This window comes from Pseudoalteromonas translucida KMM 520, from assembly GCF_001465295.1.
Lineage (GTDB): Bacteria > Pseudomonadota > Gammaproteobacteria > Enterobacterales > Alteromonadaceae > Pseudoalteromonas > Pseudoalteromonas translucida.
The window spans coordinates 115,343-346,028 of sequence record NZ_CP011034.1 but is presented as its reverse complement, the minus strand read 5'-3'; the positions used below and the strand labels follow the sequence as shown (position 1 = coordinate 346,028).

General features: G+C 41.1%; 201 protein-coding genes, 8 tRNA genes, 6 rRNA genes and 1 riboswitch (1 of these 216 only partly in view). Of the genes, 73 read left to right on the top strand and 142 right to left on the bottom strand.

Features of this window, described 5'->3' with window-relative positions; all coding sequences use genetic code 11:
- Nucleotides 1-237, bottom strand: the 5' end (the start) of a protein-coding gene (locus PTRA_RS01630) for a TonB-dependent receptor domain-containing protein (protein WP_058372439.1). It extends 2,784 nt beyond the left edge of the window; only the first 237 of its 3,021 coding nucleotides appear in the window; its start codon is at nt 235-237; the stop codon falls past the left edge of the window.
- Nucleotides 238-568: 331 nt separating this feature from the next.
- Between PTRA_RS01630 and PTRA_RS01625 the strand changes: the two genes are divergently transcribed.
- Nucleotides 569-2,695, top strand: coding sequence for a winged helix-turn-helix domain-containing protein (locus PTRA_RS01625; protein ID WP_058372438.1), 2,127 nt, complete (start codon nt 569-571; stop codon nt 2,693-2,695).
- 155 nt (nt 2,696-2,850) lie between these two features.
- Nucleotides 2,851-3,180, top strand: coding sequence for a 5-carboxymethyl-2-hydroxymuconate Delta-isomerase (locus PTRA_RS01620; protein WP_058372437.1), 330 nt, complete (start codon nt 2,851-2,853; stop codon nt 3,178-3,180).
- A gap of 350 nt (nt 3,181-3,530) precedes the next feature.
- On the opposite strand, the gene PTRA_RS01615 is transcribed toward PTRA_RS01620, so the two are convergent.
- The 3 genes from PTRA_RS01615 to PTRA_RS01610 form a co-directional block, all read right to left on the bottom strand.
- Nucleotides 3,531-3,607 (bottom strand) — tRNA-Ile (locus PTRA_RS01615).
- Between the two features lie 306 nt (nt 3,608-3,913).
- Nucleotides 3,914-4,072, bottom strand: a complete 159-nt coding sequence (locus PTRA_RS18805; RefSeq protein WP_011327039.1) for a YqaE/Pmp3 family membrane protein — start codon at nt 4,070-4,072, stop codon at nt 3,914-3,916.
- 73 nt (nt 4,073-4,145) lie between these two features.
- Nucleotides 4,146-4,709 (bottom strand): BON domain-containing protein, encoded by a 564-nt coding sequence (locus PTRA_RS01610; RefSeq protein ID WP_058372436.1) that lies wholly within the window; start codon nt 4,707-4,709, stop codon nt 4,146-4,148.
- A 314-nt stretch (nt 4,710-5,023) separates the two neighbouring features.
- Between PTRA_RS01610 and PTRA_RS01605 the strand changes: the two genes are divergently transcribed.
- Nucleotides 5,024-5,689: a LiaF domain-containing protein gene (locus PTRA_RS01605; RefSeq protein WP_058372435.1), complete on the top strand. Its 666-nt coding sequence runs from the start codon at nt 5,024-5,026 to the stop codon at nt 5,687-5,689.
- 270 nt (nt 5,690-5,959) lie between these two features.
- Nucleotides 5,960-6,763: an inositol-1-monophosphatase gene (suhB, locus tag PTRA_RS01600; protein WP_058374485.1), complete on the top strand. Its 804-nt coding sequence runs from the start codon at nt 5,960-5,962 to the stop codon at nt 6,761-6,763.
- 71 nt (nt 6,764-6,834) lie between these two features.
- On the opposite strand, the gene PTRA_RS01595 is transcribed toward suhB, so the two are convergent.
- On the bottom strand, nt 6,835-8,616 hold the full coding sequence (locus PTRA_RS01595; RefSeq protein ID WP_058372434.1) for a GGDEF domain-containing protein: 1,782 nt from the start codon (nt 8,614-8,616) through the stop codon (nt 6,835-6,837).
- 187 nt (nt 8,617-8,803) lie between these two features.
- Here PTRA_RS01595 and PTRA_RS01590 point away from each other — a divergent pair, with 187 nt between their 5' ends.
- The gene (locus tag PTRA_RS01590) at nt 8,804-10,129 is read left to right on the top strand and encodes an IS4 family transposase (protein ID WP_058372433.1); all 1,326 of its coding nucleotides are present in this window, start codon (nt 8,804-8,806) and stop codon (nt 10,127-10,129) included.
- A 44-nt stretch (nt 10,130-10,173) separates the two neighbouring features.
- Here PTRA_RS01590 and secF read toward each other — a convergent pair whose 3' ends face one another.
- From secF to queA, 5 genes are all read right to left on the bottom strand, one after another.
- On the bottom strand, nt 10,174-11,121 hold the full coding sequence (gene secF / locus PTRA_RS01585) for a protein translocase subunit SecF (RefSeq protein WP_058372432.1): 948 nt from the start codon (nt 11,119-11,121) through the stop codon (nt 10,174-10,176).
- A gap of 9 nt (nt 11,122-11,130) precedes the next feature.
- Nucleotides 11,131-12,990, bottom strand: a complete 1,860-nt coding sequence (secD, locus tag PTRA_RS01580; protein WP_058372431.1) for a protein translocase subunit SecD — start codon at nt 12,988-12,990, stop codon at nt 11,131-11,133.
- A 19-nt stretch (nt 12,991-13,009) separates the two neighbouring features.
- Nucleotides 13,010-13,345 carry a preprotein translocase subunit YajC gene (gene yajC / locus PTRA_RS01575; RefSeq protein WP_011327033.1) on the bottom strand — a complete coding sequence of 112 codons (336 nt, stop codon included), beginning with the start codon at nt 13,343-13,345 and terminating at the stop codon, nt 13,010-13,012.
- A gap of 26 nt (nt 13,346-13,371) precedes the next feature.
- Nucleotides 13,372-14,499 (bottom strand): tRNA guanosine(34) transglycosylase Tgt, encoded by a 1,128-nt coding sequence (gene tgt, locus PTRA_RS01570; protein WP_011327032.1) that lies wholly within the window; start codon nt 14,497-14,499, stop codon nt 13,372-13,374.
- Nucleotides 14,500-14,649: 150 nt separating this feature from the next.
- Nucleotides 14,650-15,681: a tRNA preQ1(34) S-adenosylmethionine ribosyltransferase-isomerase QueA gene (queA, locus tag PTRA_RS01565; RefSeq protein WP_058372430.1), complete on the bottom strand. Its 1,032-nt coding sequence runs from the start codon at nt 15,679-15,681 to the stop codon at nt 14,650-14,652.
- Nucleotides 15,682-15,880: 199 nt separating this feature from the next.
- On the opposite strand from queA, the gene PTRA_RS01560 reads away from it, so the two are divergent.
- Complete coding sequence (locus PTRA_RS01560) at nt 15,881-18,412, top strand: GGDEF/EAL domain-containing response regulator (protein WP_058372429.1); 2,532 nt, start codon at nt 15,881-15,883, stop codon at nt 18,410-18,412.
- Nucleotides 18,413-18,623: 211 nt separating this feature from the next.
- Nucleotides 18,624-18,836, top strand: a complete 213-nt coding sequence (locus PTRA_RS01555; protein ID WP_058372428.1) for a hypothetical protein — start codon at nt 18,624-18,626, stop codon at nt 18,834-18,836.
- Here PTRA_RS01555 and PTRA_RS01550 read toward each other — a convergent pair.
- The 7 genes from PTRA_RS01550 to PTRA_RS01520 all read right to left on the bottom strand — a co-directional run bounded on the left by PTRA_RS01550 (nt 18,833) and on the right by PTRA_RS01520 (nt 27,480).
- Complete coding sequence (locus PTRA_RS01550; protein ID WP_058372427.1) at nt 18,833-19,771, bottom strand: hydrogen peroxide-inducible genes activator; 939 nt, start codon at nt 19,769-19,771, stop codon at nt 18,833-18,835. The genes PTRA_RS01555 and PTRA_RS01550 overlap by 4 nt on opposite strands.
- A gap of 82 nt (nt 19,772-19,853) precedes the next feature.
- Nucleotides 19,854-21,122, bottom strand: a complete 1,269-nt coding sequence (locus PTRA_RS01545) for an inorganic phosphate transporter (RefSeq protein ID WP_058372426.1) — start codon at nt 21,120-21,122, stop codon at nt 19,854-19,856.
- A gap of 39 nt (nt 21,123-21,161) precedes the next feature.
- The gene (locus tag PTRA_RS01540) at nt 21,162-21,839 is read right to left on the bottom strand and encodes a TIGR00153 family protein (RefSeq protein WP_058372425.1); all 678 of its coding nucleotides are present in this window, start codon (nt 21,837-21,839) and stop codon (nt 21,162-21,164) included.
- A 148-nt stretch (nt 21,840-21,987) separates the two neighbouring features.
- A complete protein-coding gene (gene phoU, locus PTRA_RS01535; RefSeq protein WP_011327025.1) occupies nt 21,988-22,689 on the bottom strand; it encodes a phosphate signaling complex protein PhoU in 702 nt (233 codons plus the stop codon).
- Nucleotides 22,690-22,731: 42 nt separating this feature from the next.
- On the bottom strand, nt 22,732-23,559 hold the full coding sequence (gene pstB / locus PTRA_RS01530) for a phosphate ABC transporter ATP-binding protein PstB (protein ID WP_011327024.1): 828 nt from the start codon (nt 23,557-23,559) through the stop codon (nt 22,732-22,734).
- 22 nt (nt 23,560-23,581) lie between these two features.
- Nucleotides 23,582-25,231: a phosphate ABC transporter permease PstA gene (pstA, locus tag PTRA_RS01525; protein ID WP_058372424.1), complete on the bottom strand. Its 1,650-nt coding sequence runs from the start codon at nt 25,229-25,231 to the stop codon at nt 23,582-23,584.
- Between the two features lie 14 nt (nt 25,232-25,245).
- Nucleotides 25,246-27,480, bottom strand: a complete 2,235-nt coding sequence (locus tag PTRA_RS01520) for an ABC transporter permease subunit (RefSeq protein WP_058372423.1) — start codon at nt 27,478-27,480, stop codon at nt 25,246-25,248.
- A 357-nt stretch (nt 27,481-27,837) separates the two neighbouring features.
- On the opposite strand from PTRA_RS01520, the gene PTRA_RS01515 reads away from it, so the two are divergent.
- Nucleotides 27,838-28,344, top strand: a complete 507-nt coding sequence (locus PTRA_RS01515; RefSeq protein WP_058372422.1) for a glycine cleavage system transcriptional repressor — start codon at nt 27,838-27,840, stop codon at nt 28,342-28,344.
- A gap of 66 nt (nt 28,345-28,410) precedes the next feature.
- Here the strand turns inward: PTRA_RS01515 and PTRA_RS01510 are convergent, their stop codons facing one another.
- The 6 genes from PTRA_RS01510 to PTRA_RS01485 form a co-directional block, all read right to left on the bottom strand.
- Nucleotides 28,411-28,866: a hypothetical protein gene (locus PTRA_RS01510; RefSeq protein WP_058372421.1), complete on the bottom strand. Its 456-nt coding sequence runs from the start codon at nt 28,864-28,866 to the stop codon at nt 28,411-28,413.
- 142 nt (nt 28,867-29,008) lie between these two features.
- Nucleotides 29,009-32,125, bottom strand: a complete 3,117-nt coding sequence (locus PTRA_RS01505; protein WP_058372420.1) for an efflux RND transporter permease subunit — start codon at nt 32,123-32,125, stop codon at nt 29,009-29,011.
- An 8-nt stretch (nt 32,126-32,133) separates the two neighbouring features.
- A complete protein-coding gene (locus tag PTRA_RS01500; protein ID WP_058372419.1) occupies nt 32,134-33,894 on the bottom strand; it encodes an efflux RND transporter periplasmic adaptor subunit in 1,761 nt (586 codons plus the stop codon).
- On the bottom strand, nt 33,884-35,209 hold the full coding sequence (locus PTRA_RS01495; protein ID WP_058372418.1) for a TolC family protein: 1,326 nt from the start codon (nt 35,207-35,209) through the stop codon (nt 33,884-33,886). The genes PTRA_RS01500 and PTRA_RS01495 overlap by 11 nt, the downstream gene beginning before the upstream one ends.
- Nucleotides 35,210-35,300: 91 nt before the next feature.
- Nucleotides 35,301-35,681, bottom strand: a complete 381-nt coding sequence (locus PTRA_RS01490) for a hypothetical protein (protein ID WP_058372417.1) — start codon at nt 35,679-35,681, stop codon at nt 35,301-35,303.
- A gap of 137 nt (nt 35,682-35,818) precedes the next feature.
- Nucleotides 35,819-36,427, bottom strand: coding sequence for a paraquat-inducible protein A (locus tag PTRA_RS01485; RefSeq protein WP_058372416.1), 609 nt, complete (start codon nt 36,425-36,427; stop codon nt 35,819-35,821).
- 241 nt (nt 36,428-36,668) lie between these two features.
- Here PTRA_RS01485 and PTRA_RS01480 point away from each other — a divergent pair, with 241 nt between their 5' ends.
- Nucleotides 36,669-37,235: a PhnA domain-containing protein gene (locus PTRA_RS01480; RefSeq protein WP_058372415.1), complete on the top strand. Its 567-nt coding sequence runs from the start codon at nt 36,669-36,671 to the stop codon at nt 37,233-37,235.
- Between the two features lie 147 nt (nt 37,236-37,382).
- Nucleotides 37,383-38,192, top strand: a complete 810-nt coding sequence (locus tag PTRA_RS01475; RefSeq protein ID WP_058372414.1) for an META domain-containing protein — start codon at nt 37,383-37,385, stop codon at nt 38,190-38,192.
- A gap of 56 nt (nt 38,193-38,248) precedes the next feature.
- Here PTRA_RS01475 and PTRA_RS01470 read toward each other — a convergent pair whose 3' ends face one another.
- Complete coding sequence (locus PTRA_RS01470) at nt 38,249-39,088, bottom strand: 23S rRNA (adenine(2030)-N(6))-methyltransferase RlmJ (RefSeq protein WP_058372413.1); 840 nt, start codon at nt 39,086-39,088, stop codon at nt 38,249-38,251.
- A 238-nt stretch (nt 39,089-39,326) separates the two neighbouring features.
- Between PTRA_RS01470 and PTRA_RS01465 the strand changes: the two genes are divergently transcribed.
- The 9 genes from PTRA_RS01465 to PTRA_RS01425 all read left to right on the top strand — a co-directional run bounded on the left by PTRA_RS01465 (nt 39,327) and on the right by PTRA_RS01425 (nt 46,636).
- Complete coding sequence (locus PTRA_RS01465) at nt 39,327-39,557, top strand: cell division protein ZapB (protein ID WP_011327009.1); 231 nt, start codon at nt 39,327-39,329, stop codon at nt 39,555-39,557.
- The gene (locus PTRA_RS01460; RefSeq protein WP_011327008.1) at nt 39,557-39,862 is read left to right on the top strand and encodes a cell division protein ZapA; all 306 of its coding nucleotides are present in this window, start codon (nt 39,557-39,559) and stop codon (nt 39,860-39,862) included. Before PTRA_RS01465 ends, PTRA_RS01460 begins: the two co-directional genes overlap by 1 nt.
- 59 nt (nt 39,863-39,921) lie before the next feature.
- Entirely contained in the window at nt 39,922-40,938 is a 1,017-nt protein-coding gene (locus tag PTRA_RS01455) for an MBL fold metallo-hydrolase (RefSeq protein ID WP_058372412.1), read from the top strand.
- Between the two features lie 56 nt (nt 40,939-40,994).
- The gene (locus PTRA_RS01450; RefSeq protein WP_058372411.1) at nt 40,995-42,464 is read left to right on the top strand and encodes a transglycosylase SLT domain-containing protein; all 1,470 of its coding nucleotides are present in this window, start codon (nt 40,995-40,997) and stop codon (nt 42,462-42,464) included.
- Between the two features lie 70 nt (nt 42,465-42,534).
- A complete protein-coding gene (locus PTRA_RS01445) occupies nt 42,535-43,029 on the top strand; it encodes an FKBP-type peptidyl-prolyl cis-trans isomerase (RefSeq protein WP_058372410.1) in 495 nt (164 codons plus the stop codon).
- A 40-nt stretch (nt 43,030-43,069) separates the two neighbouring features.
- On the top strand, nt 43,070-43,798 hold the full coding sequence (locus PTRA_RS01440) for an SDR family NAD(P)-dependent oxidoreductase (protein ID WP_058372409.1): 729 nt from the start codon (nt 43,070-43,072) through the stop codon (nt 43,796-43,798).
- Nucleotides 43,795-44,634, top strand: coding sequence for an amidohydrolase family protein (locus PTRA_RS01435; RefSeq protein ID WP_058372408.1), 840 nt, complete (start codon nt 43,795-43,797; stop codon nt 44,632-44,634). The genes PTRA_RS01440 and PTRA_RS01435 overlap by 4 nt, the downstream gene beginning before the upstream one ends.
- Nucleotides 44,635-44,683: 49 nt before the next feature.
- Nucleotides 44,684-46,249, top strand: coding sequence for a S41 family peptidase (locus tag PTRA_RS01430; RefSeq protein ID WP_058372407.1), 1,566 nt, complete (start codon nt 44,684-44,686; stop codon nt 46,247-46,249).
- Between the two features lie 3 nt (nt 46,250-46,252).
- Nucleotides 46,253-46,636, top strand: coding sequence for a hypothetical protein (locus PTRA_RS01425; protein ID WP_058372406.1), 384 nt, complete (start codon nt 46,253-46,255; stop codon nt 46,634-46,636).
- A 71-nt stretch (nt 46,637-46,707) separates the two neighbouring features.
- Here the strand turns inward: PTRA_RS01425 and PTRA_RS01420 are convergent, their stop codons facing one another.
- The 4 genes from PTRA_RS01420 to PTRA_RS01405 all read right to left on the bottom strand — a co-directional run bounded on the left by PTRA_RS01420 (nt 46,708) and on the right by PTRA_RS01405 (nt 49,907).
- Nucleotides 46,708-47,883, bottom strand: a complete 1,176-nt coding sequence (locus PTRA_RS01420) for a mandelate racemase/muconate lactonizing enzyme family protein (RefSeq protein WP_011327000.1) — start codon at nt 47,881-47,883, stop codon at nt 46,708-46,710.
- A gap of 27 nt (nt 47,884-47,910) precedes the next feature.
- On the bottom strand, nt 47,911-48,678 hold the full coding sequence (locus tag PTRA_RS01415; protein ID WP_058372405.1) for a class II aldolase/adducin family protein: 768 nt from the start codon (nt 48,676-48,678) through the stop codon (nt 47,911-47,913).
- 191 nt (nt 48,679-48,869) lie between these two features.
- Nucleotides 48,870-49,193 (bottom strand): c-type cytochrome, encoded by a 324-nt coding sequence (locus PTRA_RS01410; protein ID WP_011326998.1) that lies wholly within the window; start codon nt 49,191-49,193, stop codon nt 48,870-48,872.
- Nucleotides 49,194-49,367: 174 nt separating this feature from the next.
- On the bottom strand, nt 49,368-49,907 hold the full coding sequence (locus PTRA_RS01405; RefSeq protein ID WP_058372404.1) for a DUF2058 domain-containing protein: 540 nt from the start codon (nt 49,905-49,907) through the stop codon (nt 49,368-49,370).
- 262 nt (nt 49,908-50,169) lie between these two features.
- Here PTRA_RS01405 and PTRA_RS01400 point away from each other — a divergent pair, with 262 nt between their 5' ends.
- Nucleotides 50,170-51,318 (top strand): MFS transporter, encoded by a 1,149-nt coding sequence (locus PTRA_RS01400; RefSeq protein ID WP_058372403.1) that lies wholly within the window; start codon nt 50,170-50,172, stop codon nt 51,316-51,318.
- On the opposite strand, the gene PTRA_RS01395 is transcribed toward PTRA_RS01400, so the two are convergent.
- Both PTRA_RS01395 and PTRA_RS01390 read right to left on the bottom strand, forming a co-directional pair.
- Nucleotides 51,285-51,785, bottom strand: coding sequence for a prolyl-tRNA synthetase associated domain-containing protein (locus tag PTRA_RS01395; RefSeq protein ID WP_058372402.1), 501 nt, complete (start codon nt 51,783-51,785; stop codon nt 51,285-51,287). The two genes, PTRA_RS01400 and PTRA_RS01395, sit on opposite strands and share 34 nt — an antisense overlap.
- Before the next feature lies 1 nt (nt 51,786).
- On the bottom strand, nt 51,787-52,173 hold the full coding sequence (locus PTRA_RS01390; RefSeq protein WP_011326994.1) for a hypothetical protein: 387 nt from the start codon (nt 52,171-52,173) through the stop codon (nt 51,787-51,789).
- Between the two features lie 167 nt (nt 52,174-52,340).
- Between PTRA_RS01390 and PTRA_RS01385 the strand changes: the two genes are divergently transcribed.
- A tRNA-Ala gene (locus tag PTRA_RS01385) sits at nt 52,341-52,416 on the top strand.
- 241 nt (nt 52,417-52,657) lie between these two features.
- Here PTRA_RS01385 and PTRA_RS01380 read toward each other — a convergent pair.
- Nucleotides 52,658-53,905, bottom strand: a complete 1,248-nt coding sequence (locus PTRA_RS01380) for a glutamate-5-semialdehyde dehydrogenase (protein WP_058372401.1) — start codon at nt 53,903-53,905, stop codon at nt 52,658-52,660.
- On the bottom strand, nt 53,902-55,008 hold the full coding sequence (gene proB, locus PTRA_RS01375) for a glutamate 5-kinase (RefSeq protein ID WP_011326992.1): 1,107 nt from the start codon (nt 55,006-55,008) through the stop codon (nt 53,902-53,904). Before proB ends, PTRA_RS01380 begins: the two co-directional genes overlap by 4 nt.
- A gap of 863 nt (nt 55,009-55,871) precedes the next feature.
- Between proB and PTRA_RS01370 the strand changes: the two genes are divergently transcribed.
- Nucleotides 55,872-57,719 carry a cation:proton antiporter gene (locus tag PTRA_RS01370; RefSeq protein WP_058372400.1) on the top strand — a complete coding sequence of 616 codons (1,848 nt, stop codon included), beginning with the start codon at nt 55,872-55,874 and terminating at the stop codon, nt 57,717-57,719.
- Nucleotides 57,720-57,800: 81 nt separating this feature from the next.
- Here PTRA_RS01370 and PTRA_RS01365 read toward each other — a convergent pair whose 3' ends face one another.
- The 15 genes from PTRA_RS01365 to cutA all read right to left on the bottom strand — a co-directional run bounded on the left by PTRA_RS01365 (nt 57,801) and on the right by cutA (nt 73,603).
- Nucleotides 57,801-58,439 (bottom strand): tetratricopeptide repeat protein, encoded by a 639-nt coding sequence (locus tag PTRA_RS01365; protein ID WP_058372399.1) that lies wholly within the window; start codon nt 58,437-58,439, stop codon nt 57,801-57,803.
- 331 nt (nt 58,440-58,770) lie between these two features.
- Nucleotides 58,771-60,084 carry an adenylosuccinate synthase gene (locus tag PTRA_RS01360; RefSeq protein WP_058372398.1) on the bottom strand — a complete coding sequence of 438 codons (1,314 nt, stop codon included), beginning with the start codon at nt 60,082-60,084 and terminating at the stop codon, nt 58,771-58,773.
- Between the two features lie 211 nt (nt 60,085-60,295).
- Nucleotides 60,296-61,174 carry a protease modulator HflC gene (hflC, locus tag PTRA_RS01355; protein WP_011326987.1) on the bottom strand — a complete coding sequence of 293 codons (879 nt, stop codon included), beginning with the start codon at nt 61,172-61,174 and terminating at the stop codon, nt 60,296-60,298.
- 5 nt (nt 61,175-61,179) lie between these two features.
- Complete coding sequence (gene hflK, locus PTRA_RS01350) at nt 61,180-62,349, bottom strand: FtsH protease activity modulator HflK (RefSeq protein WP_011326986.1); 1,170 nt, start codon at nt 62,347-62,349, stop codon at nt 61,180-61,182.
- A gap of 101 nt (nt 62,350-62,450) precedes the next feature.
- Nucleotides 62,451-63,740, bottom strand: a complete 1,290-nt coding sequence (gene hflX, locus PTRA_RS01345; protein WP_011326985.1) for a ribosome rescue GTPase HflX — start codon at nt 63,738-63,740, stop codon at nt 62,451-62,453.
- A gap of 16 nt (nt 63,741-63,756) precedes the next feature.
- On the bottom strand, nt 63,757-64,020 hold the full coding sequence (hfq, locus tag PTRA_RS01340; RefSeq protein WP_011326984.1) for an RNA chaperone Hfq: 264 nt from the start codon (nt 64,018-64,020) through the stop codon (nt 63,757-63,759).
- An 81-nt stretch (nt 64,021-64,101) separates the two neighbouring features.
- Nucleotides 64,102-65,019, bottom strand: coding sequence for a tRNA (adenosine(37)-N6)-dimethylallyltransferase MiaA (gene miaA / locus PTRA_RS01335; RefSeq protein ID WP_041454320.1), 918 nt, complete (start codon nt 65,017-65,019; stop codon nt 64,102-64,104).
- A gap of 10 nt (nt 65,020-65,029) precedes the next feature.
- On the bottom strand, nt 65,030-66,886 hold the full coding sequence (mutL, locus tag PTRA_RS01330) for a DNA mismatch repair endonuclease MutL (RefSeq protein WP_058372397.1): 1,857 nt from the start codon (nt 66,884-66,886) through the stop codon (nt 65,030-65,032).
- A 37-nt stretch (nt 66,887-66,923) separates the two neighbouring features.
- A complete protein-coding gene (locus PTRA_RS01325) occupies nt 66,924-68,267 on the bottom strand; it encodes an N-acetylmuramoyl-L-alanine amidase (RefSeq protein WP_058372396.1) in 1,344 nt (447 codons plus the stop codon).
- A gap of 52 nt (nt 68,268-68,319) precedes the next feature.
- Nucleotides 68,320-68,796 (bottom strand): tRNA (adenosine(37)-N6)-threonylcarbamoyltransferase complex ATPase subunit type 1 TsaE, encoded by a 477-nt coding sequence (tsaE, locus tag PTRA_RS01320; RefSeq protein ID WP_058372395.1) that lies wholly within the window; start codon nt 68,794-68,796, stop codon nt 68,320-68,322.
- 130 nt (nt 68,797-68,926) lie between these two features.
- Nucleotides 68,927-70,267 (bottom strand): acetyl-CoA carboxylase biotin carboxylase subunit, encoded by a 1,341-nt coding sequence (accC, locus tag PTRA_RS01315; RefSeq protein WP_011326979.1) that lies wholly within the window; start codon nt 70,265-70,267, stop codon nt 68,927-68,929.
- Nucleotides 70,268-70,293: 26 nt separating this feature from the next.
- Nucleotides 70,294-70,758 (bottom strand): acetyl-CoA carboxylase biotin carboxyl carrier protein, encoded by a 465-nt coding sequence (gene accB, locus PTRA_RS01310; RefSeq protein ID WP_058372394.1) that lies wholly within the window; start codon nt 70,756-70,758, stop codon nt 70,294-70,296.
- A 33-nt stretch (nt 70,759-70,791) separates the two neighbouring features.
- A complete protein-coding gene (gene aroQ, locus PTRA_RS01305) occupies nt 70,792-71,244 on the bottom strand; it encodes a type II 3-dehydroquinate dehydratase (protein ID WP_011326977.1) in 453 nt (150 codons plus the stop codon).
- A gap of 227 nt (nt 71,245-71,471) precedes the next feature.
- The gene (locus tag PTRA_RS01300; protein ID WP_058372393.1) at nt 71,472-73,283 is read right to left on the bottom strand and encodes a protein-disulfide reductase DsbD; all 1,812 of its coding nucleotides are present in this window, start codon (nt 73,281-73,283) and stop codon (nt 71,472-71,474) included.
- Nucleotides 73,283-73,603, bottom strand: coding sequence for a divalent-cation tolerance protein CutA (gene cutA / locus PTRA_RS01295; RefSeq protein WP_011326975.1), 321 nt, complete (start codon nt 73,601-73,603; stop codon nt 73,283-73,285). The genes PTRA_RS01300 and cutA overlap by 1 nt, the downstream gene beginning before the upstream one ends.
- 179 nt (nt 73,604-73,782) lie before the next feature.
- Here cutA and PTRA_RS01290 point away from each other — a divergent pair, with 179 nt between their 5' ends.
- The 4 genes from PTRA_RS01290 to rnk all read left to right on the top strand — a co-directional run bounded on the left by PTRA_RS01290 (nt 73,783) and on the right by rnk (nt 76,993).
- Entirely contained in the window at nt 73,783-74,259 is a 477-nt protein-coding gene (locus PTRA_RS01290) for an FxsA family protein (RefSeq protein WP_058372392.1), read from the top strand.
- A 107-nt stretch (nt 74,260-74,366) separates the two neighbouring features.
- A complete protein-coding gene (locus tag PTRA_RS01285; RefSeq protein ID WP_011326973.1) occupies nt 74,367-74,654 on the top strand; it encodes a co-chaperone GroES in 288 nt (95 codons plus the stop codon).
- Between the two features lie 48 nt (nt 74,655-74,702).
- Nucleotides 74,703-76,346, top strand: a complete 1,644-nt coding sequence (gene groL / locus PTRA_RS01280; protein WP_058372391.1) for a chaperonin GroEL — start codon at nt 74,703-74,705, stop codon at nt 76,344-76,346.
- 233 nt (nt 76,347-76,579) lie between these two features.
- Nucleotides 76,580-76,993: a nucleoside diphosphate kinase regulator gene (gene rnk / locus PTRA_RS01275; protein ID WP_041454318.1), complete on the top strand. Its 414-nt coding sequence runs from the start codon at nt 76,580-76,582 to the stop codon at nt 76,991-76,993.
- A 926-nt stretch (nt 76,994-77,919) separates the two neighbouring features.
- Here rnk and rrf (PTRA_RS01270) read toward each other — a convergent pair.
- The 5 genes from rrf (PTRA_RS01270) to PTRA_RS01250 all read right to left on the bottom strand — a co-directional run bounded on the left by rrf (PTRA_RS01270) (nt 77,920) and on the right by PTRA_RS01250 (nt 83,252).
- A 5S ribosomal RNA gene (gene rrf / locus PTRA_RS01270) occupies nt 77,920-78,034 on the bottom strand.
- A gap of 147 nt (nt 78,035-78,181) precedes the next feature.
- Nucleotides 78,182-81,070, bottom strand: a 23S ribosomal RNA gene (locus PTRA_RS01265).
- A gap of 306 nt (nt 81,071-81,376) precedes the next feature.
- A tRNA-Ala gene (locus tag PTRA_RS01260) sits at nt 81,377-81,452 on the bottom strand.
- Between the two features lie 111 nt (nt 81,453-81,563).
- Nucleotides 81,564-81,640: transfer RNA gene (locus PTRA_RS01255), tRNA-Ile, on the bottom strand.
- 76 nt (nt 81,641-81,716) lie between these two features.
- Nucleotides 81,717-83,252, bottom strand: a 16S ribosomal RNA gene (locus tag PTRA_RS01250).
- Together the 16S, 23S and 5S rRNA genes with 2 tRNA genes alongside form the textbook arrangement of a ribosomal RNA operon.
- A gap of 641 nt (nt 83,253-83,893) precedes the next feature.
- Here PTRA_RS01250 and PTRA_RS01245 point away from each other — a divergent pair.
- Nucleotides 83,894-84,373: an RNA recognition motif domain-containing protein gene (locus tag PTRA_RS01245; RefSeq protein ID WP_058372390.1), complete on the top strand. Its 480-nt coding sequence runs from the start codon at nt 83,894-83,896 to the stop codon at nt 84,371-84,373.
- Here the strand turns inward: PTRA_RS01245 and murI are convergent.
- Together murI and PTRA_RS01235 are read right to left on the bottom strand one after the other, a co-directional pair.
- Nucleotides 84,336-85,136, bottom strand: a complete 801-nt coding sequence (gene murI / locus PTRA_RS01240; RefSeq protein WP_058372389.1) for a glutamate racemase — start codon at nt 85,134-85,136, stop codon at nt 84,336-84,338. The two genes, PTRA_RS01245 and murI, sit on opposite strands and share 38 nt — an antisense overlap.
- A 77-nt stretch (nt 85,137-85,213) precedes the next feature.
- Complete coding sequence (locus PTRA_RS01235; protein ID WP_058372388.1) at nt 85,214-86,341, bottom strand: DUF5610 domain-containing protein; 1,128 nt, start codon at nt 86,339-86,341, stop codon at nt 85,214-85,216.
- Nucleotides 86,342-86,508: 167 nt separating this feature from the next.
- Here PTRA_RS01235 and trmA point away from each other — a divergent pair, with 167 nt between their 5' ends.
- A complete protein-coding gene (trmA, locus tag PTRA_RS01230; protein ID WP_058372387.1) occupies nt 86,509-87,612 on the top strand; it encodes a tRNA (uridine(54)-C5)-methyltransferase TrmA in 1,104 nt (367 codons plus the stop codon).
- Nucleotides 87,613-87,675: 63 nt separating this feature from the next.
- Here the strand turns inward: trmA and PTRA_RS01225 are convergent, their stop codons facing one another.
- The 4 genes from PTRA_RS01225 to ccoG are packed head-to-tail and all read right to left on the bottom strand — an operon-like array spanning nt 87,676 to nt 91,449.
- Nucleotides 87,676-88,314 (bottom strand): thiol:disulfide interchange protein DsbA/DsbL, encoded by a 639-nt coding sequence (locus PTRA_RS01225; protein ID WP_011326966.1) that lies wholly within the window; start codon nt 88,312-88,314, stop codon nt 87,676-87,678.
- 20 nt (nt 88,315-88,334) lie between these two features.
- Nucleotides 88,335-88,958: a thiol:disulfide interchange protein DsbA/DsbL gene (locus PTRA_RS01220; protein ID WP_058372386.1), complete on the bottom strand. Its 624-nt coding sequence runs from the start codon at nt 88,956-88,958 to the stop codon at nt 88,335-88,337.
- 34 nt (nt 88,959-88,992) lie between these two features.
- Entirely contained in the window at nt 88,993-89,967 is a 975-nt protein-coding gene (locus PTRA_RS01215) for a serine/threonine protein kinase (protein WP_058372385.1), read from the bottom strand.
- 51 nt (nt 89,968-90,018) lie between these two features.
- Nucleotides 90,019-91,449 (bottom strand): cytochrome c oxidase accessory protein CcoG, encoded by a 1,431-nt coding sequence (gene ccoG / locus PTRA_RS01210; protein WP_058372384.1) that lies wholly within the window; start codon nt 91,447-91,449, stop codon nt 90,019-90,021.
- 280 nt (nt 91,450-91,729) lie between these two features.
- Here ccoG and PTRA_RS01205 point away from each other — a divergent pair, with 280 nt between their 5' ends.
- Nucleotides 91,730-92,089 (top strand): hypothetical protein, encoded by a 360-nt coding sequence (locus PTRA_RS01205; RefSeq protein WP_058372383.1) that lies wholly within the window; start codon nt 91,730-91,732, stop codon nt 92,087-92,089.
- A complete protein-coding gene (locus PTRA_RS01200) occupies nt 92,089-92,295 on the top strand; it encodes a hypothetical protein (RefSeq protein ID WP_011326961.1) in 207 nt (68 codons plus the stop codon). The genes PTRA_RS01205 and PTRA_RS01200 overlap by 1 nt, the downstream gene beginning before the upstream one ends.
- Before the next feature lie 48 nt (nt 92,296-92,343).
- Here the strand turns inward: PTRA_RS01200 and PTRA_RS01195 are convergent, their stop codons facing one another.
- The 13 genes from PTRA_RS01195 to gspC form a co-directional block, all read right to left on the bottom strand.
- Complete coding sequence (locus tag PTRA_RS01195; RefSeq protein WP_058372382.1) at nt 92,344-92,931, bottom strand: UPF0149 family protein; 588 nt, start codon at nt 92,929-92,931, stop codon at nt 92,344-92,346.
- A gap of 21 nt (nt 92,932-92,952) precedes the next feature.
- The gene (locus tag PTRA_RS01190; RefSeq protein WP_058372381.1) at nt 92,953-93,711 is read right to left on the bottom strand and encodes a type II secretion system protein N; all 759 of its coding nucleotides are present in this window, start codon (nt 93,709-93,711) and stop codon (nt 92,953-92,955) included.
- A gap of 3 nt (nt 93,712-93,714) precedes the next feature.
- Complete coding sequence (gene gspM / locus PTRA_RS01185; protein ID WP_058372380.1) at nt 93,715-94,188, bottom strand: type II secretion system protein GspM; 474 nt, start codon at nt 94,186-94,188, stop codon at nt 93,715-93,717.
- Nucleotides 94,185-95,393: a type II secretion system protein GspL gene (gene gspL / locus PTRA_RS01180; RefSeq protein WP_058372379.1), complete on the bottom strand. Its 1,209-nt coding sequence runs from the start codon at nt 95,391-95,393 to the stop codon at nt 94,185-94,187. The genes gspM and gspL overlap by 4 nt, the downstream gene beginning before the upstream one ends.
- A complete protein-coding gene (gene gspK / locus PTRA_RS01175) occupies nt 95,390-96,376 on the bottom strand; it encodes a type II secretion system minor pseudopilin GspK (RefSeq protein WP_058372378.1) in 987 nt (328 codons plus the stop codon). The genes gspL and gspK overlap by 4 nt, the downstream gene beginning before the upstream one ends.
- Complete coding sequence (gene gspJ / locus PTRA_RS01170; protein WP_058372377.1) at nt 96,376-97,050, bottom strand: type II secretion system minor pseudopilin GspJ; 675 nt, start codon at nt 97,048-97,050, stop codon at nt 96,376-96,378. The genes gspK and gspJ overlap by 1 nt, the downstream gene beginning before the upstream one ends.
- A complete protein-coding gene (gspI, locus tag PTRA_RS01165) occupies nt 97,051-97,428 on the bottom strand; it encodes a type II secretion system minor pseudopilin GspI (RefSeq protein WP_058372376.1) in 378 nt (125 codons plus the stop codon). It lies immediately after the preceding gene.
- The gene (gspH, locus tag PTRA_RS01160) at nt 97,428-98,012 is read right to left on the bottom strand and encodes a type II secretion system minor pseudopilin GspH (protein WP_058372375.1); all 585 of its coding nucleotides are present in this window, start codon (nt 98,010-98,012) and stop codon (nt 97,428-97,430) included. The genes gspI and gspH overlap by 1 nt, the downstream gene beginning before the upstream one ends.
- 49 nt (nt 98,013-98,061) lie before the next feature.
- Nucleotides 98,062-98,484, bottom strand: coding sequence for a type II secretion system major pseudopilin GspG (gspG, locus tag PTRA_RS01155; protein WP_041454317.1), 423 nt, complete (start codon nt 98,482-98,484; stop codon nt 98,062-98,064).
- Nucleotides 98,485-98,549: 65 nt separating this feature from the next.
- On the bottom strand, nt 98,550-99,785 hold the full coding sequence (gene gspF, locus PTRA_RS01150) for a type II secretion system inner membrane protein GspF (RefSeq protein ID WP_058372374.1): 1,236 nt from the start codon (nt 99,783-99,785) through the stop codon (nt 98,550-98,552).
- A 2-nt stretch (nt 99,786-99,787) separates the two neighbouring features.
- Nucleotides 99,788-101,353 carry a type II secretion system ATPase GspE gene (gspE, locus tag PTRA_RS01145; RefSeq protein ID WP_058372373.1) on the bottom strand — a complete coding sequence of 522 codons (1,566 nt, stop codon included), beginning with the start codon at nt 101,351-101,353 and terminating at the stop codon, nt 99,788-99,790.
- Nucleotides 101,346-103,412: a type II secretion system secretin GspD gene (gene gspD / locus PTRA_RS01140; protein WP_058372372.1), complete on the bottom strand. Its 2,067-nt coding sequence runs from the start codon at nt 103,410-103,412 to the stop codon at nt 101,346-101,348. Before gspD ends, gspE begins: the two co-directional genes overlap by 8 nt.
- Nucleotides 103,413-103,435: 23 nt before the next feature.
- Nucleotides 103,436-104,377 carry a type II secretion system protein GspC gene (gene gspC / locus PTRA_RS01135; RefSeq protein WP_058372371.1) on the bottom strand — a complete coding sequence of 314 codons (942 nt, stop codon included), beginning with the start codon at nt 104,375-104,377 and terminating at the stop codon, nt 103,436-103,438.
- Between the two features lie 209 nt (nt 104,378-104,586).
- Here gspC and hslR point away from each other — a divergent pair, with 209 nt between their 5' ends.
- The 3 genes from hslR (at nt 104,587) to PTRA_RS01120 (ending at nt 107,666) form a co-directional block, all read left to right on the top strand.
- The gene (hslR, locus tag PTRA_RS01130; RefSeq protein ID WP_011326947.1) at nt 104,587-105,009 is read left to right on the top strand and encodes a ribosome-associated heat shock protein Hsp15; all 423 of its coding nucleotides are present in this window, start codon (nt 104,587-104,589) and stop codon (nt 105,007-105,009) included.
- A 12-nt stretch (nt 105,010-105,021) separates the two neighbouring features.
- Nucleotides 105,022-105,867: an Hsp33 family molecular chaperone HslO gene (gene hslO / locus PTRA_RS01125; RefSeq protein ID WP_058372370.1), complete on the top strand. Its 846-nt coding sequence runs from the start codon at nt 105,022-105,024 to the stop codon at nt 105,865-105,867.
- Nucleotides 105,868-106,127: 260 nt separating this feature from the next.
- A complete protein-coding gene (locus PTRA_RS01120; RefSeq protein ID WP_058372369.1) occupies nt 106,128-107,666 on the top strand; it encodes a phosphoenolpyruvate carboxykinase in 1,539 nt (512 codons plus the stop codon).
- Nucleotides 107,667-108,044: 378 nt separating this feature from the next.
- On the opposite strand, the gene tuf is transcribed toward PTRA_RS01120, so the two are convergent.
- The 15 genes from tuf to deoC form a co-directional block, all read right to left on the bottom strand.
- Complete coding sequence (gene tuf / locus PTRA_RS01110) at nt 108,045-109,229, bottom strand: elongation factor Tu (RefSeq protein ID WP_058372367.1); 1,185 nt, start codon at nt 109,227-109,229, stop codon at nt 108,045-108,047.
- Nucleotides 109,230-109,291: 62 nt separating this feature from the next.
- Nucleotides 109,292-111,406 (bottom strand): elongation factor G, encoded by a 2,115-nt coding sequence (gene fusA, locus PTRA_RS01105; RefSeq protein ID WP_058372366.1) that lies wholly within the window; start codon nt 111,404-111,406, stop codon nt 109,292-109,294.
- 27 nt (nt 111,407-111,433) lie between these two features.
- Nucleotides 111,434-111,904, bottom strand: coding sequence for a 30S ribosomal protein S7 (rpsG, locus tag PTRA_RS01100; RefSeq protein WP_011326942.1), 471 nt, complete (start codon nt 111,902-111,904; stop codon nt 111,434-111,436).
- Nucleotides 111,905-112,002: 98 nt separating this feature from the next.
- Entirely contained in the window at nt 112,003-112,377 is a 375-nt protein-coding gene (rpsL, locus tag PTRA_RS01095) for a 30S ribosomal protein S12 (protein WP_008165517.1), read from the bottom strand.
- A 192-nt stretch (nt 112,378-112,569) separates the two neighbouring features.
- Nucleotides 112,570-116,742, bottom strand: coding sequence for a DNA-directed RNA polymerase subunit beta' (rpoC, locus tag PTRA_RS01090; protein WP_058372365.1), 4,173 nt, complete (start codon nt 116,740-116,742; stop codon nt 112,570-112,572).
- A 104-nt stretch (nt 116,743-116,846) separates the two neighbouring features.
- A complete protein-coding gene (gene rpoB / locus PTRA_RS01085) occupies nt 116,847-120,872 on the bottom strand; it encodes a DNA-directed RNA polymerase subunit beta (RefSeq protein WP_058372364.1) in 4,026 nt (1,341 codons plus the stop codon).
- 270 nt (nt 120,873-121,142) lie between these two features.
- A complete protein-coding gene (gene rplL, locus PTRA_RS01080) occupies nt 121,143-121,505 on the bottom strand; it encodes a 50S ribosomal protein L7/L12 (protein WP_058372363.1) in 363 nt (120 codons plus the stop codon).
- A gap of 74 nt (nt 121,506-121,579) precedes the next feature.
- Nucleotides 121,580-122,074, bottom strand: coding sequence for a 50S ribosomal protein L10 (gene rplJ / locus PTRA_RS01075; protein WP_011326938.1), 495 nt, complete (start codon nt 122,072-122,074; stop codon nt 121,580-121,582).
- A gap of 322 nt (nt 122,075-122,396) precedes the next feature.
- Nucleotides 122,397-123,101 carry a 50S ribosomal protein L1 gene (rplA, locus tag PTRA_RS01070; RefSeq protein ID WP_058372362.1) on the bottom strand — a complete coding sequence of 235 codons (705 nt, stop codon included), beginning with the start codon at nt 123,099-123,101 and terminating at the stop codon, nt 122,397-122,399.
- 4 nt (nt 123,102-123,105) lie between these two features.
- On the bottom strand, nt 123,106-123,534 hold the full coding sequence (rplK, locus tag PTRA_RS01065) for a 50S ribosomal protein L11 (RefSeq protein ID WP_058372361.1): 429 nt from the start codon (nt 123,532-123,534) through the stop codon (nt 123,106-123,108).
- Between the two features lie 211 nt (nt 123,535-123,745).
- Nucleotides 123,746-124,303 (bottom strand): transcription termination/antitermination protein NusG, encoded by a 558-nt coding sequence (gene nusG / locus PTRA_RS01060; protein WP_011326935.1) that lies wholly within the window; start codon nt 124,301-124,303, stop codon nt 123,746-123,748.
- A 4-nt stretch (nt 124,304-124,307) separates the two neighbouring features.
- Nucleotides 124,308-124,685, bottom strand: a complete 378-nt coding sequence (secE, locus tag PTRA_RS01055) for a preprotein translocase subunit SecE (RefSeq protein ID WP_058372360.1) — start codon at nt 124,683-124,685, stop codon at nt 124,308-124,310.
- 132 nt (nt 124,686-124,817) lie between these two features.
- Nucleotides 124,818-124,894: transfer RNA gene (locus tag PTRA_RS01050), tRNA-Trp, on the bottom strand.
- 175 nt (nt 124,895-125,069) lie between these two features.
- A complete protein-coding gene (locus PTRA_RS01045; protein WP_058372359.1) occupies nt 125,070-125,570 on the bottom strand; it encodes a hypothetical protein in 501 nt (166 codons plus the stop codon).
- A complete protein-coding gene (gene deoC, locus PTRA_RS01040; RefSeq protein ID WP_058372358.1) occupies nt 125,560-126,306 on the bottom strand; it encodes a deoxyribose-phosphate aldolase in 747 nt (248 codons plus the stop codon). Before deoC ends, PTRA_RS01045 begins: the two co-directional genes overlap by 11 nt.
- A 267-nt stretch (nt 126,307-126,573) precedes the next feature.
- Here deoC and cysG point away from each other — a divergent pair, with 267 nt between their 5' ends.
- Genes cysG through cysQ (PTRA_RS01010) form a run of 6 tightly spaced genes read left to right on the top strand, consistent with a single transcriptional unit; the run spans nt 126,574 to nt 133,540 of the window.
- The gene (cysG, locus tag PTRA_RS01035; protein WP_058374484.1) at nt 126,574-127,995 is read left to right on the top strand and encodes a siroheme synthase CysG; all 1,422 of its coding nucleotides are present in this window, start codon (nt 126,574-126,576) and stop codon (nt 127,993-127,995) included.
- Between the two features lie 55 nt (nt 127,996-128,050).
- On the top strand, nt 128,051-128,950 hold the full coding sequence (gene cysD, locus PTRA_RS01030; RefSeq protein WP_058372357.1) for a sulfate adenylyltransferase subunit CysD: 900 nt from the start codon (nt 128,051-128,053) through the stop codon (nt 128,948-128,950).
- Nucleotides 128,950-130,374 (top strand): sulfate adenylyltransferase subunit CysN, encoded by a 1,425-nt coding sequence (gene cysN, locus PTRA_RS01025; protein WP_058372356.1) that lies wholly within the window; start codon nt 128,950-128,952, stop codon nt 130,372-130,374. The genes cysD and cysN overlap by 1 nt, the downstream gene beginning before the upstream one ends.
- A gap of 32 nt (nt 130,375-130,406) precedes the next feature.
- Nucleotides 130,407-132,131, top strand: a complete 1,725-nt coding sequence (locus PTRA_RS01020; RefSeq protein ID WP_058372355.1) for an SLC13 family permease — start codon at nt 130,407-130,409, stop codon at nt 132,129-132,131.
- A 34-nt stretch (nt 132,132-132,165) separates the two neighbouring features.
- Nucleotides 132,166-132,759 (top strand): adenylyl-sulfate kinase, encoded by a 594-nt coding sequence (gene cysC / locus PTRA_RS01015; RefSeq protein ID WP_058372354.1) that lies wholly within the window; start codon nt 132,166-132,168, stop codon nt 132,757-132,759.
- Between the two features lie 10 nt (nt 132,760-132,769).
- Nucleotides 132,770-133,540 (top strand): 3'(2'),5'-bisphosphate nucleotidase CysQ, encoded by a 771-nt coding sequence (cysQ, locus tag PTRA_RS01010; protein WP_058372353.1) that lies wholly within the window; start codon nt 132,770-132,772, stop codon nt 133,538-133,540.
- Nucleotides 133,541-133,682: 142 nt separating this feature from the next.
- On the opposite strand, the gene PTRA_RS01005 is transcribed toward cysQ (PTRA_RS01010), so the two are convergent.
- Nucleotides 133,683-134,189, bottom strand: coding sequence for a GNAT family N-acetyltransferase (locus tag PTRA_RS01005; protein WP_058372352.1), 507 nt, complete (start codon nt 134,187-134,189; stop codon nt 133,683-133,685).
- A 324-nt stretch (nt 134,190-134,513) separates the two neighbouring features.
- On the opposite strand from PTRA_RS01005, the gene PTRA_RS01000 reads away from it, so the two are divergent.
- Nucleotides 134,514-135,773: an aromatic amino acid transport family protein gene (locus PTRA_RS01000; protein ID WP_058372351.1), complete on the top strand. Its 1,260-nt coding sequence runs from the start codon at nt 134,514-134,516 to the stop codon at nt 135,771-135,773.
- A 93-nt stretch (nt 135,774-135,866) separates the two neighbouring features.
- Here the strand turns inward: PTRA_RS01000 and speD are convergent, their stop codons facing one another.
- From speD to PTRA_RS00960, 8 genes are all read right to left on the bottom strand, one after another.
- Entirely contained in the window at nt 135,867-136,679 is an 813-nt protein-coding gene (gene speD / locus PTRA_RS00995) for an adenosylmethionine decarboxylase (RefSeq protein WP_011326917.1), read from the bottom strand.
- An 87-nt stretch (nt 136,680-136,766) separates the two neighbouring features.
- A complete protein-coding gene (locus PTRA_RS00990; RefSeq protein WP_011326916.1) occupies nt 136,767-137,180 on the bottom strand; it encodes an OsmC family protein in 414 nt (137 codons plus the stop codon).
- Between the two features lie 169 nt (nt 137,181-137,349).
- On the bottom strand, nt 137,350-137,688 hold the full coding sequence (locus PTRA_RS00985) for a DUF3802 family protein (RefSeq protein ID WP_058372350.1): 339 nt from the start codon (nt 137,686-137,688) through the stop codon (nt 137,350-137,352).
- Nucleotides 137,689-137,816: 128 nt separating this feature from the next.
- Complete coding sequence (astD, locus tag PTRA_RS00980) at nt 137,817-139,286, bottom strand: succinylglutamate-semialdehyde dehydrogenase (RefSeq protein ID WP_058372349.1); 1,470 nt, start codon at nt 139,284-139,286, stop codon at nt 137,817-137,819.
- Nucleotides 139,287-139,302: 16 nt separating this feature from the next.
- Nucleotides 139,303-140,319, bottom strand: a complete 1,017-nt coding sequence (gene astA / locus PTRA_RS00975) for an arginine N-succinyltransferase (protein ID WP_058372348.1) — start codon at nt 140,317-140,319, stop codon at nt 139,303-139,305.
- Nucleotides 140,320-140,404: 85 nt separating this feature from the next.
- A complete protein-coding gene (locus PTRA_RS00970) occupies nt 140,405-141,610 on the bottom strand; it encodes an aspartate aminotransferase family protein (RefSeq protein WP_058372347.1) in 1,206 nt (401 codons plus the stop codon).
- A gap of 368 nt (nt 141,611-141,978) precedes the next feature.
- Nucleotides 141,979-143,139, bottom strand: coding sequence for an HDOD domain-containing protein (locus PTRA_RS00965; RefSeq protein ID WP_058372346.1), 1,161 nt, complete (start codon nt 143,137-143,139; stop codon nt 141,979-141,981).
- 45 nt (nt 143,140-143,184) lie between these two features.
- Nucleotides 143,185-143,766 (bottom strand): anthranilate synthase component II, encoded by a 582-nt coding sequence (locus PTRA_RS00960; protein WP_011326910.1) that lies wholly within the window; start codon nt 143,764-143,766, stop codon nt 143,185-143,187.
- A gap of 271 nt (nt 143,767-144,037) precedes the next feature.
- Between PTRA_RS00960 and PTRA_RS00955 the strand changes: the two genes are divergently transcribed.
- The 3 genes from PTRA_RS00955 (at nt 144,038) to glpD (ending at nt 147,550) form a co-directional block, all read left to right on the top strand.
- Entirely contained in the window at nt 144,038-144,280 is a 243-nt protein-coding gene (locus tag PTRA_RS00955; protein ID WP_058372345.1) for an HP1242/YdcH family protein, read from the top strand.
- Nucleotides 144,281-144,480: 200 nt separating this feature from the next.
- The gene (gene glpK / locus PTRA_RS00950; protein ID WP_058372344.1) at nt 144,481-145,986 is read left to right on the top strand and encodes a glycerol kinase GlpK; all 1,506 of its coding nucleotides are present in this window, start codon (nt 144,481-144,483) and stop codon (nt 145,984-145,986) included.
- A 58-nt stretch (nt 145,987-146,044) separates the two neighbouring features.
- The gene (gene glpD / locus PTRA_RS00945) at nt 146,045-147,550 is read left to right on the top strand and encodes a glycerol-3-phosphate dehydrogenase (protein ID WP_058372343.1); all 1,506 of its coding nucleotides are present in this window, start codon (nt 146,045-146,047) and stop codon (nt 147,548-147,550) included.
- A gap of 12 nt (nt 147,551-147,562) precedes the next feature.
- Here glpD and PTRA_RS00940 read toward each other — a convergent pair whose 3' ends face one another.
- The gene (locus PTRA_RS00940) at nt 147,563-147,961 is read right to left on the bottom strand and encodes an acyl-CoA thioesterase (protein WP_058372342.1); all 399 of its coding nucleotides are present in this window, start codon (nt 147,959-147,961) and stop codon (nt 147,563-147,565) included.
- A gap of 33 nt (nt 147,962-147,994) precedes the next feature.
- Between PTRA_RS00940 and PTRA_RS00935 the strand changes: the two genes are divergently transcribed.
- Complete coding sequence (locus PTRA_RS00935) at nt 147,995-148,699, top strand: 2OG-Fe(II) oxygenase (protein WP_011326905.1); 705 nt, start codon at nt 147,995-147,997, stop codon at nt 148,697-148,699.
- 19 nt (nt 148,700-148,718) lie between these two features.
- On the opposite strand, the gene PTRA_RS00930 is transcribed toward PTRA_RS00935, so the two are convergent.
- From PTRA_RS00930 to PTRA_RS00905, 6 genes are all read right to left on the bottom strand, one after another.
- Nucleotides 148,719-149,954, bottom strand: a complete 1,236-nt coding sequence (locus PTRA_RS00930) for a cysteine desulfurase-like protein (protein ID WP_058372341.1) — start codon at nt 149,952-149,954, stop codon at nt 148,719-148,721.
- A gap of 9 nt (nt 149,955-149,963) precedes the next feature.
- Complete coding sequence (locus PTRA_RS00925) at nt 149,964-150,596, bottom strand: 2OG-Fe dioxygenase family protein (protein ID WP_011326903.1); 633 nt, start codon at nt 150,594-150,596, stop codon at nt 149,964-149,966.
- Between the two features lie 199 nt (nt 150,597-150,795).
- On the bottom strand, nt 150,796-153,393 hold the full coding sequence (gene acnB, locus PTRA_RS00920) for a bifunctional aconitate hydratase 2/2-methylisocitrate dehydratase (protein ID WP_058374483.1): 2,598 nt from the start codon (nt 153,391-153,393) through the stop codon (nt 150,796-150,798).
- 293 nt (nt 153,394-153,686) lie between these two features.
- Nucleotides 153,687-154,742, bottom strand: a complete 1,056-nt coding sequence (locus tag PTRA_RS00915) for an OmpA family protein (RefSeq protein ID WP_058372340.1) — start codon at nt 154,740-154,742, stop codon at nt 153,687-153,689.
- Nucleotides 154,743-155,126: 384 nt separating this feature from the next.
- Nucleotides 155,127-156,536: a protein adenylyltransferase SelO gene (locus tag PTRA_RS00910; RefSeq protein ID WP_058372339.1), complete on the bottom strand. Its 1,410-nt coding sequence runs from the start codon at nt 156,534-156,536 to the stop codon at nt 155,127-155,129.
- Between the two features lie 9 nt (nt 156,537-156,545).
- Entirely contained in the window at nt 156,546-157,244 is a 699-nt protein-coding gene (locus tag PTRA_RS00905; protein WP_058372338.1) for a DNA-3-methyladenine glycosylase I, read from the bottom strand.
- Nucleotides 157,245-157,447: 203 nt separating this feature from the next.
- Nucleotides 157,448-157,645: riboswitch (Lysine riboswitch) on the top strand.
- A gap of 152 nt (nt 157,646-157,797) precedes the next feature.
- Here PTRA_RS00905 and dapA point away from each other — a divergent pair.
- From dapA to PTRA_RS00880, 5 genes are all read left to right on the top strand, one after another.
- Entirely contained in the window at nt 157,798-158,682 is an 885-nt protein-coding gene (dapA, locus tag PTRA_RS00900) for a 4-hydroxy-tetrahydrodipicolinate synthase (protein ID WP_011326898.1), read from the top strand.
- A gap of 15 nt (nt 158,683-158,697) precedes the next feature.
- On the top strand, nt 158,698-159,438 hold the full coding sequence (locus PTRA_RS00895) for a 2,3,4,5-tetrahydropyridine-2,6-dicarboxylate N-succinyltransferase (protein ID WP_058372337.1): 741 nt from the start codon (nt 158,698-158,700) through the stop codon (nt 159,436-159,438).
- Nucleotides 159,438-160,643 (top strand): PLP-dependent decarboxylase, encoded by a 1,206-nt coding sequence (locus tag PTRA_RS00890; protein ID WP_058372336.1) that lies wholly within the window; start codon nt 159,438-159,440, stop codon nt 160,641-160,643. Before PTRA_RS00895 ends, PTRA_RS00890 begins: the two co-directional genes overlap by 1 nt.
- Before the next feature lie 63 nt (nt 160,644-160,706).
- Nucleotides 160,707-161,825, top strand: coding sequence for a succinylglutamate desuccinylase/aspartoacylase family protein (locus PTRA_RS00885; protein ID WP_058372335.1), 1,119 nt, complete (start codon nt 160,707-160,709; stop codon nt 161,823-161,825).
- Nucleotides 161,826-162,019: 194 nt separating this feature from the next.
- The gene (locus PTRA_RS00880; protein ID WP_058372334.1) at nt 162,020-163,054 is read left to right on the top strand and encodes a phospholipase A; all 1,035 of its coding nucleotides are present in this window, start codon (nt 162,020-162,022) and stop codon (nt 163,052-163,054) included.
- Nucleotides 163,055-163,141: 87 nt separating this feature from the next.
- Here PTRA_RS00880 and PTRA_RS00875 read toward each other — a convergent pair whose 3' ends face one another.
- Nucleotides 163,142-164,035: a bifunctional GNAT family N-acetyltransferase/hotdog fold thioesterase gene (locus PTRA_RS00875; RefSeq protein ID WP_058372333.1), complete on the bottom strand. Its 894-nt coding sequence runs from the start codon at nt 164,033-164,035 to the stop codon at nt 163,142-163,144.
- 162 nt (nt 164,036-164,197) lie between these two features.
- Here PTRA_RS00875 and PTRA_RS00870 point away from each other — a divergent pair, with 162 nt between their 5' ends.
- On the top strand, nt 164,198-164,926 hold the full coding sequence (locus PTRA_RS00870; protein ID WP_058372332.1) for a spermidine synthase: 729 nt from the start codon (nt 164,198-164,200) through the stop codon (nt 164,924-164,926).
- On the opposite strand, the gene dtd is transcribed toward PTRA_RS00870, so the two are convergent.
- Both dtd and PTRA_RS00860 read right to left on the bottom strand, forming a co-directional pair.
- Nucleotides 164,910-165,347, bottom strand: coding sequence for a D-aminoacyl-tRNA deacylase (dtd, locus tag PTRA_RS00865; protein ID WP_058372331.1), 438 nt, complete (start codon nt 165,345-165,347; stop codon nt 164,910-164,912). The two genes, PTRA_RS00870 and dtd, sit on opposite strands and share 17 nt — an antisense overlap.
- A 1-nt stretch (nt 165,348) precedes the next feature.
- A complete protein-coding gene (locus PTRA_RS00860) occupies nt 165,349-166,251 on the bottom strand; it encodes a virulence factor BrkB family protein (protein ID WP_058374482.1) in 903 nt (300 codons plus the stop codon).
- An 87-nt stretch (nt 166,252-166,338) separates the two neighbouring features.
- Between PTRA_RS00860 and PTRA_RS00855 the strand changes: the two genes are divergently transcribed.
- Nucleotides 166,339-166,995, top strand: a complete 657-nt coding sequence (locus PTRA_RS00855) for a DUF2959 domain-containing protein (protein WP_058372330.1) — start codon at nt 166,339-166,341, stop codon at nt 166,993-166,995.
- A 92-nt stretch (nt 166,996-167,087) separates the two neighbouring features.
- Nucleotides 167,088-168,167 (top strand): MBL fold metallo-hydrolase, encoded by a 1,080-nt coding sequence (locus PTRA_RS00850; RefSeq protein ID WP_058374481.1) that lies wholly within the window; start codon nt 167,088-167,090, stop codon nt 168,165-168,167.
- A gap of 337 nt (nt 168,168-168,504) precedes the next feature.
- Here PTRA_RS00850 and typA read toward each other — a convergent pair whose 3' ends face one another.
- Nucleotides 168,505-170,328 (bottom strand): translational GTPase TypA, encoded by a 1,824-nt coding sequence (gene typA, locus PTRA_RS00845; protein ID WP_058372329.1) that lies wholly within the window; start codon nt 170,326-170,328, stop codon nt 168,505-168,507.
- A gap of 509 nt (nt 170,329-170,837) precedes the next feature.
- Between typA and glnA the strand changes: the two genes are divergently transcribed.
- The 9 genes from glnA to PTRA_RS00800 all read left to right on the top strand — a co-directional run bounded on the left by glnA (nt 170,838) and on the right by PTRA_RS00800 (nt 180,260).
- The gene (glnA, locus tag PTRA_RS00840) at nt 170,838-172,244 is read left to right on the top strand and encodes a glutamate--ammonia ligase (protein ID WP_058372328.1); all 1,407 of its coding nucleotides are present in this window, start codon (nt 170,838-170,840) and stop codon (nt 172,242-172,244) included.
- Between the two features lie 115 nt (nt 172,245-172,359).
- Nucleotides 172,360-172,881, top strand: coding sequence for a DUF4124 domain-containing protein (locus PTRA_RS00835; protein ID WP_099046594.1), 522 nt, complete (start codon nt 172,360-172,362; stop codon nt 172,879-172,881).
- 92 nt (nt 172,882-172,973) lie between these two features.
- A complete protein-coding gene (gene glnL / locus PTRA_RS00830; protein ID WP_058372326.1) occupies nt 172,974-174,044 on the top strand; it encodes a nitrogen regulation protein NR(II) in 1,071 nt (356 codons plus the stop codon).
- Nucleotides 174,045-174,059: 15 nt separating this feature from the next.
- Complete coding sequence (ntrC, locus tag PTRA_RS00825; protein WP_058372325.1) at nt 174,060-175,445, top strand: nitrogen regulation protein NR(I); 1,386 nt, start codon at nt 174,060-174,062, stop codon at nt 175,443-175,445.
- A gap of 29 nt (nt 175,446-175,474) precedes the next feature.
- Entirely contained in the window at nt 175,475-175,933 is a 459-nt protein-coding gene (locus PTRA_RS00820; protein ID WP_011326881.1) for a Crp/Fnr family transcriptional regulator, read from the top strand.
- A 79-nt stretch (nt 175,934-176,012) separates the two neighbouring features.
- Nucleotides 176,013-176,396, top strand: coding sequence for an RNA-binding S4 domain-containing protein (locus PTRA_RS00815; RefSeq protein WP_058372324.1), 384 nt, complete (start codon nt 176,013-176,015; stop codon nt 176,394-176,396).
- A gap of 107 nt (nt 176,397-176,503) precedes the next feature.
- The gene (locus tag PTRA_RS00810) at nt 176,504-176,938 is read left to right on the top strand and encodes a hypothetical protein (RefSeq protein ID WP_058372323.1); all 435 of its coding nucleotides are present in this window, start codon (nt 176,504-176,506) and stop codon (nt 176,936-176,938) included.
- 184 nt (nt 176,939-177,122) lie between these two features.
- Nucleotides 177,123-179,867: an aconitate hydratase AcnA gene (gene acnA, locus PTRA_RS00805; RefSeq protein WP_058372322.1), complete on the top strand. Its 2,745-nt coding sequence runs from the start codon at nt 177,123-177,125 to the stop codon at nt 179,865-179,867.
- Between the two features lie 141 nt (nt 179,868-180,008).
- Nucleotides 180,009-180,260, top strand: coding sequence for a hypothetical protein (locus PTRA_RS00800; protein ID WP_058374480.1), 252 nt, complete (start codon nt 180,009-180,011; stop codon nt 180,258-180,260).
- Here the strand turns inward: PTRA_RS00800 and PTRA_RS00795 are convergent, their stop codons facing one another.
- From PTRA_RS00795 to rpsJ, 15 genes are all read right to left on the bottom strand, one after another.
- The gene (locus PTRA_RS00795; RefSeq protein ID WP_058372321.1) at nt 180,261-180,764 is read right to left on the bottom strand and encodes a DUF4124 domain-containing protein; all 504 of its coding nucleotides are present in this window, start codon (nt 180,762-180,764) and stop codon (nt 180,261-180,263) included.
- A 136-nt stretch (nt 180,765-180,900) separates the two neighbouring features.
- Complete coding sequence (locus PTRA_RS00790) at nt 180,901-181,641, bottom strand: phosphoadenylyl-sulfate reductase (protein WP_058372320.1); 741 nt, start codon at nt 181,639-181,641, stop codon at nt 180,901-180,903.
- Nucleotides 181,642-181,684: 43 nt separating this feature from the next.
- Nucleotides 181,685-183,382, bottom strand: a complete 1,698-nt coding sequence (cysI, locus tag PTRA_RS00785) for an assimilatory sulfite reductase (NADPH) hemoprotein subunit (protein ID WP_058372319.1) — start codon at nt 183,380-183,382, stop codon at nt 181,685-181,687.
- 48 nt (nt 183,383-183,430) lie between these two features.
- Complete coding sequence (locus tag PTRA_RS00780) at nt 183,431-185,245, bottom strand: assimilatory sulfite reductase (NADPH) flavoprotein subunit (protein ID WP_058372318.1); 1,815 nt, start codon at nt 185,243-185,245, stop codon at nt 183,431-183,433.
- A 419-nt stretch (nt 185,246-185,664) separates the two neighbouring features.
- A complete protein-coding gene (rpsQ, locus tag PTRA_RS00775) occupies nt 185,665-185,922 on the bottom strand; it encodes a 30S ribosomal protein S17 (protein ID WP_011326872.1) in 258 nt (85 codons plus the stop codon).
- On the bottom strand, nt 185,922-186,113 hold the full coding sequence (gene rpmC / locus PTRA_RS00770) for a 50S ribosomal protein L29 (protein WP_011326871.1): 192 nt from the start codon (nt 186,111-186,113) through the stop codon (nt 185,922-185,924). The genes rpsQ and rpmC overlap by 1 nt, the downstream gene beginning before the upstream one ends.
- Nucleotides 186,113-186,526, bottom strand: a complete 414-nt coding sequence (gene rplP, locus PTRA_RS00765; RefSeq protein ID WP_011326870.1) for a 50S ribosomal protein L16 — start codon at nt 186,524-186,526, stop codon at nt 186,113-186,115. Before rplP ends, rpmC begins: the two co-directional genes overlap by 1 nt.
- 12 nt (nt 186,527-186,538) lie before the next feature.
- Nucleotides 186,539-187,240 (bottom strand): 30S ribosomal protein S3, encoded by a 702-nt coding sequence (gene rpsC / locus PTRA_RS00760; protein ID WP_011326869.1) that lies wholly within the window; start codon nt 187,238-187,240, stop codon nt 186,539-186,541.
- 12 nt (nt 187,241-187,252) lie between these two features.
- Complete coding sequence (gene rplV / locus PTRA_RS00755) at nt 187,253-187,585, bottom strand: 50S ribosomal protein L22 (RefSeq protein ID WP_002957892.1); 333 nt, start codon at nt 187,583-187,585, stop codon at nt 187,253-187,255.
- A 13-nt stretch (nt 187,586-187,598) separates the two neighbouring features.
- A complete protein-coding gene (rpsS, locus tag PTRA_RS00750) occupies nt 187,599-187,877 on the bottom strand; it encodes a 30S ribosomal protein S19 (RefSeq protein ID WP_010376377.1) in 279 nt (92 codons plus the stop codon).
- Nucleotides 187,878-187,893: 16 nt separating this feature from the next.
- Nucleotides 187,894-188,718 (bottom strand): 50S ribosomal protein L2, encoded by an 825-nt coding sequence (gene rplB / locus PTRA_RS00745; protein WP_011326867.1) that lies wholly within the window; start codon nt 188,716-188,718, stop codon nt 187,894-187,896.
- A gap of 15 nt (nt 188,719-188,733) precedes the next feature.
- Nucleotides 188,734-189,036, bottom strand: a complete 303-nt coding sequence (gene rplW, locus PTRA_RS00740) for a 50S ribosomal protein L23 (protein WP_011326866.1) — start codon at nt 189,034-189,036, stop codon at nt 188,734-188,736.
- On the bottom strand, nt 189,033-189,638 hold the full coding sequence (gene rplD, locus PTRA_RS00735; protein ID WP_002957897.1) for a 50S ribosomal protein L4: 606 nt from the start codon (nt 189,636-189,638) through the stop codon (nt 189,033-189,035). Before rplD ends, rplW begins: the two co-directional genes overlap by 4 nt.
- A gap of 17 nt (nt 189,639-189,655) precedes the next feature.
- Nucleotides 189,656-190,291: a 50S ribosomal protein L3 gene (gene rplC, locus PTRA_RS00730; RefSeq protein WP_011326865.1), complete on the bottom strand. Its 636-nt coding sequence runs from the start codon at nt 190,289-190,291 to the stop codon at nt 189,656-189,658.
- A gap of 27 nt (nt 190,292-190,318) precedes the next feature.
- Nucleotides 190,319-190,630: a 30S ribosomal protein S10 gene (gene rpsJ / locus PTRA_RS00725; protein ID WP_002957900.1), complete on the bottom strand. Its 312-nt coding sequence runs from the start codon at nt 190,628-190,630 to the stop codon at nt 190,319-190,321.
- Nucleotides 190,631-191,068: 438 nt separating this feature from the next.
- Between rpsJ and plsB the strand changes: the two genes are divergently transcribed.
- Complete coding sequence (gene plsB, locus PTRA_RS00720) at nt 191,069-193,507, top strand: glycerol-3-phosphate 1-O-acyltransferase PlsB (protein WP_058372317.1); 2,439 nt, start codon at nt 191,069-191,071, stop codon at nt 193,505-193,507.
- Between the two features lie 102 nt (nt 193,508-193,609).
- Here the strand turns inward: plsB and tesB are convergent, their stop codons facing one another.
- Nucleotides 193,610-194,467 (bottom strand): acyl-CoA thioesterase II, encoded by an 858-nt coding sequence (gene tesB / locus PTRA_RS00715; RefSeq protein WP_011326863.1) that lies wholly within the window; start codon nt 194,465-194,467, stop codon nt 193,610-193,612.
- Between the two features lie 76 nt (nt 194,468-194,543).
- On the opposite strand from tesB, the gene PTRA_RS00710 reads away from it, so the two are divergent.
- Entirely contained in the window at nt 194,544-195,005 is a 462-nt protein-coding gene (locus PTRA_RS00710) for an EVE domain-containing protein (protein WP_058372316.1), read from the top strand.
- 173 nt (nt 195,006-195,178) lie between these two features.
- Nucleotides 195,179-196,210 carry a hypothetical protein gene (locus tag PTRA_RS00705; protein ID WP_058372315.1) on the top strand — a complete coding sequence of 344 codons (1,032 nt, stop codon included), beginning with the start codon at nt 195,179-195,181 and terminating at the stop codon, nt 196,208-196,210.
- 71 nt (nt 196,211-196,281) lie between these two features.
- On the opposite strand, the gene PTRA_RS00700 is transcribed toward PTRA_RS00705, so the two are convergent.
- Both PTRA_RS00700 and PTRA_RS00695 read right to left on the bottom strand, forming a co-directional pair.
- Entirely contained in the window at nt 196,282-196,485 is a 204-nt protein-coding gene (locus PTRA_RS00700) for a PLD nuclease N-terminal domain-containing protein (RefSeq protein WP_058372314.1), read from the bottom strand.
- The gene (locus PTRA_RS00695; protein ID WP_058372313.1) at nt 196,482-197,552 is read right to left on the bottom strand and encodes a potassium channel family protein; all 1,071 of its coding nucleotides are present in this window, start codon (nt 197,550-197,552) and stop codon (nt 196,482-196,484) included. Before PTRA_RS00695 ends, PTRA_RS00700 begins: the two co-directional genes overlap by 4 nt.
- A 179-nt stretch (nt 197,553-197,731) precedes the next feature.
- On the opposite strand from PTRA_RS00695, the gene PTRA_RS00690 reads away from it, so the two are divergent.
- Complete coding sequence (locus PTRA_RS00690) at nt 197,732-199,042, top strand: short-chain fatty acid transporter (protein WP_058372312.1); 1,311 nt, start codon at nt 197,732-197,734, stop codon at nt 199,040-199,042.
- Between the two features lie 57 nt (nt 199,043-199,099).
- Here the strand turns inward: PTRA_RS00690 and PTRA_RS00685 are convergent, their stop codons facing one another.
- Nucleotides 199,100-200,116: a metalloprotease gene (locus PTRA_RS00685; RefSeq protein ID WP_058372311.1), complete on the bottom strand. Its 1,017-nt coding sequence runs from the start codon at nt 200,114-200,116 to the stop codon at nt 199,100-199,102.
- A gap of 177 nt (nt 200,117-200,293) precedes the next feature.
- Between PTRA_RS00685 and PTRA_RS00680 the strand changes: the two genes are divergently transcribed.
- The gene (locus PTRA_RS00680) at nt 200,294-201,523 is read left to right on the top strand and encodes an EAL domain-containing response regulator (RefSeq protein ID WP_058372310.1); all 1,230 of its coding nucleotides are present in this window, start codon (nt 200,294-200,296) and stop codon (nt 201,521-201,523) included.
- 13 nt (nt 201,524-201,536) lie between these two features.
- Here the strand turns inward: PTRA_RS00680 and PTRA_RS00675 are convergent, their stop codons facing one another.
- On the bottom strand, nt 201,537-202,613 hold the full coding sequence (locus PTRA_RS00675) for a hemolysin family protein (RefSeq protein WP_058372309.1): 1,077 nt from the start codon (nt 202,611-202,613) through the stop codon (nt 201,537-201,539).
- Nucleotides 202,614-202,697: 84 nt separating this feature from the next.
- Between PTRA_RS00675 and PTRA_RS00670 the strand changes: the two genes are divergently transcribed.
- Together PTRA_RS00670 and PTRA_RS00665 are read left to right on the top strand one after the other, a co-directional pair.
- Nucleotides 202,698-205,199 (top strand): alpha/beta hydrolase family protein, encoded by a 2,502-nt coding sequence (locus PTRA_RS00670; protein ID WP_058372308.1) that lies wholly within the window; start codon nt 202,698-202,700, stop codon nt 205,197-205,199.
- 226 nt (nt 205,200-205,425) lie between these two features.
- Complete coding sequence (locus PTRA_RS00665; RefSeq protein ID WP_058372307.1) at nt 205,426-206,145, top strand: response regulator transcription factor; 720 nt, start codon at nt 205,426-205,428, stop codon at nt 206,143-206,145.
- Here the strand turns inward: PTRA_RS00665 and PTRA_RS00660 are convergent.
- The 7 genes from PTRA_RS00660 to nudE all read right to left on the bottom strand — a co-directional run bounded on the left by PTRA_RS00660 (nt 206,142) and on the right by nudE (nt 210,738).
- Nucleotides 206,142-207,653, bottom strand: a complete 1,512-nt coding sequence (locus tag PTRA_RS00660) for a YifB family Mg chelatase-like AAA ATPase (protein WP_058372306.1) — start codon at nt 207,651-207,653, stop codon at nt 206,142-206,144. The genes PTRA_RS00665 and PTRA_RS00660 overlap by 4 nt on opposite strands.
- Nucleotides 207,654-207,686: 33 nt before the next feature.
- Entirely contained in the window at nt 207,687-208,301 is a 615-nt protein-coding gene (locus PTRA_RS00655; protein WP_011326851.1) for a trimeric intracellular cation channel family protein, read from the bottom strand.
- A 562-nt stretch (nt 208,302-208,863) separates the two neighbouring features.
- Nucleotides 208,864-208,940: transfer RNA gene (locus PTRA_RS00650), tRNA-Met, on the bottom strand.
- Nucleotides 208,941-209,000: 60 nt separating this feature from the next.
- Nucleotides 209,001-209,077: transfer RNA gene (locus PTRA_RS00645), tRNA-Met, on the bottom strand.
- Nucleotides 209,078-209,158: 81 nt separating this feature from the next.
- Nucleotides 209,159-209,235 (bottom strand) — tRNA-Met (locus tag PTRA_RS00640).
- 152 nt (nt 209,236-209,387) lie between these two features.
- Nucleotides 209,388-210,173, bottom strand: a complete 786-nt coding sequence (cysQ, locus tag PTRA_RS00635; protein WP_058372305.1) for a 3'(2'),5'-bisphosphate nucleotidase CysQ — start codon at nt 210,171-210,173, stop codon at nt 209,388-209,390.
- The gene (gene nudE, locus PTRA_RS00630) at nt 210,166-210,738 is read right to left on the bottom strand and encodes an ADP compounds hydrolase NudE (protein ID WP_058374479.1); all 573 of its coding nucleotides are present in this window, start codon (nt 210,736-210,738) and stop codon (nt 210,166-210,168) included. Before nudE ends, cysQ (PTRA_RS00635) begins: the two co-directional genes overlap by 8 nt.
- A gap of 62 nt (nt 210,739-210,800) precedes the next feature.
- On the opposite strand from nudE, the gene yrfG reads away from it, so the two are divergent.
- Nucleotides 210,801-211,448, top strand: coding sequence for a GMP/IMP nucleotidase (yrfG, locus tag PTRA_RS00625; protein ID WP_058372304.1), 648 nt, complete (start codon nt 210,801-210,803; stop codon nt 211,446-211,448).
- 15 nt (nt 211,449-211,463) lie between these two features.
- Here the strand turns inward: yrfG and PTRA_RS00620 are convergent, their stop codons facing one another.
- From PTRA_RS00620 to PTRA_RS00610, 3 genes are all read right to left on the bottom strand, one after another.
- On the bottom strand, nt 211,464-212,087 hold the full coding sequence (locus PTRA_RS00620) for a dUTP diphosphatase (protein WP_058374478.1): 624 nt from the start codon (nt 212,085-212,087) through the stop codon (nt 211,464-211,466).
- A gap of 96 nt (nt 212,088-212,183) precedes the next feature.
- Nucleotides 212,184-212,552, bottom strand: a complete 369-nt coding sequence (locus PTRA_RS00615) for a YacL family protein (RefSeq protein ID WP_058374477.1) — start codon at nt 212,550-212,552, stop codon at nt 212,184-212,186.
- Nucleotides 212,553-212,666: 114 nt separating this feature from the next.
- Complete coding sequence (locus PTRA_RS00610; RefSeq protein ID WP_011326845.1) at nt 212,667-212,885, bottom strand: hypothetical protein; 219 nt, start codon at nt 212,883-212,885, stop codon at nt 212,667-212,669.
- A 313-nt stretch (nt 212,886-213,198) separates the two neighbouring features.
- Between PTRA_RS00610 and uvrD the strand changes: the two genes are divergently transcribed.
- The gene (uvrD, locus tag PTRA_RS00605) at nt 213,199-215,364 is read left to right on the top strand and encodes a DNA helicase II (RefSeq protein WP_058372303.1); all 2,166 of its coding nucleotides are present in this window, start codon (nt 213,199-213,201) and stop codon (nt 215,362-215,364) included.
- The gene (locus tag PTRA_RS00600) at nt 215,342-217,411 is read left to right on the top strand and encodes a tRNA(Met) cytidine acetyltransferase TmcA domain-containing protein (protein ID WP_058372302.1); all 2,070 of its coding nucleotides are present in this window, start codon (nt 215,342-215,344) and stop codon (nt 217,409-217,411) included. Before uvrD ends, PTRA_RS00600 begins: the two co-directional genes overlap by 23 nt.
- A gap of 74 nt (nt 217,412-217,485) precedes the next feature.
- Here the strand turns inward: PTRA_RS00600 and rrf (PTRA_RS00595) are convergent.
- The 5 genes from rrf (PTRA_RS00595) to rhlB form a co-directional block, all read right to left on the bottom strand.
- Nucleotides 217,486-217,600 (bottom strand): 5S ribosomal RNA (rrf, locus tag PTRA_RS00595).
- Between the two features lie 147 nt (nt 217,601-217,747).
- Nucleotides 217,748-220,636: ribosomal RNA gene (locus PTRA_RS00590) — 23S ribosomal RNA — on the bottom strand.
- A gap of 299 nt (nt 220,637-220,935) precedes the next feature.
- A 16S ribosomal RNA gene (locus PTRA_RS00585) occupies nt 220,936-222,471 on the bottom strand.
- Nucleotides 222,472-223,038: 567 nt separating this feature from the next.
- Nucleotides 223,039-224,532, bottom strand: a complete 1,494-nt coding sequence (gene gppA / locus PTRA_RS00580) for a guanosine-5'-triphosphate,3'-diphosphate diphosphatase (protein ID WP_058372301.1) — start codon at nt 224,530-224,532, stop codon at nt 223,039-223,041.
- A 45-nt stretch (nt 224,533-224,577) separates the two neighbouring features.
- Nucleotides 224,578-225,855: an ATP-dependent RNA helicase RhlB gene (gene rhlB / locus PTRA_RS00575; RefSeq protein WP_041454311.1), complete on the bottom strand. Its 1,278-nt coding sequence runs from the start codon at nt 225,853-225,855 to the stop codon at nt 224,578-224,580.
- A gap of 91 nt (nt 225,856-225,946) precedes the next feature.
- On the opposite strand from rhlB, the gene trxA reads away from it, so the two are divergent.
- On the top strand, nt 225,947-226,273 hold the full coding sequence (gene trxA, locus PTRA_RS00570; protein WP_011326840.1) for a thioredoxin TrxA: 327 nt from the start codon (nt 225,947-225,949) through the stop codon (nt 226,271-226,273).
- 185 nt (nt 226,274-226,458) lie between these two features.
- The gene (rho, locus tag PTRA_RS00565; protein WP_011326839.1) at nt 226,459-227,718 is read left to right on the top strand and encodes a transcription termination factor Rho; all 1,260 of its coding nucleotides are present in this window, start codon (nt 226,459-226,461) and stop codon (nt 227,716-227,718) included.
- 99 nt (nt 227,719-227,817) lie between these two features.
- Here the strand turns inward: rho and PTRA_RS00560 are convergent, their stop codons facing one another.
- Nucleotides 227,818-230,646, bottom strand: coding sequence for a tetratricopeptide repeat protein (locus PTRA_RS00560; RefSeq protein WP_058372300.1), 2,829 nt, complete (start codon nt 230,644-230,646; stop codon nt 227,818-227,820).
- Nucleotides 230,647-230,686: the final 40 nt, after the last annotated feature.

Sequence of the window (230,686 nt, the reverse complement as noted above, 5' to 3'; positions counted from 1 at the left end):
AGTATCTTGTATTGCAGAGCGGTCCATGGTTACCAAGGGAGTTGTCACTGAAAAACTATCGCGCTTTAAACGAGAGCCGGTTACGGTAATTTTTTCTGGCTCTTCTTGAATTACTACATCCGTTTTTTTAGCGATAGATTGACGCTCAATTTCTGCGTCATTTGCAAATGCTTGGCCTGATAAACAAGCGGTAATCGCTAATGCTAATGTGCACTTTTTAGTTGCTATATTACTCACACAATTCCCTTACTATTTGTTGTTATGCAAGTTAAGGCATTATCTATTTTGGGTAGGCTTTTTACGGCGTTATCGATAACGTCTTAACTAATTATTTTATAAGTAATAGTTTGTATGCAATCGTGAATGAAAACACAATGAAAGGTATCTCGTTTATATCCCTATTTTATATCTATTTAACATCTACTCATTTACAATCATTCACTTAAGTGTTTATTGTTAAACAGCTGTTAATTAACAAACGCACAACTCATCGTGCAACTTTGCTTTTAGCTGTATCTGTAGTTACTTTTTCAAACTGTAAATATATTAAGGTGTGAATGCATTATTTATGAAAACTAAGTCGCCATTTTCAGTAGGAAACTGCCACGTTTCTCCATTTGAAAATAAGCTAAACCATGCTGACAATGAATGTATTTTACAACCTAAATTTATTGAACTACTTTGTTTTCTAACCGAATGCTATCCACACGCCGTTACTCGCGAAGAATTAATTGATAACGTGTGGGATGGTAATCAATTTGTGGGCGAAAAAGCCCTGACTAATGCTATTTGGCACTTACGAAAAGCATTTAAAGAGCTCGACCCTAGTAATACCTATATAGAAACATTGCGTAAAACAGGTTATCGCCTAGCACAACCTCCTCGCTTTACTACAGCTGATGAATCTGCTCAAAAAAATAACAATACACCTAAAACAAAGTACCTTTACCCTTTTATCCTCAGTGTTTTATTAATCATTATTATCTGTGGCAGCTATTTATACTCTTTAAAAATGCCACCAACGAGCAAGCAACACGTAGCAGATATCCGCCTTTATGAACATATAGAAACTATTACAACAAGCCCTGGCCGTGAGTTATTTCCTGCCATATCGAACGATAATCATTTTTTAGTTTATTCTTGGCGCCGCCCAGGTTTCAAAGCTAACTTATACTTACGCGATCTATATATGCCAGAACAAGCTGCCGTTGCCTTAACAGACACCCCTTTTATAGAAGGGCGCGCCGTTTTTAGTCATGACCGTGAGCAGCTATTTTATTATCAACGCGGCGCAGGCAGCAGTTGTAAAATTATAAAATATACGCTCGCAAACGCAAAAAAAGTAACCCTTGGTGAATGTGGTAATCGCCTCAGTACCGATTTAGATATCAACGCTACAGATAGCCAATTAGTATTTATTAGCGGCAATAAAAATAGCCAAGTAAATCAAACTCAGCTTAATTTAGTCGATTTACACTCAAGCCCGCATGCAATCACACAAGTGCCTTGCCCTAATAATTGCCAGTTTTATGATGAGTCTGTGGTGTATTCACCCGATGGCAAGCAACTCGTTGTATCGCGTAATCTACCATCCGGGTTTGAAGAGCTATTTTTAGTCGATATTAATACCGGCAGTGCCCAACAGTTAACATCTGGGTTTGTTGAAATTAAAGGTGTTGATTGGCACCCTAAAAAAGATTTACTGGTGTTTTCAGGGATTAAAAAAGGTAAACGACAAGGCTATTTTTATAATTTCACCACTAAAACACTAACAAACGCCCACGTAGACGGCTTAAGCTACCCTGAGTATGCACAAGATGGGAGCCTATACTTTCATCAGTGGAATACTGATTCAGCATTAATGCGAGTAGCAACTAATAACGCAGTGGCAAGTTCACCCTTCCCCATTTTATCTACGCACTTTAATACTCGCTTTCCTGATTATAATGAACGCAGCGGTAAGTTAGCATTTATATCGAATGAATCTGGATCTAAAGAGCTTTGGGTAGCAAATAAAGATGGTACCGCTCGCAAGCAATTAACTCAGTTAAAAACGAATATTTACAGCCCTATTTGGTCTCCAAGCGGACGCTACATTGCGTTTGTAGTAGCAAAAAGAGGCGAGCATGCCTTTTACGTTTATGATTTTAACTCGCAAACCAGTACCGCATTAACAACCAATTTTAGTAGCCATGGTAAACCCAGTTGGTCGCATGATAGCACCAACGTATTAGTATCAGATGGTGAGCATGTATTTCGTTTTGATTTAAAAGGAAACAACCTAGGACAAGTGATTAAACAATCCACCTTATATGCCTATGAAGATAAGCAAGGTGCGCTTATATTTGCCAACCCCGACGCCAAGCAACTCTGGATCAAGCCCCCTGGTAGCGAAAATGCGCAACTCCTCGTTGCGTCTATTAATTTATCTAACCATACATCCTGGTACTACCAAGAAGGCGAAACACAAGCACTGTCACGCGTGTATTACTTTAATGTAGCGCAGGGCGACTATCGCTTAAGTTACTATGACTTTGCCTCAGCGAGTCATCACGACATAATACGCCTACCTGAGCGTTCATTTAGCAGAACATCTGGCTTAACTTATATTGCTACCGCTGGTTGGTTAATTTATACCTCTTATAAATCTCCGCAAATAGATATTAAGCGAATAGATGCAAAGTATTTACCCTGAGCAACATAATTGTTCATTACGATTACCTGATTGCTACAGTGTCATGATTTAATTTTTTTTAGCTATAAAATTCACTCGCCCAGGGGTTAGCGAGTAACTTGGTATTTGGTATAATAAGGTTCACACATGTAGTAACTCATAATAGGAACGCCTAAATGCCGCACATTATTATTGAACACTCAGAAGACCTCCCTGTATTACCACAAGTACTTGTAGAAAAAATTCACAACGCCGCTTTCCAAAGTAATCTATTTGATTTAGAAACCATAAAAACACGCGCTATTTCCTATCAGCAATATCTACTGGGCGCAGGCAGGTCGGGGTTTATACATATCGCGGTACACATTTTGGCAGGGCGTTCTATTGAGCAAAAACAAATGTTAAGTGAGCAACTACTTGAGTGTTTAAAAACCTATTGCAGAGCATCAGACAGCTTAAGCGTTAATATTTACGATATTGAACATGAGATCTACCGCAAAAATTAATTTATTTTAGCCGTTTCATTAAATTAGTGAACAGTTCTAGCAGCAAAAAATAGCTTAATCACTAACCAAGGTCATTTTATATAGTGACCTACAGGTTATTTCTAACGGGATTAATTAGCTATTTAATAAGCCAGAATGATCATGTTATTAATAATATAGGTATTAGCTTAAAAGCGTTAATAAGTACTCTGTAAAAAATCCCTAATTAGGGATTTTTTATTGTCGTAAAACAATTCTATTTATTATTTTATAATGAGACAGCCACAAATATACTTAAAGTGTAATTAACACAACATAGAGCTATTCATTAGTTAATGATTGGAATGATTTTTAGTGGGTATATTTAAAATTGGTGGCCCCTCCCAGACTCGAACTGGGGACCTAACGATTATGAGTCGTGTGCTCTAACCAACTGAGCTAAGGGGCCAACTTTTTGTATAACTGTAAACAGTTAATTTTTTAAGAAGCGTTTAGCCACATAGCGACTAAAGCGGGGTGCAGTATAAAAAGTTTTTAGGGGCTTGTCACTAGCAAAAGTCTTTATTTTAACAATCAATGGTCTAACTGCTTAAATAGTAATCTTTTTATGGGTGTAATATTAAAATTTGCAGAATTTAGGGTTAATACTGGCAGCTAAGTAAAAATGAAATGGAAGGCTGTATATCGCGTAATTTAAAAATTGAGCTTTAAACAAGCAACTTACAGCCTATATTACGCGACAAACAGAAATGAATTATTTTTTTGCGATAATGTAGATTGCATGTATTACTCCAGGGAAGTAACCAAACAACGTAAGTAAAATATTTATCCAAAAATGTAAGCCTAAACCCACCTGTAAAAATACTCCCAGTGGTGGCAGTAAGATTGAAAAAATAATACGTATAATATCCATAAATACTCTCCTTATTTACAAACAAAAAATTATAAGAAAAAACCCAGCAGAGCTGGGTTTTATAAATACTATGTTACTTTGCAACTATCGTTAGTTTATCTACTACGTCGCGAACATCTTCAGCATTTTTAGCAATTTTTACTGCAAGCTGTTTTTCAGCATCTGAGTTCACTGTACCGGTAAGAGTAACTATACCGTTGTCAGTATCTACATCAATGTTTGTACCACCGACTTCTGAGTTAAATAAATAACGCGTTGTGATGACTGTGGTAATTTTAGCGTCGGTTAAGCCGCTACCATCATCATCTTTCATGTTGTCATGGCTTTTACTGTTCATGTTTTTCACAACAGTAAGCTGGTTATCAACATCGGTTACGCCATCTAAACTCAGTACAAGCTCTTCTGCTAACTCTTTGTCGAGTTCGCTATTAACTTTACCTGTTAGTATAACTTTGCCATTTTTTACATCAGTGTTGATGTCAAAGTTATTGAGGTTAGTGTTCATAAGAAGCACTGTTTCAGCCTTACCATCAATCCAAGCATCTTTACTTTCATTTTCCCAGCTGCTCGCTTGAGCACCCATAGCCGTAGTACCTAAAACTAACGCCGCAATGATAGATTTGTTAAATGTTTTCATAATCTTTCTCCTTTTGATTAAAGACACTTTAACTAATGCCAGCTTTAGGCCAACTTTAATAAACAAGCAAAATCATAAGCTTAAGGTTAAATATAAAATAACTTCACTTTGTACACACCACTTTTTTACCGACTTATCGGTAAAAAGTTCTCAGTAGTGAAAATAACTAGATAATTACCATTTTGGTTAATGGATCGTTAATATAACAAAATCACAAATAGGCTAAAAACATAACAAACTGATTAATAACAATAATATTTTTGGTATATGCTTTGCTTATATAGTGACAATAGTAAAATAAAAGGAATACCCTAATGAGCGTAAAAATAACAGACCGCCCGCAAGAGCAAGTGCGCGAAGAAGTGATTGATCAACTAATTTATAATTACAGCCATGGAGTTATTTCTGTAGAAGCATTTGAAAGACGTTTAGATGAGGCAATGGCTACAAGTAATAATGAAACCCTTGTTAGCTTAGTTGAGGATTTAACCCTTAATACTGATCAGCAATATAATGCCCAAAAGCATTCGCAATTTTCACCCAATTATAGCGCTCAACAATCTAGCCAGAGTGACTTTACATTACGCAGTATTTTAGGCTCCAATGAAAGAAGTGGCCAATGGGTTGTGCCTAAAAATATTTACCTGACTAACTTTATGGGCTCGGTAGTACTTGATTTTACTGATGCTATTTTTACCCACCAAGAGGTGACGATTCATGTTAACTGTATTTTTGGCAGTGATGAAATATACGTACCAGAACACGTCAATGTAGTATCAAAAATGTTTAGCATTATTAGTAGTGTTGAAAATAAAACAGTGGCACTTAACAAGCATCAAGGGCCGACCATCCATATTGAAGGAAAGGCTATTATGGGCTCAGTAGAAATAAAGATTAAGCGCACCATTAAAGAAAAGTTTATTAGCTTTGCAAATCAATTAAAAACCCAACTTTGTGGTAAAAGTGGTACTCCAATGTGATGAACTACCTATAAAAGCATGTTCATAGCTTTATAACTTGGGCCCAGGTTAAAGAGTAAAAAACATGCTACATTTTTAAAGCACTAGAACACATTAAAAAACGCTTTGCAGATTCATCAATGCTGAATTTGTATAAAATGCCCTGCACATCAAGCAAGTACAAAAAACAAACAAAAGTATTTAGGCTTTATTGTTTACTTTATGGTAAAAGTCGCTAAAATACGCCAGCTAAAATATATAAACGTTCTTTTACAACCCAAAGGTAATACCATGCATCCAATGTTAAACATTGCGGTTCGCGCTGCGCGTAACGCAGGCAAAATTATACTTCGTGCAAGTGAAGATTTATCAAAAGTTGAAGTTCAACAAAAAGGCACTAACGATTTAGTGACTAACATTGATAAAGAAGCAGAAGCTATAATTCGCGATACCATTTTACGCTCTTACCCTGATCACTGCATTGTTGGTGAAGAATTAGGCGAGCATAAAGGTAAGGATGCAGATTACCAATGGATTGTTGACCCGCTTGATGGCACAACGAACTTCATCAAGGGTATTCCTCATTTTGCGGTTTCTATCGCACTTAAAGTAAAAGGTCGTTTAGACCAGGCCGTTATTTATGATCCAATTCGTGGTGAGCTTTTCACTGCCTCTCGTGGTCAAGGCGCACAACTTAATAGCAAACGTTTACGCGTTTCTAAAACAGTTGATTTAGGCGGTTCAATCTTAGCTACTGGCTTTCCTTTCAAGCAAAAACAACACCTAGATGCATACACAGAAGCGTTTAAAGCTTTATTCGTACATACTGCTGATATCCGTCGTGCGGGCTCTGCTGCGCTAGACATGGCTTATGTGGCTGCTGGACGCGTTGATGGCTTTTTCGAAATTGGTTTAAAACCTTGGGATACTGCTGCAGGCGAGTTATTAGTAAAAGAAGCTGGCGGCATGGTTGTAGATTTTGCTGGCGGCGTAAACTATAACAATAGTGGTAACATTATTTGTGGCGCACCTAAGCTAACCCAAGCAATAATTCGCGAAATTCGCCCTGTATTAACTGAGTCATTACTTCGTTAATAAAAATTGCATGGTTTAAAAAAGGAGCTTAGGCTCCTTTTTTGTTGTCTGCAAAAAATTATTTATAACGATTAAACTGCTTGTTGTTCTAACCTAGCAACCACACTACTTGGCTTACTACGCTGACATAAAAACAAATGGCTATGAGCAAAGCGCTTTGCTGATTTTTTAGCATTACTGGCCAATGCTGCAACCTGATGGCTATTCTTATAATGGTGTAAATCGGGAGTAACCAAGCCTATTGCCAGTGTTACTAATGGCACAAATTGTGGCTGCCCTTCTCTATTTTCACTCCAGTACCCCTTATTTTTAATATGTTCGGAACTAAAAAACACCTGTGACTCTATTTCAAATTGGCGAATAATATGCTCGCACACTGTGGCAGCATTATTATCATCAAATAGCACCATAAAGTCATCGCCGCCAATATGGCCAACAAAACTGTTTGTATTACTACACGCCTGCATTGTAATATTTGCTAATAGTTTAATGACACTATCACCGCTAGCATAACCAAATAAATCATTAAACTGTTTAAAATGGTTCAAATCTAAATACGCTAATGAAAACGCCTTCTGTGCAGCTAAACGCCGCTCTATGGCATCGTTAAGAGCTAGATTACCGGGTAACATAGTTAATGGGTTAGCGTGCTGCGCATGACGAATTTTTTCATCTGTTATATGTTTTAATATGTCGCGTACTGGCACAATGCCTAAATACTGCTGCCCTCGGGTGATCACTATATGGCGGCGAATATCAAAGTCGCATTCGGTAATTTGCTGACTAACGTTATCTAGCAGCTGGTTTTCATCTACCACTAGCGGTTGCCTGTCCATTACTACAGTGGCCGCACGCTTGTCATACAAAGCATGGCCATAGGCCGCTGCAAACACTTCACTAAGTTGCTCTTTGTGGAGCAAGCCAATTGGCTGACACTGCGAATTAATTACCACTAGGCTGGCAATTAATTTATCTCGTTCAAATAGCGCATGGGCGTCTTTACAACTGGTTTCGCTATCAATTGTTTGCTGCGCTACTGCAAGCCAACCAATAGCCATAGAGTTATTTAACTGGTTTGTATTTGCGGCAAAGCTCAGTGCTTGAACTTGCCTTGCTGAAAGCACATAACTTGGTTTATTACTTGGTCGTTCAAGTAAAAACCCTTGCACATAGTTGATACCCATTCCTTCTAACACAGTTAACTCTTCTGCTCGTTCAATTCCCTCTGCAATCACTGTCGTATTGGTTACTTTTGCCAGAGCTGTTATTAACTTTAAAAACTCTTTTTTAACCACACTTTTATCGCAATGATCGATAAAATAACGATCGATTTTCACAAAGTCTGGGCATAACTCCGACCATTGTTTTAACCCAGAATACCCCGCACCTAAGTCATCAATTGCAATAGTGAAGCCTAAAGAGCGGTAATGTGCCATGGTTTTTTGTAGTAAAAACTCATCCTCGACTCTTTCTTGCTCTGTTACCTCTATCACCACCCTGTTAGCTGCTAAACCAAACTGCTTAATGAGATGCAGTGTTTCGCCTTTAGGATGACTTGGGTCGAGTAACGTTTTAGGACTAACATTTAAAAATAGTTTGCCCTGCAGTTTCAAATGCACAAAGTTCTCAATAGCTTTAGAGCGGCACAGTAGCTCAAGCTCTGAAATCAGACCATATTGATGAGCCGCCTGAAACAGTGTATTAGGCATTTCTAAACAGCTATTTTTAGGCCCTCTGCTGAGTGCTTCATAACCGAGAATGGTCTGCCTGCTAATATCAAAAAGCGGCTGAAACAAGGTGGTAATTGTGCCATTTTCTAAAATTTCATTTAATAATTTACGCTGCTTCATTATTGCTAAGCTCTATTACGATTTGCTCAAGGTAAAGTAGCAAGCGAATATGACATTTTTATGGCAATCTGCAGGCAATAAAAAACCGCCCAGATGGGCTAATGCCGATCAGTTAAGGTTAATTGATCGGTTGACCGATCTAAATGATCGTGAATAATCCGTAATTAGTTTCGCTAATTACGGATTTTTTATGGATATTCAAACAGCTCTTTCGACCACTTTCTCATCTGCCGAGGAATTTACAGCGCTTGATAACTTATCTGGCATATTAGATCCCGAATTACTTAACCAAGCTTTTGAAAAATCGGGGGTCGCCACCGTTCGTAAACGTCGTTTACCACTCGACGCTGTCGTTTGGTCTGTGATTGGTATGAGTTTATTTCGTCATGAATCTGTTTGGGATATAGCCTCTAAAATGGACATCGCCTTACCAGGTAAAGGGAAACTAGTTGCCCCTAGTGCCATGGTTCAAGCGAGACAACGCTTAGGTGAAGGTGCTGTCGAGCAGGTCTTCAAGATGATGGCGTCACGGCATTATAATCATGCCCACTTTGATACATTTTGTGGCTTAAATCTATTAGCTGTTGATGGGGTTGTCTTTCGTACACATGATACGCCAGAGAATAAAGACGTATTTGGATGTGGCTCAACCCAGTATGGTGAAAATACCTATCCGCAAATTCGGATGGTATGCCACATGGAGCTAACGAGTCATCAACTCATTAATTGTGCTTTTAACGGGCAGCATCAAGGGGAGATGACACTCGCTGAAGAACTCATTGAAGGCACACCGGATAACTCATTAACCTTATTTGATCGCGGTTATTATTCATTAGGGCTTTTGCATCGTTGGCATCAAGCAGGGACTGAAAGACACTGGATGATACCGGTCAGAAAAGGCTTAACGGTTGATACTATAAAGAAAATGAGTAAAAATGACCAGTTAGTGCGTCTTAAAACATCGCCACAAGCGCGAAAAAAGTTTACTGACTTGCCAGAGTTTATAGAAGCTCGGCTGCTTACCTACACGCATAATAATAAGCAGTATCAGATTCTTACATCAATGCTTGATGTAATGCGTTACCCATCAAAAGAAATAGCTGATTTGTACATGCATCGCTGGGAAATAGAAATAGGATATCGAGAAATAAAACAAACGATGCTGCACTCAAACTATATCCTACGCTCAAAAAGGCCGGATATGATAAGGCAAGAATTGTGGGGGTTACTAATTGCCTACAATATTATAAGAATAGCCATGCGTGAGGCGGCAGAGTTACTGGAAGTATGGCCAAATCAACTGAGTTTTTCTCATTGTTCAAGGCATATCAACGTATTTCTGTTAACTATCCCACTGACAAGTCCGGGAAATTTACCAAAACACTATGAGCATTTATTAGAAACGCTGACGCTATTTCAGTTACCGACAAGGCGTCATGAGCGCAGCTTTCCACGATGTGTGAAAAAGAAACCATCTAAATATCCGTATAAAAAAAAGCCAGTCAGTGTTAACTGACTGGCATTACCCAGATGGGCGGTTAATATCGGCTCACAAATCTATTACGGCATAGCGTCTAGATCAGCACCTTCTTTTTCAATCACTTCTGGTATTAAATCTTCTTTACTTACACCAAGTGTAATAGCAACTGAGCTGGCAACGTAAATAGATGAATAAGTACCAATAAACACACCAAATAACAATGCAGTAGCAAAGCCATGAATAGTTTGACCGCCCCAAATAAACAAGGCAATTAATACTAAAATAGTGGTAATTGATGTTACTAAGGTACGATTAAGCGTTTGTGTTAAAGAAATATCGATAATTTCTATCGTGTCATCAATACGCACTTTGCGGAAGTTTTCACGAATACGGTCAGATACTACAATGGTATCGTTTAGTGAGTAACCTATTACCGCTAATATAGCCGCTAATATGGTCAAATCGAACTCTAAACCTAATACCGAAAATAAGCCAACGGTAATAATAACATCGTGAATTAAGCCGCTTACTGCGCCTACTGCAAAACGCCATTCAAAGCGAAACGCTACATAAATCAAGATACAAATAAGTGCAGTTAACATGGCCAGGCCACCCTGCTCTTTTAGGTCTTCACCTACGCTTGGGCCAACAAACTCAATACGGCGCATTACTACGCTTTCGTCTGCTAGCTTTAGTGCAGCAATAACTTGGTTACCAATAACTTCAGCTTTTACGTCATCGCCGCGCGGCGCTAAACGAACTAAAATTTCTTGGCTTGAACCAAACAATTGTACCGATGCATCTGCAAAGCCATTTTCGGCAAGTACATTACGCACCTTTTTAAGATCTGCAGGTTGCGAAAAGCCAACTTCAACGGCAGTACCACCGGTAAAATCTAAACCAAAGTTTAAGCCTTTAGTAAAAACCGCTATAAACGACGCTAAAATTAATAACGTTGAAAAACCCATTGCCACTTTTCGAAGAGACATGAAACGTAGGGTTTTGCTACCCAATTTTAAAATTTGCATGGCTACTCCTTAAATTGAAAGTTTATCAACACGTTTACCGCCGATAAATAAGTTGATAATCGCACGCGTACCAACAATAGCTGTAAACATTGACGTTAAAATACCAATTGCTAACGTAACCGCAAAGCCTGCAATTGGGCCAGTGCCCACAGCAAACAAAATAACGGCAGCAATTAAGGTGGTAATATTGGCATCAAAAATAGTGCTAAATGCACTGTCATAACCAAAATGAACGGCTTGTTGAGGGCTACGGCCATCGGCCAGCTCTTCACGAATACGTTCAAAAATAAGTACGTTGGCATCAACCGCCATACCTACGGTTAGTACAATACCGGCAATACCTGGCAAAGTAAGCGTTGCGCCTGGAATTAACGACATAACACCAATAATAAGCACTAAGTTAGCAGCAAGCGCAAGGTTAGCAACCATGCCAAAGCCTTTGTAGTAAATAAGCATAAATGCGAGTACGAATGCAAAACCAAGTGCTACCGCGGTCATACCTGCTTCAATGTTTTCTTGCCCTAAGCTTGGCCCTACTGTGCGCTCTTCAACTATTTGAATTGGCGCTACCAGTGCGCCAGCACGTAATAATAAGCTTAAGTTATGTGCTTCTGCTGGGTTATCAATACCGGTAATACGGAACGAGCGATCAAGGCGTGCTTGAATAGTCGCTACGTTAATAACTTCTTCAACCTTAATAGGCGGAAGCGCTTTACCGTTGGCATCTTTTTTACCTGATGGTTTGTATTCAATAAATACCGTGGCCATGCGCTTACCAATAGCTCGCTTGGTAAAGGCATTCATTTTTGCCCCACCTTTGCTATCTAGGGTAATACTTACTTGCGGGCGTTGGTATTCATCGCTACCTGATTGCGCGCCAGTAATGTGGCTACCTTCAAGAATAATACGTTTTTTAAGTACCACTGGGTAACCGTCACGGCTCATGATCATTTCAGTACCCGGTGGGATACGACCTTGAGCAGCAGCGCTAATATCGGCGTTTTCTTCTACTTCACGAAACTCAAGTGTGGCCGTTGCGCCTAAAATCTCTTTAGCACGTGCGGTATCTTGAATGCCGGGTAGTTGCACAATAATTCGCTCAGCACCTTGACGCTGTACGTTTGGCTCAGCAACACCAATTTGGTTAATACGGTTACGAATAATCGTTTCGTTTTGCTTGATAGCGTAATCACGAATTTCTTTGAGTTTTTGCTCACTCATAGTCGCATAAAATGCGTTATCGTTACTGCTATCATCTATGTATACATTCAATGGATACTGCGTTTTTAAGAAGCGCTCTGCAGCGTCTTTATCTTCTTCGCTGCGCATTTCTACACGCATACGATCAGAGCCCGCTACACGGCGAACACTGCGATAACGAAGCTTTTCTTCACGTAGGTCGCTACGAAAGTCTTCTTCCATTTGCTCAAGCTGGTTATCAACGGCTGTCGCCATGTCAATTTCCATGGTGAAATGCACACCACCACTTAAGTCTAAGCCTAGCTTCATTGGGTTGCCGCCAACCGCTTTTAACCAAGCTGGTTGCGCTGGAGCCATGTTTATAGCAGAAATGTAATCATCGCTAAGAGAGTCACGCAATAAATCTTGCGCTTTTAGCTGCTCTTCAACGTTTCTAAAGCGAACGAGTATTTGCCCATCTTCTAGTTTCGTTGATTTAACGCTAACGTTATGTTTTTTGAGGGTTGCGTTTACTTTGTCTATTACACTGAGATCAACATCAGCACCTTTAGCGCCAGAAACTTGTATAGCCGGATCGCGGCCATACAAGTTTGGAGAGGCATATAAAAGGCCAACGGCTACCACAGCTAAAACAAGTAAATACTTCCAAAGTGGAAACTTGTTTAACACGGGGTCGTCCTTATTATTTTTATAGCGACTTCATTGTGCCTTTTGGCAATACCGCAGTTACGGCTGATTTTTGTACTGTTACTTCTGCTTGCTCGTTTAATGAGATAACAACAAAATCTTTATCATCTGCAATTTTTACGATTTTACCCACTAAACCGCCTTGGGTAAGTACTTCATCACCTTTAGCCATCGCGCTCATTAAGCTTTTATGCTCTTTAACACGCTTAGCTTGCGGGCGATAAATCAAAAAGTAAAAAACCAAACCGAAAATAGCTAACATTATTAGCATTTCCATTCCGCCACCGGCAGATGCAGAACCAGTACTTGCGTGGGCATTCGAAATAAATAAACTCATGATACTTCCTCTTTAATTTTTAAAATTTAATTTGTTATATCTGCAAGCTCTGGCACGTCTTGGCCACGGCGAGCATAAAAATCCTGAACGAACTCATCTAACTTACCTGCGCTAATTGCGTTACGTAAGCCTTCCATAACACGTTGATAATAACGTAAGTTATGAATAGTATTTAGTCGTGCGCCTAAAATTTCGTTACATTTATCAAGGTGATGTAAATAGGCACGTGAATAGTTTCCACAGGTATGGCAATCACACTCAGGGTCAAGCGGGCCAGTATCTGTTTTATGTACCGCGTTACGTATTTTAACCACACCTGTGGTAATAAATAAATGACCATTACGGGCGTTACGGGTTGGCATAACACAGTCAAACATATCAATACCACGGCGTACCGACTCAACTAAGTCTTCTGGCTTACCTACACCCATTAAATAACGTGGTTTGTCTGCTGGCATTTTATACGCGCAATGATCAAGAATATTGATCATTTCGTTTTTCGGCTCACCTACCGATAAACCACCTAGCGCATAGCCGTCAAAGCCTATTTCTTCAAGTCCGGCTTGCGATTGTGCACGTAACTCTGGGTACATACCACCTTGAATAATACCAAATAGTGCAGATGGGTTGTCGCCATGGCCTTCTTTTGAGCGTTTAGCCCAGCGAAGTGACAATTCCATTGAATCTTTAGCTTCTTTTTCGGTAGCAGGGTACGGTGTGCATTCGTCAAAAATCATCACGATATCTGAACCCAAGTCACGCTGTACTTGCATTGATGATTCTGGCGTCATCATAATTTTCTCGCCATTTACTGGGGAGCTAAATAATACGCCTTCTTCGGTAATTTTACGCATAGCACCTAGGCTAAACACCTGGAAGCCACCTGAGTCAGTTAGAATCGGAAAATCCCAATTCATAAACTTATGTAAACCACCGTGTTGCTTAATGATTTCAGTACCTGGGCGCAGCATTAGGTGAAACGTATTACCCAAACAAACTTGCGCGCCTGTTGCTTTTACTTCATCCGGTGTCATGCCTTTAACAGTACCGTAAGTACCTACAGGCATAAATGCTGGAGTTTCTATTACACCACGGTCAAAAATCAAGCGGCCGCGGCGCGCTTTACCGTCTGTCGTGTCTAATTCAAATTTCATATTGTCCTCAATGTCGGAAAAACAGTCCAACAAGCTATAATTTAACCGCTCGATTCTACCCTTTTTACTGCGTTAATACTATTAACTGCGGTAAATTCAATGCTGATTTAAAAGCAAATAGCCAGCTTAAACAAGTAAATTTTGTGGTGTTTATTTACGGGTTAAAAACATCGCATCGCCATAACTAAAAAAACGATACTGCTGCTCTATGGCGGTGTTATATGCGCCCATAATATTGTTTTGTCCGGCAAAGGCACTTACCAGCATGATAAGCGTTGACTCAGGTAAGTGAAAGTTAGTGATCATGGCATCAACTACATTAAATTGATAACCCGGATAAATAAATATATCGGTATCACCAAAGTAAGTATCTAACTTGCCACCGTGTACTTTTGCTGCCGACTCTAGCGAGCGTACAGACGTTGTACCTATGGCAATAACACGGCCACCATTGGCTTTAGTGTTTGCTACAGCGGCAACCACATCATCTGGCACTTCTATGTATTCTGAGTGCATAATGTGCTCATCTACCGTGGCAACACGCACCGGTTGAAACGTCCCCGCTCCAACATGCAGTGTAACAAAGGCCATTTGTACGCCTTTATTTTTTAGTGCAGCCATTAACTTATCGTCAAAGTGCAAACCGGCGGTAGGAGCCGCAACCGCTCCAGGCTTTTCGCCGTATACGGTTTGATAACGCTCACGATCGGCCTCGTTATCAGGGCGATCTATATACGGCGGTAATGGCATATGGCCAATATCATTTAATATATCGAGTACGTTTTGGCTATGATCAAACTCCAGCTCAAATAAGGTATCGTGACGCGCAACCATGGTTGCTTTTGCCTTACCTTCAAGAATTACTTCGTTGCCAGGCTTTAGCGATTTACTCGCACGTACATGTGCCAGCACTCTATGCTCATCAAGCACACGCTCTACTAATACTTCAACTTTTCCGCCTGACGCTTTTTGACCAAACATACGGGCAGGTATTACTCGCGTGTTATTAAACACCAACAAGTCGTTTTCGTTAACTAATTCAAGCAAATCACTAAATACTTTGTGCTCAACTACACCACTTGGGCCATCTAGGCTCAATAAGCGGCTACTTGTTCTGTCTTGCTTAGGAAAACGAGCAATTAATTCGTCGGGAAGGTCAAAGCTAAAATCAGCCACGCGCATAGTTGGTAATCCACATCATTTAAAGTCGCGCCAAGTGTATATCTATCGCTTATGAAGCTCAAGAAATCAGATAAATTCTCATTAAATTACACTTGTTTTACAGCATTTATTATCATGCTGTAAATACGCTTGTCCTGAGCGGTAAATATCATTACTCTTACCCTTTTGAATAATCGTGATTTTTAGGGGTACTCTAAACGTGGTAAATCAGCTTAAATTGCTAATATTAAACGCCAGCAGTGCTGAGCGTGGCACTATTCGAGCCACTTTAGAGAAATTAAATGTTTTTGAATTTATAGAAGTATCAGATAGCCAACAAGCTTTAAAAATATTAAAAAAACAAGCCGTTAATATTATTATTACCGGCCTTGATGTAGGTAAAATTGATGGCTGGCGCTTCTCAAGAATGATTCGCTCGGGCTTATTAAACACTCCTAAAAATACCCCAATCTTACTTATTCCCCCTATTTATTGTGAACGAATAGCTGAAACTACTGCCCGCAGCTACGGTATTGATGCAGTATTACCTTTTGAGCGCCAAGACATGCTACCGCAAGTGCTGGCAAGTGTGCTCGCTAATCATTTAGAAAAAAGCAGCCGTTTAAATCTATTACTGTTAGAGCCAACTAACACTAAAGCCAATGAAATCAGCAAGCCGTTACTGCTCAATTTTTCGATCACCCATGTTACCTCGAGCCAAGCCGCGCTTAATGCTTATAATCAGCAACAATTTGCAATTGTTTTACTCGACGCAACCGCGGCAAGAGCAGAAGAGTCGAGCGTGCTAGTATCTGAAATTTTACAACATAATCCTATGCAAGCAATTGTAACTATTATAGATAGTGATGATGCAGATTATGCGGAGCAGCTTTTACTTTCCGGCGTAACCGACTTTATACGCGCCCCATACGATCCGCCATTTTTAAATAAAGTATGCGACCATGCAGCGCGCCGCGAAGACTTTATGGTGAGCTATGCCGAGTTTGCTAACAAAGTAGAACAACTGAGCTTAAGCGAAGTGCGATACCGAGATTTATTTTCTGCGCATCAACGTATTTTATTGCATTTAAATACTGTCGTTCTAGAACTGGATCAGCAAGGGCTTATTCGCTTTATCAACCCTGCGTGGGAAGCATTAAGCGGCTTTGGCGTTAAGTCGACACTACAACAGCAATTAACTAATTTTTGTATTGCTGAATGCCAAGTAAAACTACAAGCAACAATAGACGACATTCTTTGTGGTGGTGAGTACAAACAACAAGTTGAAATAAGGCTACAGCATAAAAATGGCAGCCAAATTTGGGTTGAATGTCGGCTACAGCTCATACAAAATAGCCATAATAACGCCACTATTACCGCCACAATCGACAATATTCATGAACGTAAACAAGCGGAACTGCAACTGCGCCATTTGGCACTTCACGATACGCTTACAGGCCTGCATAACCGCTATTACTTTGACCAACAGCTGAATCGTATTTGCCAACCTCAGCACACCCATTCAGATATTGAACACGCGCTTATTTATATCGATTTAGATCACTTTAAAATAATTAACGACAGTAAAGGCCATCAGCAAGGCGATATTGTTTTAAAAGAAGTAGCGCAATTATTTATAACAAACATAAGTACCGAACATTTAGTGTTCAGAGTTGGCGGCGACGAGTTTGCAGTGATCCTCAAACATACTAACTTGCTTGACGCGCATTTAATTGCCGAAGGTATATGTAACGCGATTGAACAAAATCAATTTAAATCTGAAGAGCAAATATACTCAATCAGTTGCTCAATTGGTTTAACTCAAATTACCGAAGAAAATTGCGACCCGAGCGAATGTTTAAAACAAGCAGATATTGCCCTGTATATCGCTAAAAATTTAGGTCGGAATTTAGTACATTGCTATGCAAAACAAGATGCCCATAACAATACGCTACAAACAGGTTTAGAGTGGGGGCATGGTATTCGCCAAGCGCTACAACAAGACAGTATTGAACTGCATTACCAACCAATTTGGGATTTTAGGCGCAATGAAGTGGCTTACTTTGAAGTGCTGCTGCGCTTAAAAATAAATGATGAGCTAGTTTTTCCTAATCAATTTATTCCTTCATTAGAAATGCTAAACGATACTTTTTTAATGGATCAATGTGTTATTCGTAACACAATTGCTAATGTTGCTCTCTACCCAGAACTTAACCAAGTAGCTATAAATCTCTCTGCGCAGTCATTTTTAGATGAGCGTTTAGTGCCATTAATAGAGTCAAATTTAGCAAAGTATCAGGTTTTACCAACACAAATAATTTTTGAAATTACCGAATCTGCCAGCATTAACAACTTAGCAGCTACGCGTAAAATGATTGAAAAGCTCAATATTTTAGGCTGCCACTTTTCGATTGACGATTTTGGCACCGGCTTTAGTACCTTTAATTACTTGAAACAACTGCCAGCACAGCATGTAAAAATTGACGGCTCATTTGTTTGCGATATGCTCAACGACCCTATTGATTTAGCATTAGTAAAGGCCATTAACGACATTAGTCATTCACTCGATAAGCGCTCTGTGGCTGAATATGTAGAAACCGAAGAAGTGTTTTTTGCATTAAAAGAAATTGGCGTTGACTACGGCCAAGGCTATTTTATAGCTCGCCCTATGCCTATTAAAGGTGTTAAAAGTGAACTTGAAAAGATTTTAAAAAATAAAACGTTTTACCAACAACTACCTAGCAAAAAATAAACAGCTGTAAACAAAATTAAGCTCTTTACTACTATCATAATTATCTTTCTCGGCTATACTTTACTTACAAATCAGTAAATGTCGCGCAATTAATACGATAAGCGCAAAAAAACATGACATTGCAAATCAACCCAAATAAGACGACAATTTTTTTGGATGTTGGATGTTGGATGTTGGATGTTGGATGTTATTAGAGTTTAAGGAGATAAATATGACACAGCTAGTTGTTTTATTACTACTTATGCATTTTGCAATTGCGTTTCAGTGTTACCGATATGCACACATTAAAGGTTATCCGGTTCGGGTATTTACTGTATTAGGGCTAGTGCCTTACTTTAACCTGGTTGTTTGGGTTTATTTACTTTTTTTACCTAAACTAGAACCATATGAAAGCCATAACCATGGAAACAAGCAGCTATCCTAGCTGCTTGTTGCTCTATCTTTAGCAAAGTCTAAACTACATTGATGTTTTAAAAACACCTCTAATTGCTGACTGAATAATTTAAAGTCGCGAATTCGCCCGGTTGTTTTACGCCACAAAATACCAATTTCACGGTACGCCTCATTCGCCGATGGGGTTGCTAGCATATTTTTATTATCTAAAATGCCGGCATTAATCGCCATTTGCGGTAAAAAAGTCACCCCCAACTGATACTCCACCATGCTCAATAAAGTATGCAAGCTGGCTGCTTCAAACGGGTTTATGCAGCTGACACGGTTTAAATGACATGCACTAAGCGCGTGTCCGGTCATACAGTGCTCACGTTCTAATAAGAACACGCTGGCGTCGGGTAATAAGTTAAAGTCTTGCACGTTCTTTGCTGGCGTGTAGTCTTTGTGATGTACCAAACTAAAGTGATCTCTAGCTAACACCTGAGTATGAAACTTATCGGTTTGATAAGGTAGTGCTAATAAGGCTAAATCTATCTGACCATGCTCTAATTTATCGAGTAACTTATCGCTAGTATCTTCTACTAATACCAGTTCTAAATCGCAAAATTCTTGCTTGCAAAAGTGATACAAAGGCGCGGCAATAAAGCTGGCAATAGTAGGAATAACCCCTACGGTTAACTTACCACTCAGCGGCGTTAAAAAGCTTTTAGTGAGCTCTTTTAAACTAATTGTGTCGTGAATGATTTTGCGCGAACGTTCAACTACTTCCTCACCAATGGTGGTAAACATTAAACTGCGGTTTTCACGTTCAATAAGTTGGCAGCCTAATGTTTCTTCTAAGTTTTGAATGGCTGTACTTAATGTTGATTGGCCAATAAAGCACGCACTAGCAGCGCGGCCAAAATGTTGGTATTGATGTACTGCAAGTAAATACTGCAGCTGTTTTATACTCGGAAGATTAGTCATTTTGTCTTTCCACAAATAAAAAGACCCCAACACCTAGGGCATTGAGATCTTTTCAAGCTAAAAGTCTTTAAGTACTTTTTTATTAAACCCCAAATGCGGTTCTTAGTACGTAGAAAATAACAATAGCAAGGCCTGCGCCCACTGGCAATGTAATTACCCAAGAAACTACAATGTTTCTAATAACACCCATGTTCAGTGCGGCAATACCGCGTGCCATACCTACACCCAACACCGCACCCACTAAGGTTTGCGTAGTTGAAATTGGTAAGCCTGTGCCAGATGCAATTACAACTGTAGAAGCAGCAGCTAATTCAGCAGCAAAACCACGGCTAGGAGTTAAATGTGTGATCCCTTCGCCAATCGTTTTAATTACTTTTTTACCTAAAATAGCTAAACCGGCCACAATACCAAAACCACCTAGTGGTAATATCCACCAAGCAATAGCCGCTTGTTTTGCAATTTCACCGTTGTTTTCAACAATACTTACCACAGCCGCAAGAGGACCAATAGCATTAGCAACGTCGTTAGAACCATGAGCAAATGCCATACAACAAGCCGTTAAGACCATAAGTACTGCAAAGACTTTTTCAACGTTATTAAATTGCATTTTTTTATCGGCCTGAGGGTCGATTTTTAAACGTGAAATTGCAATTTTACCAATAAAGCCTACTACTACTGCAATCGCAATAGATAGCCCAATACCTTCCATGGTGCCTAAGTTAATACCAATATGCTTTAAGCCTTTTTTAATTGTCACAAGTGACATAATAAAGCCAGCTAAGCCCATATAAATTGGCACAAAACGTTTAGCATTTTTAAGCGGAGTAGCCGTATCAAAAATAAGCTTTTGTGCGCTCATGAATATTAAGTAGGCAATAAAACCCGATATAGCAGGCGTTACTATCCAACTACCAACAATTCCTGCAACCTTGTTCCAATGAATCGCTTCACTGCCTACTGCAACTAAAGCAAAACCTATAATAGCGCCAATAATAGAGTGAGTAGTTGATACTGGCCATCCTAAGAATGATGCCATTAATAGCCAGGCACCTGCAGCAAAAAGCGCAGAAATCATACCTAATATCATTAATTCAGGAATATCCATAAATGGCGTTGAATCAATAATGCCATTACGAATTGTCGATGTAACTTCGCCGCCGGCCAAGTAAGCACCTGCAAACTCAAAGATCATCGCGATAAAAATCGCTTGTTTAATCGTTAGCGCTTTAGAGCCTACTGATGTGCCCATTGCATTGGCAACATCATTTGCGCCAATACCATAAGCCATAAAAAAGCCAACTGCTGCGGCAATTAAAATTAATACCGTGCCGTAAGATGCAATGATATCCATTGTGTAACCTTAATCTATCGTTTTTGAACTGATTTTAAATTAACGAGCTAACATCAGCTCAAGACGTGATCCTACGCGCTCTGCAATATCTGCAAGCTCGCCAACCCATTCAATGATCTTATATAAAAACATCACATCAACTGGGTTTAACTCACCTTCTACTGCGCGTAGTTGGCGGCGTATTTTAATTTGCATTTCATCCGTGTCTTGTTCTATGGCATCCAATTCAACGAGCATTTTTTCAACCAAGGCCACTTCGCGACCTTTAAAACCTGTTTCTAATAACTCTTCTAACTCATTTATTGCATTAGATGCTTGTTTAGTAGCATCAACACAACGTGTTAAATAAGCTAAAAAGTCGATTTGAATTACTTTTGGTATGATCATCTCACGACCAATTACACGCCCAGCAATGTCTTTTGCTTTATTGGCAATTTTATCTTGCTGGGTTACTAATTCGAGCAGATCTGTACGCTCTACCGGCATAAATAATCCACGCGGTAGTTGTAAACGTATATTTCTTTTCATTTCATCGGCTTCACGTTCTAAATTACGAATGGTTAAACGTAGCTCTTCAGCTTGTTCCCATTCTTCTTTAAATACGTGATTAAAAAAAGGAATCAAAGCTTTACTAGCTTGATGAACCTTTCGAATATGTTCTTCCATTGGTTTGATAGGAGATTTTGCAAATACTCCTAGAAACGCGTTAGTTTGCATAACTGACCCTTAAATCAATTTAGTATGCTGTGCGGCATGAATTTTACAGTATTAAGCTCGATTGTGAACGCTTTTTATTGCTCAACCGCCAGCAAACTAAAAAAAAATTATAATTCGTCGTTGTAATAAAAAGGACTAATTAAAAAAATTATAAAGACTTTTCTATATCTTCTTGAGATGTATGACGAATATCTTTTCCATTAACAAAGTAAATAATATATTCAGCTATATTTTGACACCGATCACCAATGCGCTCTAATGAACGAACTGACCACACTAAATCCATAATTTTAGGGATTGAGCGCGGGTCTTCCATCATATAGGTCATAATTTGACGAATAATGGCTTCGTACTCTCTATCAACTTTAGCATCCTCTTTGTGTACTTCAAATGCACGTTGTACGTCCATACGCGCAAATGCATCAAGTACATCGTGCAACATTTTTGATACTTGGCGTCCCATATTTTCAATATTTACTAATAAAGCCTGTTGGTCTTTAGTAAATGAGTCTAGTGCAACTTTAGCAATTCGCTTTGCTTCATCGCCTATACGCTCTAAATCAGCAATGGTTTTTGCAATAGCCACTACTAAACGCAAATCGCTTGCAGCAGGCTGACGCCTGGCAATAATTCGCGTACATTCTTCGTCAATACTTACTTCCATTGCATTAACTTTATAATCATTCTCTCGTACTTTTTGCGCAAGCATAGCATCATTTTGGCTCACTGCATCTAACGCACTGTTAAGCTGTTGCTCAACCAGCCCGCCCATACTAAGCACAAGGTTGCGTACGTTTTCTAATTCTTGATTAAAACGGCCAGAAATATGCTTATTAATGTTATGTTCCATCGTTATTATCCTATCAATATTGTACACATAATATCGGCTGAATTAGCCGTAACGACCGGTTATATAGTCTTCTGTTTTTTTCTTATTAGGCGTTGTAAATAAAGTGTTGGTGTCTGAGTACTCAATTAGCTCCCCCATATACATAAACGCCGTTTGGTCAGAAACCCGGGCGGCCTGTTGCATATTATGGGTAACAATTACCACAGTAAACTTACTCTTTAAATCGTTAATTAGCTCCTCTATTACTAAAGTAGAAATAGGGTCTAGTGCCGAGGTAGGTTCATCAAGCAGTAATACCTCTGGCGAAATAGCAATTGAGCGCGCAATAACTAAACGTTGCTGCTGTCCACCCGACAGCCCAAAAGCGCTGTCGTGTAGCCTGTCTTTTACTTCATCCCACAACGCTGCACCACGCAATGATTGTTCAACTACTTCATCTAACTTACGTTTGTCTTTAATACCTTGTAAGCGCAAACCATAAACCACATTTTCATAAATTGATTTAGGAAAAGGGTTAGGTCGCTGAAATACCATGCCTACGTTACGACGCAGCGCCGCTACATCAACGCTTTTATCGTATATATTTTGTCCATGTAGCAGTATTTCACCTTCTATGCGGCAAATATCAACTAAGTCGTTCATGCGGTTAATACACCGTAATAAGGTTGATTTACCACACCCCGACGGGCCAATAAAGGCTGTTACCTGGCCCTTTGGAATATTCATATTTACTTTACTCAGCGCTTGCTTATCGCCGTAGTAAAGATCGAGATCTTTAATCTCCAACGCTGTTTGCTCTGTGGTTAAATTGTCTAAGTCTAACTTCAAGCTGGTATTGGCTTGATTTACTTTTGGAGCGACTGAAATCATGTTTGTTACCTATTAAATCTTATTAAAGCTCAAGCGATCTGAATTTTTCACGTAAATGATTACGTATACCAATAGCGGTTATGTTGAGGGTAATAATTACCGACACTAATAAAAATGCCGTTGCATATACCAGCGGACGCGCCGCTTCAACATTCGGGCTTTGAAAGCCAACATCGTAAATATGAAAACCTAAGTGCATAAACTTTCTGTCTAAGTGAAAGTATGGAAAGTTACCATCAAGCGGTAGCGTAGGTGCCATTTTTACTACACCCACCAGCATTAATGGCGCTACTTCACCTGCAGCACGCGCAACAGCCAGTATTAAACCAGTCATAATTGCTGGGCTTGCCATCGGTATAACAATACGCCATAAGGTTTCTGCTTGTGTGGCACCGAGCGCTAATGATCCGTGGCGTACCGTACTTGGAATTCGCGATAACCCCTCTTCAGTGGAAACAATAACCACAGGCAAGGTAAGTATTGCCAGTGTTAACGCCGACCACATAACACCTGGTGTACCAAATACCGGAGTAGGTGATGACTCAGGGTAAAATAATTGGTCAAGGCTACCACCTAGCATATAAACAAAAAAGCCTAAGCCAAATACGCCATATACAATAGAAGGTACACCGGCTAGGTTAATTACCGCAATACGGATCATCTTAGTTACCGCATTTTTAGCCGCGTATTCATGCAAGTAAATTGCAGCAACCACCCCAAATGGCGTAACAATAACAGCCATTAGCATAACCATAAACACGGTACCAAATATGGCCGGAAATACGCCACCTTCGGTATTAGCTTCTCGAGGATCGTCTGATACAAACTTACCTAACTGGATGAAGTAATGGCCCAGCTTGGTTAAAAAGCTCATGTCGTTTGGAAACCACACATCTAATACTTGATACAATGGAATAGTGACTATTTCGCCGCGCATATCTTTAACCATAACTTGGTCGCGCTGTGCTTGTTTACGCAGTGCAAATAACTGTTTTTCGAGCACAGCATACTCGGCACGTAGTTCTGCACGCGCCTTTGCAAGCTCAGCAACACGTTCGTCTGTAAGTTCATTATCAAGTAAGTAAGATTTTTCTTTTAGCCTTAAACGTTCCAGTTCATAGTTAATATGACCAATATCACCGTTTTGTAAATCAAGTGCTTCGTCGTTTAAATCAACTGCCCGTTCAACCAGCTTATGTAAAGAGGCTACCTTATCGCCGGTAACGGGTTGTCCGTCTTCAATTACGCCTTCTACATAGCCATAAAAATTACCATTTTTGCTACGCTCAAACACGGCAAGAGTGGTAGGCGTTGATTGATTTTTTATGTCGGTGTTTAATATCCAACGAAAATCTAAATCTACATATTCACGGTTACCGGTTTTAATTAATAACCGCTCAAATTCTTCCCTATCATATGCCGAAACATCAACACCGGTTGCCGCTAAACGCGCTTTGGGTACTAATTCTCGATCGTAAATCTCACCAATAATAGTTTGTTTTGCAATTGAGCCTTCCAGCTCAAATTGCACTACCTCAGAAGGCCAGAAAAAGCTTAACCCTTTCCACGCTATCATAGCTAATAAACCAATTACTGAAATTAAGCTGATGCTCACCGCACCACCGGTCATCCAAATCCAAGGAGAACCAGACCTAAACCACTGCTTTACCATGTCGTGTTCTCCACTTACATTGAGCTGTATTTTTCACGCAGTTGCTGACGAACAAACTCAGCAATGGTGTTAAAAACAAAGGTAAATATAAATAATACAAATGCTGCTAAAAACAATATTCTGTAATGCGAACTACCCACTTCCGACTCTGGCATTTCAACCGCAATATTTGCCGCAAGCGTACGCATTCCCTGAAACACACTCCAATCCATAATCGGGGTATTACCGGTTGCCATAAGCACTATCATGGTTTCGCCTACTGCGCGGCCAAGGCCCATCATTACCGCAGAAAATATTCCAGGGCTGGCGGTAAGTAATACCACGCGTATCAGTGTTTGCCACTGTGTTGCACCCAATGCCAGTGAGCCATTAGACAAATGTTTAGGCACACTAAATACCGCGTCTTCTGCAATCGAAAATATAGTAGGGATTACAGCAAAGCCCATCGCAATGCCTACTACCAAGGCATTACGCTGATCGAAGGTCATGCCAAGCTCGTTAGTTAAATATTGGCGCACGTTACCATCAAACATCCACAGTTCAACAGTTTCGCTCATCGCAAACGAAAACCAACCAATAAATAACACTACCGGTATAAGTATAATGGCATGCGATCCTTCAGGAATTTTATGGCGAATACTGGCTGGTAATTTAGTCCAACCAAGCGCGGTGGCCAAAATACCTAAAGGCAATAACACCAGTAAGCCGACTATGGCTGGCAGGTGCTGCTCTATTAAAGGCGCTAACCATAGGCCCGCTAAAAACCCCAAAATAACGGTAGGAAGTGCTTCCATTATTTCTACCGTTGGCTTAACCACTTTACGCAGTTCACTCGACATAAAGTAAGCGGTATAAATAGCGGCAGAAATAGCGATAGGTACGGCAAATAGCATGGCGTAAAATGCCGCTTTTAAGGTACCAAACGAAATAGGCACTAACGAAAACTTAGACTCAAAGTCGTCACTGGCTGAGGTTGATTGCCAAATATAACCAGGCTCTGGGTAACCTTCGTACCACACTTCTTGCCAAAGTGCAGACCAAGTAACTTCAGGGTGTTCGTTATGAATTTCTAATACGGTTAGTTTGTTGTCAGCAACAATTAGCGCTGCATTTGCACGCGGTGCTATAGCAAAGTTTTTAATCGCTCCTTCGCTTACTTTACCTTGCCACAATTTTGCTTGGCTTGTGGTGTAATAAACACCTAACTCACCATTACTACTGGTAGTAAAAAAGGTACGGCGGTAAAACTCAGTAAATACGTTTAACTTACTTTGCTTTGTTGTTTCAAATGAGCGAATTTTTTGATATTCACGGCCACTGTCGGTATTTATTTCAAACCACTGCGATACCTTTCCATTATCGTTTGCCAACATAAGAGAGTTAGCACCCGCAAGTAATTGCGCCGCAACAATATTGGCATTTTCTTCATTGGCAGACAGTAATTGTATTTGCTCTACTTCGCTTGGGTCGCGCGTATCGTAAACATAAATTTGATTAGCTGAGCGCACAAATACTCGGGTAGTATCTGGCGACATAAGTAACTCATCTACTCGCCCAGCAACATCTAGCTCGGTGCGTTCCACAAGCCATTCTACTTCACCACTAAACATGTTTTCTTCAGCAACAAAGCTACTAAATAAAACGCGCTTGTCGGCCGTTAGCGCAACAACGGCTGTTTTGTCTTCAAAGTGGCTAAATGCAAAACGCTTTATAGCAGCACCTTGCTCGTCTACTTCTAAAGCAAGTTCGCCTAGCGGATAATCTAAACGCGGAGTTAATTTACGTTCGTTATTTGGAAACGTCACCATAAATTTAGGAATAACAATTTTTACACTGCCATTTTCTAAACCATAAGCATATTGCCCCTGAAACGGTGCACTGGTTGCAAAGCTACTCACATCGCTAGGTAGGGTTACCTCTAGCGTTTTTAGCTTTTTACCAAAGTGAGCTTTTTCAACACTATAAAAGTCAACACTCCCTTGTTGGCTTAATAAATAAGCAACTTCAGTTTGTTCCTCAACGCCTACTCCCACTATTTGCTCTGCGTTTGTTAGATTAAAACTGTCGCGCTTTTCAACTTTAGCTGATTCAAAAATTGGCTGTACTATATAAAGAAGGTAGAAAAAAATTAATAGCAAGGCTATTAATACCATTACTCCACCTACGGTTATGCCAAACTGGGCAAGTCGGTCTTTAAATAGACGGCTTCGATCCGTATTAAAAGTCGGTTTATTCGGATTGGAAGTCATCAAAACATCCTTTAATCTTAACGTTGCAGTGATTATATTTCATCAAAGTGACAGTAATGTTACAGCGGTAATAATTATTTACCGTATGATTTAAATATCTTTAAGATCAAATAGCAGCCGTGTTTATGCGGTATTGATGAACTAAATATTATATTTATTGGACAAAGTATTTATCGAGGTCAATACTCAGGGAGCATTTAGTTAATAATTATGATTTGTTGCAAGGGCTGCACTATAGGATTAAAGGTCTAATTTTAGCAACTAAATCATAATATTTAACCTGAACTCTGGATAGAGTTAAACAACACTTAATGCCTATGCATTACCTTATTTGGGCTTTAAAGAAGAGAACTATTTATGAAGCAGTTGGTTATAACCATTTTAGGACAAGATCGTCCTGGTTTAGTAGAGAGCATTTCATCCGTTATTTTAGAAAATCATGGCAACTGGCTAAGCAGCAACTTAAGCCATTTACTCGGTCACTTTGCAGGTATTATTCAGATTGAAGTTAGCGAAGAGCATTTTCAGGCACTGCAAAATGCACTCAATGCTCTGCCTAAACTTGATGTACGTATTGAAACAGGTGATACAGAAATAGAACCCGCCACACGTGAGCAACTTAACTTTGTTATTACCGGTAACGATCGCCCGGGTATTGTGCAAGAGCTTGCAAGTGTAATTCGTCATAAAGGAGCCAATATTACTCACTTAAACTCGAGGCAACAAAGCGCACCTAATTGGGGCGTGCCTATTTTTAGTGCTGTTGCTACGGTAACACTACCTAATGGGTTGAATAAAGAAGAAGTAATTAATGCATTAGAGTCGATAACAAGCGACTTAATTGTTGATGTAGAAAAGGTTTAACAAAATAACGGCGCTACACACCATAGTGTAACGCCGTTATTTTTATTAATTTAACTGTATATAAATTTACATATCTAGATGTCGGTTTATGCTTTGTACCATTTGTTTTAATCCTTGGTGCTCAAGCTGAAGTATTTGTCCGAGTTTTTCTTTGCCGTCTGCAGTTTGTGTTTTTCCCTCTAAGTACTCATAAGCATTTATTACTTTTTGATGCTGATCAGACAAATAGCCCTGAATAGCTTGCTCATCTAATTGGGTACTTCGATCTAAATCAGTAAAATTCAGCAGCTCTGGATTTTCTGCAAAATACTCATAGCAGTAGGTATCTAACGTATTTATGGTGGTGATTGCTTTAAAGCCAATTAAATCTTCAGCAAGTTTTTTTTCGTATTTAGTACAGTAATCAACTAATTGAGTATTATGCTCACCTAGTAGTTCCCGCACACTAAAAAAGTTAGCTGCCATTTGTGTATGAAACAATATAGTCCAGTCATACATTTGTTGAATTGTTTTAACTTGCATCTGCATTCCTTACTTAAGCTGAGTAAATACAGTAATGCGCAAATCGTGCCATATAAAAAAGTGAATAATATCAATAGCAAAGTTGCAGGTTATGTAACCCAATACAATCTTTTTAGTATAAGTTACATAACCAATGTAAATATTATAGGTTGCGTTTGCGCCACAATAAATACGTTGCTGGTATTACTAATAAGGTTAAAACAACAGCACTAAACATACCACCTACCATAGGCGCTGCTATGCGGCTCATTATTTCACTGCCCGTACCGGTGCCATAAAGTACCGGTAATAAACCGATAACTATAGTAGCTACTGTCATCATCACCGGACGTACCCTTAGTCCTGCACCTTCTATTATTGCCTGCTTAAGCTGCTCATAATTAAGCGGCACACCAGTTTGTTGTGCTTGGGTGATTTTTTCTTGGTAGGCCTGATTTAAATACACCAGCATGATCACCCCAATTTCTACGGCCACCCCCGCAAGTGCAATAAAGCCCACCCCAACAGCCACCGAAAAGTTAAAGCCTTCTAGGTACATAAGCCATATTCCGCCAATCATCGCCAACGGTAAAGTAACGATAATAATCAATACCTCCGCAAAGCTTCTAAAGTTGAGATACAGCAGCACTACAATAATGGCTAACGTTAGTGGCAATACGTAAGCAAGTTTATCTTTAGCACGCTGCATATATTCATATTGCCCAGCCCAGGTAATTGAATACCCTGCTGGTAGTATCAACTGGTCATGCAAAATTTGCTGGGCGTTTTCTACATATGTGCCAATATCAATATTTTCTATATCAATAAAGCTCCAACCATTTAAGCGGGCATTTTCACTTTTTATTCCGGCTGGGCCATCTTCAATAAATACCTTGGCAACATCGGCTAAAGCTATACGCTGCCCGGCTGGAGTTACAATAGGAAGTAACATTAGTTCTTCAGGTGAATCGCGGTAACCTTGCGGGTATCGTAAATTTACCGGATAGCGCTCTTGCCCTTCTACGGTTTGGGTGACATTTGTGCCACCAATAGCAGTAGCTACAACTTGCTGTATATCGGCAATATTTAAACTATAACGCGCCGCTTTTTCACGGTTTATATCTACCTTAATATAACGCCCACCAGCAACACGCTCAGAATAAACGGATGCCGTACCCGGTACATCTTTTAAAATGCTTTCAATTTGTTGACCTATTTTTTGAATTTCACTCAATTTAGGGCCAGCAACTTTAATCCCCACCGGGGTTTTAATACCCGTTGCTAACATATCAATACGGGTTTTAATTGGCATAACCCATGCGTTAGTTACCCCAGGAAACTTCACTAAACTATCTAGCTCTTTTTTGAGTTTATCTAGGGTCATTCCTTCGCGCCATTGATCTTTAGGCTTGAGCTGAATAAAGGTTTCTATCATGGTAAGCGGCGCTGGATCTGTGGCGGTTTCTGCTCGTCCTACTTTACCAAATACCGTTAGTACCTCTGGCACAGTGGCAATTAATTTATCAGTTTGCTGTAACAACTCCCGCGCTTTACCAATCGAAATACCTGGATAAGTAGTTGGCATATACATTAAATCGCCCTCATCAAGGGGGGGAATAAACTCGCTCCCCATTTTATTTACCGGGTAAAAGCCAATCACTGCAACCAACGCAGCTAAGGCCAAGGTTGCTTTAGGAAACTTAAGTACTGCGTTGAGTAATGGTTTATAAGCACTTACCAGCATACGGTTAACCGGATTTTTTTGCTCTGAAATTACTTTGCCGCGAATAAAGTAACCCATAAGCACCGGTACTAAAGTAATTGCAAGCCCAGCAGAGGCGGCCATAGCATAGGTTTTAGTGTACGCCAGCGGGGCAAACATGCGCCCTTCTTGCGCCTCTAAAATAAATACCGGCATAAAACTTACCGTAATTATCATTAAGCTAAAAAATAATGCGGGGCCGACTTCACTGGCCGAATCGATCACCACTTGCCAGCGGTTTTCATCGGTTAGTGGGGTTTTTTCCATATGTTTGTGCATATTTTCAATCATCACTATAGCGCCATCGGTCATAGCGCCAATTGCAATGGCAATACCGCCAAGCGACATAATATTGGCGTTAATACCTTGCCAATACATAATTAAAAATGCCGTTAAAATACCCAGTGGTAGAGTAATAATCGCTACTAAAGATGAGCGCACATGAAACAAAAATACAATGCAAACCAAAGCAACCACAACCAGCTCTTCTAGTAGTTTACTGCTTAAGTTATCAACTGCATCTTTAATCAAGTTGGAGCGATCGTACACAGGTACAATTTCAACTCCCGCTGGTAATCCTTTTTTTAATGACTCGAGCTTTGCTTTTACCAGCTCAATGGTTTTTTGCGCGTTTTCACCGTAGCGCATTACCACTACGCCACCAGCCACTTCGCCTTCGCCATTTAGCTCGGCAATACCACGGCGCATTTGCGGCCCTAAACGAATATCGGCCACATCACGCAATTGCAGTGGTGTGCCATTAGTATTAACACCTAAAGGAATAGCTTCTAAATCGGCAACACTTTTAATATAGCCGGTGCTAGTAACCATGTATTCAGCCTCGGCCATTTCGACTACCGATGCGCCCATTTCTTGATTGCCTTGGGCAATGGCTGTTTGAATTAAGCTCAGTGGAATGCCATAAGCTCGTAACTTATCGGGTTCAACCGTAACTTGATACTGTTTTACCATGCCTCCTACTGAAGCAACCTCAGATACGCCTGGTACTGTTTGCAATTCAAATTTTAAAAACCAATCTTGTAAGCTACGTAACTGGCTAATATCGTGCTGATTGGTTTTATCTACCAGTGCATATAAGTATACCCAACCAACACCGGTGGCATCGGGGCCAAGCTCTGCGCTGGCTGTAGCTGGTAAACGACTCGCTACTTGGCTTAAATACTCTTGCACTCGGCTACGTGCCCAGTACAAATCGGTTTTTTCATCAAATATTACATATACGTAAGAGTCTCCAAAAAATGAAAAGCCCCTTACTGTTTGCGCTCCTGGCACCGATAACATTGCGGTGGTGAGTGGAAAAGTAACCTGATCTTGCACCACTTGCGGCGCTTGCCCTGGGTACGATGTTTTAATAATTACTTGCACATCTGATAAGTCAGGCAAGGCATCAACAGGAGTATTTTTAACAGCAAATAACCCCCCGCCAATTAAAATAACGGTCAGTAACAACACAAAAAAGCGATTAAGAACGGACCAACGTATAATTGCAGCTATCATATTGCCTCCTAATGCGCGTTATGCAATTGCATAGTGTGATTACCTGCTGCGCTTGTAGAGTGCTCGCCATTTATGTGGCTAATCACAAACTCCCCTTGCTGCAAACTAAAGGTAAAGTTTATTTGTTGCTGCGCTGCAAGTGCGGTTAAATCTATATCATCTGCAAAAATAAAATCGAGCCTTGCTGGTTCGCGTCCCCATTTTTCTATTGCACCACGGCTAATATTTGCTGTGCGCTGTGCTTTATCAATACTGTTAATTGTGCCCAAAACGGTTGCTGTATTTTTTTCGCTATTTGTTTCGCTATTTGTTGCTGTGCTTTTCATTATATGAATAGCCGTTAATACATAGCTGCCATCAGCTTGCTTAGTCAGCTCAAAATGTAATGTTTGGCCATTTTCAAAAGCAGTAAAGTCAACATCATCAGCAACCGTAAAGTCCATTGTCATACTAGGCCAATCAAGTTCAGCAATCGGCTCATGGCTAATATTAACCATACGATGTTCCGCCATAATGCTATTAACAATACCCTCGCTCCATACAGAGCTAACAGCTTGGGGGGCTTGCATGCGTTTAAAGTCAGAGCTTTTACTTGATTCTGAATCTAATAAAAATTGCGCCGAAACCACCACGTCATCATCTGCCATTATTCCTGATAATATTGCGGTGTTTTTACTGTCACTTCTGCCCATTTCTACGGCCACAGATTTAAAGCGCCCCTCGCCTAAGGCAACCACTACGCGGTTCTGGTTTCCGGTGCGGATCACCGCTTCTTTAGGGACTACTAATTGCGCTTTATTGGCTTGAGTATGAATATTTACTTGGGCAAACATATTAGGCTTAAGTTTATGACCTTCGTTATTAAAGCGCAGGCGCACTCGCAAGGTACGGTTTTTAGCATCAAGTGTTGGGTAAATATAATCCACTTTACCTTGCCAGCTTTGGCCACTTAAATAATCAAGCGTCATACTTACTGGTTGGCCAATCTTAATTAGCTCAGCTTGGCGCTCAAACACTTCGGCCTCAACCCATACCTCATCAAGCTTACCAATACTCATCATGGTGGTGCCGGGGTTAACATAAAAACCTTCGCGCACATTTAGCTCCTCAACAACACCACTTTGAATGGCGTAAAAGGTAATGTTTTGCATTACTTGTTTACTTTTTTGCAGCCGCTTTACAAAATCATCCGATATATTAAGTGACTTTAAGCGTGCTTTAGCTGCGCGAATTAGCACCTGGTTGTTACGATTTAGCGCTAATACAAACTCTTCTTGGGCATTTACTAATTGTGGTGAATACAAGGTATAAAGTGGCTCACCGTACTCAACACTGTCGCCTGCAGCTTTGATATAAAGCGTTTCTAACCAGCCCTCTACACGAGGATGAATATGAATAAGTTGATCTTGATTATATTGCACATAGCCAACTGTTTTAACTTCACTTTGTAACGCCTTGTGCTGCACTTTAGCGATTCTTACCCCGAGATTATTAACCACTGCTGGCGAAATAGTCACCGCGCCTGGGCCATCTAAATTGCTACTACTGCCTGATGCTTCATCGTAAACGGGCACTAAGTCCATGCCCATTGGCGAAAGCCCGGGTTCATCACGTCGATAATTACTATCCATCGGTGCTACCCAGTACAGTGGTTGTTTTTCTGTGCTTGCTTTAATATCAGTATTGCTCGCAGGCATAAGCGATAACACTAATGCCGTTACTCCACCACCCACTACAGCAGCTATTAATAGTTTTAAATTAGTATTCACGATTTTGCTCTCCTAATTGCTCAAGCATCACAGCAGCGTCTTGGCTGCTGGCATAATAATTTAGACGAGCAATAATAATTTGTTGGTCTATTTGAATATTTAAGCCGTCAATTTTGGCATTAAGCTCACTAATACGAGCACGCATAACTTCTGAAAAATCACCGTCGTCCCGCGTGTATGCATTGAGTGTGGCCTGGGCTTGCTCTGCCATTTGCGGCAATAACTTAGTTTGATAAAGCGTATCGCGTTTTTGTAGCTGCATTAATTGGCTAAACTCTTTGAAATACATGCCTTTTAACTTTTGTAGCGCTATTAATTTTTGAGTTTTAACTGCTTCGGCTGTCGCTATTGCAGCGTTAACTTGCTGATCTTGGCGGTTACTAGTAAATAACGGCAAGTCAATACTTACCCCAACAGAGAGTAAATCGGCTCGTGAGTCTCCCATAGGCGTATCACCTCGATGGCTATAACCCATATTTACTCCAAACTGCGGCTTATAACTTTGCTTTGCGAGCGCTACTTCGGTTTCCTTAGCTGTTACTGTTTTATCAATAGCAACTATTGCGGGGTGCGCCATGAGTAACGACATTAACGCCTCAAATTCCAGCGTGGTAAAACTAATTAACGGCTCAATAGCTGTATTTTTAGTGCTTACAGGTTGAGTTAGCATGCTCATTGGCAACCATTGCGACAGCCGTTTTTTAGCGCTTTCAAGTTGCTGCGCTAGCATTACTAATTTATCTTCTAGGCGAGTGAGCTCTAACTGAGCGCGAATGATATCTTGCTGACGAGTTTTACCTAGCGAGCTGGCATAACTTGATTCGGTTATATCAATAAGTTGCGAAAATAAGGCTTTATCTTGTTTGATAAGCGCAATGCTGCGCTGAGCTCTGTACGCATTAAGCCATGATTCAATAACAATTGTTTTTACTTGTGCAAGGCGATCGGCTCGCAACCAAGGATGTTGCTGCGCAGATTGTGCTAAGGCTTGCTGTTTTAATGCTAGGCTATCGCCACGGCTAAACATTTGGCTTACACCAATACTTAGCTGCGTCATACCTTCTTGATCTAAAGCAAAACCATCGGTTGGCACGCCCATTAAACCCAAAGTTAATACCGGATCAGGCAAACTACCGGCGGCTATACTTTGTGCTTGCTCTGCGGCTTGTTGGTACTGGCTTGCCTTTAGCCAAGGCTCATGGCTTAGCGCATACGAAAGCGCCTCATCTAGGCTAAGTTCATTGCTGTGTGCTGAGATTGCAGTTCCTAGCATTAGCGCTAAAAAACTGACTTTAAATACTGCAAAGTGATTCATCACTTACTCCACTAAAATTAAAAGATTAATTTAGAGGCAGAAAAGGTGAATTAAACGACTTGACCTAATTTTAGGTACACCCATCCTGCAATTAAGCAGACATAGGGGGGCGGTATAGCGAGCTGACTAAATGGTGTTGGTTTTGTGAGGGATAGAGCTGTATTTTTTCAGAAATAATCAGTGGGGTGCTAAATAAGCCATCAACACTCAACATTGAGTACGCTGAACAAGCATTAATTGGGCAATTACATTCTTGCTCGGTTGCTGCGTCATCGCAACAGTCCATATTCATCATACTGACTGACATTTGCTGATGTGTTTTTTCAATTGCAACATTAGTTGCAGCATGCTGCGCTTGGCTCATTTGCGGCATTTCACATAGCATAGCAACAGACGCAACAGACGCAACAGCCTGACCCACAAGCGTGAGTAACATAGCGATGATCAGTATACTAGAGTGAATGCGTTGCAAAAATTTACCTTATTTAGGTTCTAGGTTCTAGGTTCTAGGTTCTAGGTTCTAGGTTCTAGGTTCTAGGTTCTAGGTTCTAGGTTCTAGGTTCTAGGTTCTATAGAAGTTTATGATAATTGAATAGTTAATACAAACCTTTAAATATTTTTTGCATCGGTTTTAATAAAGCTACTCGCGGCAATGGCAAATAAGCAATAACCGGTAAAATACCAAAAGCCATTCCCCAGTTCGGCGTGCATTTTAATTAGCCCACCAGTTTCACCCTCGGCATTGCCTGCAAGATAAGTAACAATAAGTGCAATAACAAACACATCTACCATGCTCCACTTACTTAAAGCGCAAATAGTTACTCCCAGTTTTTGCTTAAACTTACTCACTGGCAATAAGCAAAATACTAATTGCATTAGTAACTTAATAGTCGGTATTACAATTGAGAAAAAAGCCACCAACACCGCCACTAAATAATTTTTATTATGAGCCAGCTCGTTAACCGTTCCCCAAATACTACGTGTTTTTTGATAAGCGCTAATCTCACCTTCAAGCTTATCTAACCCAAACATGCTTGATGCCATCATCAGCATGTTTCGAGTATTACGGTCGCCTTCATCGGCAATCATCTCAATGCCTGTTTGCGCCAATTTAGACTTATCTATTTTTCCTTCTAGGGATAATACAGGCTGGGTAACACCGGGAACCAATAAAGCTAAAGCAATTAAAATACTAACTATAGGGAGAAATAAGCGCATAACATATCAAAAAAATAAACCATCATGCGCTTATCATACGCAAACTTAAACGCTGCGTCTTGATCAACACTAAACCTAACTTACTGTATTTAATTATTGTAATTTGCAGTTACAAACAAGGTATAACCATACTTTTTATATGGATATGCGCTAATCCTTAGTGCAAATGTACACAAAGAGCCTAGATGGAGGTATAATAACCACATAATATTTTTGTAAAAACAGTATAAGAGCCTCCTGTATGAGCATTGAACAAGCCTTAGTAGAACGTAGTAATAACCAGTGTGAATTATGTGCAGCAACAGATACTTTATCTGTGTACGAAGTTCCGCCCGTTAAAGAAGCCCACTCAGATAAATGCATTTACACTTGCCAAGTATGTAAAGATCAAATTGAAGACACCGCTGAGCTAACCCCTACCCATTGGCATTGTTTAAACGACAGCATGTGGAGCCTAACTCCTGCAGTTCAAGTAGTTGCTTATCGTATGTTGAGCCGCTTAGCTGCCGACAATGGCTGGGCACAAGACGCCCTAGACATGATTTACTTAGAAGAAGATACATTAGCATGGGCTCAACAAGTACTTGCTGAAGATGACGACTTAAAGCATCTTGATAGCAATGGCGTAGTACTTAAAGCCGGTGATACCGTAACACTAATTAAAGATTTAGATGTAAAAGGCAGCAGCCTAACCGCTAAACGCGGTACTGCAGTACGTAATATTGGCTTAACCAGTAATCCTGAACATATTGAAGGGCGTGTTGATGGTCAACGTATTGTAATTCTGACCAAGTTTGTTAAAAAGTAGAAACATTTATTTAGGGCGCATAAGCGCCCTTTTTTATGCGTTGTAACAATCACTAAGCCAAACTTTTACTCCTCAATTAAGCCTTGATTAAGTAACTAAGCACTATCATCATTGAAAATCATCTAATTTAGTATTAAAGGAACAACGATGTTTAAACGTAAGCCAAGTTCAATTTTAAAATCGGTAGCAGGGATCAGCTTCTTAGCCAGTGGCGCATTGGTATTATCTGGATGTGATGACACTAAAAACACTGCACAGACAACACAGACAGAGTCAACAGCAACGCTAACAACTGAAGTTAGTTACCTTGATCGCAGCATGTTGGCGCCTAATTCACAGCTAACAGTAACACTTGCCGATGTATCTAAAATGGATGTTAAAGCAACCGTTATTAGCCAGCAGGTGATTGATTTAAATGGTGGTCCTCCTTATTCAGTAGAGCTTGCCTACGACACTAACAAAATTAATAAAGCACTTAACTACAGTGTGAGTGCGCGTATTGAAAATAATGGTGAGCTACTCTACACCACAACAAGCAATAACAATCCTTTCGCAGCAGATGCACAAACCAGCCCGTACAAAATTGTGGTTACAAAAGTAGATCAAAAACCAGATGTTGATTTAGCAAATACATATTGGAAAGCAATCACTTTAGCTGGCGATAATGTCACTGTTACAACAAAAGAACCTTTCATTCAATTTAGTAATGATGGCAAAGTACATGGGTTTTTAGGCTGCAATAACTTTAACGGTGGTTACAAAGTTAATGAGCAAACGGTGACGTTTGATCACATAGCGGCAACGCAAAAAATGTGTCATGAAAACATGGAGCAAGAAGCGGCAATGTCTAGCGTGCTAAATAAAGCTACGCAGTGGCAGGTTAATGGCGAGTCGTTGAGCTTAAAAGATGAAAAAGGTGAGCAACTAGCTACCTTTAAAGCAGTTTACTTTAACTAAAATAACTGCAGTAATAATTAAAATGCCCAGTTTAACTGGGCATTTTGCTATGTGGGTTACTCTGCGACTAACTGCTCGCTGCGATAAAAACCACTTGATTCACTCAATAAACTCACCAGCTCTGGCAACACCTCATCCATAACCTGTTTTAATTTCCACGGTGGATTAATTACTATCATCCCCGAAGCAGTCATGCCATGCACGTCGGTATCGGCTTTGGTAGCTAGCTCAAATAATTGAATATTACGCATGCCAGAGTCAATTAGGTCTTGCTCCATGTTGTCAATGCGGCTGCGGTCAACAACAGGATACCAAATCATGTATGTACCTGTAGCAAAGCGCTGATACGCTTGCATCAACGTAGTAATAACGGTGTCGTAATCGTCTTTGACTTCATAAGGTGGGTCTATTAACACGCAAGCTCTACGCGATGCAGGAGGTAATAAGCCAACCAAGCCAGCAAAACCATTATCGCCACGCACTCGAATAGAGCGCTTCCCTTGCATGTTCTCTTCTAGTAATAATAAATCACGTGGGTGCAGCTCAAAAAACCAGCCTTTATCTTGGCGGCGTAAAAAGTGTTCCGCAATTTTTGGCGAACCCGGATAAAACTCTAAATCGGCTGTTTGGTTAAACGATTTGATCAGTGCAATGTAGTCATTTAAAGCTGAGTGTTTACTAGTGTGTTGCCACAGTTTTTCAATGCCGTCTTGATACTCTTGTGTTTTTTGAGCATCGGCCGCTGCTAATTCAAAAAAGCCCGCACCCGAATGAGTGTCTATATAATCCAGTGGCTTATCTTTTAAAGTTTGGTAACCTAACACTTGTGCTAACACTAAATGTTTAAGTACATCGGCAGGGTTTCCGGCATGAAATGAGTGTCTGTAACTAAGCATTATTTATTTTCGCCATACGCTATTTAATAAAAACAGTGAACCATAAGCACTGTACTTTGACAACCTATCCCCTGATAAGCGGCCATTAAAATGAACCATTTCTGAATGAAAAAGCCAATACACTGAATTATCCCTTAACAGAGAATAAAAATCAGCTAAAACCAGCGTAAATGCTGGTAAATAAACAAACTTTGCTTTACATTTGCATTACCTTAATTACAGTTATATGAGCGCCTTTATGAATAACAACACTCTTCAACAACTCGAACAACTGATCGACCAATTAATTCAGCGTAATAATCAATTACAAGCTGATGTTTCTAATTTAAAAGAACAAAATAGTAAACTCGCTGACGACAACGAGCTTTTACAATTAGAAGCCCTTGAAAACGAAGAAAAGCAAAAAGATGCCAGCACTACTTTATCTGGCCTGCTTGATAAGTTACAAAGCGCACAACAGGCTAGCTAATGTCTGAGCTGCAAAACCAGCGAGTCACTGTTGAATTGCTTGGTAAAGAGCAGCAATTTGCTTGCCCACCTGGGCAAGAAGAGGCACTTAAAGCGGCAGCTAAAAATCTCAATGATTTGGTTGAGCAAATGAAACAACGCTCTACTGTTAAAAATGAGCAAAATGCCCTACTTATGGCAGCCTTAAATTTAAGCCACGAATTGCTAGAAGCAAAGACTATAAAAGCCGTTGATCTGCAACACCAAGATCAACTCATTGATAAGTTGAGTCAGCACTTATCAAATGACTCTAAACATAATAAATAAAAGCGCCTAGAGCGCTTTTATTTATTACGCAGCTTTTAAACCATAATAGAGAGCGTTATATGAAGTCAGCCCTGCGTTTATTTAAATTAAGTAAGTACCTACTACTGCTTAACTCTTTTTATTTTGCAGCCAATGCTAACGCCGATGTTACGTGGGAGAAAATAAGCCCCAATATTCAATTTTTAAAACAACAGCATAAACTACGTTTTTACGACTCAAACCAAGTATTAATTGAAGGTAGTAAATGCGCACTGTTAGTCGATACCAGCGGCAACTTTGCTGCGGTAGAACAGCTTGCTAGCGATTTAAAAAAGCACTTAACAACACCTTTGTGTTACTTAGTTGCCACTCATTTTCATGACGACCATTTACTGGGGATGGCTGTAATGCAGCATTTTTACCCCAATGCGCAATTAATTACCCATCAGCAAGTAAAAACTGACTTTGCCCTTTACCAGCAAGCATTTAACGATAAACTAGAGGGATTCGAAAAAAGCATTGAGCTTAGCTATCAACGCTTAGCAACACTCCCCGAAAATGAGCAAGCGCAGTGGCGTACAAAGTTAGAACGCGCAAAACAGCGCCTATTCCGCTGGCAAAAATATCAACTCAATGCACCTGAAATAAGCATAAGCACCAATAAAACACTAGACTTAGGCAATTTTGAGATTACTTTAAATGCCTACCAAGCGCATACCAATGGCGATTTAACCATTACGGCTAACAGTGGCAGCACTTTGATTGGTGGAGATATTGTTGACTGGCTTCCGTACCCTGGCCACGGCGAGCTAAGCAGCTGGCGCGCACTGCTACAACAATATATTAATGACTCTGTGCTAAAAACTATAATTCCTGGTCATGGTGAACTAACTAATAAGTCGCAACTGCAGCAGTCGCACGCATTTTTAACCGCCATTACAGAGCACGTAGCTAATAATAGTGGGCAAACAATAGAGCAGTTAATGCTGTCATTTCCTGATGCCACGATTAAACCCTACATGCAAGAGTCGCTTAATGCCAAGTCGAGTAATTTATTTTTACAAGCAGGATTAATACGCGCGATAAACGCAAAATAACTCAACACAACGGACTGTGTTAAAATAGTAAAAGGATTTTAATAAAAGTGAATGTTATGCGCAGTTTGGTTTTAGCTTGTTTAGGTGTTTTTTTATTTGGCTGTGAAACCACCAAGCCAGAGCCTATAGAAGCACCGCAAATATTTACTCACTTTAAGCCAAGTTACAGCGCCCCTAGTGAATTAAAAACACCGCAAAGCACAAAAACTAACTTACACATAACGCCGCCTAAAAACACAAAAAATAAAATAATAAAGCCACCGGCCAAAACAACTGACTTATGGCAGCATATCGCTAATAATCTGCATTTTCCTATTGAGCAAAATAAAGCGCTAAAAAAGCGTATTAACTGGTATTTGCAGCAACCCGATTACCTGCAAGTTATGAGCAAACGAGCTGCTCCGTATTTATACCATATTGTAAAAAAAGTAGAACAACAGCAACTACCAATAGAGTTAGCACTACTGCCTTTTGTAGAGAGCGGATTTAGACCCACTGCACACTCATCGCAGCAAGCCGTTGGCGTGTGGCAACTGGTAGGAGCAACTGCACATCATTTTGGGGTTAAGTCGGATCAATGGTATGACGGCCGACAAGATGTACTAGCCGCCACCGACGCTGCACTGGCGTATTTAAGTTACTTATATAAACGCTTTGATGGCAACTGGCTGCACGCTCTCGCCGCTTACAATAGCGGTGAAGGGCGAGTTAAACGCGCAATTAAACAAAATAAAAAGCACGGTAAAAGCACTGATTACTGGTCGCTAAAATTACCTCAAGAAACCGCCGATTATGTACCCAAATTACTGGCACTAAGCTACTTAGTTAAACATCCGCAACAAGGTTTTAAACGCCCAAAGCTCACTTACAAAGCATTGACCACCCATATGAATGTAGGCCAACAGTTTGATTTTTCAATCATTGCCAAGCTCTCTGGAGTCGGCTCTAAGCAGCTACATGCACTTAATCAAGGGTATTTAAAAAATCAAAGTTCACCCAATGGCCCACATACGTTATTACTGCCAATTGAGCAACAGGCGCTATTAAATAGCTCGTTTTTTAAAACTAACTTTGCTGGAGAGTACATAGTTAAACAAAACGATACGCTTTACAGTATTGCTAGGCGCTTTAGCATGCCTTTAAGTGCCTTAAAGCAACTTAATAATAAACAAAACAACTTAATTGGCATTGGTGAAAAACTACTTGTTGGCCAGCCCAAAACACTTCCGGAATCATTGACTATTGATTATAAAATTAGCCCCTACCTTGAGCATCAAGAAGTGGTAATTGCAACACTCGAAATAGACTATGAAGTGCAACCAGGCGATACCTTGTGGAGCATTAGCCAGCTTTACAATGTGCCGCATAGTGACCTAGCTAAATGGAATAAACTGTCGGCGTCGAGCATGCTCAAACCTGGCATTCAATTAGTGTTATTTATTCCTCAGGCCGAAAAGCCTCAAGTAACAACAATTAAAAAAGATTTATTGTTAGATCTACAAAAAACATTAAATCAGCCACGTTAAGTTTCTAAAAAAACATATTTCGCGTAAAATTACGCTCTAACTAATACAGTCAAAATTTAAAGAGATAAGCATGCAAATTAGTAAAAATTCAGCCGTTGAATTTCATTACACCCTTAGCGAAGCCGGTGAGCAAATAGAAACCAGCACTAAAGAAGCGCCTCTTACTTATATTCATGGCAGCGAAGGCATGCTTCCTGGTTTAGAAAATGCGCTGGAAGGCAAAGCCGCTGGCGAAAAGTTTAGCGTTACATTAGCGCCAAGCGAGTCATACGGCGAACGTGTTGATAACTTAGTACAACGCATTCCGTTAAAGCATTTACAAACACAAAGCAAAGTTAAAGTATGGAAACCAGGCATGACCGCAATGGTAAGCTCGGATCAAGGTCGCCATCAGGTAACTATTATTAAAGTAGGCCGCTTTAATGCTGATTGTGATTTAAATCACCCTTTTGCAGGTAAAACGCTAACATTTGATGTTGAAGTGGTATCGGTACGTGAAGCCACCAGCGAAGAAGTATCGCACGGCCATGTGCATGCAGCAGGCGGATGTGGTCACTCTCACTAATTATTTTTATTAAAAAGTAATAGCAAATAAAGGAGCAAGTATGTCAAAAGTGGCTATTGTTACCGGCGGCACCAAAGGTATTGGTTTAGCGGTAGTACAGCGCTTACTAGCAAGCGGCTATGAAGTACATAACCTTGATATAACGCCAAGTAACTTTGGTGAGTTTCATCATTGTGATGTAAGTGATGTCACTGTTGTACGTCGTTGTATTAATGCCATAGTTGAGCAAACGCAGCGCATTGATGTACTTGTCTCTAATGCAGGAAAACATTTAAGTGCCAACATAGAAAGTACCGACGAGCAAACTCTCGATGCACTATTTGCGCTTAATGTAAAAGGCGCGTATGCGGCAGTGCAAAGTGTATTACCAATAATGAAAACCCAAAACAACGGCGCTATTGTGCTTATAGCCTCAGATCAGGCAATTATAGGTAAACAAAATTCATTTGCTTATAACCTGACTAAACACGCCCTTGCTTCTATGGCAAAAACCACCGCGCTTGATTACGCGAGCTTTAACATTAGAGCTAATGCCGTGTGCCCTGGCACTATAGAAACACCGCTATTTCATAACGCCATAGACGCTTACTGTAAAAACAGTGGTGCCAACAAAGCACAAACAGTAGCCGAAGAGGCGGCATTGCAGCCACTTAATCGTTTAGGCCAAGCTGATGAAGTAGCCGCTTTAGTGAATTTTTTAGTCAGCGATGATGCAAGCTTTATCACCGGTAGTTTACAAAGTATTGACGGTGGTTATACAGCGCAATGAGTAATGCAATTATTGACCCCCATGTGCATTTTTTTAATCTACTTGAGGGGCAATATACTTGGTTACAAGGCGCTAACCCGCCGCCATGGCCTAACTTAGACAAAATAAAGCAGCCGATCAGTGCTGCGCAATTAATGCAAGATTGCGACTTTAAACTTGCAGGCTTAGTGCATATTGAAGCGGGATTTGATAACAGCGCACCTATAAACGAGCTTAACTGGCTCACCAAGCACTTGGCTGGCATTACTTACAAAGCCGTTAGTTTTGCCCAGATTGATCAAAGCAATCAGCTATTTAGCCATGCGCTCAGCAACCTTACTCACCCAAGCTTAGCGGGTATTAGAGACATTACCCAAGGTGATGACGCCAAACGTTTGCTCAGCAGTAATTGCTACAATAACTTTGAAACGTTACAGCAGTTAAAATTACATTTTGAAGCCCAATTTAAGCTTGAAAACCATATTATAGTTAAACAAATTGCTCAATACGCTAAACAGTTTCCACAGTTACTAATTGTACTTAATCACGCAGGTTTACCCTACAATTTGCCAGCGTGGCAGCAAGGCATTAAATTACTCGCCAAGTACCATAACATTGTAATTAAGTTTTCGGGATTTGAGTTACTTAAGCTCAATAGCGAACAGCAAGCACAGTGCTTTAACATTATTTTGCAACACTTTGGCGAGCAAAGAATAATGTTTGCGAGTAACTTCCCCGTTTGCCAAATTAATACCCAATATAACGACTTATGGCAAGCACACTTTAACTTATGTAGTAACCAAGCGCTTTGGCAGCAATTAAGCTACAAAAACGCTAAACACTTCTATCAACTCTAAATAAAAGCCGCTATATTTAAATTAATCGTTTAAAAATAGAGCTTCTTATATGCACTCTAAAATTCGTGACAAAAAAACAACAACACTCGCCTCCTTAGCACTGCTTAGCGTTTTATCTGGGTGTGGCGGCGGCAGCGATAGCGAGGGTCTTACTCCTAATGGCAATGCCAATAGCTGGAGCGCAGGGGTATTTGCCAGTGCCAGCCAATTTAAGGGACAATGCCAAGCGAGTAATGAAAAAAACTGGCTGCGTTCGTGGAGTAACGAAACCTACCTTTGGTACGATGAGATAATAGATACCGATCCAGCGCTTACAAGCGGTGTAGTCACTTATTTTAACACCTTAAAAACCAATGAACTGACCGATTCGGGCGCTAAAAAAGATAACTTCCACTTTAACTTACCTACCGATGAGTGGCAGCGCCAAAGTCAATCGGGGGTAACCTATGGCTATGGCTTTAATATAAAAATACTTGCTCGCAGCGCGCCACGCCAAGCCGTTATTAGCTATACCGAGCCAAATACTCCAGCGAGCAATCAAAACCTTGCTCGTGGCTTTGAACTTGTTGCAGTAGATGGCATTGATTTTGTAAATACGACTTCTAGCAGTGAAGTTGCTCTTATTAATGCAAGTTTATTTCCTGAGCAAACAGGTAAAACGACCGAGTTTGTATTTAAAGATATAAATACTAACCAAAACCGTACCGTAACACTCACCTCACAAAATATTACTTCGCAACCGGTAGTCAATGTGCGTACCGACTTAGCCGGTGGCGATGTGGGTTATTTTCAGTTTAATAGCCATAATGCGATTGCCGAAGATCAGCTCTACACTGCATTTAACCAATTTGCGGCAAGTAACATTAAAGACTTAGTGATTGACGTACGCTATAACGGCGGCGGCTTTTTACAAATGGCCAGCCAAGTAGCTTATATGGTGGCGGGTCGCGCGAACACTCAAGGTAAAGTGTTCGAGCGTACTGTTTTTAATGATAAAAACCCAAGTACCAACCCGGTAACTGGGCAAACACTTAGCCCAATGCCGTTTACTAATCAGTTTGTGGGGTTTGCCGATAACTCTGCAACTGTGCCCGGCAGCGCACTGCCAACATTAAACCTAAACCGCGTATTTGTTCTCACGACTAGCAGCACCTGTTCAGCAAGCGAAGCCATTATTAATGGTCTGCGCGGCGCCGACATTGAAGTAATCCAGATAGGCTCTGGCACCTGTGGCAAGCCTTATGGCTTTTATCCTACCGATAACTGCGCAACTACCTATTTTACCATTCAGTTTAGCGGTATAAATAATAAAGGCTTTGGTGAATATGCTGATGGATTTGCGCCAAAAAACACTATTGATAACGCTTTTCAACCCGTATTATTAAATGGTTGTGCGCTTGCCGATGACTTTACTCAGCCATTAGGTAATGCCAATGAAGCACTGCTTAAAACAGCGCTTAACTATCGAAATACCGGTAGTTGCCCTGCGCCAAGCTCCATAAACAGTAAACAAGGTTTTGCGCCAGCTATTACAACTGATTCGCCTGAAGTGAAAGATACGCGAATTCAAACCTTGCTTGAGCAAAATACTATTCTTCGCGATAACATGAGATAAACCATGAAAGTACACCGACTTACAGTAATCGCATTTATAACAACCGCGCTCAGCGGCTGCTTAGCACAAAGTGCTGAGCCAACTCCTAAGCTGCAACATGCGCTATTAGTAACACCTAATAGCGTAGCAGTAGCTAATGCTATTGCCAGCTTGCTGCATAGCTCACAAGTGCAATTAGCCGATGATGTATTTACTACTAACAGTACTGTGACACTCGATAAACTCAACCATAAAGACTCTATGGGTAATCCTATTATGGGTAAGCAGCTTAATATGCCCGACCAGTTTGAGTTAATGATTAAAGGCAAGCAATGCTTTGTTCGCCATCTTGATAGCAAAGCAACGCAGCAGTTAAAAGGCGTGCAGTGTAAAGTTAATCAGCTATAACAATAGTGCCAAATAGCCAAAAGCCGCGTAGTGAGCTATCACTACGCGGCTTTTTAATCGGTATGCTAAAACTATTTAATTTCTACACGCTGCGAGCGCATTACAATCTCATCGTTTAATTCAATACCAATACCTGGCTCTTCCGATACTTGAAAAAAGCCATTTTTAGGTTGAGGATCTTGCAGACACAACTCACGGTTCCATTTTTTAATCGCATAAGTGTGATGCTCATGAATTAAAAAGTTAGGAATGGCTGTTTCTAAATGCAGTGAAGCTGCAGTCGCTACAGGCCCGCCACATACATGTGCTTGAATGCGCACATCAAAAATATCGGCGTAGTCACACACTTTTTTCGTTTCGGTAAAACCACCACATAAGCCAATATCGGGTTGTAATACATTAATACTTTGATCTTCTAAGTATGGGCGTACACCCCAGCGGTTATACAAGCGCTCACCACCAGCAATTGGCACGGCCACTTTATCAGCCACTTTGGCATGCAATGAATGGTTTAAATAGTTAACGGGTTCTTCAAAAAACATGCAATCGAATTCTTTCGCTATTTCACCCAATTGAATAGCCGAAGTCACCCCTGGTAAGCTATGGCATTCAAAAATAATATCAACTTCATCGCCTACCGCTTCACGTATAGCTTGCATACGCGCACGATACAACTTCATTTCAGCCCGGGAAATAATATTAGTGCGGTCGTAGTAAGTATTACCGTCTTTATCGTACTGAATTGGGTCTACTTTTACTGCATCGTAACCTTCGGCAACCGCTTTTAAAGCCGCTTCGGCGTATTCTTGCGGCTGCACTAATGCTTTAAACTCGCTATCCCAATCAAACTGTAGTTGCGATGCATAAGTGCGTAATTTGTCGTTAACCTTACCACCAAGTAGTTGATACACAGGTACACCCAGTGCTTTACCTTTAATATCCCACAGGGCAGTATCAATCGCACTCATTGCAGCATATACAACAGGCCCGCCACCTAAACCCCAAAAGCTTTCACGTAGCATACGCGACCACAGCTTTTCGGTTTGAAACGGATCGTGGCCAATTAAAAATGCATCGGCCATTTCTTTGATCATAGCGGCAGCAGCACTGTGGCCTAAATCATATGCAAGGCCCGCTTCACCCACACCACTAATGCCTTCATCAGTATGAATACGTACAAATACTGGAGTCCAAGCAGGACGATCTGGGCAATGAATATCAAACACTTCAACGCGATTTACTTTCATGAATATTCCTTATTAACCTTTAAATGGTTATTTTGCAAAACTAGGATCAAGTCGGTACGCTTTGCGCAGCATAGCTGGCCACGCTAACTGCCCGCCAGTACTACCACTGTGCACTACATTTGCTTGATTATAAATATTGTCGACTATAGGCTGCGGGACGCTAATAGCCTGCTGCGAACTGGCTTGAATAGCGAGCTGTATTTCACAGGCGCGCTGTAAATCATAAAAGCGCATAAAAGCATCGCCCACCGTTGGCCCCACTGTTAAGCCACCGTGGTTAACTAACAACATATGGTTAGTATTGCCTAAATCATCTTGTAAGCGTTTTCGTTCATCATCGTTAACCGCTAACCCTTCGTAACCATGATACGAAAGCGACGGCAAAGAGAACATGGAATACTGACTTAGTGGCAATAAGCCATTTTTTTGTGTAGCAACAGCTATGGTTTCTTTCGTGTGTAAATGAATCACACAATGCGCATCGTCGCGTACTTCGTGAATTGCGCTATGAATAGTAAAGCCAGCTGGATTAATATTAAAAGGCGTGTCGTCAATAATATTGCCGCTTAAATCTACTTTAACTAAGTTAGAAGCGCTGATTTCATCAAAGGTTAAACCAAAGGCATTCACTAAGTAATGATCACTGCCCGGTATCCGCGCTGATAAATGCGTGTAAATTAAATCGCCCCAACGAAAATGATCCACCAACCTATAACAGGCGGCTAGATCAACTCGTAGCTGCCATTCTTGTGCTGATACTTTATTTTTTAAATCGAGCTGGGGTAAATCAAACATAATAAGCCTTTAAATACACATAAGATCAATTGAGCAATAGATGTTTAGAAGTCTAAATTAGTATTTAGGTTATAGCAATCAGGAAATTAAAGACTTACATCCCCGACATAAATGACGGGGTTTTTCATCAGGAAATAAAACAGCCACACTAGGTGTGGCTGTTTTTTAATAAAAATAATAAACTGCGTTTATTATTTTACGTTTGCAAGGTAATCAGCAATTGCAGCAAACTCTTCATCTGTTACGGTTGCTACCATAGCTTTCATAGCCATAGACATACCATTACTGCGCGCACCTGATTTAATGTCTTTCATTTGTGCAACTAAATAGTCTTTATTTTGACCATTTAATTTAGGGTACATGCCCATAATAGGTGCCTTACCTTCTGCGCCGTGACACGTTTGGCAGTTTTTAGCAGTGTAAAGTGCAGCACCATCTGCAGCAGCTGCATTAAATGACAAGCTTGCGGCTAAACTAATACCCGCGCCTAATAAAAGTGTTTTAATTTTGCTCATTGTATTTACTCTTCTTTTTTGACGGTTAAAAAACTGTTCTGGTGATTGTAGTCAACAACACTATAAAAAGCATACGTAACTAATAGCATTTGACGATCAATCAGAACAAATACATGTACAGCTCATTTAAGTTAACTTTAGCAAAAATTAAATGAGTCTACACTTAACTAAAATTTACCACGTTAAATCATCTGGTATTTCAAAATCGGCGTATGGATCGTCTTCGTCTTTTTCTTTGCTTTCTGGCTCAACATGAAAAACAATATAATGTTCATCTACTTCAGCTACTTTACGTGCCGGTTCGTCTTCTAATACGTAAAATCGGCCTTCGAGCACACAAATAGCTAAGCGACCACCCGATAACGCTTTTTGCGTTCTTTCGTTTACTTCAATGCTCTTTACTTTGTTTTCGTAAGTAAAGTTAAAAGTACGCTCACCACGTATTGCTTCTTGGTTATGGTGTTCTAAAATTTGTTTAACACGGGCACTTTGCTCGCGCTGCTTTAAACTACCTTGGCGTGCCTGGTTAAGCTCTTCTGCTTTTTGTTGCTGCTCAAGTTTTGTTTGTTGAATATGCTTTTGTAAATCGCTAGGGTTACTGGTTGCACCCTTTTTTTGCTTTTTTTGCTGCTTACGCTTTTCTGATTTAGCAACTTTAGCTTTATGCGATGTTGTTAATCCTGCTTGGAGCAATTGCTCTTGAAGTGACCCCATGGCTCTATTCCACTAAAAACTAATATTAAGACTATTTTAATCACCAACGCTGGTAAATAACAGCGCTATCATCATTAATCTAACAAACGACGATAAAAACACCATGATTTAGCGCAAAGATGATAACTTTTTAGTAAACAATTACTCATTACAATTTATGGGCACACCAAAAGTCGCTTAAAGTAATCGTTTTTAGATTATCAAACACAAGGGATTTTTAATATACTGCCACTTAACTATTAGTTACTCACCAAGCTATATAATGCGCTTACCTCACTTGCTGCTTTGCTCTGTATTTATTTTTTTTGTACTTTACGCTCCACAACCACTGCTTGGCTTATTTGCAGTTGAGTTTGGTGTTGCCCCCGCCGTTGCTGGCAGCTTAATGACTGCGGCTATGCTACCACTGGCTATTGCGCCTTTAGTGTATGGGTTGTTTTTAACTAAACGTAATCCTTTATTTATATTACGCATTGCTATGTTGTTATTGGGAGGATGCTGTTTATTATTTGTTTACGCCCCCACCTTTGAGCTGCTGTTATTGGTACGCTTTTTACAAGGCCTAATATTACCAGCGGCATTAACAGCCATGACCAGTTATATTGGCATGAGTTTTAGTGCCGATACACTGCAAAAAAATATGACAATCTACATTGGCAGCACCATAGTAGGCGGCTATTTTGGGCGTGTTCTGGCAGCTATTTTTAGCGATATATGGCATTGGCAAAGTTTTTACTACTTTATTGCCACCATGCTCATTTTGCTTACGTGGAGTATTCCTCATACCCGCTTTAAAAGTAATAACGTTAAATCAATACTTTCACCTCTAGACTATATTAAACAACTGCGTGAAGGGCCGCTGCTAAAAGTGTATGGTGCGGTGTTTTGTATGTTTTTTTGCTTTGCCGCTTTACTTAATTATTTACCTTTTATTTTGCAAAATACTTTTTTGATCACTAATACTCGCGATATTGGCTTGGTTTACAGTGGGTATTTAATTGGTGCTTTAGCTTCTATTACAACGCCTTGGTTACTTAAAAAAGCGCCCTCGCCATGGCATTTATTAACGGCTATATTTTTGTTTTACAGTGTTAGTATTGTCATGTTAATGAGCCACCAGCTAATAGTATTTTTAGCCGCATTTACATTATTTTGCGGGGCTATGTTTGTGATTCACTCAACTGCGGCGCCCTTAGTGAATAAAATCAGTAAAGCACCACCAAGTGTTACTAATGGCGGGTATGTATCGTTTTATTACAGCGGCGGTGCACTTGGGTCGTTATTACCAGGGGTGATATATCAGCATCATGGGCAAACCGCATTTATGACTGCTTTATTGGCTGTTTGTCTATGCGGCTTGATGCTAATTATATGGGCTTACCTTGAGGGTAAAAATACTACGCGAGGCTGATGCTCAGTAAAGTTAAAAAACAGCTCTAAGTCTGCTTTATTAAGCAACCAGGTTTGGGTATTTTCAAACGGATGACAATGAAATAACTCGCCTTGCCAAATATCTTGATCTAGCCAAACGCTTACCTCGTTTTGCTTGTCGTTCATTAGGCTAAGCATAGATACACACCCAGGCGCTACTTTTAAGTAGCGCGCTAAACGCTCGCTTGAGGCAAATCCTAGCCGCGATAACCCTTGTTGTTTTGACAATACTTTTAAATCAAGTTGCTTGTCATGGGCGGTTATAACTAAAAAGTGCCGCTTACCTTCATTATCACGTAAAAATAAATTTTTAAGTCGTGTACCCGGGCGTTCCACCATAAAGGCATCGGCATCTAAACTGCCATGTAATGGTGGATGCTCTATAACCTCATAATTAATATTTAACTGCGCTAATAGCGCTGCTAACTTTGTTTTATCAGCTAACATACTACAAACAACGTCCTCTTAATTGCACACTTAAATCACGCCACAGTACCTCATTAATTTCATGCTTAGCGGGGCAATAGTTGCGTGTTTCAAGCTCTTTATTTAACAATTCAACAGCTTGATCTTCTAACTGCAGTTTTAAAATACTCGACTCTTCAAAATGCTCTTGCGCTGCAAAACGCTCAAAGTCACTGCGGGTAAACTTTTTATCTAAATTAATGTTCTGGCGACTTTTAGCCTTTACCGATACGACATAGGCAAATAGCTTATTTCCTTGCTCATCTTGTTTTTCATGAAACTGTTTATTATTTATTTCATAAGGTTGCTCGTCACTTGAGTTAGCACAGCCCACAAGCAAAACCATCAGTACTAAGGCATACTTTTTCATTTTTAATTGTCTTTTTACTGAATATTGTTGTTGAGTCTACCAAAATTTCATCTAAACGGTAAAATTAGTGAAAAAATACTTGACCTATTTTATAAAAAATCTTAAAGTTCGTCCCGCTTGAGAATCAGCAATCAAGCTTTTACGTAATATGTAAAATTTAGGAATGTGGGGCTATAGCTCAGCTGGGAGAGCGCCTGCCTTGCACGCAGGAGGTCAGCAGTTCGATCCTGCTTAGCTCCACCACTTTCCTACTCCCTCTTTAGTATTGTCTCAAAGTCATCTATTTTTTGTTATTCTATCTTAAGTTTCACTCTGTATTTCAATCCAAAAATATACGCCATATAGTTAAAACTAACGCTATTGCACGCTTTTTAATTTTACTGGCGAGCAAAGTAGAACCTAAGTTAATTTATTGCATAAAAAAGCCGAGCTGCAGCTCGGCTTCTGAAATTCATAATATGTTTTGTCCTGAAATAAACTAAGTTTATTCGCGGATCTGACCGTCGCCATTAACTAAATACTTTTCAGTAGTTAGTGACTCAAGGCCCATAGGTCCGTAAGCATGTAGCTTAGACGTTGCAATACCAATCTCGGCACCTAAGCCCAGTTGTGAACCGTCTGAAAAACGCGATGAGGCGTTAACAGTTACTACCGAAGCATCAATACTACGTTGGAATAACTCTGCCGTAGCAGCGTTTTTAGTACAAATTACTTCTGTATGGTGCGAACCAAATTGCGCTATGTGCTCTACAGCTGCCGCAAAACTTGGAACTACGCGAATGGCTATTTCTAAATCTAAATACTCTTCACCAAACTCATCGTCGCCCAGTACTGTTGCATTGTCAAAATACGTAGCTGCTTGGCTATCGGCATTAATTTTAACACCTTCTTGACGTAACACTACCGCACACAAGTTTAAAAACTCATCGGCAATATCTTGATGTACAACTAAGCCTTCTAAAGCATTACACACACCGGTACGTTGCGTTTTACCATTAAGCAGTAGGTTAATTGCCACTTCAAGATCAGCGTCTTTATCAACATATAAATGACATACACCTTTAAAGTGTTGGATCACTGGAATTGTGCTGTTTTCGGTTACAAAGTTTATTAACCCTTCACCACCACGCGGTATAATTAAATCAATGCTGTCACGTTGCTGCATTAATTCCATTAATAAGCCACGATCGGGGTCAGGAATTACCGAAATAAGTGCCTCAGGTAAATTATGCTTTGCTAGCACGCTGTGCATTACGCTAGCAATTGCTTGTGAGCTTTTAAGTGCTTCTTTACCGCCGCGTAAAATTACGCTATTACCCGATTTAAAACACAATGCACCCGCATCTGCAGTTACATTAGGGCGCGCTTCGTAAATCATACAAACTACGCCTAGTGGTACGCGCATTTTACGAATTTTAATGCCATTTGGGCGTTCGGTAATATCGCGTAGCTGACCAACCGGATCATCTAAGCTTACAATCACTTCGATGCCTTCAGCCATTGCTTCTACACGTTCATCGTTAAGCGTTAGACGGTCGACCATTGCGGCTGCTAAGTTATTGTCGCGTGCCGCGGCTAAATCGCTTTCGTTCTCTTTAATAATAAATGCTTTTTCTGCACGCAGTGCTGCAGCCATGTCCAATAGCACTTTATTTTTTGTCTCGGTATCGAGTAACGCTAACTGATGAGCAGCTTTTGCTGCCTGGCGTGAAATATCCGTAATTAAACTCATGACTTCTCCAATAATGCGATATGTTTTTCAGATATAACAGGTCCAATTGAGTCCTGCATTTTTTCGCTGAATTCACTCTGTTCGTTGTCAGCAATAAAGCTCAACAAACAGCTACTATAATTTGCGGTTGCTTTGGCTAAACGCGTACCATCTTCACTGCGTACTAAAATAGTGTCACCAATTGCGAACTCGCCATGCACGGCCATTATTTCATCGCCACGAATACAGCCAGTTTCACCTTCGAGTGACTTATCAAACGAGCCATCTACAACAACTTCACCCTGCTCATTTGCAGTGTGCGTCATCCAATGTACAGAATCTTGCATTGGTTTTTCGTATGGTAAGAAAATAGTCCCAGGGTTTTCACCTGCAAGTAAACGCGTAAATGTCTCTTCTTTAAAGCCGTTAATAATATAAGTTGAAATCCCATGTGAGGTTGCTTTTTCAGCCGCTTCAATTTTGGTTTTCATACCACCTGTACCAACTGCGCTAGTTGCACATCCTGCCATAGCATAAATAGAGTCATCAATTGATTTTATTTCAGGCAGTAAAATAGCATCGTCATGCAAGTTAGGATTTTTATCATATAACCCATCCACATCTGAAAATATAAGCAGTGCATCTGCATCAGCAGCTGCTGCAACCATAGCAGATAAGTTATCGTTATCACCTACTTTTAGATCATCGGTTGTTACTGCATCATTTTCATTAATAATAGGTAACACGCCGTGCTCAAGCAAAGTAAATACAGTTTCGCGAATACTTTGATAGCGTTCATGATCACGTAAGTCACCGTGGGTTAATAATAATTGAGCTGATGGAAAGTCAAAAAACCTATCCCACATTGCTATCATTTCTGTTTGACCTGCGGCAGCCATTGCTTTTTTCATCACGACTGAACGTGCTGTATCTGATGGGAACAAATGTGCCCCCGCAGCAACTGAGCCTGACGAAACTAAAATAACTTCAATACCACGAGCACGACAGCGAACAATAAACTGTGCAATGGTTAATATGTAACGTGAACGGCAGCCATCTTGATCCGGTGCAATTAAAGCACTACCTACTTTAAGTACTATACGTCGCCAATTTAACTTATTCATAAATGTTCAACTTTCCATTTTATTTGCGCTCATGCAATGTGATGAGCTAAAACTAGTTAGCTAGGTTTAAAACATAGCTTCGAATTTGGTTTATCATTTAAAAACACTTTTTTACACACGCAAAGCGACTCTATCTAAAACTGTTGTTATAGATTTAAGCGCAAGTACTAAATAGCAACAACTCAACGGTGTTGAATAGTACTAACAAAAAATTTAAAAAGTGTTGTTTATGTATCGCTGCAAAAGCTGTGTGTGGCTTTTTTATTAACAACATACATAGAGCCTCTTAAGTCAGATACACCAACAGATAGGGTGATGACTTAAGGACCGAGATTTAACCGCCACGATGGGGGCTAAATATTGAAAGGTAATAATTCAACTCAAACCTTTATTTATTTAAATAGTTAAATAAACTTGTTTAGCAAAATCATACCAAAGAGTTCGGTAAATGATATTTATACTGCTCAAACCCTTAAATCACTACAAAACAGTATTATACCGCTTTAAAGTGACTCTAATATTAATAAGTTATTATTTTAAAATAACCACTTAATTAGATGACTAATTGTTTGAACACGAAGTATAATACGCTAAAACTGCAGGTAAAATCAAGGTTAAAATTCAAACCAAGTAAAATACAGCTTATTTTACGAACTGTTTTTGTATTAATTATCAGAAAGTTAAACCCTTTTTATAGGGTATTTATTAAAATTACTGATAAAATAACAGACTTCAAAACCCGTAATATCTGATAAACAGCTAAAATTCTATTAGCAAAATTTAACTTATCCGTGTATACCCCTGTATTATAATTAACATAAGTTATACTTTTATCTATCATATCCACAAGGAATTCTTATTCTATGTCAGCAATTTATATAGCCGGTATCGCACTTTGCTCTGTGCTTGCCCAGTGGGTAGCATGGGCGTTTAGAGTCCCTGCTATTCTGTTTTTGTTGCTTACAGGACTATTATTAGGGCCATTTACTGGCGTACTAGATCCTGACGCGCTTTTAGGCGATTTACTCTTTCCTGTTGTGTCACTTAGCGTTGCTATAATTTTATTTGAAGGCTCTCTTACCCTGCACTTCAGAGAATTAAAAGGCATCAGTAAAGTAGTCAGAAACCTGTGCTCTATTGGCATGCTTACTACGTGTATAATCATTAGCTTTAGTGCTTATTGGCTATTAGAACTTAACTGGCGGGTAGCTGCTGTGCTCGGCGCTGTACTTGTTGTAACGGGTCCTACTGTTATTGCCCCTTTGCTAAACTCTATGCGACCAACTCAAGACATCGACCGAATACTACGCTGGGAAGGCATTGTTATAGACCCTATTGGTGCTCTTTTTGCAGTATTAGTTTTTGAAGCCGTGATGTTGGTTGGCGAAGGCCAAATATTTAGCCATACCATTATTGCGCTAGTTAAAACCTTAGGTGTAGGCTTAACAATTGGTGTTGTTGCAGGTTGGCTTACTACACAACTTATGCGCCGAGAGTGGTTACCCTTTGAGTTACATAAGTTTGGTATTTTAGCCCTAGTGCTTATAAGTTTTTCCGTCTCTAATCACTTAAGCCATGAATCAGGTTTATTAGCTGTGACTGTATTTGGTATTTGGCTTGCTAACCAAGATGATTTAGAAATTGATTCGGTGCTTGAGTTTAAAGAAGATCTATCAATGATTTTAATCTCAACACTGTTTATTTTACTTGCAGCAAGGTTAGAACTCTCTGATTTAATGATGCTAGATAGTGACGTTTTTATATTTTTAGCTATCGTGCTATTTATTGCTCGCCCTGTGTGTATTGCAATATCGACTTTTGGTACTGACCTACCAATGAAGTCACGCCTAGTACTCGCTTGGATTGCGCCACGCGGTATTGTTGCCGCAGCTGTTGGCTCTGTATTTGCGCTGAGCATGATGGAAGCAGGTGTTGCTGATGCAGAAAAAATGGTGCCACTCATATTTACCGTTATTATTATTACCGTGGTGCTACAAAGCCTAACTGCCATCCCTTTAGCTAAACTGCTTGGTGTACGTCAACCATCACCAAGTACCATTTTAATTATTGGCGCAAACCATGTGTCGCGGGCTATTGCGCGTGGCTTAAAAGATCAAAATATTCCTGTGCACTTATCTGACCCTGCATGGGAAAACTGTAAAATGGCCCGTATGGATGGTTTGCCTTGTTACTACGGTAATCCGCAATCTGAACATGCTGAGCGTTACTTGCCTTTAACCACTATTCGTAGTGTGTTGGCACTGTCACCAAATCGCCATCACAATGCGCTAGGTGTACAATATTTTTCTCACTTACTTAATGATAAAAATGTGTTTTCGCTACGTTCATCTTCATCGCATGCTAAAGCGAATAAAGACAGTGCGACTTTCTTATCGCGCCAAATTTTATTTGGTGAAAATGGCTCTTATGCACGCTTAAGCAGTGTGATAGCGAAAGGCGGTAAAGTAAGTGCTACCCGTATTTCTGATGAGTTTAGCTGGGAGCAATATCAAGAAATGAACCCAGAGGCAATTCCACTGTTTATTCTCAAAGGGGATAAAGATGGCGATGACGATGCGCCAGTTAAACTTAGACCCTTTACCAGTGATATGGAAAAGCCACCGCAAGAAGGTGAGCGCATTGTTGCTTTGCAACCAGCTAAAATATCACTACTAAAAGATTCACAAGCTAAAGCTAAAGAAGAAAGTTAACACTGTTTGTTAGCTTTTAATGTAAAGGCCTAACTCGCAAGAGTTAGGCCTTTTTAGTGTGTTTTTGGTATATCAATATGCTTACATGGGTAGGCGAGCACGAGCCACAACACTGGCTGGCATTTTTTCAGCTAACTGAGCTAATAAACGCTCAATTTTTTTATGCGTATTAGCATCTGCGACCTTGGTATTAAATAACCAACGATACATATCCTCAAAGTCGCGTGGACTGCCATAGCCTTGGTTAAATAGCTTAACTAAGCGAAACTGCGCTTTTAAATTTCCCTGCGATGACGCTTCACGCAAATAAGTGATTGCCATTGCTTTATCTTGTTGTACCAAACGCCCAATATCGTAGTAACGCCCTAACTGTTCTAAAGCCGCTGCTAAGCCCTGCTCAGCCGCTTTTTGCATATAGTACACACCTAACTCTACATCGCGATCAACACATACGTTATAGGCTAGCATATCGCCATATAAAAATTGATACGATGGTAATGCCATTTTATTGGCTCGCGCTTCTATATCTTGTACTAACTGGCAATCATCTGCCTTAACCCGAGCTAAGTGGGTGTTTTTATTAATTAGCGAAATTAACTCAGTCTCAGTATACAGTGGCACTGCTGCTGCCGTTTCCTCAGCTAAGCTATTGCTGCTCATCAATAAAGAGAATGTCATTAATGGTAATAACAAAACTGAATGACTAAAAAGTAACTGCATCTTCATCACTTATAAAAATAAACCTATTAAATACTATACAAAGATCGTTCCAAAATTAATATTTAACCTGAACTCTGGTTAAGAGATTTACTAACGTATTGAATCATAGTTATATTTAATTTTATTTTCTCTAGCCAGAGGTTTTCAGTGAAAACAAGGCGAATTTACGCGTCAATAGCTGGCCTATTGCAAGTAAATTCTACGCAGTTAGCGCTGAAAATAACTGCTTGAGATAAGTTTATTATCCGGATCTCAGGTTATTTATACTCTATTGTTATTTTTAGACATAAAAAAAGCTGCATTAAGCAGCTTTTTTCAAGTCTAGTTGATATTAGGCAAACGGATTGCGAAGTATCATAGTTTCTACACGATCTGGACCAGTAGAAATAATATCAACAGGAACACCAGTTAGCTCTTCAATACGCTTAACGTAATCAATCGCTGCTTTTGGTAAACCATCAAGGCTAGTTACACCAACAGTATTTTCTGACCAACCTGGCATTTCTTCGTATATTGGCGTTACTTTTTCGTAACCTTCAGCTGCTAATGGCGTTACGTTAGTAACTGTGCCATCTTCAAGCTTATAACCAGTACAGATTTTAAGTGTTTCTAAGCCATCTAAAACATCAAGCTTAGTTAAACAAAAACCAGAAATACTATTGATTTGCACTGCACGACGCATTGCTACGGCATCTAACCAACCAGTACGACGAAGTCGACCAGTGGTTGCGCCAAACTCATGGCCTTTATCGCCTAAGTGCTTACCAACTGGGTCTTGCTTCTCAAGGCCGTCGTAAAGCTCTGTCGGGAAAGGGCCTGAACCAACACGTGTTGTATATGCTTTAATAATACCAAGCACATAATCAAGGTGTAGTGGGCCAAAACCAGCACCAGTAGCAACGCCACCAGCTGTAGTGTTAGAAGACGTTACATAAGGGTAAGTACCATGATCGATATCAAGTAACGTACCTTGTGCACCTTCAAACAAAATGTTGTCGCCAGCTAAACGCGTTTGATCTAAAAGCTCAGTAACATCAACAATCATCGCTTTTAAAATATCAGCAACGGCCATTGCGTCATCAAAGGTTTTCTGAAAATCAACAGCATCTACTTTATAGTAATTAACTAAAGTAAAGTTATGGTACTCAAGAACTTCTTCTAGTTTTGCGGCGAATAGTTCAGGATTAAATAAATCCCCTACGCGCAAACCACGACGTGCCACTTTATCTTCGTACGCAGGACCAATACCACGGCCAGTTGTACCAATTGGCTTATCACCACGTGCAGTTTCACGGGCTACATCTAATGCAACATGGAAAGGCAAAATTAATGGACATGCAGCACTGATTAAAAGACGCTCGCGTACAGGTACGCCACGTGCTTCTAACATGCCAATCTCTCTCATTAGCGCTTCTGGTGATAAAACAACACCATTACCAATCACACATTTAACATTGTCACGTAATACACCCGATGGAATAAGGTGCAGAACCGTCTTTTCACCGTCGATCACTAAGGTATGGCCAGCATTGTGCCCACCTTGATAACGAACTACTAAAGATGCTTTATCTGTAAGGAGGTCAACTACCTTACCCTTACCTTCGTCACCCCATTGGGTGCCTAATACAACAACGTTTTTACCCATTGTAACTTCACTTAAAAAAATTAGGACAAGATTTTACCAGAAAACAAAGCCAAAGTTCACCCCGTTTAGCTTATATTTTCCGCTCGTATATTTATATGTATAAATATTAACTAATAACCACATAGATAACAGTGGTTTAATGCATTAAATCTGTTTCAATAAAAAGCCCCACTAACGCGAGGCTTTTAAGATTTAAATATATTGGTTAGCTTTATTGTGCTGTAGCACCTTTCATATATTTAAAGAAGTCGCTATCTGGTGAAAGAACCATTACGTCTTGCTTGTTTTTAAAGGTTTGTTTATACGCCTCTAACGAACGAACAAAACTAAAAAACTCAGGATCTTTATTATACGCATTAGCATAAATAGCCGCTGCATCTGCATCACCTTGACCACGTACCGTACGTGAATTACGCTCAGCATCAGCAAGCATTACCGTTACACGACGATCAACGCCAGCACGAATTGTTTCGGCTTTTTCTTGACCTTCTGAACGATGCTCTTTAGCAACCGCAGTACGCTCAGCACGCATACGTTGATAAATCGAGCTGCTTACTTCTTGTGGTAAGTTTATTTGCTTAACACGCACGTCAAGCACTTCAATACCTAGCTCGCGGGCACTTTCAGAAGCTTGTACTAACGCCTCTTCCATTAACTCGCTACGCTCACCCGACACTATTTCACGAATAGTACGTGTACCAAAGTTAGTACGTAGACCGTTATTTACTTTTTGTTCTAGCAGCGTTTCAGCATATTGCTTATCGCCACGAGCACGCAAGTAAAAAGCACTAAAGTCGTTCACACGCCATTTTACAAACGAATCAACAATTAAGTCTTTTTTCTCGCTCGTTACAAAGCGGTCTGGTGTACCATCAAGCGTTTGAATACGTGCATCAATGCGACGTACTTGGCTAAAAAATGGTACTTTAAATTGTAAGCCTGGGCTGTACACTATGGCTTGATCATCACTGTCTTTTTGTACTTTACTGAATAACAAAACAATTGCTTTTTGCCCTTCAGGTACAACAAAAACAGACGAGAAAGACATTACAATGGCAGCTAATAGTATGACTAAACTAAAGTTTTTCATTATTGTTATCTCCCATCATTAAAACGATCGTTGTTAAAGCGGTCACTACCACTATTAACAGAGCTATTGCGTGACGTATTTACTTTGTTACGTAAGTCTTGAATATCACTTGAGCTAGGAAGTGCAACACGTGTTGCTGTGCCTTGCTTTTCCATAATTTTATCAAGTGGTAAATACATCATGTTGTTGCCACCTTTTACATCAACAAGTACTTTAGAGCTATTGCCTAATACTTCTTGCATTGCATCAATGTATAAACGCTCACGAGTTACTGTTTTAGCTGCTTGATATTCTGGTAATAGCTTTTCAAAACGAGCAACTTCACCTTGTGCCTCAAGTGTAATACGTTCTTGATAACCTTCAGCTTCTTGAGTCATACGGGTAACTTGACCACGAGCACGAGGTTCAATTTCACGCGCATATGCTTCAGCTTCACGGATAAAGCGTTCTTCATCTTCTTGTGCAGCAATTGCATCATCAAACGCATCTTTAACTTCAGCCGGTGGACGAGAATCTTTAAAGTTCACGTCAGTCACAATTAAACCTAAGTTATAAGGTTCAATAACCTTGTTAAGCTCATCCCATGTATTTTGGCGCACAACCTCACGGCCGTTAGTCAGTACTTGGTCCATTTTTGCATGGCCAACTACATAACGAAGTGCACTTTCTAGTGCTTCTTCTAAGCTGCTATCAGCATTAGTTACACTAAATTTATACAAGTATGGGTCAATAACACGGTATTGCACTTGAAACTCAACGCTTACTACGTTTTCGTCTTCAGTTAACATAAAACCAGACGTTGATAATGAACGAACAGCTTCAATATCTACTGGTATTATGGTTTCAATAAAGGTCATTTTCCAACGCAGACCAGGATCAGCAATACGATCATACTTACCAAATTGAAGAACCACACCACGCTCGGCTTCTTTCACGGTATAAATACCACTGAGTGCCCATACAATTACAGCAATTATAAGTATAAATGAAATACCGGCTCCGCCAAGTCCACCGCCGCTACCATTGCCCGGTTTTTTGCCGCCAAATAAGCCACTAAACTTGTTACTGAATTTACGCAGCACCTCGTCTAAATCAGGTGGGCCTTGATCTCGTCCGCCTTTGTTATTCCACGGATCTTTATCATTGCCATTATTACCCGGTTCATTCCAGGCCATAGCTATACTCCATTGTTATCTAAATAAATAAGGAAATTGAGTTAAATCTAACAAATCTACTGCGTTTCTTATACAAAAACCGACATTAATTACATCAATTTTTAATCACAGACGATAAAACCAGCAATTTCAGGACCAAATTCTTTAATTAAACGATTCCACTCAACTACAGGTAACCTAACATCTAACAGCCAGTTACCTTGTTCATCAAAGCGCTCGTCGCTTACTGCACTTAAACTAAATAACGACGACCTTAACCGTCCATATTGTGGTGCGAGTAATAGTGTTTCGCTAAGCATTTGTTTAGCAAGCAATTCACTAATAGCTTCGCTAAGTAACTCGCAACCTTCGCCAGTTTGAGCAGAAAGCCATACCCTTATAGGTTGGCCTTCATCATCGCGATCAATACGCGCAGTAATATCATCCAGCGCATCAATTTTGTTATAAACCAATAATTGCGGTACTTCATCAGCTTCAATTTCTTTGAGTACTGATTGTACTTGTTCAATATTTTCTTTTAGTCGTGCATCTGCCACATCAATAACATGCAGCTGTAAGTCGGCTTCTCGCGTTTCTGTTAGCGTCGCTTTAAATGCCGCCACTAAGTCATGCGGCAAATGGCGAATAAAGCCAACAGTATCAGCTAAAATAACCGGACCAACATCGCCTAACTCAAGTTTACGTAACGTTGGGTCAAGCGTCGCAAACAATTGATCTGCAGCATAAACATCTGAGTTTGTAATGCGATTAAATAATGTTGATTTACCCGCATTAGTATACCCTACTAACGATACAGTTGGTATTTCGTTACGACTACGAGCGCGTCTACCTTGCTCGCGCTGTACAGCAACTTTATCTAGCCGTGCACGAATATTTTGCAGGCGGGCGCGCAATAAGCGTCTATCGGTTTCGAGCTGTGTTTCACCCGGCCCACGTAAACCCACGCCCCCTTTTTGACGCTCTAAATGCGTCCAACCACGAATTAGTCGCGTGGACATATGACGCAATTGCGCCAGTTCAACTTGCAACTTACCTTCGTGGGTACGTGCTCGTTGCGCAAATATATCAAGAATAAGAGTGGTTCTATCAAGCACACGACATTGCAAAATGCGTTCTAAGTTACGCTCTTGTGACGGTCTGAGTTGATGATTAAAAATAACGACATCGGCATTGTGGATTTTAACAGTCTCAGCTATTTCTTCTGCTTTACCAGTTCCGACAAATAGTTTCGGATGTGGTGCTTGACGGCTGCCTTGCACAACCGCCAAACTACTAACACCAGCAGAAGATACCAACAATTCTAATTCGTGAAGATCTTCGCGATCTCCCTCTTTAGGAAAGTCAATATGAACTAAAACTGCCTGTTCGCCAGATTTATAGCGGTCAAACAAGCATCACGCTCCTAATTTAAATGTTTCCAGCTTCAGGTTCTTCAGTGTCGTCATTTTCTTGAACACCTTGGAAATTAACTGCACGAGCAGGAACAACTGTTGAAATTGCATGTTTATACACCATTTGATTTACGGTGTTTTCTAGTAAAATAACAAATTGATCAAATGACTGAATTTTACCTTGTAATTTTATGCCATTAACCAAAAAGATTGATACTGGGATGCGCTCACGGCGTAGTGCATTCAAAAATGGGTCTTGTAACGATTGGCCTTTTGCCATGTTATTATTCCTTCGTTCTAGGTGTTATTATAATTAAGTGGCTGAACTTATTTAACAAAGCTAAATTTTATTCAACTACTACTAGCTTAGCGAACTTACTACACGATGCAAGTTTTCTTCATCACCCGTTGTTAACCATGTAACATCGGGCCAGCTTCTTAACCAAGTTAATTGGCGTTTAGCCAATTGACGTGTAGCCGCAATGCCGCGAAATACCATTTCATCATGGTCAATTTCACCCGCAAGGTAATCCCACATTTGTCTATAACCTACACAACGAATAGAAGGCATATTGGGGTGTAAATCCTTACGTAGATATAGGGTCGAAACTTCATTTTCAAACCCCTGTTCGAGCATTATTTTAAACCTTTTTTCAATTCGCTGATGTAATTCACTGCGCTGCGTTGGCGCAATAGCAAATTGATGAAAAGTATAAGGTAAAACCGGCTGCTTTTGCTTTTGCAGTTCGGTCATGGTTTTACCTGTTAATTTGTATACCTCTAAAGCACGATTAATTCTTTGTGAGTCGTTCTCACTCATTTTTTGCGCTGCTTGTGGGTCTATTTTTACCAGTTCTTGATACAAATGTGGCCAGCCATATTGTGCTGCTTGCGCTTCAAGTTCGGCTCTTATTTCCACGTTCGCTTCTGGCAGTGGTGATAAGCCATCAATCAGAGCTTTGAAGTACAACATAGTGCCGCCAACTAATACCGGCACCTTACCTTGCTGATGAAACTCATCTATTTTTATTATCGCATCACGTCTAAAATCAGCAACTGAATAAGTTTCACTTGGGTCAAGTAAATCAATTAAGTGATGCGGAGCACGTGCTAACTCTGATGCATCGGGTTTAGCCGTGCCAATATCCATACCCTTATATACTAACGCTGAATCAACACTAATTATTTCGGTATTTAAATGCTCACACAATGAAATTGCCAACGCCGTTTTACCCGCGGCGGTTGGACCCATTAAAAATATGACTGGTAAATTACTCAACACGAATACCTTAATCTAATTGCGTTAAATAGTGCTCTAAATCTATTTTAACTGCTTTTGCACGCAAACGTTCAATTGTTTGCGGATTATTTTGCATGCGGGTTTGCTGCGCTAAAAAGATATTGCTGGAATAAAAACGCGCTGGTGTGTATTGCATCTGCCACGCCAACCAGCTTTCTATGTTTTCAAGTGGCGCTTTACACGCTTCCAACAAGCTTTCAACCGCGCTAGTAACATCTAATAAATATAAGCACGCAGGAAGTTTTTTAACCATCACAAACTGCTTTTCAATAATCAGCTCAAAACCTAATAGCGTAAACCACGACTGTTGCGCTGCTATTAGCTCACAGTCTTGTTTGGATAAATTAACTCGCACTGGTAACAACAGCGCTTTGCCCTCTAAGCTGCCCTGCTCTTTTATTTGCTCATGCCAATCATCAACTAATGCATATTTAAAATGTGAGCAATACAATTGCTGCTCGCTGCTAAACACACACACGCCTTCGTTAATGCTAATAATAGCAACCGTTTTTAAAGCAACGCCTTGCTCCACTGCGTGTGCCTTGTTTAGCCCTACAGATACGTGAGCACCTTGGTCAAAATGCGCGGCATGCTGCTCACTCACGCCCTGATAAAAAGCATTAATATCATGATGATTAGTACTAGGTGTAGCTCTGTAGGCACCACCACTTCCTCCCGCACTACGCGAACCTAGCGATGCACCGCCAGAACTAACACTATGAGATGGTTGCAATTGCGATTTAGGATAATCAAATACCTCACCCGACTCAAAATTTGCAGCGGGAGAGCGTGCTGTGTCTGTATAACTAAATGCCGCATCGGCTGGGTTATTTAAAGGCTCACTAGTAAACTCACCTTGCAGTGGCACAACAACTTGTTTAATTGCTTGTAGTATAAAGTCGTGTACTAAACGCCCTTGATGAAAACGTACTTCGTGCTTTGCAGGATGAACATTTACATCAACTTGACGAGGATCAATATCAATATAAATAACAAAACCGGGTAACTCTTGGGCACCACTTACTTCTTCAAATGCTTGGCGAATAGCGTGCAGTATAAGCTTGTCGCGCATCATACGATTGTTTACATAGGTATACTGCGTGGTGTTAGCAGAGCCAACAGGCAATACCCAGCCATGAAGCTGCAAGCCCCCCTCGCCCGATTGAATATGTAAGCCTTGCTCAGCAAATGCTTTACCCGCCACTTGTGCTACACGGGCAATTGCTTGGCTAGGATCGGTTTTAGCACGGTACTGCCTAACTACTTTTTCATTATGAGTAAGGGTAATAGATACATCAAATCGACTCAGCGCAATGCGCTTTATAAGCTCATCAATATGGCTAAACTCTGTTTTTTCGGTACGTAAAAATTTACGCCGGGCTGGCGTATTAAAAAATAAATCTTTTACTTCTATGGTAGTGCCATCTGGGTGCGCTACTGGTTTTACTTGCACAGCCATATCGCGACCTTGTGCAAATGCTTGCCAAGCGGCTTCTTGATGTTTAGTTTTTGAGCTTAGCGTTAAGCGCGAAACCGAACTAATTGACGCCAGTGCTTCACCTCTAAATCCTAGTGAGCAAATATTTTCTAAATCATCGAGGGATTTTAATTTACTGGTTGCATGGCGAGAAAGTGCTAATGTAAGCTCGTCTTGAGCAATACCCGCACCATTGTCACGAATACGAATTAGTTTGTGCCCACCTCGCTCAATATCTATTTGAATGCGTGTAGCACCAGCATCTAGGCTGTTTTCTACTAATTCTTTTACCACCGACGCGGGGCGCTCGACCACTTCACCTGCAGCAATTTGGTTCGCTAAACGTGCGGGTAGTATTTCAATACTCATTCAACTTCCTAACAAACATGACTCTAATGATAAGCAATTAACTTTGCGGTATATCGAGCTCTTGGCCAATAAATAAGGTATTAGAGCTTAGTTTATTCGCCTGCTTTAACTTGTTTATGGTTATGCCGTAGCGACTCGCTAACATGCTTAACGACTCCCCCGGGCGAACTTTATGCTTGGTTGGATATTGCGACTTTAACTTAGCAAATAAAGAATCGTCGGGTGGGTTTTTTAAATAATAATTTTTAATTGAAGTAAATATAGCTTTGGCTAAACGCTCTTGGTGATTAGCACTTTTAAGCAATTTTTCTTCACGGGGATTAGAAATAAACCCTGTTTCGATTAAAATAGAAGGAATATCTGGTGACTTTAATACCGCAAGACTCGCATGTTGAGGGTCTTTTTTATGTAACTTTGCCACCTTACGTAGCTCTTTTACTACTTCATCAGCAACGCTCAAACCGGTTTTCATCGAATGATCCATCGACATATCAAGCAGTGCTTGCGCTAAGTACTTTTCATTAGCAGCATCTTTTATTACATCTGCCGCGCCACCTAAAAGTTCAGAGTGTTTTTCTTTATCTTCAATCCATTTACCTATTTCTGAGTTAGCACGGCGCAGTGATAACACCCACACCGAGGCACCATTTGGACCTGGGCTAGTAAATGCATCAGCATGAATAGAGACAAAGAAATCAGCTTTTTTCTCACGAGCACGATTGGTACGGGTATTGAGCTTTACAAAGTAATCGCCGCTGCGCACCATACGCGAAATCATCCCGCGCTCAGAGTCAATCATCCGCTCTAAGCGTTTAGCTATTTGTAATGTAATCGTTTTTTCATAGGTACCCGATGGGCCAATTGAGCCAGGATCTTCGCCACCGTGACCAGCGTCAATCGCAATAACAATATCGCGCTCTTGGCTTAATTGACGGTTTTTAGTCGCTGTTTGCGCTGGTGATACTGCTGTGGATGATTCACTTTTGTCATATAGATCAACAACCAACCTGTTTTTATACGGGCCCGTTGGTGCTAATGCAAAAACCACAGGCTTTACCGGGGCACTCAATTCAAATACAAAGCGCACGCTGTGTTTATTTTTTGGCTTAGAATAACGAAGCTTACTGACAATTTGATGCTTAGGCGGAATACCGGGTAACACTTTAAGTTCCCGTGTTTGCTCTAAATCAACCACTAAACGGCTGGGGTTTTTAAGCATAAAATAACTAAAGTCAGGCTTTTCAGTTAAATCAAATACCACCCGAGTACTATCTGGAGATGGCCAAACGCGCACACTATTAATGGTATTTTGTGCCCATAGCGACGAACTCATAGTGATAGCTACAAGATAAATAAAGAGTTTAATTACACCGCGACTCATGTTGATAGTGACTGCCTTAACTATTTTATTATTTGTTATATAACCAATATTATTACTCTGAGGTTGAGTTATTTAATTTTTCAATAATTACGCTACCACGCTCACTGGCACTATTAATAACGATATTTCGCTCATCGCCTACATAGCTTAAAGTAATATTTAAATCTGGCACAGGAATAAACTCTCCGCCTTTTTCTGGCCATTCAACCACACAAATTGCTTGCGCTGAAAAGTAATCGCGTATTCCCATATATTCAAGTTCTTCTGGATCGCCTAAACGATACAAATCAAAGTGGTAAACATTAGCGCGCTCCAGCTCATATGGTTCTACTAAGGTATACGTTGGACTTTTAACCTTACCTGTATGGCCAAAACCTTGCACTACGCCACGTGTAAAGGTGGTTTTACCCGCGCCTAAATCGCCATGTAAATAAATTACCGCACCTTGCTCTATAATAGCCGCAATTCGATTGCCCATTGTTACCGTGGCAATATCATCACTCAAGTGAGACTTAAAACTACGTGACATTATTACCTTTACCTCAAAAATTTATTAAAGCGCATATTTGTTAATCATACCAGATTATTTATTTAAGGTGATACAGCCAATTTTTAAAGATAAAAAAACCGGCTAAGCGCCGGTTTCTATTAACGAGGAATTATAGTCCCAATTTTTTCTCAAGATAGTGGATATTAGTCCCACCATTTTGGAAGTTTTCGTCTGCAAGAATTCTTTTATGCAGCGGAGTATTGGTTTTAATACCGTCGATTACTAACTCATTTAGTGCGTTACGTGCACGAGCAATTGCTACGTCACGGTTTTCACCGTAAGTAATTAGCTTACCGATCATTGAATCGTAATGTGGTGGTACGGTGTAGTCAGCATAAATATGGCTATCCCAACGAATACCTAAACCACCCGCAGGATGAAAACGTGTAATTTTACCCGGTGATGGGATAAACGTTTCTGGGTCTTCTGCGTTAATACGACATTCAATGGCATGGCCGCGAATAACAACATCATCTTGAGTAAACGACAATGGCTGACCAGCAGCAATTTTTAGCTGCTCTTTAACTAAATCAATACCTGTCACCATTTCAGTAATTGTATGCTCAACCTGAATACGGGTATTCATTTCGATAAAGTAAAACTCGCCGTTTTCGTATAAAAACTCAAACGTACCAGCTCCACGATAACCAATTTCAATACAGGCACGCGTACAGCGCTCACCAATAAACTTACGTGTTTCTGCAGTAATTCCTGGTGCGGGTGCTTCCTCAACTACTTTTTGGTGACGACGCTGCATAGAACAATCACGTTCACCTAAATGCACTGCATTACCTTGGCCATCAGCTAAAATTTGTACTTCGATATGACGTGGATTTTCAAGGTATTTCTCCATGTAAACCATGCCATTACCAAAGAACTGCTTCGCTTCTTGTTGGGTTAATGCAATTGAATCAATCAGTTCAGCTTCGCTGCGCACAACACGCATACCTCGGCCACCACCGCCACCAGCGGCTTTAATGATTACCGGATAACCAATGCGCTTAGCAATTTGCATATTGCGCTCTTTGTCATCTGATACTGGACCATCTGAGCCTGGTACACACGGAACACCGGCTTTACGCATTGCTGCGATTGCAGATACTTTATCGCCCATAAGACGAATTGTATCGCCAGTAGGACCAATAAATACAAAACCACTTTGCTCAACTTGATCGGCAAAATCAGCATTTTCTGCAAGAAAACCATAACCAGGATGAATCGCTACAGCGTCAGTTATTTCAGCCGCGGCAATAATACGCGGAATATCTAAATAACTTTCTGTTGCTGCTGGTTTACCAATACAGATGGTTTCATCTGCAAGCAATACATGCTTAAGATCGCGATCTGCCGTTGAATGCACAGCAACCGTTTTGATCCCAAGCTCTTTGCAGGCGCGCAATATACGAAGTGCAATTTCACCTCGGTTTGCAATGACTACTTTATCTAACATTAGAGTTGGCCTTTTAGGTTGCGCTATTATTCAATGATGAATAAAGGTTGATCAAATTCTATTGGCTCGCCATTTTCAGCTAGAATAGCTTTTACTGTACCAGCTTTATCTGACTCAATTTGGTTCATCATTTTCATTGCTTCGATGATACATAATGTATCGCCAACTTTAACTTGAGAACCAACTTCTACGTATGCTGGCGCTTCTGGTGAAGCCGCAGCGTAGAATGAACCAACCATAGGTGATTTAACTTGATGGCCTGTAGGGCCAGCTGGAGCAGCGGCTTCAACTGCTGCTGCAGGAGCTGCAGCAACTGGAGCGGCAACTGGTGCTGGTGCATATTGCTGTGGCGCAAACTGAGCATAGCCTGGGCCTGCACTCATGTTATTACGATTTATACGTACTGACTCTTCACCTTCAGTGATTTCTAGCTCAGCAATACCTGACTCTTCTACTAATTCAATAAGTTTTTTGATCTTGCGAATATCCATAAACGGCCCGCCTATTAGTTTGTGTGTTTAAAATTAATTTGAGTTTTGCAATTGGTTTACTGCAGCTTCAAGCGCTGCGTGATAACCCATTGCACCTAATCCACATATTACGCCTTGCGCCACATCAGAAAAATACGAATGATGGCGAAACGCTTCACGTGCGTGCACGTTGCTTAAATGCACTTCAAAAAACGGAATATCAACACTTAACAATGCATCACGTAATGCGACGCTCGTATGCGTAAATGCAGCAGGATTAATAATTATGTAATCAATCGCTTGCCAAGTATCGTGAATACGCTCTATCAGTGCTTGCTCGCTATTACTTTGGAAATGCGTTAACTCAACATTTAAACTATCAGCGGCACATGTTAGTTCGCTCATAATTTCGCTTAGCGTACGTGAACCGTATTTATCTGGCTCACGTTTACCTAGCATATTTAAATTTGGGCCATTTATAACTAAAAGCTTGAATTTTGCAGCCATAATACGCGATATATCCTATAAGTAATGAGTTAAGCAGTCGTTAGCTAATTTTTTACAATTATGTGAGTATAAAAAATAAGATAACAACAATTTCTCACGTTAACCAACTATTATAGTGATTTCGACGTAAATAACAGCAAAATACTGGTCTTATCTCTGTATTGGGGACAAGCATTGAGGTGGTAATAATAGCCCCCACCTTTAAATTATGGGGGGCTATTATATTGCTACTTTACGCTGGCGCGCACTGTAGATAGGTGCTGAGCAAAATCGTCAGCATTCAAAAAGCCGGTAACACGTTGTGCACTTAGCTCCTCTCCTTGGGTATTAAAAAACAAAATACTTGGCAAACCAAACACCGTATATTCTTCCATTAGCTCGATTGTTTTGTTATCGCTGTCGGTTAAATCGACTTGAATAAGCTCAAAGTGACTAAACTCATTTTGCACTTTTGCATCGGGAAAGGTGTAATGCTCAAATTCTTTACACGCAATACACCAATCAGCATATAAGTCGACCATAACCAGTCGGCCTTGCTCATTAGCGTGAGCAACGGCTGCTTTTAACTCAGTTAAATTGGCTACTTGCTTAAACTCATTACTTTGCGCACTTACTTGCATTGTTTGCATGTGTACTGGCCAAAAATAATTTTTAGTTAAGTTAAAGCCACTAACAACGAGTAACGTTGCAGCAAACCACAGTGCTGTTTTTAATTTTCCTTGTGTTTGGCTACTTTGCCAGTGATGCAAGTAAAGCGCGGTTGCCAAGGCTAATACTCCCGCCATTAATAAAATAACATCGGCATCTAAAAGGCGTTCAAGTAATATAAGTGGCACAACTAGCATAATAAAGCCAAATAGGGTTTTAACTTGCTCCATCCAGCCACCCGCTTTAGGCAATAGTTTTCCGCCCGATGTACCGAGTAACAATAATGGCAGTCCCATGCCTAAACTCAGTACATAAAGCGTTAATCCACCCACTAAATAGTCGCCACTTTGTGCTACAAACAATAGCGCTGCTGACAAAGGTGCGGTGGTGCAAGGCGATGCAATTAAGCCCGATAATACGCCCATTAAAAACACACCAACGTAGTTGCCGCCTTTTTGGTTATTACTTACTTGGGTTAACTTGTTCATCATGCCGCTTGGTAGCTTTATTTCGTACCAACCAAACATCGACATTGCTAATAATACAAACAATAAACTAAAGCTAATAAGCACATAAGGGTGCTGTAAATACCCTTGAACTTGCCCGCCAAGTGCAGCCACAACCAAACCCAATGCCGCGTAGGTCACTGCCATACCTTGAATATATACAAATGATAACGCGAAGGCTTTTTTAGTTGAGAGGTTTTTTTGCCCAGCAATTAAGCTCGACAATATTGGAAACATAGGAAATACACACGGTGTAAAAGCAAGACCAACACCGACAACAAAAAATATCAGTAAATTAGTAATCAACCCTTGGCTTGCTAACTGCTCGGTAAAGGTTAGATCTTTTTTAGGCGCATTGCTTGTCGGTTCATTAGTCTCGCTTAATGCTGTAAATGCGTTTGCAGAGGTTGCACTTTGCATAGCATCATCTGCATTTTGCAGCTGTTCACCGGCAATTTTGTTTAGTGGAATACTAATAACTTCAGGTGGATAACATAACCCAGCTTCAGCACAACCTTGGTAACGCACTTTTACTACTGCTCCCTCAGTTACATTACTGAGCTTACTAACAATACTAAGTGCATTAAAAAAAACTTCTGTTTTACCAAAGAACTCATCTTCGATAACCTCACCATCACCTAAGTCGCCTACTTCTATATTCGCGCCCTTGGCAATAATCTCTATTTTATTTTTATATAAGTAGTATTCAGGTGCAATATCCCAGCCTATAAATAAAGTATTATCTTGCTGATCAAAATCAAATACAAATGCTTGGTCTACTTGTAAAAAGGTTTGTTGTGGAGGTGCAAGTAAATCACCAAGTATATTATTAGCCTTAGCTGGAGCCGCTAATAATGCAACCAGTAACAAAAAGAAAAAACGCATTAATTAAGTACCTCATCCATCCAATTAAAATAAGCTAGGTTACCCGTTGCCACATCAACAACTTGGATCTCTGGCACTTCATAGCTGTGTAATGCTTTAATAGTTAAAAATACATCGTTCATTTTATCTAACTTTGTTTTGATCAATAGTTTAGCCTCGGTTGCTTCAACTACTTCACCTTCCCATATATAAATAGAAGCTACCTTTGGTAGAATATTCACGCATGCAGCCAGTTTTCTCTCTACTAATGCTTTTGCCAGCTCCCTTGCTTCATTTTCATCTTTGCAGGTAGTAAAAATAAGTTTAAATTGCGCCGCCATAATGAACCTTTATGTGTTTAATAATGTCTGTAAGCATAGTATCTGATAGCGTATGTAATGTGTAGGTGCTATAACTGCAAAAAAATAGCAATAGCGCTTACTGTATCCTTGAAATTAGACCGCTCCACCCTCACTTATATTTCATCAACTCTTTTGAGTTTCATTATTTAGAGAGCTTTATGTTTAGATTTTTATTTGTGTTGTTTATCATTATTCCTATTATTGAAATCGCCTTACTTATACAAGTAAGCGAAGTAATAGGTGGTTTTTCGACAATTGCGTTAGTAATTATTACCGCGATTTTAGGCGCAAAAATGGTAAAACAACAAGGTATGAGCGCACTTCAAAAAGCGCAAACTCAAATGGCCGAAGGGCAAATGCCTGCAAAAGAGTTATTTACCGGTATATGCGTTATTATCGCAGGCGTATTATTGTTAACGCCTGGCATTATGACCGACGTTTTTGGGCTACTATTATTAACCCCAGTAATTCGCAACAAACTGGCAGCTGGCCTTGCTAGCCAAGCTACTGTACGTATGAGTGCAGGTATGCAACAAGGTGGTTCACCATTTACCCAACACAGTCAAACTGAAGCAGAACCTCATCAAGTGAACAAACCGACCATCATAGATGGCGAGTTTGAACGAAAAGATTAATTTTTTTAATTTTACGCTTGGATTTTGGCGTAACACCCCCATTATTGAATGCAACCAATATAAGCTTTTTTCTGCCCTTCGCAGAAACTGTTAGGAGAACTAAATAAATGAATATTCGTCCTTTACATGATCGCGTGATCGTTAAGCGTCTAGAAGAAGAAACAAAATCTGCTGGCGGTATTGTATTAACTGGCTCTGCAGCTGAAAAATCAACCCGCGGAGAAGTTGTTGCCGTTGGTAATGGTCGCATTTTAGAAAGCGGTGATGTTAGAGCATTAGAAGTTAAAGCCGGTGACACTGTGTTATTTGGCTCATATGTTGAGAAAGTTGAAAAGATCGAAGGTCAAGAGTACCTGATCATGCGTGAAGATAATATTTTAGGCATTGTAGGCTAAACCTACTTTTCGTTTATAAACATTTAAGAATTTAGAGGAATTTAAAACATGGCAGCAAAAGAAGTACTTTTTGCAGGTGACGCACGCGCTAAAATGCTAACTGGCGTAAACATCCTGGCAAACGCAGTAAAAGTTACATTAGGTCCTAAAGGCCGTAACGTTGTACTAGACAAATCATTTGGCTCTCCAGTTATCACTAAAGATGGTGTATCTGTAGCAAAAGAAATCGAACTTGAAGACAAGTTTGAAAACATGGGCGCACAAATGGTTAAAGAAGTTGCATCTAAAGCTAACGATGCAGCCGGCGATGGTACAACTACCGCTACAGTACTTGCACAGTCTATTGTTAACGAAGGCCTTAAAGCGGTTGCAGCAGGTATGAACCCAATGGACCTTAAGCGCGGCATCGACAAAGCAGTTATTGCTGCTGTTGCAGAGCTTAAAGCGTTATCTGTTCCATGCTCTGACACTAAAGCAATTGCACAAGTTGGCACTATTTCAGCTAACTCTGATAAAGAGATTGGCGATATCATTGCACAAGCAATGGAAAAAGTAGGCCGCAACAGTGGTGTTATTACTGTAGAAGAAGGTCAATCACTAGAAAACGAACTCGATGTTGTTGAAGGCATGCAGTTTGACCGTGGTTACCTATCTCCTTACTTTATTAACAGCCCAGAAAAAGGTACCGTTGAACTAGATAACCCATTTATTCTACTTGTAGATAAAAAAATATCTAACATTCGCGAATTATTACCAACATTAGAAGCGGTAGCTAAAGCAAGCAAGCCACTACTAATCATCGCAGAAGACCTTGAAGGCGAAGCATTAGCTACATTAGTAGTTAATAACATGCGCGGTATTGTTAAAGTATCAGCAGTGAAAGCTCCTGGTTTTGGCGACCGTCGTAAAGCAATGCTACAAGATATCGCTGTATTAACTGGCGGTACTGTGATTTCAGAAGAAATCGGCCTTGAGCTTGAAAAAGCAACAGTTGAAGACCTAGGTACAGCTAAGCGCGTAATTATCACTAAAGATGATACGACTATTATCGATGGTGCTGGCGAAGAAGCAGGTATTAACGGCCGTGTTTCACAAATTAAAGCACAAATCGAAGAAGCAACATCTGACTACGATAAAGAAAAACTACAAGAGCGCATGGCTAAACTAGCTGGCGGTGTTGCAGTAATCAAAGTTGGTGCTGCGACTGAAATGGAAATGAAAGAGAAAAAAGACCGCGTTGAAGATGCATTAAATGCAACTCGCGCAGCGGTTGAAGAAGGCGTAGTACCTGGCGGCGGTGTTGCACTAGTTCGTGCAGCAAGTAAGCTTGTAGATTTAGTTGGCGACAACGAAGATCAAAACCACGGTATAAAAGTCGCTCTTCGTGCAATGGAAGCGCCACTTCGTCAAATCGTAACAAATGCTGGCGAAGAAGCATCTGTTGTCGTTAACGCAGTTAAAGCAGGTTCAGGTAACTTTGGTTACAATGCTGCTACTGGCGAATACAATGACATGATTGAAATGGGTATCCTAGATCCAACTAAAGTAACACGCTCTGCACTACAATTTGCAGGGTCTATTGCGGGTCTAATGATCACTACCGAAGCTATGGTAGCTGAAATCCCAAAAGATGATAGCGCTCCTGATATGGGTGGCATGGGCGGTATGGGTGGAATGGGCGGTATGATGTAAACCCCCTCCTAAACCTCCCGGTTAAAAAAACCCAGCCTCGGCTGGGTTTTTAATGTTATAGAAAAAATAAAAAACTAACTATACTCTTTAGTCACTTAAGTACTATTGCTTAAGATAGTTGATTATTGAGTTGCAAATAAAAATTACTTCAACGTATTCTAGTGCAATTAAGCTTATGCCGAATCATACTCAGAGTAAGTTTTATTTACATAAACATTATTAAGGATATTGAGTTGAATAAAAGACCTGAAATAATCATCTCATCACTAGATGCAGATAGACTATATGATTTAATCGAATCATTACCTGCAAACAGTTTTGCGGGTGAAAAAGAACTCGAAGCAGAATTAGGACGTGCAACTATAGTTGATCCTAAAGACGTTCCAGCAACTATAGTTACCATGAATTCGACGGTAAATTTTGTTGTAGAATCTTCAAAAGAAGAATTCAATTTAACTCTTGTCTACCCGAAAGATCTTGACGCTAGCGGCCAAAAAATATCAATTTTAGCCCCTATCGGCGGCGCTTTACTTGGGTTATCACAAGGAGATGAAATTGAATGGCCTAAGCCTGGTGGAGGGTTAATAAAAGTAAAAATAAAAGAAGTAACCTACCAGCCTGAAAGAGTCGGCGAACTACATAGGTAATTTAACGTAGCTAATAAGTAACTCCTAGCGCATTAAATGAATTAAAAATCCAGCTCATGCTGGGTTTTTAGTTTGCGCTATTATTTTAGCTCAAACCGTTTTTACAATATTACTTCCATAAATTTACTAACTGTTAAGCGTGATAGTAACAGGAAGTTAATTTCAGCAACCCATTAAATATTCCAATTTATAATTAGTGCAGGCCACTAAGCCCGATAAACTGCTTGGCGTAGGTAAAACCGTATTTTGGTGCAGTATACCCTGTAACAGGTAAAACAGAAGCAATCATAGCTCCTCTCAGTAAGAATATTATACGGCAACTGCTAATTACCACAGATGCTATCCAGACAGCGCCCAGTGGTCACTTGCTAGTAACGTAAGACATCATCATTGATAGGTGAGTAAAAACCTGCCAGTGATACTCTTATCTCCATATTTCCCAGAGCTCAATCCAGTTGAGCAAGTATGATCATGGATAAATCTACTCACTTAATAACTAATAGTACTTGGCATCGGTGCGCTACCCTGTAGAAAGGCTACAGGCTCCTTGAGCTATTTTTGATGCTCTTTATCGTCGGGATTCGCTACGTTCGCCCGACTTAATTGTTAGGGGGATGTGAGTGTACATTATTCACCCTCATTTCACTTTCCTGCAGACGTAAAAAAGCCCAAATCGTTAGATTCGGGCTTTCTACAATTTGGAGCCTGGTAATGTCGTTGTGTCCACAGCGGTAGAGAGTCACGTAGCAAATGCGACACACCCATTGGCTAGTGGTTATATTTTTATGATTTGAGTGTCGGGTGTCGCGTTGCTTGCCCAACCTGCGTGTTAGGAGGAACTGAGTGTACATTAATTGCACTACCCTCACTTTTCTGCAGACGTAAAAAAGCCCGAATCGTTAGATTCGGGCTTTCTACAATTTGGAGCCTGGCAATGTCCTACTTTCACATAGCAAATGCTACACTATCATCGGCGCTGTTTCGTTTCACTACTGAGTTCGGCATGGGATCAGGTGGGTCCAAAACGCTATTGTTACCAAGCAAATTAGGGCGTTAATTCGTATTACTACAAATTAACTGAATTTGGAAAATATCTGATAATATTTTTTAAGTCGTTCTTCAGTAATATCTACTTTAGTTATATTAACTTCTTGCTTGAACTGTCACATAAAACGCGTTTGGCGTTGTATGGTTAAGCCTCACGGGTAATTAGTACAAGTTAGCTTAATGCCTCACAGCACTTCCACATCTTGCCTATCAACGTTGTAGTCTCCAACGGCCCTTCAGAGAGCTTATAGCTCTAGTGAGAAATCATCTCGAGGCCTGCTTCGCGCTTAGATGCTTTCAGCGCTTATCAGTTCCGAACGTAGCTACCGGGCAATGCCATTGGCATGACAACCCGAACACCAGCGGTTCGTTCACTCCGGTCCTCTCGTACTAGGAGCAACCCCTCTCAATTCTCAAACGCCCACGGCAGATAGGGACCGAACTGTCTCACGACGTTCTAAACCCAGCTCGCGTACCACTTTAAATGGCGAACAGCCATACCCTTGGGACCGACTTCAGCCCCAGGATGTGATGAGCCGACATCGAGGTGCCAAACACCGCCGTCGATATGAACTCTTGGGCGGTATCAGCCTGTTATCCCCGGAGTACCTTTTATCCGTTGAGCGATGGCCCTTCCATTCAGAACCACCGGATCACTATGACCTACTTTCGTACCTGCTCGACGTGTCTGTCTCGCAGTTAAGCTGGCTTCTACCATTACACTAACCGTACGATGTCCGACCGTACTTAGCCAACCTTCGTGCTCCTCCGTTACTCTTTAGGAGGAGACCGCCCCAGTCAAACTACCCACCAGGCACTGTCCGTAACCCCGATTCAGGGGCCAACGTTAGAACATCAAAACTACAAGGGTGGTATTTCAAGGTTGACTCCAACAAAACTAGCGTCTCATCTTCAAAGTCTCCCACCTATCCTACACATGTAGGTTCAATGTTCAGTGCCAAGCTGTAGTAAAGGTTCACGGGGTCTTTCCGTCTAGCCGCGGGTACACAGCATCTTCACTGCGATTTCAATTTCACTGAGTCTCGGGTGGAGACAGCGTGGCCATGGTTACACCATTCGTGCAGGTCGGAACTTACCCGACAAGGAATTTCGCTACCTTAGGACCGTTATAGTTACGGCCGCCGTTTACCGGGGCTTCGATCAAGAGCTTCTCCCTAAGGATAACCCCATCAATTAACCTTCCGGCACCGGGCAGGTGTCACACCGTATACGTCATCTTGCGATTTTGCACAGTGCTGTGTTTTTAATAAACAGTCCCAGCCACCTGGTCACTGCGGCTCCCGTCCGCTTAGAGAGCAAGTCTCATCACAGATAGGAGCGTACCTTCTCCCGAAGTTACGGTACGATTTTGCCTAGTTCCTTCACCCGAGTTCTCTCAAGCGCCTTAGTATTCTCTACCTGACCACCTGTGTCGGTTTGGGGTACGATTCCATATAATCTGAAGCTTAGAGGCTTTTCCTGGAAGTATGGCATCAGCAACTTCATCACCTTAGTGACTCGTCTCGTGTCTCAGGTTTAATGTTCGTCCGGATTTACCTAAACAAACGCCCTACTCACTTTCACATGGACTACCAACGCCATGCTTGCTTAGCCTGCTCCGTCCCCCCATCGCAATTATATCGAGTACAGAAATATTAATCTGTTTCCCATCGACTACGCCTTTCGGCCTCGCCTTAGGGGTCGACTTACCCTACCCTGATTAACATGGGATAGGAACCCTTGGTCTTCCGGCGTGGGAGTTTTTCACTCCCATTATCGTTACTCATGTCAGCATTCGCACTTCTGATACCTCCAGCATACCTCCCGGTACACCTTCAACGGCTTACAGAACGCTCCCCTACCACTCATCCTAAGATGAATCCGCAGCTTCGGTGCATAGTTTAGCCCCGTTACATCTTCCGCGCAGACCGACTCGACCAGTGAGCTATTACGCTTTCTTTAAAGGATGGCTGCTTCTAAGCCAACCTCCTGGCTGTCTGGGCCTTTCCACATCGTTTCCCACTTAACTATGACTTTGGGACCTTAGCTGGCGGTCTGGGTTGTTTCCCTCTTCACGACGGACGTTAGCACCCGCCGTGTGTCTCCCGGATATTACTTTACGGTATTCGGAGTTTGCAAAGGGTTGGTAAGTCGGGATGACCCCCTAGCCTTAACAGTGCTCTACCCCCGTAAGTATTCGTCCGAGGCTCTACCTAAATAGATTTCGGGGAGAACCAGCTATCTCCCGGTTTGATTAGCCTTTCACTCCTAACCACAAGTCATCCCCTAACTTTTCAACGTTAGTGGGTTCGGTCCTCCAGTTGATGTTACTCAACCTTCAACCTGCTCATGGCTAGATCACCGGGTTTCGGGTCTATACCTTGCAACTATTCGCCCAGTTAAGACTCGGTTTCCCTACGGCTACCCTAATCGGTTAACCTCGCTACAAAATATAAGTCGCTGACCCATTATACAAAAGGTACGCAGTCACCCAACAAGTGGGCTCCTACTGCTTGTACGTACACGGTTTCAGGTTCTATTTCACTCCCCTCACAGGGGTTCTTTTCGCCTTTCCCTCACGGTACTGGTTCACTATCGGTCAGTTGGGAGTATTTAGCCTTAGATGATGGTCCACCTATATTCAGTCAAAGTTTCACGTGCTCCGACCTACTCGATTTCACTTAAAATGTCTTTTCATGTACGGGACTATCACCCTGTATCGTGGCGCTTTCCAGCAGCCTTCCATTAACACATAATAAGCTTAAGGGCTGTTCCGATTTCGCTCGCCGCTACTTTCGGAATCTCGGTTGATTTCTTTTCCTACGGGTACTTAGATGTTTCAGTTCTCCGCGTTCGCCTCGTTAACCTATGTATTCAGTTAACGATACCTGCAAGCAGGTGGGTTTCCCCATTCGGAAATCCTAGTCTCAAGTGCTTTTTACTAGCTTGACTAGGCTTATCGCAAGTTAATACGTCCTTCATCGCCTCCAACTGCCAAGGCATCCACCGTGTACGCTTAGTCACTTAACCATACAACCCCAAACGGGTCTTTGTTGTGTGACAGTTTAACTTCGCCAGAAGTCAATATTGAATACTAAAGTAGATACCAATCAATCAACTCATAAGAGTTAACTAAATGGCACTGAATGGTACTGCTACCATTCTTTTTTTACTTTTGAAAACTCTTGATAAATACAATGTATTCATCAGAATTTTATTATCAGCTTTTCCAAATTTTTAAAGAGCAAGAGAAATAAAAACTTCTCAAAATTAAACACACTTCATTCTCAGGTCGTTTATGACCCGATAAAGAATATTTATTTTTAAGAAGTAAAGTGGTGGAGCTAAGCAGGATCGAACTGCTGACCTCCTGCGTGCAAGGCAGGCGCTCTCCCAGCTGAGCTATAGCCCCACATATGCTGGTCTTACTGTTTGTATACCGACTTTGCTTCCAGGCAAGGCGTGGGAAATCGACGTTTAGTTTACTAAACGAGATATTCCATAACGATGTATGGGAGTAAAGTGGTGGGTCTGAGTAGATTTGAACTACCGACCTCACCCTTATCAGGGGTGCGCTCTAACCAGCTGAGCTACAGACCCAAACAATAAGTGTTGTTCTCTTTACAATTAACAATCATCTGTGTGGACACTACGAACAAATAAGTTCTAAATCGTATAAGGAGGTGATCCAGCCCCAGGTTCCCCTAGGGCTACCTTGTTACGACTTCACCCCAGTCATGAATCACTCCGTGGTAAACGTCCTCCCGAGGGTTAGACTATCTACTTCTGGAGCAACCCACTCCCATGGTGTGACGGGCGGTGTGTACAAGGCCCGGGAACGTATTCACCGCGTCATTCTGATACGCGATTACTAGCGATTCCGACTTCATGGAGTCGAGTTGCAGACTCCAATCCGGACTACGACGCACTTTAAGTGATTCGCTTACCTTCGCAGGTTCGCAGCACTCTGTATGCGCCATTGTAGCACGTGTGTAGCCCTACACGTAAGGGCCATGATGACTTGACGTCGTCCCCACCTTCCTCCGGTTTATCACCGGCAGTCTCCTTAGAGTTCTCAGCATTACCTGCTAGCAACTAAGGATAGGGGTTGCGCTCGTTGCGGGACTTAACCCAACATCTCACAACACGAGCTGACGACAGCCATGCAGCACCTGTATCAGAGTTCCCGAAGGCACCAAACCATCTCTGGTAAGTTCTCTGTATGTCAAGTGTAGGTAAGGTTCTTCGCGTTGCATCGAATTAAACCACATGCTCCACCGCTTGTGCGGGCCCCCGTCAATTCATTTGAGTTTTAACCTTGCGGCCGTACTCCCCAGGCGGTCTACTTAATGCGTTAGCTTTGAAAAACAGAACCGAGGCTCCGAGCTTCTAGTAGACATCGTTTACGGCGTGGACTACCGGGGTATCTAATCCCGTTTGCTCCCCACGCTTTCGTACATGAGCGTCAGTGTTGACCCAGGTGGCTGCCTTCGCCATCGGTATTCCTTCAGATCTCTACGCATTTCACCGCTACACCTGAAATTCTACCACCCTCTATCACACTCTAGTTTGCCAGTTCGAAATGCAGTTCCCAGGTTGAGCCCGGGGCTTTCACATCTCGCTTAACAAACCGCCTGCGTACGCTTTACGCCCAGTAATTCCGATTAACGCTCGCACCCTCCGTATTACCGCGGCTGCTGGCACGGAGTTAGCCGGTGCTTCTTCTGTCAGTAACGTCACACATGATGGGTATTAACCACCACGCTTTCCTCCTGACTGAAAGTGCTTTACAACCCGAAGGCCTTCTTCACACACGCGGCATGGCTGCATCAGGCTTGCGCCCATTGTGCAATATTCCCCACTGCTGCCTCCCGTAGGAGTCTGGGCCGTGTCTCAGTCCCAGTGTGGCTGATCATCCTCTCAAACCAGCTAGGGATCGTCGCCTTGGTGAGCCATTACCTCACCAACTAGCTAATCCCACTTGGGCCAATCTAAAGGCGAGAGCCGAAGCCCCCTTTGGTCCGTAGACATTATGCGGTATTAGCAGTCGTTTCCAACTGTTGTCCCCCACCTCAAGGCATGTTCCCAAGCATTACTCACCCGTCCGCCGCTCGTCAGCAAAGAAGCAAGCTTCTCTCTGTTACCGCTCGACTTGCATGTGTTAGGCCTGCCGCCAGCGTTCAATCTGAGCCATGATCAAACTCTTCAATTAAAAAGTTTTATGTCTTTCGACAGCTCAATGAATTCTGAATTTATTTTAATATCTTTCGATATTGAATTGACTGTGCCGAATAATTACCGAAATAACTATTCTGTTGGTCACTCAGTTTTCAATTGAGACTCTAATTTTTTTGCCTCGCTAATTACCCATAAAGAGTAAGTAGTTTGGCTGTTAGAACTCAATCTGTACGAGTGCCCACACAGATGATTGCTTTATATTGTTAAAGAACGTTTTGAGTCGCTTTAGCGTCTCAAGGGATGCGTATAATACATCCTTTATTTTTCGAGTCAACACTTTGTTTTAAACTTTCTTTCGACAATTTAAAACCGAAGTTTTATTTAACTCTCTAAGTAGTTCGTGCCTTGCTATGCTTCGGCGTTTCCCTTCTCAGTGGGGTCGCATTATAGGGAGATCCGAAAACAGATCAAGCCTTTTTTTAGATCTTTTCACTGTTCGAACAAAATGTAATCGATAGCAGGTGAAACATGATAAAAACATGTATAAAACGATGCTTTTTCACCCCGTTTTATATTATTTACTATAAATTTTATTGCTATGTTGAATTAAGACGTTAAGATAGCAAGTTCACAATGTTAAATTAATGTTTATTTCCTGTTTATTGGTAGATCAAAATGAAATTACCCGATCAAAAATCTTTTATCCTCTCAGTTATTCTTGCTGTTGTTGGTTTTGTTATAGTTAAGTTCGCACTTAAAAGCCTAGAGTTAGACCCTGCACTACTATTTGCTGTTGGTTTGCTCATTGGTGGTATTGTTATTGCTGCGATGTCGTCTGACGGTGTAGTAGAAGCCGAAGTAAAAACCAAAACGCTTTACGTTGGTAACCTTCCTTATCGTGCAAACGAAGGTGTGGTACGTGCTTTATTTGAAGAGCAAGGCAAAGTGTTCAACGTTCGCTTATTAAAGGACAAAAATACAGGCAAGCGTCGTGGCTTTGGTTTTGTTGAAATGGCGCAAGCTGATGCCGACAATGCAATAGCGCAGTTAAACGATAGCGAGTTCCAACAACGTACCTTAAAGGTACGTGAAGCAAAACAAAAACAAGAAGATGATTCTAACGCTCTTCGTTCTGAGCCGGATCAATCAGTGTAACTAGCTTTACAGCTAACTTACGACTACTCACACTAGCCGTTGCATAATATTGCAGCGGCTTTTTTGTATCTGCAATATTGTTATTCGTTAAATTAAGCTGGCTAATTAAGTAATGAACTCGCTTAGCAATCGCTGCACCGGAATCAAGTAGCTGCACTTTCCTATTAAAGTACTGACTAATCGGCTCTGCCAAGATAGGAAAATGCGTACAGCCTAATACTAATACATCTATAGACTGATCTATGTTTAAACGATCGAGTTCTTGGTACAGTTTAGTTGTATCTAAGCTTTGTTCAAAAAACAGATGCTCTGCTAAAGTAACTAGTTCAACACTACTATATAAGCTAACAGCTATATTGTCGGCATGTTCTTGTATAAGCGTGTGCGTGTAGGGACTTGATATAGTTGCTGGAGTTGCCAGTAGGCCGATATGTTTAGATTGTGTAAGTTGCGCAGCAGGTTTTATCGCGGGTACTACACCCACTATAGGAATAGTAGTAATTTGGCGTACCGCCCCCAGAGCTGAAGTAGAGGCGGTGTTACATGCAATAACAATTAAATCTACATTAAGCGTTTGCTGGTTAATAAAATGAATGAGTGCACATAAGCGGTTAATAATAGTTTGCTGTGACTGAGCGCCGTACGGCAATAGCGCATTATCCATAAAATAGCTGTATTGCGCATCTGGAATACTTTGCTGAATATGTTCAAGTACCGTAGTACCACCAATACCTGAATCAAAAACCATTATGTGCGCTGACAAACTACTGTCCTTACTCTAAGTTAAGAACGGCAGTTTGCCATGTGATTTTTATAAAAGAAAGTAGTTTAATGGTGCAACTATTGTTGATTGGTTAGCTCGTCCGTTGCTATATTTAATTGATTAAGGTTTTCGAACATAGCTTTGGTGTAATCTACCAATTTATCTATTTCTGCTTGATCTTGATTTAACCACTGCATAATACCGGATAACTGATTTTGTATGCCCAGCTCTGTGGCTTTATTAAACACAGCTTTTAAGTCGTCGTTAAACGGCGCTAATTTATCTGCCACTGCTTTTTCTGGAACTGGCTTGTACTCTTCGTAACCTTTGACTGCAGCGACTGTTTTGGTTTGTCGTAAATCCATTGAAAAAGCCACCAGCTGTTCGTTGCCTAAGCTTAGTGCTTGTGCCTCTTCAAATGCTTTGTCTAAGTCACCACTGAAAAAGGTGCTACTTACACTTTGTAAGTCAGCCATTAGCTCATTAATCGCCTTTTGTTCATTCTCATTTAAATCGCCATTAACCGACATAGAAAATGACAGCTCACGAGACTGCGACGACTCACTTACAAAAGATTCACCATTCCCATTTTGCTGATAACGGCTGGCTGATTGTGACTCATAAGCATCAGCAAAACGAATACTCACTTCGTCTCCTTCGGCGGTAGTAAATTTATATTCTGCTTTGTTACTTAAACTTGCATACTGAGCTTGGCTAACAGAGACACTGGCGGGTTTAGGATTAAATAAATCGTCTTCAAATTTGTCCAGGCCATGAAATATGCCTTCTTTAGATTTATTAATACCCTGTGCGATATCGTCGTTAAACACGCCACTGCCTTTTAATTCATCAACCGCGTCATCAATCCCTATTTGCACGCCTTTTCTAGCATCACCTAACATACCTTTGAGTTTTTCATCGTCGGCACCGTTGGCTTTTGCTTTACGTACTGCACTGGTAACGAAGTCTAAAACGTTTTTAACGATTTCATCAAAATCAAAAAGCGGTTTATCTTTTTTTGGCTCGCTTATCGGTAAGCCAAGAGCTTGAGCCATTTTGTCACCGAGCACTTTGGCAGCAAGTTCTTTACCGCGCTGCTGATAGTTATCTTGAGGCGACTGTATTGTAGGTTGCTGTAAAGCCCCTTTATTACCGTATTTATTAATATTGTGGTTTGGAACAAAGCCAAAGTTACCGATTTTCATGATCCGACTCCTATCTATGCTTGCCTTACTTATCGGCAGTGTAAGTTATTTCTGTAGCTAGATGCTCAAAAAAAAACCAATATATATTTCATCAAAACTAGACAAATACATCTCGCTCCCTACAATAGCGCCGATAAACAGCTCTCAAAGATAAGGTTATAGCGTTAATGGCAGTTATTAAAATAGACACCACACAGTACGATGCGCAGTTAAGCGAAAAAGAACAGCGTATTGCTGCCCAATTTCAACGTTTTGGTGTGGATAAACTTGAGGTATTTAGCTCAGAGCCGATTAACTACCGCCAACGCGCTGAGTTTAGAGTATGGCACGATGGTGACGATCTGTTTCATATAATGTTTGATCAACAAACTAAAGACAAAATTCGCGTTGATAGCTTTGACCCTGCCGCTCCTTTGGTAGGTGAAGTGATGCAAGTAATGATTGATAATTTAAAGTCGTGTGAAATTTTGCGTCGTAAATTATTTCAGATTGATTACTTATCTACGCTAAGCGGTGAGATTTTAGTGAGTCTGTTATATCACAAGCCACTTGATGAGCATTGGCTGAGTGAAATTAACGCGCTTAAAGAAAAGTTAAGCAGTAAGTATAAAATTGATTTTATTGGCCGTGCCCGCAAACAAAAAGAAATGCTTGGTGATGACTACGTTACCGAACGCTTAAACGTGAATGGCCAAGAACTAATATATCAGCAGGTAGAAAATAGCTTTACCCAGCCAAATGCCAAAGTAAATATTAAAATGCTAGAGTGGGCGCAAGACTTATGTAAGCCACTTAAAAATGATTTACTTGAGCTTTATTGTGGTAACGGTAACTTCTCTATTGCGTTAGCGGGTTCGTTTAACAAAGTGCTGGCAACCGAGATATCAAAGTCGTCGGTACACTCAGCGCAGTACAATATAGCGCAAAACAAGGTTGCCAATTTAGATATTATTCGCATGTCGAGCGAAGAGTTTACTCAAGCCATGAATGGCGAACGTAGTTTTTCTCGCTTAGAAGGTATAGATTTAAACAGCTACAATTGTCAAACCATTTTAGTTGATCCGCCACGTGCCGGTATGGATACTCTAACGTGTGACTTAGTAGCAAATTACGAAAATATTATTTATATTTCGTGTAACCCAGAGACACTAGAGCGCGACCTTGATCACTTAACCCGCACCCATGAAGTTAAACGCTTTGCGATTTTTGATCAATTCCCTTATACGCACCATATTGAGTCGGGTGTATTTTTACAAAAAAAGAATACTTAAAATAACCAGCTAAAAATTACCCATAAAAAAAGCTCCTAAGGAGCTTTTTGTATGGGATTAACTTTACTTGCTTGCCAAGTAGTTAATTAATTTAGTGATATCTGCTGGTTCGCTAATACCCGATTCGCGACCTAGAAGCAGTTTATACTTACCATTTACGATAAAAGTAGGTACACCACGCAATGCACCTTTCTCTTTAAAGTAGTCTTGGTCGCGCTTCATTTTTGAGCTTAATGTACGTACCGAAAAGCTTTTAAATAACTTATCGAACTTATCGCCATCAACGCCTTGGGCTACAAACACATCTTTTACGTCGGCTAGCTCATTAAAATTTGCGCGCTTTGTATGAATGTGGCTAAAGATAGCCGCAATAATTTTATCTTTTTGTGGTAGCACTTCAGCCGTTGCTAACGCTTGGCTAATCATTTGCTGATGCTCGGTATCGCGTACACCAACAAAATCAACGTGGCTCTTTTTAAACTTTACGCCTTTATCAAGCATTGGTTTAATCTCGGCTACCAGTGGCTCCATGTTATTACACGCAGGACAGTAAAATGAGAAAAACTCTTTCACTTCTGGTTTTTTAGTTGCGCGCTCAGACACAACCTCATAATGCACACCTTCCTCAAAGGTTGCTGCAAAACTTGTTGCAGCAAAAGGTAGTAATACAGCAAGCAAACCGGCTTTAACTAATTTTATCATTATTATATGGCTCCAATATTTTATAGTGCGAGTAAAAATGAAACTAACTCATCAAGCTCTTCTTGGCTCTTGATGGTATTTAGATTGATTTTATATTTGTCGTTTACAATAAAAGTAGGAACGCCTGTTAGCGCACCTAATTTTGAGTATTTATTTTGTTTATCTTGCATTGCTTGTTCAGCTGCAATAATGGGCATACTGGCAATATCTTGATCAAATGTATCGCTACTAATGCCATTTATATCTAATAATTTTTTTAGATCTTTAATTTCAGTCAGTGGTGCGCGCTGAACATGAATACTTTTAAAAATCTTGTCTGTAATCGTATCTGCTTGTCCGTGCTTTTTAGCAACTAAATAAGCTAGGCTCAAGTTACTTTGTGCTTGTGGCGATACGCCGCCTAAAAAGTTAACGTGATTTTTTATAAACACCGCACCTTTAGGTAGGTTTTCTTCAATTGCGTGTGCAACCGGTTCAAACTTAAAACAATGCGGGCAATAAAACGAAAAGTATTCGGTAACTTGTGGTGTAGTACTTTTTTCGATATCGATAACTGTATATTGATTACCTACTTCAAAGTTTGCTGCAAGTGCTGCAAAAGGTAGACAAAGAAGTAGTAGGCTCAGTTTTAATTTTTTAAGCATTAGTCTCTCGTTGTACATATTTTTGAATAAAATGTTATGGCAATAATTTTAGCGGTGCTTCTTGCAATGCGGCAAGCTGTTCTTTAAGTGCTAAAATTTGTTGCTCCCAGTATTTGTCATCGGCAAACCATGAAAAGTTCCGCACAAAAGCCGGATCGCTCCATCGTTTTGCAACCCACCCCATGTAATGGATAATACGCATAGCCCGAAGTGGTTCGATCAACTTAAGCTGCGAGTGATCAAAATCACAAAATTCTTCATAGGCGGTTACTAAGGTATCTAACTGTAACAGCTGCGTTTGTCGATCGCCACTTAGCATCATCCATAAATCCTGAATGGGTGGCCCCTGGCGACTATCATCTAAATCAACAAACATTAACGCATCACCTGCCCATAATATATTGCCAGCATGGCAATCCCCATGTAAACGTATCGTTTTTACATTGGTATACTGTGCTTGCGCCTGCTTAATAACCAAATCTAAAATGGTATAAAAAGCGGTTTCTAATCCCATAGGTACTAAGTTACTTTTTTGCAGGTGAACTTTTGCTGTATGTAAGTACTCTTCGCAGGTTAGAGTGGGCCTTTGTGTAAATGGTTTTGTTTTAGCAACTTGGTGCATTCTGCCAATTAAGCGCCCTAGTACATCAAGTTGATCTAAGTTGTCGACTTCAAATAAACGCCCGCCAACACTTGGAAATAAAGTAAATAAATAGCCTTGGTGTTCAAATAAGCTTTGCCCGTTATATTCCATTGGCGCAACAACCGGTACTTCGGCCTCTGCTAGCTCAAAGGCAAAGTCATGTTCTTCTTGTATTTGCTCCTCGCTCCAACGCTCTGGACGATAAAACTTAACAACGTAGCGTTTTCCGCCTTCAGCTACAAATTGATACACTCTATTTTCGTAACTATTTAATGCCAATAAACCAGACTCAACATAAATACCAACGCTTTCTATGGCATCAAGAATTAGATCTGGTGTTAAATCAATAAAGCTAAATTTACTCATACACTTCTTATATAAAATAAAAGCGGGGAACACCCCGCTTTTTGTTAAACTTTACCGCGCTTTAAAAAAGTTACTCGACTGTGATATTTGATTGTCGGGCTCGCCTACCGGCGATAGCACAAAGTTAAATTCTGTCATTGGCGCTTTTAAGTCATACGGATCCATAACCAGTGATAAAGGCACATTGTGCGATTGCCCTGCGTTAACCCTAAACGTTTGTTTACCTATGTACTTAAAGTTATCGAGCCCTTGCACTTTAATTGTAAAGGTTTGCTCATACTGCGCTTTGTTGATCACTTTTAAGGTGTAGGTGTTTTCTACCAACCCTTCAAAATCAACCCTATATAACTGATTACGATCGCGAATAATATCAAATTCCATCGTTTTACGCAGCGCAATATTGGCAACCAAGGCACTGGTTAAAATAACCATGATCACTATATAGCCAATAATTTTTGCCCGCAATGGGTTGGTTTTATTCTCTGGCGTTTCTAAGTTTCGCTCAGTGGTATAAGAAATAAGTCCGCGTGGATAATTCATTTTATCCATCACCCCATCACATGCATCAATACAAGCGCCACAGTTAATACACTCTGCTTGTAAGCCATTACGTATGTCTATACCGGTTGGGCATACTTGCACGCATAAATTACAGTCAATACAGTCGCCTATTTCTAAATCTTGGTGTGCCACTTTGCGCGAGCGTGGGCCACGGCTTTCACCGCGTTTTTCATCATACGATACTGTATAGGTATCTTTATCAAACATGGCTGACTGAAAACGTGAGTATGGGCAAATATGTAAACACATAATTTCGCGCATCCACCCAGCATTACCGTATGTACAAGCAGCAAAAAAGATAATACTCATCAAGGCATAGCTACCGGAATTAAAGGTAACAAAATCAGGGAGTAGCTCACGAATAGGGGTAAAGTAACCAACAAATGTAATTGCTGTATATAAAGAAAACAAAATCCAACTGGTGTGCTTAGCGGTTTTGCGCCAAAACTTATCAAAGTCCATTGGTCGTTGGTCGAGCTTTTTACGTTGGTTTGCCGTACCTTCAAACTTTTCTTCAAACCAAATAAAGGTAAAAGTCCACACCGTCTGTGGGCAGGTATAACCACACCACACTCGTCCATAAAATGTAGTGACCAAAAACAAAGCAAACGCGGCCAACATAAAAATAAAGGCGAGTATGGTAAAGTCTTGCGGCCACAGAGTTAAACCAAAAATATTGTATTTTTGACCTATTAAATCAAATAAAACGGCCTGCTCACCATTAAAATTTATCCAAGGTAGCAGCATAAATGCCAACAGACCTAAAAAGCCAATTCGCTGCCTAAGAAGTTGGTGCAAGCCATTAACAGCACGCACGTAAATACGATTACGTGGATTAAACCGATCCTGTTGCCCGCTAAGATCCGGCTTTTGAATCTTTACTTCAACTGGTATATTTTTTACTTTAATTTGTTTGTCCATCGAAGTTCCTCAACACCGCTTGGAAATAAAAATTCAGCTATATTCAAGGTTTACCTTATAGTGTAATAACGTACTTATTACGTATAATATTTATAACTAGACTTGAATACTTTCAGATATTTCAGAAATATCTAACTGCTGTTAGCTATTATAACAATATTGGCTAAAATTACTGGCATAGATTGCTAATAATTTATTCACTTTAGTTACTTGCTTTTAAAATACATTTTATTACACTGCAGCATCATTTTATGTTATTTGGATCAAAGTTTACCCAACTATGAAAAAATTTATTATTTTGGTAATAGTAGTCCTCGCCTTTTTCACAGTCGATCACCCTTTGGTGAAAGAGCCTCGTGAGCGGTTATTTAACGATGGTATTGACTTTTTAAGTGATGCGAGCAAAGTGAATCGCAGCCCTACTGCCAGCATGACTAAAAACAAAATTAGTGCGCAATTAACACTGTCTGAATCTGAGCGCGAGTACACCGAAAAAACATTTACTACCGATGACTCAATAAGATTATTTCATTTACGCTACTGCCGTGAGCGCGACTTAAACCTATTTTTTTATGATGAGCGCTTAAATACTGTATGTAAAATAGTATCCGGCTCACTAGAACACATGCGAGGTAAATAATGGACTTTTCTGGATTAAATAAAAAAGCCAGCGACTCATTTCACCAGCAACGTAATATGCTTAAAAAACTCACGCAGGGTAAAACGCTAAAGTGCGAAAAATGTAATGGGGTTTTAACACTCGACTTAGCCACCAGCGAGCCGGGTAAAGGGCTGATTAAGTGCAAGCAAGGCTGCACTGATATTATATTAGAACTAGGCGCTTAAACTTATTTCACGGCTATATTTTGAGCTCAACTCATTACTGCGCCTAAACTACTCTTCCCAGCCTTCATCTGTGTACAAGCCACTATTAAGCGCGACTATTTCCACGAGCTCTGCAAAGCCTAGCGCAAAGTCGCCCATTAGCTCATATTGCTGCTGGCAAAGTAACTGCTCATCAATACTGTTTTGTAACGCTATTTGGCTAATGGTTTGCCCATCAAGTGCAAAAAAGCTTAATGTGGCTTGAGCGCTTTCGAGGGCTTGTTTATATTCTGCCTCTAACGCGGTTGAACTTAATAACTTTTGAGTATATGACGTTGTTGCCGTTACAAAACCTGCGCTCCAATTACTGCAAAATCCGTAATTATATTGTGCTGGTAATTTATAGCCTACTTCAAATACTTGCTCACTAATTTGATGGTATAACGCCATAAATAAAAATAGCATTTCTTCATCTACATTATTAGCTGTATTAGGCAAAATTGCTGCCATCCACTCATGTACGTCTAGAGGCTCAGGAGAGCAAATTACGCCAAATAAATAACCTTGGCTTTGCGTTAGCGTCATCGCTTGAGACTGGGTGTCTAAAAATGTGCTGAGCTGCTTAGCGTGCTGCTCAGTAAATTGGGGTAATTGCATTAAAACTCTTTATATTAAACATTAAAAGTTGAGCGGGTAACGGCCTTGATTATCTGGACGACCTAAAAACTTAACCGCATCATGTACATCTTTTGGCAACGTGGCATCGGGCTTTACATAGCCTGATACTTTAAAGTCAAAATTAGCTTTTAGGATTGCATCAGCTTCAAGCCCTAAGGTGTTATCTGGGTCGATAAGTATGGCTATGTCGCCCGATTTACAGCTTAGGTTACCACCAAGCGGGCCTATATTAAACCAACCGTTCAAACCTTGTACGTCAATATTAGGGCTCGCTATCTCGCCTTGCAGTGACTCACAATAAGGTGCGCCCGATGTATACTCTGCCAATTCCAAGATCACACGACCTTTAGCGGTTACAGGTAACGGAAGTTGTATGCGTTGCATCGCTCTTTCAACTGTTGAGCGCACTAATCCATTGGTTACTTTCACTTGCTTATTAAATAAACCAAAGCTCACATCTGCATAACCCGATATATCACTGCGCTCACGTGGGTCACCAAATTTTACATTGGCATTTAACTTACCGGTAAATAATGCCCACCCGGCAACATCCCAACGCACATTATTTAATTGCTCACCTTGGTAGCGCACTTGCATCATTTGCCCTTGCCAAATAGTGCCAACACTTTGCCCTACTTCAAGTTGCTTAGGAAAATAAGGTTTTGCTAGGTCAATGGCCACCGCTGCAGGTAACTTAATAATACAAAACACAATAAAACTAAGTAAAAATACAATGGATAAGGTTATTATTTTTTTCATTCATTACTTCTCTAATAGCAAACGGCTAACACGTACATAGCCCGACTTATCGTCACGGCTCAAATCTAAATTTTCGACCCGTAAACCATGTTGATTGACCAGTTCATCAAGCCACAGTATTAATTGATTAAACTCTACTGAGTCGAGCGTTAAACGTAGCGAGTTATTACTTGGCTGCATTTTACTAATATTTATTTTATAGCGTCCGCGGGTGGCGTTAACTATTTGGCTAATGTTTTGACTATTAACCACTTGTGTATTACCAGCGGCCTTGAGCTTTACAATACTTTCATCAACCCACACTAGTAGTTCTTGCTGTTTTAATTGTGATTGCTCTGCACTTGCTATTGCATTATTTAAGGGTCTAAAAATGCCCATCACTAAAATAAACACAATAAAAATACCACTCGCAACTATTATTAACTGCTGCTCTTGCTCTTTTAGTGAGCGCCAATATTTAATTAACTGCTGCTTCATACTGCACCTCGCAGTTTAATTTCGCCAACTACAAAGTCACCATCGTTACTTAACGAGCCTTGATCAACCGTTAACCCTTGCTGTTCAAGTATGGCTTTAACTTTACCAAAGGTTTGAAAGTCTTTTGCGCGTGCTCTCATGCGTAATTCATTACGTTTTTTGTCATAACGCAGTGTTTCTGGAGTAAAATTACTTATCTGCGAAAACACCCCCACTAACTCAGTGGTTAACTCTAAAAATCCAGCGTCGCTGGTATCTTGTATTTTTGCCAGTGCACCTTTAATTTGGTTTTTAATAAGGTGTGGGCGAACTTTAGTCCCCGGAAATGCCTTTTGGTATCGCTCAATCACCTGTGCTTTAGCAAGTTCTAACTGGGTATTTAGCTGATGCAACTCTATAGCTTTAATCGTAATACTCGCTACCAAGGCAACGCTGGTAATAATGGCAGCACTTTTCCAGTACCCCCACCATAAGGTGCTTTTCTTTTTAAGCTGATACATACCTTGGCGAAGATTAAACTTAGTGTGTTCTAGCTGCTTAGCAAATAATGCCAGCGGTAGGTCGTAATCACTGGTTTGAGCCTGTAAGTTTACCGTTTCAGGAAACTGAGTCGCTGGACTAAAGTGCTTTATATCTGGATTACCCATTGCCGTTAAATAACCATTTAACCAGCTCGTCTCTACTGCACTTATACGCCATGGGCCTTGTTTAAATAACCACTGATTATTAAGCGCTATTGCCGTTACTGTATCCTCATCTGCAGGGGGTAATAACAAAGCATCGGGTAATATTTTATATACCGATAAATTATGCTCTGCAAATAGCGCTAACCACGTCTCAAACCATTCTCGGTCGGTCATAGCAACACGAACAGCATGCTGCTCGCCAATCATTACAGATTCACCTACAGCAATAAATAGCTCATCTATATCGCACGCTATATCTTCTTCGAGCATATAGGGCAAAGCTTGCTCTAACTTACGGTTCCATTTAGTCGGTAGCATTACCGTTTTTAATTGCACTTGGTCACAAGGTAATAGCACAACGACTTCGCGCCCTAGTGACTTCTCACTCAGTTCGTTTAAATAACTGGCATTAGCTAGCTCACCACTGGCTATTATTTGTTGTTCTTGTGGTGAGTATATTAACCAATTAAGTAACTCTTGTTCGGTTTGACCCGTGCGGATCAACAGTATTTCTGTCACTGTACGCCTCCAAATTTTCGCGCCAGTATCGTTACGTCGCCGTCTTTGGCGTGCAGTAATGTGGTCATCGAAAAACGCAGATCAACAAAATTTGCCTGCGTTTGTAATTTAAAATATTCGCTATTAATACTAAACAATTTTTCTACCGCTTTGACGTTTTGCCCGCCTTGCTGCTGAACTTGCTCAAAAAAGGCAGCTTTACTTTCAAAGCCTGCATCTGGGCGAGCAGCAATCACAGCTTCAGCACCCGATACACTTAGCTCATCTATTAGGGTACTTAAAATAAGTGCTTGCTCTGCTGCTAAGGTGTTCACATTAATAGACAATAAAGTGCTACCGGGTATTACACAAACATAAGGCAGCACTTTTTCCATTACTAATGGATTAAAACCTTTAACCAAACGCAGCTCTGAGGTTGATGCAAATAAGCTATTAGCAGTCATGTACGGAAATTGACGCGACAAGTATTCCCCCTCCTCAGCTCCTGATCGGTATGTAATGCTGTTTTCGTCTAACCAATCAAACACACTGTCAGCCATGGTTTCCTCTGACTCTTGTGCTGGTAAGTCTTCAATATTTTCAAGTAATGCGAACAAGGCCTTGTGCGCTGGATTGGTTTTGTTAGCACTATTTAAATCTGGTTCTACGGCTACAGCGTTTAAGTTTAAACATGCTTGTAAATCCGTTATTTTTCCGCTTAGCGTGCCGTTATCAACTGGGTAAGGTATATCGCCTTGCTGCGCCCAAACTTGATCTAACGTGGTTTTGTCAGGATCGTCTCTTTTGCTTTTAATCAGCGCTTTTATGGCGAGCTCTTCTGCACCATAGGCATACCACTTAGCTTGTTGATGGCCCTGTAAGTTAGTACTTTTTTGCACTTGCACCATTAAATTAGCACTCATTTCGACTGCTAAAATGGCCGCTAAGGCAACAATAAACAGCACAATAACAAGTGCGGCTCCACGAGAAGAACGCAGCCCCATTACTGCCCACCTTCTTGCGGGTTAGCTTCATCAGCCAGTGCATCATCTGTTGATGGGCTCGATGGTAGAATCTCTTTACCTTGTCCTGGCACTAAAAATACTCGCCTAATTGGTTCTGCCTCAATTTGTTGCAGCGTAACAGCAACCGCTTTGGGGAGCGCTTTAATTTGCCACTTAGCTTGCCATACGTTTTTATCGTCTAAAAACTCAAACTTTAGCTCTTCAATATTTTTTAAAACAACCTGTACACGCGGCTCCATATTATCAAGCTGATCAACATATACACGGTACACTCGCTCCAAGTTGTCGTTTATTACGCGATAACCCACAGCTTGTAATTCTGAACGTGGTAATAAATTAATTGGGTTTATCCAGCCGTCGCGTACAAAGCCAATGCCATCATATTGGCTATCTAAAACATAGCGTCCGGCTAGCAAATACTGCTCTTGCACATCGCCTGCTTCATTGCGTACAGCACGTTTGGTCATTTGACTAAAATCTTGATCCATTAACCTAAAGGTGGTTTGCAAACCATTTAGCTCGGCTATTTTATCATCCGAAGCTTCTTTTGCGCGGGTCGTGGTATCTAGTATTTGGTGCGTGGCCATAATAACAAAGCCTAAAATACCCAAGGCTACCATCACTTCAAGTAAGGTAAATCCGCGTTGCTTCACTTATTTTTTGCCTTTATTTAAATACGTTGCCAGCTCATATACTGAGTGCTCGTATTTTTCATCACTAAATATATTAATGGTTAATTTTACAAAGTCTTTATCTGCGGTTTTGCCTATATCTTGGCGCCAAAACCATTCAACACCCGCCATAACTTCACTACCGCGCATGCCGTCTTTCCCTTCCCATTGTTCGCCTTTGGTACGCTGCTCTACCATAATGTTTTCGGCAACCCATGAGGCGTAAGTTTGCTCTTCTATGCTAGATAGATGATGTATGTGCTCACTGGTTGCTTGCATTGCTGCAATACCTGCCATGGCACAAATACTCAATGCCACTAGCACTTCAAGTAAAGTAAAACCTTTATTATACTGGCGCATTATTCGGGCTCTCGGCGTAAATTCACTGGCGCAGTAAACTCACCTTCAATAAAGTAAACCGGCTCGCTTTGCTCTTTTAATTCGAGTGTTAATTGAAATGCACTTACTTCGCCCGAAGATAATATTAGCACTTGCGGAATTTTAAACTTTTTAAGCTCCAATAAGCTGTCTTCGTCGCCGCTCATTAGCTCACGCCAATTTGCTTGCTCGAGTAAGTTATCTTGTGCCCAAGCTAAGTCGTCTAGGTTAAGTGCTAGTTTAAAACGTGGATCGAATTCAACCGGCTCAAATAATGCTTCTCTGACAAAACTTACCCACTTTTCGCCATCAAAAACTAAAAACTCAAATACGTTGTTGTCTATATGAAAACCCAGTTCGACTTGGTTTAAAATAGCAAATTCTGATGCCATATTAATGGTGGTATGCAGCCTAAGCGCTTGAGTATCTAACTCATCCTCAGCGCCACCTTCTAAGCTATATACCACCATTTTTGTGGCAAAAGCGATGATCACTAATACCACTAAAATTTCGATTAAACTAAAGCCGCGGCTTTTTGCACGCAATCTCCCAGGGCTTACTTGCATAGTAAGCTCTGGGTATTAGTATATAAATACACTGCGCGATTGATGGCCATTACTGTTTTTCTTCGTCCCAGTTACCAATGTCGTCATCGGTGCCTGCTTGGCCATCTGGACCTAAAGAAAAAATATCAAATTTACCAATTTCTCCTGGGCTAATTAACTGATAAGTATTGCCCCACGGATCCTCTGGTAATTTACTAATAAAGCCACCATCTGGAAAACGTTTTGGTATTGGCTCTATGCTGGTTTTATTAACCAATGCTTCTAGGCCTTGCTCGGTACTTGGGTAGCTTTTATTTTTAAGCTTATAAAGGCTCATTGCATCTTCAAGCTGCTGAATATCTAAGTGTGCTTTGTCGATAGCGGCCTCTTCTTGTTGACCCATAATATTAGGTGCCACAATTGACATGATCATGCCAATGATAACCAGTACTACCATTACTTCTAGCAAAGAAAAACCTGATTGTTTATTCACGTAATTACCTCATTATTCTAAAAACACTAAACAATGGTTTATTAAACCATTAATTTACTTTTAAGTTAAAGCCCTACAGCTTTATTCATTGCCATAATTGGCTGTAAAATTGCCATTACTATAAATAATACAATAACCGCCATTAAGGCGATCATTGCGGGTTCTAATAGTTTTAGCGATACATTAACCATACTTTCAAATTCGCGGTCTTGGTTATTAGCAGCGCGCTCTAACATTTGCTCCAGCTCGCCAGATTTCTCACCACTGGCTATCATATGTAGCATCATTGGCGGAAACAATTTAGTTTGCTGTAATGCCGCTCTTAAACTCGCCCCTTCGCTTACTCTATCGGCTGCATCGGCAACTGCTTTTTTAATTTTTTCGTTGAGCAGCACTCCACCCGCAATACGCATACCTTCTAGTAGCGGTACCGAGCTTGATGATAAAATACTTAAAGTTCGGGCAAAACGGGCGGTATTAATACCTCTAGCTACTTTACCGATGCCGGGCATATGCAATATTTTATCATCCCACCAAAAACGGATTTTAGGTTGTTTTAAAGCATGCTTAATCCCTATCGCTAGGGCCGTTATTACAATTAAACTAATAAACCAATAGTTTTGTACAAAATGACTTCCCGCCATTACCCATTCAGTGGTCCAAGGGAGCACTTGCTTGGTTTTTTCAAACGTTTTAAGTATTTTAGGTACCACAGTACCTAATAAAACCGACACAATTGCAATAGCAAACACCACTAAAATAATGGGGTACACCATAGCTTGCGTTATTTGACTGCGCATATATTGGCGCTGCTCGGTGTAATCGGCAAGCCGGTTTAGTACTTGGTCTAAATGCCCTGACTTTTCGCCTGCGGCAACCATAGCGCGGTATAAATCGTCAAACACATGCGGAAACTCACTCATACCGTCGGCAAGGGTATAACCTTCCACTACTTTTGAGCGTACCGACATCAGCATGCGTTTTAAACGTGGTTTTTCACACTGCTCAGCCACTGCCATTACCGCCCCCTCAACTGGCAGAGCCGATTGAATGAGCGTTGCTAACTGGCGAGTTATAAGCGCCAAATCTGAGGTTGATATAGTAGGTTTAAACAAACCGCCAAGTAATGACGTTTTTTGGCCTTTAACCTGTTTATCACTTTGCGCCGCGGGTACAACTTCGAGCGGCGTTAATTTTTGATCACGTAATATTTGGCGAATTTGTTTTGCTGTATCCGCTTCTAAAATGCCTTTTTTTTCTTTGCCTCGGCCATCTAAGGCACGGTATTCAAATGCTGCCATTCTTAGCCTTCCTCACGGGTAACACGCAATACTTCTTCAAGTGTTGTTTTACCTGCAAGTACACGGCTACAGCCATCTTGACGAATACTTGGACTGAGCTTGCGAATGTATTTTTCAACGCTTTGCTCGCCCTTGCCATTGTGGATCATTTCACGAATGGTTTCGTCCACCACTAATAACTCATGAATACCTGTACGGCCTTTATAACCATTAAAGTTACATGCCTCACACCCTACTGCACGGTGTATTGTTGGTTTGCTTTCAAACGGTACGCCTAATAACTGGCACTCGCGCTCATCGGCTACATGTTCTTTTTTACAGCTTTTACACAGTGTACGTACTAGTCGCTGCGATAACACACCGAGTAACGACGATGAAAGTAAAAATGGCTCCACTCCCATATCTTCCATACGAGTAATAGCGCCAGAAGCAGTATTTGTATGCAACGTAGACATTACCAAGTGACCGGTTAATGATGCTTGCACACCAATTTGAGCGGTTTCTAGGTCGCGTATTTCACCAACCATCACTACATCGGGATCTTGACGTAAAATAGCCCGCAAGCCACGCGCAAAGGTCATACCTACTTTAGTATTTACTTGCGTTTGGCCAATGCCCGGTATTTCGTATTCAATGGGGTCTTCAACCGTTAAAATATTACGATCGCGAGAGTTTATTTGACTCATACCTGCGTACAAGGTGGTACTTTTACCTGAGCCTGTAGGCCCGGTTACTAAAATAATGCCATGGGGTTTACTAATTAAATTTGCAAACAATTCACGGTTTTGTGCGGTCATACCTAAATCTTCAAGATTTAAGTGCGCGTTATTTTTATCCAGTAAACGCAGCACAACACGCTCACCAAAACTCGATGGCATGGTTGATACCCGTACATCAACCGCACGCCCTGCAATACGCAAACTAATACGGCCATCTTGTGGTATACGTTTTTCGGCAATATCGAGCTTAGCCATTACCTTAATTCGCGATACTAGCAAGGATGCTAATTTCCGATTAGGTTTAAGTACCTCTTTTAATACACCATCAACCCTAAAGCGAATAACCAGTTCTTGCTCAAAGGTTTCAATATGAATATCAGACGCCCCCTCTTTAATTGCTTCACTGAGCATCGCATTTATAAGTTTAATAATTGGCGCATCATCATCGCCTGCCAATAAATCTTCGGTTTGTGGCAATTCGTCTACTAATGAAAACAAGTCAACTTCGTTGCCAATGTCTTCCATCATTTGTTGCGTTTCAGAACTATCTCGCTGATACGAAGCCTCTAGCAGTAGCTCAAACTTGTCATCAGCAAGCTGCTCAAGCGTAAAACCATGCCCTGCAATACGGCGTACTTCTAACAGTACGTCAATATCAAGTTCGCCACGGTAATACACTATGCGCTGCTCTTTATTTTTACTCAGCAGTACACCGGCTCGCCGTGCGTATGAAAAAGGCAAACGTTTAGCGGGTAACTCAACTAAGTCGTCACTGGTTAATAGCTCGTCCGGATGATGCGTATTAGGATGAACCACATCTTGGTTTATCTCTTCAATCGCCTTAGTCATCTTTACGCTCTTGTGCATTTTGTTTACGTAAATGCTCTTCATACGTAGGTGGCAGTATTAGCTCATCATTCCACTCGGGTAAAATAGGGGTGTCGGTTCTTGGCATTAACTCTATACCATCTTCGCGCTGCTTAAATTGCTCGCCACGAATAAAGTTATATTTATTAAAGCTCAACTTATTCATGCTAATTCCGTCGCGAATAATAGTTGGGCGAATAAATACAATCAGGTTACGCTTACGTCGTGTGGTATTAGTTGATTTAAATAAGTGACCTAAAATAGGAATATCGCCTAGTAGTGGCACCTTAGATACACTCTCTTGTACGTCTTCATCTATTAATCCGCCAAGTACCACCATACCGCCATCATCAGCCATTACTGTGGTTTTAATTGAACGCTTATTAACTGAAATATCAACGGCTGTAGCACCACTTACACTCGACACTTCTTGTTCAATGGTTAACTGTACAGCAGAGCCATCGTTAATTTGCGGGGTTACTTTAAGCTTTATACCCACTTCTTGGCGTTCAACGGTTTGAAATGGGTTGGCGTTATTACTACCCGTTTGTGAGCCAGTAATTATGGGTACTTCTTGACCCACTAAAATAGACGCTTCTTCATTATCCATAGTAGTAATAGAGGGGGTCGCCAAAATATTTGAATTACTATCGGTCGAAACGGCTTGAACAATTGCGCCCCAATCATTTTTTATCACCCCCATGGCTAAGCCGTTAATGCCACCGAGTAATGATGCTAATGGGCCGTAATCACCCTTAGTAGTTTCATCAACCTGAGTAATTGTGCCGCTTTCGGTACCAATTATATTTTTAGATACGGTAGTATCGCGTGCTTGCTCAGCCGCTACAGCTAACGCACCAACCGGTACAGTTGTGCCATTATTAAACTGCAGCATACCGCCTTGCTCAGAAATCCACTGCAAACCAAAGTTAATACCGTCGCCTTCCATTACCTCAATTATAATTGCTTCAACCAATACTTGCGCACGGCGAATATCTAAACGCTCAATAACTGACTCAAGCGAGCGCATGGTATCGGGTTGTGCTGTAATAATTAATGAGTTTGAATCGGGGTGGGCTTCTATGCTGGTTTCGTTGTTACTGCGAGTACGTGTCTTGGTTACGCTGCCGCCTTGAGTGTCATCTGTTAGCGACTTACTAACACCTTGCAATACTTTAACTAAATCTTCTGCTTTTGCGTAATTTAGATAAAATACTTTAGTGTTCCCTTGGCTTTCAAGCTCACCGTCTAAGCGCTTAATAAGCTCAATAGCACGGGTGCGTGCTTGGCCTTCACCACTAACAATAACGCTGTTAGTACGGCCATCGGCAACCACTTTAGGTATTAAAAATTCTGGAATACTGCCTTTTCCGCTGTCTTTATAAATATTATCAACTACAGATACCACATCATCTGCGGTAGCAAATTTAAGCTTTACAATATCAACGCGCTTATCGCCCGCTTGATCAACCGAGCGTATTATTTCAACTAAGCGGTTTACCGATGCAGCATGCCCGGTGAGCATCATTACGTTTGCAGCATTAAAGTTGGCAACATGGCCGCCATCTTTTTGGTCGCTAAATTGACGAACCAAAGGACCTAGCTCTTGCACGCTCACATTTTTAACCCGTACAACTCGGGTAATCATCATATCGCCACTGGCTTCACTGCCATCAGTAATTAGCGGTACGTTTGACTTTTTAGCATCCGAGCTTTTTTCAATTTTTATTATATTATTGTCCATTTCAATGGCTGAATAGCCATAAACTTCTAATACATTTAAAAAGAATTGATAATAAAGCGCTTCGCCCATTAACTCATAACTACGCACATTTACTTTGCCACGTACGTTAGGGTCAATAATTATTGTTTTATTAAGATTTTTACCAACAATATTAATAAACTCATTAATATCAGTGCCTTTAAAGTTAGCAGCGTATTCAACAGCAGCAACAGAAAACGAAATGCTTGCTGCTAGAAAAAGTGCTGCGTACTTAGCTAACCCTTTTTTAATTTTTGTGAGGTGTAGCGCCTGAACCATTATATTAAAACTCCAATGCTAAGTTATTGCAGACTAAATTGTACGTCTATTTGCTGGTTATCACGTTCAATAGTGATAGTGGCATCTGTACTATTACGCAGCTCATTAATGGCTGCCATGGCCTGTTTTAAATCTGTTAGTTGATAGCCATTAATTGCAACAGCTAAATCGTTATTTTGTAATCCCATCTGCTTAAATAGCTCAGGCTCTTTACCTGGACTCAAGCGATAACCAATCAGTTCCCCATCGCTCATCGCTTGTGACACGCGAATATAGTCAAATAACTTACCGGGCTCTTCGAGCAACTCTTCGCGGGTTTCGATTAAAGCCTGTTTAATGTGTGGATCGGCAGTTATATCTATTTGTTGCTCACTTGGAGCAGGCCCTAATTGTGGGCCCATTTCGGCTTCATCACGCGCAGCTAAAACCGGCATAGATACCGTTTTTGTAAAGTCGAGACCATCTAACATTAATGTTTCAAATCGTCCGTTTACCGTTAAAATAACGCGGTCGGGTAATATCTGCGCTAGCTTAGCTCGCGTCCCTTGCACTGCTTCATCTACTAGGTAAGTTTCTTGCTTGCCTTGTGACTCTATAATAGCGAGCCCCGCTTTATCGTCGTTACTTACTGCAACAATACCAGTAAGGTTAATACTTAAGCGCGTTTCAGGGGCATCATTTACAACTTTTGCAGCGTGATCATCGCTCTTGCTTTTAACAATTATTTTACCAAATATAAATTGCTCAATTATATGTTGAGAGTAATTGTTACTTGCTGCAGTTGAATGTTGTCCGTAGTAGATTGGCGTGAGTGGTGACACAATAGGATTTGGCCACATAAGCCAAACGAGTTTAGACGATAAAAAAGCAATATAAACAACAACTAATAATGTAACAACCGCACTCAATTTGGCATGCGGTAAACGGCTTATAAAATGTTTAAATTGTTGAACTTGCTGTTCCATAAATAGTATTCTTATTTTAGTTTTTACCTAATCGCTATGCATAGTACCTTTTCATTTTTCATTCAACAAGCATGCTAATATTAAACTTTGTAAACAGATTGATTTTAATTTAGCCGCTGCATAAAAACAGCTGTTGTAGTAATCCTTCATCGCAAATAGCTTTTATGGTAAATTTTAAAATCTAGGCAAACACTTATTAAAGGTGCTTTATGGCTAAAAAAAGTAATGCTAACCCTAATTTAGAACATAAAGATGAGCTAAAAATTAGATTAGACAAATGGTTATGGGCGGCACGATTTTATAAAACACGTGCTGCGGCTCGCGAAATGGTACAAGGCGGAAAAGTACATTATAATGGCCAGCGTACCAAAGCAGGCAAAATAGTAGAAATAGGCGCAACTATAAAATTAGCCCAAGGGGTAGATGAAAAAATAGTAACTGTGCTCAAAATACTTGAAAAACGCCAAAGCGCCCCCATTGCACAGACCTTGTATCAAGAATCTGATGCTAGTATTGCTAAACGCGAAGAAAACTCTATCGCGCGCAAAAATAATAGCCTTTTTGCACCTCATCCGGATAAAAAACCGGATAAGAAGCAAAGACGCGAACTTTTAAAATTGAAATTAAGTTAGGTATAGTCGCTCATGCAACAAGATTTACTCCACCGTTATTTATTCGACAATCTCGATGTTCGTGGCGAACTCGTACAAATTGAGAATGCCTACAACGAAATGATCGCCAATCATAATTACCCTGATGCTGTTAAAGCATTATTGGGTGAACTGCTTGTTGCGACCTGTTTATTAACAGCCACCTTAAAATTTGAAGGCGAAATAGCTGTTCAACTACAAGGTGATGGGCCGGTTAAATACGCGGTAATTAATGGCGACGACAAACAAAACATGCGTGGTATAGCTCGCTTACAAAGTGAAGTAACAGGAAGCACAGTAAAAGAGTTGATAGGCCAAGGCTATATGGTTATTACTATTACGCCAACCAAAGGGGAGCGCTATCAAGGTATAGTACCTTTAGAGCATGAAACCTTAAGTGAATGTATAGAGGCTTACTTTGAGCAATCAGAGCAATTAAAAACGCGTCTTTGGTTTGCAACCGATACAACCGAGGGGAATGCCAAAGCCAGTGGTTTATTTTTACAAGTTTTACCCGTTGATAAACAAAAATCTATTGAAGACTTTGCCCATTTAGAAGCTCTTAGCCATACCATTAAAGATGAAGAACTATTAGAGCTTGATGCTAACACCGTACTAACTCGTTTGTACCACGAAGATAACCCGCGTGTGTTTGAGCCACAAAGCATTCAATTTAAGTGTGGTTGTACCCGCGAAAAAACCATGACTGCATTAGTTAATATTGGCCAACAAGCGCTACTTGATGATGTTGCTGAGCATGGCGAAATCAAAATTAGCTGCCATTACTGTCTAAAAGATTATCTTTTTGATGAGCAAGATGTGAAAAACATTTTTAACTAATCGCGCATTAAAAGTAAATTATAAAGAAGCCACATACTATGTGGCTTTTTTATAATTTTAAAATGACACCGGTATCATAAAAATAGCCGTTTTTATGATACCGGTGTCATTGAAATTATTCATGTTTTTTACCCAATATATGTGTTTTTAACACCTTCATAAGCTCGAATATCCTTAGCTCATCTGTTACTATAATCGCAGCTTAAAGGTTAACAAGACCCAGGCTATCCCGTTCAATCTCACACAATTTAGGTATAAACATGACTTCAAGCGCTACTCGTTTTGTCGATCTAACTGCAGCTGAACTTGTCGAACACGCGATCCGTCGTGGCGAGGGTACTTTAGCAGCCAATGGTGCTTTTGTAGCAAATACTGGTCATCGCACCGGTCGTTCTCCAAAAGATCGCTTTATTGTTCAAGAATCTAGTACTGAAAACGAAATCCAATGGGGCAACGTAAACCGCCCATTCGACGCAGATAAGTTTGATGCTTTGTGGGCACGTGTAGAAGCGTATGTACAAAGTAATGATCACTTCATCTCTCACCTTGAAGTGGGCGCTGATCCAGAGCACTATCTACCTATTGTTGTTACTACAGAAACTGCATGGCATCATATTTTTGCTAAAAATATGTTTATTCAACCTAAATCTTACAACTCATCTGACGTACCTCAGTGGCAAGTAATGAACGTTCCTTCATTTGTATGTGAGCCTGAACGCGATGGCACAAACAGTGACGGTACGGTACTCATTAACTTTGCACAACGCAAAGTGTTACTTGCTGGTATGCGTTATGCCGGTGAAATGAAAAAATCAATGTTCTCTGTACAGAACTTCCTACTTCCAGCGAAAGGTGTGTTACCAATGCACTGCTCTGCAAACGTAGGTGAAGCAGGCGATACCGCTTTATTCTTTGGCTTATCTGGTACAGGTAAAACAACACTTTCAGCAGATCCAACTCGCTTTTTAATTGGCGATGACGAACACGGCTGGGCACCTGGTAGTGTGTTTAACATTGAAGGCGGCTGTTATGCTAAATGTATCGACCTATCACAAAAAAATGAACCTGTTATTTGGGATGCGATCCGCTTTGGTACTATTTTAGAAAACGTAGTGCTTGATGAAAATCGTGTACCTGACTTTAACGATACTAGCCTTACACAAAATAGCCGTGCTGCGTACCCTCTTGAGCACGTTGAAAAACGTAAAGTAGAAAACCGCGCAGGCGAGCCAAAAGCAGTGGTATTTTTAACCTGTGACGTAAGTGGTGTACTTCCTCCAGTATCAATACTGACTGAAGAAGCGGCAGCATTTCACTTCTTAAGTGGTTACACTGCAAAAGTAGGCTCTACTGAAATTGGTTCTACAAGCGATATTGAGTCAACATTCTCAACTTGTTTTGGCGCACCATTCTTCCCACGTCCAGCAGGTGTTTATGCTGAGCTTCTAATGAAGCGTGTACGTGAGTTTGGCGCTAAAGTATACCTAGTTAACACAGGTTGGACTGGCGGCCCTTACGGTACTGGTAAGCGTTTTGATATTCCAACTACACGTGCTGTAGTAGATGCTATTGTATCGGGTAAACTAGCTGGCGTAGAAACTCAACACATTGATGTTTTAAACCTAGACGTACCGGTAGCAGTTCCAGGTGTAGACAGCAACTTACTTAACCCAATTAATACCTGGGAAGACAAAGCTAAGTATGCTGAATATGCAGCTAAACTTGCAGCCGATTTCACTGAAAACTTCACTAAATATGACGTATCAGACGAAATTAAAAATGCAGGACCTAAAGCATAATAGCTTTAACCTAGCATAACAAACGCCAGCTTAACGCTGGCGTTTTTGATCCCAGCCATAAATATAAAATAACCAAAGTTAAACAGAGTATTAACCAACCAATCAAGCCCACGTGGCTTAATGTAGTAAAGGTAATAACAGGACTTAATTTAGCACTACAATCACCCCCTACTTCTAACAACGTCAATACAGTGCGCAGCATCAATCACAGCGACAAAATACCACATAGTTAACCCATCGCAAGCCGGCCTAAATAACCTCTTTAAAATCACTAAGCGCTCTTTTTATAGCTAAGTTCTAAAAAGTTTACTTTATTCCGGGCATTAAAAAACCGAGCATAAGCTCGGTTTTTTTAGTACTAATTAGCTAGGCTAATTATTACGCTACGATGTTTGCAACAACGCCAGCGCCTACAGTACGACCACCTTCACGGATAGCGAAACGAAGACCTTCGTCCATCGCGATTGGCGCGATTAGAGTTACTGTCATCTTAACGTTATCACCAGGCATTACCATTTCTACGCCTTCTGGTAACTGTACGTCACCAGTTACGTCAGTTGTACGGAAGTAGAACTGTGGACGGTAACCTTTGAAGAATGGAGTATGACGACCACCTTCATCTTTTGAAAGTACGTATACTTCTGATTCAAAAGTAGTGTGTGGCTTGATTGAACCAGGCTTAGCTAGTACTTGACCACGTTCAACGTCTTCACGCTTAGTACCACGTAAAAGTGCACCAATGTTCTCACCAGCACGACCTTCGTCAAGCAGTTTACGGAACATTTCAACACCAGTACAGATTGACTTAGTTGTATCACGGATACCAACAATTTCAATCTCGTCGTTGATGCGGATAATACCAGCTTCAACACGACCAGTTACAACAGTACCACGGCCTTGGATTGAGAAAACGTCTTCGATAGGCATGATGAATGCTTTATCGATGTCACGCTCTGGCTCTGGAATGTAAGAATCAAGTGCATTTGCAAGCTCAATGATCTTATCTTCCCACTCTTTCTCGCCTTCAAGCGCTTTAAGTGCTGAACCTTGAATTAGTGGTAAGTCATCACCTGGGAAGTCGTATTCTGAAAGAAGTTCACGAACTTCCATTTCTACTAGTTCAAGTAGCTCTTCGTCATCAACCATGTCACATTTGTTCATGAACACGATGATGTAAGGAACGCCAACTTGACGAGAAAGTAGGATGTGCTCACGCGTTTGTGGCATAGGGCCATCAGTCGCAGCAACTACTAAGATAGCGCCATCCATTTGAGCAGCACCAGTGATCATGTTTTTAACATAATCGGCGTGACCAGGACAATCTACGTGTGCGTAGTGACGTGTAGGTGTATCGTATTCAACGTGAGACGTTGAAATAGTGATACCACGTTCGCGCTCTTCTGGAGCGTTATCGATTGATGCGAAATCTTTAGCAACACCGCCGTATACTTTTGCAAGTACGTTAGTGATTGCTGCAGTTAGTGTAGTTTTACCGTGGTCAACGTGGCCGATTGTACCTACGTTTACATGCGGTTTTACGCGTTCAAACTTTGCTTTTGCCATCTTAAAAAATTCCTATAAAGAAATTAAAGTCTAACTCACTATTGAGTTAAACAAGCTAAAAATCATATTACAGCGCGAGCTGAAATTATTGTCTCTGCAACATGTTTCGATGCTTCGGCGTACTTCAAAAACTCCATAGAGTATGAAGCACGACCCTGTGTTGCAGATCGTAAGTCAGTAGCATAACCAAACATTTCAGAAAGGGGAACCTGTGCATTAATTTGCTTCAGTCCACCTAATGCATCTTCCATGCCTTCGATCATGCCGCGGCGACGGTTTAAGTCACCAACTACATCACCCATGTTTGCTTCAGGAGTGAGTACTTCAACCTTCATTACTGGCTCTAAAAGTACCGGGCTCGCTTGCAGCGCGCCTTGTTTCATTGCCAATGAACCTGCTATTTTAAATGCCATTTCATTCGAGTCTACATCATGGAATGAACCATCATATAAAGTCGCTTTAACGCCAAGTAATGGGTAGCCTGCCAGCACACCTTGAGCCATTTGCTCTTGGATGCCTTTGTCTACCGCAGGGACGTATTCTTTGGGAATAGAACCACCTACAGTTTCGTTAACGAACTCGTAAATTGGTGCTTCGTCATCCGTAATATCCATCGGTTCAAGTTTAAGCCAGACGTGACCATATTGGCCACGACCACCTGATTGACGTATAAACTTACCTTCAACTTTAACAGTTGAACGGATAGCTTCTCGGTATGCAACCTGCGGCTTACCAACGTTACATTCAACACTGAATTCACGTTTCATACGTTCGACGAGGATATCGAGGTGAAGTTCACCCATGCCAGATATTATAATCTGACCCGATTCTTCGTCGGTTTGTACACGAAAAGATGGGTCTTCAGCCGCTAGTTTACCCAGCGCGATCCCCATCTTATCTTGGTCAGCGATTGTGCGAGGCTCAACCGCAACAGAGATTACTGGTTCAGGAAATTCCATACGCTCAAGCGTAATAATGGATTTCGGATCACACAGTGTTTCACCTGTTGTTACGTCTTTGAGACCAATAGCCGCCGCGATGTCGCCTGCGAAGACTTCTTTGATCTCTTCACGTGAGTTTGAATGCATCTGTACGATACGACCAAGACGCTCACGCTTACTTTTAACTGGGTTGTATACCGCGTCACCCTGTTTAACAGTACCAGAGTAAACACGGAAAAAAGTTAAGGTGCCAACAAACGGGTCCGTTGCAATTTTAAATGCAAGTGCAGCAAACGGCGCTTTATCATCAGCAGGACGCTCTTCTTCGGTACCATCTTCTAGGATACCTTGAATTTGTTTCACTTGCGTAGGAGCAGGCATGTATTCAACAACGCAATCAAGCACAGCTTGAACACCTTTGTTTTTAAATGCGCTACCACACGTCATAGGAACAATGTCGTTTGCTAATGTACGTTGGCGTAAAGCTTCTTTTATTTCGGCTTCACTTAACTCTTCACCCTCTAAGTATTTATCCATTAGTTCTTCAGTAGCTTCTGCAGCACTTTCAACTAAATGAGAGCGCCATTCGTCGGCTAATTCCTGAAGTTCTGCCGGTATTGCCTCATAAGAGAAAGTCATCCCCTGGTCTTCATCATTCCAGTTAATGGCTTTCATCTTAATAAGGTCAATAACACCTTTAAAGCCGTCTTCAGCGCCTATTGGCAACTGAATTGGAACAGGCGTTGCTCCAAGACGAGATTTCACCTGGCTAACAACTGCAAAGAAGTCAGCGCCTGTGCGATCCATTTTGTTTACGAAGATCATTCTTGGAACTTCGTATTTGTTCGCTTGACGCCAAACTGTCTCAGTTTGCGGCTGTACACCCGATGAAGCACAAAGAACAACTACCGCACCATCTAATACGCGTAAAGAACGCTCTACTTCGATAGTGAAATCAACGTGTCCTGGAGTATCAATAATATTGATACGATGAGCGTCAAATTGAGCGTCCATCCCTTTCCAGAAACACGTAGTTGCAGCAGAAGTGATTGTGATACCACGCTCTTGTTCCTGCTCCATCCAGTCCATAGTTGCAGCACCATCATGCGTTTCACCGATCTTATGAGAAAGACCGGTGTAAAACAGAATACGTTCTGTTGTGGTGGTTTTGCCTGCATCTACGTGAGCGCAAATACCGATATTGCGATAGCGCTCAAGTGGAGTTGTACGTGCCATAAAATCCTCTTAAAGGTTAAGGGCAGATTACCAACGGTAATGAGCGAATGCTTTATTCGCTTCAGCCATACGGTGAACGTCTTCACGTTTCTTAACCGCAGTGCCTTTGTTGTCAGCAGCGTCAACGATTTCTTGAGCTAAACGTAAGCCCATAGATTTTTCGCCACGCTTACGAGCAGCGTCTACTAACCAACGCATACCTAATGCGTTACGACGAACTGGACGTACTTCAACTGGTACTTGGTAAGTTGAACCACCAACACGGCGAGATTTAACTTCTACCTGTGGGCGGATATTATCAAGTGCCGTTTCAAAGATTTCTAGGTGCGACTTGCCTGATTTCTCAGCAGCCACATTTAGCGCACCATAAACGATTTTTTCAGCAGTAGATTTCTTGCCATCTAACATTACGATGTTTACGAATTTCGCAAGAAGCTCCGATCCGAACTTAGGATCTGGAAGAATTTTACGTTGACCTATTACGCGTCTTCTAGGCATTTTGTATCTCCGGTTTATTCAGGTTTGCTCTTATCGAGTCAATAACCCAAAACAATAATTAAAAATATTTAGTGCTTGGCCTTACTAACGGAGAACTATTAGCCTTTAGGGCGTTTAGTACCGTATTTAGAACGAGCTTGGCGACGATCGCTAACGCCTGCACAGTCAAGTGCACCACGAACGGTGTGAAAACGCACACCTGGTAAATCTTTAACACGACCACCACGGATTAGGATTACACTGTGCTCTTGAAGGTTATGACCTTCACCACCAATGTATGAAGTTACTTCGAAACCGTTAGTTAAACGTACACGAGCTACTTTACGTAACGCCGAGTTTGGTTTCTTAGGTGTAGTTGTATATACGCGAGTACATACACCGCGCTTTTGCGGACACGCTTTAAGCGCAGCTGAGTTACTTTTCGTAACCTTGCTACGGCGTGGCTTACGCACTAGCTGGTTAATAGTTGCCATTTAAATAGCTCCTGAAATTAGAATTACTACTGAAAAAATAAAAAATCCGCCCGTTTTTACAAGTTTGTTTTAAACGCACAGGTAAATGGGTGGCGGAATTTTAATGAGCAAAGATTGACCTGTCAACCTAAACCGCTCGCAAGGTAGAAGATATCTACCTTGCGAAAACCTAATCTATTGATTTGGTTTAGTTTATTGATTTCCAGATAAATCCGCATTTAAAGCATCAGTTAGCGCTTGAGTTGCCTCTTCTGCACTTACAGTCTGCTCTTCTACTACATTTCTTTGCTTACGGCGAGCCATACGTTCTTGATGATACGAAAAGCCGGTACCGGCTGGGATCAAACGACCCACTATTACGTTTTCTTTCAGACCGCGTAACTCATCGCTCTTACCATTCACTGCTGCGTCGGTTAAAACACGTGTTGTCTCTTGGAAAGAGGCTGCAGAGATGAAAGATTCTGTTGCTAGTGATGCTTTTGTGATACCCATTAACTGGATTTCAAACTTAGCTGGGATCTTACCTTGAGCTTCAAGGTCGCGGTTTGCGATATTAACGCGTGCCACTTCAATTTGCTCACCGGCTAAGAAGTCAGTATCACCACCGTGCATAATGGTACATTTACGTAACATTTGACGGATAATAGTTTCAATGTGCTTGTCATTGATCTTAACGCCTTGCAAACGGTAAACCTCTTGCACTTCGTTAACAATGTAGTTAGCAACATGAGTCACACCACGTAAGCGTAAGATGTCATGCGGTGATTCTGGACCATCGGCGATAACTTCACCTTTAGACACTCGTTCACCTTCAAACACGTTAAGTTGACGCCATTTAGGGATCATCTCTTCGTAATGATCACCTTCATCTGGCGTAATAACTAAACGCTTCTTACCTTTAGTCTCTTTACCAAAGCTAATTGTACCGGTAACTTCAGCTAAAATAGCTGGTTCTTTCGGTTTACGAGCTTCGAATAAATCGGCTACGCGTGGTAGACCACCCGTGATATCACGAGTTTTCGAACCTTCTTGCGGAATACGTGCTAATACGTCACCAGGGTTTACTGTCGTGCCGTCAATTACTTCAATCGTAGTGAATGAAGGAAGACGTGTTTCTTGTAAGCCGCGCTCTTCACTTTCAATGATAAGCTTAGGTTCTTTCGCATTCGCTTTAGAAAGATCTTTTACAACTATACGGGTTAAACCGGTTAGTTCATCTGTCTGTGTTTCAGTATTCGAGTCATCGATATCGCTGAACGATACTTTTGACTTATGCTCAAGTACGATTGGGTGACTATGCGGGTCCCAAGTAGCAACGATGTCGTTACCTTGAACTTCTGCATTGTCTTGTACTGTTAATACTGCACCGTAAGGTACTTTATAACGCTCTTTTTCACGGCCATAACTATCAATGATAGTAATTTCCGTAGAACGCGAAATAATAGCAATCTTACCGTCTGTATTTAATACGTACTTAGCGTTGTGAAGCTTTAATGTACCGTTAGTTTTAACTTGTACATTATTCTCAGCAGACGCTCTAGATGCCGCACCACCGATGTGGAATGTACGCATCGTTAACTGTGTACCTGGCTCACCAATTGATTGTGCCGCGATAACACCTACTGATTCACCTGCGTTGATGATATGGCCACGTGCTAGGTCACGACCGTAACAGTTAGCACAAACACCAAAGTCATTATCACACGTGATAACAGAACGTACGCGAACTTCATCTACTGAGTGCTCTTCTAAAAGGTCACACAGTTTTTCGTCAAGCATAATGTTACGCTCAACTAGTACTGTATTAGTACCTGGAATAACAATATCTTCAGCAACAACACGACCTAGTACACGTTCACGAAGTGCTTCTACAACATCACCACCTTCAATAAGCGGTTTCATTGTTAAGCCATCTTCTGTGCCACAGTCGTCTTCATTGATTACCAAATCTTGTGCAACGTCTACTAGACGACGCGTTAGGTAACCCGAGTTAGCTGTTTTAAGTGCTGTATCGGCAAGACCTTTACGCGCACCATGCGTTGAGATGAAGTACTGAAGTACGTTTAGACCTTCACGGAAGTTAGCTGTGATTGGCGTCTCGATGATTGAACCATCTGGACGTGCCATTAGACCACGCATACCCGCCAACTGACGGATCTGAGCAGCACTACCACGAGCACCTGAGTCGGCCATCATAAACACTGAGTTAAATGACGCTTGCTCTACTTCTTCACCTTGTGCATTGATAACTGTGTCTTTCGACAAGTTAGACATCATCTCACGTGATAAGTTTTCATTTACACGTGACCAGATATCGATAACTTTATTGTACTTTTCACCAGCCGTTACAAGACCTGATTGGAATTGTTGGTTGATTTCAGTAACTTCAGCTTCAGCTGATTCAATGATCTGCGCTTTAACCGGTGGGATAACTAAGTCATCAATACCGATTGAAACACCTGACTTCATTGCATAATGGAAACCGGTGTACATAATTTGGTCAGCAAACATAACGGTGTCTTTAAGACCAAGACGACGGTAACACTCATTAATTAAGCCAGAAATCTGCTTTTTACCTAGCGGCTGATTGATTGACTCATACGGCATGCCTTTTGGTAAAATTAGCGACAGAATTGCACGACCAACAGTTGTATCGATAACAGTGATAGTATCTTCTACTACGCCGTTTTCGTTTTTAACTGATTGACTAATACGTACTTTCACAATTGCGTGAAGGTCTGCATTGCCACTACGGTATGCTTTTTCTGCTTCTTTTGGATCTTTAAATATCGCGCCTTCGCCTTTCGCGTTAATACGGTCACGAGTCATGTAATAAAGACCCAATACAACATCCTGTGAAGGAACGATGATTGGCTCACCATTCGCAGGAGATAGAATGTTGTTTGTAGACATCATTAAGGCACGAGCTTCAAGCTGCGCTTCGATTGTTAACGGTACGTGTACCGCCATTTGGTCACCATCGAAATCGGCGTTGTAGGCCGCACATACTAATGGATGCAAATGAATCGCTTTACCTTCGATAAGCACTGGTTCAAACGCTTGGATACCCAAACGGTGAAGTGTTGGTGCACGGTTAAGTAATACTGGATGTTCACGAATTACTTCGTCAAGCACATCCCATACTTCCGGCATTTCACGTTCAACCATCTTCTTCGCAGCTTTGATTGTCGTAGCCATGCCGCGACGCTCTAATTTGCCATAGATGAATGGTTTGAATAGCTCAAGTGCCATCTTCTTAGGAAGACCACATTGGTGAAGCTTAAGTGTAGGACCCACTGTAATTACAGAACGGCCTGAATAATCTACACGCTTACCAAGTAAGTTCTGACGGAAACGACCTTGCTTACCCTTGATCATATCGGCAAGAGATTTAAGAGGACGTTTGTTAGAACCTGTAATTGCACGACCACGACGACCGTTATCAAGTAGCGCATCTACCGCTTCTTGTAACATACGTTTTTCGTTGCGTACGATAATATCTGGTGCTGCTAAATCTAGTAGACGCTTAAGACGGTTATTACGGTTAATAACACGACGGTAAAGGTCATTTAGATCAGACGTCGCAAAACGACCACCGTCTAGTGGTACTAATGGGCGTAGATCAGGTGGCAATACTGGAAGTACTGTCATGATCATCCATTCAGGGTTATTACCTGATTGGTGGAACGATTCCATTAACTTAAGACGTTTAGTGATTTTTTTACGCTTAGTTTCAGAGTTAATTGTTGGTAACTCTTCACGCATTTCAGCAATTAATTGTGCAAGATCGAGTTCACGAAGCAAGTCTAAAACTGCTTCAGCACCCATCTTAGCTTCAAATTCATCACCATGCTCTTCAAGTGCATCTAGGTATTCTTCTTCACCTAATAGCTGACCACGCTCAAGCGTTGTCATACCAGGCTCAGTTACTACGAATGATTCGAAGTAAAGAACACGTTCAATATCACGAAGCGTCATATCTAGCATTAAGCCGATACGTGACGGTAATGATTTTAAAAACCAAATATGCGCAACTGGGCTCGCAAGGTCAATATGACCCATACGATCGCGTCGCACTTTAGTGAGTGTAACTTCAACGCCACACTTCTCACAGATCACACCGCGGTGTTTAAGACGCTTATATTTACCACATAAGCATTCATAATCTTTCACTGGGCCGAAAATACGGGCACAGAATAAGCCATCGCGCTCAGGCTTGAAAGTACGGTAGTTAATAGTCTCAGGTTTCTTTACTTCACCGTATGACCACGAACGAACCATGTCTGGTGAAGCAAGACCAATGCGAATTGCATCGAATTCTTCGGTCTTATTTTGTTGCTTCAGAAACTTAAGTAAGTCTTTCACCTTAGCTCTCCTGTCGGAGTTAATCTTGAGGACGGATAATCTCGTCCCTACATTCTATTCGGCCGTAACAGATGCTGCAGCGTTAACTGCAGCATCTAATTGGCTTAATTTTCTTCCAACTCGATGTTGATACCCAGTGAGCGGATTTCTTTTAACAATACGTTAAACGATTCTGGCATACCTGGTTCCATTTTATGGTTACCATCAACGATGTTTTTATACATCTTAGTACGACCGTTCACGTCATCCGATTTCACTGTTAGCATTTCTTGTAGAGTGTAAGCAGCACCGTAAGCTTCAAGTGCCCATACTTCCATCTCACCAAAACGCTGGCCACCGAACTGTGCTTTACCACCCAGCGGCTGCTGAGTAACAAGGCTATAAGAACCAGTAGAACGCGCATGCATTTTGTCATCAACTAAGTGATTCAGTTTCAGCATGTACATGTAACCTACGGTTACTTGACGTTCGAACTGATCGCCAGTACGGCCATCATAAAGTGTAACCTGACCACTTCTTGGGTAGCCCGCAAGCTCAAGCATGTCTTTGATTTCGCTTTCTTTCGCGCCATCAAATGCTGGAGTAGCTATTGGTAAACCACCTTTTAAGTTTTCAGCCAAACGACGAATTTCGTCATCTGTAAAGCTATCAATGTCTACTACTTGACGAGACTCGCCAATTTCGTAGGCTTGTTTAATGAAGGCACGTAACTCATGCAGCTCACGTTGCTCTTTCATCATTTCTTCAATGCGTTCACCAATACCACGTGCAGCTAGACCCATATGTGTTTCAAGGATCTGACCGATGTTCATACGTGATGGTACACCCAGTGGGTTAAGTACGATATCTACCGTACGACCTTTATCATCGTATGGCATATCTTCTACTGGTACGATAGTCGAGATAACACCTTTGTTACCATGACGACCCGCCATTTTATCACCCGGTTGGATACAACGTTTAACAGCTAGGTATACTTTAACAATCTTAAGTACGCCAGGTGCTAGGTCATCGCCTTGAGTGATTTTACGACGTTTGTTTTCAAACTTCTTATCGTATTCAGCTTTAAGCTCGTCATACTGGGCTGCTAATTGCTCAAGCTCAGCTTGCTTGTCTTCTTCAGCAAGGCTTTGCGTAAGTAGCTTCTCAGCATTTAATAACGCTAATTTGTCTTCATCAAAGCCAGCTGCGATAAGTAACTTACGCGCACGGTCTAATACACCAGCTTCTAGAATACGGAACTCTTCGTTGAAGTCTTTCTTCGCATCGCGAAGCTGCATTTCTTCAACTTCTAACGCGCGCTTATCTTTTTCAACACCATCACGGGTGAAAACTTGCACGTCAATTACAGTACCAGTTACAGAATTTGGTACACGTAAAGAGCTGTCTTTAACGTCAGACGCTTTTTCGCCGAAGATAGCTCGTAGTAGCTTCTCTTCAGGCGTTAATTGCGTTTCGCCTTTCGGAGTCACTTTACCTACTAGAATATCGCCGCTTTTAACTTCAGCACCAATATAAACAACGCCTGATTCATCAAGCTTGCCTAGCGCAGATTCGCCCACATTCGGGATATCTGCAGTGATCTCTTCAGAACCTAATTTAGTATCACGGGCAATACACTGTAGTTCTTGAATGTGGATGGTCGTTAGACGATCTTCTTCAACTACGCGCTCTGATAGTAAGATTGAATCCTCGAAGTTATAACCATTCCATGGCATAAATGCCACGCGCAAGTTTTGACCAAGAGCTAAGTCGCCCAAGTCAGTCGAAGGACCATCTGCTAACACATCGCCACGAGTAACCGGTTCGCCAACCATACAAGTTGGTTTTTGGTTAATACATGTATTTTGGTTAGAACGTGTGTATTTGGTTAAGTTGTAAATGTCGATGCCCGCTTCGCCTGGAACGCGTTCTTCTTCATGTACATTAACAACGATGCGACTTGCGTCACAATACATTACTTCACCACCACGTTTTGCAACGATAGTAACACCAGAGTCTTTCGCTAGTGTTAACTCAATACCAGTACCTACTAACGGCTTATCCGCTTTCAATGTTGGTACTGCTTGACGTTGCATGTTTGAACCCATCAATGCACGGTTAGCATCATCGTGTTCTAAGAACGGGATAAGTGCTGCCGCTACAGAGATCACCTGTTGTGGTGATACATCCATATATTGCTGGTCCATACGTCCCATAAAGGTAGATTCACCTTTGTGACGACATGGAATAAGTTCATCTACAAACTCATTGGTTTCGGTTAAGTTTGAGTTCGCCTGTGCGATAACAAACTGACCTTCTTCAATGGCTGATAGGTAATCAACTTCATCAGTTACAACACCGTCTACCACTTTGCGGTAAGGTGTTTCTAAGAAACCATAATCATTAGTACGTGCGTACGTAGATAATGAGTTAATTAGACCGATGTTTGGACCCTCAGGAGTCTCGATTGGACATACGCGGCCATAGTGAGTTACGTGAACGTCACGTACTTCAAAGCCTGCGCGCTCACGAGTTAGACCGCCCGGCCCTAATGCAGAAATACGACGCTTATGCGTTACTTCTGATAGCGGGTTATTTTGGTCCATAAACTGTGATAACTGAGACGAGCCGAAGAACTCTTTAACCGCTGCCGAAATAGGCTTAGCGTTAATAAGATCTTGTGGCATTATCGCATCTAGGTCACCTAAGCTTAAACGCTCACGTACAGCACGTTCTACACGTACTAAACCTACACGGAATTGGTTCTCAGCCATTTCGCCAACACTACGTATACGACGGTTGCCTAAGTGGTCAATATCATCTACATCGCCAACACCGTTACGAATAGCAATCAATACTTTCATAACAGACACGATGTCTTCTTTGCTTAATGTGCCTGGGCCTGTATCGGTATCGTAACCAACACGGCTATTGAACTTCATACGACCTACAGTTGATAAGTCATAGCGCTCTTCTGAGAAGAACAAGTTCTGGAATAAGGCTTCAGCCGCGTCTTTCGTCGGTGGCTCGCCTGGGCGCATCATGCGATAAATTTCTACTAATGCTTCTAAACGGCTGCTTGAAGAGTCAATGTTCAATGTATTTGACATGTAAGCACCGCTGTCCACTTCATTGATATATAACGTATCAATTTTAGTGTGACCGGCTTTAACCAATTCAGCCATTAATTCAAGCGTTAGCTCGTCATTTGCATTAGCTACAACTTCACCTGTTGACTCATCAACATAGTTTTTCGCTAATACGCGACCAATGATGTACTCATGTGGTACTTCTAATTGCTTAATGCCTTTTTTCTCGATGTTCTTGATATGGCGAGCCGTAACACGACGACCACTTTCAACAAACACTTCACCGTCTTCGCTCTTAATATCAAAAGCGGCGGTTTCACCACGTAAACGTGAAGGTACCAGTTCCATAAGAACTTTACCGTCAGTTACTTCAAACGTAGTGTTGTCGAAGAAAATACCAAGAATGTCTTCACTCGAGTACTCAAGTGCACGTAAGATAATAGACGCCGGTAATTTACGACGACGGTCAATACGTACATACAAGTTATCTTTTGCATCAAATTCAAAGTCTAACCATGAACCACGATATGGGATAACACGTGCGTTATATAACACTTTACCCGATGAGTGAGTTTTACCGCGGTCGTTATCAAAGAATACACCAGGGCTACGGTGTAGCTGAGAAACGATAACACGCTCTGTACCATTAATTACAAAGGTACCGGTATCGGTCATGAGCGGAATTTCGCCCATGTAAACTTCTTGCTCTTTAATGTCTTTAACTGTGCCTGGAGCTTCTTTGTCCATAACTACAAGACGCAATTTCACGCGAAGTGGAGCAGAATAAGTCACACCGCGAATTTGACATTCTTTTACATCGAAAACTGGCTCGCCAATACGATAACTTACGTATTGCAGCTCAGAATTTCCTGAGTAGCTTTTAATTGGGAACACAGAACGGAAGGCTGCTTCCAAACCATGATCGCCATCAGCGTCAGGCACTAAGAATTTTTTAAACGATTCTAACTGTGTAGATAGTAAGAAAGGTATATCCAAAACTTGTGGACGTTTACCAAAATCCTTACGGATACGTTTCTTTTCAGAATAAGAGTAAGCCATGGGGTTCCTCAGCTTGCTGATCTTTGACCCGACCTGTTCTTGTAAGAACAGACTTAACTGGCATCTATGCCAAGATTTACAACATTTGATTGTTGTTCTAATTTAGTCCCACTTTAACACTAGCAAACTATAAAGCGTTGAAAGTAAAGAAAAAATCAGATTTTATTTGCACTATAGGAATACATCGCTCTATAGCGCAAAAAGGCCGGTGATTAAATAATCACCAGCCCTTGCCTGATTTCTCAGACAACGAACCTAGCAAAAGCTAGATTACTTGATCTCAACTTCAGCGCCAGCTTCAGTAAGGTCTTTAGCAAGAGCTTCAGCTTCTTCCTTAGAGATACCTTCTTTAACAGGTGTTGGTGCAGCTTCAACAAGAGCTTTCGCTTCTTTAAGGCCTAGGCCAGTTGCGCTACGAACTGCTTTGATTGCAGAAACCTTGTTAGCGCCAGCGCCAGTAAGGATTACATCAAATTCAGTCTTTTCTTCAACTGCTTCAGCAGCTGGACCAGCTACCATACCAGCAGCAGCAGTTACGCCGAATTTTTCTTCCATTGCTTCGATAAGAGCAACAACGTCCATTACTGACATTTCAGCAATTGCGTCAAGGATTTGGTCTTTAGATACAGACATTTCAAATTTCCTAATAATTAACGGACTTTAAGTCCAAATAAATTTTACACCGAAAGGGATTAAACAGCTTAAAATTAAGCAGCTTGCTCTTCTTTCTGTACACGTACTGCTTCAATTGTTTTACACAATTTACCAGCAGACGCTTCTTTCATAGCGCTCATTAAGCGTGCAACAGCTTCGTCGTATGTAGGTAATGTAGCAAGCATTGCTGCATCAACAACATTTCCTTCAAAAGCGGCCGTTTTAAGCTCAAATTTCTCGTTCTTTTTTGCAAAAGCAGAAAAGATACGCGCAGCAGCACCTGGGTGCTCTGATGAGAAAGCGATTAAGCTTGGACCAACAAATGAATCAGAAAGGCACTCAAACTGTGTTCCTTCAAGAGCACGTTTTGCTAAAGTGTTACGGACAACTTTCATCCAAACACCATTTGCACGAGCTTCTTTACGAAGGGCAGTGATTGCGCCAACTGTTACACCACGAGAATCTGCAACAACTGCAGATAGAGCACCATTGGCTGCTTCGTTGACTTCAGCAACTATTGCTTGTTTGCCTTGAAGATTTAAAGCCATGGGTGTTACTCCTGGTTTAATGGGGTTACCGACACTCGGTGTCCCCTGTTCTACTCTTCTCTATCAATCAAGATAGAGATGCTTTTTACGGCGAGAGCCAGAAGGATTAGGAAAAATCTATCTGGGGTCTACACCGTCTACGTAGGTGAATATTAAGGCCGAAGCCACCTACGGTCTTGGACGGAAGTCCAATTTATCGCTTTACCCTAAGGCGCAACGAAATTATGGACTTCAACCCGAATTCTTTACTTTGCTGAAAAACGAATTAATCAACAAAATGGCGCGAAATTATAGTACAAATTTCACGCCATGTAAACACCGATTAAGCTACAGTTGTGCTTAAAGTGTTTTGGTCAACAGCAACGCCTGCGCCCATTGTTGTTGAGATAGTTACTTTCTTCAAGTAAACACCTTTAGCTTGAGAAGGCTTAGCCTTCTTAAGCGCAACAATTAATGACTCAAGGTTTTGTTGTAAATGCTCAGCAGTGAAATCAACCTTACCAATAGTAGTATGGATGATGCCATTTTTGTCATTACGGTAACGTACTTGACCCGCTTTTGCATTTTTAACTGCTTCAGCAACGTTAGGTGTTACTGTACCAGTCTTAGGGTTTGGCATTAGACCACGTGGGCCTAAGATTTGACCTAGTTGACCAACAACACGCATAGCGTCTGGTGATGCAACAACAACGTCAAAGTTCATCTCGCCTTTTTTAACTAGCTCAGCAAGATCTTCCATACCTACTAATTCAGCACCGGCTTCTTTCGCAGCTTCTGCGTTAGCGCCTTGTGTGAATACTGCAACGCGAACGTCACGACCAGTACCGTTAGGTAGTACAGTTGCACCACGAACGTTTTGATCAGATTTACGAGCATCGATACCAAGGTTAACAGCAACGTCAACACTTTCTACGAATTTAGCTGTCGCTAACTCTTTTAAAAGCGCGATCGCTTCGTTGATTTCGTAATCTTTAGTTACTTCCACTTTTTCGCGGATAGTACGCATACGTTTAGTTAATTTAGCCATATTCTTAGTCCTCTACGCTCAAGCCCATCGCACGAGCAGATCCTGCGATAGTGCGAACCGCAGCTTCTAAATCAGAAGCTGTAAGGTCAGCTCGTTTAGTCTCAACAATCTCTTCAAGTTGAGCACGAGTTACTGTGCCTACTTTTTCAGTGTTAGGACGGCCTGAGCCTGATTTAACGCCAGCTGCTTTAAGTAGCAAGTATGCCGCAGGTGGAGTTTTCATGTCGAACGTAAAAGAACGGTCACCGTAAACAGAGATCACTACAGGAACTGGAGCGCCTTTTTCGATAGATTCTGTACGTGCGTTAAACGCTTTACAGAATTCCATGATGTTTACACCGTGTTGACCTAGTGCAGGACCTACTGGTGGACTAGGATTAGCCATACCAGCGGCAACTTGTAGCTTGATTAGAGCTTCAACTTTTTTAGCCATTATAAATACCTCATTAAGTGGGTCTCAGCCTTGTGCGCGCGAGGACGCGTACTCTAACGGCTCCCCAATTTAAAAAATTGTTTCGTACTTTTTGCAGAGTAAAATTAATTTACCCAAATACAAAAAGGCCGCTGATTATAAGTTAATCAGCGGCCTTTTTCAAGCTTCGTGCCAAATTTTATAAAAAATTTAGCATCACTTTTTTAATCAATTACTTATCTTGTTCAACTTGACCAAATTCAAGTTCAACCGGTGTAGAACGACCAAAAATAAGTACCGACACTTTAACGCGGCTCTTTTCATAGTCAACTTCTTCAACAACACCGCTAAAGTCAGCAAATGGACCGTCTGTAACACGAACAACTTCACCTGGTTCAAATAAGGTCGCAGGTTTAGGTGCTTCAGCATTTTCTTGTAGACGATTTAGAATACGCTCAGCTTCTTTGGCACTAATTGGTGCAGGACGATCAGACGTACCACCAATAAAGCCCATAACACGTTCTGTGCTATTAACTAAATGCCAGCTTTTATCGTTCATATCCATTTGAATTAGTACATAACCAGGGAAGAACTTACGCTCAGATTTACGCTTTTGACCAGCGCGCATCTCAATCACTTCTTCTGTTGGTACTAATACCTCACCAAAGCTCTCTTCAAGGCCTTTGATTTTAATGTGTTCTAAAATAGTTTGTGCAACACGCTTCTCATAACCTGAGAAAGCCTGTACTACGTACCAACGTAGCTTTATTTCGTTGTTCTCATCCGACATGGGATCAGATCTCCAATCCAGTTAAAAAGCCTACAGCGCGGAATAAAATGCCATCTAATCCCCAAAGGATAAGTGCCATTATCGCTGTTGCAACCATTACAATTAATGTCGTGTGGATAGTTTCTTGACGCGTTGGCCAAATTACTTTGCGCACTTCAATTCTTGCTTCTTTAGCAAAAGTAAGGAAAGCACGTCCTTTAGCTGTTTGCGAGGCAATTGCTAAACCAGCTGCTATTGCAACTACAACGCCAATCGCACGTAGCAATACAGACTGATCTGCAAACATGTGATTACCAACAACTGCGCCTGCAAGTAGCACTATTGCTACTAACCACTTTACTGACTCCATCGCACTTGATGGCGTTTCTACATTCGTGCTCATAATATTATTACCTTAACTACAGACACAACAACCCTACGCTATGGTAGGGTTAATCCATTAAAATCTAAACTTAAAAACAGACTTATTTAAACCGATTTTTAACCCCAGACTTACCCGCATCGCGAGTAATATTGGCAGGGGCGGAGAGATTCGAACTCCCAACCGTCGGTTTTGGAGACCGCTGTTCTACCAATTGGAACTACGCCCCTGCAAAGTGGATGCCTATTATACTTACGCAGTTCATTAACACAAGAGTAAAGATTGCCATCTGATAAAATCTTCACCGTTAATTTACACACCGCATTATTTAACCACTTAACTCGCTAAATTAATATTTATTTATGCAATAAAAAGTCATTCCTGCAATGAGTTACCGTAAAAAAATCAAAATAAACGTACCAACTCGCCTCGATAAAAATCGCATAACAACCAAATTTGCTCAAATGCATGCGTTTGCGGCACACTGATCTTTTCAAGCTGAGCATCAAAGTCAGCTTTATGCCAAATAGTGCTGGCATTGCGAATTAATAACCAAGTTCGCGCTGAATGATAAGACTTAGTGGCTTTTTGCTCCAGTAACCTCTCTAACGCTAGGCGTAACCTTTGCTCACTCGGTGCTTGCGCCATATCGGCCAACGCCCGCTGCATTGGAATTGACAGTGGCCGGCCAAGCACTGCCATTGCTTCGGTTTCACTGGCGTATAAGTGCGCAACTTCAATATCAAGCTGCTGATCGCCTTTGTAGCAGCTAACGTCGGGCTTATTGGGCTCATTATGCCAAATATGGCGCATATGAATACCGTATTGCTGCTCATAACAACGTAAAAACAACCTCGCTGCATCGTGCTCTAACTGTTGTTTTTCTTGTTCGCTATCACGCTTCATTTAATACCGCGTACACATTAGTTAATAAACTTGATGCGCCAAATCTAAAGGTATTTGCTTGTAAGTAGTCATTACCCATAATAGTGCTTGCAAGGGTTAAGTAATCGCTCGCATCAGCAAGCGTTTTAACCCCTCCCGCCGCTTTAAAGCCAACTAGCTTGCCCGACTCTTTAATGGTATTGAGTATAATTTTTGTCGCATCAAGCGTGGCATTAACGGCGACCTTACCGGTACTGGTTTTTACAAAGTCGGCACCGCCTTTAATAGCTAATAATGTGGCTGATGCTATTAGCTCAGGTGTTTGTAACTCGCCGCTTTCTATAATCACTTTAAGTTGAGCGCGCGACCCACAGACTTTTTTGCTCTCGGTAACATACTCAAGCACACGGCTTTTATCACCCGCTATTAATGCTTTATATGGAATAACTAAATCAATTTCATCTGCGCCGCGCTCTATGGCAATTAGTGTTTCGCTTATTACGGTATTTAAAGGCGCGTCACCCGTTGGAAAGTTAGTTACTGTGGCTACTTTTATATGGCTTAGCTCTCTGGTTGCTAAGGCTACTTTTGCTTCTGCTACAAAATCACTGTAAACACATACTGCAGCGGGCGTGCCTAATTTAGGGTTAATGCTGTTTACTAATTTATTAATAGCGGCACTATTATCGTCGCTATTTAGGCTGGTTAAATCCATTAAGGCGACAGCCAAAGCAGCCTCTTTTTGTTGTTTAATCATAGTAACCTCATCATATTTATACCGTGATTTAATACCTATAATTATAGTAACCTAAACTTGCTATAGCTCATAACCAAACACTCTAAGCCCTTAGTTTTACATGCAACCGACCGCAAAGCCTTACTAATTAAGATTTCGGCCTTAAAAACCCACTCGTTATAACTTTTAGTTATAACGAGTGGGTTTTAATTATTTTTTACTTAGTATGTGGCGCTATATTGTGGCTATTAGGCTAAACGAGCCATTTATTTTAGGGGTGTGATTAACGTGCAGTATTTACCTATCTTTACCAAACTCGACAACAAACCTGTATTGGTTGTTGGCGGTGGAGATGTTGCGTTGCGCAAATGCAGCGCGCTTTTAAAAGCGCGTGCCAGTATTACTTTAGTCGCTCCCCAATTTTGCCAACAGCTCATTGAGCTTGCTAGCGACAATAAAGTAACGCTTATACACGACTACTTTAACGCGCAACATTTAAAAAATATGATGCTGGTAATTGCTGCTACAGATTTAGAGCATGTAAATAGCCAAGTGTTTGAACTGGCTGATGCGAATAACATTTTTGTTAATGTAGTTGACGATCAGCCTAAGTGCACCTTTATATTTCCATCGATTGTCGATCGCAACCCTATCACTATTGCTATTTCAAGCGCAGGCACTGCACCGGTATTAGCGCGCCGCCTACGCGAAAAACTAGAAACCCTAATACCACAACATATTGGCCCGCTGGCAACGCTTGTAGGTGGCTTTAGAAGCAAAGTAAAGCAACGCTTTAAGCACTTTGCCGATCGTCGCCAGTTTTGGGAAGGCGTATTCGACTCATCTGTTGTTAGTAAAGTACAAACCGGCGACACCCAAGCCGCAGAGCAACAGTTAGAGCAAATGCTAAATGCTAAAGCCGAGCCCGGAGGCGAGGTTTATGTAGTAGGTGCAGGCCCTGGCGATCCTGAATTACTGACACTTAAGGCACTGCAACTTATGCAACAAGCCGATGTAGTGGTTTATGACTATTTAGTATCTGACGAAATTATGGAACTAGTGCGCCGCGATGCCGACCTTATTTGTGTAGGCAAGCGTTTAGGCGATCACAGCGTAGCACAGCAAGACACAAACCAAATGCTGGTCGATTTAGCCAAGCAAGGTAAAAAAGTATGCCGTATTAAAGGTGGCGATCCGTTTATTTATGGCCGTGGTGGTGAAGAAGTACAAGTACTGGCAGCTAACAAGGTAAATTATCAAATTGTACCTGGTATAACTGCCGCCGCCGGATGCAGTGCCTATGCGGGTATTCCGCTTACCCATCGTGACCACGCACAAGCGATTCAGTTTGTAACCGGGCATTGTAAAAAAGACGGTCAAGAACTCGATTGGCAATCGCTGGCTAAACCAAATCAAACCTTAGCTATTTATATGGGCGTGATAAAGTCGCCACATATACAAGCTGAGCTTTTAAAACATGGCCGCAGCGCTAATACACCCGTTGCCATTATTGAAAACGGCACCCGTAAAAATCAACGCGTAATTACTGGGAAATTGGGCGAGCTTGCCGATTTAATTACGCGTAACAGTGTGGTTTCTCCTGCGCTGCTTATTATTGGCGAAGTAGCATCCTTGCACCAAGAGTTACATTGGTTTGGTGCCAAAGCGCAAACTAGCAGTTTTGCGCAACCACTTACCGATGTGGCATAAGCTTTATACATATATTAGATTTTAACTTTTAATTATTTTAGTAGGACGACTAACAATGGCTTTAACTCACCTTCAGCAGCTTGAAGCTGAAAGTATCAAAATCATGCGCGAAGTCGCCGCTGAGTTTGAGAACCCAGTAATGCTTTACTCAATTGGTAAAGATTCGTCGGTACTTTTGCACTTAGCGCGTAAAGCATTTTACCCTGCAAAAATTCCGTTTCCGTTATTACACGTAGACACTAATTGGAAGTTTAGCGAAATGATTGAATTTCGTGACCGTATTGCTAAAGAATACGGCTTTGAGCTACTAGTGCATAAAAACCCAGAAGGTATGGAAATTGGTATTAGCCCGTTTGAACATGGCTCTGGTAAGCATACCGATATAATGAAAACGCAAGGTTTAAAACAAGCACTCGACAAATATGGCTTTGATGCCGCCTTTGGTGGCGCACGCCGCGACGAAGAAAAGTCACGCGCTAAAGAACGTGTTTATTCATTTCGCGATAAGCACCACCGCTGGGATCCTAAAAACCAACGCCCAGAGCTTTGGAATACGTACAACAGCCAAGTAAATCCAGGTGAAAGTATTCGTGTATTCCCACTGTCTAACTGGACCGAGTTGGATATTTGGCAATATATTTATCAAGAAAACATCGACATGGTGCCTTTGTATTTAGCCAAAGAGCGCCCAGTGGTTGATCGCGACGGCACCCTAATTATGGTTGACGATGAGCGTATGCCACTTTTCGAGGGTGAAGTGCCAATGATGAAGTCGGTACGTTTTCGTACTTTAGGCTGCTACCCACTTACCGGTGCAGTGGAATCAACGGCCAGCTCATTAACCGAAATTATTGAAGAAATGCTGCTATCTACGTCATCTGAACGTGAAGGTCGGGTTATTGACCATGACTCGGCAGGCTCAATGGAAAAGAAAAAACGTGAAGGGTATTTCTAATGGCTAATCAAAATAACGACACATTTAACGAAGTAAAAGAAATAGGCATAGACGCCTACCTAGCACGCCAGCAAGACAAAAGCTTATTGCGTATGCTTACGTGTGGCAGCGTAGATGACGGTAAATCAACACTCATTGGCCGCCTACTGCACGACAGCCACCAAATTTATGAAGATCAGCTAGCAGCGCTGCATAAAGATAACGAAAAAGTAGGTAACGCAGGCGATGACCTTGATTTAGCATTGCTTGTAGATGGCCTACAAGCTGAGCGCGAGCAAGGCATAACCATTGACGTAGCGTATCGTTACTTTTCAACCGCTAAGCGCAAGTTTATTATTGCCGACACCCCAGGGCACGAGCAATACACGCGTAACATGGTAACGGGTGCATCAACCAGCGATGTGGCCATTATTTTGGTGGATGCGCGTTACGGCGTGCAAGTACAAACTAAGCGCCACAGCTTTATTTGTGACTCGCTTGGTATTAAGCAATTTGTTGTGGCTATTAATAAAATGGATATCGTTGATTTTGACGAAACTGTTTATGAAAAAATTAAAGCCGACTACTTAAAATTTGCCGAGCAACTTAATGTAAGTAACATTAAATTTGTACCTATGTCGGCGCTTAAAGGCGATAACGTAGTTACTCGCTCTGTACATACGCCTTACTACACCGACAAACCATTGCTAGAGTTATTAGAAGACTCGCCAGCAGCGCAAATCGACACTGACTTTGAAGCACGTTTACCGGTGCAGTATGTGGCGCGCCCTAACTTAAACTTTCGCGGTTTTCAGGGCACACTAGCCTCTGGCAAGTTACAAGTGGGTGATGCAATAAAAGTACTTCCATCGGGCAAAACCTCTAGTATTAAAGAAATTGTTACCTTTGATGGCAACCTAGACAGTGCACAAGCTGGCCAAGCAATTACCGTTACGCTAAATAGCGAAATTGATATTAGCCGAGGCGATGTCATTGTACCTGCAAGTTCTACGGCAATAGTCACCAACCAGCTACAAGCTAAATTAGTGTGGATGCACGAAACGCCGCTGCAGCTAGGTAAAAGCTATAATTTTAAACTTGGTAGCAAAAACACCTCTGCTCAAGTTACTAAGATTGATCACACTATCGATGTAAATACCCTAGAGCATGGTAGCAGCGACACTCTACAGTTAAACGAAATCGCCATTGTAACGCTAGAACTTAGCGAAACTATTTTGGCCGATGAGTATCACAGTAATCACGAAACTGGCTCGTTTATACTTATCGATCGCTTATCTAACTTAACTATTGCAGCCGGTATGATAGAGCAAGTACTGCAAAGCCAAGCGCAGCAAAGTAACTTTAGTGCTTTTGAAGTTGAATTTAACACCTTAGTACGCAAGCACTTTCCACATTGGCAAGCGCTTGATATATCAAAGTTATAATACTTTTTTGAGCCTGTTATAGGATATAAAGCATGGTAGATCAGCTCATTTTAACAGGCATTATGCTTACTTTAGTCGGGTGCCTTTTTGGCACTCGGCTTAATCCAGCATGGCTATTTGTGGGAGCCATTGGTAGCAGCTACTTAGCAGGGCTAATAGATTTAGAAAGCATGTTAGTTAATTATACTAACCCGTCGCTAATTACTTTGGTGTTATTAATATTAGTGTCAATTGCGATTGAAAAAACCACCCTTATTCAAAAATTAGCGCAATCGCTATCGAGCGGTAGTTTAGTTAAATCAGTGACTAAATTGGGGCTTTCGACCGCATTTTTATCCTCGTTTACCAATAACACCGCCGTGGTTGCTTCCTTAATTACCGCGATAAAAGACAATCCCAATCACTCGCCCTCAAAGTTACTATTACCACTATCGTACACTGCTATTTTAGGCGGCACTATTACCCTTATTGGCACATCTACCAACTTAATCGTAAATGGTTTTGCCGTAGATGCGGGCATGGCGCCACTGGGCTTTTTTGACTTTACCTTAGTGGGCTTAGGCGCATTAAGTGTGGGCTTAATCACTATTTTAGTCATGTTAAAATACTTACCCGACAACGGTAAAAGCGACCAAGAAGTCGTGCCTTTTTATCTTGAAGGTAAAGTACAAGCCGGTTCAAAGCTAATTGGTCGCACCGTAGAAGAAAATGGCCTACGTGAACTTAAAGACTTATTTTTAGGCGAAATAATTCGCGATAACCAACGCATTTGTGCGGTCACGCCACAGCAAATAATTAAACAAAACGACATATTACTTTTTGTGGGCGATATAAAATCAGTCCCCTTACTTACGCGTTTCGATGGTTTAAAAGTAGTGCACGACAATCATCAAAAAGACATAGAACACTTAGTAGAGGTTGTTGTAAGTCAGTCTTCAAAATTTATTGGTAAAACCGTAAAAGAAGCCCGCTTTAGAGAGCAGTTTCATGCGGCGGTTATTGCTATTCGCCGCGGCCACGATCGCCTGCAAGGTGGTTTAGGGCAAGTGCGTTTACAAGCAGGCGACTCACTAATACTCGCCCCGGGTAAAAGCTTTTACAGTTTGCCTAATTTAAAGCGTGAGTTTGTGTATATATCGGGGTTTGATTTACAAACCCACCTCGCCCCTAAACAGTCAAACATTGTGCTGCTAAGCTTTGCCGCTGTACTGGGCTTAAGTATTATTGGCTTAGTGCCATTAGTTAAAGGCTTATTAGTATTACTGATTGGCTTAATGCTTTGCGGTACTATTAAGCTTAGCGAAGTAAAGCGTCGCTTTCCTATTGAGTTACTCGCCGTAGTTGGCAGCGCCATAGGCTTAGCAAAACTAATGATAGGCACGGGCCTTGCTGGGCAAATATCGGCGGCTATGTTTGTAGTACTTGGCGACTTTGGCCCATATAGCGCTTTTATCGCAATATTTTTAATGACGGTATTATTTACCGAACTAATAACCAATAACGCCGCTGCAGCCTTGTCGTTTCCGGTTGCCTATTCACTTGCCGTTGGCTTTAATGTAGACCCACTGCCATTTATTATGGCGGTTGCGTTTGGCGCATCAGCAAGTTTTATATCGCCGTTTGGTTATCAAACTAACCTTATGGTTTACAGCGCGGGTAACTATCGTTTAAAAGATTATGTAGTGATGGGCTTGCCCCTTTCTATTATTTATTCAATAACAGTATTAACCTTGATCCCGCTAGTATTTCCGTTTTAATACCGGCACTCACAGCATAAAGAGATAACTCACTATGGATGAAAATATAGTTTGGCATAACTACGCAACCACCAAAGCACAACGTAGTGAGCAAAAAAAACATCAACCCGCTATTATATGGTTTACCGGATTTTCGGGTTCAGGTAAAAGCACTGTAGCAAACGCGCTAGAAGCCGCACTTAATCAACAAGGTATTCATACTTACCTGCTCGATGGCGACAACGTACGCCACGGTTTATGTAAAGACCTAGGTTTTAGCGACGCAGACCGAGTTGAAAACATTCGCCGCGTAGGCGAAACCGCAAAGCTAATGACCGACGCTGGCTTGTTAGTACTTACTGCGTTTATATCGCCTTTTCGAGCAGAGCGCGACATGGTGCGCAGCCTAGTAGATGAAGGTGAATTTATCGAAGTATTTATCGATACCCCACTCGATGTGTGCGAAAGCCGCGATCCTAAAGGCTTATACAAAAAAGCCCGCGCAGGCGAAATTAAACACTTTACCGGCATCGATTCCAGCTACGAAATTCCCATCAATCCAGAAATAATTTTAGATACCAGTAAAAACACCCTAGACCAATCGGTTGTTCAGCTGATAACGTATCTAAAACAACAGCACATAATATAGGTTAACCCCAATGAACCAAACCGAACTGCTAGAAGAAACCCTGATCCTTGCCCGCAAAGCGGGTAGCGCCATAATGGGAATTTATCAAAAGGACTTTAACGTTGAATACAAAGCCGATGAAAGCCCAGTAACCGACGCCGACTTAGCAGCTCATAAAATCATTGTTGCAGGGCTACAGCAGCTCACTCCCGACATTCCTATATTAAGTGAAGAAAACGCCGATATAAGCTGGGAAGTTCGCAAAGCATGGAAACGTTACTGGCTAGTAGATCCTATCGATGGCACTAAAGAGTTTATTAAAAAAAATGGTGAGTTCACCGTAAATATCGCACTTATCGAAAATGGCATTCCGGTTTTAGCCGTAGTAGACGCCCCTGCCCTTGGCGTATCTTACTTAGCAAGCGAAGCCATAGGCGCATTTAAAGACAAAGGCGATGAGCGAATAGAACTAAAAGTAACTACCAAACCAAACACAGGGCTAATACGCGTCGTTGGCAGCCGCTCACACCCCTCACCTGATTTAGCCGAATTTGTAAAACGCTTTGCCGATGTTGAAATGGTTTCAAAAGGCAGCTCACTAAAACTATGTTTAGTGGCCGAAGGCAGCGCCGATATTTACCCGCGCTTAGGCCCAACCTGTGAGTGGGATACAGGCGCAGGCCATGCCATTGCCGCAATCGCCGGCGCTAAAGTGACTAAACTTGATGGCAGCCCGCTAATTTATAACACTAAAGATGAATACTTAAACCCGTATTTTATTGTCTCAGCTATTGAAGAGTAAAGTGCAACGAGCTGCGGGCTTAAGCTACTAGCAGCTCAATGACAATTTAAACACCGTAGGTTGGGTTGAGTGCAACGAAACCCAACGCATAACCGCTGTTGACAACAATATTTTAATCTTCCAAGTCCACCTCTAAAAACACTTAAATTGGCGCACGTGAAAAGTGTGTAACGCCTAATGTGAGTCCGTTTATTGTCATGTAGTTGTCTTTATGGGATTGCGCTTTAAAGCCACACTTTAATAGTACGGCTTTTGAGGCGGGGTTATTATCTAGTACTAAGGCTTCTAACTGGTTAACTGCATAATGCTGAGCGGCTATGCTAATTAATTCGTTAAGGCAAAAGCTGGCGTAGCCTTTACCTATGCTATTTTTAGCAACTCGATAACCCACTGCGGCAGTATTTGTTTGCCCTGTTATATCTTTTAAATTTGCGCGCGCAACAATTTGCTCATTAACAATAAGCACACCCGAATAATGCGTGCCTAATTGCATGTTTATAATGGCATCATAAATATGCATTTTAATGCCTAAATCGCGATAAAAGTAATCTTCTCTCGGCGGCAGCATTGATTCAAACCAAGCTTTATTTTCTGATTCAAATTGCAATAACATAGCTAAATGCTTAACTGACAAGGTTTCAAATATCACAAAAACTCCTGTTTTTAATCACTTTACAACCTAGGTGGAAAGTGAGGTTTACAATAATTATACCTTAGATTGCAGTGCATAAATTTTATGGGGTAGTTATTAAACCCCCTTTAAATGCACCTTTCCTGCTTATTATTTTTAACGTTGAGCTAAAGCCACTGCCATTCTCTGCTCACTTTTATAACGCTGTTGCAAATTAATTACAGGCGTAACTGGTACGCTACAAATAACCGAATATTAAGCTAGTTTATCGAATGAAATCATTAAGTAAAAACTATATGCTTTGCCGTCATTATTATTCTTAAAAAAAAAACTGGTGAGCTTATGCCCCCTTCTCAAGATGCTACGCATTTTAATGCATCTACAGCAAAACAGTCTTCTTGGACTTTACACGACACACAGTGGACGTTAAGCCTATTTGGTACCGCCGTTGGTGCCGGTATTTTATTTTTACCTATTAATATTGGTATTGGCGGTTTTTGGCCGTTAATTATTATGGCGTGCTTGGCCTTTCCAATGACCTTTTTAGCGCACCGCGGTTTAGCGCGGTTTGTGCTGTCGTCAAAAAATAAAGATGCTGACTTTACCGATGTAGTAGAGGAGCATTTTGGGGTGACCGCGGGTCGGTTAATCTCTTTGCTGTACTTTTTATCTATTTTTCCGATTTTACTTATTTACGGTGTCGGTTTAACCAATACCGTAGACAGCTTTATGGTGAACCAGCTTGGCATGGAGTCGCCATCGCGGGTGTTGCTTTCTGGTGTATTGGTTGCAGGTATGATTGCCTTAATGATGGGCGGCGAAAAGCTGATGCTTCGCGCTTTTGCTATTTTAGTTTATCCGCTTGTGGGCATATTGTTTTTTTTATCCTTGTATTTAATCCCTAGTTGGCAAATGCCGAATATGGCGCTGCCTGCAGTGGGTAGTTTTGGTAAAACATTGTGGTTGTCGATTCCTATTATTGTGTTTTCGTTTAGCCACGCAGCGGCTATTTCGAGCTTTGTTAACGTACAACGCGGTCATTATGGTAATAAAGCGGTTGCTAAGTCTGAGGCGATATTAAAGCGTACCAGCTTGCTGTTAATTACCTTTGTATTGCTGTTTGTGTTTTCGTGTGTGTTGTCACTAACTGGCGAGCAAATGGCGGCGGCAAAAGCGGCGAATGTGTCGGTTTTATCGTACCTTGCCAACATTACTGACAATTCGTTTATTGCTACGCTTGGCCCATTGGTGGCGTTTATTGCGATTATGTCGTCATTTTTAGGGCACTTTTTGGGTGCACGCGAAAGCTTTACTGGCTTGGTGACTAAGCAATCGAACATAAGCGCTAAAGTTGCCGATAAGGTAGGTGCTGTACTAATGTTCTTTGCTATTTGGTTTTGCGCGGTTAAAAACCCAAGCATACTCGATATGATGGATCAGTTATCTGGCCCTATCATTGCGATGATTTTATTTATTATGCCCATGATTGCTGTGTATAAAGTACCGGCATTGCACAAACATCGTAATCGTTTAAGCACCTTATTTATATTAGCGGTTGGCTCAATGGCAGTAATGGCTTTGCTTTACAGCATGCTTAAATAATACTAAATATACTAGCTATAAGCTTTTTATAGTTTTTTAACACAAAAAAATGGCGCTCATTGAGCGCCATTTTTATTGACTATATTTTGCTATTTAATCTAGGTCTGGCAAGTTACGGCCATAGAATATTTCTTGCATTTCACGGGTCAGTTTAGAGCGAATTTCTTCCTCTTCTTCATCTGACAAATCATCCGTAGAAAGGCCGAATAAATAGGTATTTAAATCAGTCTCTTTTAACATCATTTTGGTGTGGAACAGGTTTTCTTGATACACGTTCACGTCCATCATTTGGTACGCTTCTTTGGTATCTTCTGTCATGAAGTTTTGAATTGAGCTAATTGCATGGTCAATGTAGTGTTTAACGCCGTTTATGTCGCGGGTAAAACCACGTACGCGGTAGTCAATTGTTACTACGTCTGACTCTAGGCTATGAATAAGGAAGTTTAACGCTTTAAGTGGCGATATTATGCCACAAGTTGACACTTCAATATCGGCGCGAAAAGTACAAATACCGTCATCAGGGTGAGCTTCTGGGTACGTGTGTACACAAATATGGCTTTTATCTAAATGAGCAACCACTGAATCTGGTAATGGGCCTGGAGCTTCGTCAGCATCGTAATTTTGCTGCTCTTCTACCGGCTCTTCTGAAACCAAAATAGTTACGCTTGCACCTTGCGGTTCGTAATCTTGGCGCGCTACATTTAAAATGTTAGCACCTATAATATCAACAACTTCACCTAAAATGTCGGTTAGTCTATCTGCACTGTACTGCTCATCGATATATTCAATATATTCTTTACGTTGTTGCTCGGTCTTTGCATAGCAAATGTCGTAAATACTAAAGCTTAAACTTTTAGTTAAATTATTAAAACCATGGAGTTTAAGTTTATCGAAGGGTTTGTTCATAATAAACCAACCTATAAATTAGTGAAATCTGCTCTAGCAGAATAAAAGTTCGCGGATTTTATACGAATTTTACTCATGGAAAAAGCGTTATTTTACTTGATCTTGCACAACTTCGTGGCTATGCGTAATTTTTACTGTTTTATCAAGCATTAATGCAACCGAGCAATACTTTTCAGCAGAGAGTGAAACAGCGCGTGCAAGGTGCTTTTCAGACACATTATTGCCCGTTGCTACAAAGTGTAAATTAACTTTGGTAAATACTCGTGGGGCAGTTTCGGCGCGCTCTGCCGTTAACTGTACTTCTACGTTGCTAAAATCTTGTTTTGCTTTTTTTAAAATGCTCACTACATCAACCGATGAACAACAGCCGATTGACATTAATACCATTTCCATAGGGCTTGGTGCAGCACTGTCGCTACCGCCATCAAATACAACATTATGATTTGAATTAGAGCGACCAATAAAGGTATTACCTTCAACCCATTTTACATTTGCTTGCATTGTTATACCTCAAAAATTATTTTCTTGATTGTATACCAATCAGCTTTAATAAGTGAGCGCCCAGCAATAATATAAATGAGCTTGATCAAGGCACTTAAATTTATGCAAGGGTGGTAAAACTCTCAGCGCATTTAAAGCGGGCTACCGGAAAATATAGAAGGGTTGAAAGCTAAGAAACGGCGTTATCAAATAGGTTTTTAACCAAACCACCAAACTCATCAATAAACACGTGTTGCTCTACCGTAACAGGCCGCGAGGTGATGCTACTGAGGACTTCTTGTAAATCGTAAACTATGCCATCGACTTCACGTACAATTTGGCTACGCTGCTCTGTAGTGAGCTCTGTGTGCTGCTGACATATGAGCATTACGTTTTGTGCAATCACGTCTTCGATTAATTCCATAATCGTAGGAGCACCTGGTTTTATTTCACCCGGCTTCTCAAATAAAGCTAAGTTTTGAGTTAGGTACATAATTAAATCGTCGTACCCTTGCCTATTTAAAACCATTATACGTATACCTTAAAAATAATTAATTCAGTAATTTAAGCAGAAAGCAGTAATAATTACTAGCTTAGTGACATAGCTAATACAAAAAAAGCAGCCGAAGCTGCTTTTATAATTATTTAGTAGTAATTTTAGTCTATTTTTAAGCCTGGGCTTAATGTCGCTGGCATAGCAACTTTTTCAAGCTCTACTGATGCTACTGGGTATGCACAGTAATCTGCAGCGTAATACGCGCTGGCTCTGTGATTACCCGATGCGCCAATACCACCAAACGGTGCAGCACTTGATGCACCAGTAATTGGGCGGTTCCAGTTAACAATACCGGCGCGAATACGGCGTAAAAAGTGCTCGTAGTCGGCTGCACTGTCGCTAAGTAAACCAGCTGATAAACCAAAGCTTGTATCGTTGGCTTTATCAATTGCTTGGTCAAAATCGTCAAAGCGGAATACTTTTAAAAGTGGTCCAAAATGCTCTTCATCTGGGAAGTCACTAATATTTGTACACTCAATAATACCTGGTGTTACAAAGCCTGTATTGGCTGTATGCTCAAGCTCTACTAATACTTGAGCGCCAAGCTCAACCAGTTCGTTTTGCGCTTTAACCATACCGGCAGCGGCGGCTGATGAGATCATAGAGCCCATAAATGGCTGATCTGCATCGTCATAATTACCTACTTTAATCGCTTTAGTTGCGGTAATTAAACGCTCCAGGATTACATCACCTTTGCTACCTGTTGGTAAAAACAATTTACGTGCACAGGTACAACGCTGGCCACTTGAGATAAACGCAGATTGAATAATATCGTGCACTACTGCTTTAGTATCTTCAACGTCGGTAATAATAAGTGGGTTATTGCCACCCATTTCAAGCGCTAAAATTTTACCAGGCTGACCCGCAAACTGTTCATGTAAAATATGACCTGTGCGCGAAGAACCCGTAAAGAATAAGCCATCAATACCTTTGTGAGCAGCAAGTGCTTTACCCGTTGCTACTTCACCTTGTACAAGGTTAATTACACCCGCTGGTAAACCTGCTTTTTCCCACAGTTTAAGCGTAAGCTCGGCCACTTTAGGCGTAAGCTCAGACGGTTTAAATATAACCGTGTTACCGGCTAAAAGCGCTGGCACTATGTGGCCATTAGGTAAATGCCCCGGAAAGTTATACGGACCAAATACTGCTACAACCCCGTGTGGTTTGTGGCGGATCATTGCACGCCCTAGTGGCATTGCGTTTTCTACGTCGCCAGTGCGCTCTAAAAATGCTTTTTCAGAAATGGCAATTTTACCAACCATAGCACCCGCTTCAGTGCGAGTTTCCCACAGTGGCTTACCTGTTTCTTGAGCAATAGTAATGGCTAGCTCTTCGCTGTTTTCTTTTAACTGCGCTGCGAATGCTTTAACTATTTCTAAACGTTCAGCAAATGTTTTATCAGCCCAAGCATAAAATGCTTCGCGCGCTGCGCTAACTGCGGTGTCTACTTGCTCTGCAGTTGCTGAGTTTGCTTGGAAAATAACATTGTTATTGGCCGGGTTTACTGAACTAAATTCGGTTCCTTGGCCTTCTGACCATTGACCATTAATAAATTGTGCAGGATGAGTCATTATACTTTCTCCTAAATTAAATCGTGGTTGCGCTTACGCTATCGCCCGCTTGTAAATACAGTGCATCGGCTACTTGTTGCGTTATTACTATGCTGCTCATGCGCTCATCAAACGTCATAGGTACTACAGTTGCTCTAAAATCTGTAAGCTGTTTGTTGGCTAATAACACCATGGTGTCGCCACTTGGTTCACCTATTTCAACTTTAAAGTGTTTAGCATTACGAATGGTGGCAATGTTATCTACTTTTGCTTCAACTGTGGGGCCGGCATCAAAAATATCGACATACCCATTAAAGGTAAAACCTTCACTTTTTAATAGCTCAATTGCTGGGCGTGTGTTGTCGTGTACTTTACCAATAACAGCTTGCGCATTTTTGCTGAGCAAATTAACGTAAATTGGGTACTTAGGCATTAATTCAGCAATAAATACTTTTTGACCTATGCCTGTTAAATAGTCGGCAGTTGGAAAGTCCATTGAGAAAAAGTGCTCTTCTAGCCATTGCCAAAATGGGCTGCTGCCGTTGTCGTCAGACACACCGCGCATTTCTGCAATGACGGTTTGTGCAAAGCGCTGCTGATGCTGTTTAATAAACATAAAACGCGATTTTGAAAGTAATTTACCGTTACAGTTTTTACGGTATGCGTCTTTCAAAAATAATGTACATAGCTCTGTAGCGCCGGTGTAGTCGTTACAAAGCGTTAAAATATCAACTGCTTTATATACGTTTAGAGTGCGTGAGGAATGAATCACTTTACTTAAATGATAGTGATAAAATGCATCATCTAAGCCAACAGCGGCTTCTATACCTGAGGTGCCAACTACTTCACCGGTTTCGGTGTCCTCTAGTACAAATAAATAACCTTCGTCGCCCGGCTCGGTGGCAGCTTTTGCAAATGAGCTAACTGAATGATCTATTTTCTTTTGCAATAACTTTTCATTATTAGGTAAAGAAGTAAAGCCATGACCCGATTCGTGGGCTATTTTCACTAATGCAGGGTAGTCACTTTGTTGGATTGGGCGAAGGATCATCATAAACCCGCTTACTCCCTTATAATATAACGGTAAATTAAAATTAGAGGGCAAACTAAGTTTGCCCTTAATAGATATTGTTTGGCTATTAAGCGCTTACAACACTGGCTACTGCTTTTTCAAAGCGTGCCATACCTTCGCGAATGTCGGCTTCTGGGATAACTAATGATGGTGTAAAACGAACCACGTCAGCACCGGCAACTAATGACATAAGACCGTGCTCAGTACCTGCCACTAAAAACTCTTTTGCACGACCTTTGTATTGCTCGCTTACTACTGCACCAATTAATAAACCTTGGCCGCGAATTTCGCTAAACACGTGGTATTTATCGTTAATTGCAGTAAGTAGTTGGTTAAATAATGCTGCTTTTGCTGTTACACCAGCAAGTACTTCTGGGGTATTTACAGTATCGAATGCTGCTTCGGCAACGGCACACGCTAATGGGTTACCACCATAAGTAGAACCATGCGTACCTACTTTAAGATGCTGTGCAATTTCAGTTGTGGTGATCATAGCGCCAATAGGAAAGCCGCCGCCCAATGCTTTAGCCGTAGTTAAAATGTCAGGAACAACGTTTAAACCTTGGTATGCGTATAAGTTACCTGTACGGCCAACACCTGTTTGCACTTCATCAAAAATAAGCAGTGCATTATGTTTAGTACATAAATCACGAACGCCTTGTGCAAATTCGTCAGTTGGCGAAACAATACCGCCTTCGCCTTGAAGTGGCTCCATCATAACGGCACATGTTTTGTCGCTAATAAGTGCTTCAAATGCAGCTAGGTCGTTGTAATCACAATGTACAATGTCGCCTGGCTTAGGACCAAAACCATCTGAGTATGCCGCTTGGCCACCAACAGTTACGGTAAAGAATGTACGGCCGTGGAAACCTTTGTTGAATGCGATGATTTGTGACTTTTCTGCGCCAAATTGATCAAGGGCAAAACGACGCGCTAATTTAAGTGCTGCTTCGTTTGCTTCTGCGCCTGAGTTGGCAAAGTAAACTTTTTCGGCAAAGGTTGCATCAACCATTTTTTTAGCTAAGCGTAATGCTGGCTCGTTGGTCATTACATTTGATAGATGCCAAAGCTTTTCGCCTTGCTCTTTTAATGCGCCTACTAATGCAGGGTGACAATGGCCAAGACAGTTAACGGCAATACCACCAGCAAAGTCGATAAACTCTCGACCTTGTTGATCCCATACGCGAGAGCCTTCGCCTCGAACTGGAATTACGCTTGAAGGTGCGTAGTTAGGAACCATTACGTGATCAAATAATTCGCGATTGACTGTCATTTTATTTCCTCTTAATTGTGTACATCACAAAGCCGTAAATAGCTGTGTGGTAACCTGTAGCATATGTGTTTTTTAGCAAACTCAGTATAGCGATATTTGCATAAAAAGGGCTGTGTGGTTCAATTTTCAGACGCTTATTATTTCAGAAAACATTGATTATGTCTCTTCAAAAACTTTCATGTAACCCTTGATAATAAAGGGCTTGAGATATAATTTCATAGATAGTGAATAACTATTTGCTTGCTTTACGCAGCTCGTTTTTAGCCAATAAAGCGCCTGAACAACGAGCGCGCCTAACTTTAAACGGGGAAATGTATTGAAAAGAGATAATAAAAAGTGAATGGATAGTCGCAAAAAAATTAACAAATTTAATCAATTTGAATAGCAAGATTATTAAAATTGCTTGCTTGGAGTGCTTTTAGCTCTTTTTTGGTGAACTTAAAGTACGAAAACCAACTAAGCGTTTCATCCGGTTCAACTAGCTGATGCTGCTTTAGCGTTAAGTACTGAGAGTAACATCGTGCTTTTAACATTACCTGCGTTAAAGGCAGCGCTGTATCGCCTTTTTCTACCCCATTAACAAGCTGCTGCATTACGCTATTAAACGGCAAATACTTAAAGGCCATTTTTTCAATTATTTTAGCGCTAATAGCCAACGACTGTTCGCTCAGTAAGGTGGTTAAAAATAAAGGGTCTGGTTTTAGCTCCAGCAATGCAGTATGTAAGTCTTTATTAGCTGTGGTGCGAGCAAACTGCACTTTTCGCTGCCAAATTTGCTCAAACACTTTTAAATATAAACGCACTAAGGCTATTTGCCCCACGTTTAATAACATTCCTAAAGTAAAGGCATGGCTTGGGTTAACTTCGTTAACTTCAGCAATTTTTTGTGCCGCAATAGCATTCGCCATGGCGCTTTCTTTTAAGCGCCTTTTTAGTAACGAAAAAGGCTCTGTGCTATAAGGCATCCAATGGCGCACTGCAAAAGTTGGCACTACTAGCTGTAAGTTATCTAGGCCAATATAACGCAGCGCTAAAGCAGGGCTATCTACTTTCACAGCGGTATTTTTGCTGCGCTGATTACGATAATAAGGCAAGTTAACTAAAGTAACTAACTCTCTGCCAAGCCAGCTTAGGTCGTTAATTAAGGGCTCTAAACGCCCAACCGATGCGCTTTTTGTGGCTAAAATATCTAACATGGCACATACGTTATCCTCTACACCTATGGTGTTTTGAATAACACTGTCTATATCGCTAAGCTGCTCAGACATCATTTTTTCTATTGCTTTATGTAGTTGCTCGCTCGCTGCTGCACGGTATTTATGATGCGCGGTACTTTTTAGCTTGCGCTTTTGCTGAGCGGCAACCTCTACTTCAAGTAATGTGCGTTGCTTTAGTGGTTCGCCATAGTCCATTTCTAGCGTATGAATAAAGCCAATTTGTTGATGAGCAAAGTTATGACCAAGCAGCAAATCATGTGCTCGTTGATTAAGCATTTTAACAATACGCGGTTGCTGCACTATTTCGGTCATGGCTCTCTGTCTTTAATGTAATGATATTTACTTAATACTATAAGCTTAGAAGCGAGTTAAAAAGTTATCAAGTAACGCTAAACCTTGCTCAGTTAAAATAGCTTCCGGATGAAATTGTACACCTTCAAGTGCCAAGTCTGTATGTAATAATCCCATAATTTCGTCAAACTCACCTTGCTGGGTTTGGGTCCAGGCTGTTACTTGCAACTCTTTAGGCAGCGACTGCGCCTCAACAATTAAAGAATGATACCGACATACCGTTAAAGGCTTAGCTAAGCCTTTAAATACTCCTTGATCGCTATGGTAAATTGGCGATGTTTTACCGTGCATTACTTTTTTAGCACGCACGACCTTGGCTCCTAAAGCTTGCGCAATAGTTTGATGCCCTAAGCAAATTCCTAAAATAGGATACTGCCCTTTTAATTGCTCAACAATACTTAATGAAATACCCGCTTCGCTTGGGCTTTTAGGACCAGGTGATATTACAATGTGTTGTGGGTTTAACTGCTTAATTTGGCTAAGCGTTATTTGGTCGTTGCGTTTAACCAGCACCTCTTGATCTAAACGCTGAAAGTACTGTACCAAGTTATAGGTAAACGAGTCGTAATTGTCGATCATTAAAAGCATGTAATAAAGCACTCAAAGTAGTTATTGTTTGCGAGGAGTTGTTGCATTTTGTATTCTAACTTAAGCATCTTTGAGTGTCAGTGCTTTGTATAGTGATATATAAGTATTTCCGTAATAATAATTAATAACGGCTCTATATTGATTTATACTCAAGCAACCCCCAGCTCTAATATTATGGCGTACATAAATACCCATGCAATCTGAATTTAACTAAACCCTAAGCGTGTTATTTTTAAAACACATTTATTACACGCACCGTTAAGGAGTACCTATGTTAGGCGAAGATCATTCATTAACTCAAGACTTTCCTGAGCACTTAAGTACCATTAAAAAACTCAATAGCAATGATCCAGAGTTTGCAGATAAAGCCAAAAAATATAATGCGCTTGATAAAGAAATTCGTACCTTAGAGCTGCAAGACGCGCCTATTGATGACGAAGCAATGCTGCAATTAAAACATGACCGTGTGGTATTGAAGGATTGGTTACATCAACAATTGTTAAAAGCCAGCTAAGCGCAATTTATAGCCATTGTATTTAAGAGCTCTCTGACTTATGAGCTCTTTAACCTTTCCCTCAATATACGCTGCCACCTACCCTTGGTATAAATTGCAACGGTATAGCTATAACAGCCCTTCCAAATATTTAAAAAGCATTGCTATTAATTTAACTTGCAGACAAGCTATCTGTATCTAAGATAAATAACGTTAAGCTTATGTCTAAATACATACTCTCGATTGATCAAGGAACTACCAGCTCTCGGGCTATTTTATTTACCAAAGATGCCAAGGTAGTTGATACTGCTCAGCAAACATTCCCGCAGCACTTTCCCAATAATGGCTGGGTTGAGCACGACCCTAACGATATTTTACAAACCGTACTAAGTACCTGTAAAACAGTACTGGCTAATAACCAGGTTACAGCCGAGCAGGTCATTGCCATTGGTATCACTAATCAGCGCGAAACCACTTTAGTATGGAATAAAAAGACTGGCCAACCAATTTATAATGCCATTGTGTGGCAAGATCGCCGTACCAGCGAGTATTGCGAGCAAATACGTAGCAATAAACTAAGTAAAAAAATTAGCGATAAAACAGGACTATTATTAGATCCGTACTTTTCAGCCACTAAAATTCGCTGGATTTTAGATAATGTTGCCGGTGCACAGCAACAAGCGCAAGCCGGTGAGCTAGCATTTGGTACGGTTGACAGTTATTTACTGTGGCATTTAACTGCTGGTAAAGTGCACCGTACTGATGCCACCAACGCCTCACGTACACTATTATTTAATATACATCAGCAATGTTGGGATGAAGAGTTACTAACGCAGTTTAATATTCCACACTCTATGCTTCCAGAAGTGATGGACAGCGCAGCCGAGTTTGGCAGTACCAGCAGTGAACTTTTTGGTGCACCGATTAAAATTTGCGCCATGGCGGGGGATCAGCAAGCCGCATTAATCGGCCAAGCTTGCTTTAAAGAAGGCATGGCTAAAAGCACCTACGGAACGGGCTGTTTTTTAATGCTTAATACGGGCGATAAAGCCCTCACCTCTAATAACCGCTTATTAACTACTGTGGCTTACAGGCTCAATGGTAGAGTGACCTACGCTATAGAGGGCAGTATTTTTATGGCGGGTGCCACTATGCAATGGATTGTTGAGGGCTTAAAGCTACTTGAACATGCCGGCGACAGCGAGGCTATGGTTAAGGACGTGCCACTGGATCACGGCGTATTTTTAGTGCCTTCGTTTACCGGTTTAGGCGCCCCATACTGGGATGCCAATGCCCGTGGTGCTATTTTAGGTTTAACCCGTGATTCGGGCATTAGCACTATAGTAGCAGCGGCGCTGCAGTCTGTTGGCTATCAAACCAAAGATTTACAAAAAGCCATGGAAGGTGATGGCCTGCGTCCAAGTATTTTGCGCGTGGACGGTGGCATGGCAAAAAACAATTGGGCCATGCAGTTTTTAGCTAATATTTTAGGTGCCAGTGTGGAGCGCCCAGCGCTAACAGAAACAACCTCTCTGGGAGTTGCCTATTTAGCAGGGCTGCAAACTGGGGTTTATCAGTCAACGGAGCAATTAGCTACTATGTGGCAATGCGACCGTCGTTTTGAACCAACCATGAACATAGATGAACGTAACGATTTATACGCAAAATGGCAGCACTGTATAGCACAGGTCACGCTTTCAAATAACGCGACAAAAGACGACTGCTAATGCGATAGTGTTATTGGCTATTGATATGCCATCGCTTAAATTAATAAAGAGGTATTCAGTGAAATTACTCGATAATGAATATGACTTACTGGTTATTGGCGGTGGCGTTAATGGCACTGGTATTGCGGCTGACGCCGCCGGTAGAGGCTTAAAAGTATTACTGTGTGAGCAAAATGATTTAGCCTCTGCTACCTCATCAAGTAGCAGTAAACTTATTCATGGTGGGCTACGCTATTTAGAGCATTACCAATTTAGGCTAGTAAAAGAGGCACTTAAAGAGCGCGAAGTGTTATTAAAAAATGCCCCACATATTATGTGGCCGCTATCTTTTAGGCTGCCACATCAAGCACATTTACGCCCTTACTGGATGATTAGAATTGGGTTGTTTATATACGACCATCTTGCCAAACGCATTACTTTACCCGCATCAAAATCAATTAAATTTACCTGCGCTAGTATATTGAACAAGACTATTACCCGCGGTTTTGAATACGCTGATGGCTGGGTTGATGATTCGAGGTTAGTTATTTTAAATGCGTTGGCAGCACAGCAAAAAGGGGCAACCATTTTAAGCCGCACGCGCTGTATTAAAGCAGTCCGCAGTAATAATAATTGGAGTGTGACCTTAGAGCAACAAGACAGCAAAAAGCAATGCTCTATAGTTGCTAAAGGCGTTGTAAATGCAGCGGGCCCTTGGGTTGCATCGCTTTTTGATGAGGTAATTACTGAGCCGTCGCCACATAATATTCGCTTAGTTAAAGGCAGCCATATTATTGTGCCGCGTATTCACACTGAGCCGCAGGCCTATATTTTACAAAATAAAGATCAGCGTATTATTTTTGTTACCCCATTTGAAGATGACTATTCACTGATTGGCACTACAGATGAAGAATACAGCGGCAATATAGCAGATGTAAAAATTAGCGATGAAGAAGTCGATTACTTAATTAGCATTACTAATAATTACTTTAAAAAACAACTTACTCATAACGACATAGTGCATACCTTTAGTGGTGTACGCCCCTTACTAGATGATAACTCATGCGACGCACAAGCCGTTACTCGCGACTACAAATTGATATTATCGAGTAATAATAACCAAGCACCACTGCTAAGTGTATTTGGTGGGAAAATTACCACTTATCGCAAGCTCGCTGAAAACGCAGTAAACGAACTCGCCAGTTTTTATCCGCATATGGGCCAAGCATGGACGAAAAACACTCCACTACCCGGCGGCGACTTTTCATCAAAGGTAGTATTAAAGCAACAACTGCAGGCAAAGTATGCATGGTTGCCTGAGTTTATTTTAAATCGTTTTATACGCAGTTATGGTACAGGCACTTATACCCTACTTACAGATGCCCAAAGCGTAGCTGATTTAGGCCAGCATTTTGGACATGGTTTATACGCCACTGAAGTAAATTATTTAGTTAATAGCGAGTGGGCTCGCTGCGCCGAGGATGTATTGTGGCGTCGTAGTAAGTTAGGTTTACGTTTTAATGCTGAGCAAATAACGGCGCTGAGCCAGTATATTCAAAACTATAATGGCTCAATACCGCTGTAAACATTTACCAAACTAACTAGTTAGGGCTAAATGCGCATTAAGTGACGTTTTTTCAGATACTGAAAGCGATTGCTTTGCTTTCGCTGCAAAATCGTAACGTACCAATACCGTTTTACCAACTGCACAACACTTACCTTGTTGGTGGGCTTCTTGGCGCAATACAAACGAGCTGGTACCTACATGCTCTACTGAGGTTTTAATGGTTACTTCATGTCCATAAAATAACTCGCCAACAAACGACACTTCAACTTTAGCAATAATTAGCTTCCAGTCATGTGGGTTTAAATCTGGGGTAAAAAACCTAAAAATAGGCGCACGCGAAGCTTCAAACCATACAGGGAGTACGGTATTGTTAATATGTCCTAGCGCATCTGTTTCACTAAAGCGCGGCATCACTTTTTCAATAAACATAATAATCCAATAATAATTATATAAAGGTAAACTATGACGGACTTTATTCGCGTATACGATAACGCGCTCAGCAATGACTTTTGTGATAACTTTATCACTACCTTTTCTCAAAGCCCGCATATAAAACAAGGGATGACATCTGGCGGTATCGATTTAAATAAAAAAGATAGCCACGACTTACACTTAAACAATCATCCGGAATACGTTGAGCAATTAAAACACATTCAACAAACCACTGCACAGTATGTTTTTAAATACATTGAAGAACATATTTTTATTATGATTGGTGCCTTTGGACTAAAAGTATATCACCCTAAAAGCGGCGAACCTGTTGACTTAACACACGCAAACTTTGATGAAGTGGGTAAACCACAACTGCCCTTATTAGTGCAGCAAATTTTTAGGCTAGGTAATATTCAGGCGCAAAAATACCAAGTAAATAAAGGCGGTTACCCGTATTGGCACAGCGAAGTTTATCCGCAGTTAAATCATAACGAAGCGCTACATAGAGTATTGCTGTTTATGTTTTATTTAAACGATGTTGAGCAAGGTGGGGAAACGGAGTTTTATTATCAAAAGCGTAAAATTGCGCCTAAAAAAGGCACCATGGTAATAGCGCCCGGCTACTTTACTCACACTCACCGTGGCAATAAACCAGTATCTAACGATAAGTATATTTTAACCTCGTGGGTATTGTTTAACCGCGCAGAGCAAATATACGGTGCGCCAAAGAGCTAGCGCACCTTTTTTATGTATATTAACCTAGTAGCTCATCAAACAAATTAAATAACTGATCAAGCTCTGCGGTGGTGTTGTAGTGCATGCAACCAATGCGCACTACGCCACCTTTATCAAGTACGCCGAGTTGCTCACACAAACCTTGTGCGTAAAAGTTGCCATCCCATACACAAATATGTTGCTTACCTAAAAATTCAGATACAGCGCGCGGCTCTAAATCTTCAAACGTTAACGCAAAAGTGGGCGTACGCTCATTTAAACGATCTAAGTCATCTATACCAAACAGCTTAATACGCGGGTAATTAACTAAGCGCGTTAAAAAGTATTCACTCAGCGCCATTTCGTGTTGCTTGGTTTTAGCAAAGGCAACATTTAACTTTTCACGACGCGAATGGCTGTCGTCAAGCTCGCTAACTGCTGCAATATAATCAACTGCCGCTATAAAACCAGCCATGGCTTCAAAGCTTTGCGTGCCAGTTTCCCAGCGACCTGGCGCTACGTCTTTAGCTGGCTCAACTTTGTACGGGGTAAATCCTTCAAGGTGCTCTTTTTTGCCATAAACCATACCTAAATGCGGGCCAAAAAACTTGTACGCAGAGCAGGCTAAAAAGTCGCAATTAAGTGCTTGTACGTCTACAAGTTCGTGCGGTGCATAATGTACGGCGTCAACATATACTAGCGCACCTACGTTGTGAGCAAGCTCAACAATACGTTTAATATTGTTAATTGAGCCTGTGGTATTAGAGGCGTAAGTTACCGCTACCAGCTTAGTATTACTGTTTAGCAAACTCTCGAACTGCGCCATATTGAGTGTGCAGTCGGCTTCGTTAATAAGCGCAGTATTAACTTTAACACCTTTATCTTCAGCTGCTTGCTGCCACGACGAAACGTTAGAAAAATGATCCGCGTTAGTGACAATAATTTCATCACCCGCTTGCCAGCCGCGTGAAATTGCACGGCTAAAGCTAAACGTTAAGCTGGTCATATTCGGACCAAATACAATTTGTTGTGAGCTAGGTGCATTAAGTAAATCGGCAGCAGCTTGGCGCGCATTTGCCATTAGCTCAACGGTTTTATCGCTTGAGAAAAATGCTCCGCCTAAATTTGAGTTGTAATAACCCAAATAAGCAGTCATAGCGTTAAGTACCGATTGCGGTACTTGCGAGCCACCGGGGCCATCTAAAAACACGGGGGATTTATCATTAACGCTTTGCATTAATGCCGGAAATTGCTCACGTAATTGCGTTATATTCATGCTCATTCCTTAAGACGTTAATACAAAGCAATCCAGGTAACCTGGTTTACTGGCATCAAGTTTATTCATTGGAGTGGCGTTATGCCACACTTGACGGTCGTTAATAACTGCAAACATACCGTCTTTTATGGCCATTTTAAAACAGGGATCGGCTTGCTTGTTTTCGTATACAAGCAACTCACCGCCCTCTAAGTTTTCATGCGATACACCACATACACACACATGATCAAAACCATCTTGGTGCACGCCTTCTGGCGCCGCAGGCGTATCACTATCAATCGCTAACATACGAAATTGATGAATTTCGATATCACGTTCTTCATCAATCCCAGTAATTTGACGAAACTCATTCACAATACTTTTCATGCCCGCTGACTCAAGTAGGCTTTGCTCTAAATTTTCGTAGCTACGCTCAACATTACCCTGAAAAGTATTAATTGCATCATCTTGTACAAATGCTTTTGTTGCTTGTAGCTTTAGCTCACCATTTTGTAGTTTAACTACAGAGTAACGGCGTTTACGAAAGGCACCATCTGCATAAGGATTAGTCGGCAGGTTATCAAAAGAAGGCTTAACCAAATCAATATTTGTTTGGTTAATAAAACGCAGCTGCAGTAAATTCTGGGGGTTTAAAGCGGTCATATAAATCCTGCTATAGTAATTATAATATTGCAGGGATTTTAATGCATGCAAAGAGGATTTATTGCTTTATTATTTAACTTCAAAACAATTAACCACTAAAATTAATACAACAAATGCAAAAAAACAACATTAACTATCTAAAATTTATTTTAGCCAATAAAAAACCCGCAAAAGCGGGTTTTTAAATAAGCTGTAAAAATTATACTGCTTGTTGAATGATCACGTTGTCTGCTTTTTTAGTGTAAGCAGGCATGCGATGGAAGTTCAAGTAGCGATATGTATCTGACGCTGTTGCATTGATCTTCGCTGCATACTCTTGATACTCAGCAGCAGTTGGCAATCGACCGATAATTGCCGCAACTGCAGCAAGTTCAGATGATGCTAAAAATACATTTGCACCATTACCTAAACGGTTAGGGAAGTTACGTGTAGAGGTAGACACTACCGTTGCTTTATCAGCAACACGTGCTTGGTTACCCATACATAATGAACAACCTGGAGTTTCTATACGTGCGCCAACACGACCAAAGATGCCATAGTAGCCTTCTTCAATTAGTTGGTCTTTGTCCATCTTAGTAGGTGGAGCAACCCAAAGCTGAGTAGGTAGTTGACCTTTAAAGCCATCTAGTAACTTACCAGCCGCGCGGAAGTGACCAATGTTAGTCATACAAGAACCGATGAATACTTCATCAATTTTCTCGCCAGCAACATCAGAAAGTAGACGCGCGTCATCTGGATCATTTGGAGCACAAAGAACTGGCTCTTTAATCTCAGCTAAGTCGATTTCAACTACGTGAGCGTATTCAGCATCTTTATCTGCTTCCATAAGCTCAGGATTAGCTAACCAGTCTTGCATTGCATTAATACGACGTTCAATCGTACGTACATCGCCATAACCTTCAGAGATCATCCACTTAAGCATAACAATGTTTGATTCTAGGTATTCAGAAATAGACTCTTTTGAAAGCTTAACCGTACAACCTGCAGCTGAACGCTCAGCAGATGCATCTGATAATTCAAACGCTTGCTCAACAGTTAGGTGCTCAACGCCTTCAATTTCTAGTACGCGACCAGAGAACTCGTTGATTTTACCTTTTTTCTCAACTGTTAATAAGCCTTGCTTGATACCGTAGTAAGGGATTGCATGAACAAGGTCACGTAATGTGATACCTGGTTGCATTTCGCCTTTAAAACGAACCAAAATTGACTCAGGCATATCAAGAGGCATAACACCTGTTGCTGCTGCGAATGCTACTGCACCCGAGCCCGCTGGGAATGAAATACCTAATGGGAAACGTGTATGCGAATCACCACCAGTACCTACGGTATCTGGTAATAACATACGGTTTAACCATGAGTGAATAATACCGTCACCTGGGCGAAGTGAAACGCCGCCACGGTTCATGATGAAATCAGGAAGCGTGTGATGCGTGTTTACATCAATAGGTTTTGGGTATGCAGATGTATGACAGAAAGACTGCATTGTTAAGTCTGCAGAGAAACCTAAACAGGCTAAATCTTTAAGCTCATCACGTGTCATAGGACCTGTTGTATCTTGCGAGCCAACAGTTGTCATTTTAGGCTCACAGTATTGACCTGGGCGAATACCTGCAACGTTACATGCTTTACCAACCATTTTTTGCGCTAGTGTAAAGCCTTTATCTGATACTTCAGTTGCTGTTGGTACTTTAAATATATCAGTAGCACCTAAACCAAGTGATGTACGTGCTTTGTCTGTTAAACCACGACCAATGATTAGTGGAATACGACCACCAGCACGAACTTCATCTAAAATCACTTCAGATTTAAGTTCAAACTTAGAGATTACTTTATCAGTACCATGCTGCTTAACAACACCTTCGTATGGGTAGATGTCAATTTGCTCGCCCATGTTAAGTTCATCAACATTTAGCTCAATTGGTAAAGCGCCAGAATCTTCCATAGTGTTAAAGAAGATTGGTGCAATTTTATTACCTAGACATACACCGCCAACACGCTTATTTGGTACAAACGGGATATCATCGCCCATAAACCAAAGCACTGAGTTAGTTGCAGATTTACGTGAAGAACCCGTACCAACAACATCACCAACGTAAGCTAGTGGTAAGCCTTTAGTTTTTAATTCTTCTAGTTGGGTGATTGGGCCTACTTCGCCTGGTTTGTCAGGAGTGATACCATCACGTTCAATTTTTAGCATAGCTAAAGCATGTAGTGGAATATCTGGACGAGACCATGCATCTGGTGCAGGTGACAAGTCATCCGTATTTGTTTCGCCAGTTACTTTAAATACAGTAACTGAAATCTTTTCAGCAACAGCTGGTTTATTAGTAAACCATTCTGCATTTGCCCAAGACTCAATAATTTGCTTAGCGAATGTGTTACCCGCTTTTGCTTTTTCTTCTACATCGTAAAATGCATCAAACATTAATAATGTGTTTGAAAGGCCTTTAACTACGATTGGTGCAAGTGTGTCGTCATCAAGTAGGTCTATCATAGGTGCGATATTGTAACCGCCCAGCATAGTACCTAATAATTCTGCCGCTTTTTCTTTAGAAAGTAATGGAGAATTAGTTTCACCTTTAGCAACTGCCGCTAAAAATCCTGCTTTGATATAAGCTGCATCATCAACACCTGCCGGTACACGATTAGCTAATAAGTCGAGAATAAATTCTTCTTCACCAGCCGGTGGAGTTTTGATTAATTCAATAAGATCAGCCGTTTGCTGAGCATCTAATGGCGCTGGTACGATACCTAACGCGGCACGTTCTTCTACGTGTTTACGATATTCTTGTAGCACAATATTGCCCTCTTGGTGACGTGAAAGTATTCGGTAGCGCTTCATAAGCGCAATGTTACCCAATACTTATAGTATTCTAACGCTTAATTATAAAGCTTTTATGGTTAGATGAAAATCTATCCAGTTCAGCAACTGATTATACCGACTATAAGTATTATGAATAGTAGATAAAGTAAAATCAATTTCTATGAATGTTTATTAAGTAAGAATCATTAGTATTTATTTTTAATTTTAGTTTTTAGTAGGCATAAAAAAACCCAACATAAAGCTGGGTTCATATAAATAAATAGCTATTAACGCTTAACTTTTACTTTTTCTGTAGCAGTTAACTGTGCTTCAACACGACGATTCTCTGCGTTTGCAGCACGTGTGTTGGCTGGGTTTTTAAGACGGTCTTCACCGTAACCCACAGTAGAAATGCGAGACTCTTCTATTCCATCTTTAACTAATTCTGCAGCTACATCTTTTGCACGCTTTTCAGATAGTGATTGGTTATAGCTAGCATCGCCTGGTGCAGAAGCATGACCTTCTAATTGCACTGTTACTGCGCTATTTTCTTTCATGAAATCTGCAACTTGCTTGATATCATCAAAGTATTTGTTTGGTACATTAGCTGTATTATTAGGGAAAGTTACTAATAACTTAACCGTTACTTCTTTATTTTCATAAAGTGTACAACCATCAGCATCAACTGCATCTACCATTGGTGTGTTAGGGCACTTATCATCTGCATCTGGAATGTTATCGTTGTCGCTGTCTACTGGTGCAACTTCAACAATTACTGGCTCTGGAGCTGGTTGAACTGGCTCTTCTGCTACTGAACTTTGACCAAATAAGTAGTTAATACCTAATTTAGCGTTCACATCGGTATAACCACGGTCAAGACCTTGATAAACAGATGTTTCTGCGTTAACAAATAAACCGTCTGTAATGAAGTGCTGGTAACCAACACCTGCGTTCAAGAAAGTATTATCTATTGCTGCATCCATTTCTTTAACACCAAATAGACCGTAAAAAGGACCACCACCAAAGTGATACAGCGCATCGATACCATAACGCTCACCGTCAATACCGTTACGGTTGCCAGCAACCTTGTCAAATGCATTAAAGTCCATGTCTGCATACTCAAGACGAGCGCTCCAGTAATCACTGAAACGGTAACCAACTTCAGCACCCCAGCCTGTTGACTCGTTTACATCTAAGCCAGCTTGGTCACGCATGTTTCTCCATGAAGCATCATAGTAGTCACCGAATACACCAATGTAAAAACCTTCAGTTTTTTCTGCAGCAAATGCTGATGCGCTAGTTGCAGCTAACGCAATTGCGATTGTAAGTGATTTTAATTTCATTGTTTTCTTCCCATTTTAACAATTAAAAATATAGCTAATTCTTTCTAGCTCAACCAGTTTTTTTAAGATTACCTGATCCTTTATTAATCAATACTTAACAAAAGATAAATTAATTCATTTTCAATACACTATATACAAGTATTAGTAAGTTTAGGACATATAAATTACTTTACCCAACCCCTAGAGAATAAATACTACGCTGGTATCTAAATTTATTAAATAATAGTACCAACTTCACTAGGTGAGTTATATTAAGTTCCAAGCTACTTAGCCTTAAATTGAGTAGCAATAATACCACTGCAGCCAATTAAGCTCAATAATTAGGCAGCTCTAAGTACGCTAAATAACCTTATATTATCAGCAATTTAAACCCAAATATAATGATTAAGTACCACAAAAAGTATAATACTCTTTATCACTGCTAGGTGCATCCTGAAATTTTGCCAATTTGTCAGTATTTTCATAAGGTGTGTGCATGACCTGCATAAACTCATGCAGTAATTCACTTGAGCCAGCCTTATTATACTCACTAAGTATTTTTTCGATCACATGGTTACGAGGAATAACTCGCGGATTAGCTACGCGCATTACTGTATAGCTGCGATCATCGGTGCGTTTTTGCCACTTACCGGCCCACTGAACTAATGCCCCTGGTATGCTCATTGCACCTGTTAAAGACTCGGTTAGTGCATCAAACGTATTGGTGTAGTCGAGTTGATGCTCTTTTAATAACTGTAATAGCTCTGAAATTAACTCTTTATCGGCTGTATCTGTACCTGCTAAGCCTAGCTTAGTTGCCCACATTGCACTAAATTCAGCATTAAATTGTTCAGCAAAACTATCTATTATTGGGGTCATTAATGCCACAGCTTGTTCGTCGTCATCATTTACAAGCGGTATTAAACTCTCAGCTAAGCGGGCGCAGTTCCAATTAGCAATATTAGGTTGATTACCAAATGCATAACGCCCTTGCTTATCAATAGAGCTAAACACGGTATCAAAATCAAAGCTATTCATCATGGCGCATGGGCCATAATCGATAGTTTCGCCGCTAACCAGCGTATTATCGGTATTCATTACGCCATGTATAAAGCCTACTCGCATCCAACTAACCACCAGCTCAACTTGGTTTTTAATCACTGCAGCTAAAAATGCTAAATAACGCTCAGGTCCTGTAGTTTGAATTTTTGGGTAATGACGCTCAATAGCTAAGTCGGCAAGGTTTTTAAGCCCTGCAACGTCGCCTTGTGTTGCTAAATACTGAAACGAGCCAACACGAATGTGGCTACTGGCTAGGCGCGTTACAATAGCACCAGGTTGAGGTGGGTTTCGGTACACGGTTTCGCCACTACCAACCACAGCTAAGCATCGCGTGGTTTTAACACCTAACGCTTGCATTGCTTCGCTCATTATATATTCACGTATTGCTGGGCCAAGTGCACAGCGGCCATCGCCACCACGAGAGTAAGGAGTGGCACCAGAGCCTTTTAATTGAATGTCCCACAACTGGTTTTGCGCATCCGCTACTGCACCTAGCAAATGAGCACGCCCATCGCCTAAGCGTGGTGAAAAATGTCCAAATTGATGCCCTGAGTATCCTAGTGCAACCGCTGCAATTGCTTGCTGTTCGTTGCCGCCAAAAGTACTGGCCCGTAACTCAGGAGCTACATTAATATTAAACGCTTTAGCTAAGCTGTCGTTCCAGAGTAATAGCTGTGGGGCGGCCACCTTAGATGGGCGATCTTCAATTGCAAAATTGTCGGCTACTTGTCTGTACCTTGGCATTAAATTCATAACTACCCTCTACTGTTGTTGGCTTATACCTACACGATTATCGCCTACACTGTAGGCTATAATTAAGCTTAGCTCTTGCATGCTCAAACCGCTTTGTTGCTGTAATTCATTAAAAAATGCTTGCGCTGCAGTTAACGACTTTTTAGTTTGTAAGCCACCATCAATAATTTTGTGCGCGCGCAAATAACTCTCAACATCCCGCGATAATAAAAAGGTGTCTTTACCCAATGCACGCAAAGTATAAGGGCCGGTATTTCCACCCAAGCGTGCACCGTGTTTTTTTAAGTACGCCCACAAACCAATAATATCTTCACTTGGCCAGTCTGCAATAAACTGACTAAAGCTACCATGTTGCTGGGTAACCTCATGGATCATGAATGCATTTTCGGGGATCGTTTTTACTTTTTTATAATTGCGAACAATACGCTCATCGCTGGCTTTTTGCTCCAACATATCGGGCGGCATCATTAATAATTTTTCAACGCTAAACTGCCAAAAAACCTCTCTAAAACCTGCCCACTTGCTGTTAATAACCGACCAGTAAAAGCCACTTTGAAAAACCTTACGCGTAAACTCTTCCAGCCAATCATCATCACTTAAAGCTGCTAATTGTTGCTTAGATGCGGGTTTAGCGAGTAGTTGCTGTAGCATTTGTGTTGAGCCTTTTCGCTCTACTGCTCGCTGATAAATATCATTAAATTTTTCCATCTGCTTGAAACCTTATTTTGCAGTTACAAATTTCGCGCCGCGATTAACCCCTAGTTTAAGGGAAATCGTCCTTATACGTAACCGTTACCAAAATCGATGACACTATCTGCATTTAGCTGCTTGACACCCAGATGGCTAAAATGATTTAATCATCGCACTTACCCTATTTAATTATATTTGTATTGCTTGCAGTACAAATATAAAGGGCTGGAAGAGGTGCGTTATTCAGGTAGCGTATGTTAGGAGCACAAACTCCATTGAGCATACGTAAGGGGAATTAACGCCGAGAAACAACAATGTTTGTGTCATTGTTGTTTCGGGCGACTAGGTTGAATCCTAGCGACTGTCACCAATAGCTATTTAAACGTAGCTTATTAGTTTGGTGGAGAGCTTCTGGTCTTAGTATAATAAGGCCGTGCGCCCTATTATTTAAGCCCATTCGCTCTTCGAATTATAACATACCCTACACGTGGGTATTTGTTCGAACGATGTTAATGCGGCTCTTTCCTATATAGCTTCTTAACTCGCCGAACATTCTATAAGTTCGCGAGAGATGATCAAAAACTTTAATTTAGATGACTACTCAGTCTGGACGGCGCTCGTTACTCCGTTTAATCAAAACGGTACAATCGACTATGGCACCTTAACCACTTTGGTTGCTGAGCAAGCTGCTGCTAATAATGCCATTTTATTACTAGGCAGCACAGGTGAAGGCTTAGCCTTAACACTTAAAGAGCAACAAGCCATTGTTGAGCACGTGTGCCAATTATCACCTAATGTACCCTTAATGGTGGCTGTAGGTGGTATGAACCTCAAACAGCAATTAGCCTGGGTTGAATACTGTAACCACCTGCCTATTCATAGTTTTTTACTTGGCTCGCCGCTTTATGCAAAGCCCGGTGTAATTGGACAAACCCATTGGTTTGAAAGCCTTTTAAATATAAGTAAACACCCTTGTATGCTTTATAACGTACCAGGGCGAAGCGCTGTCGATATTCCAGTAGCAACCATTCAAAACCTACAGCAACATAAAAACCTATGGGCACTTAAAGAAGCCAGTGGCAACATTGCGCAATTTGAAGCTTACCGTCAAGCGGCTCCTAACTTAGCTATTTTTAGCGGCGATGATGCGCTTATGCCCTACTTTGCCCAAGCCGGTGCTAAAGGACTGGTATCGGTAGCAGCTAATGCTTGGCCGCTACAAACTCACGAATTTGTACAGCGTAGCCTAAGTGGCCAATACCCCAATTTATTTACTCAGTGGTCAAGCGCAATCAGTAGCTTGTTCACTGTAGCAAACCCCATTCCCGTTAAAGTACTCATGCATTTACAAGGGCGATTAACGAGTTCGTATTTACGCCCCCCGTTAACTCACCTCGAATTAACGCAAACAACGTGCATTGAACAAGCAAACAACACCATTTTATCTTGGCATTAAACATAGGTTTTTATAATGAGCTGGTTAGAACTATTAAATAATTTAGAGTCGGGCGCAGTACGCGCAGCATCACAAAACGAAAGCGGCCAATGGCAGGCTAACGTTGCAGTAAAACAAGGTATTTTAGAAGCCTTTAAAAATGGTACAAACACCGAATTTGCCGGTGGCTTTGTTGATAAACATAACTTAGCGCCACAACAGTTTAGTGCCACCGATGGCGTACGTATGGTCCCGGGTGGCTCAAGCGTGCGCCGTGGTGCTTATGTAGCTAAAGGCACTATTATTATGCCACCAGCGTATGTAAATATTGGCGCATACATTGACGAAGGCACTATGGTAGATAGCCACGCTTTAGTTGGCTCGTGTGCGCAAGTAGGTAAAAATGTACACCTTAGCGCAGCCGTGCAACTTGGTGGTGTGTTAGAGCCAATTGGTGCCAGCCCAGTGGTAGTTGAAGATGATGCATTTATTGGCGCAGGCTGCGTAATTGTTGAAGGTGTAGTAATTAAAAAAGGCGCAGTGCTTGCTCCTGGTGTACGTTTATCGGCCACGATTCCGGTATACGACTGTGTAAACGAGCGCCAACTTGATAAAGGCGAGCCAATTCCTGAGTACGCTATTGTAATACCAGGCTCTCGCCCTGCTTCAAACGAATGGGCGCGTGCACAAGGTTTAAGCATGTCGTGCGCGTTAATTGTTAAGTACCGCGATGAGCAAAGTGATGCATCATTACTACTTGAAGAGGTTTTACGTTAATGAGCTTTTTGAGCACGGGCGTTAAAACGGCAATTAATGAATTATCAAGCCAACTCGATAGCCCATTTTTTGTTTACGACCTAGATACGCTAAATAATCACTTGGCACAATTGGTCGCACAAACCGAGGTAAAACTGTGGTATGCGGTTAAAGCAAATCCACTGTCTAAAATTATTCAATGCTTAGATAACGCCGGGTTTAATTTTGACGTAGCCAGTAAAGGCGAGCTTGAGCAAGTACTTGCTCAAGGCGTTAGTAGCGATCGCGTGCTCAACACCGGGCCAGCTAAAAGCCCAAAACAAATTAAACACTTTATTGAGCGCGGCGTACGTACTTTTGTTGCCGAAAGTATTAATCAAGTTCGCTGGCTCAATGAGCAAGCCAAGCTACAAAACTGTCAACTACAGGTATTACTGCGCGTACAGTTACGTTGGCCCGAGGGCGAAAAAAATCCACTAGGTGGCGATAGCCTCACGCCATTTGGACTCGGTTGTACAGAGTGGCAGGCACTTAATATTACCGACTATGACGCACTTAGCTTTGATGGCCTGCATATTTTTCAATGGGGAAATATGCTCAGCACGCAAAAACTCAGTGAGTTGTGGTCACAAATGATTGCACCACTTAGCCAGCTTGCTCGCGATTTAAATATAAACCTTAAAATTTTAGATTTAGGTGGCGGCTTGGGTATTCCGTATACGCAAAACGACATAACGCTTAATTGGGATGACTTAATAACTGCCCTCGCTAAAATTAAAAAACAGGCGGGCGTTGAAGAGTTATGGATGGAGCTTGGCCGCTATGCCGTGGGTGAATGCGGACATTACGCGACCCCAGTAGTAGAGCGAAAACAAAACTATGGCCAACAACAAGTTATTTTAAGTGGCGGTATAAACCACTTATTGCGCCCAGCCGTCACTAGTCAAGACTTTCCAGCAGCGTTACTACGAGATTCAAACACACCAACCCAAGCTATGAGCTTATACGGGCCACTTTGTACCGCACTCGATTGCTTGGGCGAGCACGCATTACCAAGTGATCTAAATGAGCACGACTGGTTGGTGTTTAGTCAATGTGGTGCCTATGGTTTTAGTGAAAGTATGCCGTACTTTTTATGCCACGAACTTGCAGGCGAATATGTTTTAGAACAAAACAAACTTAGCTGCCTACGTGCAGCCGAAGATGCCAGTTATTACTTGAGATAATTTACCTAAGATAATGTACCTAAAATAAAGTACCCGAGATAAAATTAAAATGTTGAGATACTCATGATCGCCTCACCAATTAGTCAAGAAAACATCGTCGTTGGTGAAGTTGCCAATGGCTTACCTCTCACTATTCCTGTGTATCGTTTAAAAGGCGATGGCACGGGGCCAAGTGTGTATATTCAGGCCAACATGCACGGGGCTGAAGTACAAGGTAATGCGGTAATTTTTCAACTACTTGAACAATTAAAGCACCTCAATCTTAAAGGTGATATTACTTTAGTGCCCTATGCCAACCCTATTGGTTGTAATCAAAAGTCGGGGGAATTTACTTTAGGTCGGTTCGACCCTATCACCGGCACTAATTGGAATAGGATGTATCATTATAATACTGAGTTAGTCACTCAGTTTGCAAAAAACCATACGCAATACGACGATGCCACATTAAAAAGCACGTTTAAACAGGCACTTATTGACGAAGTTGACAGCAAACTCAACGGCCCTGCTTATTTACTCAATACAGGTAAACGCATTGCGCTTAACTTACAAAAGCTCGCTCACCAAGCCGATATAGTACTGGATTTACACACAGGTCCTATTTCAAGCAAACATTTGTACTGCCCAACCTATGCGGCTAATAGCGCTCGGTATTTTAATATTGAGCACGTACTGCTTATTCCTAGTGATTTTGACGGCGCTATGGATGAAGCTAACTTTTGCCCCTGGTGGCATTTAAACGAAGCACTGAGCAAGCAAGGTCGCGAGCTAAGCATACCTGTAGAAGCTTTTACTGTAGAGCTAGGCAGCCAAGAAAAAATAGATTTGAGCGAAGCACTAAACGATGCAAACAGTATTTTAAGTTACTTAAATTATAAAGCCGTATTTGAAAATGCACCCCACACGCCGGCTAACATTACTCGCTACGCGTGTCATTTAAATGATTACTTTGCTTATTACGCGCCCATGGGCGGAATGGTTGAGTATATTGCCCCCCTAGGCGCGCATATTAAAGCAGGTGAGCCAATTGCTAAAATACTGCGCATGGAGCGTTATTTAAGTGAACAGCCACTACAAACACTTTCCCTTGAATGTGATGCTATTGCCATACTGCACTTTGCCTCGGCGAGTGTTAACCAAGGCACTGAACTGTATAAATTTTTTACTAACGTATTTGAGCTTTAAGCTCTCCCTTCTCATTGCGTGAGAGTAAGTTAACTATAGTTAATTTGCATTATAAAAGCGGCTTAGGCCGCTTTTATTTTGATCTAATTATACAAAATATACGTAAATTCAGTAAAAGTTCACCGTTACATATGTAAAAAGGCGTTATAATTAAATTAACGCATTAAACCATCAATACTCACAAAGGAATTACAATGAGCTGGCGATACTTGATCATACTTTCAACATTAGTTAGTACTACTGTTTTTGCTGAAGAAAAACCTAAAAGCAATGAGCAAAATAGTAATATTGAGCTGGTAAAACAATGTATTTTAAATGAAGTGATTGGTGGAGACGGCAAGCAAACACTCAACCAGCTTCGTAAAAAATGCTCCGCTCTTGAAGAAGATAAACAGCTTACCGCTATCGATAAGCGCAAAGCACGTGAAGCAGTAAGCCAAAAAAACCGTAATGTTATTACACCACATAAACGTAACTACATTTTACCTATCTCGTATGTATCGCATCCGAACAATAGCTCATTTGAAACATTCGACGAGCTAACTGGCGAAAAAAATGACGAGCCACTCGATAACTTAGAAGCCAAGTATCAGCTTTCAATTAAGGTCCCTCTCTTCAATGACTTTTCTGATGAAGACCAAGCTATATTTTTTGCCTTTACACTACAGTCATATTGGCAGCTTTATAACAAAGAAAGCTCATCACCATTTCGTGAGACCAACTACGAGCCAGAAATTTTTTGGGTTAACTATTTAGATCAAGAGCACGTTCCTTGGGGCGACGAAATGGCTGTTGTTTTGGGTATTTCGCATCAGTCTAACGGTAATAGCCAGCCAAACTCACGTTCATGGAACCGTATTTACGCTAACTTTATTTGGGAAAAAAATGGCTTTGTATTTAACTTTAAGCCTTGGTATCGTATTTCAGAAAGCGAGAAAGAAACACCTTTAGATCCAAGGGGCGACGACAACCCTGACATTTACAAATACATGGGTTACTTTGAGTTTAGCGGTGCGTATCGCCTTAATGAACATGAATTTAGCTTTATGACCCGTAACAACTTAAATTCAGACAATCGCGGTGCTTTACAGCTCGATTGGTCATTTCCGCTTTGGGGCCGAGTGCGTGGTTATGCACAGTACTTTAATGGCTATGGCGAAAGCTTAATTGATTACAACGCTGATATAGAACGCATTGGCGTAGGTATATTACTTACCGATTTACTTTAATTCATTAGCGATTAAAGTAAATAAATTAAAAAGCCAAGCATTGCTTGGCTTTTTTCGTGCTTAATTCAACTATAAAGTGCTAACAGCTTATTTTTTTACTACAAACTGCCCTTCAAATTCAGCCACTACCTTATCACCATCATAAATAATAACGGGCACTAAATAGCTGGCTTTACCCTCAGTTTCTAACTCGCTGAGCTTACCCTTACAGCTTTGTATATCAACACAGCCGCGTGGATCACTGCTAAGCGGTTTTAAATATTTAATATTGGCATCGGCTAATACAATACTCCCTTCAAGCCCTGCTTCTTTAAGTGCTAAGTAGGTTGCGCCCCACCCCGTAAGGGTTGCTAAGCTATAAATAGAACCAGCAAACATAGTGTTATGTAGGTTTAAATTAGCATCTAAATCTGCGCTAGTCGTAAATTGCCAGTCGGTATAGCTCTCTACTTTAATGCCCATTGCATCACTAATTGGAATTGACTCACGCCAGGTGTTTTGCAGCACTTGAGTCCAGTTAGGGTGGCGAAACCAGCCAGGCTCTGATGGCTTTTGTTTTACCATTTTATAGTGTTGTACATCGCCGTACGCCAAATGCGCTTTTTCTTGTGTTTCATAACCATGGCGCTTATAAAATTCGAGTGCGCGCTCGCGAGCAAATAACACTAACTCTGCAGCGTCTTGTGACCATGCTATTTTTTCTAGGTCATGTAATAAACGACTACCAATATGCTGATTACGACTTTCTTCAGCTACAGCCATATAGCGAACTTGAGCTTGTTGCTGGTTATTAAAGTGCAGCCGCGCCACCCCCAATACTTTGCCCGCTTTATTTTTAATAAAGCGATGCTCGGCATCTTGTTCTAAATCATCCTGTTCAGAACCACGTGGCTCACCCCAAGGGGCACGTAAAATTTCCCAGCGTAATTGATAATAGGCTTGCCAATCTTCACTACTTTGCGGTGTACTTACCTGAAACATACATACTCCTGCTGTTAAGCCGTAAATAAAATACAACGTCACTTAATTATGGCAAATACCATACTCCATCTAAAAAAAACTGCCAATACGACTTTGGTGATGGCAAATGCAAAGTGTAAAAAATTAATGACAAAAGCCATTGCGCTTTAGCTATGCTAGTTTATGCTGAGCAACATGAGCGAATACATAAACCCTGTAAATGGCCTGATTAATAGCTATTTTATTGAAAACAGCCACAGTGTTGGCCAGTTACTTTATTGGCATAAATATGGGGGCGATCACATTCAAGTACGCCAACATCAGCAACTGCGTTGGCTGCTAATAAATGACACTCTGCAATCTGTGGTAACGCAGCAGCAACCAAGCAATTTATTACTGCCACACTTACAGTGCTTAGCACAGCATTGGCACACATTAAGTACTCCTAAAAAAGTACTCGAGCTGGGGCTTGGCGGCGGAGCAATTCGTAATTATTTGCTGCACCAATATCCACACGCAAAAATCACCTCAGCTGAAATAAATGCAGATATAATTAGTTGTTATAAAAAGTTTTTTACTACGCAGCAAGTGCCTAGTAATAATACACAGCGGTTACTTTGTGAGGATGCCCAGCAAGTACTGGGTCGCGCCCGCAACATAGATTGGATTATTTTAGATTTATTTAGCCAAATAGACGCGCCACGATTTTTATTCGCACCCGCTTTTTATCAAAAAATACACGCAGCCCTTAACAACAACGGCACGCTATTTATTAATTTTTTATCGCAACATGAGTCGCAATTAAAACAGTTACAGCAAGTATTACTTAATGTATTTGGTTATAAAGTTAGCCCGCAAAAAGTAGCAGGCTATATAAATCATATCGTGGTGATCACTAAACAGCTAAATTAAAGGTTACTGGCCCATCGTTACACAAGCTCACTTGCATATCGGCACCAAACTCACCGGTAGCAACCGTTAAATTAAGCGCCTTGGCTTGCGCTACAAAGTACTCGTATAACTCATTAGCTTGGCTTGGGGTTGCCGCCGATGAAAAGCTAGGTCGCATGCCCTTTTTAGTATTTGCCGCCAAAGTAAACTGCGACACCACCAATAGCTCACCAGCAATATCTTTTAGACTTAAGTTCATTTTGTCATTTTCGTCAGTAAAAATGCGGTAATTACTAATCTTATGCAGTAACTTATCGGCCGCTTGCTCGTCATCTTGTTTTTCAACGCCCAACAGCACTAAAATTCCTTGGCCAATTTCGCCAACTACTTGGTTATTAATTTCTACTTTGGCATGTTTTACACGTTGTATTAAACCTTGCATTTTATAGCGTATCCTTTGTATTTGGTTGCTCGTCTAGCTCTATTTCGGGCGTGTCTTCAATATTTTCAGGGCTAATACACGCCGTAAGCTCAGCGCCTAACAACACCACTATCCACGACAAATATATCCACACAAACAAAATAGGAATGGTAGCAACTGCACCATAAATAACTTCATAAGATGGAAAGTGGCTAATATAAAGCGCAAAACCTTTTTTAGTTAACTCAAACAACATGGCAGCAAATAGTGCCCCAGGTATCGCCGCTTTAAACGACACTCGAGTGTTGGGCACCAAGGTGTAGAGCATAATAAAACCCACCATCGAAATGCCGTACGGCAATAACTTTAATAAAAAGCCACTAAACCCCGGAATTCCCTGATCAGCAAACGACACCAGCGATACAATATACGAAGTAACAGCAATACTGCCGCCTAAAAATACGGGTCCTAAACTGAGTACCATCCAATAAACGGCAAACGAAATCATCATTGGACGCTTTTTCTTAATTCGCCAAATACGGTTAAGCGTGGCATCAACATTACGAATAAGTAACAAGGCAATAGCAGCTAAAAAGCCAATACCCACTGCGGTCATTTGATTTGCATTGCCCGCAAACGAGCTAATATGCTCTTTAATAACATCTGACGAGGTAGGCACAAAGTTAGTAAATAAAAAGCTTTCAATTGCTAACCGAGTTGATTCAAACCCCGGAAAAGCCGAAAATATCGCCACACCTACGGCAATCAATGGCACCAAAGACAGCAAAGTTACATAAGCTAAATAGCCCGCATTAACGGTTATTTGGTCATCAATACAGCGGTTAATATATTGCATCCACCAGCCGGGTTGCTGCCGCAAAAAAGATCCAACTTGCTGTTTATAATAAGAGAGCTTATCGTTCATAACATTGACTTGTGCTAATATAATTTTGACCATAATAACAATCAGCACCATAATTTACAGCATTAACACACGTAAATAGGAAACCAAATGAAAAAACAAACATTACTGAGTGTTACCGTACTTGCACTTGTACTAACATTATCGGGTTGCCAGTCGGCTTATTACTCGGCCATGGAAAAAGTAGGCGTACACAAGCGCGATATTCTTATTGACCGCGTAGAAGAAACCAAAGATTCGCAACAAGAGTCTCAAGAAGAGTTTAAGTCAGCGCTTGAGCGCTTAACTACACTTATTGATTTTAATGGTGGCGAACTGCAAGACACCTATAATCAGTTAAACGATGACTATGAGTCGAGCTTAAAAGCCGCTAACGAAGTGTCAACTAACATCAATAAAGTAGAAGACGTAGCAGAAGCCTTATTTGATGAGTGGAGCGATGAGCTAGAGCAGTACAAAAGCGCATCACTTAAGCGTGAAAGCAGTAAAAAGCTAGCCGCGACTAAGCGTCAATTTGATCAGCTATTACGCTCAATGCGCAGCGCAGAGAGCAAAATGGAGCCGGTATTAACATCGCTTCATGATAACGTTTTATACTTAAAACATAACTTAAACGCACAAGCGGTATCGGCTATTAAAGGTGAGTTCACTAACCTTAAACGCGATATACAATTGCTAATGAACGACATGAATAAATCGATTGCCGACTCAAATAAATTTATTGAACAAATGAATAGTGCCGGTTAATTAGTTGATATTATATTTAAATTTGCCTGCATTATTGCAGGCTTTTTTATGGCTGCATGGCTGCTTTAGCACTATTTAAAACGGATTTAATTATGAAAAACATTGCCCTTATAATCTTTATAAGCTGTTTTTTATCAGCGTGTAGTACGCCTAATCAGGTGCAAAAAATAGCTGACAAAAACTCAGTTATTGCCGTTAACAACCAAACAGGCCGTTACCATAATTTATATCCAGGCAAAAAGGTTTACCCAACCACCTGCGAGCAAAATTGCTACCCGCCACATCCAGACTTGATTTGCGAAACACCCAGCAGCAACTGCCAGTATCAAGGGAAGCAAATTAAGCCGCAGCTCAATACTGGTTATACGGTTCGTTGGTTAGGGCATGCCAGCTTTGTGGTCAGCACACCTAATGGGCAAAATGTATTATTTGATCCGGTTAGTGAGCAGTTTGATTCACCGGTTGATTTAGGCTTTAAGCTTGCCGGTGGGTTTTATCGCAAACCCGGAGCATGGCCAAATAAGCAAACACTTGAAAACATTAACGCCGTTATGTATTCGCATATTCATTACGATCACTTTAATAAAGCAGATATTAAAAAACTGGGGAATCAACCACGTTATTTAGCCCCCCTAGGCATGGCAGATAACTTCCCAATGGGTGGCTTTAATATTACTGAAATGGCGTGGTATGCAAAAACCAGCATTGAGGACTTAACCATACACGCAGTGCCTGCGCATCACTTTAGTAATCGGGTGCTTATCCCTTATATTTACGAAGATGATAATAAAGATTCTTGGAATGGCTGGCTGCTTGAACAAAATGGCAGCACCTTATTTTTTGCCGGCGATACTGGCTATTCACAACATTTTAAAGACATACAACAAAAATACGGTGATATAGATCTATGCCTAATGCCAATTGCCTCTTATTACCATAAAACCAACGCTAAAGGGTATCGCTACGTTCATACCACGCCAGAGGATGCCCTTAATGCAGCCACAGAGCTTAATTGCAAAGTAATGATACCATGGGGATATGGCAACTCAAGCTGGCAAATGGGGGATCACAGCAGCCACTCAGCACTATCGCGCTTACTGCATATGTATAAACAAATGAATGCACCAATACCGCTGTATATTTTAAATGAAGGCGAAACAATTAAACTTTAAGTAATGTACGTAGGTTGGGTTGAGCGCAGCGAAACCCAACGAAAAAATACCCTACCAACAAACACTAGTACTTCGCATTATCGGCTGTTTTCAGCTCTCCCTTTTACTTTTTATTCTCATTCTGCGACAAAAGATCTTTAAGTGAATTATTCACAAAGAGGTTAAGAGGCGCTGCGCTTTTAGAGGAGAAAAACTCAATGTAGTGCACAGCACCGCGGTGATGATAATTTCTTTAACCTACCCTCTTTAATCTGTTTTTAGCTAACCCACAAACACAAAAAAGCCGCTGTATTTTACAATACAGCGGCTTTTAAAATCATTATTCTAAATTAATAGATTATGACTTAGGTGCACGACCCGCACGTTTACGTTCGTTTTCTGTAAGATGACGCTTACGAATACGAATGTTTAGTGGCGTTACTTCAACTAACTCATCTTCATCAATAAACTCAAGCGCTTGCTCAAGTGAATAGTTTAAAGGTGGAGAAAGCGTTTGCGCTTCATCTGTACCAGATGCACGTACGTTAGTTAACTGCTTACCTTTAAGGGCGTTAACTGTAAGGTCGTTATCACGGTTATGAATACCGATAACCATACCTTCGTAAACTTCAACACCGTGACCGATGAATAAACGGCCGCGCTCTTGTAAATTAAACAATGCGTTAGTCAGTGCTTTACCTGTAGCATTTGCAATGATTACGCCGTTTTTACGAACACCGATTGAACCGCCTTTATGAGGACCGTAATGATCGAACGTATGGTACATAAGACCAGAACCCGAAGTAAGCGTCATGAAATCAGTTTGGAAACCAATTAAGCCACGGCTTGGGATAATAAAGTCTAAACGCATACGGCCTTTGCCATCTGGAGACATGTTAGTAAGCTCACCTTTACGTAGGCCAACTTGCTCCATTACAGAACCCTGATGCTCTTCTTGACAGTCAATTGTTACTGTTTCAAACGGTTCTTCTAATACACCGTCAACAGTACGCAAAATTACCTCTGGACGAGATACTGCAAGCTCGTAACCTTCACGACGCATGTTTTCGATTAAGATACCTAGGTGTAACTCACCACGGCCAGAAACACGGAAGCTATCTGGGCTAGCTGTATCTTCAACGCGAAGTGCTACGTTGTGTACTAATTCTTTGTCTAAACGCTCACGAATATTACGTGACGTTACAAACTTACCTTCTTTACCACAAAAAGGTGAGTTATTTACAGAGAATGTCATTGTTACTGTTGGCTCATCAACACTTAGTGGTGGTAATGCTTCAACGTTAGTAGGACAACAAACAGTGTCTGAAATCTTAAGCTCGCCAATACCGGTTACAGTAACGATGTTACCTGCATAACCACGGTCAGTTTCGATACGCTCAAGGCCTAAGTAGCTTTGTACTGTACCAATTTTACCGTTACGTTTAGTACCATCAGCACTAATAATAGTTACTTGTTGGTTTGGAGCAACAGAACCACGCTTGATACGACCAACACCAATTACACCCACGTATGAGTTGTAATCAAGTTGAGAAATCTGCATTTGGAAGTCACCTTCAGGATCTGCATCTGGTGGTGATACTTCGTCAACGATCATTTGGAACATGGCATCCATGTTATCAGATGGCTCGTCTAAATCTAATGTTGCCCAGCCGTTGATTGCTGATGCATAGATTACTTTAAAATCTAACTGCTCGTCAGTGGCGCCTAAGTTATCGAATAAATCAAAGATTTGATCCATAACCCAATCAGGACGTGCACTTGGCTTGTCGATTTTGTTAATTACTACGATTGGCTTTAAACCTTGCGCAAATGCCTTTTGCGTAACAAAACGCGTTTGTGGCATTGGGCCTTCTTGAGCGTCAACAATTAGTAATACTGAGTCAGCCATTGAAAGTACGCGTTCCACTTCACCACCGAAATCGGCGTGTCCTGGAGTATCTACGATATTAATGTGGTAGCCGTTCCATGAAATAGCGGTGTTTTTCGCTAAAATGGTAATACCACGCTCTCTTTCTATATCGTTTGAATCCATCACGCGCTCTTCATTACCGCCGCGTGTTTCTAATGTGCCTGAAAACTCAAGCAGTTTGTCAACCAGTGTAGTTTTACCGTGGTCAACGTGGGCGATAATTGCTATATTTCTTATCTTTTCGATACTCATTAATATTCACTCAGAGAAATTGAATCTCATTGATCCTGCAGGGGCTTACGCACTCACCTGCGTTTTCACGAGATGTCCCAGCATAGGATTTAAAAGGGCGCATATTATCCCTTATAAATGGAATGGATGAAAGTTTATCCAAAATAAATTTGCAAACTTTCTGGTTTTTTTATTTAACCTACTGTTTTAAATTAACTAATTATAAAAATAAAATTTTTAATATTTTTATAAAAACCTCCACTTTAATGACTTTATTGCTATTTTGGTCAGTCTTTTGTATTTACTTTATGTTAGTCTATCACGATTAAATAGCGAGCAACTTTTTACTCTGTAACTGTTGCACTATATTGAAGCATTTACGCACCAAAATGGTGCGCATTAGTAACCGCCGTTATTACTTTTGTATTTTTTATGTTTATAAACATTAAGTTACAATAGTGGCACAAAATCAGCTTATAAAACACAAAGCATTTAAGCAGCAATAATAAAACCTTATAGTTGGAGGACACATGTCGCAATCGGTTTTAGATTTTATTAAAGAAAATGACGTTAAGTTCATTGATTTACGCTTTACTGATACCAAAGGTAAAGAGCAGCATATTTCAATTCCTCATCATCAAATTGATGAAGACTTTTTTGAAGATGGTAAAATGTTCGATGGTTCTTCAATTGCTGGCTGGAAAGGCATAAACGAATCAGACATGGTGTTAATGCCTGTTGCTGAATCAGCTAAGCTTGACCCATTCACTGAAGAAGCCACATTAATTATACGTTGTGACGTAGTAGAGCCTTCTACATTACAAGGTTACGAGCGCGATCCTCGCTCTGTAGCAAAGCGTGCTGAAGAATATATGCGCTCTACGGGTATTGCTGATACGGTTTTATTTGGCCCAGAGCCAGAGTTCTTCGTATTTGATGACGTAAAATATAAAACAGACATGTCTGGCTCTATGTACAAAATCGATTCTAAGCAAGCTGCTTGGAACTCAGATAAAGAATACGCAGACGGCAATACAGGTCATCGCCCTGGCGTTAAAGGCGGTTACTTCCCAGTTGCTCCTGTTGATGACTTTCAAGATTGGCGCTCTGCTACTTGTCTAGTATTAGAAGAAATGGGACAAGTTGTTGAAGCGCATCATCACGAAGTAGCAACTGCAGGGCAAAACGAAATTGCTACGCGCTTTAATACTATGGTAATTAAAGCCGATGAAATTCAAGAAATGAAGTATGTTATTCATAACATGGCTCATTTATACGGCAAAACAGCCACTTTTATGCCTAAACCTATTGTTGGCGATAACGGCTCTGGTATGCATTGTCATCAGTCGTTAGCTAAAGACGGTGTTAACTTATTTGCAGGTGATAAGTACGGCGGTCTTTCTGAAGATGCGCTTTATTACATTGGCGGTATTATTAAACATGCTAAAGCAATTAATGCGTTTGCTAACGCCTCTACTAACTCGTACAAACGTTTAGTACCAGGTTACGAAGCACCAGTAATGCTTGCATACTCTGCACGTAACCGTTCGGCATCAATTCGTATTCCGGTAGTACCATCGGCCAAAGGTCGTCGTATTGAAGTACGCTTCCCTGATGCAACGGCTAACCCGTATCTTGCTTTTGCTGCCATGCTTATGGCTGGCCTTGATGGAATTAAAAATAAAATCCATCCTGGTGATGCAATGGATAAAGATTTATACGACCTACCGGCAGAAGAAGCTGCAGAAATTCCAACCGTTGCCTCTTCATTAGAAGAAGCATTGGCATGTCTTGATGCTGACCGTGAGTTTTTAAATCAAGGTGATGTGTTCTCTAATGATTTAATTGATGCTTACATTAAACTTAAGAGTCAAGAAGTTGAAAAACTTAACATGACAACGCACCCAATTGAGTTTGAAATGTATTACAGCTGTTAATTTTAATTAACAGTTACAAAATATATATTTAAGCCCGCATTGCGGGCTTTTTTAATGGTAAATTAGTACTTTCTCCACTAAAGTAAAGTTAATGTTAAAAATGCAGGGTTGCAGAGTGAGTAGCAAGATTTTATTACTACTAATTACTTCATTATTAAGTGTTTGTAGTTACGCTGGTGAAAAAAAAATTTACGCATGGAAAGATAAAAATGGCGTACTGGTGTTTTCAGATACCCCTCATATTGGCGCCAAAGAGATAAAACTCACCAGCCAAGATTTAACCATGCCTGCAACAAATACTGATATTTTAAATAGCCAAACTAAAGTGCAACCAGTTGCATTTAGTATTGGTATTGCATCGCCTGAGCACAAACAAACTATTCGTGAAAATACCGGCTCTGTGTATGTATCTGCTCGCATTACCCCCCGCTTTGAAAACGACTTTACAATACAGCTATTGCTTGATGGTAAAGCCTATGGCGCAGCAAGTGATACCTCAACCTTTGCTTTAAGAGATGTAGAGCGTGGTGAGCACACTCTGCAAGTTAAGCTGTACAACAAACAAAACCAAGTTATTGCGATAAGCCCATTAAGTGTGTTTTTTATGCACAGAAAAGGCTTAAGCTTAGGTAATTAACTCCCTCCTAATTCACATTAAAAATAGCAATTGCAGTGCAATTTCATTAAATTACTTGCCTGAAAATACAGGCGCACTAAAATGGTGCAACTATGCTTAATAACACACACTTTAGCCCTGAGCTACTCAATGCCATATGGCAAAATCAAACCACCGCCGTGATGCTTTTAAACGAAAGCTTTACGCTTATTTACGCCAATACCAGTACCAGCGAGCTGCTTGGTTTAGGCACTAAGCGTTTATTAGGGCAATCTTTTGATGATTTATTTAACTACCATTCAATCGATTTAAAACGCATAGCGCAATACTCTTTAATTGATGGCGTAGATTGCCACCAGCATAGGGCTGACGTGGTATTTGTTGATTCTCGCCATGCTAAATTAGCGGTCAGTTCAAAACAGATAAAATACCAAGGTGCGCTTTATATTTTATTAGAATGTCGGCAAACCGATGATGAAATTAAATTCGATCAAGCATCAAACCAAATGCATCAATACCAAGCCGCACGTAATTTAATTCGTGGTTTAGCACACGAAATTAAAAACCCTTTAGGGGGAATTCGCGGAGCGGCGCAGTTATTGCAGTACGAGGTAGACCAGCAAGAAAGAAATGAATGTGCCGAGCTTATTATTGAGCAAGCCGACCGACTGCGTGAGTTAGTAGATAGACTACTTGGGCCTAACCAATTACCGCAAAAGTCTTATGGCAATATACATCAAACTTTAGAGTCGGTGATCAAATTAAGTACCCTAGATAATAGTGACAATATTCGCTTGGTAAAAGATTACGACCCGAGTATTCCCGATGTCTATATTGACCAAAGTAAAGTGCAACAAGTGGTACTTAATATTGTGCGTAATGCCCAGCAGGCATTAGTTAATGGTGGGGAAATAAAAATTAAAACCCGAATTAACTATCAGCACCGTAGGCCCGGTAAGGCACCAAAAAAAGCCTTGTTAATTCAAGTGCTCGATAATGGCCCAGGGATTGATATTAGTGTACGCGATACTTTGTTTTATCCGATGATCACCAATAAAGATGGCGGCTCTGGATTGGGACTTTCTATAGCGCAAACATTAATTGATCAACACAATGGTTATATTGAGTGCGATAGCTGGCCTGGTCACACCGAATTTAATATTTATCTGCCTCTTGCAGATTAACGCCTTGGAGTACGCATGAAAACAGTTTGGCTTGTAGATGACGATGCCTCTATTCGTTTTGTATTAGAAAAAGCGCTTACTCGCGCAGGTTTTACAGTACAAAGCTTTGCTGAAGCACAAAGTGTGCTTAATGCATTAAAATTTAGCCAACCGAGCGTGCTGATCTCCGATGTAAGAATGCCCGGAATGGACGGCATGGCACTGCTGGAGCTAATAGCAGAGCAAGTGCCCGGCTTACCGGTTATTATTATTACCGCGCATTCAGATCTCGATTCCGCCGTAAATGCTTTTCAAAAAGGGGCTTTTGAATATTTAGCCAAACCTTTTGATTTAAACGAAGCGGTTGCCCTAGTTGAAAGCGCCTATAGAGCTAATTCTACAAAAAAAGTTAAACGTAAACTCACGCCCCCTAAAAGCGCACATATAATTGGCGAAGCACCTGCTATGCAAGAAGTGTTTAGGGCCATAGGTAAGCTTGCAGCTTCAAGCATGAGTGTACTTATTAATGGTGAGTCAGGAACAGGTAAAGAGCTTGTTGCCAGCGCCCTGCACAACCATAGCCCGCGTAAAGAAAACCAATTTATTGCGCTAAATATGGCCGCAATTCCTAAAGAACTGGTTGAGTCAGAATTATTCGGCCATGAAAAAGGGGCTTTTACTGGTGCAGATAGCGTGCGAAAAGGCCGCTTTGAACAAGCCAATGGCGGCACCCTATTTTTAGATGAAATTGGCGATATGCCCCTCGACGTACAAACTCGATTACTGCGGGTATTATCTGATGGAGAGTTTTACCGTGTTGGCGGGCATAAAAGCATAAAAGTAGATGTGCGTATTATTGCTGCAACCCATCAAAACCTTGAAGAGCTAGTAAAACAAGGCAAGTTTAGGGATGATTTATTTCATCGCTTAAATGTAGTGCGCCTGCGCTTACCTGCCCTTCGAGAACGTACCGAAGACATTGAGCGTCTAGCACTGCACTTTTTACATAAAAGCGCTAAAGATCTGCAAGTAGAAAGCAAAATTCTTAGCCTGAAAGCAATTGAGCAGCTACGCTTGTTCAGTTGGCCCGGTAACGTACGCCAATTAGAAAACACCTGCCGTTGGCTTACGGTTATGGCTCCTGGCGAGCTTGTTAGCGAGCAAGACTTGCCACCTGAAATTATTAATGCCTCACTAACTCAAGAAGAAGGCGATTGGTTAGATGCCTTCCAGTTATGGCTTAATCAGGAACTTAAACAAGGTAAGGAAAATATTTGGCCTAATATTCAAGCGCAACTCGAAACCCGCTTAATAAAAGCAGCACTCGCCAATTGCGCAGGCCACAAACAAGAAGCCGCTATAAAAATAGGCTGGGGACGCAATACATTGACCCGTAAATTAAAAGAGCGCAACATTAATTAGTTTTGCGCGTAATAACTCTTAGGTAATTAATGAAGTTAATAGAGAACATTCCGCTATTTAAACAGATGGAAATTATCAACCGTTTAGGATTTTTTAAAGAATTTAGCCTTAACGAGCGCCAAATACTTTTAGAGTCGTTTGGTTTATTGTATTTAGTGCGCGAAAATTCATTTTTATTTAAACAGCACGACAACGATAAGCGCCTATTTATAGTACTTAGCGGTGCATTAATAGTGTTTAAGCACAACCATTTATTAGAGCTCGGTACTATACGCCCCGGGGAGTTTATAGGTGAAGGCGCTTTTATTAATAACCGTGCACGCAGCATTAGCGCACGCGCTAAAACAGATGCAATTGTGCTTGCTATTACTTCTGATGCACTTACTCGCTTACCCAATGTAATACGCGAAAAAATTAAAGATCGAATAATAGAAGGTATGAGCTTACGTATTGCCAAGTTGAGCGAACACATAGAAAACCATGGTTAGATTTGTATACGCACTTTGATGCAAAAATAGTGACTTCACTTTATACTAGCGTTAATGCGTTACCCCACCGAGAGCAAACATGAACGAAGAATATATAGAAATTGAATTAGAAGAAGAGCCGATTGAGCTGTGTAAATTATTAAAAGTACTAAATTTAGTGGAAGGCGGCGGCCAAGCAAAAAACTTAATTGCTGAAGGTTATGTGGGTGTTAACCATGAAATTTGTACAATTAAACGGAAAAAACTATACAGTGGCGACATACTAGAGTTTGATGGCGAGCTTTTTCAACTAGCGTTAAGTGAAGATGCAACACCGGCAGAACGACCTGCCGAGCAGCCGCAATCAGAGCCAAACCAAGCAGCACCGCAACCGGTGAGTCAGCCTGCAAAAAATAAACGTAAGCGCACTAAAAAACCTAAAGTAGATGAAAAAACCGGTCGTCGCCCTATTTCATTCGGTTAAATTATAGTCTTTTTTTGATTTTTATTTATAAAACGAGCCAACTTGTATAGTTGGCTTTTTTGATCTTTAATTACCTCACTAACTATAACAAAAAGTAAGGTAATTAAATGCTTGCACATCCCCCTCCTAAGTGGTTAAAACCACTCGCATGGGTAGCGCTTATATGGAACTTATGTGGCGTTATTGCCTTTGCACTACAAATGCTGATGACACCTGAAGTAATTAGCAAAATGCCTATAGATCAGCAAGCTGCATATTCTAACATCCCCGCTTGGTCAACCATTGCATTTTCTATTGCAGTATTTGGCGGCACGCTTGGCAGTGTTTTATTACTCGCTAAAAAGTCATTTGCACTGCCCGTATTTACCGTGTCGTTAATGGCTATTTTAATCCAACAGTATTACAACTTTATTGTTATTAACAGCGTTGAAATAATGGGGTCTAGCGCGGTATTTATGCCACTGCTGGTGGTAGTAATTGCCATATTACTACTTTACGTTAGCTTTAAGGGCAAACAGCAAGGCTGGTTGTATGCAAATTAAAAATATCTTTTGGGTAAGTCTAGCTGGCTCTCTTGAATTAAAAACTTTCAGCATCATCTCTATTGTAACGGCTGTTTAAAAATCACACTTTAAACACTGTTTTTATCTTGGTATACACTTTGCAATTCACAAACTATAAAAGGTCACTCTACATAGCACTTATCTAATAACAAAGGGGCAAATAATGAATAATAGTTTCAAAACCCAACAGCAACTTACCGTTAATGGTGAGCAGTTTCATATTCACTCTCTTAAAGGTCTTGGCGACAAAGCCAAACGCTTACCTTTTTCTTTAAAAATACTACTCGAAAACCTACTTCGTAACGAAGACGGCGAAAACATTAAAGAACAAGACATTCAAGCCCTATTAGATTGGGACCCTCAAGCTAAACCCTCTGCTGAAGTAGCGTTTACGCCTGCCCGTGTTGTGATGCAAGACTTTACCGGTGTACCTGCTATTGTCGATTTAGCGGCAATGCGCGATGCAATGGAAAAATTAGGCGGCGATCCTGCAAAAATTAACCCGCTTTCTCCTGCTGAACTTGTTATTGACCACTCTGTGCAAGTAGATGGTTATGGTAATGAAGGTGCGTTTGACTTAAACGCCAAGCTTGAATATGACCGTAATAAAGAGCGTTATGAATTTTTACGTTGGGGCCAAACCGCCTTCGATAACTTAAAAGTTGTGCCTCCGGCAACCGGCATTGTGCACCAAGTAAATTTAGAGTACTTAGCCCGTGTTGTTTTTAACGATGAACGCAATGGCCAAAAATATGCGTATCCAGACACCTTAGTGGGTACCGATTCGCACACCACTATGATTAACGGCTTAGGCGTACTTGGTTGGGGCGTAGGCGGTATTGAAGCCGAAGCCGCCATGCTTGGCCAACCTATTAGTTTATTAATACCTCAGGTTGTAGGGGTTAAATTAAACGGCCGTTTACCAGAGGGCACCACAGCTACCGACTTAGTACTTACCGTTACCGAAATGCTACGTAACCATGGTGTAGTAGGTAAATTTGTAGAGTTTTATGGTGATGGCCTTGCCGACTTACCACTTGCCGATAGAGCAACAATTGCCAACATGGCGCCAGAATATGGTGCTACATGTGGTATTTTCCCGATTGATGACGAAACCATTAACTATCTGCGTTTAACCAACCGCGATGAAAAACAGCTTAAACTTATTGAAGATTATGCTAAGCATCAAGGCTTATGGCGCAACGATGGCGATGAAGCTAATTACACCGATAAACTTGAACTGATATTAGATGACGTAGTACCAAGCCTTGCTGGCCCTAAACGCCCACAAGATAGAATATCGCTTGATAAAGCGGGTGAAGCAATTAGCCAACATTTAAAAGAGTTTCAAGAAGAGCGTTTAGCAAAAATTAGCAGCAGTGATACACAGCAAGCGCGTATCGAAAGCGAAGGCCCTGCAACTAACCCTGACGAGTCAAGCAATGAAGCACCGTTTATAGGGGCAGCCAAAGTAAACTTTAAGGGCCAAGAGTTTGAACTAAACGATGGTGCCTGTGTTATTGCCGCAATTACTAGTTGTACAAATACCTCTAACCCCAGTGTTATTTTAGCGGCTGGTTTAGTTGCTAAAAAAGCCAAGCAATTAGGGATTAATGTAAAACCTTGGGTTAAAACATCGCTTGCTCCTGGCTCTAAGGTCGTTACTGACTACTTAGAAAAAGCAGGGCTAATGGACGATTTAGAAAGCCTAGGCTTTAACTTAGTTGGCTATGGTTGTACCACGTGTATTGGTAACTCAGGCCCACTAGCTCCTGAAATTTCAGATGCTATTCAAAAGCACAAACTGGTTGTGAGCTCTATTTTATCGGGTAACCGTAACTTTGAAGGGCGTATTCACCAAGATGTAAAAATGAACTTTTTAGCATCTCCTCCGCTTGTTGTAGCTTACGCCATTGCAGGCAGAACCGATATTGACCTATATAACGAACCACTGGCACAAGATGCTAACGGTAACGATATTTACCTTAAAAACATTTGGCCAAGTGTTAAAGAAGTAAGCGATTTAGTTAAGGAAACGGTAACCAGAGAAATGTTCGAAAAAAGTTATGCTAACGTATACGAAGGTGATAGCCGTTGGCAAAAAATTCAAATACCTGACGGTAAACTTTACGATTGGGATGATGCATCAACCTATATTAAAAAAGCACCCTTTTTTGATGGTATGAGTATTGAGCCTCCGGGTATTCCAACCATTACCGGTGCACGTTGTTTAGCAAAACTAGGTGACTCGGTTACTACGGATCATATTTCGCCAGCCGGTGCGATTAAAGCAGACTCACCAGCAGGGTTATATTTACAAGATAACAAAGTAGGACAAGCGCAGTTTAACTCCTATGGTTCGCGTCGTGGTAACCACGAAGTAATGATGCGCGGTACATTTGCTAATATTAGGCTTAAAAACCTACTTGCACCTGGTACTGAAGGCGGTGTTACCCGCACGCAACCTGATGATGAGCTTGCCAGTATTTATGATGCAGCCATGGAATATCAAAAGAACGATACGCCCTTGGTTATTTTAGCTGGTAAAGAATATGGTACCGGCTCATCTCGCGACTGGGCAGCTAAAGGCTCGCTACTGTTAGGTGTTAAAGCCGTAATAGCACAAAGCTATGAGCGTATTCATCGCTCTAACCTTATTGGTATGGGAGTTTTACCGCTACAGTTTAAAGATGGCGAAAGCCATGAGTCGCTAGGTTTAACCGGCCAAGAGCAGTTTGATATTGAAGGTTTGCTTGATAAAACCAAAGAAGTAAGCGTTATTGCAACTAATAGTGAAGGTAAAAAAGTAAGCTTTAGTGCCGATGTACGTATTGATACGCCAAAAGAGTGGGATTACTACAAACACGGTGGCATTTTACAGTATGTACTTCGTAATATGCTCGATTAACTAATAGCAGCTTAAACTTACGCCTAAAATTTAATCATAGCCTAACAATTTTGTTAGGCTTTTTTATGCGCGTCAGTTGCGATGAATCAAGGTAATGCTTTAAAAACACTCTACACTAGTATGACTGTTAGTGAGGGCGTTATGTCACAAATTATAATTATTAGGCTACTTAAAATATCAATTGTACTTGGGTTATGCCTAATTGTGACTGGTCATGCGTTAATTGTATCAAGCTACTTTACTCGCCAGCATGGTATTAGCGGCATAATTACAGCGGCAGCTTGCATTGCTATTGGCGTATTATTATCGTTACCCACTAAAATTTATTTAACTATTTTACTTATGGAAGCAGAAAAACGTTATTTAAAAGCGCATAGCCATAAACCCAAATAATTAAAAACTGTTTAAATCATTTAATTGTTTAGTACGTTGCTCTAATTTTTGTTTTGCTTTTTCAGCGTCATCAAACACCTTTTTAATTGATACTGGATCATAAACTGTAGGTGTAGCTGAAGTGCTACTTATTGCTGAGGATTTAGAACTGCCCGATAAAATAGCCGTATCTTGGGCAACTACCACGTTAATATCTTTAGGATCTAGTTTTACTTCAACACTTTTCCCATTAGGGTGAGGTGTATCTGAAAAGTGCCACTGGCCTTGCTGATCTTGCCACTTAAATATTTTACTGCGGGTTGTTGAGGATGTATTCGACACGCTATTAACGGCTTGCTCAAACGTGTTACTGGTAAACGAGATTATTTTATCTTTAATTTGCTGAGATTGGTTGCTCACAACAGATGTACTAAGCCATGTTTCTCCGTTTGGCTTTTTTAAATAAAACAGAGAAATAACAGCAATAATCATTACTGACACTGCTAAATAGGTAAAGTATTTCATAGCCTTCCTGCTTAAAATTAATCCTTTATTCGGCCAAGTCTAATAAAAAGTAATCAATCAGGCAATCCTTTTGTGTAAGTAAAAAACGCAGCCAAGGCTGCGTTTTATTAAATATTGAGCGAGGTAATCAATAATATTAAATACCATCACCATCAATGTGCAAACCACACTCTCTGTTTAAACCAAAAAAGCGAGTTTCCTCTTCGGTCATGCCGGGCTCTAGCTTACGTGTAGTATGTATGTCTCCCATAGACACATAGCCTTCTTCCCAAAGAGGATGGTACGGCAAGTTATGCTTAGTTAAATACTGATATACATCGCGGTTTGTCCACTCAATAATTGGGTAAACTTTTACTGTACCACGGCTAATTTCAATTACTTGCTTATCAGCACGGCTTGATGCTTGGTCGCGACGCAGGCCACTAAACCACGTACCAGCATTAATTTCTTTTAAGGCGCGAGTCATCGGCTCAACTTTATTAAGCTGATTGTACTGCTTAATTCCGGCCTCTCCTTGCTCCCATAACTTACCAAATTTAGCTTCTTGCCAAGCAGGGCTCAGTTCTGATTTATACACTTTTAAATTGAGTGATAAACGCGCCGTCATTTGCTCAATAAATTGATATGTTTGTGGAAACAAATAGCCTGTATCTGTTAATACCACCGGAATATCTGGCTGTTGTGATGTTATTAAGTGCAACATTACGGCGGCTTGAATACCAAAACTCGATGATAAAAAATGTGTCTCAGGTAAATTTTCGAGTGCCCATTGTACGCGCTGTTCAGCGCTCATGTTTTTCAGTATGCCATTGGCGTCTGCTAGCATGCTAGTTTGGCTTTGTTTATCTAACTGTAAAATATTTTTAAATTCACTCATGGTAAATTCCAAACCTTAGCCAGTGTGTTGCACTGGCTTATTATTATGCGTGAAAATCGGTAACCGATACTTTAACTTCAGCAACAATGCCTTTGCGGATCACAAAGTCACCAAAACATTCAACGTCATTACGCTCATTAACCCATTGCCCAATTAATTCATCAAAAGCAGCTAAATACACGTCTTCACCCACATTTTCTAAATATAATTTAGGAATACGCGTGCCTTCAAGATTACCGCCTAAATACACATTATATTTACCCGGACCTTTCCCAACCAATCCCGCTTCGGCTAACATGGCACGGCCACAGCCATTGGGGCAACCCACTACGCGCATAATAATACTGTCATTCGGCACACCATGCTTGGCTAGTAGTGCTTCTATTTTTTCAACCAAGCTAGGTAAATAGCGCTCAGCCTCAGCCATGGCTAACGGGCATGTTGGCAGTGCCACACACGCCATGGAGTTTTTACGTTGCTCGGTATCTTTATCGTCAATTAAACCGTGGTTACGGGCAATTTCTTCAATCACGGCTTTTTGATCTGCAGCTACACCAGCAATAATTAAGTTTTGGTTTGCCGTCATGCGCATGTCACCTTGGTGAACTTCTGCTATTTTACGACAGCCTGTTTTTAGTGGTTTGTTTGGATAATCTAAAATACGCCCACTTTGAATAAATAATGTTAGGTGATGCTTGCCATCTATACCTTCAACCCAACCTATACGATCGCCTCGGTGAGTAAATTTATAAGGACGGCTTGCAGCAAACTCAACACCAGCGCGTTTCTCTACTTCCGCTTTAAATACATCAACGCCTACTCGGTCTAATGTATATTTTGTTTTAGCATTTTTACGATTTGAACGATTACCCCAATCGCGCTGTACCGATACCACATGCTCCGCAATTTTTAACGTATGTTCTAGTGGAATAAAACCAAAGTCGTCTGCTTTACGTGGGTAGGTTGCTGTATCGCCATGTGTCATGGCAAGGCCTCCGCCTACAAGCACATTAAAGCCAATTAATTTACCGTTATCGGCAATAGCTACAAAGTTTAAATCGTTGGCGTGCACATCCACTTCATTATTCGGCGGAATTGTTACCGTTGTTTTAAACTTACGCGGTAAGTAATTAGAACCTAAAATTGGCTCTTCTGTGGTTTCTGCTTTTTCACCATTAAGCCAAATTTCGGCGTAAGCCTTAGTTTTTGGTAACAAGTGCTCTGAAATTTTTGCAGCCCACTCATACGCTTCTTGATGCAACTCTGACTCAACCGGATTAGTAGTACACAATACATTTCGATTAACATCGCCTGCGGTAGCAATAGAGTCAATTCCAACGCTATCCAGTAATTGATGCATGCCTTTAATGTTAGGCTTTAATACACCGTGAAACTGAAACGTTTGACGCGTAGTTAAACGGATACTGCCATAACTGGTTTTTTCTTCTGCAAATTTATCAATGGCTAACCATTGCTCAGGCTTAATAATACCGCCAGGCATACGCGCACGTAACATTACGTTGTGTAATGGCTCAAGCTTTTGCTTAGCACGCTCACCACGAATATCGCGGTCATCTTGCTGGTACATACCGTGAAACCGAATTAACTGGAAGTTATCAGCGGTAAAACCACCGGTGATCTCATCTTTTAAATCTGTTGCTATAGTGCCACGTAAAAAATTACTTTCTCGTTTCATGCGCTCGTTATCAGAAAGCTTTACGTTTTTATCTTGTTCGCTCATGTTTAATCCTAAATTAGTGACAGTGACGGCTGCTTTAAATATTTAATTTTAGTAAACGTCTTTCTGATAGCGGTTTGCGCTGCGTAAATCTTTTAAATACTGCTGAGCATCTTCATCGCTCTTACCGGTATTTTCTTTAATAATTTCGAGTAATGTTTGGTGTACATCTTTTGCCATATGATTAGCGTCGCCACACACATAAAAATGTGCGCCGGCTTCAAGCCACTCAAAAATAGCTTTGCTGTTACTACGTAACTTATCTTGCACATACACCTTTTCGGCTTGATCGCGGCTAAATGCAACATCTACTTTGCTTAGTAAACCCGACTTTAAGTAACCTTGAATTTCAACTTGGTATAAAAAGTCTTGAGTAAAATGTGGATTGCCAAAAAACAGCCAGTTTTTACCTGATGCGCCGCGCGCATCACGCTCTTGTAAAAAGGCGCGAAACGGTGCTATTCCCGTACCAGGGCCAACCATAATTATTGGTGTTTCATCATTCGTTGGTAAACGGAAATTATCGTTATGCTCACTAAATACCTTAACTTTACAGCCTTCCTCAGCACGGCGCGCTAAATAGCCCGAACAACCGCCCAAATGCTCGCTACCAAAGGCATTAAATTCAACCAATGCCACGGTTAAATGTACCTCGTCTTCAACCTCGCTTTGGCTAGAGGCAATTGAATATAAACGTGCTTGTAATTTACGCAGGCAATCGACGAGTGTTTGCGCGTCAAGCTTAGCCGGGTTTTGTGCAACCACATCAAATATTTGGCGCGGTTCAATGTATTCATGCATTGCCGCTTTATCTTCAACCAGTTTTAATAGTTGTGGTGTGCCTGTCGCTATTGCATATTTTTCCACAAAGCCAGGGTACGACTGCGTTAATTCTAGTTTTTCAATCAGTGCATCGCGAATACTTAGCTGTTCATCTGCAACTTTTACTAAACTAGCTGCATCAATTTGCGTGTGTGTAAGCAACTCATCAACACGGGCTTCGTCATTTAAAAAATACACGCCTAATGAATCACCTGGTATATAACTAATGTCTGAGCCTTCAAGCGAAATTTCTACGTGGCGGACATCTTTAGTTGAGTCGCGACCTGTAATTTTTTGCACTAAACCTAACTCTGCGGCAAACGGGTTTTGTTTAGTATATTGATTTGCCACAGTAGTTGACCCAGCAAACGGCATTGCAATAACCTGACCACCTGAGCTACCTTGCTGTGCTTTTAAATCGGGTTCAAAGGCATCCAATGCACCAATGATCCAAGTTGCCGCTTCGTCATCGTAATCTACATCTAAATCGGCGCGTTGATAGATTGTTTCTGCGCCGAGTTTATTTAACCGCTGCTCAAAGTCTTTTGCTGTTTGGCAAAAAAATTCATAGCTCGAATCCCCTAAACCAATCACGGCTACTTTCACTCCGTCTAACTTAGGCGCTTTTTTAGTGGTTAAAAATTCGTGCAAAGCCTCTGCATCTTCTGGTGGCTCACCTTCGCCGTAAGTTGCAACAACCACAGTTATAAACTTTTCTTTTTTTAGTGCAGTTGGTTTGTAATCGGCCATGTTCACTAGCTTTACGGCTAAACCGCGTGACTCTGCTTGTGCTTTTAACTTAGCAGCTACACCCTTTGCATTACCTGTTTGCGAGCCATATAAAATAGTTAATGCAACTGCCTCACCAGCACTTGGAGCTACGCTCATAGCACCGCCTAAGGCCGCCGTATTAGCATTTGCAGCAAGATAGCCGCTAACCCATGCTTGTTGAATTGGATTAAGCTCAGCCACTAAACCTTGCAGCTTTTGTACTTGCTCTTGCGATAGCGGACTTGCCGCAGCGTTTAGTTGACCTAGCAACATGAATCAATTCCCCGTAACCCTAAAAGTTAAACACAACGTACTGTTATACGTCGTTCAAAATGAGTTTTACCTCACCCAGAGAGAATCTGTTGAGGTTTACTGAGCTTGTAGGATAGCGGGCAATGCAGAGTTAAAAAAAGAACAGAATCAACTTTGATATTCTATTTAGTTATTAACTTTAGTAAATATAGTTAAAAACAGATTAAGAAACGGATTTTCGAAGGATAAAAGGGGGATTTTGTACCTGAGCTTTAATGAGTAGATAAATATTGTTGATATATAAATACCACAACCATAAAAGAGCGTTAAATTAACTCCGAGTTGCTGATCGCATACAGCTCAAACTCGCAGCTTTGCAAAAACAAAAAGCCCCAGCAAATAAATGCAGGGGCTTTTTATAAAACAGACTTAATTAAAAATTAAGCTTGTTTTGGACGTTCAATAACTGCTACGAATGTCCAAGATTTACTCTTAGAAATTGGAGCACATTCACGGATAGTAACTACGTCACCAGCCTGAACTTCATTATTTTCGTCATGTACGTGTAGCTTAGTCGTGCGTCGAATGAATTTCCCATAAATTGGGTGCTTCACATAACGTGCGATAGCAATAGTGAAAGATTTTTCCATCTTGTCGCTAATTACACGGCCTTGAAGAGTACGAATTTTATCGCTCATTATTGACCTGCCTTCTGGTTAATAACTGTTTTTACACGCGCGATATCGCGGCGTACTGTTCTTAGCGTGTGTGTCTGAGCTAACTGACCAGTGCTTGCTTGCATGCGCATATTAAATTGCTCACGAAGAAGTCCTAGAAGTTCAGTATTAAGCTCTTCTACGCTTTTATCTTTTAGTTCGCTAGCTTTCATCACATTACCGTCCGAGTTACGAAAGTTGTTTTGAATGGCAATTTACGAGCAGCAAGGTCAAACGCTTCACGAGCAAGCTCTTCTGAAACACCTTCCATTTCGTAAAGTACTTTACCAGGCTGAATTTCAGCAACCCAATACTCAACAGAACCTTTACCTTTACCCATACGAACTTCAAGCGGTTTGTTCGTGATTGGCTTGTCTGGGAAAACACGGATCCAGATTTTACCTTGACGTTTCACGTGACGCGTCATGGCACGACGAGCTGCTTCGATTTGACGAGCAGTCATGCGGCCACGGCCAGTAGCTTTCAAACCGAAAGTACCGAAGCTTACTTTGTTACCGTTTTGCGCTAGACCACGGTTGCGACCTTTGTGCGTTTTACGGAATTTTGTACGTTTTGGCTGTAACATTACTCGCTACCTCTACTTAGCACTTTTTTTGGCTTTCTTTGGTGCGCGTTTAGCTGGCTTCTCTTGCTCTTGTACTAGTGGTAAACCACCAATAACTTCGCCTTTGAAGATCCAAACTTTAACACCAATGATACCATAAGTGGTTAAGGCCTCAGAAGTTGCGTAGTCGATATCAGCACGAAGAGTATGTAGAGGTACACGACCTTCACGATACCACTCTGTACGTGCGATTTCTGCGCCGCCAAGACGACCGCTAACTTCAACTTTAATCCCTTTAGAACCGATGCGCATTGCATTTTGTACCGAACGCTTCATAGCGCGACGGAACATAACACGACGTTCTAGTTGAGAGGCAATGCCGTCTGCTACTAGTTGTGCATCTAGTTCTGGTTTACGTACTTCAGAAATATTAATCTGAGCAGGTACACCAGCGATTTTAGTTACCGCTTGACGTAATTTTTCTACGTCTTCGCCTTTTTTACCGATAACAACACCCGGACGAGCCGTGTGGATTGTTACGCGGATTGATTTTGCTGGACGCTCAATAACGATTTTAGACACAGAAGCCGTTTTCAATTCCTTTGTAAGGAATGTACGTACTTTGTGATCGCCAAAAAGCTGTGCAGAGAAATCTTTTGAACTCGCGTACCAGGTAGAAACCCAAGGTTTAGATATACCTAGGCGAATACCAGTAGGATGAACTTTTTGTCCCATTACTTATATCTCCTAGCTATCTGAAACCATAACAGTGATATGGCTTGTACGCTTAAGGATGCGGTCTGCGCGTCCTTTAGCACGTGGCATAATACGTTTCATTGTAGGACCATCGTCCACAAAGATCGTTGTTATACGAAGCTCATCAATGTCAGCACCTTCGTTATGCTCTGCGTTAGCAATAGCAGACTCAAGTACTTTCTTTACTAATACAGCCGCTTTTTTCGGGCTGTACGCCAGGATTTCTAGTGCGCGATCAACCGGTAGTCCGCGGATCTGATCTGCAACTAGACGTGCTTTTTGCGCCGAACCAGAGGCGAATTTATGTTTAGCTAATGCTTGCATTTATCTTCCCCTCTTATCGTTTCTTCGCTTTCTTATCCGCAGCATGGCCACGGTAAGTGCGAGTTGGTGCAAATTCACCTAGTTTGTGACCGATCATTTCGTCTGTGATAAACACAGGAACGTGCTGACGACCATTATGGACAGCGATGGTCAATCCGATCATGTTAGGTATGATCATTGAACGACGGCTCCAAGTTTTAATTGGCTTCTTGTCTCCGCTTTCCAACGCTTTCTCTACCTTCTTCAGCAAGTGTAGGTCTATAAAAGGACCCTTCTTGAGAGAACGTGGCATGGCTATTCCTCAACTATTATTTAGTACGACGACGTACGATAAACTTATCAGTACGCTTGTTCTTACGTGTCTTAGCACCTTTAGTCGGCTTACCCCATGGAGACACAGGATGACGACCACCAGATGTACGACCTTCACCACCACCGTGTGGGTGATCTACCGGGTTCATGGCAACACCACGAACTGTCGGACGGATACCACGCCAGCGATTTGCACCTGCTTTACCAAGTGAACGAAGCATATGCTCAGCATTGCCTACTTCACCTAGAGTCGCACGACAATCAGCTTCAACTTTACGAACTTCGCCTGAACGAAGACGTAATGTTACATACTGACCATCACGAGCAAGGATTTGAACGTATGCACCAGCAGAACGTGCGATTTGAGCACCTTTACCTGGTTTTAATTCTACGTTGTGAACAGTCGAACCTACAGGCATATTACGCATTGGTAATGCATTACCAGGTTTGATTGGTGCATCAACACCAGACTGGATTGCATCGCCAGCTTTTAAGCCTTTTGGTGCGATAATGTAACGACGCTCACCGTCTGCATATAATACAAGAGCGATGTTTGCGCTACGATTTGGATCGTATTCTAAACGTTCAACAGTGGCTGGAATGCCATCTTTAGTACGTTTAAAATCGATTAAACGGTAATGTTGCTTATGACCACCACCGATATGACGAACCGTAATACGACCATTGTTATTACGACCACCTGATTTAGAGTTTTTCTCTAATAGTGGTGCGTACGGCTTACCCTTATGTAAATCAGAGTTAACCACTTTAACTAAGTGACGACGGCCCGCAGAAGTAGGCTTACACTTTTGAAGTGCCATAATTCTATCCCCTTATTACTCGGCGCCGCCGACAAAGTCTAGCTCGCTACCTTCTTTAAGAGTAACGTAAGCTTTTTTCCAGTCGTTACGACGACCGAAACGTGCGCCAGTACGTTTTGTTTTACCCTTAACGTTAAGTGTGCGAACACCCGTTACTTCTACTTCAAAAAGCTTCTCAACTGCTGCTTTAACTTCAGCTTTAGTTGAATCTTTCGCTACTTTAAAAACAATAGTATTGTTTTCTTCAGCAGCAATAGTGCTTTTTTCAGAGATATGTGGAGCAACGATCACTTTTAAAAGACGTTCTTCGCGAATCATGCTAGCGCCTCCTCAAGTTGCTTAACAGCAGCGGCTGTAATAAGTACCTTGTCGAAAGCAATTAAGCTTACAGGATCGATACCAGCTACATCACGCGTGTCAACCTTATAAAGGTTACGTGCCGATAAGAAAAGATTTTCATCTACTTCTTCAGTCACGATAAGAACATCTTTAAGCTCAAGTTCTTTAAGCTTAGCAACTAGTTCTTTAGTTTTCGGTGCTGCTAGAGCAAAACTTTCAACAACGATTAAACGCTCTTGACGAACTAATTCAGATAAGATGCTTTTGATCGCACCGCGGTACATTTTACGGTTTACTTTTTGGCTATGATCCTGTGGTTTAGCTGCAAAGCTAACGCCACCTGAACGCCAAATTGGGCTACGAATCGTACCAGCACGTGCTCGGCCAGTACCTTTTTGAGCCCATGGCTTTTTACCACCACCGCTTACTTCAGAACGTGTCTTCTGAGCACGAGTACCTTGACGAGCACCTGCTGCGTATGCAACAACTACTTGATGTACTAATGCTTCGTTAAACTCACGTCCAAAAGTAGCTTCAGAAACTTCAAGACCGCCAGAAGCGTCTTTAATTGCTAATTCCATCACTAAATCTCCAGGACTTATGCTTTAACAGCTGGTTTAACGATAACGTCACCGCCGATAGCGCCAGGTACTGCACCTTTAACTAAAAGCAAATTACGCTCAGCGTCAACGCGAACTAGTTCTAAGTTTTGAGTCGTTACACGCTCAGCACCCATATGACCGGCCATTTTCTTACCTTTAAACACCTTACCAGGTGATTGGTTTTGACCGATTGAACCAGGAGCACGGTGAGATAGAGAGTTACCATGTGTAGCGTCTTGCATGCTGAAATTCCAGCGCTTAACACCACCTTGGAAACCTTTACCTTTAGAAGTACCGGTTACGTCAACCTTGTTGATTTCGTTGAATAATTCAACAGTAAGCTCAGCGCCTACTTCAAAATCGCCTTCACCACCATTTAGGCGGAATTCCCACAGACCGCGACCCGCTTCAACACCAGCTTTAGCGAAATGACCCGCTGAAGCTTTGTTTACACGACTTGCTTTTTTAGTGCCTGCGGTTACTTGAAGCGCGTTATAACCGTCTGTTGCTTCAGATTTAATCTGAGCAATGCGGTTAGGTGTCGCTTCAATAACTGTCACAGGGATAGATACACCATCTTCAGTGAAGATTCGTGTCATACCCACTTTACGACCGACTAGACCTAATGCCATTTTCCTAAAACCTCTCTAATCTTCCGATTAACCCAGGCTGATTTGAACATCTACACCAGCAGCAAGATCTAAACGCATAAGCGCGTCTACAGTCTTGTCAGTTGGTTCTACGATGTCGATCAGACGTTTATGGGTGCGGATCTCGTACTGATCACGCGCGTCTTTATTAACGTGCGGTGATGTTAGTACAGTAAAACGTTCAAAGCGTGTAGGTAGTGGAATTGGACCACGTACTTGTGCGCCAGTGCGTTTCGCAGTTTCCACGATTTCCGCCGTTGATTGGTCAATCAAACGGTGGTCAAAAGCTTTTAGGCGAATACGAATGCGTTGATTTGACATTCTTAACCTCAATATAAAGAGCATTTAAAAGAGCATAAAAAAACGACCGAAACAATCTTAAATATTAAGATGTCGGTTGTTAGATTATATCTACGTTGAGTTCCAAATCGGAACTCCTGTTTATTAGCTAGAAATCCTAGCTTAATTTATCCTTTCAAGTTCCCTTGGGAATTTTGAAAGCCTGCGTATTATAATTACATTGGTGATAAATGCAACAGCTAATTAGTAAATAATTACAGCCTGCTGGTTGCTCAAATATACTGCAACCTATTATAGAGCAGCTACAATCAGGTGTAATGCATATATATTAAGCCATAATGTACTGACTAATCGGCAACGCAAATTAAAGGCTTTTTTAGATCTTATGTTATCATATGCGCCAATTTTGCTTTTATATACCCAAATTATATGGGTAATTACTCTCTATATGGTGAGTCGATGCGTATTGTAAATTATTGCTTAAATGTTTTATCAGCTGGAGTAAGCCGCTTACTTGTAAGAAGTAAGGTACTGCCAGAAAAGCCGACTGAACAATATGAATTAAACTCTAAAAACCCTACCTTTTATATTGTGCGCCTAAACTCTCGCTTTGACTTAGCGGCGCTTGCTCGGGTATGTAAACGCCATGGATTACCCGACCCTAGAGAACAACAAATATTGGGCACAGAACGCTTAGACCGCTTTATAGGGATTGAAAACCCACCACCATTAATTGGTGATATAGCAAAGCCAACTAATGCCCTGGCGCAAGGCAAACAAATTATTGACCACTTATTAAGTAGTGGTCAAAAAGATGTACAGGTTATTCCTGTTACTATTTTATGGGGCCGAGCACCCGGCAAAGAAAAGCCCGGACTTAGCACGCTCATAACACACTCATTAACACCAAGTTGGTTTAGAAAGTTATTTGTGGTGCTGTTTTCTGGCCGAGATAACTTTATCCGCTTTAGCCAACCACTCGACTTATCACTTTTAGTAGACGAAAAAGCGGACGTTAACGAGCTACCACAAAAACTATTAAGAGTAGCCCGCGTACACTTTCGCCGCCAAAAACTTGCCGCTACAGGCCCTAAAATGCCATCGCGCGAGCAGCTATTTAACTCATTATTAGCCTCTCCAACAATAAAAAAGGCCATACAAGACGAAGCAAAAGCTAAAAACATTAGCCAAGCGCAAGCACGTCAAAATGCGGTTAAGTTACTTAATGAAATAGCGGCTAACTATTCAGAGGCGATGATACGCGTAGCTGAGCGTTTTTTAACTTGGCTGTGGAATAAGCTATATAACGGTATAGATATAAAATACACAGAGCAAATTCATGAGCTAACCAATAAAGGCCACGAAATTATTTATATGCCGTGCCATCGCAGCCATATGGATTACTTACTACTTACTTATGCTATTTATCATCAAGGTTTAGTACCACCACATATAGCCGCAGGTATTAACCTTAACTTTTTTCCGGCAGGCGGGATCTTTCGCCGCTCGGGCGCATTTTTTATTCGCCGTTCATTTGCCGGTAATAAGCTCTACTCTGCGGTATTTAAAGAGTATTTAAGCCAGTTATTTATTAAAGGTTACTCTGTTAAATTTTATACCGAAGGCGGACGTAGCCGCACCGGGCGCTTGCTGCCGCCTAAAACGGGTATGTTAGCAATGACCATGCAAGCAATGCTGCGTGGTATTGACCGCCCTATTTCTATTGTGCCGGTATATATTGGTTACGAGCACGTTATGGAAATTAACACTTACCTTAAAGAACTCGCTGGAAATGATAAAAAAGGTGAGTCTATCTTTGGGATTTTTAAAGCAATTAAAAACCTTAAAAACTATGGCCGAGGTTATTTAAACTTTGGTGACCCTATTTCTATAAACCAATACTTAAATGACAACCAACCCAATTGGCGTGACGACATACATCCTACCGATGTACAAAAACCACAGTGGTTAGGCCCACAAGTAGCAAACCTAGCCGACCAAGTTATGGTTAAAATTAACAATGCAGCGGCACTTAATGCAGTTAATTTATTGGCGATGATTTTACTGGTAAACGACAAGCACGCACTGAGTAAGCCAAAGCTTTTAGCGCAACTTGATTTTTACTTACGCTTACAACGCGATGCCAGCTACAGTAATAAAGTAACAGCTCCAGAAGAAACGCCAGAGCAACTGTTAACGCATGCATTAAAGCTTAATAAGTTTGATGTGATAAGTGATGAATTTGGCGAAATTATCGCGATTAACGATAAAGAAAAAACACTCTTTAATTATTATCGTAATAATATTTTACATCTTTTTGCCGTACCAAGTTTAATTGCACTGCATTTGTTTAGAGAAAAAACCACAACAGTTTCAAAGTGTCAGCAGCTAGTTGCGGCGTTTTATCCGCTGTTTGCTAAAGAATGGTATTTACGAGAGCTAGATGAGGATTACATTACGCGTATTTTGGCGAATTTTGTCGATCAAAACTTAATAGAACTTGATGGCGATAACATTCATATAACCAATACCAACGACTGTTTGGCTAAATTGGATATGTTAGGTAAAGCACTGAACTTTACATTGCAGCGTTATGCAATTGTGATTGGCTTTATACAAACTAGCAACGGCATTGAAAAAGCGGAGTTAGAGCGAGAAAGCCAAGTGCTGGCACAACGTTTAGGCACTTTGCATGGGATTAAAACCCCTGAGTTTTTTGATAAAAAGGTGCTGGTCGGCTTTATTGATAATTTACGCGCACAGTCTTTAATTACTGATGGTGATGCAGGCTTAATAGGCAGCGTGCAATTATGTGAAACTTATATGCATCTTAAAGCATTATTGCCAGCACGAGTTTGGCAGTCAATTAGCGATATAGTACAAGGTCAGTGTAAATAAAGCCTTAGTTTTAAGTGAGTGCTACGCCGCTTACTTACCTGTTTAAATGTAGGTGCCGCATAATTTATATGGCACCTACTACCCTTTTTACTAGTGCGTAAGTTAGCGCTGACGCATAACCCCTTCTTGCATTGTTGAGGCAATTAAGTTGCCTTGGCGGTCAAAAAACTGCCCTCTTACTAATCCTCGACCAGAGCTTGCACTTGGGCTATCAACTGAGTATAAAATCCAGTCATCCATTCTAAATGGTCGATGAAACCACATTGCATGGTCAATCGTGGCAACTTGCATATTAGGTTGCATAAAAGACACACCATGCGGCTGCAAAGCAGTTGGCAAAAATTCAAAATCAGAAGCGTACGCTAATAAGTAATTATGAATACGTTGATCGTCTGGCATTTCACCGTTAGCTTTAAACCAAATGTGCTTAACAGGCTCCATTGCTTCAGGTTTAAATGGGTTATGAAAGGTCACAGGACGTATCTCTATTGGCATTTCACTAATAAATTGATTGCGAATAGCAGCGGGGATTTGCTCAGCGTTTTCTTTATAAAACTCTAACGATGAACGCAGCTCTTCAGGTAAAGGGACGTCAGGCATAGTCGCCTGATGCGATAGCCCTTCTTCAGCTCCTTGAAAAGACGCTGTCATGTAAAAAATAGGCTTGCCGTACTGAATAGCACTAACCCGACGAGTACTAAAGCTTTTACCATCGCGAATAGCTTCTACATCATACACAATAGGCTTAGTGGCATCGCCTGGGCGTAAAAAGTAAGAGTGGAGTGAATGTACAATACGCCCCTCTGGTAGCGTTTCTTTTGCCGCAGATAGCGCTTGGCCCATTACTTGGCCGCCAAATACAGCACCAAAACCTAAATCTTGGCTTTGCCCTCGATATAAACCTTGCTCAATTTCTTCAAGTGTTAACAACGACAATAAATCATCTAATACTTGGCTCATTATTACTTCCTCAATTCTCTAATACCCAAATGATACTATACAATAGAAGGATGTAAATCATTCTACGAGTCCTGATATGGCGTATTGGCTATTTAAAACTGAACCCGATGCATTTTCGATTGACGATCTTAAAAATGCACAAAATCACACTACAATTTGGGAAGGGGTACGCAATTACCAAGCACGTAACTTTATGCGCGATGAGGTAAAAGAAGGTGACCTAGTAATGATTTACCATTCTAGCTGTAAGCTCGTAGGCGTAGTAGGTATTGCTGTAGTAACAAAAGCGGCTTACCCAGATCCAACCCAGTTTGATTTAAGTAGTGATTATTATGATGCTAAAGCCACCAGCGACAACCCTCGCTGGGTAGTGGTAGAAGTAACTTATCAATCTCATTTAAACTCTCTGGTTAGCTTAAAAGAAATAAAAGCTAACCCTCGCATCACCGACATAGCGCTTAAAAAAGGCGGGCGGTTATCAATAATGCCCGTAACCCAAAATGACTGGCAAGTAATTACCTGCATGGCTGAGGAGTAAAATCTTTTATTACTTAACTTGAACTCTAGTTATTTAAAATCAGCGGTAAATTTATAAATAAAGCAATTCACTGTGCAACAGATATAACTCTATGACACTACTACAAAAGTATGTTGGTTTTTCTTATCCATGAGAATTTGCTATAATTCGCCGCTTGTTTTTGTGGAGGAAAAATGAAGTTACTGTATTGGTTAGATGAGTGGTTAACCCTTTCGGGCGATGAGCAGCAAGCCAAACTGCCAATGTCTGGGGGAGATTTACTTGGCGATGTATATGTTAAGTACGACTTTATTGATATTACTAAGCCTCTATTATTTACCTTTTCGCCTGCTGGTACTAATGTGCAGGAGCAAGATCTTCACGCAGACTTCGCCCCTTGGGGTTATCACCTAGCACAAAAACAAAATGTAAATGTTATCGCTTTTCAGCATTTGGGTAAGAGTAACTGGTTCCGTAATCGAAATTTAATATTCTTTCTCGAGCAATTATCAACATTGCTTACGCCGTTTAATTGTCGATTGGGTTATGGCTTAAGCCGTGGTGGCTTTGCGGTTGGTGCTTTTGCAAAATTACTCCAGCTGGATCAGGTATTGTTTTTTCACCCTGTTAGCACTAAAAACAAAAGCTTAGTGCCATGGGACGACCGCTCTAGCACAGATATAGCTCAGCAATATGATTGGGAAGGCAGTTATGCCGATTTAGATTTAGGCAACGCCCAAGGCTATATTATTTACGACCCCACTAATCGTATTGATCGACTACATGCCAAGCGCTATAAGCAACTTAACCATTTACGGGTATTTGGTATGGGCCACGGCACTCACGCTACTTACTTAAATAAGTTTGGTTTTTATAAGCAAGTAGCTGTGGATTTTATGCGCCATCAACAAATTGATATTGCGCAATTTCGCCTGCAAACTAAAACCTTGCGCTTTAAAGAGGACTATTACAAAAGGCTCAACAAAGCGAATAAGAAATCGGCGCATCGCCTAGAGCTACTAAGTACTGCACATAATATTTTGATAGACGAAAAAGCAGCTCATGTACAGGAGCATCAAGCCAGTATTGATATTCAGCCACTGATTGATGTAGCGCTTAAACATCAAGAGCAGCACCCCGATGATGCCATCCAATTACTCGAAGTCGCCAAGCAATTAGCGCCAAACGACCCTCTTGTGAAACACAAACTTAAAGAGCTTGAATAGCACTAAAGTTTAAACTAATAGCTTGCGATAACCACTACGGCGATTACTTCCTATCACCAAAAGCCTTTTGCTTAAGGCTTTTTATTTTTCCTTTTTTTACGCCCATGTTTAGGCACTATGGCTAAATACATAATAAGCCCTAACCACGAAAAAAATACAATGCCAATTAACCAGGCATTTTTTTCGTGGCCTTGAGTGCGCTTACTATTGAGTATAATAACCACAGGTAAAATGTAGGCAATTAAAAGAATGATTAAAAATATAACTTCGTTCATGCTTTTGCCAAAGCTGGCCAGTCCACTTCACGACTTAATACCCGCTCTACCGCTATGTAATGCAAAATGTCGCCGGCACTAATTTTATAATCAAGCGGCGGATTTAAATCCATATTTTGTGCACTTAAGTTATGCGCCACACCAAGTAAAATAGCATCATGCTGATGTTTAAAATGATGAAACAAAGTACCAAACTCCATCTCTTTGCTTTGCTCTGGAACGGCTAAGCTAAACTGCGTATCGCCATGTAAAATTGATAGTAGCTCTTCGTGCACTCGGCTCGAACCTGGATCTTGCATCGAACGTACGAGTATTTCTGCCGATTTAACACTACTGCATTCTACATTTTGGCAATGCTCTAATAGCATATCTACTTTTGTTTCATCTAAAAAATGCGCGCTTATATGGCAACCATCTTTAACTAAACGGCTAATACGTAATGCGGTGGTAAAGGTTTGATCGTCGTCTTGGCCGTCAATAATCACTTTATCGGCATAGCTTATAGCTACACGCTTTAGCTCCTCTAAATCGGTAAAGCTACTTAATCGTACAAAGTCGACACTTTCGTTACTTAAAAATGGGTGCTCCATTTGCTCAGTTACTGCAAGTAAAATACGCCGTTCGGTACGTTTAGTGTCGGCTAGAATATAATCAATCATTTTTTTAGTACGGGTGTCGTGCCAACCAAAAATAATAATATGGTTGCTACTGTGAGCAAAGTTTTTATCACCAGTCATAGCGCGCCTAATTAAGTAAGTTATTGTTTGCCCTGTTTTTCCTAACAGAACGCCAAATAAAGCTAAACCAAAAGGTATTTGTATTAAAGCTACCACCCAACGCCCTAAATCTGTGGTTGGGCTAAAATCGCCATACCCTACGGTTGAAGTGGTTACCGTGTAATAATAAAAAAAGGTTGTTAGGGAGGTGAGTGCTTGCTCATTTGCTATATATAACAATCCCCATGTTAAAAGCATATGAGTCAAAATAGCCAGTGCCACTGCTTGCCAACTCAACTGATCAATATGAGCCCGTACAAGTAACACTAGCCTTTTAAATATCACCGGCATAATACAAAGTCTTAGTTAGTAAATTATCTATAAACAACACGTTACTTTATGCTATTGGTTTAAGCAATATTTTCACTACTCCCATTTAAACATAACGCCCATAAGACTAAATGCGGTTTGCCAATTAATGCTTTTCGTGATTAATTACCCTACAAATAATACTAACAACAGTCCTAGTTATGCTTAATAAAATAGCCACCCCCTTTACCAAACTCGTTGAGCGCTACCTGCCTGATCCCTTTATATTTGTAATACTACTAAGTGTTATTACCTTAGTTATCGCTAGCGTGTTTACTCCAACAACCGGTATTGAGGTACTGCAAGCGTGGGGCGATGGTTTTTGGAACTTACTTAGCTTTGCAATGCAAATGCTGCTGGTGTTAATTACCGGCTATATGTTGGCAAGCACTCCACCTATTAGTAAGTTACTAGAAAAACTCGCCACCTTTGCTAACACCGCACCAAAAGCAATTATATTAGTAACGCTTATTTCACTACTCGCTAGTTGGCTTAACTGGGGATTTGGCTTAGTTATTGGTGCGTTATTTGCCAAAGCCATTGCTAAACACACCCGAGTTGATTACCGCTTATTAGTTGCCAGCGCTTACTCAGGGTTTGTAGTGTGGCATGGCGGATTAGCAGGCTCAATTCCACTGACGATAGCCACCGAAGGGCACTTTTTGCAATCGAGCATGGGGATTATTAGCACTGAGCAAACGCTATTTGCTGGCTTTAATATTGCCATACTGGTGGGGCTATTTATTATTATGCCGCTAGTTAACCGTTACATGCTTCCAAGCGCCGAGGAAAGTGTTTATATAGATCCCGCACTATTAAAAAATACCTCCCCTGCAATAATTAATATTACTAGGCCAGCCCAACACTTAGAGCAAAGTAAATTGCTTGGTATTACAATTGGCTTACTGGGGTTAATTTATTTAGGTTATTATTTTTTAGTTGCCGGTGGCGGCTTAAACTTAAATAGCGTAATTGCGTTGTTTTTGTTTTTAGCTATCACCTTACATCAAACACCGCATAACTTACTCAATAGCTTACAGCAGGCAATTCCTAGTGGCGCAGGTATTGTTATTCAATTTCCGTTTTATGCCGGCATTATGGCGGTAATGGTTGATAGTGGTCTAGCACAGCAAATATCAAGCGGTTTTATTGCCATAGCGGATGCAGACAGTTTGCCATTTTTTAGTTTTATAAGTGCAGGGCTGGTTAATATGTTTGTGCCTTCGGGCGGCGGACAATGGGCGGTACAAGCGCCAATTGTAATACCCGCAGCGCAAGCGCTTGGCGCCGACATATCAAGGGTTGCAATGGCAGTAGCTTGGGGCGATGCGTGGACTAACTTAATTCAACCTTTTTGGGCATTACCTGTACTTGCTATAGCAGGCCTAAAAGCCAAAGACATTATGGGATTTTGTGTGGTGCAGCTATTTGTAACTGGAGTATTTATATCCTTAATGTTGAGCTTTTATTAACTGTATAAAATAATGTATTAAGCAGGACTGCAATTACAGCCCTGCTTTTAAATACGATTAGCTCGATAATATTTTCATTGGTAAGCTTAAAATGGGGTTTTCAGAATCGGCAAAATGCATCATTACAGCTACATGCCCGGCAACCACCAGCGCATACATCACCGCTGAAAAACCTTGGCCATACTTATCAAGTGGCATTAAATGTGAAGTGTGTCTGCCGCGCCATTCAAATACAATTTCCAGCGCACCAATAAACAAAAAGAACACCAACAACATTAAGCCGAAGGTGTAACTTAGCCATAAACCAAACAGTACTCCCAATAAACACACACTTAAACCGACCCATGAGCGCATAGAAAAGCTAATACTTTTTAATACATGGCCACCATCAAGCGGTAAAATAGGCAGTAAGTTAAATAAGTTAAGTAAAGCGCTAAGCACAGCAACACCGGCAAATATTTCCATTTCGGTAGCGTAGTACAACACTAAACTTAATACTGACGTTATAAGCCCAAACGCGGGGCCCATTAAAGAAATCACTACATCTTGCCAGCGAGTGGTAATTTTATCATCACTTACTGCAAGCCCGCCTACAAACGGAATTAAATAAATGCCTTTGGTTTTAATGCCAAAATATTGCATAGCACGCACATGCCCGTATTCATGTACCACTAAGCAAGCAATAAGCATAAGTGCAAACTCAATACTGAATAACCAGGCATAACCGGCAACTGACGCTCCCGCTAACACTATCTTAATTACTTTGGCACTTTTAAATAGCTTAAAACCAAGGGCGGCCAATCCTAGCCAGCCTTTTTTAGTTTCACCGCCAGTAGCTGCAGGTAAAGCAAGTTGCGTAGCAAACTCATCGTTTACAAACAACGAAATACTCTGCTCATTAACCAATGCGCTATCAATACCTATTAGTTTGTTATCAAAAGTAAATTGATAATAGTTGTCGCGGGGGTTATCAAAAGTAATTGCTTGTTGACTATGAAATATCTGCACAATTTTTTGCCCAGAAACCATAAGTGTAAAGGGCTGATCGGCTAACTTAAGTTCTATTCTTATCATAATTAAAACCGTTTAAAACAATAGCGCTAGTATACCGATTCAGCTAAAAAACACGAGCAAGCATGATTAATAACAACTTTTTTATTAGCTGGCTAATATACACATTAAAAGAATGACAAACACATGAGAACCTACTACTTTTATAGTAATACACACTATGCATTGAAAGGGATAACAGTGAAAAAAGTAGTGCCTAATATTCTGGTCGTTGATGACTCAAAAGCTATTTTAATTGTAATGGAAGCAATCCTCGCTGAGTTAGATATGTCGGAAACCATAACCACTTGCCTAAGTGCTACAAAAGCGCTAGAAAAAGTTAAACGTGACATAAACTATTATGATGCTATTTTTACCGATTTAAACATGCCTGAAATGGATGGCATGGAATTAATACGCCATTTAGGAGAGCTAAATTACCAAGGCGCTATTATTATTATTTCTGAAATGGAACATAAGGTAATTAGCTTAGCTGCCAACTTAGCCAAACAGCATAATGCCCACCTTATCGGTAATATTTCTAAGCCCGTACAATTAACCCAAGTAGGCGCTTTATTAAATAAAGTTGCCTATTTAAATAGCCACACTTTAATAAAAGAACCTGCTATTTCAAAAGCAGAGCTTATTAGCGCATTAAAAAATGATGAAATAACGCCGTTTTATCAACCCAAAATATGTATTAATACCAGTAAAATAAAAAGTGCTGAAGTATTGGCGCGTATTGTGTCAAATACCGACGGCAGTATAATTTTACCAGCTCGCTTTATTAGCCTTGCTGAGCAACATGATCTAATTAATCAAATTACATTTGCGCTTTTTAAAAAAGCCACCAGTGATTTCGAAAATATAAAAGAGCAGCTAGGACAAAATTTAAAACTGGCATTTAACTTATCTCCCATGCAGTTAAACGATCTTAGCTGCCCGAATAAGCTATTACTTATATTAAAACTTAACCAGCTTAAACCTAGTGATATTATTATTGAGATAACCGAACAACATGCACTTTCAAGCCTAAGCCAATTAGAAACATTAAACCGCTTAAGAATGCATGGTTTTGGCTTATCACTTGACGATTTTGGCGTTGGCTTTACTAGCATGAGCCAACTTAAAAACTTGCCCTTTACCGAAATAAAAATAGACCGCACACTTATTAGTAATATAGAAACAGATCAGTTTTCTCAAGTTGTTGTAAGCTCCCTCATAGATATTACCAATCAAGAGCATTTAGAACTAGTAGCAGAAGGGGTTGAACGACCTGAAGAGCTTGACTATTTAAGGCATTACAAAACTCGCTTAGCAATACAGGGATTTTTATTTAGTCGTCCTAAATCTAAGAGTGAATTTATAGACTGGGCACAATATTGGATTAAAGTGACAGGAAATACCATTAACTATAAACCCCCAAGCTAATGAGGAGAGCTCTTTAGTTGTCTTCTCGAGGGTGTTTATCCTCTTCAGTAACTAGGTTTTTACTATTTGCCAAACGTTTATGCCAACGCTGCTTCGCAACTGCACGCATATTAGTGGACTGATCACGCTCATCTACAATTTCTAACCCCATTAGCGCTTCAATCATGTCCTCAAGAGTGACAATCCCTTGTACGTCGCCATACTCATCAACCACTAAACAAATATGCGTGCGGTCTGTTAATAGGGTTTGTAACAACGACGACACATTTTGCGAACTAGGAACCGTATAAATTGGCTTTACTAGTTTACTAATTTTGTAATCGCTGCCTAAGCGATGACATGCCAACATAATATCGTTTTTATGCACAAAACCGATAATATCGTCAGTGTCTTTATCAAACACTAATATTCGAGAAAACGACGACGAACCATGCAAGTTCAAGTATTCGTTTACGGTTAAGTCTTTATGAACTTTAAAAATAACTGTACGTGGGGTCATTAAGTCGCATAATTTGGCATGTCTAAAATGTAATAAGTTACGAATTATTTCAGACTCATCTTGATGCAGCGCCCCCGACTCGGTGCCTATATCGGCCATGGCTTCTATTTCTTGGCGAATATAATAGGCTTGGTCGTGCTTTGGCCCCATTAAATTTGTCAGCTTTTGTGCAAGCCATACAAAAGGCTTAAGCAATATAACTAAAAAGCGTAAACCGTAAGTCACACTTGGGGTAAGTACTCGCCAATAGTTTGCCCCTAACGTTTTAGGTATGATTTCAGAAAACACCAGCACAAATAAAGTCATCACTGCAGAGGCAACCCCTACTGCAGCATCCGAAAATACAATGGCTGCTTGCGCGCCAACTCCAGCCGCTCCGGCGGTATGCGCCACCGTATTAAGCGTTAAAATAGCCGCTAATGGCTGATCAATATTATTTTTTAGTTTTTCGAGCTGCTTAGCTAATACAGGCTGTTTTTTACGCAGCAATGCAACATAACTAGGTGAAATACTTAACAGCACGGCTTCCATTACTGAGCATAAAAATGAAATAACAATGGCAACAACCATATAAATTATCAGTAATGTCATTTGCTCTCCGCTTAGTTGAATATATGGGCATGATAACAATACATGCTATATTTGGCCAAAGACTCAATAATAATAGGTATAATAATGAAACTTAACGCACTTTGGCGTCATAGTAATAAACTATTTAAACACTCCTTTGCCCTTTTTACCCTTAGCAGCTTAAGTTTTGCTACGCTTGCAGCGCCGCTTGATAAATCTAAAATTCAATTTATTGGGCCACTGGCTGAAAACATGCAATTAAAGCCTTTTCAAACGGCCCAAAGCGATACCATAATTAGTAACTTATTACCCCAGCTACAACTCCCCATAGCTAACTTTTCGGTGTTTGACAAAAAACACAGCTGGCAGCCATTTAATAAAATAAATGCACTCACTTTAGGCGGCTTACAGGCACTTAAGTTTAATATAGAAACCACGCGTTTTAGCCAAGGTACGTTAACCTTAAAAGGCATTGAACAAGGACAATTGTTTATAAATGGCGAATTGCAAAAGGCAGAAAACAGCAGCTACAAACTCGCCTTAAATAATGGTAGTCATACTGCTATTATTGTTGCGCAACAAGTTGCAAATTGGCACGATGTAACACTCGACTTTGCACCAAAAACACCGAGCGATAACATTACCCTTAGCACTTCACAAACTAAGCGTTTATCGGCAAAGCAGTTATTTGATGCCCCCACTATTAGCGGCTTATCATTAGCACCAAACTCAGAGCACTATATTACGACAACGCGCCGCTTTAATGATAAAACTCTAAATCAAGCAAACAATATTACTGAGCTTAAAAACACCGACAATCAAACGCTGTATCGCTTTGAGGCAGAACAACCAAGCAACCTTATTTGGAGCCCAGACAATCGCTTTTTAGTGTATTTACTAAACGGTGAATTAAAACAACTCAACCGTAAAAACTTATCAATAAAAACCCTCTCTACTCGCTTAGAAGGCGCTAGCGGTTTTACCTTTTATAACGAGCACAGTGTAATATTTAGTTGGTCTAACCCTGCATCAGACAAGCGTAATGACAAGCTTACAAAGCATTATAAAGGGTTACAAGATCGCTGGTCATACGCACGCTCAGTAAGCCAAGTTTATATGCTTGATACACAAAGTGGTTTAATAAAAACACTCAGCCAAGGGCCGCTTTCGCATAGCTTTGAAGACTTTAACAATAAGCGCGGTAAACTATTAATGAGCCGCCCTGTAGTCGCTATGCAAGCGTCAACTCATCCAGAAACAGAACTAGTAGAGCTTGATTTAAAATCAAATAAGCTTACTTCTTTGGGTAAATTTAAAACTTTTAATCAGGCCAAATACGCCAATAAAGATGTGTATGTTGTTGCAGGTCCCGACTTTAAAAATGGGGCAGGTAGAGCATTGCCAAAAGAAATGCTAGCGAATAACTACGACGGTCAACTTTACCTGCTTACAGACGGCGGAAAAAACGTTAAAGCACTCAGTAAACAGTTTGATCCGGCAATTGGAAGCCTGAGTGTATTAAACAATGGCGACGCATTACTAAAGGTTACTGAGCACGACACCCAACCGCTTTACCTATTTGATTTAAGTAAGCAGCGCTTTAAAAAATTAAATATCGGTTTAGATATTGTTGAGCAGTTTAGCTACTCAAACGAGCGCAACATTGAAATATTACTCAGTGGCACCACGGCTTCTAGTCCACAACAATTAAAGCGGTTTAATATAAGTAAAAACACCGCTAAAATAGTCTGGGATTCAAAGCCACTTAGCTATGCAAATACACAAATTCCAACACTCGAAGAATTTAATTTCACTAATAAAAATGGCGTTGAAATTTCAGGGCGTGTTTACATCCCAAATAACCTTGATAAAACTAAAAAACACCCAGCGCTGGTTTATTACTATGGTGGTACATCGCCAGTGACACGAGGCTTTACTGGGCGTTATCCGTTTAATTTATGGGCGGCAAACGGATATGTGGTTTATGTAATACAGCCAACAGGCGCTACCGGCTTTGGGCAAAAATTTTCGGCGCAGCACGTTAATGCGTGGGGCAACTACACCAGCGACGATATAATTGCAGGCACGCAGGCATTTTTGAATAAATACAACTATGTAGATAGCGAAAAGGTAGGCAACTTAGGTGCCTCTTACGGTGGCTTTATGACTATGCATTTAGCAACTAAAACCGACTTATTTAGCGCATCGATTTCTCATGCTGGCATTTCTAACCTCACATCTTATTGGGGCGAAGGATGGTGGGGCTATTTATATTCTGGCGAAGCGTCTAAAAACAGCTTTCCGTGGAATAACCCCGAGCTTTATAGTAAACATAGCCCAGTGTTTAGTGCCGATAAAGTAACCACGCCTATGCTACTTATTCATGGTGACAGTGATACAAACGTACCCGTTGGTGAAAGCTTAACTATGTACACCGCACTTAAATTACTTAATAAAGATGTAGAGTTAATAGAATATAAAGGTGCGAACCATCAAATTATTGCCCGCGACAAACGCTTTGATTGGTGGAATACCATGCTAGCTTATTTTGATAAAAAACTAAAAAATGAGCCCCAATGGTGGGATTACCTTTACCCTAACGACTAATCGCTAAATTATTTTTAATAATTAAGCAAACTTAGATTAAGATATTTATTCTGAGTACAGGCTAAATAGCACCTTTAATAAAGCTCTAAAGGTGCTAAATTTTCTAAACTATAAACTTATTAACTACTTTTGAAACATTAGGTTACTTAAAAGCAATAAACGCCCTTCTCAGCCTTTACTTAATGGTGCTACCATAGAAAACTATAAGCATTAACAATAAAGTATTATGACTATTCATGTTTTATTGGTTGAGGACGACGAATTACTCGTTAAACGCATCCAAAATCATTTTACAAATACCGAGTTTACAATCGAAGTTGACCCCACTGGCGCCGATGCACTGAGCACTATAAGGTCGCGTGTTAATGTGCGCGGTGCTTTTTCATTGGCCATTATTGATATTGTTTTACCAAAGCGCGACGGCTTACAACTTGCTAAAGAGTTAAACACCCTTACCGATATTGGCGTAATTTTATTATCGAGTCGTGATTCACAAGCAGATCGCATTGCAGGCCTTGCCCAAGGCGCAGACGACTACATATGCAAACCCGTAGACTTACTTGAGCTAGAACTGCGCATGCGTGCTTTATATAAACGCATTGCACACTTAAATTCAGAAAATGATAAAAACGATGATAACGGCGAAGAGTTTATAGAATATGCCGACTTTAAATTACACCCCGACAACCGCACATTAATTACAGCTACAGGTGCTGAATCGCGCTTAACCGAAGCGGAACATAAAGTACTTATTTGTTTAATTGGTAACGCAGGTAAAGCAACTTCTCGCGAAAAAATATCTGAAGAAATAGGCCAGCCTGATTGGAGCCCAAACGATCGCACTGTAGATGTGTTAGTTGGCCGTTTGCGTAAAAAATTAAATGATGAAAAAGATCAAAAACGCATAGTTACCGTACGCGGTAAAGGTTATATGCTCTCTATTTAGTACTTAGTTAATTGCGCTAGTAAGCGCTCAAAGGCGCGGTAGTTAAGTGCTTCTTTTAACTCATCTAAGCTAATACGCTCCGCCCCTTTTAAATCACTAATAGTACGCGCTACTTTAATTATTCTATGGTATGAGCGTGGCGATAATGCCAGCTTTTCACTCGCTCTGGCTAAAAACTGCAACTCAGTAGAAGCGAGATCACAATGTATACTCATTTCTTTATTGTTTAATCGCGCATTCACTTTACCTTGGCGTTTTAACTGCAAATAATAAGCAGCCTCTACTCGCGCTCTTACTATTGCACTGGTTTCTTCCGGTTTGCTACTTTGCAACTCAACACTCGTTAGCCTTGGTAATTCAATTTGTAAGTCAATACGGTCAATAAACGGCCCCGAAACACGCGACAAATAACGCATTACTTGATCAGGCGTTGCCCGCTTATCATTGTGACAACCTGTAGGGCTAGGATTTAGCGCCGTAATAAGCTGAAACTGCGCCGGAAACTCCATTTGTCTTGCCGCACGCGAAATAGTGACAGTACCAGTTTCCATAGGTTCACGCAGCGAATCAAGCACTTTACGTTCGAATTCTGGCAACTCATCTAAAAAAAGCACGCCATTATGCGCCAATGAAATTTCCCCTGGTTTAGGGTTTGACGAGCCACCGACTAATGCAACGGCAGAGCAGGTATGGTGAGGGTTACGAAATGGCCGTTGTCGCCAATTAGTTAAATCAATCGACTGGCCAATAATAGAATAAAGCGCTGCAGTAGCAATTGCTTCATCATCTGACATGGTCGGCATAATGGTCGCCATACGTTGAGCCAGCATTGACTTACCCGTACCAGGGGGGCCCAAAAACAGTAAGTTATGGCCTCCTGCAGCGGCAATTTCGAGTACTCGTTTTGCCCCAGGCTGGCCTTTCACATCACTTAAATCGAGCAAAAAATCAGGAGCTTGCGTGCAATCTGGGTATTGTATATTTAACGGTAGTGGTTGCTGATTAAGTAAATCGCCCCACACTTCTGCAATAGAGCTTACGGCTTTGCGTTTAACCCCGTTAACTAAACTAGCTAAGCTATCATTTGCCAGTGGTAAAAAACAGCAGCGGTCCTGCTCTTTAGCAGCAAGCACCGAGGGCAAAATAGCATTTACGCCACGTATTTCACCGTTAAGTGCCAGCTCCCCGTAAAACTCATATTTATGAATGTCAGAGCACACTATTTGCCCTGAGGCGACTAAAATACCTACGGCAATAGCAAGATCGAATCGGCCACCGTCTTTTGGTAAATCGGCAGGGGCTAAATTAACAGTAATACGTTGATCGGGAAAACCAAACTTAGAATTTTCAAGTGCGCTACGCACTCTGTCTTTAGATTCTTTTACCGAGGCCTCGGGCAAACCTACAATATGAAAAGCAGGCAAACCATTACCTAAATGCACCTCAACAATCACTTCGGGGGCATTTATGCCCACCTGAGCACGAGAATATATGCGAGCTAACGACATTCCCTATCCTAATAAATACCCTTTAGCTTTAGTTTAGTCGGGATATTTAAAAACGTGTAATACAATACCCCATTTTATGGCAGCAAAACGCAGTAACAGAGTCATCAACATACTCAAAATCATCGCAACTTCAACGATAAGCGAAAAGTTAATACACAAGGTGTACACTATTCCCCCCGCTATACAGGTGGTTGCATAAAGCTCGCCCTTTAACAACATGGGGATCTCCCGGGCAAGTACATCACGAATTAGGCCACCAAAACATCCGGTAATAACCCCCATAATCACTGCTGTCATATCTGGCATACCGGCGAGCAATGCTTTTTGCGTGCCCATTACAGCAAAAAAAGCTAAACCAAACGCATCGGCAATTTGTAAATTATAGTGGGGTATGGTTCTTTGCTTATTTATTAGCCGCGTTGTTAGTAGTATTGCAGCTAAAATTGCAGCAAAATAACTTTGGTCGTGCAGCCAAAATACCGGAACATTTAATATCACATCGCGAACAGTTCCTCCGCCAATAGCGGTTACGGTAGCAAGTACAACAACACCAAAGCCATCCATCTTCTTTTCATACGCTACCAAGGTGCCCGATATGGCAAATACTGCAACACCTATTAAATCAAACCAGTGGTAAAGTTCTGTCATGCCTACTCTTGCTAAAATATTTACGTTACTGCTACATAAGCTACGCTAAGTTTAAAAAAATAACTACTTTTAGCACTAATTAAGCTGCTAAGTTCCTTTTATATTCAAAACTAACCTATAAATTCTATGAGTTAAATTTACCTTTATAGCCATGTATTACTCCTTCCTGCTCACCCAACTGAATGTGGTAAATAGTAAAGCGACGATTTCGGGTTATGAGTCATTCACCAAATTTTAGACATAAAAAAACACTTTTTAAGAGTGTCTGTTCATTCTTATTTATTTCAGTGGTTGTGGGAGTCAGAGTTTATGAAGAGTGAACGCATCACGCAGTGACGACGACTTTCGGGTTATGAGTCACTCACTAAATTTTAGACATAAAAAAACACTCTTTAAGAGTGTCTGTTCATTCTTATTTATTTCAGTGGTTGCGGGAGCCAGAGTTTATGAAGAGCGAACGCATCACGCAGTGACGACGACCTTCGGGTTATGAGTCACTTACTAAATTTTAGACATAAAAAAACACTCTTAAAGAGTGTCTGTTTATTCTTATTTATTTCAGTGGTTGCGGGAGCCGGATTTGAACCGACGACCTTCGGGTTATGAGCCCGACGAGCTACCAGACTGCTCCATCCCGCGCCTGAAATTGCATACTTATTTAAAGTTGCTTACATTACAACTTGGCTTCCAATTAAAAATTGGTTGCGGGAGCCGGATTTGAACCGACGACCTTCGGGTTATGAGCCCGACGAGCTACCAGACTGCTCCATCCCGCGCCTGTATATTTTAAGTCTATCGACTACTTTATTTTAACTCTTAAGCTAGAGTTTACAGTAACCTCATCCCCTAAAGGAAATTGGTTGCGGGAGCCGGATTTGAACCGACGACCTTCGGGTTATGAGCCCGACGAGCTACCAGACTGCTCCATCCCGCGCCTGTAATTTCTTTAAAACAAATCCGTAATATTTACGAGCCTGCCTTGAAGAGAGCGCTACTATATAGGAATAAACATATAATGCAAGGCTTTAGTTATTATTATTGTTCAAGTGAACAAAAAGCAAGCAGCTGATGTTGTAAGTATTCCCTTTAGTGTGGATTAATCATTTTTTGCCACTCCCAATCAGGGTGTCCCATTACAATGAAGTCTGGGTTTTCAGTACTTTCACGCTGATTATAAGTTAGTGGGTTAAACTCTGCATCGGTAATACTGCCGCCAGCTTGCTCAACTATAATTTGTGATGCGCCCGTATCCCACTCACCAGTGGGGCCTATTCTTAAAAAACAGTCGGCCTTTCCCTCTGCAACAATACATGCTTTTAAAGAGCATGACCCTAAAGCAACAGTAGTAAATTGGGCGTTAAGGTATTGGCTCACTGCTTCAATTTTTTGACGGCGGCTCACAGCAACCGTTAAGTTATCGGGTGAGGCTACAAATATTTGCTTGTCGCTACCATTTTTACGCTTAAATGCCCCATTATCGGCGCTCGCAAAATAGGTTACCCCTTTTGTTGGCCAATGAATAACTCCCAGCACAGGTTGGTTATTTTCAATGAGTGCTATATTTACCGCAAAGTCGCCACTTTCTAAAATAAATTCTCCGGTACCATCCATAGGATCAAGCAACCAATAACGTTGCCAATGCTGCCTGTCGGCTAATGCTGGGATTGGTGTTTCTTCTGACATAATAGGAATATTGGGTGCTAACGCCTCTAAACCAGCCACAAGCACGTCATTAGCAGCAAGATCAGCTTTAGTAACAGGTGTGTTGTCTAGCTTTTGCTCTTTGCCAATATCGCCATGTTTATAAATAGCCATAATGGCATCACCAGCACGCTCAGCCAATAATATACAAGGCTCTAGTAATTTATTCATCAATGACTCCTGATGCTAAATACTGATCTAATAATAATAAAGCAGCTACACTGCGTGCTTCGGTAAAATCGTCTTGTGTTAATAATGACTGCCAATCGGTTAATGGCCACTTAACAACAACCAGTGGCTCTGGCTCATCACCGGGCAATGTTTGTGAATACAATTGTTTAGCGACCATAATGTGCATGGTGGTATTAAAATGACTCGGCGCTATAGATACCGCTTTTAATCGTTTTAGGTAATCTGCACCAAAACCAACTTCTTCTTTAAGTTCGCGATTAGCGGCTTGCTCTGGTGTTTCACCTGGATCAATTAACCCTTTAGGAAAACCCAGTTGATAGTCGTTAGTGCCAGCGCAATATTCTCGCACCAGTAGTAATTCGTTATCTTTAGTTAACGGCACAATCATTACTGCACCTCGCCCGCCGCCACGAATTCGCTCATATTGACGTTCTTCGTTATTAGAGAATTTAAGTTCTAAAGATTCCACGGTAAATAAGCGACTTTTAGCTACAACTTTATTACTGAGGATTTGCGGTGGTATTGGGTGCTTTTTCTGTGTCATTGGCGTTAATTTGCTATCATGGCAGTTGTGCTTAATCATAAACTTTTCACAGGGAAAAGCCCATGCTAAATTGGTCAAAAATCGATACAGTTTTACTCGATATGGATGGAACATTACTCGATTTACATTACGATAGCCATTTTTGGCTTAACGTTATTCCACAACAGCACGCATTAGCAAAAAATATTAGCTTTGAAGCAGCGCAAGCTGATATTTTAAAACGCTACCAAGCCGTTAGCGGAAAAATACAATGGTACTGCTCAGATTATTGGGAGCAACAGTTAAACCTACCTATTATGGAACTAAAGCGACAGTCTAAGCACTTAATAAAAGTGCGCGACGATGTGCCGTACTTTTTAACTGAACTTAAAAAAGCAGGTAAAGAGTTAATTTTACTTACTAACGCCCACCCTGAGTGTGTAATGCTTAAATTTGAGCAAACTGCAATTGATAACTACTTAGATGGTGTCGTATCAACTCATGAATATGGGGTAAGTAAAGAGCAACAAAGCTTATGGCAACAGGTGCAAAGTGACTTAGGATTTAACAAAAGCCGTACGCTTTTTGTTGATGATAGTGTTCCTGTACTCAACGCTGCACGCCAATACGGTATTGAACACTTGCTTGCGGTTGCAAACCCAGACAGCCAACAACCACATAACGATATAGCCGATTACTTAAATGTTACCGACTATCGCAAGCTAATTTAATTATTTTAGCGCAAACTATTTTGTTGGGTATCGTGCCTCTAAGCCTTCGTACACTAACTTTGCAAAATCTGCATGTTCGGTATCAAGGCTTTTAACAACCTCTACTAAATGCTCGTTATCTTCTTGGCCGCCCCACACTTTTATGTAACTGCCATCTTTATAGCCATGATCTTGACGGAAGAAGTTTAAGGTGTTTTTACCCACATAACCTCGGTATAAATCGTCAATATTCATACCTATTTGCGCCATACAACCTGCAAAAGCAGCCGCATTAAAGGTTTTATCTGCAACAGCAGATGCCGCCAACACTTCCAGTGTTTGCTTAAAATCATCGGCTTGATAGGCAGTGCTTAATTCTTGCTCAAGCTGTTTAGCTATTTTTTCGTAGCTGGTGATACCGTCAATTCTGAGTGATAAGCCAAAATGAAAAATATCCACTAACTCTAAAATAACTTGTTCGGTATCAGGCGTTTGTTTTTTCCACCATTTCCAACCGTAATGATCGAGCATTTCTGCACACTCAACCCAAATGGCTCTGTACCAATCAAACCCTTGGCTAAACCATTGGTCATGTACTTTGGTATTCATGGCATTTTGCATTTCTAGCATCACTACTAGTTTGTTTAAATTGGCAGACATATCAATTCCTGTCATTTTTGATTAGCTAAATTTTCATTGGTGTAATAATACAGATAAAATGCTTGTTGTGCATTGCTGTATATTTTCTAGTTATGTTTATCTTGAAGTCGTAAACTCATGCCATGAGTTTATTAGGTCTATAAAATCTTCAAAACCACAACCACTGCTTAGGCCATTTTCTTCAAGCGCTAAATCGTCGTCTTGGTAAGCCATAAGATCTTCACTGTCTTGGTGCAGAGCATGGGCTTCAAATAGGGCTTCGTCTTTCGTTAAAATTAAATCTATTTCTTGGCCTTTTAGTGTTAAAGGCTCAAAGCTTGAACTCACCGATGCAATAAGCGCTTGCACCATAGCTATTTTATCTTTGCCTATTTCTTCGTTTAACCAGCGGCCAATTATGGCATGCTCGCTACTTATTTTAATGCGTAATCCGCTAATTGGATCGCGAATAAATTGATATTCCATACGTATCGCTTTTAAATCGTTAGTTGCGCAATTATATACGTAAATAGCAGCAGACGCTAAAAAGCAAAATAGCGCCAAAAGGCGCTATTTTATAAAGCTTTAATATTAATTACGTCACGATCTATAACGTGCTGCATCAATAATTGCCCAAACATATACAATAGCGGCAATTATTCCTGGCACAATTAAAAACCATAATGCCGCACCACCAAAAAATAATATAGCGAATATAAGCGCGGCAAGAATACGCCCTTGCACTAACTGCCCTAAACCCGGGAAAAATATATTACATAATGCTGCGATTACGTTACCGCCTGAACCTTGTCCTGACATACTAACCTCTGTAGTTTATTTAATTTTATATTTTAGCTATAGAATTACTTACACACTCTATGCCAATTTAATAAATGTTACAAATCATATAGTTGTATTTTTATCAGTTTAACGCTGTGGTGATTTTTGCTAAATTGAGGTCAAATTAGCAATTTTTATTATATCTTTTTAACCTTTTTCGTTTTTGATTTGCTATCAAGCTACTAGTTTAGAACATAATTTTATGAATAGCTGTGTATAAAAACAGTATTTTATTTAGCCTAACAAAAACACCTGCTATACTGCCCGCATTATTGATTAAAAAGGCGTAACGATGGACGTTTCACAATTACTCGATGGCTTAAACGACAAACAACGCGATGCCGTTGCAGCCCCACTACAAAACATGCTGGTATTAGCAGGTGCTGGGTCTGGTAAAACACGAGTGTTGGTTCATCGTATTGCTTGGCTAATGCAAGTTGAGCAAGCCTCAGCGTATAGTATTTTTGCGGTTACCTTTACTAATAAAGCAGCTAAAGAAATGCGTACTCGCGTTGAGGAGACGCTAAAAGCGCCGGTTGGTGGTATGTGGATTGGTACTTTCCATGGTTTATCGCACCGTATTTTACGCGCGCACCACCGTGAAGCAAAATTACCCGAAGCATTTCAAATTTTAGACTCAGACGATCAGCTACGTATGATCAAACGCTTATTAAAATCGATGAATATTGATGATAAAAAATGGCCCGCTAAACAGTTTGGTTGGTACATAAGCGCTAAAAAAGATGAAGCACTTCGCCCTAAAGATATTCAAGCCTACGATATTAACGAGCAAATGATGCTGCGCGTGTACGCGGCGTATCAAGAAGCATGCGACAGAGCAGGCTTAGTCGATTTTGCCGAAATACTACTGCGCAGCTACGAAGTACTCAAAAACAACCCTACACTACTGCGCCATTATCAACAGCGCTTTGCACACATGTTAGTAGACGAGTTTCAAGACACCAACACCATACAATACGCATGGTTAAAACTACTTGCTGGCGACTCCAATAGTATTATGATTGTTGGCGATGACGATCAAAGTATTTATGGTTGGCGCGGTGCAAAAATAGAAAATATTAAACGTTTTTTAACTGACTTTAGCGCAGAGACCATTCGCCTTGAGCAAAACTACCGCTCTACCGCCACTATATTAAAAGCCTCAAATGCCCTGATCCAAAATAACTCAGAGCGTATGGGTAAAAGCTTATGGACCGACGGTAACGAGGGCGAACCTATTTCTATTTACGCCGCATTTAACGAGCTAGACGAAGCGCGTTTTGTAAGCAGTAAACTGCGTAGTTGGTTAAATGCCGGCAATGCGCTGCAAGATGCGGCTATTTTATATAGAAGTAATGCGCAATCACGTGTACTCGAAGAAGCCATGCTACAAGAAGGCCTAAAGTATCGTATTTATGGCGGCATGCGATTCTTCGAACGCCAAGAAATTAAAGACGCCCTGTCGTACTTACGCATAATAGGTAACCGTCAAGACGATGCTGCATTTGAGCGAGTAATTAATACTCCAGCTCGTGGTATTGGCGATAAAACGCTAAGCCATATACGCGACTGTGCACGCGCCGAATCGTTACCACTTTGGTATGCAGCAAAAGCAATTGTAGAGCAACAACATTTATCTGGCCGCGCCTCTGGTGCAGTAAGTAAATTTGTCGAACTAGTAGAGCATATTGAAGATAAAATTAGCGATTTAACGCTACATGAGCAAGCTAAGTACGTTATTCAAACCTCTGGGCTAATGGCAATGTACCAAGCCGAAAAAGGTGAAAAAGGCCGTGCCCGAGTAGAAAACTTAGAAGAGCTTATTAGCGCTTGCGATCAGTACGAATTGCCTGAGGAAGAAGAATATAGCTCTCCTCTACAAGGCTTTTTAGCGCATACCTCGCTTGAATCTGGTGAAGGACAAGCAGAAGAGCACGAAGACGCTGTACAGATGATGACACTGCACTCAGCTAAAGGTTTAGAATTTCCGTTAGTGTTTATGGTTGGCGTAGAAGAAGGTATGTTCCCTTCTCAACAAAGTAATGAAGAGTCTGGCCGTTTAGAAGAAGAACGCCGCCTTTGTTATGTAGGTATGACCCGAGCTATGGATAAACTATATATTAGCCATGCCGAAAGCCGTCGTTTATACGGACAAGAAAAATACCATACACCATCGCGCTTTTTACGGGAAATTCCTGAGGACTGTGTTGAAGAAATTCGTATTAAAACCCAAGTATCTCGACCACCCGCTGCAGGGCGTTTTAGCGCATCAGTTAGTCACGCTGCATTTGAAGATAGCGGCTTTAACTTGGGGCAACGTGTACTGCATGCTAAATTTGGTATTGGTACAGTACTTAATTACGAAGGTGCGGGTGCGCAATCTCGCGTACAAGTCAACTTTGATGATTTAGGTAGTAAGTGGTTAGTAACGGCATATGCAAGACTACAAGCTATATAAAAAGCAGCTCATACAACTAGAGCAACAATTAGCTGGCGCGCATCACCGCCAGCTAGTGCTTGTTACTGGCAATGACAATTGGTGCTATGAGCTGACAAACTCACTAGTACAAAATACCAATACACTTACTCTATCTAAACATTGTGCACTTAAAAATGCTCAATGGCCTGCACACATTCACCAAATATTAGGACAAGAATTTACCCACGCCATTTACGATGGCTTTAGTGGCTTATACCCCGATAAGTTGGCCGCAATTGCAGGTACCGTTAGAGCTGGTGGAGTATTGTTTGTATTACTTCCTGAGCTGGGTAACCTAAATAACTGGCAAGATCCCGCATTAAAAAGTGTCCAGTCTCATGGCCACAGCAATCAATATAGTTTATTCAATCAGCGTTTCAGCTCTATTATTAAAAGCTTACCGGCCTTGCATTACAGTGAAGAATTTGGCTGCATCAATAATAATTATAACTACGCACTGCACACTAGTATTGATTTTGAACCGCAGAAAAACTGCGTAGCACAAATAGTAAAATTAGCTCATGGACGCGCCAATAGGCCACTACTGATCAATGCAGATAGGGGCCGAGGAAAGTCAGCCGCATTAGGCTTAGCAGCCGCAGAATTAGCTGATAAAAATGTAATTATTTGCGCTACTCAATTTAGAGCAACACACAGCAGCTTTAAACACTTAGCTGCACAGCTAAATGTTAATTACGATCCATTACAAAAACAGCTTGCTAACATGCAATATATTGCACCAGACGCTCTGTTAAATGAGCTCCCCAAGTGTGATGTACTCTTAGTAGATGAAGCTGCTGCTATTCCAGTGCCTATGTTATTAAGTATGTTAGCGCATTATCCTCGCATTGTATTTGCAAGCACCTTAGTGGGTTATGAAGGCAATGGTAGAGGCTATACAATTCGCTTTAGCCAATATATTAAAAACCAGTATAAAGCCTCTAAAGTAATTACTCTTGATGAGCCATTACGCTTTGCTAAGCACGACCCTCTTGAGCAGCATATTCGCAGTTTATTAGCACTTGATGCACAGTATCAAGAAACTAATAGCAATAAGTCGCAGATTCCTAAGCATAGTGAAGTAACTCAACAACAACTCATAAATGATGAAGCACTACTGTGCCAAGTCATTGCTTTACTAGCACTTGCTCATTATCAAAGTAGTGTGAATGATTTACGCCAGTTGTTAGATTCACCATCGCAACGCATATTTATAAGCAAAATAAACAAGCAATTAGTAGGTGTATGTTTAATCGCGATAGAAGGCGGTTTAAGCCCTGAACTTACCGAGCAAGTTATAAGTGGTGAGCGCCGCCCACAAGGGCATTTAATGGCGCAAACACTTGCACAACTGAGCTTTAGCAGTGATTTCTTAACTCATTTAAGTGCGCGAGTTGTGCGTATTGCAATTGATCCAAGCTCACATAATTGTGGCCTAGGAAAAGCATTACTGGGCTATAGCGAGTCACAAGTAAAAGAACAATGTACTTGGTTTGGTGCTAGTTTTGGTGCCACTGCACAATTGCTAAATTTTTGGCAAAACCTAGGCTTTAATGCTGTTAAATTAGGTTACCAGCGCGACAAAAGCACTGCTGAGCACGCAACACTCGTTGTTAAATCACTTAATGCACCACAGCAAAGTTTACAGTCACTGATTAAGCAGTTTCAATACGAGCTGTTTTATGGCCTATTAAGCCACTTTAAGTCATTAGAATGGCAATTGGTTAGCACATTACTGCGCTCATTTAATGATGAGGTAATAGCTTCTGATACGTTAAGGTTATTTACACAGCAACTCAGCAGTAACCGCTTTACTATTTCACCCACTCTCTGGCGTTTAATTAGCCAAAGCCCTGCTGCAATGACTAAGTTAACAAGCAATCAACAGCAACTTTTAATTCAAACAGTTTTACAACATCATACCGATGAACAACTTATTAAAAATTTAAATCTCAGCGGCAAAAAACAATTAGAACAACAGTTTAAAAACACAACACATATACTCGCAAAGCAACTTTCTTCATAAGGCTTTTAGCCTTTCACTTTTCCGCAGACGTAAAAAAGCCCGAATCGTTAGATTCGGGCTTTCTACAATTTGGAGCCTGGCAATGTCCTACTTTCACATAGCAAATGCTACACTATCATCGGCGCTGTTTCGTTTCACTACTGAGTTCGGCATGGGGTCAGGTGGGTCCAAAACGCTATTGTTACCAAGCAAATTAGGGCGTTAATTCGTATTACTACAAATTAACTGAATTTGGAAAATATCTGATAATATTTTTTAAGTTTTCTGTCAGTAATATCTACTTTAGCAATATTAACTTCTTGCTTGAACTGTCACATAAAACGCGTTTGGCGTTGTATGGTTAAGCCTCACGGGTAATTAGTACAAGTTAGCTTAATGCCTCACAGCACTTCCACATCTTGCCTATCAACGTTGTAGTCTCCAACGGCCCTTCAGAGAGCTTATAGCTCTAGTGAGAAATCATCTCGAGGCCTGCTTCGCGCTTAGATGCTTTCAGCGCTTATCAGTTCCGAACGTAGCTACCGGGCAATGCCATTGGCATGACAACCCGAACACCAGCGGTTCGTTCACTCCGGTCCTCTCGTACTAGGAGCAACCCCTCTCAATTCTCAAACGCCCACGGCAGATAGGGACCGAACTGTCTCACGACGTTCTAAACCCAGCTCGCGTACCACTTTAAATGGCGAACAGCCATACCCTTGGGACCGACTTCAGCCCCAGGATGTGATGAGCCGACATCGAGGTGCCAAACACCGCCGTCGATATGAACTCTTGGGCGGTATCAGCCTGTTATCCCCGGAGTACCTTTTATCCGTTGAGCGATGGCCCTTCCATTCAGAACCACCGGATCACTATGACCTACTTTCGTACCTGCTCGACGTGTCTGTCTCGCAGTTAAGCTGGCTTCTACCATTACACTAACCGTACGATGTCCGACCGTACTTAGCCAACCTTCGTGCTCCTCCGTTACTCTTTAGGAGGAGACCGCCCCAGTCAAACTACCCACCAGGCACTGTCCGTAACCCCGATTCAGGGGCCAACGTTAGAACATCAAAACTACAAGGGTGGTATTTCAAGGTTGACTCCAACAAAACTAGCGTCTCATCTTCAAAGTCTCCCACCTATCCTACACATGTAGGTTCAATGTTCAGTGCCAAGCTGTAGTAAAGGTTCACGGGGTCTTTCCGTCTAGCCGCGGGTACACAGCATCTTCACTGCGATTTCAATTTCACTGAGTCTCGGGTGGAGACAGCGTGGCCATGGTTACACCATTCGTGCAGGTCGGAACTTACCCGACAAGGAATTTCGCTACCTTAGGACCGTTATAGTTACGGCCGCCGTTTACCGGGGCTTCGATCAAGAGCTTCTCCCTAAGGATAACCCCATCAATTAACCTTCCGGCACCGGGCAGGTGTCACACCGTATACGTCATCTTGCGATTTTGCACAGTGCTGTGTTTTTAATAAACAGTCCCAGCCACCTGGTCACTGCGGCTCCCGTCCGCTTAGAGAGCAAGTCTCATCACAGATAGGAGCGTACCTTCTCCCGAAGTTACGGTACGATTTTGCCTAGTTCCTTCACCCGAGTTCTCTCAAGCGCCTTAGTATTCTCTACCTGACCACCTGTGTCGGTTTGGGGTACGATTCCATATAATCTGAAGCTTAGAGGCTTTTCCTGGAAGTATGGCATCAGCAACTTCATCACCTTAGTGACTCGTCTCGTGTCTCAGGTTTAATGTTCGTCCGGATTTACCTAAACAAACGCCCTACTCACTTTCACATGGACTACCAACGCCATGCTTGCTTAGCCTGCTCCGTCCCCCCATCGCAATTATATCGAGTACAGAAATATTAATCTGTTTCCCATCGACTACGCCTTTCGGCCTCGCCTTAGGGGTCGACTTACCCTACCCTGATTAACATGGGATAGGAACCCTTGGTCTTCCGGCGTGGGAGTTTTTCACTCCCATTATCGTTACTCATGTCAGCATTCGCACTTCTGATACCTCCAGCATGCCTCCCGGCACACCTTCAACGGCTTACAGAACGCTCCCCTACCACTCATCCTAAGATGAATCCGCAGCTTCGGTGCATAGTTTAGCCCCGTTACATCTTCCGCGCAGACCGACTCGACCAGTGAGCTATTACGCTTTCTTTAAAGGATGGCTGCTTCTAAGCCAACCTCCTGGCTGTCTGGGCCTTTCCACATCGTTTCCCACTTAACTATGACTTTGGGACCTTAGCTGGCGGTCTGGGTTGTTTCCCTCTTCACGACGGACGTTAGCACCCGCCGTGTGTCTCCCGGATATTACTTTACGGTATTCGGAGTTTGCAAAGGGTTGGTAAGTCGGGATGACCCCCTAGCCTTAACAGTGCTCTACCCCCGTAAGTATTCGTCCGAGGCTCTACCTAAATAGATTTCGGGGAGAACCAGCTATCTCCCGGTTTGATTAGCCTTTCACTCCTAACCACAAGTCATCCCCTAACTTTTCAACGTTAGTGGGTTCGGTCCTCCAGTTGATGTTACTCAACCTTCAACCTGCTCATGGCTAGATCACCGGGTTTCGGGTCTATACCTTGCAACTATTCGCCCAGTTAAGACTCGGTTTCCCTACGGCTACCCTAATCGGTTAACCTCGCTACAAAATATAAGTCGCTGACCCATTATACAAAAGGTACGCAGTCACCCAACAAGTGGGCTCCTACTGCTTGTACGTACACGGTTTCAGGTTCTATTTCACTCCCCTCACAGGGGTTCTTTTCGCCTTTCCCTCACGGTACTGGTTCACTATCGGTCAGTTGGGAGTATTTAGCCTTAGATGATGGTCCACCTATATTCAGTCAAAGTTTCACGTGCTCCGACCTACTCGATTTCACTTAAAATGTCTTTTCATGTACGGGACTATCACCCTGTATCGTGGCGCTTTCCAGCAGCCTTCCATTAACACATAATAAGCTTAAGGGCTGTTCCGATTTCGCTCGCCGCTACTTTCGGAATCTCGGTTGATTTCTTTTCCTACGGGTACTTAGATGTTTCAGTTCTCCGCGTTCGCCTCGTTAACCTATGTATTCAGTTAACGATACCTGCAAGCAGGTGGGTTTCCCCATTCGGAAATCCTAGTCTCAAGTGCTTTTTACTAGCTTGACTAGGCTTATCGCAAGTTAATACGTCCTTCATCGCCTCCAACTGCCAAGGCATCCACCGTGTACGCTTAGTCACTTAACCATACAACCCAAACGGGTCTTTGTTGTGTGACAGTTTAACTTCGCCAGAAGTCAATATTGAATACTAAAGTAGATACCAATCAATCAACTCATAAGAGTTAACTAAATGGCACTGAATGGTACTGCTACCATTCTTTTTTTTACTTTTGAAAACTCTTGATAAATACAATGTATCTATCAGAATTTTATTATCAGCTTTTCCAAATTTTTAAAGAGCATATTAATTAGTTATCCCGAAGGACAAGCACTAATTAACAATCATCTGTGTGGACACTACGAACAAATAAGTTCTAAATCGTATAAGGAGGTGATCCAGCCCCAGGTTCCCCTAGGGCTACCTTGTTACGACTTCACCCCAGTCATGAATCACTCCGTGGTAAACGTCCTCCCGAGGGTTAGACTATCTACTTCTGGAGCAACCCACTCCCATGGTGTGACGGGCGGTGTGTACAAGGCCCGGGAACGTATTCACCGCGTCATTCTGATACGCGATTACTAGCGATTCCGACTTCATGGAGTCGAGTTGCAGACTCCAATCCGGACTACGACGCACTTTAAGTGATTCGCTTACCTTCGCAGGTTCGCAGCACTCTGTATGCGCCATTGTAGCACGTGTGTAGCCCTACACGTAAGGGCCATGATGACTTGACGTCGTCCCCACCTTCCTCCGGTTTATCACCGGCAGTCTCCTTAGAGTTCTCAGCATTACCTGCTAGCAACTAAGGATAGGGGTTGCGCTCGTTGCGGGACTTAACCCAACATCTCACAACACGAGCTGACGACAGCCATGCAGCACCTGTATCAGAGTTCCCGAAGGCACCAAACCATCTCTGGTAAGTTCTCTGTATGTCAAGTGTAGGTAAGGTTCTTCGCGTTGCATCGAATTAAACCACATGCTCCACCGCTTGTGCGGGCCCCCGTCAATTCATTTGAGTTTTAACCTTGCGGCCGTACTCCCCAGGCGGTCTACTTAATGCGTTAGCTTTGAAAAACAGAACCGAGGCTCCGAGCTTCTAGTAGACATCGTTTACGGCGTGGACTACCGGGGTATCTAATCCCGTTTGCTCCCCACGCTTTCGTACATGAGCGTCAGTGTTGACCCAGGTGGCTGCCTTCGCCATCGGTATTCCTTCAGATCTCTACGCATTTCACCGCTACACCTGAAATTCTACCACCCTCTATCACACTCTAGTTTGCCAGTTCGAAATGCAGTTCCCAGGTTGAGCCCGGGGCTTTCACATCTCGCTTAACAAACCGCCTGCGTACGCTTTACGCCCAGTAATTCCGATTAACGCTCGCACCCTCCGTATTACCGCGGCTGCTGGCACGGAGTTAGCCGGTGCTTCTTCTGTCAGTAACGTCACAGCTAACGGGTATTAACCGCCAACCTTTCCTCCTGACTGAAAGTGCTTTACAACCCGAAGGCCTTCTTCACACACGCGGCATGGCTGCATCAGGCTTGCGCCCATTGTGCAATATTCCCCACTGCTGCCTCCCGTAGGAGTCTGGGCCGTGTCTCAGTCCCAGTGTGGCTGATCATCCTCTCAAACCAGCTAGGGATCGTCGCCTTGGTGAGCCATTACCTCACCAACTAGCTAATCCCACTTGGGCCAATCTAAAGGCGAGAGCCGAAGCCCCCTTTGGTCCGTAGACATTATGCGGTATTAGCAGTCGTTTCCAACTGTTGTCCCCCACCTCAAGGCATGTTCCCAAGCATTACTCACCCGTCCGCCGCTCGTCAGCAAAGGTGCAAGCACCTCTCTGTTACCGCTCGACTTGCATGTGTTAGGCCTGCCGCCAGCGTTCAATCTGAGCCATGATCAAACTCTTCAATTAAAAAGTTTTATGTCTTTCGACAGCTCAATGAATTCTGAATTTTTTGTTTTTGTTGCCAAAAACGAATTGACTGTGCGTTATTATTTTCACTTTTAAAAAAAGTAAAATCAAAACAGCTCAAGGCTGAATCTTTTAATAACATATGGTCACTCAGTTTCAATTGAGACTCTAATTTGTTTGCCTTACTTAGCGAACTAAGTTTGGCTGTTAGAACTCAATCTGTACGAGTGCCCACACAGATGATTGCTTTATATTGTTAAAGAACGTTGCGACAATAAAGTAAAACTTTATCTCGCTAGGGCTGCGCATGTTACGCTTTCCTATTTTTTTGTCAACACTTAAATGTAAACTTTATAAAAATCTAACTTTAAGTTTTACTCGACTCACTGATTGACTCTTGCCTCGCTAAGCGTTGCTGTCTGCCGTCTCAGTGGGGTCGCATTATAGGGCGCAGCCAGTTTTACGCAAGCGTTTTTTAAAGAAAACTTAAAATAAAGTGCTGTTCGCTTGATATTTAAACCAAGTGGTTATTTTAAACACTAAAAAGGCCCTTGTGGGCCTATTTAGTTAATTTACTATGAGCTTCCAGCCAAGTTTCGCTTGCTGCTTAGATTCTTGTTGCAGCTCGCTTGCCATTAATGGATGGTTTTTCAACCAGTCATTTTCAAACTGCAGATTTAAGACATCGTCTTTAACAGTTATCGCAAACTCAGGGAGTACATCATCTTGGCGACGCATACATAAAATGACGGCTATACGTATTAGTCTTACTAAATACTGCGCAAGTACACTATTTGCACCAAGCGAATCGAAATACCCTTTTTGCAGATCAGAGCGATGCCCTTTAGTTACCGCAACAATGACTTTATGCTCTGACTGCGAAAAACCTGGCATCTCAGTGTTTTTTAAAATATAAGCACTGTGTTTGTGATACTGCTTATACTCTATCAATAAACCAATTTCATGTAGCTGTGCAACTGCCGTTAATAAAGGCAACCCGTTAAGTGCTTTTATTGGCCAGCTTTCATTTACTTCTGAAGCTAAGTTTAATACGAGACTGGCGACGCGACTAGCTTGCTTTTGATCAACATGGTAACGATCGATAAAGCCGTCGACTGTACGCTTACGAATATCGCTATTATGCAGCTCTGGTAGCATGCTATATAAAACACCTTCACGCAGTGCTCCACCTGCTAATCCCATTTTTTCTATCTCGAGCGATTCAAATAATGCAATTAAGATGGCAAGCCCTGATACAAACACTAAACGGCGGTCTTCACTTAGCCCTGGTAGGTCTAATGCGGTAATCGTTTTATAAGCGATTGATTGCTTTTTGATAGTGTAGAGTTTTTCAAGGGTTAATAGCTCATCTAGATTTTGCGCTATCATGATTTCTTGAATTGCTTGCACTGTACCCGAAGCACCTGAGGCTACTTGCCAGCCTTTAACTTTATACTCTGATGCAATTTCATCAATGACAGTGCGTGCGGCTTTTATTGCGGTGTTAAAGTTTGTATTGCTTAATTTGCAATCTTTAAAATAGCGCTCTAGGTAGGTAACACACCCGATGTTCAGGCTTTTATAGAGTAATGCATCAAAGTTCTTACCAATAATCACTTCAGTGCTAGCACCACCAATATCGATAACAAGCTGACTACCGGTACAAGATGAGGTATGAGCAACGCCTTTATATATAGTGCGCGCTTCTAATTCGCCGCTAATGACATTAACTTTATGACCGAGGATTTTTTCTGCTTGCGCTTTAAATACATCAGCATTACTAGCTAAACGTAATGTGGCGGTGGCAACTATAGTGATGTTTTGTTTGGGGATGTCTTGTAAGCGCTCAGCAAATAACGCTAGGCACTCCCATCCTCTATGCATTGCTTCTGAGCTTAATACATTGTCTATATCAAGCCCTGCAGCTAACCTTACTTTGCGTTTAACACGACCTATGGTTTGTAGGCCGCCAGCTATTGATTTAGCAATAAGCATATGAAAGCTATTTGAACCTAAATCAATAACTGCATATACATTTTTTTGCGGTTTAAGTTGCCCCACCGTTCAAAAACCTCTAATTACTATTACAGTTAAACTAACGGTCGTTTATGACCGTCCTTTTTGATAACTATTATTTGGGCGACGTCCGCTGTTGTTACTGCGATTACGTGGACCTGTAGAAAAGTTACGCTTTCTATGAATAGTAGGTTTAGTTAAATCATCCAGTAATGCTGTTTTATCGTAATGTGATAATGGAATACTGTGATCTATATACTCTTCAATTTCATGCAAGTTATAAGCATACTGTTCACATGCGAAACTAATAGCGTGACCAGACGCGCCAGCGCGAGCTGTACGGCCAATACGGTGTACGTAATCTTCGCAATCATCTGGTAAATCAAAATTAAATACATGGCTTACTTCAGGAATATGTAGACCACGTGCTGCAACATCTGTCGCCACTAAAAAGTCTAAGTCGCCTTTACTAAACTCAGCTAAAATTGATTGACGTTTTTTCTGATTTACGTCACCAGTAAGCATGCCAACCCGATGTCCATCGGCCTTTAACCAGGCATATACGGTTTCACAACTATGCTTAGTGTTAGCAAAGATAATGGCTTTTTCAGGCCACTCTTCTTCAATTAACGTCAGCAGCAGCTTAATTTTATCTTCTTGTGAAGGATGAAATAGCTCTTCTTGAATGCGTTTACCGGTTTTTACATCTGGCTCAATTTGTACGTGCTCAGGATTGGTCATATGTTCAAACGCAAGTTCTTGTACACGATACGATAGCGTTGCAGAGAATAATAAATTTAAACGCTTTGATGTATCTGGCATACGGTGGAACATATAACGAATATCTTTGATAAAGCCCAAATCAAACATACGATCTGCTTCGTCAAGCACGACTACCTCAATTTCATTAAGGGTGTAACAGCCTTGCTTATACAGATCAATTAAACGACCTGTAGTACCAATTAAAATATCAACGCCTTTTTCTAGTTGTGCACGTTGTTTTTCGTAATCTTCGCCACCATATACTAAACCTAAGTTAAGATTACAGTGCGGCGCTAAAATTTTTGCATCTTTGTGTATCTGAATCGCCAGCTCCCTTGTAGGGGCCATGATCAGGGCTCTTGGATGTTTACTAGGGGCTTTGCTAGATTGTAATAACCGATGGCACGTGGCAGTTAAAAACGCCAACGTTTTGCCTGTACCTGTTTGTGCTTGGCCTGCGATATCGCGACCCTCACAAATAAAAGGTAGGCATTTAGCTTGAATGGGTGTGCAATATTCAAACCCACTTTCGGTTAAACCGGCAACCACTTCCGGTGCAATAGCAAAGTCTGAAAACTTTTTATCGGTCAAATGTGTCTTAGTCATAGCGTTTAAGCATAACGTTTAAACTTGCAATAAGAAACAAGAGTGTTTAAATACGCACTAAATATTTCGCCTAACTAAACCGGAGAGCGCAATGAGCGAGAAAATAATCCAAATTACTGACGATAGCTTTGAAGCTGACGTATTACAATCAGACAAGCCTGTACTAGTAGACTTTTGGGCTGAGTGGTGCGGACCTTGTAAAATGATCGCCCCTATCCTTAGTGAAGTTGCTGAGGAATTTGATGGTCGCGTTACCATAGCTAAACTTAATATCGATCAAAATGCGGGTACACCGCCTAAATTTGGTATTCGTGGTATCCCTACATTACTTCTTTTTAAAGATGGCCAAGTTGCTGCAACTAAAGTTGGCGCACTTTCAAAAACTCAATTAATCGAGTTTTTAGAAAACAATCTTTAAATTTAAATAATAAAAAAGGGCTTAATGCCCTTTTTTTATTATTTTTTTGTATAAACACTGGACGCTGTGTCAATGAGCTGCTAGTTTATAAAGCCAACTAATCCTTAGTTATATTCAACAAACCTCACTCAACGATCAAACAAAGCGATTTTGAGTATGACAACTGTAATAAAGAACCCACCAATATGCATTTACGCGAACTAAAAGACAAATCTATAAAAGAGCTTGTAGACTTAGCTGAGTCCATGGGGCTCGAAAACGTAGCCCGCTTGAGAAAGCAAGATATCATTTTTGCTATTTTAAAATCACATGCCAAAGGCGGAGAGAATATCTTCGGTGGCGGTGTATTAGAAATTTTGCAAGATGGTTTTGGCTTTTTAAGATCATCAGAAGCCTCTTACTTAGCTGGCCCAGATGACATTTATGTTTCACCTAGCCAGATTCGCCGTTTTAGTATGCGTACTGGCGATTCAATCTCAGGTCTTATTCGTCCACCTAAAGATGGTGAGCGTTACTTTGCTTTACTTAAAGTAAATGAAGTTAACTTTGATAAACCTGAAAACTCTCGCACTAAAATTCTTTTTGAAAACCTAACACCACTGCATGCAAACGAACGTTTTCGTATGGAACGCGGTAACGGTAGTAAGGAAGATATTACAGCCCGAGTACTTGATTTAGCCTCTCCTATTGGTCGTGGTCAACGTGGTTTATTAGTAGCACCGCCAAAAGCGGGTAAAACCATGCTACTACAAAATATTGCGCAATCGATTACTCACAACCACCCAGATGCAACATTAATGGTATTACTAATTGATGAGCGTCCGGAAGAAGTAACCGAAATGCAGCGTCTTGTAAAAGGCGAAGTAATTGCATCAACATTTGATGAACCTGCTTCTCGCCACGTACAAGTAGCCGAAATGGTTATCGAAAAAGCAAAACGTTTAGTAGAGCATAAAAAAGATGTTGTTATCTTACTTGACTCAATCACACGTTTAGCCCGTGCTTACAACACCGTTATTCCATCATCTGGTAAAGTACTTACCGGTGGTGTTGATGCAAACGCACTCCATAAACCGAAACGTTTTTTTGGTGCTGCACGTAATGTTGAAGAAGGCGGCAGCTTAACAATTATTGCTACTGCGCTTATTGATACCGGTTCTAAAATGGATGAAGTTATCTACGAAGAGTTTAAAGGTACTGGTAACATGGAACTACATCTTAACCGTAAAATTGCGGAACGACGTGTATTCCCAGCTATCGACTTTAACCGTTCAGGCACTCGTCGTGAAGAATTACTCACAAAACCAGATGAGCTACAAAAGCTGTGGATTTTGCGTAAAATTGTTCATGACATGTCAGAAATTGACGCGATGGAATTTTTAATTGATAAATTATCGATGAGCAAAACCAACGATGAGTTTTTTGATTCGATGAAACGCCAGTAATTCCATATAAGTTTTAAAGCTTATAAAAAAACGCCTAACAATTGAATATCAATTATTAGGCGTTTTTATTTACCTGCAAAAAAGTAGCGCTGTACCGCTTTAACCATGCTCTTTGTAATGCAAAAATAAGGCTTGTAGTTTATCAACTAACACTGCAATATTTTGTACTTCTTCTGGATTTTTACACGCATCATCTAACGCTTTTGCAGCGTCTGCAATGTCGCACAACTTAAACATTTGTGCTGCCCCTAAAATACGATGGCTATCTTTTTGTAACGCTACAAAATCGCCACTATTAAAGTGCTGGCTAATTAGCTCACTTTCTATTGATAAGCTTTGTTTGAAACTAGCCACTAAGTCACTCATATCTATCTTTACGTTTGTGCTGTTATGCTCATTTTTTATTGATGCGAGATGCTCAGCTATAGTGCTATAAAACTTTTCTTTATCAATTGGTTTAGCTAAGTAATCAGTAAAACCAAGTGCTAAATACTGCTCGATCTCATGGCTCATTGCATTCGCGGTTAAAGCAAATATTGGCAGCTCATAACCGCACTGCCTGAGTAACTCAAAAGCAGTAATACCATCCATAATAGGCATTTGAATGTCCAATAGCACAAAATCAGGATACTCTTTTAAACATTGCTCTACAGCTTGCTCACCATTTTCAACTGCAATAACGTCAAGCCCCATGGCGCGTAAATAACGGCTTATTAATCTGCGATTATCGTCATGATCCTCAGCAAGTACCACTTTAGCGCTTAGCGCTTTATGGTCACTATTTATATTGTCTTTAGCTGTAACTGTACATTCGCTTTTATCTACTGGTACGCACGGCACAAAAAATGAGAATTGACTGCCTTTTTTAAATTCGCTTTGCACACTAATATATCCCCCCATCATGGCAGCAAGTTGTTGTGACAAACTAAGCCCCAAACCAGTACCACCAAAACGACGGCTAATACTATTATCTGCTTGGCTAAAACATTCAAAAATAAGCTTAAGTTGTGCTGTATTCATACCTATTCCGGTATCTTTTACCGTGAACACCAGCCCTTGCTCGGTATTATTGGCCACAATCGTAACTTGGCCGCTGTGAGTAAATTTAATTGCATTAGCACATAGGTTTATTAAAATTTGCTTTACGCGGGTTAAATCAAGCCTGGTATACAGTTCATTACCAAGTTGGTTGTCAAATACCAAGGATAAGTTTTTAGCTTTTGCTTGTACGCTAAACATCCCATGTATGTCATTCAGCACTTGTACAATATCAAAACAAGAAATAGACAGCTCCAATCTGTTAGCTTCTATTTTACTTAAGTCGAGCACATCATTTATTAAACTTTTTAAATGCTCGCTTTGACGCTGAATAACTTTAAGCTCATCTTGTAACTGCTCAGGCTCATACAAACCATTAATTAAGTCGTCGGTTTGGCTTAAAATAGCGGTAAGTGGGGTGCGAATTTCATGGCTTATATTTGCTAAAAACTGACTTTTAACATCGTTTGCTTCGCGCAACTCTTGCGCCACACTTTGTAATTCTAACGTGCGTTGCTCTACTTGCTCTGTTAATTGTAATTTTGCATTACTTTCTATTCTGCGACGGTAAATTGCAATAACTGTAATTAAAATAAGAATTGCCACAATGCCAAGCAAAATAGTTAATTGAAAACGTTTAGATATTTGCAGTTGTTGTAAGTGTTGTTGTTGTTTTAGCTGTTTAATTTCTTGGTTTAGTTTATCTGCTTCAAATTGAGTTTGAAAAATACTAACAGCCTTTGAAGCCTCTTCTGTATTTATACTGCGTTGGTAGTCAACATACTGCTGATGCAATTGCAGTGCTTGCTTAAAGTCGCCTAAGCTTGAATAAATCAAAGCCTCAATACCTAAGCCGTCTTTAATACGCATGCCATTTTTATATTCTTTTGCTAATGCAATTGAGCGTTCTGACGTTGTTTTTGCATTTTCAATATCGCCTTGAGCAAATTGCGCGGTAGCGAGCACATGCAATGCCGCCGCTAGCAATGATTTATTCCCTGCATCAAGTGCGAATTGCTGCGCCGCCTTTGCATGATACAAGGCCACATCAAATTTATTTAAGTGCAGATTAATACTCGCTAAATTAGCGTGCTTAGTAGAGAGTTGGAATGCATTATTTATGCTCTGATAGTAACGTAGTGCCAGCTGATTATAATGCAGCGCCAATTGATACTGTTTTGACTCAGTATAAGCTACACCCATATTGCCATAGACTTGAGCTACGCCATCTTCATCACCAAGTTGTTGAAATACCTTTAATACCTCACGATACATTTCAAGTGCTGATTCGTAACGAGAAAGGCGAATATATATCCCAGCAATATTGTGTAAAATATCGGCTTTGTCTTGCGCACTCCCCTCTTTTTCGTAGATCAGTTTTGCTTGCTGATAATAATCCAGAGCTAGTTCCATGTTATACATATCAAAGTAAGCCAAGCCTATATTACTTAATAAATTGGCTTGTTTTAACGAGCCTTTTAAACGTATGGCTAACCCTAAAGCACGGCTATAATCAACCACTGCTTGTTGTACAAACCCTTGATAATACAACACCACACCTTGCATTTTTATTGCTCTAAAATACAGATCGGGCAATTCTTCAAAACTAATATTGCGCTCTAATAACTTATAATATTCTAAGGCGTGAGGAAGGTCGTTGGCATTAAAGGCAAGCTCAGCTAAGTCGCTATATATAGCAATACGCTGTTGGTGCGGTAAATTTTTTTTAGTTAACAGTGTAGAGGCAAAGCTTTGTTTATCTGACCAACTTTTAGCCGACTTAAATTGTTCAAATAAGTCTGCTGGTGTAACAGAAAAACTCAATGTAGAAAAAATGCTGCATACAGCCATAAAGCCAACAAAAAAGAAGCGTTGTAACCAACCCTGCATAATTACATCCTTGAAACTTTTGTAGCCACTATGATAATTT

What these genes read in the sequence shown, in the direction of transcription:
- PTRA_RS01625 (WP_058372438.1), top strand. Translation starts at nt 569, where the DNA reads ATGAAAACTAAGTCGCCATTTTCAGTAGGAAACTGCCACGTTTCTCCA.
- PTRA_RS01620 (WP_058372437.1), top strand. Translation starts at nt 2,851, where the DNA reads ATGCCGCACATTATTATTGAACACTCAGAAGACCTCCCTGTATTACCA.
- PTRA_RS18805 (WP_011327039.1), bottom strand. Translation starts at nt 4,072, where the DNA reads ATGGATATTATACGTATTATTTTTTCAATCTTACTGCCACCACTGGGA.
- PTRA_RS01610 (WP_058372436.1), bottom strand. Translation starts at nt 4,709, where the DNA reads ATGAAAACATTTAACAAATCTATCATTGCGGCGTTAGTTTTAGGTACT.
- PTRA_RS01605 (WP_058372435.1), top strand. Translation starts at nt 5,024, where the DNA reads ATGAGCGTAAAAATAACAGACCGCCCGCAAGAGCAAGTGCGCGAAGAA.
- suhB (WP_058374485.1), top strand. Translation starts at nt 5,960, where the DNA reads ATGCATCCAATGTTAAACATTGCGGTTCGCGCTGCGCGTAACGCAGGC.
- PTRA_RS01590 (WP_058372433.1), top strand. Translation starts at nt 8,804, where the DNA reads ATGGATATTCAAACAGCTCTTTCGACCACTTTCTCATCTGCCGAGGAA.
- secF (WP_058372432.1), bottom strand. Translation starts at nt 11,121, where the DNA reads ATGCAAATTTTAAAATTGGGTAGCAAAACCCTACGTTTCATGTCTCTT.
- yajC (WP_011327033.1), bottom strand. Translation starts at nt 13,345, where the DNA reads ATGAGTTTATTTATTTCGAATGCCCACGCAAGTACTGGTTCTGCATCT.
- tgt (WP_011327032.1), bottom strand. Translation starts at nt 14,499, where the DNA reads ATGAAATTTGAATTAGACACGACAGACGGTAAAGCGCGCCGCGGCCGC.
- queA (WP_058372430.1), bottom strand. Translation starts at nt 15,681, where the DNA reads ATGCGCGTGGCTGATTTTAGCTTTGACCTTCCCGACGAATTAATTGCT.
- PTRA_RS01555 (WP_058372428.1), top strand. Translation starts at nt 18,624, where the DNA reads ATGACACAGCTAGTTGTTTTATTACTACTTATGCATTTTGCAATTGCG.
- PTRA_RS01550 (WP_058372427.1), bottom strand. Translation starts at nt 19,771, where the DNA reads ATGACTAATCTTCCGAGTATAAAACAGCTGCAGTATTTACTTGCAGTA.
- PTRA_RS01545 (WP_058372426.1), bottom strand. Translation starts at nt 21,122, where the DNA reads ATGGATATCATTGCATCTTACGGCACGGTATTAATTTTAATTGCCGCA.
- PTRA_RS01540 (WP_058372425.1), bottom strand. Translation starts at nt 21,839, where the DNA reads ATGCAAACTAACGCGTTTCTAGGAGTATTTGCAAAATCTCCTATCAAA.
- phoU (WP_011327025.1), bottom strand. Translation starts at nt 22,689, where the DNA reads ATGGAACATAACATTAATAAGCATATTTCTGGCCGTTTTAATCAAGAA.
- pstB (WP_011327024.1), bottom strand. Translation starts at nt 23,559, where the DNA reads ATGATTTCAGTCGCTCCAAAAGTAAATCAAGCCAATACCAGCTTGAAG.
- pstA (WP_058372424.1), bottom strand. Translation starts at nt 25,231, where the DNA reads ATGGTAAAGCAGTGGTTTAGGTCTGGTTCTCCTTGGATTTGGATGACC.
- PTRA_RS01520 (WP_058372423.1), bottom strand. Translation starts at nt 27,480, where the DNA reads ATGACTTCCAATCCGAATAAACCGACTTTTAATACGGATCGAAGCCGT.
- PTRA_RS01515 (WP_058372422.1), top strand. Translation starts at nt 27,838, where the DNA reads ATGAAGCAGTTGGTTATAACCATTTTAGGACAAGATCGTCCTGGTTTA.
- PTRA_RS01510 (WP_058372421.1), bottom strand. Translation starts at nt 28,866, where the DNA reads ATGCAAGTTAAAACAATTCAACAAATGTATGACTGGACTATATTGTTT.
- PTRA_RS01505 (WP_058372420.1), bottom strand. Translation starts at nt 32,125, where the DNA reads ATGATAGCTGCAATTATACGTTGGTCCGTTCTTAATCGCTTTTTTGTG.
- PTRA_RS01495 (WP_058372418.1), bottom strand. Translation starts at nt 35,209, where the DNA reads ATGAATCACTTTGCAGTATTTAAAGTCAGTTTTTTAGCGCTAATGCTA.
- PTRA_RS01485 (WP_058372416.1), bottom strand. Translation starts at nt 36,427, where the DNA reads ATGCGCTTATTTCTCCCTATAGTTAGTATTTTAATTGCTTTAGCTTTA.
- PTRA_RS01480 (WP_058372415.1), top strand. Translation starts at nt 36,669, where the DNA reads ATGAGCATTGAACAAGCCTTAGTAGAACGTAGTAATAACCAGTGTGAA.
- PTRA_RS01475 (WP_058372414.1), top strand. Translation starts at nt 37,383, where the DNA reads ATGTTTAAACGTAAGCCAAGTTCAATTTTAAAATCGGTAGCAGGGATC.
- PTRA_RS01470 (WP_058372413.1), bottom strand. Translation starts at nt 39,088, where the DNA reads ATGCTTAGTTACAGACACTCATTTCATGCCGGAAACCCTGCCGATGTA.
- PTRA_RS01465 (WP_011327009.1), top strand. Translation starts at nt 39,327, where the DNA reads ATGAATAACAACACTCTTCAACAACTCGAACAACTGATCGACCAATTA.
- PTRA_RS01460 (WP_011327008.1), top strand. Translation starts at nt 39,557, where the DNA reads ATGTCTGAGCTGCAAAACCAGCGAGTCACTGTTGAATTGCTTGGTAAA.
- PTRA_RS01455 (WP_058372412.1), top strand. Translation starts at nt 39,922, where the DNA reads ATGAAGTCAGCCCTGCGTTTATTTAAATTAAGTAAGTACCTACTACTG.
- PTRA_RS01450 (WP_058372411.1), top strand. Translation starts at nt 40,995, where the DNA reads ATGCGCAGTTTGGTTTTAGCTTGTTTAGGTGTTTTTTTATTTGGCTGT.
- PTRA_RS01445 (WP_058372410.1), top strand. Translation starts at nt 42,535, where the DNA reads ATGCAAATTAGTAAAAATTCAGCCGTTGAATTTCATTACACCCTTAGC.
- PTRA_RS01440 (WP_058372409.1), top strand. Translation starts at nt 43,070, where the DNA reads ATGTCAAAAGTGGCTATTGTTACCGGCGGCACCAAAGGTATTGGTTTA.
- PTRA_RS01435 (WP_058372408.1), top strand. Translation starts at nt 43,795, where the DNA reads ATGAGTAATGCAATTATTGACCCCCATGTGCATTTTTTTAATCTACTT.
- PTRA_RS01430 (WP_058372407.1), top strand. Translation starts at nt 44,684, where the DNA reads ATGCACTCTAAAATTCGTGACAAAAAAACAACAACACTCGCCTCCTTA.
- PTRA_RS01425 (WP_058372406.1), top strand. Translation starts at nt 46,253, where the DNA reads ATGAAAGTACACCGACTTACAGTAATCGCATTTATAACAACCGCGCTC.
- PTRA_RS01420 (WP_011327000.1), bottom strand. Translation starts at nt 47,883, where the DNA reads ATGAAAGTAAATCGCGTTGAAGTGTTTGATATTCATTGCCCAGATCGT.
- PTRA_RS01415 (WP_058372405.1), bottom strand. Translation starts at nt 48,678, where the DNA reads ATGTTTGATTTACCCCAGCTCGATTTAAAAAATAAAGTATCAGCACAA.
- PTRA_RS01410 (WP_011326998.1), bottom strand. Translation starts at nt 49,193, where the DNA reads ATGAGCAAAATTAAAACACTTTTATTAGGCGCGGGTATTAGTTTAGCC.
- PTRA_RS01405 (WP_058372404.1), bottom strand. Translation starts at nt 49,907, where the DNA reads ATGGGGTCACTTCAAGAGCAATTGCTCCAAGCAGGATTAACAACATCG.
- PTRA_RS01400 (WP_058372403.1), top strand. Translation starts at nt 50,170, where the DNA reads ATGCGCTTACCTCACTTGCTGCTTTGCTCTGTATTTATTTTTTTTGTA.
- PTRA_RS01395 (WP_058372402.1), bottom strand. Translation starts at nt 51,785, where the DNA reads ATGTTAGCTGATAAAACAAAGTTAGCAGCGCTATTAGCGCAGTTAAAT.
- PTRA_RS01390 (WP_011326994.1), bottom strand. Translation starts at nt 52,173, where the DNA reads ATGAAAAAGTATGCCTTAGTACTGATGGTTTTGCTTGTGGGCTGTGCT.
- PTRA_RS01380 (WP_058372401.1), bottom strand. Translation starts at nt 53,905, where the DNA reads ATGAGTTTAATTACGGATATTTCACGCCAGGCAGCAAAAGCTGCTCAT.
- proB (WP_011326992.1), bottom strand. Translation starts at nt 55,008, where the DNA reads ATGAATAAGTTAAATTGGCGACGTATAGTACTTAAAGTAGGTAGTGCT.
- PTRA_RS01370 (WP_058372400.1), top strand. Translation starts at nt 55,872, where the DNA reads ATGTCAGCAATTTATATAGCCGGTATCGCACTTTGCTCTGTGCTTGCC.
- PTRA_RS01365 (WP_058372399.1), bottom strand. Translation starts at nt 58,439, where the DNA reads ATGCAGTTACTTTTTAGTCATTCAGTTTTGTTATTACCATTAATGACA.
- PTRA_RS01360 (WP_058372398.1), bottom strand. Translation starts at nt 60,084, where the DNA reads ATGGGTAAAAACGTTGTTGTATTAGGCACCCAATGGGGTGACGAAGGT.
- hflC (WP_011326987.1), bottom strand. Translation starts at nt 61,174, where the DNA reads ATGAAAAACTTTAGTTTAGTCATACTATTAGCTGCCATTGTAATGTCT.
- hflK (WP_011326986.1), bottom strand. Translation starts at nt 62,349, where the DNA reads ATGGCCTGGAATGAACCGGGTAATAATGGCAATGATAAAGATCCGTGG.
- hfq (WP_011326984.1), bottom strand. Translation starts at nt 64,020, where the DNA reads ATGGCAAAAGGCCAATCGTTACAAGACCCATTTTTGAATGCACTACGC.
- mutL (WP_058372397.1), bottom strand. Translation starts at nt 66,886, where the DNA reads ATGAGTATTGAAATACTACCCGCACGTTTAGCGAACCAAATTGCTGCA.
- PTRA_RS01325 (WP_058372396.1), bottom strand. Translation starts at nt 68,267, where the DNA reads ATGAGTCGCGGTGTAATTAAACTCTTTATTTATCTTGTAGCTATCACT.
- tsaE (WP_058372395.1), bottom strand. Translation starts at nt 68,796, where the DNA reads ATGTCACGTAGTTTTAAGTCTCACTTGAGTGATGATATTGCCACGGTA.
- accC (WP_011326979.1), bottom strand. Translation starts at nt 70,267, where the DNA reads ATGTTAGATAAAGTAGTCATTGCAAACCGAGGTGAAATTGCACTTCGT.
- accB (WP_058372394.1), bottom strand. Translation starts at nt 70,758, where the DNA reads ATGGATATTCGCAAGATCAAAAAACTTATTGAATTAGTAGAAGAGTCA.
- aroQ (WP_011326977.1), bottom strand. Translation starts at nt 71,244, where the DNA reads ATGGCTGCAAAATTCAAGCTTTTAGTTATAAATGGCCCAAATTTAAAT.
- PTRA_RS01300 (WP_058372393.1), bottom strand. Translation starts at nt 73,283, where the DNA reads ATGCGTTTTTTCTTTTTGTTACTGGTTGCATTATTAGCGGCTCCAGCT.
- cutA (WP_011326975.1), bottom strand. Translation starts at nt 73,603, where the DNA reads ATGGCGGCGCAATTTAAACTTATTTTTACTACCTGCAAAGATGAAAAT.
- PTRA_RS01290 (WP_058372392.1), top strand. Translation starts at nt 73,783, where the DNA reads ATGTTTAGATTTTTATTTGTGTTGTTTATCATTATTCCTATTATTGAA.
- PTRA_RS01285 (WP_011326973.1), top strand. Translation starts at nt 74,367, where the DNA reads ATGAATATTCGTCCTTTACATGATCGCGTGATCGTTAAGCGTCTAGAA.
- groL (WP_058372391.1), top strand. Translation starts at nt 74,703, where the DNA reads ATGGCAGCAAAAGAAGTACTTTTTGCAGGTGACGCACGCGCTAAAATG.
- PTRA_RS01245 (WP_058372390.1), top strand. Translation starts at nt 83,894, where the DNA reads ATGAAATTACCCGATCAAAAATCTTTTATCCTCTCAGTTATTCTTGCT.
- PTRA_RS01235 (WP_058372388.1), bottom strand. Translation starts at nt 86,341, where the DNA reads ATGAAAATCGGTAACTTTGGCTTTGTTCCAAACCACAATATTAATAAA.
- trmA (WP_058372387.1), top strand. Translation starts at nt 86,509, where the DNA reads ATGGCAGTTATTAAAATAGACACCACACAGTACGATGCGCAGTTAAGC.
- PTRA_RS01225 (WP_011326966.1), bottom strand. Translation starts at nt 88,314, where the DNA reads ATGATAAAATTAGTTAAAGCCGGTTTGCTTGCTGTATTACTACCTTTT.
- PTRA_RS01220 (WP_058372386.1), bottom strand. Translation starts at nt 88,958, where the DNA reads ATGCTTAAAAAATTAAAACTGAGCCTACTACTTCTTTGTCTACCTTTT.
- PTRA_RS01215 (WP_058372385.1), bottom strand. Translation starts at nt 89,967, where the DNA reads ATGAGTAAATTTAGCTTTATTGATTTAACACCAGATCTAATTCTTGAT.
- ccoG (WP_058372384.1), bottom strand. Translation starts at nt 91,449, where the DNA reads ATGGACAAACAAATTAAAGTAAAAAATATACCAGTTGAAGTAAAGATT.
- PTRA_RS01205 (WP_058372383.1), top strand. Translation starts at nt 91,730, where the DNA reads ATGAAAAAATTTATTATTTTGGTAATAGTAGTCCTCGCCTTTTTCACA.
- PTRA_RS01200 (WP_011326961.1), top strand. Translation starts at nt 92,089, where the DNA reads ATGGACTTTTCTGGATTAAATAAAAAAGCCAGCGACTCATTTCACCAG.
- PTRA_RS01195 (WP_058372382.1), bottom strand. Translation starts at nt 92,931, where the DNA reads ATGCAATTACCCCAATTTACTGAGCAGCACGCTAAGCAGCTCAGCACA.
- PTRA_RS01190 (WP_058372381.1), bottom strand. Translation starts at nt 93,711, where the DNA reads ATGAAAAAAATAATAACCTTATCCATTGTATTTTTACTTAGTTTTATT.
- gspM (WP_058372380.1), bottom strand. Translation starts at nt 94,188, where the DNA reads ATGAAGCAGCAGTTAATTAAATATTGGCGCTCACTAAAAGAGCAAGAG.
- gspK (WP_058372378.1), bottom strand. Translation starts at nt 96,376, where the DNA reads ATGGGGCTGCGTTCTTCTCGTGGAGCCGCACTTGTTATTGTGCTGTTT.
- gspI (WP_058372376.1), bottom strand. Translation starts at nt 97,428, where the DNA reads ATGCGCCAGTATAATAAAGGTTTTACTTTACTTGAAGTGCTAGTGGCA.
- gspH (WP_058372375.1), bottom strand. Translation starts at nt 98,012, where the DNA reads ATGCAAGTAAGCCCTGGGAGATTGCGTGCAAAAAGCCGCGGCTTTAGT.
- gspF (WP_058372374.1), bottom strand. Translation starts at nt 99,785, where the DNA reads ATGGCAGCATTTGAATACCGTGCCTTAGATGGCCGAGGCAAAGAAAAA.
- gspE (WP_058372373.1), bottom strand. Translation starts at nt 101,353, where the DNA reads ATGACTAAGGCGATTGAAGAGATAAACCAAGATGTGGTTCATCCTAAT.
- gspD (WP_058372372.1), bottom strand. Translation starts at nt 103,412, where the DNA reads ATGGTTCAGGCGCTACACCTCACAAAAATTAAAAAAGGGTTAGCTAAG.
- gspC (WP_058372371.1), bottom strand. Translation starts at nt 104,377, where the DNA reads ATGGAACAGCAAGTTCAACAATTTAAACATTTTATAAGCCGTTTACCG.
- hslR (WP_011326947.1), top strand. Translation starts at nt 104,587, where the DNA reads ATGGCTAAAAAAAGTAATGCTAACCCTAATTTAGAACATAAAGATGAG.
- hslO (WP_058372370.1), top strand. Translation starts at nt 105,022, where the DNA reads ATGCAACAAGATTTACTCCACCGTTATTTATTCGACAATCTCGATGTT.
- PTRA_RS01120 (WP_058372369.1), top strand. Translation starts at nt 106,128, where the DNA reads ATGACTTCAAGCGCTACTCGTTTTGTCGATCTAACTGCAGCTGAACTT.
- tuf (WP_058372367.1), bottom strand. Translation starts at nt 109,229, where the DNA reads ATGGCAAAAGCAAAGTTTGAACGCGTAAAACCGCATGTAAACGTAGGT.
- fusA (WP_058372366.1), bottom strand. Translation starts at nt 111,406, where the DNA reads ATGGCACGTACAACTCCACTTGAGCGCTATCGCAATATCGGTATTTGC.
- rpsG (WP_011326942.1), bottom strand. Translation starts at nt 111,904, where the DNA reads ATGCCTAGAAGACGCGTAATAGGTCAACGTAAAATTCTTCCAGATCCT.
- rpsL (WP_008165517.1), bottom strand. Translation starts at nt 112,377, where the DNA reads ATGGCAACTATTAACCAGCTAGTGCGTAAGCCACGCCGTAGCAAGGTT.
- rpoB (WP_058372364.1), bottom strand. Translation starts at nt 120,872, where the DNA reads ATGGCTTACTCTTATTCTGAAAAGAAACGTATCCGTAAGGATTTTGGT.
- rplL (WP_058372363.1), bottom strand. Translation starts at nt 121,505, where the DNA reads ATGTCTGTATCTAAAGACCAAATCCTTGACGCAATTGCTGAAATGTCA.
- rplJ (WP_011326938.1), bottom strand. Translation starts at nt 122,074, where the DNA reads ATGGCTTTAAATCTTCAAGGCAAACAAGCAATAGTTGCTGAAGTCAAC.
- rplA (WP_058372362.1), bottom strand. Translation starts at nt 123,101, where the DNA reads ATGGCTAAATTAACTAAACGTATGCGTACTATCCGCGAAAAAGTGGAA.
- rplK (WP_058372361.1), bottom strand. Translation starts at nt 123,534, where the DNA reads ATGGCTAAAAAAGTTGAAGCTCTAATCAAGCTACAAGTTGCCGCTGGT.
- nusG (WP_011326935.1), bottom strand. Translation starts at nt 124,303, where the DNA reads ATGTCGGATGAGAACAACGAAATAAAGCTACGTTGGTACGTAGTACAG.
- secE (WP_058372360.1), bottom strand. Translation starts at nt 124,685, where the DNA reads ATGAGCACGAATGTAGAAACGCCATCAAGTGCGATGGAGTCAGTAAAG.
- PTRA_RS01045 (WP_058372359.1), bottom strand. Translation starts at nt 125,570, where the DNA reads ATGAAGCGTGATAGCGAACAAGAAAAACAACAGTTAGAGCACGATGCA.
- deoC (WP_058372358.1), bottom strand. Translation starts at nt 126,306, where the DNA reads ATGATTAAACAACAAAAAGAGGCTGCTTTGGCTGTCGCCTTAATGGAT.
- cysD (WP_058372357.1), top strand. Translation starts at nt 128,051, where the DNA reads ATGGCTTTAACTCACCTTCAGCAGCTTGAAGCTGAAAGTATCAAAATC.
- cysN (WP_058372356.1), top strand. Translation starts at nt 128,950, where the DNA reads ATGGCTAATCAAAATAACGACACATTTAACGAAGTAAAAGAAATAGGC.
- PTRA_RS01020 (WP_058372355.1), top strand. Translation starts at nt 130,407, where the DNA reads ATGGTAGATCAGCTCATTTTAACAGGCATTATGCTTACTTTAGTCGGG.
- cysC (WP_058372354.1), top strand. Translation starts at nt 132,166, where the DNA reads ATGGATGAAAATATAGTTTGGCATAACTACGCAACCACCAAAGCACAA.
- cysQ (WP_058372353.1), top strand. Translation starts at nt 132,770, where the DNA reads ATGAACCAAACCGAACTGCTAGAAGAAACCCTGATCCTTGCCCGCAAA.
- PTRA_RS01000 (WP_058372351.1), top strand. Translation starts at nt 134,514, where the DNA reads ATGCCCCCTTCTCAAGATGCTACGCATTTTAATGCATCTACAGCAAAA.
- speD (WP_011326917.1), bottom strand. Translation starts at nt 136,679, where the DNA reads ATGAACAAACCCTTCGATAAACTTAAACTCCATGGTTTTAATAATTTA.
- PTRA_RS00990 (WP_011326916.1), bottom strand. Translation starts at nt 137,180, where the DNA reads ATGCAAGCAAATGTAAAATGGGTTGAAGGTAATACCTTTATTGGTCGC.
- PTRA_RS00985 (WP_058372350.1), bottom strand. Translation starts at nt 137,688, where the DNA reads ATGGTTTTAAATAGGCAAGGGTACGACGATTTAATTATGTACCTAACT.
- astD (WP_058372349.1), bottom strand. Translation starts at nt 139,286, where the DNA reads ATGACTCATCCTGCACAATTTATTAATGGTCAATGGTCAGAAGGCCAA.
- astA (WP_058372348.1), bottom strand. Translation starts at nt 140,319, where the DNA reads ATGATGATCCTTCGCCCAATCCAACAAAGTGACTACCCTGCATTAGTG.
- PTRA_RS00970 (WP_058372347.1), bottom strand. Translation starts at nt 141,610, where the DNA reads ATGACAGTCAATCGCGAATTATTTGATCACGTAATGGTTCCTAACTAC.
- PTRA_RS00965 (WP_058372346.1), bottom strand. Translation starts at nt 143,139, where the DNA reads ATGACCGAAATAGTGCAGCAACCGCGTATTGTTAAAATGCTTAATCAA.
- PTRA_RS00960 (WP_011326910.1), bottom strand. Translation starts at nt 143,766, where the DNA reads ATGCTTTTAATGATCGACAATTACGACTCGTTTACCTATAACTTGGTA.
- PTRA_RS00955 (WP_058372345.1), top strand. Translation starts at nt 144,038, where the DNA reads ATGTTAGGCGAAGATCATTCATTAACTCAAGACTTTCCTGAGCACTTA.
- glpK (WP_058372344.1), top strand. Translation starts at nt 144,481, where the DNA reads ATGTCTAAATACATACTCTCGATTGATCAAGGAACTACCAGCTCTCGG.
- PTRA_RS00940 (WP_058372342.1), bottom strand. Translation starts at nt 147,961, where the DNA reads ATGTTTATTGAAAAAGTGATGCCGCGCTTTAGTGAAACAGATGCGCTA.
- PTRA_RS00935 (WP_011326905.1), top strand. Translation starts at nt 147,995, where the DNA reads ATGACGGACTTTATTCGCGTATACGATAACGCGCTCAGCAATGACTTT.
- PTRA_RS00930 (WP_058372341.1), bottom strand. Translation starts at nt 149,954, where the DNA reads ATGAATATAACGCAATTACGTGAGCAATTTCCGGCATTAATGCAAAGC.
- PTRA_RS00925 (WP_011326903.1), bottom strand. Translation starts at nt 150,596, where the DNA reads ATGACCGCTTTAAACCCCCAGAATTTACTGCAGCTGCGTTTTATTAAC.
- PTRA_RS00915 (WP_058372340.1), bottom strand. Translation starts at nt 154,742, where the DNA reads ATGAAATTAAAATCACTTACAATCGCAATTGCGTTAGCTGCAACTAGC.
- PTRA_RS00910 (WP_058372339.1), bottom strand. Translation starts at nt 156,536, where the DNA reads ATGAATTTAATGCCAAGGTACAGACAAGTAGCCGACAATTTTGCAATT.
- PTRA_RS00905 (WP_058372338.1), bottom strand. Translation starts at nt 157,244, where the DNA reads ATGGAAAAATTTAATGATATTTATCAGCGAGCAGTAGAGCGAAAAGGC.
- dapA (WP_011326898.1), top strand. Translation starts at nt 157,798, where the DNA reads ATGATCAAAAACTTTAATTTAGATGACTACTCAGTCTGGACGGCGCTC.
- PTRA_RS00895 (WP_058372337.1), top strand. Translation starts at nt 158,698, where the DNA reads ATGAGCTGGTTAGAACTATTAAATAATTTAGAGTCGGGCGCAGTACGC.
- PTRA_RS00890 (WP_058372336.1), top strand. Translation starts at nt 159,438, where the DNA reads ATGAGCTTTTTGAGCACGGGCGTTAAAACGGCAATTAATGAATTATCA.
- PTRA_RS00885 (WP_058372335.1), top strand. Translation starts at nt 160,707, where the DNA reads ATGATCGCCTCACCAATTAGTCAAGAAAACATCGTCGTTGGTGAAGTT.
- PTRA_RS00880 (WP_058372334.1), top strand. Translation starts at nt 162,020, where the DNA reads ATGAGCTGGCGATACTTGATCATACTTTCAACATTAGTTAGTACTACT.
- PTRA_RS00875 (WP_058372333.1), bottom strand. Translation starts at nt 164,035, where the DNA reads ATGTTTCAGGTAAGTACACCGCAAAGTAGTGAAGATTGGCAAGCCTAT.
- PTRA_RS00870 (WP_058372332.1), top strand. Translation starts at nt 164,198, where the DNA reads ATGCTGAGCAACATGAGCGAATACATAAACCCTGTAAATGGCCTGATT.
- dtd (WP_058372331.1), bottom strand. Translation starts at nt 165,347, where the DNA reads ATGCAAGGTTTAATACAACGTGTAAAACATGCCAAAGTAGAAATTAAT.
- PTRA_RS00860 (WP_058374482.1), bottom strand. Translation starts at nt 166,251, where the DNA reads ATGAACGATAAGCTCTCTTATTATAAACAGCAAGTTGGATCTTTTTTG.
- PTRA_RS00855 (WP_058372330.1), top strand. Translation starts at nt 166,339, where the DNA reads ATGAAAAAACAAACATTACTGAGTGTTACCGTACTTGCACTTGTACTA.
- PTRA_RS00850 (WP_058374481.1), top strand. Translation starts at nt 167,088, where the DNA reads ATGAAAAACATTGCCCTTATAATCTTTATAAGCTGTTTTTTATCAGCG.
- typA (WP_058372329.1), bottom strand. Translation starts at nt 170,328, where the DNA reads ATGAGTATCGAAAAGATAAGAAATATAGCAATTATCGCCCACGTTGAC.
- glnA (WP_058372328.1), top strand. Translation starts at nt 170,838, where the DNA reads ATGTCGCAATCGGTTTTAGATTTTATTAAAGAAAATGACGTTAAGTTC.
- glnL (WP_058372326.1), top strand. Translation starts at nt 172,974, where the DNA reads ATGCTTAATAACACACACTTTAGCCCTGAGCTACTCAATGCCATATGG.
- ntrC (WP_058372325.1), top strand. Translation starts at nt 174,060, where the DNA reads ATGAAAACAGTTTGGCTTGTAGATGACGATGCCTCTATTCGTTTTGTA.
- PTRA_RS00820 (WP_011326881.1), top strand. Translation starts at nt 175,475, where the DNA reads ATGAAGTTAATAGAGAACATTCCGCTATTTAAACAGATGGAAATTATC.
- PTRA_RS00815 (WP_058372324.1), top strand. Translation starts at nt 176,013, where the DNA reads ATGAACGAAGAATATATAGAAATTGAATTAGAAGAAGAGCCGATTGAG.
- PTRA_RS00810 (WP_058372323.1), top strand. Translation starts at nt 176,504, where the DNA reads ATGCTTGCACATCCCCCTCCTAAGTGGTTAAAACCACTCGCATGGGTA.
- acnA (WP_058372322.1), top strand. Translation starts at nt 177,123, where the DNA reads ATGAATAATAGTTTCAAAACCCAACAGCAACTTACCGTTAATGGTGAG.
- PTRA_RS00800 (WP_058374480.1), top strand. Translation starts at nt 180,009, where the DNA reads ATGTCACAAATTATAATTATTAGGCTACTTAAAATATCAATTGTACTT.
- PTRA_RS00795 (WP_058372321.1), bottom strand. Translation starts at nt 180,764, where the DNA reads ATGAAATACTTTACCTATTTAGCAGTGTCAGTAATGATTATTGCTGTT.
- PTRA_RS00790 (WP_058372320.1), bottom strand. Translation starts at nt 181,641, where the DNA reads ATGAGTGAATTTAAAAATATTTTACAGTTAGATAAACAAAGCCAAACT.
- cysI (WP_058372319.1), bottom strand. Translation starts at nt 183,382, where the DNA reads ATGAGCGAACAAGATAAAAACGTAAAGCTTTCTGATAACGAGCGCATG.
- PTRA_RS00780 (WP_058372318.1), bottom strand. Translation starts at nt 185,245, where the DNA reads ATGTTGCTAGGTCAACTAAACGCTGCGGCAAGTCCGCTATCGCAAGAG.
- rpsQ (WP_011326872.1), bottom strand. Translation starts at nt 185,922, where the DNA reads ATGAGCGATAAAATTCGTACTCTTCAAGGCCGTGTAATTAGCGACAAG.
- rpmC (WP_011326871.1), bottom strand. Translation starts at nt 186,113, where the DNA reads ATGAAAGCTAGCGAACTAAAAGATAAAAGCGTAGAAGAGCTTAATACT.
- rplP (WP_011326870.1), bottom strand. Translation starts at nt 186,526, where the DNA reads ATGTTACAGCCAAAACGTACAAAATTCCGTAAAACGCACAAAGGTCGC.
- rpsC (WP_011326869.1), bottom strand. Translation starts at nt 187,240, where the DNA reads ATGGGACAAAAAGTTCATCCTACTGGTATTCGCCTAGGTATATCTAAA.
- rplV (WP_002957892.1), bottom strand. Translation starts at nt 187,585, where the DNA reads ATGCAAGCATTAGCTAAACATAAATTCGCCTCTGGTTCGGCGCAAAAA.
- rpsS (WP_010376377.1), bottom strand. Translation starts at nt 187,877, where the DNA reads ATGCCACGTTCTCTCAAGAAGGGTCCTTTTATAGACCTACACTTGCTG.
- rplB (WP_011326867.1), bottom strand. Translation starts at nt 188,718, where the DNA reads ATGGCACTTCAAAAGTGTAAGCCTACTTCTGCGGGCCGTCGTCACTTA.
- rplW (WP_011326866.1), bottom strand. Translation starts at nt 189,036, where the DNA reads ATGATTCGCGAAGAACGTCTTTTAAAAGTGATCGTTGCTCCACATATC.
- rplD (WP_002957897.1), bottom strand. Translation starts at nt 189,638, where the DNA reads ATGGAATTAGCAATTAAAGACGCTTCTGGCGGTCTTGAAGTTTCTGAA.
- rplC (WP_011326865.1), bottom strand. Translation starts at nt 190,291, where the DNA reads ATGGCATTAGGTCTAGTCGGTCGTAAAGTGGGTATGACACGAATCTTC.
- rpsJ (WP_002957900.1), bottom strand. Translation starts at nt 190,630, where the DNA reads ATGTCAAATCAACGCATTCGTATTCGCCTAAAAGCTTTTGACCACCGT.
- plsB (WP_058372317.1), top strand. Translation starts at nt 191,069, where the DNA reads ATGCGTATTGTAAATTATTGCTTAAATGTTTTATCAGCTGGAGTAAGC.
- tesB (WP_011326863.1), bottom strand. Translation starts at nt 194,467, where the DNA reads ATGAGCCAAGTATTAGATGATTTATTGTCGTTGTTAACACTTGAAGAA.
- PTRA_RS00710 (WP_058372316.1), top strand. Translation starts at nt 194,544, where the DNA reads ATGGCGTATTGGCTATTTAAAACTGAACCCGATGCATTTTCGATTGAC.
- PTRA_RS00705 (WP_058372315.1), top strand. Translation starts at nt 195,179, where the DNA reads ATGAAGTTACTGTATTGGTTAGATGAGTGGTTAACCCTTTCGGGCGAT.
- PTRA_RS00700 (WP_058372314.1), bottom strand. Translation starts at nt 196,485, where the DNA reads ATGAACGAAGTTATATTTTTAATCATTCTTTTAATTGCCTACATTTTA.
- PTRA_RS00695 (WP_058372313.1), bottom strand. Translation starts at nt 197,552, where the DNA reads ATGCCGGTGATATTTAAAAGGCTAGTGTTACTTGTACGGGCTCATATT.
- PTRA_RS00690 (WP_058372312.1), top strand. Translation starts at nt 197,732, where the DNA reads ATGCTTAATAAAATAGCCACCCCCTTTACCAAACTCGTTGAGCGCTAC.
- PTRA_RS00685 (WP_058372311.1), bottom strand. Translation starts at nt 200,116, where the DNA reads ATGATAAGAATAGAACTTAAGTTAGCCGATCAGCCCTTTACACTTATG.
- PTRA_RS00675 (WP_058372309.1), bottom strand. Translation starts at nt 202,613, where the DNA reads ATGACATTACTGATAATTTATATGGTTGTTGCCATTGTTATTTCATTT.
- PTRA_RS00670 (WP_058372308.1), top strand. Translation starts at nt 202,698, where the DNA reads ATGAAACTTAACGCACTTTGGCGTCATAGTAATAAACTATTTAAACAC.
- PTRA_RS00665 (WP_058372307.1), top strand. Translation starts at nt 205,426, where the DNA reads ATGACTATTCATGTTTTATTGGTTGAGGACGACGAATTACTCGTTAAA.
- PTRA_RS00660 (WP_058372306.1), bottom strand. Translation starts at nt 207,653, where the DNA reads ATGTCGTTAGCTCGCATATATTCTCGTGCTCAGGTGGGCATAAATGCC.
- PTRA_RS00655 (WP_011326851.1), bottom strand. Translation starts at nt 208,301, where the DNA reads ATGACAGAACTTTACCACTGGTTTGATTTAATAGGTGTTGCAGTATTT.
- cysQ (WP_058372305.1), bottom strand. Translation starts at nt 210,173, where the DNA reads ATGAATAAATTACTAGAGCCTTGTATATTATTGGCTGAGCGTGCTGGT.
- nudE (WP_058374479.1), bottom strand. Translation starts at nt 210,738, where the DNA reads ATGACACAGAAAAAGCACCCAATACCACCGCAAATCCTCAGTAATAAA.
- yrfG (WP_058372304.1), top strand. Translation starts at nt 210,801, where the DNA reads ATGCTAAATTGGTCAAAAATCGATACAGTTTTACTCGATATGGATGGA.
- PTRA_RS00620 (WP_058374478.1), bottom strand. Translation starts at nt 212,087, where the DNA reads ATGTCTGCCAATTTAAACAAACTAGTAGTGATGCTAGAAATGCAAAAT.
- PTRA_RS00615 (WP_058374477.1), bottom strand. Translation starts at nt 212,552, where the DNA reads ATGGAATATCAATTTATTCGCGATCCAATTAGCGGATTACGCATTAAA.
- PTRA_RS00610 (WP_011326845.1), bottom strand. Translation starts at nt 212,885, where the DNA reads ATGTCAGGACAAGGTTCAGGCGGTAACGTAATCGCAGCATTATGTAAT.
- uvrD (WP_058372303.1), top strand. Translation starts at nt 213,199, where the DNA reads ATGGACGTTTCACAATTACTCGATGGCTTAAACGACAAACAACGCGAT.
- PTRA_RS00600 (WP_058372302.1), top strand. Translation starts at nt 215,342, where the DNA reads ATGCAAGACTACAAGCTATATAAAAAGCAGCTCATACAACTAGAGCAA.
- rhlB (WP_041454311.1), bottom strand. Translation starts at nt 225,855, where the DNA reads ATGACTAAGACACATTTGACCGATAAAAAGTTTTCAGACTTTGCTATT.
- trxA (WP_011326840.1), top strand. Translation starts at nt 225,947, where the DNA reads ATGAGCGAGAAAATAATCCAAATTACTGACGATAGCTTTGAAGCTGAC.
- rho (WP_011326839.1), top strand. Translation starts at nt 226,459, where the DNA reads ATGCATTTACGCGAACTAAAAGACAAATCTATAAAAGAGCTTGTAGAC.
- PTRA_RS00560 (WP_058372300.1), bottom strand. Translation starts at nt 230,646, where the DNA reads ATGCAGGGTTGGTTACAACGCTTCTTTTTTGTTGGCTTTATGGCTGTA.